This is a genomic window from Paenibacillus vortex V453 (assembly GCF_000193415.1).
GTDB classification, from domain to species: Bacteria; Bacillota; Bacilli; order Paenibacillales; family Paenibacillaceae; genus Paenibacillus_AQ; species Paenibacillus_AQ glucanolyticus.
This window is the reverse complement of sequence record NZ_ADHJ01000053.1, coordinates 1-216,129: the sequence shown is the minus strand read 5'-3', so window position 1 is coordinate 216,129 and position 216,129 is coordinate 1. Positions and strand designations below refer to the sequence as shown.

Here is a 216,129-nt window from a genome sequence, read left to right as displayed (position 1 = left end):
GGAGGCTTAGCTCAGCTGGGAGAGCATCTGCCTTACAAGCAGAGGGTCGGGGGTTCGAACCCCTCAGCCTCCACCATTTAACTCATGATTATTAGAGTTTTGAAATGCAAAATAGAAATATTCATCGATATTGGGGATTAGCCAAGCGGTAAGGCAACGGACTTTGACTCCGTCATGCATAGGTTCGAATCCTATATCCCCAGCCACTTCACACCAAAAAGTGAAGTTGCGCTTTGAAGGTGATTCCGAATACTTTTCGGAGGCCCTGATATGCGAGCCATTAGCTCAGTTGGTAGAGCACCTGACTTTTAATCAGGGTGTCGAAGGTTCGAGTCCTTCATGGCTCACCATTGTTTCATCTTGTGCGCGTGTGGCGGAATTGGCAGACGCACTAGACTTAGGATCTAGCGTCTTTGACGTGGGGGTTCAAGTCCCTCCACGCGCACCATTTATGCGGACGTGGCTCAGCGGTAGAGCATCGCCTTGCCAAGGCGAGGGTCGCGGGTTCGATTCCCGTCGTCCGCTCCATTTGCGCCCTTAGCTCAGCTGGATAGAGCGTTTGACTACGAATCAAAAGGTCGGGAGTTCGAATCTCTCAGGGCGTGCCATTTTTTCAAAGATTAATATCGGGATGTAGCTCAGCTTGGTAGAGCACCTGGTTTGGGACCAGGGGGTCGCATGTTCAAATCGTGTCATCCCGATTTGCTTAGGCGTTATTGCCCATAAAAGTAATCAGAATATGCTCCAAAGCATAAGGTCACTTTTGTGGGGTGATATGCGGGTGTAGTTCAATGGTAGAACTCCAGCCTTCCAAGCTGGTAGCGTGGGTTCGATTCCCATCACCCGCTCCATACATATGCAGGACATCACACACGGTGATGTTTTTTTTACATATTTACACGACTATCCTGCGAAGTGTTAATGTGATAAAGAATGCAGTCATATCAAGGGCTTTTTGGACTAATGTTTATCGTAGAAGGGCATATCAATAGCATGAGTTTTGTCGATTTGGCTAATTTTTTCGCCTGAAAAATGCAGATTTTCATTCGCTTTTATTGTATGATGTTAGGAAGGCGTTACGTCCTAAAGATAAACTGCTGAAACGGGTTGAGATGGGAGGAGTAGCATGACTGAACTTACAGTAACCGCAAAGAGCAATTCCAACAATCTGCTGCGGCGTGATGTACGGTTCCTTGGCAATATTCTTGGGGAAGTTCTTGTCCATCAAGGAGGCAATGAGCTTTTAGATATAGTTGAGAAAATTCGCGAAACGAGTAAATCGTTGCGATCCGTATTCCTGCCGGAATTGTTTGCAGATTTCAAAGGGATTATCAGCACGCTGGAACCAGACATTCGCCATCAGGTGATTCGTGCGTTTGCCATTTACTTTCAATTGGTTAATATCGCAGAGCAGAATCATCGCATACGCCGCAAGCGTGATTACGAGCGTTCCGCTGGGGAGAGTGTTCAACCAGGTTCCATTGAAAGTGCGATCCAGGATTTGAAAGAGCGCAATATTACGTTTGAAGAAGTTCAAGAAATTCTCGAAAGTCTATCCCTTGAGCTGGTAATGACAGCTCATCCGACAGAAGCGATGCGTCGGGCTATTCTGGATATTCATAAACGGATAGCAGACGATGTTATGCAACTGGACAACCCGACACTGACATTCCGCGAACGAGAGCAGCTTCGGGAGAAATTACTGAATGAGGTTATCACACTGTGGCAAACCGATGAGCTTCGTGATCGCAAGCCGACGGTTCTTGATGAAGTCAGAAACGGCATGTATTATTTTCACGAGACTCTGTTTCACATTCTGCCAGAGGTTTATCAAGAGCTGGAGCGCTGCCTAAGTAAGTATTACCCGGGTCACCATTGGCACGTTCCAACCTATTTGCGTTTCGGTTCATGGATTGGTGGCGATCGGGACGGAAATCCTTCAGTGACGGCGGACGTAACATGGAGAACGCTCGAAATGCAGCGGAAGCTTGCAGTTCGTGAATATCAACGGATCTTGCGTGAATTCATGAAATACCTCAGCTTCAGTTCATCCATTGTGAGCGTTTCGGATGAATTGCTTCAATCCATCGAAAAAGACCGCGAGCATGTGACACTGAAAAAGATGGAAATTTGGCACAATGAGAAAGAGCCTTATCGTGTAAAACTGGTATATATGTTAGCTAAAATGAGTCATATTCTTGATGAAAACATGACAGGAAGCGAGCGGTACCAGTCTCCTGAAGAGTTTATTGAGGATTTGAATATCATTGATCGAAGCTTGCGTTTCCATTTTGCTGACTATGTTGCAGACACTTATATCCAGAAGCTGATTCGCCAGGCGGAGTTGTTTGGTTTCCATACAGCAACACTGGATATCAGACAGCATAGCCAAGAGCATGAGAACGCAATGGCCGAAATTCTTCGTAAAATGAACGTCACTCAGGATTACGCACAAATGAGCGAGGACGAGAAAATCGAGCTGCTCAATAACCTGCTTAACGATCCTCGACCGTTGACAACTCCATATCAGGAGTATAGCGACAGCACCGAAGAATGCCTTGAAGTCTATCGCACGGTATTCCGCGCACAGCAGGAGTTTGGTGTGAAATGTATTTCGAGTTATTTGATCAGTATGTCGGAAGGAGCAAGCGACATTCTTGAAGTGATGGTGTTTGCCAAAGAGGTCGGACTCTTCCGCAAGGATAATGATGGTTCTGTGGTTGCTACATTACAGGCTGCCCCATTGTTCGAGACGATTGAGGACCTTCATGCAGCGCCTGAAATTATGCGCAAGCTCTTCAGCCTGCCGATTTATCGTGAGGCCGTAAGCGCAATGAATGAACTGCAGGAGATCATGCTGGGCTACTCTGACAGCAACAAGGATGGCGGAGCTATTACAGCAAATTGGGAGCTGCAGGTAGCGCTCAAGGATATTACCGCTGTAGGCAACGAATACGGCATCAGGCTGAAATACTTCCATGGACGCGGCGGATCGCTTGGACGCGGCGGCATGCCTCTGAACCGCAGCATTTTGGCTCAGCCGGCATCCACTATTGCTGGCGGCATCAAAATCACGGAACAAGGCGAGGTGATATCCTCCCGCTATTCCTTGAAAGGAATAGCTTACCGCAGCTTGGACCAGGCCACTTCAGCACTTATTACGGCTTCTCTGAATGCACGCTATGCTGAAACCGAATCGACCGAGAAGGAATGGGAAGAGATTTCTTCCAGCATTTCGGCCGCTTCACAGAAGAAATATCAGGATTTGATATTCCGTGACCCGGATTTCCTTAGCTTCTTCAAGGAATCCACACCGCTTCCTGAGGTGGGAGAACTGAATATTGGCTCCCGACCTTCCAAGCGTAAGAACAGTGACCGTTTCGAGGACCTGAGAGCCATTCCTTGGGTGTTTGCGTGGACGCAGAGCCGTTACCTGCTTCCAGCATGGTACGCGGCTGGTACGGGCTTACAGAGCTTCTATCAGGACAAGGAAGAGAATCTGAAGGTGCTTCAGAAGATGTATACGAGTTATCCGTTCTTTACTTCGTTAATTGACACGCTTCAGATGGCTCTTGCCAAGGCCGATCTGATCATCGCCAAGGAGTACTCTTTGATGACGAAGGATGACAAAGCTCGAGAGCGTATCTTCGGATTGATACAGGATGAGTTCAATTTGACGAAGGAGCTTGTTCTCAAGATAACCGGTCAACAGGACATTCTGGATAACCAGCCGGTCCTTCAGGAGTCCATCCGTCTCCGAAACCCTTATGTCGATCCGCTCAGCTATTTGCAGGTTCAACTGCTTAATGAGCTGCGTGAACTTAGAGAGCAAGAGCAGGATGACGATCCGGATCTGCTCCGGGAAGTACTCCTCACGATCAACGGCATTGCAGCAGGGCTGCGCAATACAGGTTGATTTTTGTAACTGGTCAAAAGGGTAGGCAAGGGTTAATATAAAGCGAGGTTCCCCTGTGGGCCTCGTTTTTTCATCTATGAGGTTGCTTGCCTGCTGATCATGAATTTACAGGCTGCAGGAAGCGTATCTTTGATATGGAAATGGGATTGTTTTTGAATTATTGTTGATTTTTAGAAACAGTTGAATTACCATTTGAATGATGCTTTTTAGACGTTACCCATCAGACCATTCTGGGGGAATTATGGTGGACAATTTGGATGTAAGACTGGCGAAGCTGGCCCGAAAAGGGGATCAGAGAGCTTTTGCCGAAATCGTAGAGCTGTATAAGGATAAGATTTTTCATCTGGCTTACCGGATGCTGAGCAACCGCCATGAGGCCGAGGATGTCGTACAAGAGACTTTTCTGCGTGTGTATAAGAACCTTGATCGATATGACGAGAACCAAAAATTCTCAACTTGGATATATCGTATTGGCACAAATCTTAGCATTGATCGGCTGCGTAAACGCAAGCCTTCTTTCTCGCTGGACGCAGATCTGAATGAAAGTGAAGGCATGGACGGCTACTCCCTGATTCCGAGTGATAACCGTACACCTGAGAGCGAGATGCTGCTGTCCGAAACACAGCGCATCATTCATCAGGCTATTGATGGACTCCCTGCGAAGTACAAGACGATCATGATCCTTCGGTACATCCAGGATTTATCACTGCAGGAGGTCAGCGAGATTATGGACTTGCCTGTAACAACGATCAAGACGAGAGTACATCGCGGACGTGAATTTTTGCGAAAAAAATTAGAGTACAAGCTTTGAGGAAAAACGCCTATCGCCGTTCTTAGAGGAAGACAGACAGCGTTTATGGGCGCTTTTTCTTGAGGAATCAGAAAGTCATGTCATTTCATCTTTCTTTCCGATTTTCTTAAAAAAAAATTGAAACATCCCCGATTCCGGCACGTATGAACAATAAGCAAGTCTTATGCCTCTCAGGAGGTATAGACCCAGCAAAGAGATTGAATGAAAGGATTGGCTCACAAATGGATTGCAAATTAGCCGTCTCTTTGATGCATGATTATCTGGATAATGACTTGTCCAACCCGCAGCAGCTAGAATTGCAGAAGCATTTGCTGGATTGTGCTGACTGTCGGAATTACTTCGAGAAGCTGGAGCATACCGATATGCTTCTTTTTTCCTTAACTCATCATGCGACCAAGCCATCAGATGATTTAACGGATCGTATAATGGGCATGCTGCCGCAGCCCAAGACACAAAAAGTCTGGGTCAAATGGGTTAGGAATCATCCTGCGCTCACGGCTGCAGCAATGTTTTTGGTTGTCATGCTCTTTAGTACAATCAGTTTTTGGAGTCAGGATAATCAGCTGGTTGTGAAGAGTGATGAATTCGAAAAACTGGTGATTGAAGGAGATACCGTCATTATTCCTCCAGATCAGATCATCACGGGAGATATTACAGTTGAGAATGGCAAAGCTAAGGTTTATGGCCAGGTTAATGGCAATTTGACGGTCATTGACGGAGAATTATTTCAGGCTTCCACCGCACATATAGCAGGTCAAGTGAAAGATATAGATAGGGCAATGGATTGGATATGGTATAAAATTTCCACTCTGTTTACAGATGTCGCTTATCGCTAGGTGAAAGCCGCAGCTTGCTGAATGAAAGCGCCTCTTTTCAGTGAAAAGAAGGCGCTTCTTTTGTTGATTTTAGGCTTCTAAATACGAAAAGCGAGGGACGTCCGCTTGCATCGGAAAGATTAACGTTATAACCTAGAGAGTGTAGAGCACATACTACATATATAGTCTCAAGCGTTACTCAAGAGGAAGTTCAAAAAGTCCTGGGGCATTCACGAAGGATTATGTGGGCAGGTTCGGTATCGAATCCTGCGATCATCTTCGAGGAACCGGATGGATTGGGCCCGCACTTAAAGGAAATGACGGGGGTTGCTGTATGGAGTATTTCACAGATATGACCTGGGGTGAAACCATTAAAGATATCATCGATATCCTTATCGTTACTTATATAATATATCAATTGATTCTGCTCGTCCGAGGTACAAGGGCGGTCCAGCTGCTTAAAGGGATTCTTGTGCTGGTTGTCATCTGGGCGCTTAGCACCTGGTTTGATTTGTACACACTCAAATGGCTGATGAATCAGATCTTTACATTTGGGGTGCTTGCCATCTTTATCATCTTCCAACCGGAGCTTAGACGTGGTCTGGAGCAGCTTGGGCGAGGTAAGCTGTTCGGACGGGGCGGGGATGTTGATGAGGAGACGAATAAGTTAATCAGCGAAACCATTAAGGCGGTTAATTATTTGTCGAGGCGCAAAATAGGGGCTCTGATCGTGTTTGAACGGACCACAGGCCTGAATGAATTTGTAGAATCGGGAATTCCGATGCGGTCTGTGATCAGCTCGGAGTTGTTCATTAACATTTTTATACCGAATACACCTCTCCATGATGGGGCGGTCATCATTCAGAATGGTCAAATTGCAGCGGCAGGCTGTTATTTGCCACTATCAGAGAATCCTTTTATCAGCAAGGAACTGGGAACGAGGCATCGTGCAGCCATCGGTATCAGTGAAGTGGGGGATGCGATTTCTGTTGTTGTATCCGAGGAGACTGGACAAGTATCGCTGGCTTTGAATGGACAAGTGGTTCGGGATATCAAGGAAGAGTCTCTGATCTCCAAGCTGTATGAGGAGCTTCGTCCTGCCGCATCCATAAAGGAGAAACGCTCGTTCTTCTGGAAACGGAAGGGGGATGGCCGTAATGGATAAATGGATCAAGAACAACACGGCAAGCAAATTGATTGCTTTGGCGGTCAGTATCCTGTTATGGGCAATGGTTCATATGGACAGTGGAGCGCCTGCCCCGCCAACTACATTTTATGATACCAAGATCATTGAAGGCGTTAAGATCCAGACTTATGGATTTGATGATAGTGAATATGCATTAACCGGCATTGATAAAGATCGCGTGAATCTCGAAGTTCGAGGGAAGAAGTCCAACATTGCGCTCTTGACGGATGAATATAAAGTGAAACTTGATCTGAGTACTATCAAAGAACCGGGTACACACACACTTCCGTTAACTTCCTCCATTCCAAGCGGAGTTGAGCTGGTATCGATGGAACCTTCCGCTGTAACCGTAACGGTAGAGACAAGAGTATCGGAATCCGTTACGGTAAGTATTGGCACGAAGGGGGAACCGGCAAAAGATTACCGAGCCGGAACACCCGTGCTGATTGACCCACGACAGGTCACCGTAACCCTGCCAGAATCGTCGATGGCGAATTTGGGACAGGTCAAAGGTAACGTGGATCTGGATGGAGCCAAGGAGAAAATTACGGAGAAGCGAGTCAAGCTTACAGCATATGATAAGCAAGGCGTCGAGATGGAGGATGCGGTCATTGAACCTGCTGCGGTAGCGGCTGAAGTACCGATTGAACCTGCGTTCGTGACTCTTCCTCTGGAGCTTGAATATACGGGAAGACTGCCGGAAGGATTCGTTTTATCCAAGGTAGACCAGAAGGTAAAAGAAGTGAAGCTGTTCGGCAGCAAGGAGGCACTCGCAGGAGCTGGGACCTATATCGAAGCCGCGATCAACTTGGGAGAAGTTAGGAACTCCGGAACAACAGTGCTTACGGCCGACTTGACGCCGCCCGAAGGTTTTGAGAAAATCGAGCCGAGCTCTATAACAGTGGATGTTACGGCCGTATCGCATGGTGAACGGGTTGTTAATGGCATTCCCATTACGTTAAAAGGGGTCTCCTCAGGCCTGGATGCTGTAATAACCGATCCGAAAACGCAGACGATATCCTTGACGCTTACCGGTGCGCCGGATTTGCTGAATAGTCTGGAGCCATCAGACATCGGGGTTGAAGCGAATGCGGCCGGCTTGAAGGCGGGGGTGCACGAAATTCCGCTGCAGATCACATTGCCAAGTTTCATCAACCGAGCGGACCGGAATCGACTTGTCATTAAAGTGGAGCTGAAGGACAATTCCAAGCCAGTTACAACGGATCCAAGCAGCTCTAACAACGAGGGAACCGACAAAGACAAGCCTGATTCACCGGGAACGGGATCAGGTAATGATCAAGTGGAGAATCCGCCTGCGCCTCCCACGAACGAGGGCACGGATAACTCCGGATCAGGAGAAAGTCCATCCCATCCGCCGGGAGACGGATCGAACGATGGAACAACGGGGTCAGAATCATCACAAGATGGATAATATCGAAGAGTAGATAAAGGAGTATATAAAACATGGGGAAATATTTTGGTACAGATGGAGTAAGAGGAGTTGCGAATCAAGAACTGACAGCGGAAATGGCTTATAGCATCGGTCGCTGCGGCGGCTATGTGTTGACAGGTGATAAAGAGAAGCCAACCGTAATCATCGGTATGGATACCCGGGTATCCGGGGCTATGCTGGAGTCGGCTTTGGTTGCAGGCCTGCTGTCCATCGGTGCACACGTCATTCGTTTGGGTGTTGTAAGCACTCCCGCGGTGGCATATATTACAAGACTGTTGAAAGCTGATGCAGGTGTCATGATCTCGGCATCGCACAATCCGGTGCAGGACAACGGCATCAAGTTCTTCGGCGGAGACGGCTTCAAGCTGTCGGATGAAACAGAACTCAAGATTGAAGAGCTGATGGATGCCGAAACGGATAATCTGCCGCGTCCGATCGGAGCTGATTTAGGTGAGCTTCTCGTTGATGATGAATCGAAAAATAAATACCTGGATTATCTGAAAACCACGGTTAGCAACCGGTTTGACGGCTTGAAAATCGTGCTCGACTGTGCAAATGGTGCTGCTTATGAGCTGGCTCCGAAACTTTTCCGTGAGTTGGGTGCTGACGTAATCACCATTGGCGCTGAGCCGAATGGCCTGAATATTAATGATCACTGTGGATCTACACACCCAGAGAAACTCGTTGAGGCTGTGCTTGCTCATGGGGCTGATCTCGGTCTTGCTTTTGACGGTGATGCGGATCGTCTGATTGCGATTGACGGTAAAGGCGAGGAAGTGGATGGCGACTTCATCCTATGCATTTGCGGTGACGCTATGAACCGTGCGGGCAAGCTTAAGGAAGGCACGATCGTTTCGACCGTCATGAGTAACATCGGCTTTTATAAAGCATGTGAGAGCTTGAAGCTGAAAACAGCAAAAACCGCAGTCGGCGACCGTTATGTCATGGAAGAAATGCGCCGCGGCGGGTATAACCTGGGCGGAGAGCAATCCGGACATGTCATTTTCCTGGATCACAACACGACCGGTGATGGCATTTTGACGGGGATTCAACTGGTGGATACGTTGGTAGCCTCCGGGAAGCCTCTGCATGAACTGAAGAGCAGCATGCGCAAGTACCCGCAAGTGCTGGTTAATGTACGTGTGGGTGATAAGAGCAAATATCAAGGAAATGCGGTTATCGAGTCCGCGATTGCTGAGGTTGAGGGCATTCTGGGCGATAACGGCCGTGTCTTGGTTCGCCCATCGGGTACGGAATCCCTTATTCGAGTCATGGCGGAAGGCCCGGACAAAGAAGAGCTCGATCGTTATGTTACGCAGATTGCGGATGTAGTGAAGCGGGAATTGGCGTAAGTCTAAGGGTGTATTTTTCAAGGAAAGCAGACTAATTTCTGTCAGGGCCAGTGAACTATGCTGTTCGGTTCACTGGCCCACAGCTTTTCCAATATGCCGAGTGTATGAAAGCGCAACACACCCTGTCCTGTCTGCGAACATAGCTGTGTAAGTCATCGCCTGTGAACATAGGTCATTCGATGTCATTAGTGTGGGTTATAGTGTGTAGAGTTCAGTCGGGCAAGGAAACGGCCGAGTTGCCAAAGTGATGATGTGTGAATATAATAAAGGATGTTATTCAAGAATAGAAAGTGAGGACCGTGAGGTTACTATAAGCTTCATAAGCGCCAGAGCTTGTACCTGCGCGGGGATTGGTTATTGCTTGATGGAATGACCAAACGGCAGAACGCAAGTTGACGAGGTAGAGGTGTTCGGATTATTCGGCGGGGACCTCTCGGTGATGCACCAACCGTAAGCGGATCACGGAAAAGGAATGGGCGACCGTTCTGACAACGTATTTGCAGGTGCTGCACAATAACTTATATACCAAAACATGAATGTGCGATCTAGAATGCGACAGCGCGGTGGAAGAAGAGTGCATTCATGTCTGTTCAACTAAAATCAGCCTACGTATTGCTGGGTTTCTTGAACGTTGATAATTGAATAGATCATTCTTCTTTCCTCATACCGCACAGATGCTGCCGTGTTCTATTTCCGCCTAACTATTATAGGGAAATCGAACGGAGGAATCATACTATGTGTGGTATTGTCGGATATATTGGAAATCAGAAAACGCAAACGGTGTTGATCGAAGGATTGAGAAAGCTTGAGTATCGTGGATACGATTCTGCTGGGATCGCGGTCTTCACGAATGAAGGTCTGCGCGTTGCGAAGGCACAAGGACGTCTTGCCAACTTGGAGGAGAGACTGGAGTCTGCTCCCCTCGTAGGAACCGCAGGTATCGGTCATACCCGCTGGGCTACGCATGGCCGTCCATCGGACGTGAACTCTCATCCGCATACAGACGAAAGCCAGAAGTTCTCCGTTGTTCATAACGGTATCGTTGAGAACTATTTGGAGCTGAAGGAAGAGCTGATCAGTCAAGGACATCACTTTGTTTCGGAGACCGATACAGAAGTTATTTCCCACCTCATTGCCCGTGTGTATGACGGTGATATCGTTAAGGCCGTCCAGAAGGCGATCTCTTACATGAGAGGTGCATTTGCCCTTGGAGTCTTAACCGAGTATGAGCCGGATCGTCTGGTGGCTGTGCGTCAAGCAAGCCCGCTTATTATCGGTCTTGGCGAAGGAGAGAATTTCATCGGTTCTGATATTCCGGCGATTTTGAAATATACACGGAACGTATATATTCTTAACGATGGAGAGATGGCTCTCTTGACGGCAGATGCTGTCGAATTAATGACCATTGAGGGGAACTTTATTTCTCGGGAAATGATTCGTGTCGATTGGGATGCTGTTACAGCGGAAAAAGGCGGATTCGATCACTTCATGCTGAAGGAAATCCATGAGCAGCCAAAAGCATACCGTGATACGATGCTGGGCCGCGTGGATGAGAGCGGACGCAAAGTGGTTCTGCCTGAACTGAAGCTGACCCAGGAACATATTAAGAACATTCGCAATGTGCAGATCGTTGCCTGTGGTACGGCTTATCATGCTGGTCTTGTTGGACGCAGCGTGATCGAAGAAATGGTACGCATTCCGGTAGAAAATGATGTGGCTTCCGAGTATCGTTACCGTTCGCCAATCGTTACACCAGAGACCCTTGTCATCGTGGTGAGCCAATCCGGTGAGACGGCTGACACATTGGCTGCGCTTCGTGAAGCCCAGAGCCACGGTGCTCATGTCCTGGCCATCACGAACGTAGTAGGCAGCTCGATTGCCCGTGAAGCGAATGATGTACTCGGCACGCTGGCTGGTCCAGAGATTGCTGTAGCGTCCACTAAAGCTTATACCTCACAGTTGATTGCGTTCTATCTGTTTGGTCTGTACCTGGCTCAAGTACGTGGTACAATGACTGAGGACGCTGTTGCTGAAGTCATTGCAGCGATGGAAGCACTGCCTGAACAGGTGGAATCCATGCTGACCAACGCGGAATCCATTAAGGGATATGCCGAGCAAATTGCGGAGCATGAGAACCTGTTCTTCATCGGCCGTGGTCAGGACTACGCCGTGGCACAGGAAGGCTCCCTGAAACTCAAGGAGATCTCTTACATTCATTCCGAGGCGTATGCTGCCGGCGAGCTGAAGCATGGTACGCTTGCCCTTATTGAAGAGGGGATACCAGTCATTGCCCTGGCAACCCAGGAAGCGGTGTTGGAGAAAACCGTAAGTAACATCAAGGAAGTGAAGGCACGTGGCGCTGAAGTAATGGCAATTACGTATGAAGAACATGTGGCTGGCCTGCTGAAATCCGTGGATCAAGCCTTTGCCATTCCGAAGACCTTGCCGATCTTGACGGCTGCTGTGTCTGTAGTTCCACTGCAGCTCCTTGCTTACTATGCATCTCTTGCCCGTGGCAACGACGTGGATAAGCCGCGTAACCTGGCGAAGAGCGTGACGGTGGAGTAAGGAAAGAGGGTGGGAGCAAGGGAAATATAAGCTTCCCAGTAGTACAAAATGTAAGAGTAAAATATGTGGAAACACATATAAGATATCGTATATAGTGGGCAGTCTAAGGGAGTCATCCCAGGCTGCCCTCTTTTTATTTCAATGAACATTATTTCGTGTAGAAATTTTATATGTGCTGGTTTAAAGAAGCTGGTTGAGCTTGTTTATCTCATCGAAATTTCAAAGCGGTCGTGGCTGGCTGTGATTCGATGGAGTTGTGCCGACCCAGGAAAGTCGGTGCTCCCTATATTGTTACGGTAAAGCTGACTTACAAGATGCCGCTCAGAACTGAAAAGCAAACACCAAAAAGCACCTGATACTATCAGGTGCTTTTTGGTATGCTACTGCTACTGCTCCGCGTACGGCATTTTATGCAAACGTAATCCAGCCCTTATGGGACATAGCTTACTCCAAGCTTTTGCTTAATTTGACAATCTGGTTCCAGCCCTCGTCGATGCTGATTTTACCGAACATAATCGACTGCGTGATGTTGTCGTACTCCTTCGTGAAGTTAGCCCAGCCGCCCTTATTCCCCGGGCCGGGGTCAAATGCGGCGCCGTCCTTGGATACCTCGTTGATCAGACCGAGGGAGCTTTTATCGACGTCCGTAAATTTAGGCTGGAGCGCATCGGCTACGCTTTTATTGACGGGAATCCCCCGCGAAGTGCCCAAGATTTCTCCGGCTTCCTCGCTGTTGACGAACCAGTCGATAAACTCCTTCGCTTCCTCTTTATATTGGCTGTTGGGGCTGACACTCCAATACATGGAGGCTTTCAGCCAGCCGCTCGCCTGCGTGGCCCTCGGCTGAGTCGTTAGTGCCATCACGCCAGGTTTTAAGGCATCCGTTCCGCCGAATTCCGCCGCATGTGCGCCCCGAAGCAGAATCTTTTCCTGGATGAGCAGGTCCATTTGCGCGTCCTGTCCTTTATCCGACACGGTCACGTCAGGAGGCGTCACAAGTTGTTCTTTGCGAAGCTCAGCCCATTGGTTCATCCAATCCTTCCAGGTAGTCTCGTCATAATGGAATTTTCCGTCCTTGCTCATGGAGAAGCCTTTGCCCATGCTCAGCTGATAGGACATATAGGACGCGCCATCCGCGGTCAGGTCCCGCGTGAGGTATTGGTCTTTGGCCAGCCTCGGTTTCAGGTCGCGCGCCATGGCAAAAAACTCGTCCCATGTCTTTGGCGGTTGAATGCCGAGACTGTCCATCATCGTTTTGTTGTACACCATGCCCCAGGCATTGTTGCCCAGCGGCATCGCGTACAATTTGCCCTGATAGGTGCCGGTCTCAAGCAGCACCTTATCGATCTTGTCCGTCGGAATGGAGGAGAGATCCTCCAGCCGTCTGCTGGATGCCCAATCGTTGAACCAGGCAGCATCCATTTGGAAGATATCCGGTGTATTTTTCCCCGCGGACTGGGTAGACAGCTTGTCCTGGTACCCGTCGAACGACTGGTACTCTGGTTCGAAAGTGATGCCCGGATGCTTTTCAGAGTATAAATCAAGCGCTTTCAAAGTTGCGTCATGCCGGGCTTGAGAGCCCCACCACATGATCCGGAGTGTGATGGACTTGCCGTTTCCCGAATCCGCGGATCCGCCTTCTTCCTTCTTGACCCCGCTGCAAGCGGAGAGAATGAGTGATAGTGAAAGCACTGCCGCAGCGCCAGTGGCGAGACGATGCCATGATTTTCTCATCGGATGAACCTCCCTTAAGTAACTGATCTACTTCTTCACTTAACGTACCAAGTCCAGAGCCTCCCTCGTAGTGGACAAATCAACAAATCGTTTCAGTATTTTACGATTATCGAGTGAAGGGGGCCATATGCTTAACGCCAGGAATAATCGGGAACTCTTCATTCAGGCTTTGTGGAACTCGGTCGGACTGCGTCCGGTATGCTTTTTGAACAGGGTGGTGAAGTACGGAACATTCCGATAACCGACCCGCTCGGCGATTTCGGCGATCAGCAGTTTTTTCTCGAGAACCATGCGCTTGGCTTTTTCCATTCGGACCCTGGTTAGATAATCGCCAAAGGTTTCGCCTGTAAACTGGCGGAATAACGTGCTGAGATAGTTTTTGGAGATATAGACCTGGTCGGCCAAATCCTGAAGGTGGATGTTCTCGGCATAATGCTCATGAATGTATTGGATGATATAATCGACCGTTTCCTTATGCTTGAGGTTCTCGTTAGGCGTGTAACGCGAGCAGATTCGTTTCACTTTCTCCGCTACCCATGCTTTCCACTGCAACGCATCTTCCATTTGGTCCAGCTCTTTGGTCAAGTCCGTGAGAGGCAGTTCATCGTCGAGCCGGATGCCGGACTCATACAGGGTGAAGGAGAGGATGGCGAACAGCTGCGTTCCGATGGCGGTAAGCTCTTCGGGTTGGAGCTGGGCCGCGCCGTTATCCCTGCGGAAGAAATCATCCAGCGCCAGCAGCGCCCGGGGCTCATCGAAGGTTCGAACAGCGTCGGTCATCTCCTGGAAAAATCGCACCGGCCGTACGCTCCGTGCTGCTGAATGCCGGAAACCGCCTTCGTTATAAACGTAGACACTGGGAAAGGCGACATCCGGTTCGCGCCGCTCGGCGAGTGCCTGAAATGCTTCTTCGGTAGAATCGGGGATGGCAAGCCAGTCATCCTTGCGAAGACCTGCCCCGATGTGCAGCTTGACCTTGAGGAATCGATGCACAGATGAATTGATTCGCCCTGCCAGTGCCAGAACTTCCGAGCGGAACGCCTCTGTCGGCCAGGAGAGGGGCTTATACAGCAGCAGTGCCATATGGTGACTATGCAGCTCCAGGAAATAGCTGCGCAGCCCATCCTGGCCGGCTAGCTCCTCGACCGTGTTGCCCACGGCGAAACGGAACAGGTGCCAGTCACGGACGGAGATTCCCTCCATACGTCCTTGCCGCTTGATTTCTAAGGCCAGCATCATGAATTGGGCATTCTTCCAGCCGAGCCGTTCCAGCATTCGGGAGGGATCTGTCAGCGGGGAGGGTGTTCCTCCGGTGAGGGCGGACTTGACCCATTCCCTTTCCAGATAAGGCTCATACTGCATAAGCTGGGTTTGAATCTCCTGCTCTCTGTGTTCCAGCGCTCGGCGTTCCGCAAGCTCGCGGGTGACGCGCTGCAGCACCTCGCGGATCGTGGTCGGTGAGGCCGGCTTCGGTAAATAATCATCAACCTGAAGCCGAAGCGCTTTACGAGCGTAGTCAAAATCCGAGTACCCGCTCAAAATGATGATTTTGCCAGCGTACTGCTGCTTACGGAGCTGTTCAATCATATCGAGACCGTTCATCACCGGCATATAAATATCCGTAATGACAATATCGGGCTGAGTCGCTTCAATCAGCCGAAGTCCTTCTTCACCATCTAGAGCCTCCCCGACAGGCCGGACTCCGAGCTGCTCCCAGGGAATCAGCCGGGACATGCCGCTGAGCACTTGCCGGTCGTCATCCACGATAGCGATGGTCCACATGTATTCCTCCCCCTTCCTGATCCCGCGGCTGATTTACCTTCGGCCAATAGATCTCCGCTTCGGAGCCTGGCGCATCGGTACGGTTGCGAAGCGAAACGCCAAAGGGCGGGCCGAAATAAACCTGTATGCGCTCCTTTACATTGCGGATCCCGTATCCGCCCGTGGGATGGCGTTTACGAGTCTTCCAGTCTTCACGCAGTCCGATGCCGTCATCCCGAATCCAAATCCGGATGCCTCGGTCCTCTTCCATGCAAATCAGATGAATCCGGCCCTGGCGTCTGCCATGAAAACCATGCATAACGGCGTTTTCTACAAAGGGCTGCAGGGTCAGCTTCGGAATCATCAGATGCCGTAATTCCTCCGGGCAATCGATGTGCCATTCCAATTCTTCGCCCCACTTGAACTGCTGGATTTTCAGAAAGCAATCCACGTGCAGAAGCTCTTCCTGAAGCGTAATCATGGATTCGCCGCCTGACAGCCCGATGCGGAACATCTGTCCCATCAGCTCGAGCACTTGGCTGATCTTCTCCTGGCCAGCTTCAAGGGCCATCCAATTCAGCTGATCCAGCGTGTTGTAGAGAAAATGGGGGTTAATCATCGCTTGCAGCGCCTTAATCTCCGCTTCGCGCTGTGCTTTATACTGCTGCTCCAGGGATTGATACAGGGTTTCGATCCGCTCGGTAAGCTTGCGGTAGCCGCTGAACAGGCTGCCGAATTCGTTGCGGTATTCTGTCGGCAGCGGCTGTCCGCGCTTCTCGGGATTAAACGCCTGCATCAGCTGAACGAGCTTCCGGATCGGCCGCGTGAAATTCCGGGATAGGAACATTGTGAAGAACAAGGACAGCAGAATGGCGGCGGCTCCAACTACAGCCATCGTCCACGCCAGACGTACACTTCCGCTGGTGATGTCCTTCCAGGGCGTAAGCTCCACCAGCATCCAGCTGCCCGGGGACGTCCGGGACCATACGGTGAGCATGCTCTTCTCCGGCAGCGAGCCGGCGGCAGCCAGCACCTGATGCGCTTGGCCGGTGTCCCCGTCGACCCGCTCCAGGATGGCGTTGATTTCCCCGGGAGGCGGAGCAATCCGGGTGTGCATGATCATCCGGCCGCCGGAGTCGAGCAGCAGTCGGCTGGCCGAGGAGTTGTCTTCAGTCAGAATTTGCTGCAAAAATTTAACCCGGACATTGATGATCAGAATCCCCCGGTTCACGCCGTCCAGCGTGGTGATTTTACGGATAAAGCTGATTACCTGCTGCTTCCCCTGCGGGGAACCGACCTCACGCTGGCCGATCCAGACAAAGTCGGACTTATCCACGGCCGGATACCAGCTCTCCCGGCTGGCCGAGGCGAGAGGGAGGTACTGAATGTTGGCGTTGGGGTCGACCTGAAGCGGATCATTCATATAAATCTGAAAGGAGAACATCGAGCGAGAGCTATTCAGCATCGGCGCCAAATAATCCCGGTTCAGCTCGTCCCTCGCTGTCTTTCGTGCATAATAATCTCCGTTCATCGTTACATAGTTGACCAGAGGCGAGTTAATGGACACGGCTAACGAGGTTTGCTCCACAGCACTCATATGGTCGGTAAGCTGCTTGTTGAGCTGCTGCAGCACCGCCTGCTGGTACATGGAGGTGCTGTCCGCCTGCTCAGCTGCCGAGAACCGATAGCTAACGATCATCATGATCGTGATGAGGACCGCGACAAAACCGGCAAAGCTGAAGAAAAAGACGTAATCGATGCGGAACGTGCGAAACGGATTCATGCGTTTTTCCCTCCTCTTGGTAGCTGTGAGGACTCTGCATTCGCTCTGCTGCCTCAAAGCCAACGTTGACGGAAGCCGAATGAACGAGACCGTCCGGCTTAACCGCTGCCTGAAGAAGAGCTGGAATAAACTTGGCACAGCGATCCGTTTACCGATCTGAAACCTAACCTTTCAGCCCGGTTGTGGCGATCCCTTCCACGAAGTGCTTTTGCGCCAGAAAGAAGATGACAACCGGCGGCAGCACGGAGAGCAGGGATACGGCAAGCAGTTGTCCCCACGGAACGGCTGACTGGGAATCGATGAACATCCTGAGCGCGAGCGGGACGGTATACTTGTCCACAGTATTCAGATAAATCAGCGGGCCGAAATATTCGTCCCAGCCCCAAATAAACGAGAAAATCGTGACCGTAATGAGCGCCGGGAGAGTCAGCGGCATGATGATGCGCAGATAAATGCCGAACCAGGTGCAGCCGTCGATTTTTGCTGACTCATCGAGCTCTCGCGGAATACCGCGGATGAATTGGACAATCAGGAAAATAAAGAAAGCTCCGCCCATGGCTGACGGGATGATCAGCGGCAGATAGGTGTTGATCCAGTCGAAGGAATGGAACATCGTATACTGCGGGATGAGCGTGACCTGCCCCGGAAGCATCAGGGTCATGAGCAGGATGGAAAACCATAATCCCTTCAGCGGAAAGGTCAGCCTAGCGAAGCCGAAAGCCACCAGGCTGGCTGAAATTACGTGAATGATCGTGGTCGCCACGTTGAGCTTGAGGCTGTTCATAAAGAAGCGTGTAAACGTATACTTGGGCAGTGCCATCCAGCCTTCCGTATAATTTTGCCACAGCCATACCTTGGGGAACAGGGTGGGCAGACTGATTTCTGGTGTGGACTTAAAAGAAGCGCCGATCCACCAAAGCACGGGATAGAACATCACAAAACAGAACGCAATCATCAGCACATGGACCAGCCAATTTTGTTTATTATGAGCCCCTGTCATTTGCGACCCTCCGTTTCAGTTTCGTAGAACACCCAGTATTTGGATGCGACAAAATTGAGCGCTGTGGCAATGCCGATGATAACGAGCAGTATCCAGGCCAAGGCCGAAGCGTAGCCCATCTGCAGCGAACCGAAGGCTTTATTGTAGAGGAACAAGGCAAACATCTCGGTTGAATTGACCGGTCCTCCATTCGTGACCACAAAAGCCGAAGTGAACATCTGGAATGCGTTGATGATGCCCATGATCAGATTAAACAGGATGACCGGGGATAACATGGGCAGGGTAATCCGGATAAACTTGCGGAACGGCGATGCTCCGTCCACGGAGGCAGCCTCATATAACTCACCAGGGATTTGTTTGAGACCGGCAAGGAAGATAATCATCGATGAACCGAACTGCCATGCCGTCAGCAGCACCAGGGTGGCAAGGGCGGTGGAGGGGGTGCCAATCCAGTTTTTGGGGGCGATTCCGACCCAAATCGCGAGATGATTAATGAAGCCGTTCAGGCCGAAGATATTGCGCCACAGCACGGCCACCGCCAAGCTTCCGCCGATCAGAGAAGGCAGGTAGATGATGGTCCGGTAGAAGGAGATTCCACGGATGTTCCGGTTCAGCAGCAGGGCTACAGCCAGCGCAGCCAGCAGTTTCAGCGGCACGGAAGCGATCACGTACAGAAAGGTCACCTTCAGCGAATTGAAGAAAAGCCGATCTTGGGAGATATCCTGGTAATTCTTGAGTCCGATCCAGCGGGCCGGCTCCAGCAGCGAATACTCGGTGAAGGATAAATAGAAGGATTGGATGATGGGCCACAGCTGTAAAATGAGAAAGCCCAGCAGCCAGGGTGCGATGAACAGGTAGCCGGCTAACGGAGCGTTCCAGCGTCCTTTGAACCTTTTGGTAATCGCTTTCATCTTTTTGTCCAGTTCGACCTTACCCGCCGACTGTACCGTTTGTGGATTCATGATTGATTAATCTCCTCTCGCCTATTGATAGCTCCCATTGTATCCTGATGAAAATGTGGCCTGTAGGCGAAAGATGCACAAATTCTTTCATTATTGAATGATGATTAGGAGTGAATTCAAGGTAAATTGCAGGGGGATGTTTTAAGAGTATCTTTTCTGACGATGGGTGTTCAGCACAAAGGACTGTAAAAAGCATTAAAAGCATGCCGGTTACTATGGGCGTCAAGCAGTTGAGTTAATGTGCTGAGGAGAGGTCTGCAGAATCACAAAATCCTTATTTCACAAGGGTTTTGTGACATCGTTGTCGAATTTATCTGCAAGGAAAACCGACTCCACTACATTTTATCAAAACAAGATAGAAAGGTGACCAAGATGGATGGTACACGGTCTCAAAACATTTGTTTTTTCGAATAGACCTTATAAACTAAAAACGCTTATCATTTTACTGGTAACCGTTGTGCTTGCGGTGTCTCTTATTTTGACAGGTATACTTATTGCAAATGACTATGCAACTACAACCCAGAGAAATCTCGAAGATAAAGCTAAAGCGATTGCAAGTGCAGTGGGGCACACCTCCACCACTCTGGAAAGCCTGCGCAATGGAAGTTATGGCGGTGCGGTCCAGACTTATACAAAGGATGTTCAAGCGGACACAAACATTGAGTACATCGTGGTCATGGATATGAATAGCATTCGCCTCTCTCATCCTAACGAAGAGATGATTGGCAGAAGGTTTGTAGGAGGAGACGAAGGGCCAGCCCTTGCAGGAGAAAGCTATACATCGGTCGCTCTCGGCACTTTGGGAGAGTCGATGCGTGCCTTTGTGCCAATTTGGGACGGAGCAGAGCAGGTTGGCGCAGTGGCGGTGGGGATGGCAAAGGATAAAATAAATGATGCGGTTTTTCATAGTCAAAAGATTATCCTTTTCGGCATGAGCATTGGTTTGGCTGCAGGCTTAGTTGGTGCACTCCTGCTGGCGCAAAAGGTCAAGAACACGATGCATGGGCTGGAGCCGGCTGAAATAAGCAAACTACTGGAGGAAAAGGAAGCGATGCTTGCTTCCGTTCGTGAGGGAGTAGTGGCTATTGATGAAAAGGGGATCATGGTGGTGGCCAATCCGGCAGCGCGGGATATATTTAAGAGGGCTGGTCTTGGAGTCGATCCTATTGGGAAAAATGTGCAAGAAATTATGCCAGAATCAAAGCTGCAGGAAGTTCTCATTCATCAAAGAGCAGAGATGGACCAGCCGCAAAAACTTAACAATCTGGAAATCGTCGTAAACTGTGTTCCTGTTAAGGCAGCAGGCAAACTCGTAGGAGCACTGGCTACGTTTCGTGATAAGAGGGAGTTGACAAGCATGCTGGAGCAATTATCAGGGGCCAAAAATTATGCAGAAAGCCTTCGGGTTCACACGCATGAGTTCATGAATAAGCTTCATGTGATATCAGCAATGGTACATACAGAATCTTACAAGGAATTGCTGGAGTATATAAAACAAATTTCAAATTACTATCAAAAAGATGTAGGCTGGGTCTCCAACTATGTGAAAGACCCTGTGTTAGCAGGATATTTGCTTAATAAGCTCACCTTTTTACAGGGTCATGATGTCAAAGTCACACTTACAGGGCAAGAAGCGTGGCCTTCCATTGCACGGTCAGAAGTTCTGGATGCGCTTACTACCATAATAGGAAACAGTTTGGACAACGCCTATGAAGCGATGGCCGGGCAGGAAGAAAAAGAAATAACGGTTGAATTGTCTTCAACCAAGGACGGCTGGCTTGAATGGACGGTGCGTGACAATGGCCCAGGTCTATCGGAAGAGCTTCCAGGGGAATGGATCAGAAAAGGAAGTTCTACCAAAGGAGAGGGACGGGGCTACGGCATGCATCTAATCCACAAAGCGGCGGCAGACACAGACGGCACTGTGCATATATCATCAAGGAAAGGAGACGGGATGAAATTGACGGTGCGCATCCCATACCAGGCATGATTCAGGTCTTGATTATTGAAGATGATCCGATGGTAGCAAAGTTTAACGGAATGTACGTGGACAAGGTGTCAGGATTTGAATTGGCAGGAACGGCAGATAGAGTGGAAGCGGGATGGGAGATTCTAAAAAATAAAAAAGTTGATTTAATTTTACTTGACGTATATCTGGCGAACAAGAACGGGCTTGATTTACTCGTTGATGTACGGAAATCTAACCATTCAGTTGATGTTATCGTTGTCTCTTCCGCGAATGACCAGGGCTCTATACAAACGGCTCTTCGTTACGGGGCTGTTGACTATTTAATCAAGCCCTTTGATTTCGAGCGGTTTCAAGAGGCGCTTATGCGATACAAGTTCAGATATATCCATTTGCAAAAAGAAGGAATTCAGCAAAAAGAGCTGGATGAATTATTTCATCAAGGGAACGGGAACAAAGAAAGAACTGAGGAGAACTTGCCCAAAGGGATTACAAAAGAAACATATATTCGTGTTCTACGTGAGCTTCATGGGCTGGAGGGCTGGTTTTCCACAGCTGCGTTAGCTGAGGTAACAGGGATTTCAAGAGTCTCGCTGAGAAAATATCTGCGCTTCCTGGAGGACTGCAACATACTGCTTAATGATGTCAGCTATGAAGGCAGCGGCCGTCCACTTCATCGCTACAAGCTTAGTCAGGAGGGGCATGATTACGTGCTTTCTATTCTGCAAAAAACCAGATAAAAAATGAAGTTCATGCAGCTCGTTTGCAAATTTGCAACGAGTTTTTTCATGTTCACACACTTTTTTTAGTTACAAAAAACCAGATATTAGTTACAAAACCTATACGGAAAGGCAAATATATAAGAGAATTATCGAAAGCGCTTACAAAATGGAGGGGTAAATGATGAGACAACTGGCTTTGTCAGCTTGGCGCAGCCTGTGGGCACAGCACAAACGAACAAAAAACATACTGAATGTATTCTTCTATCGGAATCAATCAGCAGCTGTGCCAGAACCTAAACAAGCATCAGACAAGATAGCTATTCAACATAACGAAGAAAATGCTGTTGAGGATATGAAGAGTCAAGAACCGAATGAAAACTCCAATAAGCCGTACTCAAAAGCTCAGCTGATCGGGCTTATACTGGGGCCAGCCTTGTTCATATTGACGATGTTATTTTTCCAACCTGACGGACTGTCCACGGAAGGGAAATCCGTGCTCGCCGTTACGTTATGGATTGCCACATGGTGGATTACAGAGGCGATCCCTATACCGGCTGCATCATTGCTGCCGCTCATACTTCTTCCTGTTACAGGAGCGATGCAGGGCAGTGAGGTGGCATCATCATACGGCAACGATATTATTTTTCTGTTTCTGGGCGGTTTTTTCATTGCTACGGCGATGGAAAAGTGGAATTTGCATAAAAGAATGGCCCTATTTATCATCTCGATGATCGGTACCAGCACACAGCGTATCTTGCTAGGTTTTATGGTTGCAACTGGATTTTTATCGATGTGGGTGTCAAATACCGCGGCTGTTATGATGATGGTCCCAATGGGCCTTGCGATTACCGCCCAGGTTGCCAGTGCTTTGAAGGGAAGGCCGGAAGAAAAGGATCTGCCGAAATTTGAGAAGTCCCTTATTTTTGCTATTGGCTATGCAGGAACGATCGGTGGACTCGGGACATTAATCGGCACTCCGCCTAATATTATTCTAGCTGCCCAAATGAATGAGTTATTTGGTATTACCATTTCCTTTGCCCAGTGGATGCTGTTTGCCGTACCCGTTGTCATTGTAATGCTGTTCTTCACATGGTTTTATTTGGGGAAAATGAAGTTCAACACGTCCATTAAACAACTTCCAGGCGGAAGAGAATTGATTCAAAGCGAGCGCGGAAAACTTGGCAAGTTATCCTTTGAAGAAGGTATGGTTGGCGCGGTGTTTGTATTTGCTGCATTTATGTGGATCACTCGTGAGTTTTTATGGGTAGAAGATGGTTTACTCATCCCAATTCCCGGGATCTCGGATGGGATGATTGCAATTATGGCAACCGCACTTTTGTTTATGATTCCAGCTAAAGCAAAAACAAGCTCTCGTATTTTAAATTGGAGTGATTCGAAGGAAATTCCGTGGGGTGTACTCCTTCTTTTTGGAGGCGGCTTGGCTATTGCGGCAGGGTTCCGTTCCAGCGGCTTATCTGACTGGATGGGTGAGCAGTTGACCATACTCAATGGTTCTCATCTTATTGTTATTATTTCATGTGCTACACTTCTCATCATCATGATGACCGAGATTACGTCCAATACGGCAACAGCAACGATGATCTTGCCTGTCGTAGCTGCCCTTGCCATCGCCCTTGGTATTCATCCATTCGCTCTTATGGTGCCTTGCGCCATGGCGGCCAACTGCGCCTTCATGCTGCCTGTCGGCACGCCGCCCAATGCGATCATATTCGGCACGGGGAAAATAAAGATTATTGACATGGTTCGCGCAGGTTTCTCCGTTAACATTTTTGCCACAATCATTATTATCCTTGCCGTGTATTATTTGCTTCCCATCGTTTTTGGGTTTGATCTTACCGTTGTCCCTGAAAGTTTCTTGAATAAGGCATAAAGAAGCCACCCCACTTCTACATCTGCATCTGCATAGCTTGATGAAAGTGGGGACCTCTTTCGGTATCGTTTATACGCTTTAATATGTCTTGCCGATATTTCCTGTTATTTCTCTTCCATCTTGAATTCATCCTTGTCAATAGGATGAATTCATTGTGACAGGCCTTCATTCTTATGACTCATTCTACCGATTCTACCTGAATGACAGGAACCTGCGTGAGTTTAGCAGTTTCAGTACTGTCACGACTCTCACTGTTGTCTGGTTGGGCATCCTCAGGATTGATGACCTCGGTGGGGACGGAATCTCCTGGAATATCCGTTTCCTCCATGGAATCGCCCTCAGCTGGTATATCCTCCGGTTCGGTCGGGTCGGAGGCAGGAGGATCCTGGCTGCCTGGTATCTCCATCTGCTGATACTCGCTAAACGTTCCTATAATGCTTGCACTCCCCGCAGGGAAATCCAGCTCGCCTCTTAAGATCACATAGTGGCCATCCCGTTCAGCAAGGGCTTCACCATAGCCCCCTGCCAGGATATTGATGGTGAAGCGGACTTTCTTGTTCCGGTGACTTTCGATATCAGCAATATCGATGTCGGTATAATTGGGCTGAAACCCTGTGAATCCGTATTGATCTCCCTGACGCTCGAAGATGGCGATCTCTTCCGGGCTTGCTCCTTCGAAGTTGGTAACCAGCAGAGACTTATCCGGAAGGATTTGATAGCTTTCGGCGGTAAACTGGAACAGCGGAATCAGATTGGAAGCCCTGGCTTCATAGGCTGAATACCATACCAGATCGGTTCCTGTGCCACCTTCCACCAGGACGACCGGATTTGTCTCCGTGCTGAGCGATTCTTCAATTGAAACTTGGCGGATCGCGATTTCAGACGGGAAATCATGATTTTGGAATAATTGCACGCTTTCATCGGCGTTTAAAACCGCTAGATAGATGATATTCCCTTCATCGACTCCAATGGCATATGCCAATCCCCCGAAACGTTTCCCGCCTCCGCTGACATAACTAAAGCTGCCTTGAATATCTGCCATATTGAACAAACGAATGGGATCGTGAATAGTCCAGGCCAATTTTGCAGCTTGCAATGGTCTGCTCATATCCTGGTACCCGGACAGCGCTTCATAGAGCGCTACAGCTTCCTCGTAGTTCTGCTCTGTTACCATTTCATCCGCAGCCAGGATCCACCGGTTGATCTGATTCTGAATATACTCCAGCATATCCGAATTCTGTTGATTACTCCGATTCAAGTAGTCTCTGTAACCCTTGGCGTGTGAAACAAAGTCTGCCGGCCGTTCCCGCTGTGCATCCTTTTGCAGCATGGCAAGCACAAGTTCATCTGTCTTGCCGCTCACCCAAGCAGCCTTCACTGAACGGCTGGCATATTCGGAGCTTATGGCATGGGACCAGTTTAGCAGCTCGGCGTAATGTCCGGCTCCTGCCAACCGGGTCATTACCGTCTCATCGTAACGCTGGAACAGGCTGAGCAGCTTCTCATCCTTCTGCTTCTCGCCGCCATAGAATGAGTCCGGGATGCGAAGCAAGTTCCATTTAAAGCTGTTGTCATCATACTGCAACTCTTCAAGCTGCTCGTCGGCCTGGCGGTTAAACAAACCGATGAATTGCAGGAAAATTCGCTTCACATCATCGGGTATGCCATAGAACGCAACAATTTCATCGTAATACGAAGCATATGATCCCTGGTGCCCCGTCAGCTTCTCCTCCGCATCAAGCAACTCGGCATATACGTTCATGAAGGCGGAAAAGTCGCCTGCTTCTCCCACTTGATTCAACCGTTGATCTAGAGAGGAGAGATTCTGCTTCATAGACGTAATGGGGGCGAGCTCCTGAAGCCTTGAGGCCAGCAACGCTTCTTTATATAGAAGGGAGTGGTTTCGGCTTGCCTTCTGATACCACTCCTCAGCCTGAACGAGTTTCTTCTGAGCATACAATCGTTCGGCTTGCGCCATTGTCTGGATTTTTTGATAGATATGAACGCCCTTATATCCAATCAACAACAGTAGGACTATACATAGAAAAAAATACAGATTACGCAGGGTTAGCGTGTTTTTTATCGTCATAACGGTATAGCCCCTCTAATCCCATTTTTGAAAATCAGGGTCCGAGCGGTATTGTTCATTATAAATGGCAGATACCCGGTCCCGCAGGCCGTTCCACGACAAGCCGGGATTGCGGCGTACGATCTGATACAAGCGGAGGAAGCGATATCTTGGCAGTCCATCCGCATAGCGGCTAATAAAATCAGGGAATGTGTCGATATATTTTTTCTTCCGTACCGCTGCTCCGGTAGCGTCAATCATAATTTGCCTGCCTTGCTCCATCCGCAAAATGTCAGCTTCATGATCGAGCAGGTAACGGATGGCTTTACTGTTAATCAGTTCCCGCTTGATTTTGGCGATTTCACCAATATAAGCGGCCAAGTCCGGATCAAACTCATTCAGCAGCAGCGGTTCAAGTTCAAGCTCCATATCCTTGCGCAGGCTGAAGGTTTGCAGAAGAACGATCTGCTGCAGGCGGATTCGGTCATTTCGGACCAGGGAAGAAATTTCCCTGACGATCTCATACCCTAGTTGGGCATCTTCCTTGATGGCGGCAGCAGCCGTTGCTTTGTTCAGATCTAGGCCATCAAGAATCTGTTTTTGATGACTTCGTATTAACTTGTCCAGAGCATGCAGGGTCTCCGTTTGCAGCACTCGCCGCTGGATCAGCCATAACCATACGAGCAGGACCACCATACAAGCAAAGGAGATCACGATCTGCAAGAAGGTCTGACTAAGAAGTACGGCAGAGAGTCCTATAATATAGAAGAGAAGCCGGTCACTCTGCATGGAACGCTTGGCCTTTTTCTCTGCAAGCTCCATCACGTGGACCAGCGAGTGGCGTTTACAGAACGCGCAGCTGTCTTCCCACAGAATCGTAAAATTGTGGCAATGTTTGCAAACCCTTAACTTTTGGTAGACATATCTCGTTTTAATATAGGGACGAAGTTGTACCGGCTTTTTCTTATCCATGCCGTTCCCTCTTTGAATTGGCGACTTCTAGCAGCGTTTGGTGCAGCTGCTCCGGTGTCGGGGCGTTCTTCTTACGTTTGAAGTATGCCGTGATCTTGATGATGACAAAAAGAAACAAAATCCCGAGACATCCGTATGTAATCATATACCTATTCCTTTCCGGTATCGTAATGGGGGTGAAAATGGTGAATGAGCCTTGTGTCCTAAGTCCGGGTGATACACTGATTATGTTGAACTTTGGCAGGTATAATTATATCATATGGACATAGTACTGGGATATTTTAGTGAGTTGCATGGTATTTCCTATATAAACATACCAAGGAAATGAAAGTGGATGTATCGTTTTTAAGCTTTTTTTCATATATTTTTAAGACTTAATGCCTACAGTTAGATTAGAGGATCGAACATAGGCATCCTCAAATGCTAGATTAAATGGGTGAAGGAGTAAAATCAATGCTACGTAACAATAAATGGCTGCTCTGTCTGATGGCAGCAGCGCTGCTGATCGTGACCTGGAGCGGGGGAACCTTGCCTCAGGCAATGGCAGCCTCGCAAGGCTCCAAGATAGATGCCGTTCTGGTGATGGATGCCAGCAACTCGATGAAAAACAGTGATCCTGACAGAATCGGCAGCGAAGCGATGAAGATGTTCATCGACATGCTGTCCACAACCGGCGACAAAGTCGGCGTTGTTTCCTATACCGACCGGATTCAGCGGGAGAAGGCACTGCTGGAAATTCAATCGGAGGCGGACAAAACGGCGCTGAAGGAGTTTATCGACCAACTGGACCGCGGTCCTTACACTGACATTTCGGTAGGTCTTGATGAAGCGGTGAAGGTGCTGAAGCAGGGCATGGAACCGGCTCATGCACCTATGATCGTTGTTTTGGCCGACGGTAACAATGATCTGGACCCCAACACAGGCAAGACGAGCCAAGAAGCGTCAGATCATTTGAACCAGGCGGTTCAGGAGGCCAAAGGAAGCGGCATCCCGATCTATACGATTGGTCTGAACGCCGACGGGAAGCTGAATAAAGAGGCTTTGGCTGAGCTGGCGAACCAAACGGGAGGAAAATCCTTTACCACGAGCTCGGCGGATGATTTGCCGCAAATTCTAAGCGAGATTTTTGCCAGCCACCAGCAGCTCAAGATTGTACCCGTGCAGTCGATTACCGGCAATGGCAGCTATCAGGAGGTCACGGTCAACGTACCGAATGCAAACGTGCTGGAAGCGAATATTTCTATTATGTCCTCAAGTCCCGTGGACGTTAAACTGATGGACCCCACTGGTGCTGAGCAGAGCATTCCATCGGCTAATGTCATGCGCTCCACATCCAATTCCTACTCGCTTCTCAAGCTGCTGAAGCCGCAGCAGGGTGATTGGAAGCTGCAGGTGAAGGGTGTATCCAAAGACAAAATCGATATCAATCTTGTGTTCAACTACGATCTGGAGCTGACCATGGATCCTCCGTCATCATCGAAGGTGAAGGCAGGGGATACAATCGATATTAACGCGTATCTCGTCAGCAACGGACAGAAGCTGCAAAACAATGAACTGTACGGCAACATGAAGGCCAAGCTGTTGGTGAAGGATCTCGACACCGGTGACGAGTCGGAGGTCGAGCTGGAGAACAAAGGCGGCAGCTTTGAAGGGAGTTACAAAATTCCGCAGAAGCATGACTATGAGCTGCGGGTAAGGGCGGAGGAGCAGAGCTTCTACCGCGAAAGCGCGCCTGTGAAGATCAGTGCGAAAGCAGCCGCCGCGGGCTCCGGCAGCGGTGGGAATGAGCTGACCGCAGGCGATGAAGAGAAACCTTTTCCATTATGGCCCGTAATCATTGGCATCGCTGCTCTGCTCATTGTGGGGGCTGGAGCTTATTTCATACTAGGCGCGATTAAGAAAGCGAACAAGGGCTTTGTCGGTCAGATCGTGATTGAAATCAGGGATGAGAATACCGGCGAGAAGACCTTCCCGCAATACAAAAAGCTGACTTCATTCAAAGGGAAGTTCAACCTGCACCAGCTTCTGCAGTTGGCACCTGAGCTGAAGGAGACGGAGAAGATTCTGTTCACGCCTGGCAAGAATGATCGCATCATGCTTAGAAATAATTCTTCGGCTGTGATTGAGAAGTCGGGACGTGCCCTGGATGCCACGAAAGGGACGGAACTGAAGAACGGAGACCGGCTGAGAGTTTCCCTGCAGCAGGCTGACAAGACCATATTATTTGAATATTTGGCTTAAAGTGCGTGTTCATGATCAAAAGCGGACTTTTTGAACAACCTCTTAAGCCATGACCTATCAGGAGGGGAAATTATGAAACCGGTAGTTAGAGAACATATACAACAGCTTGACGTTTCACTCGGAGGCGGGATTGTCAGTGAGAAAATACGAGTGGATACCATCGACAACCCGATTCTCATCATTGGACTTGGAGGCACGGGGATCGATGCGCTGCTGCGCCTGAAATATCAGATTAACCGCCGGTTTAAGCTGCCGGAGGATCCCTTGTCCAAGAAAAGAATGGACAAGCCGGACAATGTGGAGTTTCTGGCTTTTGAGACCAACGAACAGGATAAGAATAAACGCTATAAGGGAATAGGGCTTGATCCGATCAATGAATTCGTGCTTCTCTCGAATGCGGAGATTGGAGGGCTCCTTCAGAATCGCAGCATCCTGGAGCCATACATTACGGATTGGCTGTCGCCGGAGCTAAGCATTACCGATGGAATGAACGGGGCAGCCGGTGTCCGTCAGGCCGGCCGCTTGCTTCTGTTTACGAAAATCACCCAGGTGGTGCAAGCGATCGATAAGAAGATTAAGACATTATCGGTTGGCACCAACAAAAAGCTGATGGTCTTCCTGTTGACCGGATTGTCCGGCGGGACAGGCAGCGGCTGCTTCCTTGATATTGCTTATATCGTCCGCGGCATTATTGAGCGCGATCACGGCTCTGCGGGGATTGACCGCGTGAACACACTCGGTTATCTGTTTACGCCGGATATCAATCTGGCTAACAAAAGCTTGAGCGAGCACACGCGCGAGTACATCAAGAAGAACGGATATGCGGCGCTAAAGGAGCTTGACTACTGGATGAACGTGGATGCCAGAGGCGAGCGGTTCAAGCAGCAGTACGGCAGCATTCTGAACGTGAATTCGCCGCTGCCTCCGTTTAATCTGTGCCATCTCATCTCTGCTACCAATACGGAGGGCAAACTGCTGGAGAACGCCTATGATTACTGCATGAATGTCACCGCCGAGAATATCACGAACTTCATGGCCAGCGAGGAAAAGCAGTCCGGCGAAGAGTTTGCAATCCATGATTATATCAGCAACATCCGAACCAACATTGCCCAGATGAACAAAGCCTATCCTGCCAATTACGATTACAACATTATCGGAGCATCCTCGGCCGTGCTGCCTATCGAGGAGATGACCACCTATCTGGCATACCGCGTATTTGGCAAAATGCAAACCATGTTCGAGAAAGCGCCAAGCCAGGAGGATGTTGAGAAGTTTGCAAGTAAGCTGGGCATCGACCTGGACTCGATGACGAAGAATTTCGAGTCCCGCGTACCGGAGCCGCTGCCCGGGTATCAGAACAGCGAGCGGCTCAGCTATGCCAATGTGGTGAAGAATCAGGTCATTAATATGGATACGGAGCTGGAGCAGAATTTTCTCGCCAGAGCCCGTGAGGAATACATCAAAGCGAAGAAGCAGCTTCCAGGCGAGATCGTGGATCAATTCAGCGACCAAATCCGCCGGATGTTCCTGCATCCGCAGCAAGGACCGTTCTATGTATCCCGTCTGATTTATACGGAGAAGGGCTTCAGCCTGCTGAAGATGCTGCTGTCTTACATCGAAACGCTCCGGGAGAACCTGACCCGCATTCCCCGCGACATCGAGTCGGCCAGAGAACAGGCGATCGAACGCCTGGGCGATGCGAAGAGTGCTTTTGTTTCTAAGGATAAGAAGAAGAACATCTATATTGAAGCAAAGATCAATGAATACTGGCTGGAAGCCGATGTGGAACGCACCGAGCAGATGATTGAATTCTATGAGGATTTATACGATCTGCTCAACCAGGAGAATAACCGGATTTATAGCGTATATACCGAAATTCTGAACGCGCTGAACTCCATATTTGCCAAGAACGGGGACATCCTTGTCAACGGTGATGAACAGCAGGATCATAAAGGGAACAAGACGTATTACTGGAACTTGGTCAGCGTGCCCGACATCTCCGATGTGATCAACAAAATCATGGATCAAAAAGATGTGGACGATCTCATCCGGGATTTCGCACAGGAACTGCTGAGCCATGCCAATCGTTGGACACGGGAGCAGGAGATTGATATCGTCAGATCCATCTCCGAGTTTCTGACGGACAAATTCGGCGATTTGATCACCCGCTCGATGGAGGATTTCCTGACCATGAAATTCGGGCAGGAGGATTCCATCGAAAAGTTCGTCGAGCGCAACATCGCCAGCAAGCTGGATGATGAAGCCGTGCCGGTCTTCCATCTGAGCAACAGCGCAGGCAATTTGTACTTCCCATCCTGGGGCTTTGTGTCCGTGCCTGTGCAGGCGCCAAGCATTCTGAAGGGCATTCGCAATTACCAGAACAATTCGGTGGGTAAATCCCATTTCACGGTGAAGGAAAGTGAAGTGAAGAATCGGATATTCTGGTTGAATACAAAGAACGGTGTGCCGCTGTTCGTTTACACGCCGCTTAAGGTTTATGAGGAGAGTTACGAACGCACCATCATGGACAAGGAAGGCGTAGGGCGTCATTTGGTGCAGACAGACCGCAACAACTGGACCTACCTGCCTTCGCCGATTCCTGAGAAGTCCTGGGGCGATACTTATATCAACCCGCGGGTTCAGGATTATAACGCCCGGGTTCGTGCAGAATTCAACCAGGCACTTACGTATAAAGTTATCATGGAGAAGGATGTGGACCAGAATACAAGCAGCCGTTATGCGGTTGTGTTCACGAAGCCATTTGATCTCAGCGAGCTGCTTCGTGCCTATGATCTTCAGCTGGACACGCCTAAGCCTAATCTGGGCGAAGTGAAGCGGGCCTGGACGGAGCTGAAGCGACTGATGAACGAAGGCCTCGAGCAGGTGGGGTCCAAGGATATCTTCAACAGCATCAATGAGGATATGGCTAAAGAGAATTTGATCCGTTCACCGGAAATGATTCGCAGCGTGCGTGAAGAGTTGAAGAAGTATGCCGCCATTGCCGCCAAAATCACGGCATTCGAGCTCTTGATCAGCGACAATCAGAATGAGGAGAAATGGCTGGATCAATTTATCGAGGCAATGTATACCGGGACCATTACCAAGAAGGGTGCGCTGTTCGTCTATGACCGCGATCCGGAAGAGGATTCCTGGGAGCCGTTTGCCAATCTGCTGAAAAGCGTGAATGACGTGGAGTATGAAGTCTACAAGCATTTCCGCCAGCTGGATGAGAAAAGCCGGAGCACGCTGCTGCGCAAATCTTCCCGCCGGGATCAGGAGCTGACCGCTTCCGAAGATATTACGCCGCTGCTCGGTAAGCTGGAGGAATTGGCTGAGCGTTTCCTGGAGACGCGCGACCGGTTGGAATACGAGAAGGTGGAGCTAGCGGACGGCGAAGAGCGGTACCAGTTCTACCGACAGGTATCCTCCAAATTAAACGACATTCGAAGAAGGTTGAAATAGACGATGAGGGAAATTCTTCGCCAGTATGCTGCCGGTTATGCCAAGTCGGAAGAGCAGCTTACCTTGATGGAGGATGATCAGAGCAGCATCCACTACCCGGAGGTATACTTGTTCATCGGTGATATGACGGCGGCAGCCATCGAACCGATCATGGAGATTCATGACCGCAAATGGGACAACAGCGCAAGTGTCATCTATTTTCATGTGGGAACAGACCGTGGCGGCAGGCCGGGGCCGAAAGGCTCCGAATCCTCCAATCGTCTTCACAGTTATCAACTGGATCTGCCGGTGGCAGACGGTGCGTCCAAGTCCTTGCGCAAAGAGCTGTATCAGGCGTTCTATCAAGAACGGGGCCCCCTGTCTGGGTTAAATAAAGCCATTCGGAAGTTGAGCCACCATATTTCAGATTATGGACGCAGTTATTCGTCTTTTGACCGGGTCCATCTGTCTATCATTACACGGGTCGATGACCCGTTTAATGTATTTATCCCGGAAATTTCATTACTGGCAGAATCCATCTTCAATCAGTCGTTCAAATCGGTGCAGATGGATTTGTACGCGCTAATCAATGAGAGGGAGCAGATTGAAACCTATGGCTATACGAGCTCCGTGGGGGTCGCCTTCTTACGGGAGCTTGAGTTGATGCAGAGCCGGGATTACAGCTTCTCCGCACCGCTTCAAATGACGGAGGATGGACTGAGCATCCCGGTCGTTCACCCGGCTTCGCCGTTGTTTGATCTGGTCTACGTGCTGTCCGATAAGAATGAGCGGGGCATCTCCGGTTACTCCGGCATGCAGGATATCTATGATATCATCTGTCATCTCGGCTTGCTTAAGAATCGGAAGCAGAAGGACGAGGCATATGACGGGATCAGAGGCGTTTACAACAATACATCCTTCAAAAGCAACATCATGACCGAATCCGGTCGCCAAGGCTTTGTCTCGGCTGGCTTTGCCCGGGTAAAAAGGCCGAACGAGCCGATTGCCTTAACGGTCCTCTATCATCTCTGCCGGGGACTTCTCCAGCGCATGAAGACCGGACCTGAACCGGAGGTTCAGGAATGCCTGACTTACTTCGGCCTCGACCCGGAAGCCGTAACGGCTAGAGCGAACCGGATGCTCCCGAATGTCGAACATCTGGACGGACTGAAAGGCATGATGTCCCATCCTGTCAGTTATGCCGGACTGAAGCGGATGAATATCCGCGAGGCCGAAGAGGCACTGTTCGGAGAAGGCTGCCAGCAGTTTTTCCATAGCAATTATGAGCTGGAGGTCCAGAAGAGACTAGGGGATACGAGCACAGCCGAAGAAGTACACGCTGCCCTTCGCCGCTCGTTGTCCACACATCCGCATATCGGCTGTTATCAAATCGTGGAGTGGACAAGCGACAAGGGTGGAGCGGGGATCCTGCTCGAAGCGGTCCGTTCCCGAATCCGGGATCTCGGCAGTCTGCTGAAGACGGAGCAGGAAGAACTAACCCGCTATTATGAAGAAAGCGTGGAAACCCAGCCCTTCAAGAAACTGCCCTTTCGGGATAAACAGAATGTGCGCCAGTTCATTCGTTTTTTTGTAGGCGAGGTTTATCATCGCAGGTATGAGCTGCTGCTTCTGGAGACCGAACTTGCGCTGTACAGGTTATATGAGGCGGAGCTTGAGCAGATTCACCGGCATTACAAGCAGCAAGCGAGCATGCTGGACCAGTTGGAAGCAGAATTGCTGGAAGCAGCTCAGTCCAGTATCCGCACGGCAGACGATTATATCGGTCAGAACTTGATGGAGTATTATGGCCTGGTGACAGAGGAGTTGATGCTGGAGCTGGAAAGTAAGCGCGGCGCGGCTGTATTCTTCGAGGATCGCTATGTCGGCAATTTATCCGTTCTCACTCACGAAGGTACGGAGCCGATCCTGGCCAATATGATTCGAGTCTGTCTAAGGGATTTATTGACGGCAGAGCCGTTTGTGCAGACCTTCGAGGAGGAGCTGCTGCGCCGGGCGAACGTAACCATCGAGTATCATAACAAGCAGGTGCTTGCCAAGGAAGATTTGTTTAAGGTGCTCTACCGGATGCTGGAGGAGAACTCCGTTACTTTGGTCAGGCTGCTGGACTATACGCAGGAGCATCGATATGAAGAGAAATATTTCTTCGGCGATGCCGACAGTGAATTCGTTCGCTACGCCATCCGTGCGGATGAAGCATTACGAGTATACAAGCTTGGCATCGTGCATGAGAAGCGCTCCAGCGGGGTCGAGAAGCTGAATCTGATGGGGGGCTTCCATCTGGAGGATCTGATGTATTACCGGAATGGCAGAGCTTACTACGAAACCTATACGGCGAACGGTTATGAATTTCATGGAATGGAACCGGCGCTGCTCCCGGAGCTGCGCTAGCGTTCTTAGATTCTGATAAAGAGAGTAGGCGCGTATTGTGCAACGAAAAATAAACCCTCTCCTGCTGCTGTTGAGTCTGGTCGGCGGGGGAATTGGATTTGCCATTGGGGAATTTCTGCTCCGCCAGTGGGGAACAGGGCTTCCCGTTATTGTGGTTACGGGAATCTATTTCGGGATTCTGGCCTTCTGCATCGGCTTGGCCTGCTTAATCGCAGAATTGATCTCCCCCCGTTTGAGCGGGAGCTCCTGGAGACAGCGATACACGGGCACATCGTGGAAGCTGCTGATTCCATCCACTTTGGTGGCACTGTTCCTGCTTGGCATGCTGTTTGAGTGGGTGTACCAGCTGAACCCGGGCAGCGCCAAGCCCGTGAAGGACGTTGTTCTGGTCATAGACAATTCCGGCAGCATGAAGGATACCGACCCGAATCAGGATCGCTATACAGCAGCCAAAAATCTGATCAACCGCATGGATCGGGATAACAGGGTATCGGTAATCGTGTTTGATCATGCAACAACGTTACTGCAGCCATTTACCCGTGTGAAGAACCAGGAAATCAAGGATGAGATCATGGCGGAAATCGACGGTTTGGCAACAACTGACGGCGGTACGGACATTAGTCTCGCACTTGAGGATACCATGTCGCATATTCAGGAAAGCCAGGATGCGGGGCGAAGCGCCATGGTCATTATGCTGTCAGACGGATTTAGCGAAACCGACCATGATCGTGTGCTTGCGGACTACAAGCAGCAGCAAATCGCGGTGAATACGATTGGCCTTAGCCTCGTGTATAAGGATGGTGCCAATCTGCTTCAAACGATTGCAGCCGAGACGGGCGGGCAATATTACGATGTGCAGAATGCGGCAGACTTGTCTTTTGTTTTTCAGAAAATTTATGATGATGTCGGGGACCGTTCGCTGTTGACGAAGCGAACGGGCGCTATGGAAGACAGCGTTTATTATCAGATCGGAAGAATTGCTGCGATGCTGCTCATTGGCACTGCCATGGGTCTGGCGCTCGGCCTGGTGTTTGACAACCGTTATCTCGCGCGCAGCTTTAGCATAGGCGGTGCGGTATCGGGCTTACTGGCGGGCGTTGTTCTGGAATTTGGCCTCTCCGGGGGAGAAGTCAGAGATGCCAGTGTGCGTCTCTTGGCATGCTTCATCCTCGCAGGTTTGATGACCTTGTTCACGCTGGTGATACCTGTCAAGGAGAACGGCAGGTTAACTGGCGGCACGCAGCGGCCGGGCCGAACAGGACGTGGACAACGGCCGAATGATTCGACAAGCCGAGGATTTTAAGCAGGGGGCGTTCGATATGCAGTATAAAAATGCGGAGCCCGGAGATTGGGTTATTCAGGGATTAAGCCATCAATTGGACGAAGGTTTCTGCACGATTCGCTGGAACTGGCCGCCTGGTCTTCAAGCGGTATACATTCAACGTGTGATGGATGACGGATTCGCCGCATCGAATGGAGATCCGCATCTTGGCAGCCTGCGCTTGTATACCAGAGACGAATACAAGGCGAATAATGGTTATCGTGATCGTGTGGATGGTGTTGGGCAGATCTCATATACGGTGTATGCCTTCTCTTCTGAAAACGGGGAGACCACCTTGATCACACAGCCCGATGAAGCGAACTGCATTCAGTTCAGCACCGGTAAAGCCATGCTGGTATACTCCATTCGCGAAAAAAGCCGCTGGCTGCAATCCTATAAAACGATTGAAATTCAGGTTACAGCCGAAGTGCCTGTACCGAAGGAGGCTCTCTGCTATGTGAAGAAAGAGGGAGCTTATCCGGTGAACAAGGAAGACGGGATATTGTACCCGTTCGTTACGGATTTTGGGGCCGGACGGAATGTACTGCCCGTCATTGAGGTCGGTAAGAACGATTATGTACGCCTGTTTTTTACGGACGGGAAGAAGTATGGACAACGGTATGAGCTGGTGTATAGATAGAGAGAGCAGAGATAGAACACAGTGACAACAACGAAAGCGTCCATGCAATCCAGAGGTTTAGAGGGAGGTACAAATGATGGGCATTTTTGATATTTTCAAGAAGAAGCCGGAGCCGGAGCCAAGGCCGCTGTTTTATGATATTGTGTGCCCTTACTGTTTCAGTAAGTTCACGCCGAAGGAGGTTGTCTTCCGGGCTGCCCACGACCGTGAGGACGACGAGGATTATGCACTTGGGGAAGACGACGAGCTGAATCGTTACCGCGAACGCTTTGGGCTGGATTCGGTCTATGATATTGAGGCTATCATCCGGCCAAGCGACATACCGGAGGAGCATCACATTTATTCGGATCATGTGCTGGTTGGATTGAACGACCGCTACGGTGTCGTCACACGCAGACGCTTATGCCCGAAATGCCATAATGAGCTGCCTGTGACCGCAGGGAAGGTACCGAGCAACATTATCTCGATTATTGGTGCATCCCAAGTGGGCAAGTCGGTGTATATGACTTCGCTGATCCATACATTGCAGCATACGACGGCGGATCACTTCGATGCGGCCTGTATGCCGCTGAATGCGGAGATCAGCCGCAAGTTCCGCACCGGATATGAGGAACCGTTGTTTGAACGCGGAGATTTGCTGGCGTCTACTCAGAAGGAGAAGATGCAGGAGCCTTTTATATTTCAATTCGTGTTCAAGGATGAATCGAAGCCGCCGTTAACGCTTGTATTTTTTGACGTGGCGGGTGAAGGCATGGTGGACGAGGACTACCTGGGACTTCATGGACAGCATATCAAGAACTCCGCGGGCATTCTGTTTATGGTCGATCCGCTCCAGATTCGCTCCATTCGGGAGAAAATCCGTTTGAAGTTCGGTGATCAGCCAGGCGAATGGGTATCCCAGTACGATGAACCTCGCGATGTTGTCCTGACTATGTTCGGTGATTTCATTGCTTATGAGGACAAGGGCAAAACGGATATTCCGACAGCTGTCGTCCTAACCAAGAGCGATATGCTTCATGCGCTCAAGGATGAGGATGGCGAATATGTGAAGCTGAACAGTAACATATTCAACAATATGGTTCACCGCAAGCATTTGAACATGACCGAGTTTGAAAATATCGATGGCGAGATTCGCCGCTTTATCGAGAAGGTCGACCGTCCGTTCAAAGGCACAATGGATGTATATTTTTCGAATACAGCGTATTTTGCCGTGTCTGCCTTAGGCAGCAACCCTGTGGATCAGAAGCTGCAGAGCGTGGTCAGCCCGATCCGGGTGGACGAACCGTTCATCTGGCTTCTGTACAAGCTGAAGTATATTGAGGGGAGGGATGACTAGTGCCGGATTTCCCTTTCCGAAACATACAGCAGCAAATGTACACGAGGGAACGGCGGGGCGTGTTTCGCTCGGCTGAAGGATTTGATACGGTTGCGCGCTCGTCAGGATTGGAACCTTCCTATATCAAAAAGGTGCTGCATCCCTTTTGTCAGTATGAAGCTCCGGCAGAGCTTACGGCACGCAGCGAGAAGGACGCCGAGGCTTATCCTGCCGCTCTTCATCTGTTCCATACGGAAACAGGGGAGACGGTGCTGGGGCGCAGTGTGTTTCAGCCAGCGGATTTCACGGGACTTCGCAGCGCTTTTTTTACGCACCATTATGTGATTCCTGACGGATTTCTGGAAGATGAGCATTCCGCTTACCGGACTTGGCTCCAGGCCTCTTTTGCCAATCATTACGATATTGAAGAGGGGATAGAGCTGCCGGAGTTATCTGCCATGCCGGTTCAGGCTCGCCCGCAAGTTCCCGTCTCGCCTGACCAAACCCCGGCCTTACTGCAGGAACTGGGCATTGACGAGAAGGTATTCAAGCAACTGCTCTATGCATCGATAACCGCAGCTGCGGGTAAGAAAAAGGTGTATATCGTACTGGATGTACCGGTGGAACAGTTGTCCGCGAAGGCGGAGCAGCTGCTCTTTGTGTTGTTTGGCCGACTGCCTTACGCGCTGCGCCGGGTGCTTGGGTTCGTAACGTATGCCAAGGAACCCTACAGCAAGAAGGGACTTCATCTCATGTTCGTGGAGAAGGGCGGCCTGCGCCTGAATGACCGCAACATTGAGAAGGACTATTTATTTGAGCTTGCTGCCGGAAGGGTCATTAATGCGGATTTGAAATGGTCCGAGCAGCCTTATCTTGATTTTGCATGGGATACAGTGCTGGATCTGGCCCGATCTGAACGTTTTTTTGCCTTCGCGGAGCAGATGCTCTCGGATATGGAGCCGTCCCGTCAGATTTCTCTGGATAGCTACGACGATTTATGCGTGCTGTTCCAGATCGAAGAGGGCCGTGAAGATCTGTATAACGACCATAAGTTTGCTGTGCTTCGTGCCTTGCTGCTCTATCTGGAGCCAGCCGGGGCTCTGGGTTTAAAGAAACGGCTGGATGATCTGTTCCTTGCCCTGTTTGCCCATGAGTTTGAGCTTGTGAAGGGAGGACAGGTTCCCGATCCGGCGATTGCCGGGTCCGTGAAGGACTATCACAGCATCAACCCTAGACAGCACAATGACATGATTGTGGAATATTTTATTCGCTCATTAAATAATGCCTTGTCGAAGCAGCGTCAGGATGTGACCCAGGCGATTTATGGCTTGCTGGAGGGCAGTCCGGCTCTAAGCCGTGCCTTCTATGCCAGAGTACTGACCAGCCCGGGGCTGCCTGCGCTGATGTTCGATCCTTATATGAAAGCCAGTATGAAACAGAGGGTAACGCCAACGGATCTGGTTGATCTGATCAGTCTATGGGTGAGGAACCATCCCCTTTTGCTGGAACAGGAGAATTATGTTAGGCTGGCTGAAGCCCAACTCATCGATAAATTACAGCATGATGCAGATCCTGTAAGAGCGGTCAACGCCGTGCTGGATCAATTGGATTCTCTGGAGCATCACGAAGAGCGGGGGATCGCTCGTTACCAAGGCGGGACCGCATTTGCAGACCGAATGATTTATGCAGCCAACCTCTTTCTCTTGCGAGAATTGGAGCCTGAGCAATTGAACCGGAAGCAGCTTCTGGACATTGGATTTCTGCAAATGCCGAAGGAATTCAAAGGGTGGGTAGAACGTTTTGATTCCCGAATACGCTCCAAAGCGGCTGTCATGCTGGCGCTGTACCAGTGGTGCAGCAGAACCGAAGTTAAAGCGGAGGTGCTTGCCGATCTTTCAACCGAGGAGCGGGAGCGCACCCAGCATATTATGCGGAGGTGGCTGCAGCAGGATGTGGCGCCATCCCATTTTGAAAGCATCACCTTGGCCTTCTGCACGGAGATTCATTCCGGCGCTATTGACTACCGTGGCCTGCTGGATTATGTACATAAGTACAGCAAGAGTCCTGAAGTGGTCTACCAGTATATTCAATGGTCTGCGAAGCAGCCGGTATTCGTTAAACCACGGGGTCTCGTGCCGGCCTATGCTGCCGCGATCGTCCAGTACTTCAAGACCCATGACCGCGAAGCATTCAAGAATAAGGAGTACGTGAAGACTTATTTTAGTAACCCTGACCCTGTTCTTAAGGGGGTCTATACGAAGGTTAGGGCCGAGCTGGCTTCGCCATTCATGAGATTTATCCGAAGCCATCCGAGGTTCGTAAAAATAGCTTCAGCTGCACTTGTCCTCATCTTGGCCGGCGGTATCTTTCTCATGGTGCAAAACGGGAAGGATCCTGCGGATCCGAATTCAGTTGATACGCCTCCAGTTACCGTGCCTCCTGTCTCGCAGGATACGGTTCCGGAGCAGCCGCTGTTGACGGCGTCCGTAGTGGAAGAAGGTGAGCAGAAGGGCTTGACTGAACTGAGCTTCCATTTCAAACAGTCGGCAGCTTGCCGGGATTTCAATATGGAGAATCTCCAGGTCCTGGGTCAGGATGCAAACCTATTGTTTGAAGCGGCAAGTCCTGAACTATCACGGACGTGCACGGATGAAACAACAGGGGGAGCGGGCACCGATCCAACAGGAACAGATTCTGGTTCCAGCCAGGATCAGACAGATTCGAATTCGGGGACAACAGCGGGAGACGCAGAAGGAGCAGGCTCAGATTCTTCCGAGTCGGTTGATGGTGGAGAAGAACCGGAGTCCTCAGGAACCGAAAATGACTCACAGCAGAAGCTGCCATATACAAGCAAAGTTATCGTGAAGCTGGATAAACCGCTGGATGTGTCCCTAATCGACAAGGTTGTTGTGGATGGCATATCTTATGAGCTGTCCGATGAAAGTGCGCTTTCTGAAGAGCAGACGCCTGAGAATGGAACGTCTGAAAGAAATGAGTCATCTGAGAATGAGTCTGGCAGCGGAAATTGAATATAATGAGGGCGAAGGAGCATACAGATCATCTGTGGGCTCCTTCATTTTATATATCCACGCAGCAGCCGGACTACTTCCTCAGCGGCTTCAATCGCCTCAGTCAGGGAAGAGGTCAGACGATCGGTGAGGGCAATGATATCTTCGTGCTCATCCGGCGTGTTGAGAACCTGTTCAACGTTGGGTTCCTGTGTACGTTCTGTTTTATGGAGAAGTCGCAGGACTTTAACAAAGCAACCGTGGCTTGGAACAGCTCCAAGGCTTACATTGGCGGTGAACGGGTATCTTACAATGGAGCCGTTTGTGAAGCAAAATGGTGGACCAAAGGGGAAACGCCTGGCCAAGCCGGTGTGTGGAAAAAGGTTCAGTAAAAAAATGTGCCATCCTTATAATGGATTAGAGATGGGAGGTTAAGCGAAATGTCATATCAGAACGCACTTGAGGCTTATATTGCGGCTACGAACACACATGACTTTGATCAAGTGGCCCGGCTGCTGGATGAAGAGGCGGTTTATTGGTTTTCGGACCGGAGCTGCACGACCTTGGATGAGATCAGGTTGTATTTCGAGCAGGCGTGGGATGCCATTCGGGAGGAGGTATACCGGGCGGAGGATGTGGAATGGATTGCGAGTGATGCCCATTCGGCGGTGTGTATCTACACCTACCACTTCGAGGGTTATCACCAGGGGACATTTATGTCCGGGAGCGGCAGAGCCACCAATGTGTTTATTCGAGATGTCGAGGGATCATGGAAATTAAAGCATGAGCATTTAAGTTCGATTCAATGAATCGGTTTGATATAAACCATAAATAAAAGAGAAAGAGCCCTTGAAGGGCTCTTTCTCCATCATATTGAAAACGGGGAGCGGTTGGTCAAAGAATGAGCGCCCCGCCCCGTTCTTCCTTATTAATACAATGTTTTCTTTTTCTGACTAATGGCGTGTATGTATTTAATTGTAAGTTTCCATAACACTTTCCCGAGCCAAAACATCAACACACCAATCACAATAGAAATTGGTAGGAACAGCAATGGGCTTGGTGTATATGTTCCCATTTCGATTGTTATGCCGGCAATATCGTATCCCATAAGATATCCAACAAATTTAATAATTCCACCTATGGGTGTAATAACTCCACTAATCATTAAAGCAATGGAAAGAGTACTGAGAAGAGGTAAAAGAAACATACCGCTGACGCCTGCAAAGCTGCTGCAAAATGCAAATACAGCACCGAATTTACGCCAACTAAATTTACTGTTCTTTGAAATGGATTCACCTAAGTATGCTTTCGCTAATTCTTTTGGGTTTCCTAACCGCTCGATGATTTGTTCAGAAGATACACCATTATTTTGTAATTCAAGCATTACACTTTTGATTTCTTTTACAATGTCCATACGCTCCGAAACGGACATAGATTTCAAATGCTTTTCAATTTTTTCAAGATAGTCATTCGTAATTTTATCCAAAATTTCACACTCCCTTAATTTCTGCTATAGCAAGTAATAAATTATCCCATTCTAAGGACATCGCGTTTAAGTATTCGTTTCCTTTGTCTGTAATGGAATAATATTTTCTCGGTGGCAAACCCTCTGTACTTTCTTGCCAAGATGAAGAAACATATTCTTCTTTCAATAATCTTCTAAGCAGAGGATAAATTGTATTTTCTTTTGCAGCAACAATAGGATACTGCTCTAACTTACTTATGATTTCATACCCATAATAGGGTCGCTGCTTTATTAGCATTAGAATACAAAATTCGAGTGTTCCTCGCTTAATTTGTGATTTCCAATCTTCGACATTCATGATATTATACCTCCTGCATATACATCGTATAACACAGTATATCAAATATCAATAGTACATCAGAATTTTATCATTCAACGTAATAGAGGGAATCGCTTGCTACTTTATCGTTTTTCCTTTTTGCCTATTTGCTAAATTCAGCAAGTAAAATATTTTCAAAAGGATTAGGACTATGATCTCTGCCCAAACTGTTCAAACTGACGACCAATGTATGCTTGCCTCCAAGTGTACCTCCAGCAATAGTAGAAAACCCTAGAATGCCACCTGTGTGTCCCCATATCGAGACACCGTTTGGAAGCTTAGTTTCAAAGATTCCAAGACCATATCCATCGATTCCTGCTCTTCCTGTAGGAACTGTAGTAAGCATTTGTTTTAGTTGCTGTTCCTTCAGTAATTTACCGCCGAGCAAGGAAGAGAAGAATTTATTCAAGTCGTCAGCAGTAGAAATCATATCTCCAGCCGAGCTGCCTGCACTTGGGTTATAGTAAGTAACGTCTTTTATCTCACTTGCTTCGTCTGGTTGGGAATATCCCCGAGCATGCTTGGTGCCTGGAATAACGCTTGAATTGCCAGGCAGGAATGTATCCGACAATTCAAGCGGTTCAATAATCCGATTCTCAATCTCTTCCGCGTAGCTGTTTCCGGTTACTTTTTCAATAAGAATACCCAGTAATACGTATCCTGTGTTTGAATAAGACCAGCCCTTTCCTGGGGCAAAGTCTGGGGGCAGAGAAATCCCCATCTTCACTATTTCTTCAGCCGTATACGATTTTTTTGTATCCATAAAATCAACGTCTTTTGACCTTGAATATTCAGCGATACCACTCGTGTGGTTCAATATCTGCCGGATGGTAATCTGTTTACCATGATATCCGTTTCCTTGAATGACACCAGGCAGCCATTTTTCGATGGAGTCGTCAAGATTCAAGCGGTTCTCTTCAGCTAATTGAAGTACAACTGTTGCGGTGAACGTCTTCGTCACGCTGCCAATGCGAAAGCGAAAATCTGTTTCCATTGGTTTTCCGGTGCTTAGATTCGCTACCCCAGTCGCATAACCCCACGTTTTTCCACCCTCAGATGTTTTAACAAGTATCCCCGGGAATCCAAGTTGCAATGTATCCCGCATGGCTTGCTTGACGGAATTATGATCTCGTTGAGTGCTTGTTTGTAACGGACGAGATACATTTTGAGTGGGTTCTGCTTTTACAATTGAGGTTGGTGATGAGTATTGCAGGGAAATTCCAGTTATTAAAAGGGCCAGACTTGCAAATGTAATTTGACTACGTATTTTCATAAGGCATTCCTCTTCTCTATTTCATATTGTATGGTTTACCAACGCCATTCTGCCTAACAAGCGGTGAATTTCTCTTTTCTCACATGTATGTTAACCCCCTAAATTACTTCTTTTTCTTGAAAAACGGGTTTGTTTTTCATATATACGTTATATTTGTTCCGCCTTTCACAGCTACCTTTTGCATATACATCGTACAACACAGTATATCTATTATCAATAGTATATCGGATTTTATTATTTAACGTAAAGCGATATGTTGAATGAAATTCAGCATCAACAACCGCCGAGCGCAAGCAGAAACAGCAGGTCAGGGTACGAAATAGGGAGCATAAGTCCTTGTATAGAGCTGGTTTCCGGGCGCATTTTGAGAGGGGCAAGGGTTGTATACCTTTTCCCTCAAAATCAGCGTTCAGCTGCCTGTAGATTCGATCCATGTTGAATTTATTAACAGAATATAAAATCACAAGATTTTATCCCATGTTTATGGAAATGTATCCCTTCTCAATAGAGAGGTTAGGTTCCATGATACAAATATGAATATGCATTAAATATATGAAGTTCTTTGAAGGGAGGCTGTAGCAGAGCGTTGGGATAAGAGATTGATATACTGGAATGAAGAGGGGGATATGATAAACGTTACACAATCCATCTGGAAAAAATAGTAACCGCTTTCAAAATAAGTTGAATTTCGGGCGAAATTCGAAATGGGGCAAGCCATCATGGATATAACCCGATGACACCGAGAGAACAGACATTCATGGTAATGCTGTATCCTTTGCAATCGAAATATATCGACAGAGGTGAAAACGGTGAACTCATTTATGACGAAAAAGCACCCGAAATGGGTGGTATGGTTTCTGGCTCTAATCCTTATCTTTACCCCTCTTCTCAACGCGCCTGTATCCTATGCTTCAGATGGTGCCCCTCCCTCAGACATACCGGCAGTCAGTTCCAGCGTCGATCCGTTGACGGTAACAAGCGCAACTTATGGATCTCAGGATCCGTTGGCGCCGCAGAATCTTCGTATTGAAAGTGTCTCTCATAACATGGCGATATTTCAATGGGATTTCAAACCCGTCGAAGGTGAAAATAATATACAAGTGTGGGACGCGGATTCAGGCAACTGGCTGGCATGGGGAAACTTCTGGACTCGTGCGGTGACCGGATTGACACCTGAAACGACCTACCGAATCTATATTACTTGGGACGGCGACGTGAAAAAAGAACACAAAAGCAATGTATTGGAATTCACCACAACCAAAGATGAAGCTGAATATAAAGATACACCGTTGACTCCTCCAAGTCATCTTAAGATTGAAGATGCAACGGAAGATACGGTTACGCTGAGTTGGGGTTCGAGTCCCGGGGCCGAAGCCTATGACATTTATATTAATGGAGCATGGAAAGGCGGCACTTGGGAAAACTCCGTTACCACGGCTACTTATGGACCTTTGGAAGCAGGAGAGACTTATACTTTTAAAGTAGGTGCACAGAGAAGTGTGAATGGAGCTTTGGAAGCATCCGCCAATAGTAATGCTGTTACCCTTAAATGGGGGGAGCTGGCTCAACCTCGAGGGTTACAAGTAGTCACTTCTACACGATCTACGGCTTCACTGGGCTGGGCACCGGTGCCCGGGGCCACAAGTTACGACATTTATCAGGATGGGGTAAAGGTTGGCTCGAGTAGCGGGAGCCGATATGTAGCTGCTGGACTGGAAGAAGGAAAGACCTATTCGTATAAGGTAGTGGGTCATAACAGCCTATGGACTTCGTCTGAAAGCGAAGCTGTGTCGGTAGTGCCTGGCAGCAATTATAACAATATTACGTACTACACTTCTTGGTCAGCTAGTACCGAAGAGCGTAATTTTCATCCTGGTGACTTGGATGTATCACAGATCACCCACATTAACTATGCCTTCGCCGATATATGCTGGAAAAAATACGGGAGCGGGCCGAGAGCCTGCGAAGACCCTAATATTCCTGCACAGGATCGATACGTCCATGACGGAGAAATTGTGATTGGAGATCCGACATTTGATTTTCAGAATTTCGCAGCTTTCGAATCTATCAAGGCATCGAACCCTCATTTGAAGCTTATGGTTTCAGTAGGAGGCTGGACTTGGTCTGATAATTTTTCTAACGTAGCCATGACGGAAGAAACACGCCGTACTTTTGCTAATTCTGCTGTGAAGTTCCTACGAGATTATAAGTTTGATGGTCTGGATGTTGACTGGGAATATCCTGTTGAAGAAGGTGAAGAGTCGAACTCCAGAGCACCGGAGGATAAAGAAAACTTCACATTATTAATGAAAACCGTTCGCGAGGCATTGGATGCTGCGGGGTCAGAAGATGGAAAATATTATCTGCTGACGATTGCTTCCGGTCAGGGAGATAACTTTACCGTTAACGCAGATTTTGCGAATTCAGTCCAGTATCTGGATTTCATTAATATTATGACTTATGACTATAGTGGCAAAGATGACCCGTTTGGTCATCATAATTCACCATTGTTCTATGATAAAGCTCTTTCAAAGTCTTCTGCTCCAAGAAATCATGTGCTTGGCGGATTGTTAGGCCATCTGAATGGCGGGGTACCACAGCATAAATTGATTGTGGGAGTACCCTACTATGGCAAGGGCTGGGATGGCTGCGGGCCACTTGGTCAGTATCAGACTTGCAATAAGGGCGGGACTGATTTGAAGTCTTGGGAAAATGCCATTTTCGATTTCAGTGATCTCGAGAACAACTACATCGACAAGAACGGGTACAAGAGATATTGGAACGAATCGGCTAAGGTGCCTTATCTGTACAATGATCAGAATAAAGTGTTCATCACCTACAACGATAAGAACACCATGAAGTATGCGGCTTCCATCGTGAAATCGTTGGATATTGCAGGCGTCATGAGCTGGGAAATAAGTGGTGATCGTAATAAAACATTAACCACCCAATTAGTCCATGACCTGCCGGTTAACGGCAAAGTCAATGCTTCAGCATTACAGGCCCCAACGAATCTTCAACGGGTCAATGCCGACTCCAGCTCCATTCAAGTCACATGGGATGCAGTGCCAGGGGCAACGGGGTACGAAGTCTATGTGAACCATGCATTGGTAGGTTCAGTCACCGAGAAGGGTTATATCATTAATGGCCTTAACGCTCTAACGAATTACAAGATTCATGTGCTTGCTGTGGATCGGGCGGGGGATGAAATTAACCGCGTGTCCAGCGCTTCGAATCTACTGAGCGTTACGACTTCTGGCAACAGCACAGGCGGATCTGAGGGTTCCGGCGGATCAAGCGGATCCGGTTCTACTACGCCTTCGACGCCGCAGCCGCCTAAAGGAAAGGATGAACTGGAAGCAAAAGTTGTGCTTGAGGGAGATAAGGCAGTGGTTACCGTGCCAACGGCAGCAGCAGTTAACAGCATTAACCTTTCGGACTCTTCCAGTTTCCAGATTCATGCGGGCACGGGTGCGAAGCAGGCTGAGTTTGAGATTCCACAAGAAGTGATTGCAGCCATCGCGAAAAAAGGAGCCCAGGCAAGTCTGTCCGTTATCGTAAACGGCACAGAATATCGGATTCCGGCTTCGCTGATCTCGGTTTCCGGCCATGTGAAAGTCTCCATTGTGGCTCCCGGTGCAGCCGATGCAACGAGCGTGGCATCCCTGCTTAAGGGTAAAGAAACTCTGACTTCTCCGCTGTTGTTCAAGCTCGAGCAGCTGAACGCGGATAAAACAACTACGGAGCTGAAACATTACGGGAAATCCTATGTCAGTGAGCTGGTAACCGTGGATGCCAAAAAGATAGATACAAAGCGCGCGGGCGGAGTGGTTTATATATCAGGCACAAATGAGCTTCGATCCTCTCCAACCTTGTATAAGGTGAATGCGGACGGTACGGTTACCGTGGAGATGAGGAAGACGGGAAGCGGTATTTATGCTCTGCTTCAGCAGGATGTCCGGTTTAACGATAGGATTCCTGCTTGGGCACAGGAAGACGTGGCACAAGCGGCTGCGAAGCTGATTGTGTCTGGGGAGAGCATCAGCACGTTTGGTGCGAATAAAAACATTACCCGTGCCGAAATGATATCCATTGTAGTGAAAGGGCTGGGTATTCTTCCAGATGATAGCCTTGCTAACTTCCAGGATGTGAGCGCGAATGCCCCTTATGCCAAAGAAATTGCGGCTGCCAAGGCAGCAGGGCTGGTGAAGGGGCGTACAGGCGATATCTTTGATCCAAACAGTCTGATTACCCGTGAGGAATTGGCTGTCATCCTGAGCAGTGTACTGGAATATGCAGGCAAGAAGAATGAGGCTGATCAAGGGCTGTTAAACAAATTCAAAGATCACTCCAAGGTGTCGTCCTATGCGAAGTTGTCCGTCGCCTTCGTAGTGGAACAGAAGATTATGCAGGGGGTATCCGCTGCCAAGCTGGATCCGCAATCCCATGTGACGAAAGCTCAAACGGTTGTAACTGTCATGAGATTGCTGCGCGTAGCGGAGTTATTGAACTAATAAACATGACGGAATCAAATTAAATGGATGCCTTTCAGGCGGTTTGACGCTGCCTGGAGGCATCTTTTTTTCGATTCATGGGTACAGCTTACAGTCGGCTGAAACGCTGCTGCGTATGGTTCAGAAAACGAACCCGTGCTTCGGGAAAACTTCTTCGGTGGGCAACATTTTCGGATGCCTTTCCGCCATAGGGATGATCAAACACAATAACGGCTCTCATAAATGACCTCTCTTCTCAGGAATATTGTTTCCGCCATTATAAATATGTTTCTAGGGAACGATTTAATATATCCATGCCCATTAAGTCAATATTGTTTCCAAGGAAACTTTAATTAGTTCCAGGATCTTGTTATACTAAATAGGACGATAGCCGAGCGTAAGGAGATACGGATATGGAAATAGACCGGAATTCTGCTTCTTCTTGGGAACGAACCTCTCGGAAGGATCAATGGATCCTTGAATTAAAGCAGAAGGTTTCCGTGCTGCAGAAGAAATTCCAGGCCGAGGATGACGAAGAGAGACAGTGGATGATACAACGCTGCAATCAGCCGGAGCTAATCGAGTTGCTGAGGGAAATGACCGTTACGATGCTGCACGTGGTGGATGCGGTAGGCAGATTGGAGCCTGTTAACGGGATCACGATTTCCAAACAGTTCGGGATTCCGAAGGGCAGCGTCTCCAAAATAACCAAAAGATTGGTTGATAAACAGATTCTCCATATGGAGAATCTGCCGGATAACAAAAAAGAAATCATATTTACGCTGACTCCTGCCGGAAGAGAGATCTTCAAGCTGCATGGTGCGCTGCACGAGCAAATGGATCTCGGAATCAGCCTTTTCTTGCGAAGATACAGCGAGGATGAACTGCGATTTTTGAATCGGAGTATGCAGGATACGATCGATGCATCTTGGGTTAACTTTGAAGACAGCGAGGAGCCGAGCCTGATTCAAGGGGAAGCTGGCGAAATGTGCCTCCCCGAAGACCAACTCAAGACTGAGGGGGTTCCGCTATCGGTTTTCGGAAGTGAAACGGAGGAGATCGAGAGAATCCTGAGCATGCTCCGCAGGCTGGATTCCCCCAGCTTGAAGAGAGCGGAGGCCATTTTGACGGATGTGTTTTTCACTGAATTCGACGAATAATGGTTTGAACATAGCAAGTGAAGAGAAATGTTGTACTGCTGCCCGTGTTAAGATGAGTCTATCAAATAAAATGAGGTGATCCCGAGATGGCGTTGAAATGCGATAATATTTTTGTGAACCTGCCTGTAAAGGACCTGGAGAAAACGAAGGAATTCTTCTCGAAAATCGGTTTTGAATTTAACGCGCAATTTACGGATAAGAACGCAGCCTGCCTGGTAATCGGCGACAATATTTTTGCGATGCTGCTCACCGAGGATTATTTCAAAACTTTCACGAAGAAAGATTTGTCCAATGCGGCCAATACAACGGAAGTTATTCTGGCATTGTCGGCAGACAGTCGTGAGCAGGTAGACGAAATCGTGAATCATGCACTCGCTGCAGGGGGATCGCCTTCCAATGACCCGGTGGATCATGGATTTATGTATGGATGGAGCTTCCAGGATCCAGATGGTCATCTGTGGGAAGTCATGTACATGGATCCGGGTCACGTAGAATAAAAGTGATTCACATTAAAAGCACAAACCGTAATGAAGCATAGAAACCATAAAATGAAGCGGCGGAAGACTCCAAGTGTTATGGGGAAACTGCCGCTTTACTTTTATTTGGAAATCCATTATATTTGTATGTGCAAACAATAAATGGTTGATCATCGTGATGAACTTAGCGAAAGAGGTAGCCATGATGCTGAATACGTATATCAAAGAATGCCTGTACTTTACAGCCAATCGTCTTAGCCGGGTGATTACGAAGATGGCAGAAGACGAGTTTGCCGCAAGCGGATTATCACCAACGTATGCTTATTTACTTATGGCTGTGTATGAGAAGGAAGGGATCTCGCAGAAGGAATTAGGCGAAATTCTCCATCTTCAGCCTTCTACGGTTACCCGACTGATTGAGAAGCTGGCCGTCAAAGGCCTCGTGTATAATCGGGTAGAGGGAAGGATGTCGCTGATTTACACAACGGATAAAGGGAAAGCGCTCGAAGAGGTTATTCACGAATGCTGGAACCATCTGCGCAGCCGGTATGGTGCCATCTTAGGCAACGCTGAAGGCGACGAATTATCACTGCGGCTCTATGAGGTTAGCGATCAATTAGAGAATAAGGACTGAGGTCTTTATTTTCACGAATTATAATTGTATGTACAAACAAATTTAATATAAAATAATGAGCTTCACAACTGAATCTTGATTCTAACAAGGAGGTGGATCCACTTCGTCATTACGGGTTATCGGTTATCTGGAACAAACAACATATTAAAGGAGTGAATGGTTCATATGGAAAGAGTACTTGTCATTAATGCCCATCCTAGAGTTGTAAGTGCAGATTCTCTAAGCTTGCAGGTGTTGGATCATTTCATAAGCCAGTATCGCGCACATAGTCCTGAGAGCGTGCTCGAACAGATTGATTTATATCGAGAGCATGTGCCTGCCATTGATGTGAATTTGTTGAACGGGTGGGAGAAGCTTGAAACCAGGGAGCTTCTAACAGAAGATGAGGAGAAGGTGATGGGCCGGATGGCAGAAATCTTGCAGCAGTTCAAGAGGGCTACGAAATATGTGATCGCTATGCCGCTGCATAATTTTAACGTCCCTTCCAGGCTGAAGGATTATTTGGACAACATCATCATACCGCAGGAAACGTTCAGATACACCGAAAGCGGTTCCGAGGGACTCCTTACGGATGGGCGAAGCGTTGTGGTGATTCAGGGCAGTGATGGGATATATACCGAGAACGATTGGTATAGTGAGGTTGAATATTCGCATAAGTATTTGAAATCCATGTTCGAATTTCTGGGCATTACCGATTATCAGATCATCCGTGCGCAGGGGCACGCTATTCTGGATAAAAAGGATATTCTGGATACAAGCCGTTTGGCGGCTGCCGAGATTGCCGAGCGGTGGAGTGGAGAAAAACCGTCGGAGGCAGGTTAACCGGTGTTGGAATAACACATCCATTATTGAGTTTTCAATAAAAACGTTAAACCAGCCGCGGCTCTCTAACCACGGAGCTAATATGAGAAGAAGGCCCTCCAAGGTAACTTGAAGGGCCTTCTTCGTTTAATTGATTTGAGCTTCTGTTGTAACTTGCCATAATACGCCGAACTTGTCCTCCAGCACACCGAAAAGCGTTCCCCAGAACTGAATCTTCAGCGGGTCAAAGACCTTGCCGCCCTCTGCCAGTCGGTCAAAGTCTTCATGTGCATCCGAATCTATTTAAAGCAGTGTACGGGTCGTCCTACAGAATAGGTGACAGCAGACGGGAGATCGACTCCTTGAACTTGACCCATCTCGAGCGTTCAAGATACTGCTTCATGGTGAGCTGGCTGGATACACGAAGATCATGGTGGAATATTCGAGTTAATCGTTTCGACAGCTGCTCATCGTACAGGAAGGCATTCACTTCGAAATTGAGCTTGAAGCTGCGAACATCAATGTTCGCCGTGCCAACGGATGAGATTTTCTCATCAATGATGATGGTTTTGGCATGAATGAACCCGTTATTGTATAGATATACGTTAGCACCCGTTCTCAGCATCTCCCCGATGTAGGACAAGGTTGCCCAGTACACAAAGGGATGATCCGGTTTATCCGGGATCATCAGGTGAACCTCTACACCGGACAGCGCCGCAATGCGAAGCGCATCAAGCAGGCTTGCATCCGGGATAAAATAGGGCGTCTGGATATAAATTGATTGTTTGGCGGACGAGATCATTTTGATATAACCGTTCTTGATGTGCTCGTATCTTGAATCGGGACCGCTGGTGACAATCTGAATGCCGACATTACCCGGTGAATTGATCTTGGGAAACAGATTGGATTCATAGGAGATGTCATTATGGTGAGAAGCCTGGTTCCAGTCCAGAATGAAACGAACCTGCATCGCGTAGACGGCTTCGCCTAAGATGCGCAGATGGGTATCACGCCAATACCCGAATTTGGAGTTCAGGCCCAAATACTCATCCCCGACATTAAAACCTCCGACATAGCCGATATTGCCATCAATGATCGCCAGCTTCCGGTGATTTCGGTAATTTAAGCGCAGATTAATGAAGCGCAGCTTGGAAGGGAAGAAGGCCTCGGCTTCACCACCGGCTTCGCGAAATGCCTTGAAGAATCCCTTGGTTAATTGACGTGAGCCGAGCTCATCGTATAGAACCCGGACTTTCACGCCTTCTTTTACCTTTTTGGTTAACAGGGTCATCAACTTCTTGCCAAGCTCATCACGACGGATAATATAGTATTGAATGTGTATGTAGACTTTGGCTTCCTCAATATCCTGAAACAGTCGTTCAAACTTCTTGCGTCCATCCGTGAAAATCTCGACGTCGTTGTCGTCCGTAAGAATAGCCTGATTTTCGTTGATGTGCATATGAATCAAATCGCTGTTATCCTTGGCGGCCTGGTTGCGAAACGGGTATTCCCCGGAACTCATTCCTTCCATCTGGGACAGTAACACCTTCTCAATACCGGTTTTCTGCAGGTCATCCCAATGAAAGAGTCGGATTCTTCTTAAGTTTTGAGCGAACAGCAGGTACAGAATAAACCCGAGAATGGGTATAAAGGACAGCACCAACAGCCATGCCCAAGTCGAGCCGGCATCCCGCCGTTCCCTAAAGACCACGAACATGGAGAACACAATATTCAGAACGATGATCAGACCAAGAATAATGGAAGTAACATGCATGTTTTTTTATTATCCTCCTAAACTATAGCCTTGCCCTTGCAATGCTTCATATTATACGTGAGCCGTTAGGAGAAGTATATATCCGCAGTATGGCGTGCAACCGATGTTTTTAAACGGTGGATGCGGCAGCGTCTTCATTTCATACAAGCTGTCACGGTTGCTATTTGTATCACAACTCGTTGTCATGATACGATGATTGAAAAAAGTAGGAGAAGGGGCATGCTGTTTTGCTGAAAATGAATAAGTTTTTCAAATTGTGTCTTGCCGTGATCCTGGTTCTGATCATTATTTACTTGGGATCGCTGGTGAATTTTATATTCAGACCGATTCTTTCGTTCTTCTCCATTATCCTCGTGCCTTTGATGCTATCGGGATTTTTCTATTACCTGCTCAGGCCGCTGGTTGATCTTCTGGAAAAGCGAAAGCTCAATCGCTCGCTGGCGATTCTGCTCATTTATGTCGTATTTGCCGGTATATTCACGGGATTCATTATCGGAGTGTGGCCGTCCCTGCGTGATCAAATCATTGCGCTTGTGGACAATGCGCCTGCGTTGTTTGCTGCATTAGGGGAACAGCTGCAGGAATGGGAAAATAACGGTTTGTTCAAGGAGATATTTCCGGAGGATTCTAATCCACTTACCCAATTAACCGACTATTTGAATCAAGGCTTTACGTTCCTCACGAATTACATTATGAATCTGTTCTCGATTGTATCGAACTTTGCCATTGTATTGTTTACGTTCCCGATCATGCTCTACTACATGCTGAAGGAAGGCGGGAAGTTCGGGAAGATGATTGTCAGCTTTATGCCGAACCGCTTCAAGGAAGTGGGTGCTTCGGTACTGGATGAAATCAATAGCGCACTCAAAGGGTTTATCGTGGGACGGGTGCTCGTCAATTTGGCTTTGGGCGTCTTGATGTACTTCGGCTTCCTCATTATTGGGCTGCCGTATGCCTTGCTGCTTACAGTGGTAGCGTTCTTTGCAAACTTTATTCCGTTTATCGGGGCCATTCTGTCCTCCATCCCGATCGTTATCATCGGGTTCATCCAATCCCCGGGAACGGCAATCTGGTCCCTCGTTGTCATTCTGGCCGCTCAGCAAGTTCAGGATAATCTGATTGGTCCGTATATCTTTGGTAAACAGTTGGCCATTCACCCGATTACAATCATCATCCTCGTCCTGGTGGGACAGGATCTTGGCGGGATTATCGGAATTCTGATCGTGGTGCCCGTGTATATGATCATTAAAATTGTGGTTACCAGAGTGTATCAGCTGTTCTTTAAGGAAAAATGGGAAAAAGCTTGAGCTCAGAAATGAGCTGAATGCAAAAAGTGAAGCCGTTAAGAACGGGTATTCGTTCTTGACGGCTTTTTTATGAAGGGAAAGGGGCTTGGAACAGAATATCTTGCTTGACAACAAATAGGAAAATATATAATCTTTAATTAAAGATATTATAAATTGAGATTGTATTCAAATAACTATGATCATCTACCAAATAACGTTCGATAAGGGGGAGAAGAAACATGACGTTACAAACGGCAGGCATTCATCATATTACGGCTTATGCACAGGATCCGCAGAGGAACGTTGATTTTTATACTGGCGTGCTTGGGTTAAGAATGGTGAAGAGGACGGTCAATTATGATGCGCCAGAGGTTTATCATTTGTATTTCGGGGATGAGGCAGGGCAGCCAGGAACGATTATTACGTTCTTTCCGTCTTCTGCTTCGCGAAGAGGCATGCATGGAGGGGGGCAGGTCGGTTATATCACATTTGCAGTGCCTCAAGGCGCTCTTTCCTACTGGGAGCAGCGGTTGCGGGGCTTTGGCGTCTCGGTTATGAAAGCGTTCAGGTTTAATGAGCCTTATCTTCAATTCTCTGATCGTGATGGGCTTCGCCTGGAACTGGTTGAGCGGGACAGCGGATCGATGAGCGGGTGGAGCGTGGATGACATTACTTCGGAGACAGCAATTAAAGGATTCGGCGGTGCGGTGCTATTCAGCAGCAAGTGGAAGGAAACGAAGGAGGCGCTTGAGCAGGTACTGGGACTTACATTCATTGGGGAGGATGTGAACTATGCCCGGTATGCGTCCGCGGGACCCTGCGGGAATATGATTGATCTTCCGATGCGGGATATCTCTTGGGGCGCTGGAGGTGCCGGAACTGCTCATCATATTGCTTGGCGGGCAAAAGACGATATGGAACTCGGTGAATGGAAGGAATGGGTGAAGAAGTACGGGTACGCATCCACCGATATGATGAACCGCAATTATTTTAAATCGTTATATTTTAGGGAACGAGGGGGCATATTGTTTGAGATTGCCACGGATGTGCCTGGATTTACGATGGATGAGGATCTCCGTTCATTGGGTGAACGATTGAAACTTCCTGCGTGGTTGGAGCAAGAACGCCTCCGAATTGAGGAAGGACTGGAGTCGATCCAAATTCGTACACTGGAGAGGGGCAAGTGAAATGATATCCATTGATCCAAAAGTCCAAGACGAACGGGACAATTACAAGCTTTTGATTGGCAGTGTTGTCCCCCGACCGATCGCTTTTGTTACAACATTATCAGCGGATGGCGTGCTGAACGCGGCGCCGTTCAGCTATTTCTCGATTGTGTCCAGCAATCCTCCCATGCTGTCCGTTTCGGTTCAGCGAAAGAATGGCATCGCAAAGGATACGGCGAGGAATGCCATGCTTAAGGGTGAGCTTGTCATCCATATCGTGGACGAAGATAACGTGGCAGCCGTGAATGAAACGGCTGCGAATCTTCTACCGCATGAAAGCGAGATTGAACGAACGAATCTGACGCCGGTGGCCAGTGAGGCTGTTGCCGTTCCCGGCATTCAGGAAAGCAAGATTCGCATGGAATGTGTACTGGAACAGGCGGTTGCCTTGAATGACGCAGAACAGAGGCCAGCTGCTGATCTGCTGATCGTCCGCGTGGTAAGGTTTCACGTATCGGAGGAACTCTACGAGAAGGGCCGGATTGACGCTGCCAAGCTGAAGCCTGTGAGCCGTATGGCGGGGAACATCTATGCTGCTCTGGGAGATATGTTCACCATTGAGCGGCCATTATAACGCAGGCGAGATACGATAAATAATTCAACGATATAGGAGGAGTGGTTAACGGATGAGATTTCAATCGAAGGTTGTTATCGTAACAGGAGGCGCCAGCGGGATTGGCGAGGCAACGGTAAGGCTTTTTGTTAAAGAGGGAGCCAGCGTTGTTATTGCGGATTTCTCTGACCGGGGACAAGCTGTTTCAGACGAATTAAGTGCAGCGGGGTTTAACACCCTGTTTGTCAAAACCGATGTAACCAAGGAGCAGGATGTTGCCAACATGGTTGAACAGACGGTCAAGCAGTATGGGCGTGTGGATATCTTGTTTGCGAATGCAGGCATTGCGCATGACGCTCCCGCAGATCAGTTAACGATGGAGAATTGGCAGAGAACGATTGATATTAATCTTACAGGCGTGTTTCTCTGTGATAAATATGTAATCCAGCAGCTGTTATCCCAGGGATCGGGCGGGGCTATTGTAAACTGCGGATCGATCCATAGCCATGTCGGAAAAGCAGGAGTAACCGCATATGCTTCGGCTAAAGGCGGCGTTAAGCTGCTGACGCAGTCGATGGGCGCTGATTATGCCTCCAGAGGAATCCGGGTCAATGCAGTGTGCCCGGGTTATATCGATACTCCGCTTATTCAGGGAAGAACTGAAGCGATCACGCAGCACTTGGTCGGCCTGCATCCGATGGGGCGCTTGGGGCAGCCTGAAGAAGTAGCTAAAGCCGTGCTGTTTCTTGCCAGCGAAGACGCATCCTTTATTACTGGCACCACCTTGCTGGTGGATGGCGGATATACAGCGGTTTAAACCATATGAAGAAGCCCCGAGCATGCTCGGGGCTTCTTTGTTATATATGACAGATACGGGATAGGGCAAATTATATAATGCTGACGCCAGCACTGCCGTAACCGGCAGTTGCAGTGATCAGAGTCAGACCTGTTGCTGTTGTGGAGAATACCATCAACAAGCGGGTATTTGCTGCAACCGGAATAGCCAGGCCATCCAAGAAGCCGTTGCTGACCGTACCCAATGTGACTGCGCCGGTATATGGGGGAGCCAATGTGACAAGGGCACCGGGGATTGGCGTGAAGATATTGCTTGTAGCCGGAGCGCTGTACAGCTGGGCTGTGACCGTAACAGTAGTTCCAAGCAGGTCGAGTGCCAAGGTGTTGCTGAAGGTTGCGGAAATTGCCGTGATGGTGCCTGCGCGTGGCGTATTGAAAGCAAAGTCAAGCGCAGTACCTCCCGCACCCGTAAGGTCGATCGTTCCGCCAGCGAGCGTAACGGTTGGTACCCGAAATACCGAAGCCTACGAGACCAACCGTTCCGACCAAACCTCCAACAATGGTTGTAAGCGCAAGAGGTATGCCGGATGCGAAAGGAATGATCGCTCCTCCACCTGGCAACCCAGTAGCCCCTGTTGGCCCAGTAGGGCCGACGGCTCCAGCAGGACCAACGGGTCCGATCGCTCCAGCAGCACCGGCAGGTCCGACAGGTCCAACAGGTCCAACGGGTCCTGCAGGTCCTGTTGGACCCGGAATGCCTGTTGACGATCCAGCAGGTCCAGCAGGCCCAATTGGCCCAGCTGGCCCGACCGGTCCAACGGGTCCAAGAGCTCCAACCGGCCCCACAGGTCCGACTGGTCCAAGAGGTCCCTGCGGTCCAACCGGTCCGCGGGGACCTCTGACACAGTGGCGACGAATCGGCTTGTGTCCACCTTTACCACTATTGCCGTTATCAGGACATCTTTTTTTCTTGGCGTGCAGTACTTTTTTCTCTATCTTTTTAAGAGCACACAATTTTCTCTTTCTAGAAGAACGATCCAAATCAAGCACCTCCTTTAGATTTGCTTTATACTACGCAAATGCTCTCTTAGCCGCATGGGTTAACAGCTTATAAATGATAGATATATACCTATTATTTTAAGAATGTACGATAGCCTCTGAGGAATCAGTCTATAAACGAATAGCGAAAAAAAGCGATCGTGATGATATTGGAATAGCGAAATTGGGGGCTAACAAAGCTTATAAGTGGATCGTGTTAGAAAAAAAAAAATTCTGTTTCGAAGTTGAGGGCTTGTCCCCTCTGCATCGTTCATGATTCATGTCATGAATGATCTACCGCATGAATTATCTGTTATCTGATGGGCGCAATGCCTGCTGTATAGCGAAAAACACACCTCCGAACAAGGAGGCGACAGGCAGGGGACAGCCCTGAATTTGTGGAGATTATGGCTACTAATATGCCTTGGAAGAGCGCTGATTTCACCTCCGAATTTCCAGAAAATGCAGCTCCAGGGGTTTGACTTTTACTGAGCTTCCCTTTATCATGAACACACGCTTAGTTTCCGGCATACATTTCCGGAGAGCGGGGGAACCAGTTTCATCAGGGGCGAGTCACTTGAATTCACGAGTGTAGGGTACCATCTTACCCGAGTCCGTCAGCTAACCTCGTCAGCAGTGGATGGGTCTTGTATACATAATGGATGTTCATAACAAAGGCCCTTTATTCTCTATAGGGGCCTTTTCTCTATTTTTTGACCCCCTGCTGGCGGAGCTATGTCTAGATCCCCTGTTTGGTGGTCTTTTTGTATTCTGCAAAAGAGGAGGGCAATGCCTGCTAATGTTTAGCCAATTGAATCAGTCAGACGGTTTGGGTTTACAAGGCACAGGGAAATGGATGCAACCTCTCCCCTGAGCCCCCGGACTGTGCAAGTGTGTCTGAATGTCACATATCCGAGTTAACACATGTGTTAACATGGATAATTTCATCATGCCGTTTTTAGGAACGACAAAGTCATTGCGAAAGGTTGTGGAAGGTGTTGAAGAAAGTTGTTGTGCTGTTGTTGTCATTGGTTATGGTGGTATCGCTCGCGGCCTGCGGCGATAAGGGGAGCACGCTGGAACGGGCCAAAGAGCAGGGGTACATTACCGTAGGTTTTGCCAATGAAAAGCCTTATGCCTACAAAGAGGCCAGCGGGGAGCTTACAGGCGAAGCCGTTGAGATTGCCCGTGTCATTCTGGAGCGACTTGGCATTAAGGAGATGAGAGGTGAGCTTACGGAGTTCGGCTCCCTGGTTGCCGGGCTTCAGGCGGAACGGTTTGACCTGATCACTGCAGGCATGTTCATCAATCCGGACCGCTGCTCCGCCGTTTTGTTTGCTAATCCGGAGTACAGCATAGGGGAAGCTCTTGCCGTGAAGCAAGGGAATCCAAGTGGACTCGGAAGTTACGAAGATATTGCCAAGGATGATCAGGCGAAGGTGGCCGTCATGACTGGCGCGGTTGAAATCGGCTATATGGAGAAGTCAGGCATCCCTTCGGACCGGATCATACAGGTTCCCGATCAGGCCTCGGCCATCAGTGCCCTCCAGGCAGACCGGGTGCAGGCGATTACCATGACGGGACCGTCCCTGCAGGCGATGCTCGATTCGGCCAGCGATGACAACATCGAACGCGTCGCGGATTTCGAACAGCCGGTCATCGACGGTGAAAGCGTTCGGGGCTATGGGGCCACGGCATTCCGTCAAGCGGATACCGAATTCCAGGAGGCTTATAATGCGGAGCTTGAAAAAATGAAGGAGTCAGGTGAGCTGCTGGAGATCTTGCAGAAGTTTGGATTTACCGAAGAAGAGCTGCCGGGCGAGATGACAGCCGCTGCGCTTTGCGGTGAATAGTATGCCGAATTCATGGATCGATTTTCTTCCTACTCTGCTGAAAGGAGCGGAGATTACGGTTTTGGTCGCCTTCTTTTCAGCTGTTCTGGCCATTGCCATGTCCTTCGCAGCCGGTTTATCCAGACTGTCGAAGCTGTGGATCGTCCGCACGGTTACAGCCGTGTATGTGGAAATCTTTCGGGGAACCTCCTTGCTGGTGCAGCTGTTCTGGTTGTATTTTGCTCTTCCGTTTATCGGCATTGAGCTTCCCAAAATGCTGGCAGCCATCCTTGCGATTGGATTCAACTTTGGCGCATATGGCTCCGAGATTGTCCGAAGCGCGGTGCTGGCTGTTCCAAAAGGACAGTGGGAAGCTTCGGTGGCGCTTAATATGAAGCCATGGCAAAGGATGTGGAATGTTATATTGCCTCAAGCTTCACTGCGAATGCTCCCGCCATTCGGAAATCAGCTGGTGGAACTCATCAAATCTACGTCACTTGTCTATTTCATCACGATGGCGGATCTGACGTATCAGGCCATGGTGCTGCGCAACAACTATATTTCCTGGACAACCGAGATTCTGGTGCTGCTGCTTCTTATGTATTTTGTCATAGCTACGCTTGTCTCGATGGCAGTTCGGCTGCTGGAGCGTAAATGGACGACGGGGAGGCTATAGCGGATGTGGGATTGGAATTATGTGTTTGATATCCTGCCGGAATTGCTGAGTGCATTAAAAATGACGGTATGGGTGACGCTCTGCGCTTTTGTGGTGGCCTTGATAATCGGGCTGCTGCTTGCCTTTGCTGCTCGAAGCCAGTGGAAGCCTGTGTCGCTCATGACCAAAGGTATTATCGAATTTATCCGCAATACACCGCTGCTGGTTCAGGTCTTCTTCCTGTACTACAGTCTGCCGCTCCTTACCGGAATCTCCATTCCGGCCTTCTATGCCGGGGTGATCGGTCTTGGGCTGCATTACAGTACGTATCTGTCCGAAGTGTATCGTTCTGGCATCGAAGGGGTCCCCAAGGGGCAGTGGGAAGCTGCAACTGCTCTGAATTACACGAAAACTCAAACCTGGCGGAGCATTATTCTGCCGCAAGCGGTGCCGCCTATTATTCCGGTGCTGGGCAATTATTTGATTGTCATGTTTAAGGAGACACCGATTCTGTGTGCCATTACGCTTGTTGAGATGATGCTGACAGCCAAGAATATCGTTTCCCAGTCGTTTCGTGCATTCGAGCCGTATACGCTGGTTGGCATTCTGTTCCTGATTATCAGTTATATCGCGTCTTTGCTGGTGCAAAGGCTGGAGAAACGAATGAATCTGCAGCGTGGAAAATAAGGAGGGAGTCTATTGAACGCAGTAGTAATTGATGCGTTTGCCGGAGCCGAGGTGCCGCAGCCTGATCCAAACCCGGCAGCGGAAGTGAAGCCGATGGTGAGATACAAGGGCGTGACGAAGTCGTTTGGTGATCTCCAGGTGCTTAAAGGCATCGATCTGGAGATGCAGCCTGGAGAAAAGGTGGCTGTTATTGGTCCGAGCGGCTCGGGCAAAACGACGATGGGGCGGATGTTAATGACACTGGAGGAACCGACCGAAGGCACCATCGAGGTTGATGGTGAGCTTCTCTGGCATATGCAAGAGAAGGGCAGGCTTGTTCGGGCAAACGAGAAGCATTTGCATCGAATGCGCTGCAGCGTCGGTATGGTTTTCCAGCATTTTAATCTGTTCCCGCATATGAGTGTGCTTCGCAATGTGACGGAGGCCCCGCGCAAAGTGCTGGGTTTATCCAAGGAGGAGGCGGAGGAGCGGGCCGTCTCCATGCTGGGCAAAGTCGGCTTGGACGACAAGCTGAAGATGTACCCGGCCAATCTGTCCGGGGGGCAGAAGCAGCGTGTTGCTATCGCACGAGCGCTGGTCATGCGGCCGAAGGTGATGGTGTTCGACGAGGTGACCTCGGCTCTGGATCCGGAGCTGGTAGGCGAGGTGCTGGAGGTGATCCGGGAAATCGCGGAAGAAGGCGATATGGCGATGATGCTGATTACGCATGAAATGGATTTTGCCAAGGAAATCGCCGACCGGGTCATATTCGGTGCGGACGGCTTGATCGTCGAGCAGGGGACGCCGGAGGAGATATTCGATAATCCCCGGAGCGAGCGGCTGCAAAACTTTCTGCAGCGATTCCGCTCTAATTGAGAAATGAGCAGGGGACTGATCATGGAAAGAGGTGCTTGTATAGAATGATTGTTGATACTGGAGTGGACATCGTTTATCGCAGACCTGAAGCGCAGGATGGCGCCCGGGTGTGGGAACTCGTAAGAGATACCGGATCACTAGATCTGAATTCCCCCTATTGCTATATGCTGCTTGGAGACTATTTCAATGATACCTGTATGATCGCCGAGCACGAAGGAGACATCATCGGTTTTATCTCTGCATTCCGCTCACCGCGTAATCCGGAAACGCTGTTTGTATGGCAGGTGGCCGTTGCCGGCTCGCATCGGAGGCAAGGGATTGCGAAGGCCATGCTGACAGGACTCATGAACCAGAGGGCATGTCACGGCGTTCGCTTCATTGAAACAACGGTATCGCCAAGCAACATGGCATCCCGCAGGTTATTTCTCGGTTATGCCGAGGAGAAATCCATTCCCAGCACCGTAACCGTAGGTTATGGAGCGGAGATGTTCCCGGATGGAACGTCACATGAAGATGAGCCATTATTCGTGATAGGCCCTTTTTTCAATGACATATAGACCAATGGAGGGAATTATGGACAATCAAGTCATGGAGAAACCGAAGCTTACGGTGTTTAACAATCTGGAATCGGAAGTAAGAAGTTATTGCCGCAGCTTCCAGACGGTCTTTGACAAGGCTCGGAATGCAAGGCTGTGGGATACGCAAGGCAATGAATACATTGATTTTTTTGCCGGCGCCGGCGCGTTAAATTACGGACACAACAATGAGAAGATTCGACAGAAGCTGGTTGATTATATGATGCAGGATGGTGTTACACACAGTCTGGATATGGCTACCGAAGCGAAGGAGACCTTTCTGACCCGCTTTCAGGAAGTCATTCTAAAGCCGCGAGGCTGGGATCATAAAGTGATGTTCCCCGGTCCGACCGGCACGAATGCGGTAGAGGCAGCGCTCAAGATCGCGCGGAAAGTGACAGGGCGTAGCACCGTTCTGTGCTTCACGAATGCCTTTCACGGCATGTCCCTCGGCTCACTGGCTGTTACCGGCAATTCCTTCAAGCGGCAGGGTGCTGGCGTGGATCTGAGCCACTCGGTATTTATGCCTTATGACGGTTACTTCGGCGATGACGTGGATACGATGGCATATATGGAGAAGCTTCTGGATGATCCGGGGAGCGGTATTCCGCTTCCGGCGGCGGTTATCGTTGAAGCTGTACAAGGTGAAGGCGGATTGAATGCTGCGAGCGGGGAATGGCTGCAAAAGCTTGCGCGCATCTGCAAGGATAAGGGGATGCTGCTCATTCTGGATGATATCCAGATGGGCTGCGGCCGAACGGGTCCGTTCTTCAGCTTTGATGATGCCGGTATTGAGCCGGACATCATATGCCTCTCGAAATCGATCGGCGGCTTCGGCTTGCCGATGGCGCTCACGCTGATGAAGCCGGAGATCGATATTTGGGAGCCGGGCGAGCATAACGGCACCTTCCGGGGCAACAATCTTGGATTCGTTGCTGCAGCGGCAGCGCTGAATTATTGGGAAACGGAAGATTTTCAGCTTGATATCGGTATTCGCGAGAATCAGATTCGCGAATCCTTGGATTGTATAGCTAAGTATTATCCACAGCTCAGCGGTGAAATACGGGGCAGGGGGCTGATCCAGGGATTTGCCTTTAATAAGCCGGAGCTCGCAGGCAGATTGTCTGAAATCGCCTTCGAGCAGGGACTGATTATGGAAACGTCAGGTCCGCACAGTGAAGTAGCGAAACTCATGCCACCGCTGACGATTGAGTTGGACACATTGGAGCAGGGATTGGGGATATTTATAAACAGCGTGAAACAATTAGCAGCAGAGGAGAGGTTGTCATGATTGTTAAACATTTGGAAGAGATTGTGGATACGAAGGACGATATCGATGCGAAGACTTGGAATTCGAGAAGACTCCTGCTCACCAAAGACGGCATGGGCTTCTCCCTCAACGACACCATCATTAAGGCCGGAACCGAGACGCTGATCTGGTACAAAAATCATGTCGAGGCTGTTTATTGCATCGAGGGAGAGGGTGAGATCCAGGTGGTCGGGGGTGAGACTTACCCCATCTCTCCGGGGATGATGTACGCACTGGATGGACATGAGAAGCATTACTTGAGAGCTCGTTCCCAGATGCGGATGGTCTGCGTGTTCAATCCGCCGCTGACGGGGGCTGAAGTTCATGACGAGGAAGGAACCTACCCGCTGCTTGCCCCCATATCGAACAAAGGAGATGACATGCGATGAGTCATAATCAGGTATCGGCGTCTCAGGAAAAAGAGATGGACGTTTATCCTTCAAGATTGCATTCAGAGCCAAGACTCTTAAAGAGACAGGATCCTGTGGTGTATTCGGACTGGACACCGGATGCTTCTATAACACTGGAGCAATCCGAATTCTATGAGCGCAACGGATATTTGTTTCTGGAAGGTTTCTTCGATCGGGAGGAACTGCAGCACTATCAGGCGGAAGCCCGCAGTCTGCAGGTGACCGCGAGAGAGTCGGAGAAGGATGAAGTTATTCGAGAGCCAGGCGGTGACGAAGTGCGTTCGGTGTTCGCGGTGCATCACAGCCATGCGGTATTCCAGGAGCTGTCCCAGCATCCGAGACTCCTGGCCATTGTGGAATATCTGCTGGGAAGCGAGACCTATATCCATCAGTCGCGCATCAATTACAAGCCGGGTTTTACGGGCAAGGAGTTCTACTGGCACTCCGATTTCGAAACGTGGCACGTGGAGGACGGCATGCCGCGGATGAGGGCTTTGAGCTGCTCCATCGCACTAGAGGATAACTATCCCTTTAATGGCCCGCTCATGGTCGTGCCTGGATCCCATAAGGAGTTTGTGGCTTGCGTTGGCAAGACACCGGATAATCACTTCAAGGATTCGCTGCGCAAGCAGGAATATGGCGTTCCTGACCATGACAGTCTGACACGCTTGGTGAAGGAAGGCGGAATTGATACACCTGTTGGCAAAGCGGGATCGATCGTGCTGTTTGACTGCAACATTATGCACGGCTCGAACAGCAATATCACGCCTATGCCGCGCAGCAATATTTTCATGGTCTATAACAGCGTGGAAAATAAGATCGTTCAGCCCTACTCGGGTCAGAGCCCTAGGCCGGAGTACATTGCTGCCCGTGATTCTCGATGATCTCGCTGTCGCTTATCGGCTCGATCATCGGCATCAACGTAGTCTATGTCTCCATTTTTACGCTGCGCTTGATTCTGATGATCAAAGGCAGAAGAGGGGTAGCCTCTCTTCTTGCCATGCTGGAGGTATTCGTTTACTTGCTCGGCCTGAATCTTGTTCTGCAAAATCTGGACAATCCCTTTAATATGGCGGCTTATTGCCTGGGCTTCGGCCTTGGGGTATATGCCGGCAGCCGGATCGAGGAGTATTTGGCACTCGGGTACATCGTGGTACAGGTCATTGTAAATTCCGTAGAGACCAACCTGGCGATGAACCTGAGGGAGAAGGGATACGGCGTGACCGCATGGGAAGCGGATGGCAAGGACGGCAAGCGGCTCGTGCTGCAGGTTCTCGTGAAACGGAAGAACGAGCGCCGTCTGATGGAGACGCTGGGCAAAATGTCGCCGCAGGCGTTTATCATCTCTCATGAACCGAAAAGCTTCAAAGGCGGCTTCTGGGTGCGGTTGACGGAAGGTCGCAAATTATAGAACGCGTGACAAGGCATAGCCTGCTCGGAACCTGGTTTTTCGAAGCAGGCTTTTTTTATATGGCAGTATCGGGTTTCGTACAGTAGGAACAGCTAGCCACTTGCGAGTCAAGAAAGGAGCCTTCGATTCTTCGAATCCTCACTCGAGGACCTGCTCCGACTCACTCCGGTACCAAAAAAAAGCGTAATCGGTCATCGTGGAGGAGCTTCCGAGCTGGCGCAGCATGGCGGTAATATTTCCCCGACGGTAGGTGCCATGATTCACGATGTGCAGCACGATTTCGGAGAAGCGGGTATCCCGGATGCCGGCATAGGGATTATCCAGCCGAATGCTCTGCTCAAGATCCGGATGCTGAGACAGAAAGGCCGTGAATTGTTCTGACAGCTCGATAAACCGAAGATTCAGGTCCTCCAGCAAAATTGTTTCCAGCTTCTCGCGAAGCAGGTAGGCATCCGCTAAAGCAGCGTTCATGTCCGTCCCGGACAATATCTTCATCCAACCGAGATCTGTTGTGTAGATCTGAGTCAACGCCTCGGATACGGTCGGGAAAATGCTCGTAATTTTCCGGTTGTATACATCGCCCGGCAGCTCCAGCAGACGGTTGAATATGGCTTGATTCGCCCAAGCATGGTATTCATACATTTTGACGGGATAATTCATGAGCATTGTCCCCTTTAGCTTCGTGATTTGGTTTTGTTGAGATCAGTGTAAATAAAAAAGTATGACAGCGGACTGTCATACTTTTGCATAAAGCTGCAGCATTTTTTCTAGCTTCGATTGCATGCGTGTCCTTAAGCTGGCAGGCTCTATGATCTCGATATCCTCACCAAAGCTCAGCAGGGTGGACCAGAGCCACCCGGAGTCCGGATGGTCGATTTTAAATGTAAGGCGGAGTGATCCGTCCTCACAAAATTCCCGCTGGACATCATAGAAATGGTCCATTGCCTTCGCCAAAGCTTGAGTTGATACATGCAGCACGACTTCAATGCCATCTGAGGAAGCTTTCCATGCATGCGTTTCGTTCCTGTGGTGCTGCCGCTCTTGAAGATGGGGGCCTTGGGTGTGCTCCTCCGAATGTTTGCGCTGAAAGGGCTCAGCGGATGCAGAGAGCTCCGACATTCTTGATATGCGGAATTCCCGGTAGTCGGCCCGGGTTCTGCAGAATCCGTACACATACCAGACGCTATATTTATACATAAGCCGAAGGGGCTCAACCTTCCTGTAAATCCGCTCATTTTTGGCGCTGATGTATTGAAAGGAAATCACGTGTTGATCCGTAATGGCGCCGCGCAGAAGACGAAGCGATTCATGGTGTGACCGCCAGCTCCCGATATCCATGGACAATCCTCGCGATGCAGAGCTGCCGGAACGGTCAATGGTCTGCAGCCGCTGTATGGTATCCATTGCCCGTTCATCCTCAAACACGGTTGACATGCTGTGCAGGATCGTGATTAAGGCGCTGACGTCGTAAGAGCCAAGCAGGCTTCTGTCCATCTTATACTGTTCCATGATGCCATATCCGCCGTTCACCCCTTGATAGGATACAACCGGAATGCCGGCTGCGCAGATTGCGTCAATGTCCCGATAAATGGTTCTCTGGGATACGTTATATTTCTCAGCCAAGGCAGACGCCGAGAGAATTTCGTTGTTCAGCAGCATATAAATCATGGATATGAGCCGCTCCAATTTCATATCGGGTTGAACCCTCCTATCCTTATTGGGTCTATTCTCCAATGATTCCGTATTATATCATAGCTTTATAGAAAGAAAGGGGAGGAAGACACAGATGAGACAAAATATGAAATCTTTATTATTATCGCTGCTTGCAGCGTTATCTGTGCTGGCATTGTCCGCGTGCAGCGAGTCAGCTCTGTCGGATCCGGAGAAGGAACAAATTGTGAAGCAGGTTGAGCAGCTGGAGACGGCCGAATATAAATTGCTGCATTTTCAGATGGACTACCCGAAGTATCAGGCGGAGCTGGACGGGATTGTCAGCGATTCGTACAGGGATGTTATCAGCGACCGCATTATTTTCGGATATAACGAGAAGGAATATCGTGCTGCGGATTTGATGGGGATGCCCAAGGAGGAGTACGAGAAGCACAAGGAGCATATGCTCGGGCTGATTCATTCTATGGGGATGGACGAGGAGAAGGCCGTTCTCCGCGTTTCGGAGCCTTATGGAAGCGAAGGGGCAGATGGTGTCTATGTCTACGTCTCGGAATCCAGGGAGCTGAAGGAGAGACTGCTGTCGCAGACGAACCGAAGATATTCGCTGGACAACGCGAGCGGATCGTGGACCATCACGAATGTAGATCAGGATAAGGTCACGATCGGAAGTGACGAACGTGATGACGAGGCTGAGGCGAAGCTGAACGGGCTGGAATACCAGACGCATGACGGAGTGAAGATCGTTTATCGGGACAAGGCCCTTGCGTTTGATGGATGGAAATGAACAGCTGTGTAAAGGGAGTGGGAGTCTGCGCGAGCTTTTCGTTCCATTCCCTTCGGGTTTGCCGTACAATATAGGGGAATTCCATAATATAAGGAGTGTGAGCCTCATGGCCCGTACCAAAACACAAAAAGCGCTCCGCCAAGCGGAACGTGCCGGCACATGGTCAGCCGCGATGATGAGAAAGACCAATGAAGATTATAGTTCACTGTCACAGCATGTGAGAGTCAAACCTACGAAACAAGAACAATTGCATAAGGTCAAACACAGAAAGCGGATCGGAGACGATGGCGCTTTTTTTGTTGGTTTTGGGGGATGTGATATAGTACGCTAGAGAGGTTAGCTCAGGATGGAGGTTTATGATGGCGAAGCAGAAATTTTATGTAGTCTGGGTAGGTAAGGTGCCCGGAATTTATACAAGCTGGGCCGAATGCCAGCAGCAGGTGAACCAGTTTACTGGCGCTAAATTCAAGGCGTTCGAATCCCGAAGCGAAGCGGAGAAGGCTTATGCTGCGGGCTATAAGAATTACTGGGGACAGCAGTCCGGAAGCGGTGCCGGAAGTTCAGCATCCAAGGGTTTCAAGCGAAGCAGTGCTTCACCTGACATAGATCCGGGAGAGATCGATTACGATAGCATCTCAGTGGACGTGGGAACGCGGGGAAATCCGGGACCTGTGGAATATAAGGGTGTAGATACTCAAACCGGGGATATTCTATTCTCATGCGGACCCATCCAGAAGGGGACGAATAACCTCGGCGAGTTTCTGGCGATCGTTCATGCGTTAGCTTATTTAAAGAAAATAGGAAGCACCAAAACGGTGTACAGCGATTCCATGAATGCGCTCAAGTGGCTGAAGCAGAAGAAGGTGGTGTCTACACTCCCGCGGGATGCATCAACCAAGGAAATCTGGGATCTGGTGGACCGGGCAGAGCACTGGCTTAGAACCAATACCTATGAGAACAAGGTGTTGAAATGGCAGACGAAGAGCTGGGGAGAGATTAAGGCCGATTACGGGCGCAAATAAAGAGAAAATTAACAGGAGGAAACCATACGATGACGTACAAAGCCGTGTTTTTTGATATAGATGGAACGCTTGTGAATGAAGAGAAGGAAATTCCACAGGATACGATCGATGCGATTCATCAGTTGAAAAAGAACGGGATCGACGTTTTTATTGCCACAGGGCGGGCGCCGTACTATTTTGAGCATTATGCTAGGCAGCTAGGTGTCGATTCCTTCGTAAGTTTTAACGGATCTTATGTCGTGTATCAAGGGAAAGCGGTATACGAGCACCCGATCTCCGAGAAGACGCTGGAGCTGTTGGAAAATACGGCGCTTGCGCACAATCACCCGATTGTGATGCAAGGTGCGGAAGCGGGATTTGCAAACCATGAGGAGCATCCGTATGTTGCCGAGTCTTTCTACGATCTGAGGGTCGAAGTTCCTGGATACCGCAGCAGCTAGTGGAAAGAGGCCAAGGTATATCAAGCGCTGCTGTACTGTGAGGCGCATGAGGAAGAGCTGTATACCTCTGCAGAGGCTCCGTTCAGCGATGTGAGCTTTGTGCGCTGGCATCGGGTCGCTATGGATGTCATTCCGGGAGGCGGTTCGAAAGCCAAGGGGATCGAGGCTGTGCTGAAGCATCTCGGGATTACCGCCGAGGAAGCCGTGGCCTTCGGGGACGGGCTTAACGACAAGGAAATGCTGTCTTATGTAGGGCTCGGTATTGCCATGGATAATGCGCATGAGGAAGTGAAGCCGCTTGCTGATTATGTAACCAGGCATGTGAACGATGGCGGCATTCGCCATGGATTGGAGTATGCGGGCCTGATATAGGACAGGTTACATCATATGACCCGAAATCGGGCGCTGCCGCGGGCAGGCCTAAATTCATAAGCGAAGACAGGGAGGAGCTTCCCTTGTCTTCGCTTTTTTTAATATACCTTAGCGATATGCAGAAAAATCCAAATTCTATATTGTGGATAATTCAAGCTCTCACAGCAGTGAGACTCTTAATGGACTGTGCATAACATCGTTTTGGAGTTCTTTATACACAGAGTTATGAACATTATCCACGCTAGATTCGTGTAAATTGAATTTAAGTCGCATATTCCATGAAAGTTATCCAGTGTTTGTGAACATATGTGGAGAAGTGCAAAGATAAGTGAGCGTCAAAACTCTTGTTCAATGTTGACAGACCAAAATCAGCTATGTATATTTTATTTACCGACTATATAGTCGGTAAATAAAATGAGAGATGGGTGAATGTCATTGGAAAAAAAATATGGCCTTCAACCGCTGATACCGTTCAGCGTCAAATCTTTAGCAGGCTTCATCATCATTTTTATGATTTGGCAGGGCGGCACTTTATTGTGGCTCAGTCTGCTTCATAACTTGATTCCCGCTACTCGCTCAGGACTGCCTGGTCTGATCACGCTGTATTTGTCCTTTGTTTTCCTGATTCTCGGAGTTTTCCTAGTCACCAGATATTTCTTCAAAATTCGTTTTAGAACATTTTTGTTTGAAGGTAATAGGCCTGATTTCCGGAAGTTTGTACGTTATTTTTTATGGTATTTATTTGCCCTTATCCTGTATTTGCTTGTGGATATAGGCGTACATCCTCAAGCTTTTACGCTTCATTTTGATCCGCTTCCATGGTTAGGTGTACTCCTCATTACCGCTCCTTTGATTTTGCTGCAAAGTGCTGCTGAAGAGATTTTCTTCAGAGGTTATATGTACCGTATGTTCAGATCATTAAGAGGCGGGGTATTCTGGTCCATCTTTGCCACTTCCCTAACCTTTGCCCTGATCCATGGTTTTAATCCCGAAATGCTAAACTATGGGATTTTTGGACCGTTGTATTACCTGCTGGGGGCCTTCTTTCTGGGAATCGTTGCTTACCACACCAATGGTCTGGCTGCTCCCATCGGGATCCATTTTGCCACGAATATTTTTAATACATCCATTTGGGGATATGGATCATCGACGTTGGATAATATGGGACTGCAGAGCATTGTATACCGTCACACGCTGGATATGCCGTTTGCATTCTTTGGGATTTTTGCTATTGTTATCACATATGGGGCTTTTCAATTTTTCAAGCATCAAAGGAACCGTTCATAAGGTTCCGGGAGGAACATATGACCAGAAGGCGACTGCCAGCAGAAGAAGCAAAAACGATCATATTAAACCATGCCAAGTTATTATTTATTGAAAAAGGTTATGACCGAGCCACAATGGACGACTTGTGTGCATCGACACAGATGAGTAAAGGCAATTTGTATCATCATTTCAAAAATAAAGAGGTGCTCTTTCTCCAATTGCTTACCCAGCATGCGGAACAAATGTCACAAAAGTGGCTTCATTTGATGGAGCATTCCACGTCTCCCAGCGAACAGCTGATTGAAATGGCTGATTTATTCGGCAGAGATTGTGAAAGTCCATTAGTCCAAGCACTCGAAGAGTATGCCAGAACACTTTCTAGCGAATCCGAGTCATTGGCTACATTGAGAGAGATCACAGAAGCAGCCTATCGTGCAATAAGGCAAGTGCTGCAAACGGGGATCGACCAAGGCGTCTTTATTAATGAAGATATCGAAACGTTGAGTTTTGGTGTAATGTCCACATTGGCTGGAGCAACGCAGCTCTGCCTAACGATGCCAAATCTAAGCGGGGACGAGTATGCAGCTCTGCATGTCAATGCGGTCAAGCTGCTATTAAAGGGGATATCGATTGAACGATAATGAAATGGCCGGAGCAGCCTTGCGAGAAAATGATACACACGTAAAAGCCGCATCGTTGCGGCTTTTTGTGTTTTTACGATCTATAATTTTGTCTAAACCGGAGGGTGATCCAAAGCTCGGGCCGCACCTGCTGTGCCGACCACGGTGACGAGTTAGTCCGTGTGTGCAACGGCGCTTATTTCAATCCATTGTTCAGCGGACGCAAGATAGGTCACGCCGAGGAGACAGCCAGCCGGCCGGTGTTGTCCTACGTATTCCTTGAACAGTCTGATGACCGGATCGAAATGTTCTTCAGCGTTTGTTAAATAGATCTCCACATAAGCGAGGTTCGACCTCGTGACATCAAATCCCGCCAGTACGCGATCTAGATTTTCCAGCGTTTGCCGGGTTTGTGCCTCGATATCGCCTTTGCCAACGAACGTGCCCTCCGTGTCGTGGGAAAATTGCCCCGAAATGTAGATAGTTCCGTTTACGGAGTAACCCTGGGTGATGCCGTGATCCCAAAGACTGTGATTGTAGCTTTTGATATTCGTCTATTTTTTTCTCTCCTTTACTTGAAGTAAGGTTAGTATAGATTGAAAGTATATAAAAAAATAGTACGCACATTATTGATAGGTACTATCAAAAAGGATAGTGTACGAAGTGAGACTAAGAAGGGCTTGAGCTCAAAATTGATCATGTGAAGAAACTCGATGTATGCAAGCCAGAAACTTGAATATGGTTCAATATGGCGTAAAGCGCATGTTTTCTTCTTGACGTAATGAAACAAAATAGCTATTATAGACCTGTGAAGTCCCTAATTGAGGTGATGTTGAATGAAGTACTCCAAGGCTACAGACTATGCCCTCCATACGATGCTCTTTCTTACTGCGGCGACTCCCCAGAAGCCAATAGGCGTACAGCAGTTGGCGGAGCGACAAAGTGTGTCTCCCACCTATCTGTCCAAAATACTGACCAAGTTGGTGAAGGCGGGCATGATCGAATCGATAACGGGGGTGAATGGCGGCTATCGCCTCAAACGAAATTGGGAAGATATTTCGTTTCTGGATATTATCCATGCGATTGAAGGTTCGGCTTCCTTGTTCGATTGCAGTTTCGATCATGGACCAGGATGCCCGATTCAGAAGGTGGTGTTGTCGGCAGAAGAGAAGATGGAAGAACTGTTGAGAAATCAGAAAATGTCGGATCTTGTACGTGAACATAACATCGTTATATGATCCTTCCTTTTTTTAAGTCAATTAAAGACAATAAGAGTCTTTGAAGTCTGTAATATGATTTTTAACGGGCATGATTGAATCGATAATGGGGGTGAATGGCGGGTATCGATTTAAACGAAGCCGTTAGCCCATGGGTGACAAGTGATGGTTATCTAGCGGCCGTGCCGCCGGATGTGTCTGCCGATCGCATTATTTTTTAGCTTGTGATGGACCCCCCAATGCGCACCTTGGCGAACAGCTGATCTTGATGGATTATGAAGGACAAGAGCGACCCTGATCAATGGGAAGGAGAGGAGACTATGAATATGAATATCAATATGAAAGCAATTGCGCTTGGACAATACGAGGGAGCGAAATATCATCCTTTTGCGCATATTGATCACGAATTACAAACCATATTTGAACCTATGGACGTTGAATGTACGGATGATTACGCCGTGCTTCAGGAGGATAAGCTGGAGGGCTATGATCTGTTCATATCGTACGCGGATTTCTCGGATCTGGAGATCACCCCAGATCAGGTGCAAGCGCTCATATCCTATGTGAGAAACGGTGGCGGCCTGCTAGTCATCCATAACGGTATCTCACTGCAGCAAAGCCAAGAGCTCGAAAAATTAATCGGCGGCAGGGTTACGGGACATCCGGACTATACGTCACTGCCAATTCGATATAATCGGGGGAGTCACCCTATTGTGGAGAACTTAAGCGATTTTACAATAGATGAAGAACCGTTCCGGTTCGAGCTGAGTCCGCATGAATCAGCGGTTATACTTGCCGAATATGTGCATGATGGCCAGCGGTGGCCTGCTGCGTGGGCACATACATATGGCTCTGGCCGCGTGGTATATCTGATGCCGGGGCATCATCTTCCATCTTTCCAGGTGGAATCCGTGCGTAAGCTGATTCGGAATAGCGGAATGTGGGCTGTTCGGGGGGCGAAGAGTAGTGATGCGACATCCTAATTTTATGTGCATCGCTATTAACGGCGGTATTTTTTAGCGCTTTGTATGGCGATTAACTAGGTGGGGAAATCCGCAATTTAATCATACGTAGCTTATTATCAAAAGGAGGGGAAGAAGATGGATGTATTCAAAAGCCAGTATGATTTGATTAAGCGTACAAGGGAATCATTATTTCGTTACTGCGAAACTATGTCCCCCACAGATTATGTTAAAGAAGTTGAAGCCCTGGGCGGAGTTTCTATTCGGAGTCTGCATGTTCATGTAGCTGATTGTTATCGGGTATGGTTGGGGAATCGTGGCCTTGGCAAATCACTTTCCAGATTAAAACCGGAATCCGTTGACAATGTGCAGGGAATGCGTGAAGTTTTTAAGAAAACGGATGCCCTGGTTTATGAATTTCTGAATGAATTTAAAAACCAATGGGATCCTACCGTTCAAGCATCCTGGCAGAGTGACAGCGTAGAGTTAACCGAATTATGGCTATTTACCCATGCCATCACGCACGAATTTCATCATAGAGGACAAATTGTGAAAATAGGCAGGCAGCTCGGATATATCCCGCCGAAAATGAACCTCGCTAAATCTTAGTGATTTCATTTCATGGAGATACGTTACTGCCCGAGCTGGTGAAGGCGAGCATGACAATCCTGGGCCAGAACGCCCGATTGTTGTTGCGATTGCAGGTTTCGTCCTTTCTCTTTTCATGAAGCGTGTTCACATATCGGTCAGAAGGACAGGAACGTTTAGCCATTCCCGACCCCATGTGAAAAATGATTATGAATAGACCTCCGTGTTGGTTTTTCAATTGAGTCATAAAAATCGTGAGAAAATAGGTGATGTATACAATGAGCCATGAACTGTTTGATTCGGCGGTATGGGAAAAAGCATGGAAGGAAGATCCGTATACGGGTGTAAACAAGATGAAGAGGGCCGGCATCGACCCGGCTCATTCATTTGATTCATCGGCTAAGTCATTCGATAAAGAAGTGTTCAGCGAAGAAGGCAGACAAAGGGCTAGACGGATTATGAACTGGCTGGAGGACCAGGGCGTTGAATTTTCAGGATCTTCTGTTCTGGATATAGGTGCGGCGTCGGGTGGCTTTTCCGTACCTTTCGCGGAGCGGGGAGCGGATGTAACCGCGGTGGAAACCTCCCTTCCGTTGGTCGAGCTCCTGCAGCAGAATAGTTCAGCCTTGGTCAATGGAACGGTCAAGGTGGTACACGAACCTTTCGAAAATATTGATCTTGAGGCAAAAGGATGGGAGCGAGCCTTTGATCTTGTCTTTGTCTCCATGTGCCCGGTTTTGGTTGATTGGGCCAGTGTGGAGAGGGTACTGAGCTGCGCGAGGGCGTTCTGCTACATGAGCTTGGCGGTAGGTTTCAGGGAGCACAGCTTGGTTGACGAGATATGGCCGCTTGTCACTGATCGCCCCCGAAAGACCGAGCATTTGGAGATGATTTACCTGACCCAATTACTGCTGCTGAAGGGCTACTCTTATCAATCGCTGGTAACCCGAGAGGTGAAAACAACAACGCTTTCCAAAGAGGCGGCATTCCATGATACGATCAAATGGTTGAATATGCACGGCTTGACTGTGGATGAGCGGGTTCGTGGCATCGTCTCGAGGCATCTGGACAATCATTATCCGACTGACGAGGTTCCGCTTCGGCAAGGAGGCAGCTTTGGTAAGGTGCTCGTTCGATTGCAAGACGAGAATATGTACAGCAGAGAAGATAGGGGTTAGCCCGAACAGCATGGGGGCAAGAATAACTTCCCCAAATGTACTGCCATTCCGTATCCAAACGTTACTACATTCAGCGTTTTCGGCAAAACCGGAAATACTCCCTTAACTTTCTTTTGTAGGCGTAGAATTAACCACTTTCCATTGATCCTGTTGGTAAGCTAGAGTTACTTTTGCGGTGAGCCCGCCCTCATTCGAACGATACTTGCTTACCTCGATAGTCATGTTGTTCTGATCCGATTGCTCCTGCTTTTCGATGCTCAGTAAAATCCCTTTACGTTTGGTATCACCAGCGTCATATAACCCTTGCGCAACCAATTGTTCATAGGTGAGATGATAAATCTTCACGTTATATCGGCTTTGCAGGTATTCCTCGATGCTCTGCTTATCTGAATCCTCTGATGGAAGCTCTTCATCGAAATCCAGTGAAATGAACTCCATGCCGTCATTGAGGGCTGTATCGGTTGATATTAATTCATCCAGCGCCAAGCGATAAGGCTCCGCTAACCCGATCTGCGAATCTGAGCCAGTAACGCCATTGGCGCAAGCTGATATGAGAAAAACGACTACAACACTGAGCACAACATACAACGACTTGAATCTTATGATAATCCCCTCCTTGGCATTCGCTACTTAAACTAACGCATTCCGTCCATTTAATGTTCCATTTATGCCTGATATTTTCCAACAAAAAAAGCGGCTGACCGCCGCTTTATTTCTTCTCATGCACCTGTTTATAGTATTGATTGGGGGACATGCCAACGTATTTTTTGAACACCTTGCTGAAATAGAATGGATCATCCAGGCCGGTCAGATACCCGATCTCCCCGAAGCTGAGATGGGTGGCCTCAATCAGCTCCTTGGCATGATGAATCCGGACTTGGTTCACGTAGCGCATGATCGTAAGGCCAGTGAGCTTGGCGAACACCCGGTTGATGTAGTCATAATTGCATTCGAAGCGCAGCTCGATTTCCGAGCTGATGATCTTCTGGGCGTAGTGTTCATGGATGTAATCCAGCAATGCATGCACCTTCATGTAGGACTTGGTATGCGGGCTGTCGTTCTCCAGCTCGTCGAAGAGGCTCTCGCGGGACAGCTCGATCAGCATTTCCATGAATTTGAGCGCGGTCAAACTGCGGTTGAAGTGCTTGCGTCGGTACAGTTGCAGCATTTCACCCAGGGCATGGTGCATATGATGGAGGCTTTTTTTCTGAGTCAAGGTGCAGGTCTTAGGGAAGTATAGCTGCCTGTTGCTATCCTTGCCTGCGGGGTCGCTCTCACCTATTATCCATTGTTTGGCAAGCAGGGATAAGGGACGGTCCGGTGCTGGATGAATATCCGGATGTTCAAAATGAATATAGTAGTAGTCGCAGGCATGCTTGCGGGTCCCCTCATGGTCCAGATGCGGTTCAAGCACGAGCAAGTCGCCTTTCTTGAGCACATGGGCCACACCATTCTCCTGAAGATGAAGCTCGCCGCTCTTCACAAAATACAGAATAAACTCGTGCGTATTCCGCTTGAAATGAATCCAGGGGTTCTTGTAGGAGACAAATCCCATGAGTTTGATTCTTGGTACATAGTCCGCGTTCATCGATAGCACGAATACACCCTCTCTACCCCCAAAAAAACGCAAAGTCGTTTTTGTACAAAAAGAGTAACTTTCTCACATTCCCGTTCATTGTAACACAGCCTATACTTGGGGTGAATTTAAATGGTTTGCCAACGAACGATGGATGTTATTTGCTGATTTTGGTCGGAAGAACGCAGAATGATCATACTTTGGGAGGTCACTAACCATGGCTAGGATTAATGTAACGGTATGGAATGAATATCGGCACGAGAGACATAATGAACAGATTGCAAAAATTTACCCCGAAGGCATACACCGGACGATTGCGGACTTTCTGGAGAAGGATGCCGAGTTTTATGTACGTACAGCCGTTTTGGATGATCCGGAACATGGTCTGACAGATGAAGTGCTAGCTTCAACAGACGTTCTGCTCTGGTGGGGGCATGTGGCACATGGTGAAGTGAGAGATGATATCGTGGAAAAAGTACGCCAGCGCGTACTGGACGGCATGGGGATCATTGTGCTCCATTCCGGGCATGGATCGAAGATTTTTCAGCGCCTTCTTGGCACGAATACTGGCGCCCTGAAATGGCGTGATGATGGCGAGAAGGAACGTTTATGGGTTATTGATCCAAGCCATCCTATCGTTAGCGGGCTCGGAGAGTATATTGAAGTTCCGCAGGAGGAAATGTACGGAGAACGCTTTGAGATTCCGGCACCGGATGAACTGGTGTTTGTCTCCTGGTTTGAAGGCGGCGAGGTGTTCCGCAGCGGCTGCTGTTATAAGCGGGGGCGCGGCAAGCTGTTCTATTTCAGACCGGGTCACGAAGCGTTCCCTACCTATCATCTGCCGGACATTCAGCAGGTGATCGTGAACGCCGTAGGCTGGGCGGCTCCGATCCAAGGCGCCAAGGCTTCCTATGGCCGAGTATCTCCGCTCGAATACAATCAGCCGGTATAGGCTGGTAGATGGTAAGTGGCAAGTGCCCGTTGTTAACGCGTGAAGCGACTGAGTTTTCAGCGATAGCATGTGCTGCGCGGGTGCTTGTCTGTTTTTGCAAGGAGGCAGTTGGTTGACACAGGAATTCCTATGATGCTGCACATCAAATTGCGAACATATCGCAAATTTATGTGCTTCTTTTGCATGGCTATCGAAATCCGCATAAGAACGCTGTATAATGTACCCAAATTGTATACGACACAACAAAGTGGGTTGGATGATGGAACAGGATAAACAGCGTCTCAGTATCGAGGCCGCAAGATTGTACTATATGTCGGATTACAGCCAGCAGGATATCGCCACCAGGCTCGGCGTTTCACGCCCTACGGTTTCAAGGCTTCTTCAGCACGCTAAAGAGCAGGGGTATGTGCAGATCAGCATTGTGGACCCGCTTGAGAATCTCGATGCTTTGGGCGAGAGGGTCAAGAAGGTATACAAGCTGGAGGAAGTGCTTATTAGCTATTCTCCCATCAATGAGTATCGTGAAATTCAGAAGCATATCAGCAAAAGGGCAGCCGATTATTTGCATGAAACGGTTCAGGATGCCGACATTATCGGCGTGACCTGGGGAACGACCATGCATGCCGTGGCGCTGCAGCTGCAGCAGAAATCGGTCCGTGGCGTAGAGGTCGTGCAGCTGAAGGGCGGGGTCAGTCATTCGCATGTGAACACGTATGCAGCGGAGATTGTCAATCTCTTCGCGGAGGCGTACCATACGATGGCGAGATATTTGCCGCTGCCCGTCATATTTGACACGATGGAACTGAAGGAAATGGTTGAGAGGGACAGGCATATCCAGCGAATCATTCAATTAGGCAAACAAGCCAACATTGCCATGTTTACGGTGGGCACGGTGCATGAAGATGCGCTCCTCTTTCGACTCGGCTACCTGAGCGAGAAAGAACAGAAGCTGCTGCAGCAGGTCGGCGCAGGTGATATCTGCTCCCGGTTTTTTGACGCCGAGGGCCGGGTGTGCAGTGAGGATATCAACAGCCGTACGGTCGGCATCGATTTGGAGGATTTGCGGCACAAGGAGAAATCCATTCTCGTTGCAGGCGGACAGCGAAAGGTAGATGCCATAAGAGCTGCGCTAATCGGTAAATATGCCAACATACTTGTGACGGATCAGTTTACGGCGCAAGCCTTGCTTTCATGAAATCGTGCATGTCGATGCACAAGAAGGATCAAACACACCTCATTGCGGTGATCATCGAAGCGGATCGGCTTCGTGCTCACCTTCATGAGGTGTGTTTGTGCTGTGGAATATGTGACGGACTAGTGAAGGGACCGTATCTTCTGTTTATGTTTACCCCGACAGGGTATAGAGCATAGTAAACAAAGAGTTGTTAGATTATTCCTGAATGATGGCAAGTTGTTAAGCGAACAATGATAAATATCATTGCCATAAATCGGAATGAACATATTTTCATCATGTGTTTTACATATGTTCATAGCTGTGATATGATGGTCCCGTCTACAGGTTTAAGCGTAATGAGAGCGCTTTTACAAAATTACAAAAATTATATTAGGGAGTGTTTAACCAGATGAATATAGCAGGAATGATTGACCACACACTGTTGAAGGCGGATGCAACCCAAGCCGAGATTACGAAACTTACGGATGAGGCCAAAAAATACGAATTTGCTTCGGTTTGTGTGAACCCGACTTGGGTATCCTACTGTGCTGAGCAGCTTGCGGGCACTAAGGTTAAAGTATGTACCGTTATCGGCTTCCCGCTGGGAGCTTCGACAACAGCAGCCAAAGCTATTTAGAAGACGAAGGACGCTATTGCCAATGGGGCTGGAGAAGTGGATATGGTCATTAACATCGGGGCGCTTAAAGATCGTAATGATGAGCTCGTGCTTATGGATATCCAAGCTGTAGTGGATGCAGCTAAGGGCAAAGCGCTGGTTAAGGTCATCATTGAGACAAGCCTTCTGACCGAGGAAGAAAAGGTGCGTGCATCCAAGTTGTCCGTGAAAGCGGGAGCGGATTTTGTTAAGACCTCTACAGGCTTCTCTACAGGCGGAGCTACTCCGGAAGATGTTGCCTTGATGCGCAAGACCGTTGGTCAGAACACCGGCGTTAAGGCGTCCGGCGGCGTACGCAGCAAAGAAGATATGGAAGCTATGATCAAAGCGGGCGCAACCCGAATCGGTGCAAGCTCCGGCGTGAAAATCATGGAGGGCGGCCAGTCCAGCTCATCCTATTAATGTAACCAGCAGTTCTGTATGATCATCGGGTAACCGTGTTATATCATAAAAATTCACCTATGGGGGAACAACGACGATGAAATTTTTAATCGCCATACTAGGTTTGCTGGTCGTATTCGGTCTTGCGTTCCTTATCAGTAATGATAAGCGCAAAATTCGTTATCGTCCGCTGGCTGTAATGATTGTGCTGCAGCTGATCCTGGGATTTATCCTGCTGAACACCAATGTCGGCGAGTATCTTGTTAAAGGGATAGCGAATACGTTTAAAGCGCTGCTTGACTACGCGGGAGCCGGAATCGAGTTTGTATTTGGTGGCATTGCCAATGAAGGTGCAGGTCCGTTCTTCTTGAACGTTCTGCTGCCCATCGTGTTTATTTCCGCGTTGATTGGTATACTTCAATATATTAAGGTACTGCCGTTTATCGTAAGATATATCGGTCTCGTCTTAAGTAAAGTCAACGGCATGGGAAAGCTGGAGTCTTACAATGCGGTAGCTTCCGCGATCCTGGGGCAATCCGAGGTGTTTATATCGGTTAAAAAACAGATCGCCTTAATTCCGAAGCACCGTATGTATACGCTCTGTGCTTCCGCGATGTCCACGGTATCGATGTCGATCGTAGGTGCGTATATGACCATGATCGAGCCGCGGTACGTGGTGACCGCGCTGGTACTCAACCTGTTTGGCGGATTTATTATTGCTTCCATCGTGAACCCATATAAGGTGGAGAAGGATGAGGATATTCTGGAAGTGCAGGAAGAGGAGAAGCAATCCTTCTTCGAGATGCTGGGCGAATACATCATGGACGGTTTCAAGGTAGCGATTACCGTTGCCGCGATGCTTCTCGGATTTGTTGCATTGATTGCGATGATCAACGGCATCTTTGATATGATTTTCGGGATATCTTTCCAAGAGCTGCTAGGATTTATCTTTGCTCCCTTTGCTTTTGTCATGGGTGTGCCTTGGAAAGAGGCAGTGGACGCCGGCAGTATTATGGCAACGAAGCTTGTATCGAATGAGTTCGTAGCCATGCTTGAGCTGTCCAACTTCACGAATCTGTCCGAGCGCACCATTGGTATCGTGTCCGTATTCCTGGTGTCGTTCGCAAACTTCTCCTCCATCGGCATTATTGCCGGTGCGGTGAAGGGGCTAAACGAGAAGCAGGGGAATGTGGTTGCACGTTTCGGCTTGAAGCTGCTGTACGGTGCAACGCTGGTAAGCGTGCTGTCTGCAACGATTGCCGGACTGTTCCTGTAACCAAGGGATGGAAGTAAACAACAAGCGAGCCTTATGGATAGTTTGATTTTTTGAGATCATATATGAGGGGGAGCATGGATATGGAACGTTTTGACCGAATTCACTTGATTGTACTGGATTCTGTAGGCATCGGTGAGGCACCGGATGCGGCTGATTTTGATGATATCGGATCTGACACGCTGGGGCATATCGCCCGCGAATGCGGGGGGCTCAACATGCCGAATATGGCAGCGCTTGGGCTGTCGAACATCCGGGAGATCGAAGGAGTGCCTGCTGCCGATAAGCCTCGGGCCTATTATACGAAGATGCAGGAAGCTTCGAACGGCAAGGATACGATGACAGGTCATTGGGAGATCATGGGCCTGTATATTGATACGCCTTTCCGAGTGTTCCCGGACGGTTTTCCGGATGAGCTGATTCAGCGGATTGAAGCGAAGACCGGACGCAAGGTTATCGGCAACAAGCCGGCAAGCGGAACGGAGATCATTGAAGAGCTTGGCGAGGAGCATGTAAAGACAGGCGCGCTGATTATTTATACCTCGGCGGACTCTGTGCTGCAAATCGCGGCGCATGAGGATGTGGTTCCCCTGAAGGAACTGTATGAAATTTGCGAATTCTGCCGCGAAATTACGCTGGAAGATCCTTATATGCTCGGCCGGATTATTGCGCGTCCGTTCACTGGCGAGGTTGGCAGCTTCAAGCGTACCGCGAACCGGCATGATTATGCCTTGAAGCCTTTTGGACGCACAACCATGAACGAGATGAAGGATGCAGGACTCGAAGTGATTGCCCTCGGCAAAATCTCCGATATTTATGATGGTGAAGGCATTACAAAGGCTGTCAGAACCGTATCGAATATGGACGGCATGGACAAAATGGTGCAGACCATGGATGATTCCTTCAAGGGTCTGAGCTTCATAAACCTCGTGGATTTCGATGCGGTGTACGGACACCGCCGCGATCCGAAAGGATATGGCCAGGCATTGGAGGATTATGACCAGCGCCTGCCAGAGGTGTTCGAGAAAATGACAAACGATGATCTTCTGATCATCACGGCAGACCACGGGAATGATCCTACTTACAAAGGGACGGATCATACGCGGGAATACGTACCGCTGCTTGTCTACTCCCCGCGTTTTGCGGAAGGCAAGGAGTTGCCGCTGCGCAAGACCTTTGCCGACATTGGGGCCACGGTTGCAGACAATTTCGGGGTGAAGCTGCCGGAGCATGGCATAAGCTTTTTGAATGATTTGAAATAAATCGAAAAGTGGAGGAATTTGCACATGAGTACACATATTGGAGCGAAGCCGGGAGATATCGCAGAATCGATTCTGCTGCCAGGCGATCCGCTGCGGGCTAAATTTATTGCCGAGACGTATCTGGAGGATGTAACCTGCTACAACGAAGTGCGGGGGATGCTCGGATTTACGGGAACTTATAAGGGAAAGCGCATCTCCGTGCAGGGCTCGGGCATGGGCGTGCCTTCCATCGGTATCTATGTCAACGAACTCATTCGTGATTATGGCGTCAAAAATTTGTTCCGTGTCGGAACCTGCGGCGCGATGCAGGAGCATGTTCGTGTGCGCGACGTCATTCTGGCTCAGGCAGCATGCTCGGATTCCGGTATGAACCGCCATCACTTTAGCGGCTATGATTTCTCTCCGATTGCCAGCTTCCCGCTGCTGCTTGGTGCATATGAGCGCGGCAAGGACAAGGGCTTGAAGATGCATGTCGGCAATGTGTTCACATCCGATGTATTTTACCGTGAGGACAAGTCGGTGGTTGAGAAGCTGATGCAGCATGGCGTGCTGGGCGTAGAGATGGAGACAACGGCTCTCTACACGATTGCGGCACGGTTCGGTGTGAATGCCCTGACAATCCTGACGGTAAGTGACCATTTGCTGACAGGGGAAGAGACTTCCTCCGAGGAGCGCCAAACCACGTTTAACGAGATGATGGAAGTAGCGCTGGATACGGCGATTTCGTTGTAAAGGAATGACGAAGGAATCCGGGGGCAGCAGCGATCGGCCGAACCATTCGCGTTTGTAGTGCTGCCCATAGAAAGAACACAATCATCGCAAACAGTGAGGAGAATGTACGATGAGAATGGTTGATTTAATTGCGAAGAAACGCGACGGCAAGGAACTGACAACAGAAGAGATCAATTTCTTTATCGATGGATATACCAAGGGAGATATTCCTGATTATCAGGTAAGTGCCATGAATATGGCGATCTATTTCCAGGACATGTCCGACCGGGAGCGGGCGGACTTGACGATGGCGATGGTAAACTCCGGAGAAACGATTGATCTGTCCGCAATTGAGGGAATCAAGGTTGATAAGCACTCCACCGGGGGTGTTGGTGATACGACAACGCTTGTATTGGCACCGCTCGTAGCGGCTCTGGACATTCCCGTAGCGAAGATGTCCGGACGCGGTCTCGGTCATACCGGAGGAACGATTGACAAGCTGGAGTCCATTGAAGGCTTCCACGTGGAGATCAGCAAAGACGAATTTGTGAACCTTGTGAATCAACATAAAATTGCTGTAATCGGCCAAACCGGGAACCTCACCCCGGCTGATAAAAAGCTGTATGCACTGCGGGATGTGACGGCAACCGTCAATTCCATTCCGCTGATTGCCAGCTCTATCATGAGCAAGAAAATTGCTGCAGGTTCCGATGCGATCGTATTGGATGTTAAAACCGGTGCGGGCGCGTTCATGAAAACCGTGGAGGACGCCAAGGAATTGGCGCATGCCATGGTTAGCATCGGCAACAACGTCGGCCGCAAAACGATGGCCGTCATCTCCGATATGAGCCAGCCCCTTGGGGCTGCGATCGGCAACTCGTTGGAGGTTCAGGAAGCGATTGATGCGCTGCGCGGCGAAGGTCCGAAGGATCTGGAGGAGCTGTGCCTGGCTCTGGGCAGACAGATGGTTTATCTGGCGCAGAAGGCAGACTCGCTTGAAGATGCCGAGGAGAAGCTGCGTGAGGTTATCCGAAACGGCAAGGCACTGGAGAAGTTCAAGGAGTTCATCCAGAACCAAGGCGGCGATTCGTCTGTGGTGGATCATCCCGACCGGCTGCCGAAGGCGCAATATCTGATAGAGCTTCCTGCACAGCAGGACGGCGTTGTCGCCGAACTGGTAGCGGATGAGATCGGTACCGCGGCGATGCTGCTTGGGGCCGGACGTGCAACGAAGGAATCCGAGATAGATCTGGCTGTAGGCCTGATGCTGAACAAGAAAGTTGGCGACACCGTGAAGAAGGGTGACTCCCTCGTCACGATTCATGCCAACCGCGAGAACGTGGACGACGTGAAGCAGAAGCTGTATGAAAGCATTCGAATTGCTGATCATGCGGATGCACCTGTATTGATCTATGATATCGTAACGGAGTAGGTTAAATCCTAATCCGATCAAGCCATAACGCTGATCACCGTCAGGCGAAGCGAAGACTCTTCAAGATAGGGGGAGAGGGAGCTCTGCCCGGTGTGTCAGCACGATGTACCACCTGCCCTTTCAACCGTTCGCTGAACGGGGGCAGGTTTTTTTTCTGGGATCTCGTCATAAATCGGGAGCGAGCCCTCATAGGATGGTAGTGGGGAAAGTAAGTAAGGCATTTAACGGGAGAGTGAGATGTATAGTCCGGGCAAGAGCCATCCTGTCATAAGGAGGCTTTCCGCCATGACCATCGATCAGTTGATTGCTTTGCTGGCACTTATCGTTATGATCATCGGACTTGTGGTGAACAAGAAGGAGTCTTAACCTGTGAGTCCGGAGGGCTGCTGCTAAGTAGATAATTCTACTAATGTGGCAGTCTTTTTCTTTTGATAGGTTGATAGAGTTCCTTATAAGTCATATACTTAGATTGCAATGTTCTCCATTATTCATCATTTATTGGGAGGAAACCATGCTCTATTTAGCAGCGTTTGTCATATCCATGGTGCTGGTCCTGGTATTGATTCCGCCATTTCGCAAACTTGCGATCAAGATTGATTTTGTGGACAAGCCAAGGCCGGACAGCGAGCGGAAAATACACCGCGAACCGATACCGCTGACAGCGGGCATCGCCATATTCATCGGATTTTTTATCACATATTTTGCACTTACCGGCACCATTTCCAGGGAAGCGGTAGGTATCTTTATCGGTAGTGCCCTGATTCTTGGGATTGGTCTTGTGGACGATTGGTATAAGTCCCAGGGCAAGGAACTGGCTTCACTGCCGAAGTTCATTGTTCAGATGAGCGCGGCTATCGTTGTATACAGCTACGGCATTGCGTTTGAAGGATTCAACAATCCGTTCACGGGGCAATATATCAATTTGCCGGAATGGCTGCAGCTCATCTTGACGATATTGTGGATTTTTGGTGTAACGACCGTCATTAATTTCTCGGACGGCATTGACGGACTGGCCGGAGGACTCTCCGCCATATCCGGAGGCACGTTGTTTGTAGTGGCCATTACGATGGGCAGAGGCGAATCCGCGCTGCTTGCGGTCGTTCTCGTGGGTGCTGCGCTTGGCTATTTGCGGTACAATAAGCCGCCGGCCAGAGTATTCATGGGGGATGCCGGTGCAACCTTCCTTGGGTTTATACTCGGGATCATTGCTCTGGATGGCGCGTTTAAAGGGGCCACCTTGGCTTCCTTGTTCGTTCCCATCTTTGCTCTGGGTGTGCCGATCTTCGATAATATCATTGTGGTTATCCGCAGAATGCTTCAATCCAAACCGATTTATCAGGCCGACGCTTCCCAGGCGCATTATCGTTTGCTGGCAACGGGGCTGAATCAGAAGCAGACACTGGTATTTCTGTGCTTGCTGAATCTGTGTTTCGGTCTGGCTGCGATCATACTGGCGATGAATGGGAGCGGAGCCTAAGGCGCTGATCCTTTGTCTGAATTACATCTGTACGTTATCTAAGTCCCGTCTCCAAATTGATGTTGGTGGCGGGATTTTTTGTTAGCATGATAGGGTAGGAAGTAAGAGGAGGTCTGCGGATGAATGACATGGCAGGGAGTATCATCATTGTAACAGGGGCTAACTCTGGTATGGGCCTGGTTACAACGATTGAGCTTGCCAAATTGGGGGCGCATGTTGTGATGGCATGCCGGAGCCAATCCAGAGGGGAAGCGGCGCTTCACCAGGCGCTGGAAGAGAGCGGAAGCACAGAGCTTGAACTGATGACGCTGGATCTGGGCTCTTTTGACAGCATTCGGGCATTTGCTGCCGATTTTAAGGCCAAGCACAACAAACTCGATGTTCTGGTGAACAATGCCGGTGTGGTTACCATTAAGCGGGAGTTGACGAAGGACGGGTACGAAGCCATGATCGGCGTTAATCATTTAGGTCATTTCCTGTTGACAAACGAGCTGCTTGAACCCCTCCAGCGTGCACGGCAGGGTCGGATCGTGAACGTATCCTCGGGGGCGCATAAGGTTGGAAGCATCCACTGGGGAGATCCTAATCTGGCGAAGGGATTCAATGTGGCCAAGGGTTATGCGCAGTCGAAGTTGGCCAATATTTTATTCACCAAAGAGCTGGCCCGCCGACTGCAGCCGACGCGGGTGACGGTCAATGCACTCCATCCCGGCGCCGTAAGCACCAGTCTTGGTGTAAACCGGGATACAGGCTTCGGTAAAGCGGTCTATAAGCTGCTTCGCCCGTTCTTCTTAACGGCGCTCGAAGGTGCCCGGACAGCGATTTATCTGGCCTCTAGTCCTGAAGTAGAGCATGTGACAGGGGAATATTACGTCAAGTGCAAGCCGGACAAAACCACTGAGAAGGCAAGGGATCCAAAACTTGCCGCTCGCTTGTGGGAATGGAGCGAACAACAGGTTGGAATGAAACAGGGCATGGACAGATGAGATCATAGGCAGTGAGTATCCGATAAAACAGCAAAAAATAAACGGGATATCGTACAGGCCAACATGGACCTGGAGATATCCCGTTTCTATTCATGGAAGGCTTACGCAGCATAACAAGCCCATTGCTTTACTTGGACGCCTTTAGATCAATCGCACCGCGAACGAATCCGCGGGTACCATCAAGCAGCGTGGATGCCTCCGCAGCACTGACATTCGCCAAGAGCATAACAATTGCTGTTTTGACATGGGCACCGGCTTCATGGTAAGCCTTCTCCACTTCCTCCTCCGATGCACCTGTTGCAAGCGTAATGATGCGTTTGGCACGATGCACAAGCTTGTTATTCGAAGGGTTGAGGTCGACCATCAAGTTTTTGTACACCTTGCCAATTCGAATCATGGCCGTTGTTGTCAGCATATTGAGGATCAGCTTTTGCGATGTACCGGCCTTCATGCGCGTGGAGCCCATAATGACCTCAGGGCCAACGACGGCTTCAATCACAAAATCCGCATACTGATGCATGGGCGATTCGTAGTTATTGCAGAGCCCGACAACAACCGCTCCGAGTTCCTTGGCACGTCGCATAGCTCCAAGAACATAAGGCGTGCGTCCGCTGGCGGCGATACCAATGACAACGTCCTTCTTGCTGATACCGTTTTCATTGATGTCCTGGGCACCCAATTCCTCGCTATCCTCCGCACCTTCAATCGCCTCCTTCACGGCTCTGAAGCCGCCTGCGATCAACCCTTGCACCATGGACGGATCCGTCCCGTAGGTAGGTGGGCATTCGGATGCGTCAAGGATACCGATTCGACCGCTGGTTCCTGCGCCTATGTAGAACAATCTGCCGCCATTCTCGAAAGCTTCTACCACGAGATCCGCTGCTCGGGCTATAAGAGGGATCTGTTCACGAATCGTTTCGGTGATCAGACTATCCTCGTTATTAATAAGGATCATAATTTGTTCTGAGCTCAACTGATCAATGTTCTGCGTATGTTCATGAGGCTGTTCGGTTGTCAATTGACTTAGAGTATTCGTCATGAGACAGGTCTCCTTTTTTGCCTTGGAATATGGACGGGCACTGATGATGTGAATGCTACAGCAAGTCAGAGACGCCGTCTGTAAATAGCTTGCAGGCTAACAGGGCCGCACCATGCGCGGGTGTTCGTTCACGGTTCCCTTCGGGAAATCGCAGCTGAGGATAACGCATTAGCAGGGAGTCGCAGAACGCCTTCCGGTACTCTGGCGAATGCTTGAATATCGAGCCGATCCATACCAGATCACTCTCTTCGAATTCAGCTTGCTGCCTGATGAGAGCGCTAGTTGTATCGGCCAGCTCTTCAGCCTGCTGCCGGATGATACGGAGTGCCGCTTCATCCCCGGCTTCCGCTGCTTCAATGCAGCAGCGGGCGAAGGAAGCGATATGCTGTTTCGTTATAGCGGGCTGGTAAATGTAAGATTTGAGATCGGTAATATGCTGGAGAGGGTAGGATTCAACAATCAGGCTGGTCATGATAGTGGGCGGTGTAATGCCTTCATGACTCTTGATTACCGATTTCAGGGTCTGAAGCCCAATCTGGTAACCGCTGCCTTCATCCCCGAGAAGATGCCCCCAGCCGCCGACCCGGTGGATATCTCCCGATTGGGTGATACCGTAAGTATTGGAGCCGGTTCCCGAGATGGCAAGCATTCCATGCTGACGCTCCAGCACAGCCATTAATGAAATTTCGGCTTCCGAACGCATGTATATGCGTATGGAGGGCAGCCGCTGCTGAAAATAGGAAAGAAGGTGTAATTGAACACGCCGACGTTCATCCACAGAACTTATACCTGACATTCCAAGACATATTGATGTTAATGAAAATGACTTATCATTCAGAGGTGTCAGGAGCCCATCCAACACGTTTTGGAGTTCCGCCATCGCTTTATCGAACGTTACAATATAAGGATTTGTGGAACCTCCGGTAAAACGGGACAATACCTCTCCGCTGCTGTGGATAGCGGTTGCATCAGTCTTTGTGCCGCCACCATCAACACCGATATAAATTTCCATATTGAACCACTTCGCTTTCTATATCCAGTATAGGAGAAAAAAGAAGTGTTGTAAAATAAAATTTTAAATCACCAATTATGTATTGAAATATAATTTCATACAATTTATAATGAACTCAATCCACTGATATTGAAAGCGATACCAGTCATGCTTTCATTCAATAGGTGTAAAGTAATGTTACATATGAATGATCATCAGAGGATTATGAGTAAAGGGGGGCAAGGAATGAACGGCGGATTGGTTCGATTGCGTGAGGTGTATGATTCATTAAATCCGTCCGAGCGCAAGGTTGCAGCCTTCATTTTGCAGGAACCGGCAGAGATGATACAGATGTCGGTCGCGGATCTTGCTGTCCGAAGCGGTTCCAGTCAGGCTGCTATCGTGCGCCTGTGCAAAACGATGGGATTCAAGGGCTATCAGGATCTGAAGCTGAAGGTAGCCGGAGACTTGCAGGAGCCATTAGCCACCGGATATCAGGATATTCGGCCCAATGACAGCATTTCTGCAATTATACAGAACGTCTCGAACAATAACATTCAATCGATTCGGGATACGATGAAGATTATGGAGGAAGGGAAGGTGAAGGAGGCCGTACTGGCCCTCGATCAGTCTAAGCGTATTTTCATGTTCGGGGTAGGGGCTTCGAATCTGATCGGGATGGATGCCCAGCAGAAATTTTTGCGGATTAATAAGGTATGTATATCTTTTCCGGACCCTCATGTTCAGCTCACCTCGGCGGTGCTGCTGACTCCAGATGATGCGGCCGTATGCATCTCCTATTCCGGTGAAACGGATGAAGTGATTCGCGCAGCAGCCATAGCCAAAGAGAAAGGATGCAAGACGATTGGCATTACGAAATACGGTGACTCTACCTTAAGCCGATCGGTGGATATTCCCTTGTACACCTCCTCGACGGAGAACGAAATTCGCAGTGGCGCGATGTCGTCTCGTATTACGCAGTTGAATCTTATCGATATTTTATATCTTGGCGTCGCCAGCCGGAATTACGAGAATTCAGTGAAATACCTGGATGAGAGCCGGCAAGCGATCAAGCGGTTGTAGTTCATAGCGAAACCACAAATATATAAATGATAAGGGGAGTAGTACATGAAGAAAAAAGGTTGGCTTACATTGTTGGCTTCTTTAATGCTCGTGTTCACCGCGGCTTGCGGCGGTTCCGGCGGGGCGAAGGCTCCTGAAGGCGGAAGCGGAACAGCTTCGGAAGGAAATGGCGAGGCTGCACCGAAGCAGGACACGGTTGTTGTCTGGACTTATCCGGTACATGGTAAATATGAAGATGAATTGAAAGAGCATGTAGCGGATTTGAAAGAAAAATACCCGCACATTACAGTAGAAACCGAAGTGCTTTCATGGGCTGAAGGTCCGAAGAAGTTCGATGTAGCCCTGAATGCCGGTAATCCGCCTGATCTTTATTTCCATGCGGTGGACGGTGCTTATGTGGATACCGGTCTGGCACTGGAATTAACCCCTTATATCACAGACGAGATAAAGAACGACTATCTCCCGGGCACACTCGAGCTTGGTCAAATCCAAGGCAAGCAATACGGTCTTCCGCTGTACCAATCCCTGTGGGCATGGGGCGGCAATAAGAAGATCCTTGAAGAAGCAGGCATCGACTGGAAGTCCATTCAGGAGAACGGCTGGACCTGGACCGAATTCAAGGCAGCTGCCGATAAGCTGACCACCAAGCTCCCGAACGGCAAAACGCGCTATGCGCTGGTAACGGACGGAACTTCCCTTGACTTCATCGAAATGCTGACACGCAGCAACGGGATGCCGGACGTCCTGAACGATAAAGGCGAGTTTCAATGGAATGATGAGCGCATTCTGGACACGATGACGTTTGTTTCCGATCTGATGAAAGCCGGGCATATGCCGGCTGAGACAGCGGCGATTCAACCCGCTAAACGGATGGACTGGTTCTACGCAGAGGAAGCCGCCATCGTATCCAAGGCAATCCCTTATTACGATGTGATGCTGCAAAACCGTGCGAAGGACATTGACAGCGGTACGGTGCAAGGCGAGAAAATCGACTTTGTTCTGCTGCCGGTTCCGCACAACGACGGGGCAGAGCGCAAAACCTCCATGTTCGGCGAAGGCTACGTAGCCTTCAAGCAGAAGAAGGATAAGGGTGAAGAGCATGCGAAGAATACCTTCCTGATCATGGAAGGCCTGAGCGGCGCGAAAGCCGGTAATTCCGCCAATGAACTGGTGCTGCCATTCGTTCGCAAATCACAGGCGGAATTCTATGCAGGCAAAGGACTTGGAACAGAATCGACCATCAAAGCAGCAGAAATTTTTGCGAACTTCAAAGACATTCCTGTGACCTTGAGCCTCGATGCCAAAGATTCCGGCAACCAGAAGAAATTCAAGGAGCAAGTGGTGAAGCCGAACATCCAGGCGTTGTTCTCGGGTGAGAAGACGCCGGAGCAGATCGCACAAGACTTCATAGACAAAGGCAAACAAATTTTAGGACAGTAATTGAAGTTATAAGGGGGTGTCCCGTTGTCCTTAGCAGGAACAAATCGGGTCACTCCCTTTTTAAACGAATCGCTCTAGGCTTTGTAAGAATTAAGGCTTCATGAACATACTTCACCTGTGCGCAAAGGAGGAAATCAAATGCAGACTGCCCCGGCGCAAGCCCGGCCTTCACGTCCCCCCATGAAGGGGTACTGGCGCGAATATGGATGGGCGTATTTATTCATTCTGGCTCCAGTACTGTTGTTCTTGGTATTTACGCTATACCCGGTTGCTTCCGCCTTTCTGATGAGCTTCCAGGAATACAGCGTTATGGGCTCCGAATGGATTGGAACGGATAACTACACACGGATGGTACAGGATGAAGTGTTCTGGAAATCCATGAGGAATACGGTCTTATTCACGATCGGCACGGTTCCGGTCAACATTGTTATCACGTATGGTCTGTCCTTTTTTATTTTCCAGATGAAGAACAAATGGCAAACGTTCTTCAAGGCTACGATGTATTTGCCGGCCGTAGCCTCCGGCGTAACGATCTCCGTCGTATGGCTTGCCATTTACGATCCGACGAATGCCGGGCTTTTGAATCGGTTCATTGGATTGTTCGGATTCGATCCTGTCATATGGCTTGGCAAATCGGATACCGCCCTCTTTTCGCTCATATTGATGAACTGGCTCGGTTCGCATGGTGCAGGCATTATTCTCTATCTGGCCGCCATGGGCGGGATTCCCAAATCGCTCTATGAAGCCGCGGATATTGACCATGCCAGCGGATGGTCCAAATTCTGGCGCATTACGTGGCCACTGATGAAACCAACCACGCTGTATCTGCTTGTGACGGGCGTCATTACGTCCTTCCAGGTGTTTATCTCGGTGTATCTGATGACACAGGGCGGACCGAACTTTGCGACGACCACCATCGCCTATCTGATTTACAGCACGGCGTTTAATTTCTACGAATTCGGGCTTGCGGCGGCGCAATCTTTTGTACTGGCTGCATTGATTATCGTCATTTCCATCATTCAGTTCAAATATTTCTCTTCCGACGTAGAGTACTAACGTATATCACTGAAGCTAAAAGGGGGTGCACCCATGAAATCAAGATCAAAAGTGATCATGCTGATTGTGGCTTCGGTCATCCTGGTGGTATGGAGCGTTCTGACGATCATTCCGATGTACTGGATGTTGATTGGCTCTGTACAGGACACCAAGTCGGCCGCTTCGTTTATTCCCAAAATGATCCCGGACGTGCTGTCCGTAGCCCCATATGAGCGTTTTTTCGGCAAAACCAACGTAATGAGGTGGCTCTTTAACTCCTTATTAATCTCCACCATCCTGACGGTGACCAACGTGTTTCTCGCATCGCTCGCAGGGTATGCCTTTGCGAAGCTGAAGTTCCCGGGGAACAAAGCGGTATTCTGGGTTTTGCTCAGCACCATGATGATTCCGGCACAAGTTACGCTGATTCCGCTCTATATTTTGATGATTGACGTATTTGATCTCGGGAATACATATACGGCCATTCTGCTCCCCGGAATCGTAAGTGTGGGCAACATTTTCTTGATGAAGCAGTACATGTCGTCGCTGCCCACCTCCTTGATTCATGCAGCGCGGATCGATGCTTGCGGAGAGTTCGGTATCTTTTGGAAAGTCATTCTTCCTATGGCTAAACCGGGTCTCGCCGTACTCGCTATCTTCACGTTCGTTGCATCATGGAACGATTTCTTCTGGCCCTTCCTCGTGACCAATTCGGCGGAAATGAGGACCATTCAGGTAGGTCTTGCTTCCTTCGTCTATGCGGACACAACCGATTTCGGCGCACTTATGGCTGGAGCCACCGTCGCGGCACTGCCGATGATGATCCTGTTCTTCTCGCTTCAGCGCTATTTCCTGCAAGGCATCACCATTGGAGCCGTTAAAGGCTAGAAGGAGGCAAAGTTATGGCACGCGTAGAATTCCGTAATATACGAAAAGAATTTGTAGACGACAACAAAGGGACCTTTACCGCTGTAGCGGGGTCGGACTTTGTAATTCATGATAAAGAGTTTGTGGTATTTGTCGGTCCTTCCGGCTGCGGCAAAACCACTTCGCTGCGCATGATTGCCGGGCTTGAGCGTCAAACATCCGGTGACATCCTCATCGGCGACCGGGTGGTAAACAATCTCCATCCGAAAGACCGGGATATCGCCATGGTGTTCCAGGATTACGCCCTGTATCCCCATATGACAATTCGCGAGAATCTCTCCTTCGGTTTGAAGAATCTGAAGAAACCTAAAGAATATATTGAGCAAAAGGTATCACAGGCCGCCTCCATTCTCGGCCTGGAGTCGATGATTGATCGGAAGCCGCGCGAGCTGTCCGGTGGACAGCGTCAGCGCGTTGCGGTGGGCCGGGCGATTGTACGCGATCCGCAGGTGTTCCTGTTTGATGAGCCGCTCTCGAACCTGGATGCGAAGCTTCGCGTGCAGATGCGCGTGGAGCTGTCCGAGCTGCATAAACGTCTTGAGGCAACCATTGTATACGTAACGCATGATCAGGTTGAAGCGATGACACTCGGCGAGCGGATTGTCGTGATGAACAACGGGATTATTCAGCAGATTGCATCACCAACGGAGCTGTATGCGAATCCGCAAAACATGTTTGTTGCCGGTTTTATCGGATCTCCGCCGATGAACTTTATCGATGTGCATAAGGAAGGAAACGTGCTTCGGATGGAGGGCGGCGAATTTGTCATTCCCGATTCCATGGCGGCTGCGCTGAGCAAATACGAGAATGAGCATCTCATTCTGGGCATGCGTCCCGAGCATATTACGGGTGAGGATATACCGGTCATCTCGAATCTGGACTATACGTATTCAACCAAGGTACAGGTCGTTGAACATCTGGGCTCGGAGAATCTGGTGTATTTCCGAGTTGGCAACCGGACCGTTACCGCGAAGGTTCATCCCGAAACGACAGGTTATCCGGGCATGGAGAAAACATTCATTTTCAATTTTGATAAAGTGCATTTCTTCGATCCTGAGACGGAACAGCGTATTGATTGGTAAACAACGACGAAGAGGAGAGGAAATCTATGCGCAAGCTGAATGATGTGTTGAAAAAGACAGGGGTTGAGGTTTACCGCGAAATTACGGCGGTGGCCTTATACAGCATGATAACCTCGCTGATCCTCGTGGTTGTCGTGATGTTTGTGCCGCTGATGGCGGCGCTACTGCTGCTGCCGGTGCTGTATATGCCGTTGTTCTACGGGGTTTGTTATGCTTACCATCGCAAGACGGAACGGGGCAAGTCCAGGCTCAAGGACGTGTTCCAAGGCGCGCTTAAAGGCCTCGGGCCTGCTGTGGTTATGGGCTTCTTCTTCGTAGTGATGGCACTGATTCTGTGGTCCACCTGGTGGTATTACGGAGGCAAAGAGGGAATCGGCTATCTCGCGATCGGTGTATTCCAGACCTATTTTGTCATCATGGCGCTCATCTCCCAATTCTACACCTTTCAGCTTGTCATTCAGGAAGGGATGGGCATCTTTAAAGCGATGGCCTACAGCGTCAAGTTGTTCCTGAAGTTTCCGGGCTATACGCTTGGAGCAAGCTTTCAAGCCTTCTGCGTTGCGATTCCACTGGTCCTTACCGTGGTTGGTTTTGGATTCCTCTTTAACGGTCATGTGGGCGATATACCAGCATAAGGTTACGTATAATGTACTGAATCCGGAAGAGGCCAAGCCGGCAGAAGACGGTATTGCAGCCTCGGAAGCGAGAGGTGTAAGCGTATGATGAGGGGTAACATGCGGAGCGGAATTGATGTCCTGCCGGGATTATCGCATGAGAAAATCACAGGCTGTCGCCTTGGCGTCATCACGAATCCGACGGGGCTCACGTCGGATTTTCGTTCATCTATTGAGGTGATTGCAGGCTTGCCGAATTCGGAATTGACGGCTTTGTTTGCTTGTGAGCATGGGCTGCGCGGTCAGCTTCAGGCAGGCAAACACGTGGAGGATGAAGTAGATCCGGTATACGGTGTTCCTGTGTACAGCCTGTACGGCTCCCGGCGTAAGCCGGATGCCGATATGCTGAAGAATGTCGATACCGTCATCTTCGATATTCAAGACCTCGGTGTGCGTTTCTACACCTATATGACCACCCTGCTGTATGTCATGGAGGCATGCGCCGAACATGGCAAGAGTCTGCTCGTTCTGGACCGGCCGAATCCGCTCGGCGGGGAACGCTGCGAAGGCGGCTTGCTGCAGCCGGGATACGAATCGATGGTGGGCGGATGGCAGATACCGATTTGCACCGGGATGACCATCGGTGAATTTGCGCGTATGGCTAACGAGATGCGGGGAACCGGCTGTGATCTGGATGTCATTGGGCTGGAAGGTTGGACCCGCAGGATGGACTACACCGAGACGGGGCTTCCGTGGGTGCTGCCTTCCCCGAACATTCCCACGATGGATACGGTTCGCCTCTACAGCGGAACCTGCTTCTTCGAAGGGACCAATCTTTCGGAAGGCAGAGGCACGACCCGGCCATTTGAATGGATCGGTGCTCCGTGGATCGACGGCGAGGAGCTGGCCAAGGCGTTTAACGCCTATCGACTTCCAGGCATCCATGCCCATCCCATGTTCATGACACCAACCTTCTCGAAGCATCAGGGTGAAGGATGTGGAGGCGTGATGCTGTTCATGACGAAGCCATCTGAAGTGGAGGCTGTACGTACTGGGCTTACGCTTCTGCATCTGGTCAGCCGGATGTACCCGGAGGAGTTCCGGTGGCTTACTCCGCCGGTAGGACGCAATCGATATTTTATTGATTTGCTCACAGGAAGCGAGGATGTCCGAAGGCACATCCATGAAGAAGCCGGACTTCAGCGTATTGCTGCGCAGTGGGCCCGGGAATCGGAACAGTGGAGAACGATGAGGGCTCCTTACCTGCTGTATGGGGAGGCGTAGGCGATGATGTTCTCACCATGGAAGGATGGAAGGCCGACCGTTGTGGTCGGCTTGATGTCCGGCACTTCGCTGGATGGCATCGATGCTGCGATTGTCCGCATAGAGGGAAGCGGCCTTGCAGCCTCGGTTGAGCTCTTGCATTACTACAGTAAGGCATATGAGCCGGAGCTTCGTCAGCGGCTGCGTGATTTGTGCGTGGAAGCGAATTCGAACAGTGCTCTAATATGCAATATGAATGCGTTCCTCGGTTATCAGTTTGGAGCGGCTGTTCTGGAAGCGGTTGCCGATGCGGGCATGCATGTCGATGAAGTGGATCTGGTCAGCTCTCACGGACAGACCATCTGGCATCAGCCGGTACCGGAACAAGGCGACCCGTATGCTGTCGCGTCGACTTTGCAGATCGGCGATATCTCTGCTATTGCCAAGCATACCGGCAAGCTCGTGGTCGGGGACTTTCGTCCCGCGGACATGGCGGTCGGGGGCCAAGGCGCACCGTTTGCTCCGTATGGGGATTGGATATTATTCCGTCACCCGGAGCGTGGAAGGCTGCTGCAAAACATCGGCGGGATCGGCAATTGCACGGCGCTGCCCGCAGGGGCGGATCCTTCGGATCTGCTGGCCTTTGATACCGGACCCGGCAATATGGTTATAGACGCTGTGGCCCACATCCTGTCCGGAGGGCGGTTGTTGTATGACGACGGAGGTAATTGGGCTGCCCAAGGCAAGCCGGACCGCGTTTTATTGGACGAAATGCTGGCCCATTCTTACTTCGGCACCCCGCCGCCCAAATCAACGGGGAGGGAGTTGTTCGGCCACAGTTATGCGGTTTCGTTTCTGGAACAAGCCAAGCTGCGCAAGCTGTCGGACGAGGACGCAATGGCAACGGCAACGGCTTTTACAGCTCATTCCATTGCTGACAGCTATGAGAACTATGTTTTCCCCCGTCACGGGATCGATGAAGTGATTGTGACCGGTGGAGGAGCCCGCAACAAGACATTGCTCTCCATGTTAGGCGAGTTATTGCCGGGGCAGAAGGTGATGACCTCCAGAACGCTGGGGTTTGATGACGATGCCAAGGAAGCCGTGATCTTTGCACTGCTTGGCAATGATTTCATGCTCGGCGTTCCCAACAATCTGCCTGCAGCTACTGGAGCGTTTCGCCCAACCGTGATGGGAAAGCTGGCGCTGCCCTAGTGGGAGAAGCAAGCCTGAATTTCTCTAGCTTAGGAAGAGGGACGATGGGCTCGATGCCGTTCCTATAATTGATATTCAAGCATCAGGACGGAAAGCGTATTTAACTTCGTGAGAAGCAAGGGGAATTTATCGTAGTAAAGCCCGTAATGGGAGGGGGAATGAAATGTGCTGGAATCGGTTATTCGCGAGTTGTTGATCAAAGTGGTTGGCGGGAAGTGGTTCAAGGACGATCCGGAAAGCCTGGTTTCTTACAGTTATGATGCTACCCCGCTATATCAAGCGATGCCGGACGGGGTGATTTTTCCCGAAAGCACGCAGCAGGTATCCGACATTGTCAAAATTTGTTCAAAGCATCGGATACCCGTCATTACACGAGGTGCAGGAAGCAATCTGTGCGGCGGCACCATTCCGCTTCAGGGCGGGCTGGTGGTGGTCATGACTCGAATGAACAAGCTGCTGGAGATCGATTCGGATAATCTGACCGCGACCTTCCAGACCGGTCTGAATACAAAGCAGTTTCATCTGGCGGTTGAACGGACCGGGTTGTTCTACCCGCCGGATCCAAGCAGTATGATCATCTGTACGATGGGCGGCAATATTGCCCTGGGGGCTGGCGGACTGCGCGGTTTGAAGTACGGCACCACCAAGGATTATGTCCTGGGGTTGGAGGCTGTATTGCCGGATGGCAGCATCCTGCGTACAGGCGGCAAGCTGGTGAAGGATGCGGCAGGGTATGATCTGACCCGACTATTGGTAGGATCGGGCGGAACGTTAGCCATACTCACAGAAGCAACGGTTAAATTAATTCCGAAGCCTTCTTACAGGAAAGCGATGGTCGCCGTTTATGATGACCTCCATGCGGCTGCCCGAACGGTTTCGAACATTATAGCCCATCATATTTTTCCGTGTACGCTGGAATTTATGGATCAGCCCACACTTCAGGTGGTCGAGGATTTTGCCAAAATCGGACTGCCGGTTCACGCTAAAGCGATGCTGGCTATAGAACAGGATGGCAACGCCGATGATGTGGAGCGGGATTTGAAGCAGCTGGAGGAAATATGTCTTGCATCGGGTGCGGTGCAGCTGAATATCGCCAAGACTCCGGAGGAAGGGGCGAAGGTGATGGAAGCCAGACGGAGTGCGCTCGCAGCGCTATCCCGTCTGCGGCCCACAACGATATTGGAGGATGCTACGGTTCCCCGTTCGAAGATTGCGGATATGGTGCTTGAGGTTCAGCGAATCGCTCAGAAATATGATGTGCAGATCTGCACATTCGGTCATGCCGGGGATGGCAATCTGCATCCGACCGCGATGACGGATGCACGGGATCCGGAAGAGATTCACCGCGTGGAACAGGCCTTCGCCGAAATCTTTGAAGTGGCCATTGCGATGGGCGGCACCATTACCGGGGAGCATGGCGTTGGGATCGTGAAAGCACCTTACTTGGAATGGAAGGTGGGCGAAGCCGGCATCAAGATGATGAAATCCATCAAGGATGCGATCGACCCGCATCAGATCATGAACCCGGGCAAGCTGTTCGCGGAAACGAGAAAGCGGATCATTTATCAGGATCGAACGGAAGCTGTAGGACGGACGACAACGCAGGATGAGGAGATTCAAACACCGTGAGGGGAGCGAGAGCGCATGAATTCAACCCATGAGAAGCTGGCCCAAGCGCTGAAGCTGACGCTGGATGAGGATCAGCTGACAAACTGTATGCGCTGCGGATTTTGCCAGACCGCTTGCCCAACATTCATCGAGACGGGACTTGAGGCGGCCTCCCCCCGTGGGCGGATTGCACTTATGAAAGCCGTTGTTGATGGCTTGATGGAGCCGGATGAAAGCTTCCGTAGCCAGATGGATCTGTGTCTGGGCTGCAGAGCCTGTGAGCCAGCTTGTCCTTCGGACGTGAAGTACGGCCAATTGATCGAGCAGACCCGGGCTGCCATTGCTGCGGAGAAGCCGTATTCGATGCCTGTGCGAATCGTCCGCAAGACCTTCCTGCAAGGGGTGTTCCCGCATCGCAGAAGGCTGAAGCTGATTGGCAAGACGCTTTCCTTCTATCAGAAATCAGGGCTGCAGAAGTTTGCCCGAAACTCAGGGGCCATGAAGCTGTTTCCCGACCATCTTCAGCAGCTTGAGCAGGCACTGCCTGATGTATCGGGCGATGGCCTGGAAGAGCTGTGGAGCAAGGCGGGCTTTCCTTACCGGCGTGAAACGACTGGCAGTGGTTCAGGGCTCATGGTTATTCCAGCGGCAGGAGATACGGTTGGCCGGGTGGGCATGTTCCGGGGCTGCATTATGGATGTTATGTTTGCACCTACGAACGTAAATACCGTGCGACTGCTCCGTCAGGCCGGGTTCGAAATCGTCATACCGGAGGAGCAGGTATGCTGCGGAGCACTGCATGCCCATGCGGGTGAGATGGGTGATGCCAAGCAGCTGGCCGGTCGAAATATTTGGGCTTTCGTGGAAGCGAACGTTGATTATATCGCAAGCAATGCGGGGGGATGCGGTGCCTTGCTGAAGGAATACGATCATCTGATGCATGCGGAACCGGATGAGCGTCTTTCGCAAGCGGCGGTCCGTTTTGCAGATCAGGTGAAGGATATCTCCGAGCTGCTGCACAACCTGGGCAGGCCGCTTGAGCCGATCCATGCGGAAGCCGGGAAGGACGATGCGGCGGTTGCCGTCACCTATCAGGATTCCTGTCACCTGCGCAACGTGATGAGGGTGCAGGAAGAGCCGCGCCAACTGATGTCGCAGCTTCCGGGCGTGCAATTGTGCGAGCTTCAGGGGGCAGAGGTATGCTGCGGTTCCGCTGGCATATATAACCTGACCCAGACGGAAATGTCGACAACGCTGCTGGACCATAAGATGGAGCATGTGGAAGCTACCGGGGCCAAGGTCATTGTGACTTCTAATCCGGGCTGCCTGCTGCAAATGAAGTGGGGTATCAAGCGTGCCGGTTTGCAAAATGGCATAGAGGCCGTTCATCTCGCAGATTTCCTGGCAAAGCAGGTACGAATGGAGGATCAACTCGATTAATTGTACGAATGGGTGTCCCCGTGGTCAATGATGATCATGGGGATGCCCTTTTCGTTTTGGGCATAACCGGTTTACATCATCAACGAACAACGGTATGGTAACCTCAGGAAGACGTATGGTAGCCACAGGAAGGGTGGACTCTATGTCCCCTACAGAATTTGTATTTATGTGCTTACGTATGAAATGCAATGATACAAGGAGGGAAACAACAAGATGAAGGAAAGCTTTGATAAGACACTCATAGACCGATTGGAAAGTCCGGAAAGAAAGAGGGAGCTGCCCGCATCTTCGCTGCTTGAGAGGCTGCAGGTGAGTGGAGAGGTGGATGTGCTGGATATTGGAGCAGGCACCGGATATTTTTCCATACCGGCCGCTGCGCTAACGACAGGCACCGTATATGCTCTGGATACCGAGCCAGCCATGCTGCAAATGATGCGGGATCGTGTACGGGAGCAGGGGTTAACGAATGTCAACGTCATGGAAGGGATCGTGGAAAAGCTACCGTTCCAAGAGGGAACGATGGATCGTGTCATCGCTTCCCTCATTCTTCACATCACGGATGAACTGGAGGAGTCCATTCAACAGATTGCACGAGTCTTGCGCCCGGGCGGACGCTGCTTATGCCTGGAATGGCAGGAGGATCCATCGGAGCAGCGGGTTCCTCGTCCGAACCGGATCGACCCGTATGTCATGAAGAACCTGTTGGAGCAAGCGGGGCTGAAGGTGGAGAACATCGAGTACCCAACAGAACGACACTATTTGATGGTAGCCAGTAAACAGCCTGTATGATGCGACCTATAAATCTCTTGCCGGATCGTCCTTCCTTTTATAGACCAACGGGAACATTTTAGAGGAGAGAGACGTCTAGGGATTGAGGTGATCCTTTATGAGAAATTTCACGGTCATGATCCTGCTTAGCTGTTTGCTGCTGCTTGTGAGTGTATATGCTGTAAAACCAACGGATGTATTCGCCTGTTCTTGCGCTGGACCGCCTACGGTTCCGGAAGGCTTGGAACGGAGCGCTGCTGTATTTGCTGGCAAAGTGACTAAGATGGTTGGCCCGAAGCCAAAGCTGGTGATGTCCTCTACAGATCCGGTCGTTGTGACGTTTGAGGTAACTGAGGTATGGAAAGGGGAGTTGCCACTTAAGACGGAGCTTACAACGGCGATATCTTCAGCCAGCTGTGGTTATGATCAGTTTGCGGTGGGAAGTGAATTTTTGGTGTTCGGTTATGTACGCTCCGGTCAGCTGCAAACAGGGCTGTGCGACGGAACGAAGCTCCTCTCTGCGGCAGGTAAGGAACTAACCGAGCTTGGCAAGGGGTATTCTCCACAAGAAATACCTAAATCAGGGGATACAGGGGAGAACGCCCTTCCCGAGGAAGTCCCTGCAAGCGAAGATCAGGGGGCAGGTCAGTCGCCGTTACTGCAGCCTTTCTTGTGGGGAGCTGCAGTCGTTCTCGCAGTTGTACTGATGGTCTATGCCTGGAGGAAGAAAAGAGAAGTGTAAACGGAATGTAAAATTTTCGGAAATCTATTGGCGCCATTATACAGCCATGCTATAATCCATTTATTCAAGTAAAGGGGAGTAGCAGCCTCAGCAAAGTCGTCAATTCGTGACACGTAACGTGTCTCCGGCTTTGTTGGCAACGAAAGTTGTTTGCGAGACCTTTGCCGATTCGGTAAAGGTTGTTATTCCTGTGAGCTATTTCTGGGTATGATACCTTTATCGCCGATTTTCGGGATAAAGGTTTTTTTTGTTTCCTTCAACCTTTTTAAAACGGAATCGGAACATTTCATAACAAGAAGGAGAGAATGCGTTTGGAAATGGGACTATTGCTTGAATATGGATGGGTACTGATTGTGCTGATTGGACTCGAGGGTATCCTCGCAGCCGATAATGCACTTGTCATGTCCATCATGGTCAAACATTTGCCGGAGGATAAGCGGAAGAAGGCGTTGTTTTACGGATTGGCAGGAGCTTTTGTATTCCGTTTTGCCTCGCTATTCATTATTTCGTTCTTGGCAGATGTCTGGTACGTACAGGCTATCGGAGCCTTCTACCTGTTGTATATCAGTATCAATCATATCGTTAAACAGTTCTTTGTGAAGAAGAAGAAACATCTGAAGGAAGCTGAGACGAAGACCGAAAAATTCTGGGTTACCGTATTGAAGGTAGAGCTTGCGGATATTGCCTTTGCAGTCGATGCGATTTTGGCAGCCGTTGCGCTTGCCTTGACGCTTCCAGAGACCAACCTGCCGAATATCGGGGGGATGGACGGCGGACAATTCCTGGTTATTCTCACAGGCGGAATCATCGGCCTCATCATCATGCGATTTGCGGCGTCGTATTTCGGAAGGCTGCTGGTCAGAAGACCCGGCTTGGAAACGGCAGCTTTCCTGATCGTGGGCTGGGTAGGGATTAAGCTGGCCGTGTATACGCTCGCGCATCCTGATATCGCTGTACTGGAGAAGACATTTCCGAAGAGCACGGGCTGGAAGCTTGTATTCTGGGGAGTGCTGATCCTGATTGCGGTTCTTGGCTGGTTCCTGTCCAAGGAGAAGAGCGATATGACCGATGAGGAACGGAAACAAGTGGAAAGCTAAGTACCTGGATCCATTTGATATAATAAAGCATAGGAAAAAAGAAAGGATTTGTGATCTCGCGTGTAAAATTATCGTTTCTGCGCATCCTTAATGTATATTTTATTTTATGAGGAGAAACGATTGTCTTGGTTAAATGAAGTTTTAAATGGGGAAAATGGATGCCTGCTTTTATTCTGCTCATGGCTATAGAGAGTCATATGACCTCCTGGATTACGGCAGAGTTGAAGCTGCCCCCGAGAATACAAAATGTATACGCAGCGGCTCTTGTACCTGTTACGTTTAAATCGGAGGGCAGATATTCATAACGGAAATGTTTGAGGTTACCTTAGCTTAAGAGTAGAATAAGATGATGTAGGGCGCTTCAGCTTTTCTTTTTGGAATATACGATTTAAGAAGAAAGCAGATACATCTTGTGCTTGTGAATCAGCCTTATTGGCAGGGGAGTATGGAGGGCAGGTGCCTGTCCTTGGCTCTCCAGCCAGCTAAGGCTTTTTGATTTGGATAGGAGATAACAGCATTTGAAAAAAGGAGTGAGCAGGATTGATAATCCTCAAAACACAAGAACAAATCGCCAAGATGAATAAGGCTGGAGACATTCTTGCCGAATGTCATCGGCAGATTGCGCAGATGATAAAGCCGGGCGTGACAACACTGGAGATTGACCAGTTCGTGGAGCGTTTCCTGGCAGAGCGAGGTGCGACCCCGGAGCAGAAGGGATATCACGGATATCCCTTTGCCACCTGCGCGTCGGTCAACGATGTGATTTGCCATGGCTTCCCGAGCCATGAACCGTTAAAGGACGGAGATATCGTTACCATCGACATGGTAGTGAAGTATGATGGCTGGCTTGCCGATTCCGCTTGGTCTTACCCGGTAGGCAGCGTATCTGAGGAAGCACAGCACCTGCTCGATGTGACCAAGAAATCCTTGTATCTCGGGATTGAGCAGGCAGTGGTCGGCAATCGGATCGGTGATATCTCTCACGCCATTCAGTCCTATGCAGAGTCGCAAAATTTATCGGTGGTTCGCCACTTCGTAGGGCACGCAATCGGCGAGAACATGCACGAGGAGCCGCAGGTTCCGCATTACGGCCCACCCAATCGGGGGACACGGCTTAAAGAGGGCATGGTCATTACCATCGAGCCGATGCTTAATCTGGGAACGTACCAATGCAAGATTGACTCAGACGGATGGACGGCAAGAACGGTGGACGGCAAATGGTCAGCTCAATATGAGCATACTCTGGCCATCACGAAGGATGGCCCGGTGATTCTGACGGAACAATAAGTTTCTCCTCCACTCCATAGGGCTAATGCCTAGCGGGAGTGGGGGAGATGTACAAGCTGCAAGAACTCTCACGATGCTCCAACGGAGCAGGCGGAATTGTTCTGGAGAAGCGAAGCGTTCGCCTGAAAGCTTTCCAGAGGAAAGCTGGCATCGGAAGCATAGGCTCATCCGGATTTCAACGATTTATTCGTGATTCAGAATGAAATCTGGGGGTAACAGCGATCGGAAGAACAATCCGCATGCGGAGTGATGCAGCATCTTTCAGAATTCGTCAGCATCTGCGAATAGACGCCAATAAGATCTTTTCATATAATAGAATCATCATTTTACAAGCGAAGGGAACATGGAACATGACGATACGTAAAGCACTAACAGTAGCGGGCTCGGATACGAGCGGCGGTGCTGGCATCCAGGCCGATCTGAAGACGTTTCAGGAATTTGACGTATACGGTATGACCGCTCTCACCACCATTGTCTGCATGGAACCAAAAACATGGGATCATCAGGTTTTCCCGGTGGCGCTCGATATCGTGGAAACACAGCTGAAAACAGTGCTTGAAGGCATCGGCATTGATGCAATGAAGACCGGAATGCTCGGCTCTGTTGAGATTATTGAACTTGTCTCCCAATATATCGATCGCTATGACTTGAAACGGATTGTCATCGATCCGGTCATGGTATGCAAGGGAACAGATGAGGTGCTGCAGCCGGAAAATACGGAAGCGATGCTGGAATTCCTTCTTCCGCGTGCCGATCTGGTAACGCCAAATCTGTTCGAAGCGTCCCAATTGGCGAAATCCGGTCCGATCACGTCCCTGGATCAGATGCAGGAAGCTGCCGCCATCATTCACGAGCGCGGCGCGAAGAATGTGCTGATTAAGGATAGAGGCAAAATTCGCGAAGGAAAAGCGATGGACCTGCTCTATGATGGAAAGAACTTTGAATGGTTTGAAGCCGATACCATCGTGACGAAGTATACTCACGGTGCAGGCTGTACGTCATCGGCATCCATTACAGCGAATCTTGCCAAGGGATTGACCGTGCGCGAGTCGGTACAGCAAGCGAAGGCCTTCATCACGCAGGCGATTTCAAACGGCTTCCCGCTGAATGATTTTGTGGGTCCGACAAGACATTCGGCACATCGCAGTATATCTGCAAATTAAACAAAATACATTTTTTTGCAAGCTTATTCATTTTTGATTCCGGCTTGCACAATGTGACGAGAAACCTTTCTTTCTGCAAGAAAGGTTTTTTTGTTGTTAGTTGAATTCGATGCATATACTATATAGGAGCAAAGGCATGCTTCTTTATTCACGTATTTCCGCAGGGCTGGAGTGGCTTAGGTCCTTTCCAGTATAATTATGTGCTATAATTTATAAAGGGTCTGATAGAAACAGGAAGAAAATATTTAGGGGTTGAGACATGTTTCAGGTCATTTTGGATTTTTTGAAGAGTTTTGGTCCATGGGGATTGTTTATTCATTCATTTGCTGATGCTGTAATTTTTCCGATACCCGCCTTTTTTCTGCAAGTTTCGCTAAGTATTGTTCATCCGCAGGATGCACTTTGGCTTGCAACTTATGGTTTTATCGGGTGCTTGCTGGGAACGCCATTTGGTTATTTAATCGGAAAGCTGCTTGGGAAGTCGGTATTATACAAGATTTTGAAAAAAGAGTGGATTGACGCTGCAACGAACATGTTTCAGAAAAACGGCGAGGCGGCCATATTGATTGGTTCCTTTACGCCGGTTCCCTTTAAGGTGTTCACCATCCTTTCAGGTTGTTTGAACTTCCCGTTATGGAGGCTCCTGGCGTATGCTGCGATTGGCAGAGCCACCAAGTTTTATGTGGTAGGTACTTTGTTTTACCTGTATGGCAACGCGGCCGAAGGTATGGTTAAGGACGTATCCTTGTATATTGCGCTTATTGCCGTTCCGCTTCTGTTAGTCGGCGTGTATTTCAACCGTAAACGCAAGCGCAAGAAAATGGAGCAGCAGAAGCTGGCTGAAGCGAATTTAACTGTTGTGGAGAAGACACCAGTTGTTCTGGATCAAACCTCGGATCAGACTCCATCAGCCTAAACCTGAGCACGACGTCGGGGAAATCCCGTGAAGAACATATAAAGAAGCAGCCGGGCGATCGCCCGGCTGCTTTTTTTTTCCAAGATGTTATAGGTTCCTATTTATATCATAGCTAAACATTTCGGTATTAACCCGTTTTCCCGATTCGGAAGAACTTGCCTCTGCCTTTGGTTGTTGCAGGAGCAAAGGTCGGCGTCGGGGACAGCGGGGAGGTCATTTCTTGAGCAAGATAACCATGAAGAGGACCGTGATAGATTTCATTCAACTGCGGTGAATGGGCGAAATCTTCTGGCGTTACCAAGTGACAAGGTTTGTTCACAGGCCGCAGGCCTGCTTGCTCGAGAACGGTAGCGACAAAGTGAGAGCAGAAGAAAGCATCATCACGATCAATATGAATCCGAAACAATATACCCAGCAGCCCTAGCAGATTATATTTGTAGCGGTTCTGATCACGCATCATCTCTTTGACAAGATTGTGCATGCGTTGATAGTCCTCATTACTGACGCGGCAGCGGTAAACGGCGCATTCCGAGGTGTAGAAGAATGGAGCGCGCAAATTCTCGCGAACCAAACCGCCATCAAACGGATTGTTTGCCTTCTTTCGGCCAAAGCTGTACACTTCGCGTAATTCGGAATCAAACGCAATGGATGCATGGTTTAGTGGGGCCTTCGTGAAATATTGGATCATTCTGCTGAACCAGGTGCCCGTGCCTGTAAGCACAATCCAAATATCTTGTTCCGTGTACATACTCGCAAACTCCTTTGTTAACGGTCCTAACGACTAGCAATTGTAAATGACTTGCTTTCTTTCACAATAAACGAAAAAGCGATGGCGTTCAAGTCAAAAAATACCATTTTCTCTCAGTTTCACTAGAATAGCTCTGGTATTGACACCATATATTAGAAACTCCATAACAATATATTCGCCTTATGTCCAAATTATCCTTTGGTTTGCTTTATTTATATTTTCTAATATAGAGAAGAGGAGAGGAGAAGCAAACCTATATCTCGAAATATGTAAAACGATTTGAACAACGAAGGACAAGGAGGATCTCCACGATGATGAATAGTGAATGTCTCAACTATGATTTTATGGTTCAGGCGGTTGAAGTTGCGCCGATCGGAACGGTATTCATCGATTCTGAGGGGAGCATTATCAAGATCAATCCCGCTGCTTGTGTCATATTAGGGTATGAGGCGGAGGAATGTCTGTACCATCCGTACTATCATTGGATTTATCCGGAAGACGTGAATAAGGACAGGGAACGACTGGAGAAATTAGTGTCGGGTAAGGCCCTTTCCCTGCAAATGGAGAAGAGGTTGTTACATAAAAAAGGCGATATCAAGTGGGTATCCTGCAGGTTAAGCATGGCCCATAGCAGAGATGGAAGAACGCTCGGCTACATAGCTCACTTTACGGATATCACCGATTTAAAGCGAGCCGCCCATCAGGAAGAGGAGAGGCTGATTCAGTCCGATAAGTTGTCGATGGCCGGGCAGCTTGCGGCAGGTATCGCCCACGAAATCCGAAATCCGATGACCTCCATCAAAGGATTTGTCCAATTAATTCGATCCGGTGCAGGTCGGAAGGATCAATATTTCGATATTATCTCTTCAGAGATCGAACGGATTGAGCTGATTGTCAGCGAGCTTCTGTTCCTGGCAAAGCCGCAGAGTGTGAAATTCGAACGTACGGATATCCGGCAGCTCCTGGAGCAGGTGATAACACTCTTGAATACACAGGCTATTATACATAACGTTGAGATCATCACGGATTTCGGAGCGCACGAGGCCAGCGTGGATTGCGATGTGAACCATCTGAAGCAGGTGTTTATTAATTTTATCAAAAATGCGGTGGAGTCCATGCCAGATGGCGGGGAGCTGACCATTCGGCTGGGAAGAGGCGAAGGCCATACCATCGCCATCCATTTCATTGACAATGGCTGCGGGATTCCCGAGTCTATTCTCTCCCGTCTGGGTGAGCCCTTTTTTACGACCAAGGAGAAAGGGAACGGCTTGGGATTCATGATCAGCAAAAAAAATGATTGAGGATCACAAGGGGGAGGTTCATGTTTCCAGCAAGCTTCAGGTAGGTACAACCATCACTGTGATCTTGCCGATGGCATAATCCAGCTTGACCAGACGTATTGTTCGCTCTACATTATAGAAAGATATAGGAGAGGGGGCGGTCAATATGGGCAACATGCAATTATTAAAAGAGCCGAAGCGGCGCAAGCTACTGTTCAGCGCGGGACTCAGCTGGATGTTTGATGCGATGGATGTCGGAATGATTTCGTTTGTTGTCGCAGCGCTGGCAACCGAATGGTCGCTAAGCTCGCAGCAGGTTGGAATCCTGACGAGTACAACGTCGATCGGAATGGTATTTGGCGCGGCGATGGCTGGGTTTTTGGCGGACAAATACGGACGGAAGAACATTCTGCTCTGGACGCTGCTCATATTCTCGATAGCGAGCGGCCTTTCCGCGCTGGCTACCGGTTTTATTATGTTGTGTTTTATGCGCTTTATCGCCGGCTTTGGACTTGGCGGAGAGCTTCCGGTTGCATCTACCCTGGTGTCGGAAAGCATGCCGGCAAATGAACGGGGAAGAGCGGTTGTACTGCTGGAGAGCTTCTGGGCAGCGGGCTGGATTTTATCCGCACTTATCGCCTATTTTGTCATCCCGGATTACGGCTGGCGGGCAGCCTTTGTGATTGGAGCTCTGCCTGCTTTCTATGCACTCTATCTGCGGCGTGCGATTGAGGATTCGCCAAGGTATATACAGCAGAAGGCAAAGATGGCCACGAAGGTGACCTTAAGACAGCGGGTAGCCTCGGTCTGGTCGGTCGAACATCGGCGTACAAGCATTATGCTGTGGGTGCTGTGGTTTACAGTCGTATTTTCCTACTACGGTATGTTTCTGTGGCTTCCGACGGTTATGGTGGACAAAGGCTTCAGTCTGGTCAGGAGCTTTCAGTACGTGCTGATCATGACACTTGCCCAATTGCCAGGATATTTTACAGCCGCCTACTTTATTGAGAAGTTTGGACGGAAGTTTGTTCTGGTTACATACTTGGTGCTTACGGCTCTAAGTGCAATCTGGTTTGGCTATGCCAATACGGAAGCATCACTTCTTGCTGCGGGGATTTCCCTGTCATTCTTCAATCTGGGGGCATGGGGCGGACTCTATGCCTACAGTCCGGAGCTCTACCCGACGAAAGTACGTTCAACAGGGGTTGGGCTGGCGACGTCCTTCGGACGGATTGGCGGCGTGATTGCGCCGCTTCTCGTCGGTGTGCTGAAGCAGAACGGGACCAGCATTGAGTTCATCTTCGTGATGTTCTTTGTGACCATTCTAATCGGGGCTGCGGGGGTATTGATTCTTGGAAAAGAAACAAAAGGGCTGGAGCTTGCGGATTAAGTAATCAGCATCGCAAGCAGCGATAGCTGTTCTGTTATTCACAGCAAGGAACTGAATGTAAGAAAAGGGTGGACCCACAAAGGTATGAAATACCTTGGGTCCACCCTTTTTGTATGGTGATTCTGTTCATGCGGCAGGGCGTGAAGCGTTTATATTTCCATAATGGAAGGCATAATGTACGGGCTTCGGCCCAGCTCCCGCTTGAAGTAACGGTTAAGCGTGTTGTTGGTCATCTGCTCCCAAGCCGCGCGGTTGTATTCACGCTGCTCTCCGGCCTTGTTCAGCTGTTTGCGCAGCATGGCTTCTGCGCGGCGGAGAAGAGGTTTGGAATCCTGCATATAGACAAAACCGCGGGTGATCAGCTCCGGCCCGGACATCAGCTTGCGTGTTTCGCGATTGATGGTAATGGCAACGATGACAACGCCATCGTGAGCGAGCTGTACCCGCTCTTCAAGCAATTCCTTTTCATGAGTGCGAAGCTCACCGTTATTAATATAGACGTCTCCGGAAGGGATGTTCCGGCCTTTCCGCGCGTAGTTGCGGAACAGGGACAGCGTATTTCCGATGTTCATCAAGTAAACGTTGCTGTCAGGAACACCAACCTGCACGGCCAGATGACGGTGATTGAGCATCATCCGGTACTCCCCGTGAATCGGTACGAAATATTTAGGACGCAAACTGCTGATCATCAGCTTGAGATCTTCGCGGCAGCCGTGACCCGAGGTGTGAATATCGAGAATGGATCCGTATTTGACCTCTGCTCCGGCCCGCATCAAGAGATCGATGCTGCGGTTTACATTCTGGGTGTTTCCGGGAATCGGCGAGGAGGAGAAAATGACGGTGTCCTCCGGATGAATTTGAATGGAACGATGGGCACCTGAGGCGATACGGGTCAGTGCCGCATTGGGCTCGCCCTGACTGCCTGTACAAATAATTAGCACCTGGTCGTCCCGATAACGGTTAGCGGCTTTGGCATCGATAAACATGCCGTCAGGGACGCGAATATAACCGAGTTCTTGTCCGATGACAAATACCTTCTCCATACTACGGCCGACAATCGCGATTTTGCGTCCTGTTCGGATGGCAGCCTCAACGACCTGCTGTAACCGATGGACGTTAGAAGCAAAGGTTGCGAACAAAATCCGTCCGGGACATTCCTGGAACAGACGCAGAATGGAGTTGCCCACGGTACGCTCTGAAGGCGTAAATCCGTCGCGCTCGCTGTTGGTGCTGTCGGCCATAAGGGCGAGCACGCCGCGTTTGCCAATATGCAGGATTTTATGCAGATCAGCGGGTCTATCCTCTGGCGTAAAATCAAATTTAAAGTCCCCGGTATGTACGATCGGACCGTATGGGGTTTCTACCACGACCCCGAAGGCATCCGGAATGCTGTGGGTGGTTCTGAAGAAATGAACGGAAAGATGACGGAATGAGATGGTTTCGTCTTCATGAAACACACGCAGATCGCTTTGGTCCAGCAGACGATGCTCTTCCAGCTTCGCACGAACCAATCCGATGGTCAGCGCCCCGCCATAAATCGGCATCTGGATTTGACGAAGGACATAAGGAATAGCCCCGATATGGTCTTCATGGCCATGGGTCAGAAACAGACCCTTCACTTTGTGTTTGTTATCGATTAAATAACGGATATCCGGAATGATGTAATCGACTCCGCTCATTTCGGCATCCGGGAATTTCAGCCCGGCATCGATGAGGATAATCTCATTCTTGAATTCCACACCGTACATGTTTTTTCCGATCTCTCCAAGCCCCCCCAGCGCAAAGATGCGCACAGGCGGAGCGGATGGCCTCGGTTTTTTGGCAGGCTTGGCAGTTTGAATCTGATCTGTTAGCAGGGGTTTAGACATAATGTGAAAGAATCCTCTCTATGGTAATTAAGGCAGAAGCCTGGTCATTTTATATTTCTTCTCTACTTAAGATATCAGAAAGTTCAAGCTTCGTGAAACGCTTTTCGAAATTCATTTGGATTTCGGCCGGGACAGTCACCCATTTTTATCCACTCTTATATGCTGTAGAAAGAGGAGGACTGGTGATGAGCGGTTTAATGAGGTTGGAAGATATGGATGCTATTCATGGATTACCGGAGGACTGGCAGCGAGAAGCGATAATAAAGCTAACCGAGAAAATGACGGACCGTTCCGCCAAATTCCCCTGTATTCCGGCAGTGCAGGGACATGTGCTGAAGCATTTTAGATATGGCTTTATTAATCAGGGCGAATCGCAGGAGGCAGCGGGACAACTGGCCTCACTGCTGCATGAGTTCGGACTCGGCTCCAGAGATTTTGGGCCGTATACTTCACTTGTCGTGTTGATCAACACGGAACATAGCAGGAATGACTTGGCAGGCGTCGAGTACTATGAGCGTTTATTCTGGCAGCTGCTAAGCCGAACAACCGAATACGACGCAGAACCTTGGCCGGAGGGTCTCCCCGAGGAGCCTTCGGAACATCTGTGGGAATTTTGTTATGCAGGCGAGCCTTATTTTGTGTATTGCGGCACACCCGCGCATGAGCTTCGTCAGAGCAGATATTTCCCTTATATGATGCTTGCCTTCACGCCCCGCTGGGTTCTGCAGCAGTTCAATGCCCGGGAAGGGCAAGCAGAACGAACAAAGGCCATGATTCGCCAGCGGTTAAAGTTCTATGGGGCGGAGGATAATTATGAATGGAAGCAATATTTTCTGCGGGATAACACAGAATCGCTGTCAAAATGTCCGTTTGCAAGGCTCCACAAGGAGATCAACAGATAACAAGAAATAACACACTGCTATCATCATACCCTAAATTGTAGTAAGGGTTAACCAAGCTTATCCATTCAAGGCCGTTATTTTGCGAAAATTTGCAGAGTGACGGCTTTTTATTGGAATTATGGATTCATTAGGGTGTAGGATTTTGCCCCTATATAAGTAAATCTTATCCTTTTTGTACAAAGATCCACCAAGTTACACTTAAAGTGCGTTTTATAATTTCATTGGTATAGACCTGGGGAGGTGTATGGAACGAAGCTTTTGTCAGATTTGAAAACGCTTTAATAAGAATAATGGAAGGAGTTGTATGATGATGAACAGCATGTCCAGAACCATGAGAGGTTTTATTCTCGGAATCGTTGCTGTGCTGGTATTCAGTGTATTTCCAGTGTTCAAGGCCCAAGCAGCCGAGGCTTGCACAGAGCCTGCGTGGAGCAGTTCGGCTGTGTATGGTGGAGGCAACATAGTATCCCACAATGGTCATGCGTGGAAAGCGAAGTGGTGGACGCAGGGCGAGGTTCCTGGAACGACCGGACAATGGGGCGTATGGGAGGACTTGGGGGCCTGCAATCCAGGAACACCACCAGTCGATCCGCCAGTGGATCCCCCGGTCGATCCTCCTGTGGACCCACCTGTTGATCCTCCGCTGCCTGGGAGCCGGATGTATGTTGCTTACGCGAGCTCTTGGAATACAAGCATATACGACCTGACTACGGCTAATGTTCCCAATTACATTACCCATGTCAATCTGGCATTTGTAAGACCAGATACCACGTATGCCAAAGGCTCTTATGCATTTGACCAAGCCGTTGCGGGTTTGGAATTCGTGGAAGGAGCAACAACGCCAAACGGCCAGCGTAAATTTACTTCCCAGCAGTCCCTGGACCTTCGAAACAACATCGCGGCGCTGAGAGCCCGCGGAACGAAAGCGTTCCTGTCAGTAGGAGGCTGGTCGTACAGCCAAGGCTCACAGTGGTCCGGATTCAATGCCAAGAACATTGTGGATCTGGCACAGGATTTGGGTGTGGCCGGTGTCGACATCGATTGGGAGTCCAGCGGCAGCAGCTGCAACAAAGGAACAGCCGCTCAGTTCAGCTGCTCCAAGGATGGCGAGATCGCCGGCATTATTACGAGCCTCTATAACGAGATCAATGCAAGGAATGCCAATCTTCAGATCTCCATCGCAGGATGGTCTACGGGCGCTTATTATGTGAAGGGAACGCCGTTTGAGGAAGGCAAAGTTCAATGGGGTTCCCCTTTTGGCGGCACGATGTACCGTGTCGTCAAGGATCATGGCAGCAAGATCAATTTCATTAATCTGATGTCCTACGATGGAGGCATCTACTACGATCCTCGTGAAGGATACGAATCTTATAAGGCGATATATAACGGGCCGATCAACATGGGCATGCAGATTGCACCGGAGGGCTCCGGCGGCGCTGTCCTGCAGCTAAATGCAGCACCGGGGACGGTGTATGATGCCGAGATGATGAACGGACAGAATAACATCGCAACACAGTATTATAATGTAGAAACGATGGTTAATTACATCAAGAATAAGGGAAAGGCCAATGATGGCTTCATGCTGTGGCAGCTCTGGAAACAGCGGGTGCACCAGCCTGCACCTTCGGGAGCAGCGAACGAGAACAGCGCCGGGCAGTACGTATGCCGTAATTTGCCGCTACCTGGGGATTGCAATCAGACCATACCAAGCTTACCGAAATTATAATTTCTTCCGATACTCCGATGGTGTGCAGTTCATGATCTTTCGGAATACCCGAACAAAATAACTGATGTGTCCAAATCCGACATCGAGTGCGATGTCGGATATTTTATTGTCCGGCTGCCGAAGCAGCTCTGCCGCTTGGCGAACGCGATAGGAGTTCATATAATCCACGGGGGTTTGCCCGGTCATGGATTTAAAGAACCGGCAGAATTGGCCTTCACTCATCGGAATGAGCTCTGCCAGCTCACTCAGCCGGATGGGGCGGTGGTAATGATTCTGAATGTAGAGAATCACCTTTTTTAAGCGCTCGGTCCTCGTGATATCAGCGGTCTCGCTCCGGCTTCGGTTTGCCAGCCTTCCAGTGGATGCAGCTTCAAACAACATGAGAAACAGATGTCCCTTTATAGCGGCTTCATAACCGGCAGGCTTTTGCTCCGATAACCCAATCATTTCCTTTATATGTCCAAGCAGCCTGTCATCGGTTTCGGAGGTCATCCGTCTTGGGAAGGTTGCCCTCCGCTCCTGAAACGGGATAATCATGCCCTCCTGAACAAGATCATAGTGGGGGCTTGCAAGCATGCCGAAATCGAACACCATGGCGCAGAAGCTGCACCCTTGGTCGCCCTGGGCATGTCCGGTATGGAGGTCGCCTCCGTCGATAAATATCGCTTCACCCGTCCGAACAGGAATATATTCCGAATCAATCTGAAACAGAACGTCCCCTTCCATGACGTAAAAAATTTCCGCTTCTTTATGCCAATGGGAGTCTACCACATGGGCACCGGGGGCAAAGTGATACCAGTAGGCGCCGAACGGAAACCGTTCATTCCCGTGGATGGTGCTTTCTTTTAACGATTGACGAAAAGATTGATCCATATGGAATCCCCCTTGGAAGTGGAATGCGTGAAGTGGAATTAGAATTGAAATCGAAATTGGTAAACCGATAGTTTTCGTCAATATTGTGCTATATATAGATCGAATACTGATAGTATGGGTAAAAATAGATCAGTATAATGACATTATAACGCTTACATCATAAAGTTCAATTTACCAAATATAGAAGGGCGGTATATAGCATGAAATTTACGGACGGCAACTGGCTTATCCGGGAGGGTTACTCCGTTTCGGGAGCGGTTCAGGCTTATGATTTCGCGGTAAAAGGAAACACGCTGACGGCTTATGCATCTACGGCACCCATTCCGGGAAGAGGAGCCACAATTAATGCCCAACTGATCACCGTGCAATTTCATTCGCCGGCACCCGGCGTCATCGGCGTTAAGCTGGTTCACTATGCGGGGGTACGAGATCGCGGTCCTGCATTTCAATTGTATGGGAATGAAGGTGACCACACGGTCATAGAAGAGAACGAGCAGGAGGCTGTTCTGCGCAGCGGCAATCTGAGCGTTGTGATCAGGAAGGGTCCGGAATGGTCGGTTCACTTCTATAGGGGAGGCGAGCGCATCACCGGCAGCAGGGCCAAATCCATGGCGCATATCGTGGAAGACGGCGGACAGGCCTACATGCGCGAAGAGCTGGACCTTGGCGTCGGCGAATGGGTATACGGACTTGGCGAGCGCTTCACTTCGTTTGTGAAGAACGGTCAGGCTGTGGACATATGGAACCAGGACGGCGGCACCAGCTCCGAGCAGGCCTATAAAAACATTCCATTCTACATCACGAACAAAGGATATGGTGTGTTTGTGAACCAGCCGGATCTCGTATCCTTTGAAGTAGCATCGGAAAAAGTGAAGAAGGTGCAGTTCAGTGTGCCAGGAGAGTCCCTGGAATATTTCATCATCGACGGACCGGACCCGAAAGGCGTCCTGGACAAATATACGAATCTGACGGGGAAACCGGCACTGCCGCCGGCTTGGACCTTCGGATTGTGGCTGTCGACGTCTTTTACCACGCAATATGACGAAGACACTGTAAACTCTTTTGTTGACGGTATGCTGGAGCGCAATATTCCTCTGCAGGTCTTCCACTTTGACTGCTTCTGGATGAAGGGGCTCAATTGGACGGATTTCCAGTGGGATGAAGAGGTGTTCCCTGATCCTGAAGGCATGCTGAAGCGGCTGAAAGAAAAGGGACTGAAAATTTGCGTATGGATCAACCCGTACATCGCCCAGCGCTCGCGTCTTTTTGAGGAGGGCCGTGAGAAGGGCTATCTGGTGAAAAAAGAGAACGGCGACGTTTGGCAGTGGAATCTGTGGCAGCCGGGCATGGCGCTTGTGGACTTCACGAACCCGGATGCGTGCGAATGGTACGCAGGATACCTGCGCGAGCTGACGGATATGGGCGTTGACAGTTTCAAAACAGATTTCGGTGAGCGCATTCCGACGGATGTGGTTTATTTTGACGGCTCCGATCCGCATAAAATGCACAATTATTACACCCAGTTATACAACCAAGTGGTATTCAACGTGTTAGTCGAGAAATTCGGCAAGAACGAAGCGGCGGTGTTCGCTCGCTCCGCAACGGTTGGCGGGCAGCAGTTCCCTGTGCACTGGGGCGGCGATTGTTATGCGGATTATGAATCGATGGCGGAGAGCCTGCGCGGGGGCTTGTCCCTTGGTCTCGGCGGCTTTGGCTTCTGGAGCCATGATATCGGCGGTTTCGAAAATACAGCTCCAGCGCATGTGTTCAAACGCTGGCTGGCATTCGGCCTGCTGTCCAGTCACAGCCGTCTGCATGGCAGCAGCTCCTACCGGGTGCCATGGTCTTATGACGAAGAGGCTGTTGACGTTACGCGTTTCTTCACGAAGCTGAAGAGCCGTTTGATGCCTTATTTGTTCCATACGGCTGTGCAAGCATCGGAGCAAGGCGTACCGAGCATGCGTGCCATGTTCCTGGAATTCCCGGAGGACCCGGCTGTCGAGATGCTGGATCGTCAGTATATGTTAGGGGATTCTCTGCTTGTGGCACCGGTATTCAGCGAGAAGGGGGATGTGAAGTACTACCTGCCGCAGGGCCGCTGGACGCATCTGTTAACAGGAGACACCGTGGAGGGTGGATCCTGGCGCAAGGAAACGTACGATTTCCTTGGACTGCCATTGTTTGTACGCGGCAACTCGTTTGTTGCCCTCGGTTCGAATGATGCCCGTCCGGAATATGACTATGCAGACGGTGTAGAGCTTGGTTTATATGCGCTGGAAGACGGCAGCGAGGCATCCGTCACGGTTCGCAGCATGAGCGGAGAGAGCGAGCTGGTCGTGCGGGCCGTACGCGCAGGAAACCGCATTGACTTTACGGTGGTGGAAGGCAGCGGCAAGCCATTCTCCGTGAGGCTGCACGGGACAGGAGCCGTGTCATCCGTCGAGGGCTCAGGGGCGAGTCTGCAAGAGGGTCAGATTCAAGTAGAAGCAGGACAACCAGCGGTGAGCTTCTCAGCAGTGCTGGCAGTATAAGAGTACAACACTTGTCTGTAGAGGTTTCTGGCATGAAGTAGAAGGTTTGCTTATTAAGGAAAAAAACATAGCGAAGATAAGCCCGGACCAGCCTTGTGTTGGAGTCGGGCTTCTTCCATATTTTAGTTGGCCTTGGATGAATGGCAATGCTGATATAATAGGCCTGCGGCAAGCATAAGTGCACTGTTTTGTAATCGCTTTCCTAAAAAATGCCGAAGACTAGAGGACAGGAGCGAGACGGTCCGATGTTATCCAATTTCATTCAAATTATGAACGACATGAAGATCCGCAACAAACTAATATTGTCCTTTGTTGTTGTGGTTTTTGTACCGGTGGCCATCGTGGGGATATTCCTTACGGGAGAGCTCCGGAAATTCGCTTTGAACAATGCTTTGGAACAGGCTTATCAGAATGTGGACCGCATTAAGAAACGGTCAACCGAAGTTATCAACGTGGCGGACGATTTATCCTATCGCCTATCGTATGATGAGCGTCTGAAGAATGTTGCCAACCGGCAATATGAAAGCGTATACGACGTATTTGTAGCATACAGGGAGTACCCTGACTTGCAGCAGGCCATTCGGATGTATAAGGAAATATCGAATATTCGCTTTTATAGCGACAACCCCACCATGCTGAACAATTGGGAATTCATATACCCGGAGGGTGAAATCAGGAGAACCGAGTGGTATCGGCGAGCCGAAGACAATATCGGCGTCATCTACTGGGATTATGTTCGAGATGAACGGGATCAGAAGGTATACCTCAGCCTGATTAAAGGGGTCGACCTGGGAAGCAAGGACAATCTGGGTGTATTGGTGATTAACGTGAACACCGGCTTGCTGAATACGATTCTGAGCCAGGAAACGTTCGACACGATTATAGTAGACAGCAAGAACAATATCGTTGCGGCCAACCGCCCGGAGCTGTACGGAAAGACTTTGGCGGAAATTCATGATAACAACGGCGCTGTGTACAACGCCAGTGGAAGCTATGAATCCGTCATTGACGATGAAGCCTCCAAAGTTCTGATTGAGCCGTTGAATACGGAATCGGGCGTAAACGGCCTGCGTATTATCTCCATTTTTTCGATCGACAGCATTGTGTCGGATGCCAACCGAATCAGCAAGCTGGCAATGACGGTTATTATTGTGAGTCTGCTGTTGGCCGTTATCCTCATTTACAGCTTCTCTGCGCTGATCTCTAACCGGTTGCTGCGTCTCAGCAAACATATTACGAAGGTGGGTACGGGTAACCTTGGCGTTGCCATGGCCATTGACGGCAAGGATGAAATCGGCCAACTGTCGCGTCAGTTCAACTCCATGGTGGGCAATGTTAACGACCTGATGAACGAAGTGCAGGAGTCCAACGAACAGAAGCGGTTAATGGAGCAGAAGCAGAACGAAATCAAATTCAAAATGATGGCCAGCCAGATCAATCCGCATTTTCTGTTTAACGCGCTGGAGTCCATTCGCATGGAGGCGCATCTCAAGGGTGAGAGTGAAATCGCCAGGATTGTGCGGCTGCTTGGCAAAATGATGCGGAGCAACCTCGAGGTGGGCAGTGGAAAAACAACGATTAGGGACGAGATCGAGATGGTGCAGTGTTATCTCGACATTCAAAAATTCCGCTACGAGGATCGTCTGAAATATGAGCTTCAGGTGGATCCCGATGCGAATCACATCAGAATCCCACCCTTGATCATCCAGCCGCTTGTCGAGAATGCGGTCATACACGGGATGGATCACAAGGAAGAGGGTACCTTCATAAGGGTTAGGGTCACGGCCGCCGAAGGGATGCTGCACGTCATCACCGAGGACAATGGAGCGGGCATATCTCTGGACCGGTTAAAGATGATCTATGGTTATTTGAACGATACCGACGAGAAGGACGGCGGACGGATCGGGCTCCGTAACGTTCATGTTCGTCTGCAGCTCACCTACGGCCCTGAAGCGGGGCTGATCATATATAGTGAACCGGGAACGGGAACACGTATTGAATTCAGGATTCCGACAGGAGGAGAGAAGGATGTTGAGAGTGTTAATCGTGGATGACGAACCCAAGCTGCGTGAGGGGTTGAAAAGCATTGTGCCTTGGGGCGAACTGGGGTATCAGATTGTGGGCACAGCAGCGAACGGGAGCGAGGCATTGGAGAAGCACAGACACCTAGCCCCTGATGTGATGCTGGTTGATATTCGAATGCCGGGTATGGACGGATTACGGCTAATTGAAGCCATACGGACCGTGGATGCTGCGATTCATCTGTTGATCCTGAGCGGATACGCTGATTTTGATTATGCCAAGCGGGCCATCTCCCACCGCGTTGACGGGTACCTTCTGAAACCGGTAGATGAAGAGGAGCTTCGCCAATATTTGCTTCAGATTAAGGAAGCGATAGAACAAGAACAGGAATGGAGGACATTGAACAGAGCAGCTTCCGATATGAGTCGTGAGCAGTTCATTCAAACCTGGTTCAGCCAGGAGAGTAAGCCGGACCCGGCTTGGCGGCAAATCGCCGAGAAGATGGGGCTGTTATGGAATCATTATCAGGTGCTGCTTATCCATGATCATCGGCATGTTGAATCCGGGCAGGAGGGCAGCCATCTGTTGAAAAACAGGCTGATTGAGGCTTTTGAGGAACAGGGGCATGGCGTGGTATTTTCAATGCATGACTATATCGGCATTCTAATGCCGATTCCGGTTCTGACGGCAGGAGGAAGGAAGGAGCTGCTTCAGATGGCGGAAGGAGCTGCAAGTCTTGCAGGCACTGCAATTACATCTTCTCTAGGACGCCAGGCTCACCGTCTGGAGGAGGTCCCAAGCTCCTACCGCTGTGCCAAGGAACGAATTCGCGAACGCTTCTTCTATGCGCCGGGGGAGCTATTATTCTCTGGATCTGAGCGATTTGCGGGTGACATTTCACGCGACGAGCAGCAACCCTATGATCCGTTGCAGTGGATGGAACAGCTCTATTATGCCGTGGATGTGGGCAATGTCGAGGTGCAGCGAAATCTGCTGCGCTCCGCCGCTTATGCCATGGTCCATGAGGGATACAGCGAGGAGGGAATGAAGCGTTCGTTCGTTGCGCTCCTCACCGGCGTGTACAACAAGCTGATGCAGCATCATACCGAGCTCCAGTCGCGGACGAAGGAATATTCGGATCGGATCGCCGCGATATTCCGTCAGCGGACGGCGCATGATTTATGCCAGCATTCATCTCAATTTCTGGAGGAGCTGATCTGGCAGGCAGGCAAGGGGGGGCGGGACCAGGAGATGAAGCGGATCATGGATTTGATCCAGCGCAATTACAGCGAGAATATCAAGCTGGAAACCCTGGCGTCGGTATTTAATTACAACAGCGCTTATTTAGGGAAAATGTTCAAGAATACAACCGGAGAATATTTTAATACCTATCTCGACAAGGTCCGGATCAGCAAAGCCAAGGATTTTTTGAAGCAGGGCATGAAGGTGTATCAGGTCGCGGAGAAGGTAGGTTATACCAACGTGGACTATTTCCACAGCAAGTTTAAAAAATACGTCGGCACATCCCCGTCCAACTACCGCAAGGAGCTGGATCTGTAATTTAGCCGCTGATTCGCACAATGTGACCGAGCCCGGATGTGGCGCCGAGGTTATACAGCCCATTGTGACAGAGTATCGCATGAGTAACCGCAGTGAGCCGGCACACGGCAAATAGGCTTCAAGCAGCTCCGCGCCATAAATACTTTCATATATCGCTGCCCTTTAAGACGCGACTAAGGCACGCGTCTTTTTGTTTTTCCTGTGCCTCCCCCAAGGCATTACCGTGGGAGCCGAATGCTGCAAAGCATAGAGCGGAGGGGCCGGAATCGTATCGGAGAAGCGGCAGCGGTCACCTTTAAAGCCGGGGAACCACCGCCCCGTGTCAATCGAAGTTTCCCGGGTTTAACAGCGATCGGAGATACGATCCGGACACGGAGCGGCATAGAGGTCTTTCGCATTTTCACTCCCACCGTTAATGTCTAATTTTTATATGATTTTTAAGCCAATCCTTTGGGTACTTCCCTGCCGCAGCCTGGTTTATCATCAGAATATACAAGAGAGGAGGGGTTGGTTTGAAAGCGGTAACAAAGACAGAAGGCAGCATCCAACCTGCCGCAAAGAGAAAGAAAGGCTTCTGGGCCACTTTCAAAGAGCAGAAAGTACTGTATGGAATGTCGCTCCCATTTATCGTCATTGTGTTCATCTTCAGTTACATGCCGGTATGGGGCTGGTTGATGGCATTCCAGAATTATAAGCCCGGCAGGGGCATATTTGACCAGAAGTGGGTGGGTCTGGACCATTTCATCGCCCTGTTCTCTGACGATAAGTTTTATCTGGTGCTGCGAAATACACTCGCCATGAGTTTCATGGGATTGATTGTCGGATTTACGATTCCGATTCTATTCGCAGTCTTGTTGAATGAGCTTCGTGGAAGCGTATTCAAGAGGACGGTACAGACGATATCTTATCTCCCGCATTTTGTGTCCTGGGTTGTGGTAGCCGGTATCGTAACCAAGATGCTGTCCACAGATGGAGGCGCTGTCAATCAGCTGCTGATGTGGCTGGGCTTCATCGATCAGCCGATACAGTTTATGGCTCAAGGGAATCTGTTCTGGTATATCGTAACGGGTTCAGATATATGGAAGGAAATGGGCTGGAGCGCGATCATTTACTTGGCAGCGATTTCAGGGATTGACCAGGAGCAGTTTGAGGCAGCCAAGGTCGACGGTGCGAGCCGGATTCGCCAGATATGGCATATCACGCTGCCCAGCATCGCTCCTACGATTGCTATTCTGATGATCATGTCGATCGGGCATCTGATCAGTATCGGTTTCGAGAAGCAGTTTTTGCTGGGCAACCCGCTGGTGGTTGATTACTCGGAAGTATTGGATCTGTATGCTCTGAACTATGGGCTTGGCATGGGACGTTTCTCATTCGGTACGGCAATCGGGATGTTTAACTCCATCGTAAGTATCATCTTGTTGCTGCTCGCCAACGGGGTGTTCAAAAAATTCACCAAGCAATCCATTATGTAAGGGGAGGGAAGCAGCATGGCACGAACCAAAACAGCATTCAAGCCCACGCTCTCCGACCGCGTGTTTGATATTTTCAATTTTACATTTATGATGCTGGTCATGATTGTCACCCTGTATCCGTTCCTGAACGTTCTTGCGATATCGCTGAACGATTCCGTTGATACGGTGCGCGGGGGAATCTACATCTGGCCACGGGAGTTTACGCTGGAGAACTACGTGCAGATCTTTAAATACGAAGGCTTGATTACCGGTTCAAAAATCACCATTCTTCGAACGCTGGCAGGAACCTTCCTTGGTCTGCTTAGCGGAACGATGCTGGGGTATGTCCTCAGCCGAATGGATTTTCAGGGAAGGAAGTTCATGTCGACCTTTCTTGCGCTGACGATGTACTTCTCGGGCGGCATGATTCCGGTGTTCATTCTGATCCGCGACTTGAACATGATGAATTCGTTTCTGGTCTACATCATTCCGGGAATGGTCAGTGCGTTTAACGTATTTGTTATCCGCTCCTTCATCGACAGCTTGCCTTACTCGCTGCAGGAATCGGCGAAGCTTGACGGGGCCAGCGATTTTACGATCTATTACAGAATCATTCTTCCGCTTTGCAAGCCCGTGCTGGCTACCATCGCGTTGTTCCTGGCAGTCGGGCAGTGGAATTCATGGCTAGATACGTATCTCTACAACGGTAACGCTCCCCATCTCACGACGCTTCAATTCGAGCTGATGAAGGTGCTGCAGAGCACGCAGGGGCAAACCAGCGGCATGATGTCCGGGCAGAATATGGCGGAAATCGTGAAGCAGGTCTCGCCGGAATCTATCAAAATGGCAATCACGATTGTGGTCACGGTTCCGATATTGCTCGTCTATCCGTTTCTGCAGCGGTATTTCGTGAAGGGCATGACACTCGGCGCTGTGAAAAGCTAGCATTCATGTACGGTATCAGCAGGGCTTGCGTCCTGTTATACGATAGATTTTTTTGAAAAATATCAGAACATTTAAAAAATCGATTAGGGGGTAAAGCAATGAAACACAAGCAGAGATTGTCACTGCTGCTCGCTATGATGATGCTGGCTACGTTCGTTCTTGCGGCGTGTGGCAACGGCGACAGCAGCAATAGCGCCAACGGCGGCAAAGATGGCAGTGGCGGAAGCGATACGCAGCAGGAAGAGAAGCTTGAGCCGATGACCATGACGTATTACAGCGCCGATTCCAATGCGAATTGGGCTAACATGCAGGATGCGGTCGGCAAGAAGCTGACCGAGAAGACCGGCATTACGATTCAGGCCGAATACGCGGTGGATGGCTCCAATCAGAAGCTTCCGCTGATGGTGGCGAGCGGCGAATATCCGGACCTGGTATTTGCCAAGGGCGATGCCAATCTGTTCGTGGATTCCGGCGCGTTTATTGATTTGACGGATTTAATTGAAGAGCATGCGCCGAACATCAAGAAGGTATACGGTGACTACATGAGCCGTCTGAAGTGGAGCAACGAGGACGAGGCTATCTATGTGCTTCCGACACTTGCAGCGGTGGACCATCAGATGCTTGATGCGGGCGGCACGTTCCAGATCCAGCATGAAGTGCTGAAGGAACTCGGATACCCGGAACTCAAAACCGTGGAGGATTACGAGAAAGCGTTGAAGGATTATTCCGATAAACATCCGACCATTGACGGACAGCCAACGATTCCGCTCACGCTGAATGCGGACGGATGGAGAATTATGATCTCCGTCACCAATCCGGCCTTCATCGCGACCGGCGCATCCGATGACGGTGAATATTATATCGACCAGGAAACGGTGGAGGCGAAGCTGCACTACAAGCGCCCGGAGGAGAAAGAGTATTTCCGCTGGTTGAATCATATGAACGCTACAGGACTTCTGGATAAAGAAACCTTCGTACAGAAAACGGACCAATACGAAGCTAAAATTTCCTCCGGCCGCGTCCTTGGTGTCATTGACCAGGAGTGGGGCTTCGGCAATGCAACGAATGCGCTGAGATCCGCCGGCAAGGAAAATCGCACGTATGCAAGATTCCCGATCCAGCTGGACGAGTCCAGTAAGGATGCAACGTTCCAGAACGCGGGTTACGTCGCAGGATGGGGTGTGGGAATTACGACATCCGCGAAGGATCCTGTTCGGATTATCAAGTTTCTGGATTATTTGGCCTCCGAGGAAGGGCAAGTTTTGATGAACTGGGGAATTGAAGGCGAGCATTACGACGTCGTGGACGGCAAACGCGTCATTCCGGAAGACGTGCAGGAGCGCAAAACCTACGATAATGCCAACTTCACCAAAGAAACGGGAATCGGCTTGTACAATGCCATGTTCCCTCGTTACGGCGACGGTGTGAAGGATTCGACAGACAACTACTATACAACGAACTTCCCGGAGACCATCATCGAGAACTATACGCCATCCGCCAAGGAAACGCTGAAGGCCTACGGCGTGGAAATGTGGAAGGACCTGTGGCCGAAACAAGAAGAATTCGAAGTGAAGCCATGGGGCGTGGCTTACAACATTCCGGTACCAAGCGACTCCAATATCAATATTACCTACAAAAAAGTGGAGGAGATTACCCGCAAACGCATTCCTGAAATTATTCTGGCCGATCCGGCCAAATTCGATGGGCTGTATGATCAGTTCATTAAAGAGCTGAACAGTGCAGGTGCAGAAAAAATGGAACAGGAATATACCCAGCTGGTACGTGACCGCGTCAAACTTTGGAACGATTAAAGGAATAGGGGAATAGAAGGGGCCGGCTGCATGCGGCCCCTTTTGCCGCTATCTGAAGGCCGGGATTGTATAGCTGCGTCCTTTTGCTCATCGCAGAAATACGGTTGGGGGTTGAAGGATTTGAAGAACTCTTCGAGAAGACACTTATCAACAGGAATAAGGGGGGATTACAGTGAATCCAGCGAAGCAATGGACCTCAAAGCTATGGTACCGGGAACCGGCAGCCAAGTGGGAAGAAGCGCTCCCGCTCGGGAATGGCCGGCTGGGTGCAATGGTGTTCGGGGGAGTAGAGGAAGAGCGCATTCAATGGAATGAGGATACACTCTGGTCCGGATTTCCAAGGGACACGAATAATTACGAGGCACGACGGCATTTGGCAGCCGCAAGGAAGCTCATCACATCCGGGAAGTACAAGGAAGCGGAGGAGCTGATTGAGGACAAGATGGTGGGAAGGGGCACGGAGTCCTTCCTGCCGCTAGGAGATCTGTTGATCAGACAGTCGGGAATTCACGGCCACCGGACGGAATATCGGCGCGAACTGGATTTGGATACGGGGATCGCGTCCGTTCGCTTTCAGTCCGGCGGTTCGGCTACCTATGCCAGGGACATGTTCATCAGTGCCGTTGACCAGGTAGCGGTTATACGCTGTGCGGGCCCGAATTACGAAGACATCCGGCTGGATATCAGGCTGGACTCTCCGCTGCGGCATGGTACACGCCGCTGTGCGGAAGACGGGTCCCTGGTGTTATATGGACATGCTCCAACCCATATTGCTGACAATTACAAGGGCGATCATCCCGGGTCGGTACTCTATGAAGAGGGGCTCGGCATACGGTATGAGATGAGGCTGCTGGCCTTGCCGGACAGCGGTCAGGTGACGGTGGATGACCGTGGCATGCACATCAACGGGAGCGGCCCGGTCACCCTGCTGATTGCGGCGGCAACGAATTTTGCAGGCTTCGACCGTTCTCCGGGCTCTGGAGGAATTGATCCGTCCGTTATATGCAGGAAGAGGCTTCAGGACGCGGTACAGCATGGATATGAGGAACTGCGCGCGAGGCATGTGAAGGATCATCAAGCATTGTTCCGGCGTGTGGATCTTCGGCTTGAAAGCCTGGATTGTGAGCGGTCCACAGAGAGTGCGGCGACCGACGAGCGCATGAAAGCGTACAGGGAAGGGCAGGAGGATCCGGCACTGGAGGCACTGATGTTCCAGTTCGGAAGATATTTGCTCATGGCGAGCTCCAGGCCGGGAACACAGCCTGCACATCTGCAGGGAATATGGAATCCGCATGTACAGCCGCCATGGAATAGCGATTATACAACGAATATCAATACCGAGATGAACTATTGGCCGGCAGAGACAACTCATCTGAGCGAGTGTCACGAGCCGTTGATACAGATGATTCGGGAGCTTAGCGTGAGCGGGCGCCGGACCGCGAAGATTCATTACGGAGCCCGCGGATGGGTTGCCCACCATAATGTGGATCTATGGCGCATGGCAAGCCCGAGCGATGGGAGAGCGATGTGGGCTTTCTGGCCCATGGGTGGCGCGTGGCTGTGCCGGCATTTATGGGAGCGTTATCAATTTCAGCCAGACCTTGAATATTTGCGGGGAACGGCATATCCGTTGATGAGGGAAGCGGCGCTGTTTTGCCTGGATTGGCTCATTGAGGACGGAAAAGGCCATCTGGTGACCAGTCCGTCAACATCACCGGAGAATCAGTTCCTCACCGCGGAAGGCGTGCCTTGCAGCGTGTCTGCAGGCTCCACCATGGATATGGCCATTATTCGCGATTTGTTCCATAACTGCATAGAAGCGTCGCAGCTCTTGGGGCAGGATGCTGATCTGCGGGAGGAGTGGGAGTCGGCGGCCGCACGGCTGCTCCCTTACGGAATGGACGGGGAGGGCAAACTCATGGAGTGGAGCGAGCCTTATCGGGAAGCAGAGCCTGGTCATCGGCATGTGTCCCATTTATATGGACTCTATCCGGGTTCCGATATTACCCTTCAAGGCACGCCGCAGCTAGCGGAGGCCGCATATCGTACGCTATCGTCCCGCATCAGCAATGGAGGCGGACACACGGGCTGGAGCTGTGTGTGGCTCATTAATTTGTTTGCCCGGCTCCGGCAGGCGGACAAGGCCTATGGTTATATCCGGATGCTGATTTCCCGCTCGATGCACCCTAATCTGCTTGGAGATCATCCTCCGTTCCAGATTGATGCGAATTTTGGAGGGACTGCAGGACTTGTGGAAATGCTGCTCCAGAGTCATCTGGGGGAGCTTCAGCTGCTCCCTGCGCTGCCCTATGCATGGAGGGAAGGCTCCGTAAAGGGCTTGAAGGCGCGCGGCGGATTTATCATCAATATGGAATGGAGCCAGGGGCTTCTCATTTCGGCAAGCCTCACCTCAACCCATGGTCAGCATTGCAGGCTGAATTACCCTGAGTCTCTTATCGTTACAAGGGAAGACGGAAGTGTTGTGAAGACGCAGGAGGACGGTGCGTTTGAAACGGTGATCGGGAGCACTTATTATATTACGCCGGTTACCAACAAGGCCTGATCGAACAAGGGCAAGGGCTGCTCATGAATGGACCGTTCGAGTTGAATGTATACCGGATCTAAAATCTTAAAGGAGCTGAGTCCAATATGATTAACGAGAAGTTACCCAAAATGTGGTATGGCGGCGATTATAATCCGGAGCAGTGGGATGCGGATGTCTGGAAGGAAGATGACCGCATGTTTAAACTGGCGGGCATCGATGTAGCTACCATCAATGTATTCGCCTGGGCTTTAAGTCAGCCGGATGAGGAAACCTATGATTTTGGCTGGTTGGATGAGACGATAGACCGGCTGTACAGCAATGGAGTGTACGTCTGTCTGGCAACCAGCACAGGCGCACATCCGGCCTGGATGGCGCGTAAATACCCGGATGTGCTGCGTGTCGATTATGAAGGGCGGAAACGCAAATTCGGCGGCCGCCATAATTCCTGTCCGAACAGCCCCACCTACCGTAAATACGCAACGATTATGGCCGGGAAGCTGGCGAGGCGTTATAAGGTACATCCGGCCGTCCTGATCTGGCACGTATCGAACGAGTATGGAGGTTACTGTTACTGCGACAACTGTGCAGCGGCATTCCGTACCTGGCTTCAGCAGCATCACGGGACGCTGGATGCCGTAAACAAGGCATGGAATACCCGTTTCTGGGGCCACACCTTCTATGACTGGGAGGATATTGTTGTGCCTAACGCTCTAAGCGAGGAGTGGTCCGGCAGCCGGACCAATTTCCAGGGCATATCCCTGGATTACCGCCGTTTTCAGTCGGACAGCCTGCTGGAATGCTATAAGCTGGAGCGGGATGAATTGAAGCGGATCACGCCGGATATTCCGGTGACCACCAATCTGATGGGCTTCTATCCGGAGCTGGATTATTTCAAATGGGCCAAAGAGATGGATGTTGTATCCTGGGACAACTACCCGTCGCTGGATACTCCGTTCAGTTATACTGCCATGACGCATGCCTTGATGCGTGGGCTTAAGGGCGGACAGCCCTTTATGCTGATGGAACAAACGCCAAGCGTGCAGAACTGGCAGCCGTATAACTCCGCCAAGCGTCCGGGCGTTATGCGATTATGGAGCTACCAGGCGGTCGCCCACGGTGCGGATACGGTGATGTTCTTCCAACTTCGCCGCTCGATCGGTGCCTGCGAGAAATATCATGGAGCCGTCATTGAGCATGTGGGCCATGAGCATACACGCGTGTTCCGCGAGTGCGCGGAGTTGGGCAAGGAGCTGCAGCAGTTGGGGGACCGCATTCTGGATGCCCGTTCCGACGCTAAAGTCGCAATCATCTATGACTGGGAGAACCGATGGGGCATTGAGCTGTCGAGCGGTCCGACCGTGGCCCTCCATTACGTGGATGAGGTCCATAAATATTATGATGCCTTGCATCAGCTGCATATCCAGACCGATATGATCAGCGTTGAAGAGGACTTCAGGAAGTATGAGGTAGTCATCGCACCTGTAATGTACATGTCGAAGCTGGGATTCGCAGAGCGCGTTGAGGCTTTTGTAGCGCAAGGCGGAACGTTTGTGACAACCTTTTTCAGCGGTATTGTGAACGAGAACGATCTGGTGGCGCTGGGCGGTTATCCCGGAGAGCTGCGCAAGGTCATGGGAATCTGGGCCGAGGAAATCGACGCGCTGCTACCTGGCCAGCACAATCAGATCGTGATGCGAGGACGGCAGGGCCGTCTGGAAGGCACCTATGACTGCGGAATTCTGTGCGACGTGATTCATGCAGAGGGAGCGGAGGTTGTTGCCGAATATGGCTCAGATTATTATCAGGGCATGCCGTCGTTAACCGTCAACGCCTTCGGGCAAGGGAAAGCATGGTATGTGGCGACAAGCCCGGAACCCAAATTCCTGAAGGATCTGATGCAGACCATCTGCAACGATCATGGCATTGAGCCGGTCCTGAAGGCTCCTCAAGGCGTCGAGGTAACAAGACGCATCAAGGAAGATAAAGCATTCACCTTCGTGCTTAATCACATGTCAGAGAGCAAATCCGTTCCCCTGGACGGGGATACCTATGTGGACCTGCTGACAGGGGAGGAGCATCGGGATACCTGCGAAGTTCCGGCACGAGGCGTGATGATATTAGAGAAGCGGAGGGGGTAGAGAGAGCATGAGGACTTTTTGATGAAAGCAAATAGGATAGGGGTCGTTTTTGGAAAAGTCTATGTTAAATTCTAATTCTAATGCTGATTTGTGACCATAAGAAAACCGCCTTTGTGAAAAGGCGGTTCATTGAGCTATCGTCTCCCGTTAGCGTAATCACCTTAAGTGACAAGGTCATCTTACCGTCTGGTAAAAGAGACCTATGGCTCCAGAATCAAAGGTCTTGTTTTCGATTAGCTTAAGATTGATCTTCTCCTTGAGACCTTGGAATAACGGCAATCCCTTACCGATCAGGACGGGAGAAACCGTAATTTTATACTCATCAATTAAATCAAGCTGCATAAGGTGGTGTGCGAACCTAGGACTGCCGAGGATGACCATATCCTTGCCTGGCTGCTGTTTGAGGTTATTGATCTCTTCCTCGACATCTTCTTTCACGAGTCTGGAATTATTCCATTCGACTTTCTCCAGCGTTGTGGAGAAAACGATTTTGGCTGTCTTTTCGATCCACTCGGCATGATTTCGTTCATGCTGCGAAGCGGATGGGTTTGAAGGTACAGATGGCCAGTAACTGTGCATCATCTGATAAGTCCCACGTCCCCAAATGACAGTGTCGGCAGTACTCAGAATTTCTTTCGCATGTTTCTCCAAATCAGCATCGTAGGAAACCCAGCCAATGTCCATTTCACCATTCGGCCCTTCTACAAAACCGTCAAGCGATGCGTGCAGAAATAGAACGAGTTTTCTCATTTTCAGTTCTCCTTAGTTTATAAGGGATATATATATTATAAATTAACTACATCTTAGCAGAATTCAACTCGGGTTGTTTCTTATGGATTGCTAATCTCAAACCTGCCCTTTTCGACAACGCCTGAGAGATTTGACGTTGCAATAATTTTCTCAATTGTTGAAGCGCCGTAATCTGACGATCCACTTGGGTATGCTCAGGTTTTACAACAAGTAAAAGTTCCAATTTAAGGTACAGGTGAATTAGACGGGTTACGTATAACCGCCCGTTAGCTTGCGGAACTCCTTGGGGGAAATGCCCTCTTGCTTCTTAAATACAAGACTGAAGTATTTCTCGTTCTTGAAGCCTACCATCTCGGAGATCGCTGCCATCTTCAGGGCCGGGTTTTGCAGCAGGATTTTGGCTTTGGAGATGCGGATCCGGTTTAGATGCTCCGGGATGTTAATCCCGTGTTTTTGCTTGAATTTGCGGGAGATGTACTCCCGGCTTACGTGAAAACGGTTTGCAATATCATACAGGGATACATCGTTCTGATAATTCTGCTCGATAAACGCCGTAATGTCATGGATCAGGTCTTGACCTGTTTGCTTCTGGGACTGCACAAGCGAGGCCAGCAGGCTCATCAGCGCTCCCCAATGCTGCTGCCACTCCGCCAGGGAGCAGATATACTTGTCCGGGCTTGGCCGCTCCATGTTGGCGCTTTCTTCTTTGTATAATTTCAATAGTGTTTCAGACGAAGGGTTTGCAGCTTCATGAATGACATGGTTGGCGAATCTTTCAATTTCCCGGTCCCAGCGCTCCAGAAGCTCCGGCGTGAGGATGCCGCTTTTGCGGATGGCCGCTATCCAGGTTTCTACTGCTTCGGCGATGGGTCCGGGTTGCCCGCTAAGGATAGCAAGCCTCCATGAATCTTCAAATCCGCTGAACTGCACGCCATTATGATGATCGGCAGCGGCGAGATGCTGTTTCTCTCCATCATGGATGAAATGGTTCAGCACCGTTAAATCACGCGAATGAAGGGCAGCCGAGCTGCGGGCATACAATTCGGGAATGTCTTGGGGGTACCGGCCGTCAGAACTGATGCCAAAATGCATGTGGCGCGACAAGGTGCGGTGCATCCCCTGATTGATCTCTTGAAGCCTCGTAGGCAGCGTGGCAAGCTGATCCCACAACAGAATAACCAGCTGGTGCGGAGAACCGAAGTGACGGAAGGCGATCCCGGTCCGGTCCTTTTGCAGAAATTCATTGCATATATTCAGCAGGGCAAACATGAGCAGGTCCAGATGGCGGCCGAAGCGGTTAAAAAGCGCATGATCGGTCTTGTCCATCTGCATGACGGCCAAGCGTATGGTCTTCGTGTCCTCCGGTACGATGCCTTCGTCCCTGAGACGGTTGACCACCTGGGAGTGGGCACTCCTGTCATCGATGAGGCTCGACAGCAGCTTCTCCGAATAGACCGGCCGGTACTCGTTCACCTGAACATGCTGCTGCCGCGCCGCAAGGCGCTCCTGCTCCTCGGCCCTCCAGGCCGTGGTTGCTTTGCGGACTGCTTGGTTAATGACGGTCTCCTCGATAGGCTTCAGGATATAGTCCGTGCCGCTGTACCAGATCGTGTTGCGCACGAATTCAAAATCGTCATGCCCGCTGATAACGATGAATTTGATATCCGGGTAATTTTTGTGAATCCATTCCATCAGGTCGACACCGTTCTTGAGCGGCATCAGCATGTCCATCAGCACGAGGTTTGGCCGGAACTTCGGAATCAGCTCCATGGCCTCCAGCCCGTTGGCTGCTTCTTCAATATCGGTTATCCCGTGCTCTTCCCACTGGACCAGCAGCCGGATGGCTCTTCGCACACGAGACTCGTCATCCACGATTAATGCCTTCATCCGTTTCACCTTCCACATTTATAGTCAGCACAACCCGAAAGCCGTGAGGCTGGTTGTTTTCGATGTTGAATTTGGATTTTCCGCGATAATACAGCCTGAGCCTTGTCATGATGTTGATGAGCCCAATTCCGCTGCTGTCTTCCGCTTCTATCTCGGAATGAACCTGCAGCTGTTCCAAATCCATCTCTTCCATCAATAATAAGTGTTCCTGGAGTGCTTGGAATTTCTCATCCTGCATTCCGTTTCCGTTATCCTCGACCGTGATCTGAACGATGGAGGCCGAGAGGCGGCGGCTTTTTAATGCGATGTAATTGTCTTGTGTCAGAGGGTTCATCCCATGCTTGAAAAAGTTCTCGATCAGCGGCTGAACCAGCATCTTCGGTATCAACACCTGCAAAGTCGACTCATCCACATCGTAACGGAAGTCGAACTGATTCTCAAATCTCTCTTTTTGCAGCTCGACATAATCGTGGATATGATCAAGCTCTGTGCTCAGTGTGACCGGTTTATCGGTGTTGTACATGCTGTATCTCATCATTCGGGCCAAGGCCGAGATCAGGGAGTAAATCCTCTTCATCCCATGCTCCAGTGCAAGCGTTCCGATCGTTTGCAGTGCATTGTTCATAAAATGCGGGTTTACCTGGGCCTGCAGCGCCCGGAGCTGATTGGTCCGGTTCGCGAGTTTCAGCTTGTATTCCTGCAAAATAAGGTTGTTGATCGTATCCATCATGCTGCCGAATCTGCGATGCAGGGTTCCGATTTCGTCCTTGCGGTCGGAGGAGATATCAACGGTCATTCGTCCGCTTTTCACTTGGCTCATGAGTCCTACCAATTGTCGAATCGGTGCTGTGATGTACACCGAGATCCAGATCATGGCGATGATGATGAGGATCAAGGACACGCCTAACAGTGAAATGTTGACAAATGCCGCTTTTTCCGCGCTGCTCAGAATATAGGAGGACGGAATTTCCTTGATCATTGTCCAGTCGCTGACAGACGTCTTGATATTGTTATATAAATAGATTTTGTTGTTATATTCGAAATGACCTTCCTTGTGGCCGGATTCCTTTATTTTGCTATACCAGTCTTCCTGGATCTGCCGACCCAGCGTGGCTTCGTTACCGGAATACATGACATGACCGTCTTCATTCACAATATAGAGCTGCTCATGCTCGGGCTGAAACAGCTGACCGCTAATTCGGCTGAGGAAATTCATATTCAGATCAATGGCGAGAATACCCAATCGTTCCGAAGAAGGGACTCGTTCAATGACTCGGTACATCGTGAATACTTGTTGATCGGCTTCATAAGGATAGGCTAATTGAAAGCCGTATGTGTGAAGGGGATGGGGAGGCTGAATGGACACCGTATGGCTCTTTAGATCGGGTATTTCGGGATAAAGCGCGACATCGCTTGTCTTTCTGGCGATATCCTGCGCGAACAACGTAGCTTCTCTTTTGCCGTCAACATAGAGATAGACCTGCCTTGCGCCGCTTATAGCTTTATTGATCGATTGCAGCGTAGCGGATTGCCTGCCGCTGGCATTGATATTCTCGTGGCTGTAATAGAGGCTGCGGAAAAAATCCGGATCCGAATAAACCGTAAGGGAATTACGGTTCATGTCTTCCAGATAGCTCTCCAAATTCAACCGTCCCTGATAGAGAAGGTTCATATTCTCAACAACCGCCCGTTCCTTGAGCGAGTTGGTTGTCATGACATAACTGATGATCATGGAGATGGTGGTCGGAATGATGGTAGCCATGATCATGAAGGTAATTAATTTAGTGCGTATGCTGTTCCAGTTCAATATTTTCACCGCCGATCAATTTTCTATACCAATTAGTTCACATCCTATGGTAGTGCCAGGGTCTTCATCTTAGCATAATTAAATCATAGAGAAATGGATAGAGAAACGATAGGACAAGCGGAGGGGGATTTACATGAACAGCAAGAGAACGGCTGCCTTGACGCAGCAGTTGGTTTATATCGGACCCGCGCTGCTGTTTTTCGGTATTACGATCATTATCCCATTTGTGATGGGGATGTATTACTCGTTCACCAACTGGAATGGTGTATCGGGGAATGTCGAATGGGTGGGGCTGGACAATTTCAAACAGATTTTCACAAATGACAGCGCATTCGCACAGTCGTTCTGGTTCACCACCAGGTTTACGATCGTGGGTGTGCTTCTAACGAATGTGGTCGGTTTTTTCCTGGCCTACTTCTTGACAAAAAACATCCGGGCGCGCAACTGGCTGCGGACGATCTTCTTTATGCCGAATGTGATCGGCGGATTGCTGCTCGGTTTCATCTGGCAGTTTATCTTCGTGAAGGGCTTTGCAACCGTTGGCGAGGTTACGGGAATTCCGTTCTTTAATCTTCCATGGCTGGGAGACGAAGTGACCGGCTTTTGGGGGATTGTGATGGTATTCGTATGGCAGTCGTCAGGCTATCTGATGGTCATCTACATTGCGTCCATTACGAATGTATCCAAGGAAGTGATGGAAGCCGCTGAAATTGATGGAGCGAACCGCTTCCAGGTGCTGAAGAGCATCATCGTTCCGCTCATTATGCCAGCGGTCACCGTCTGTTTGTTCCTGGCGATCTCATGGTCATTCAAAATGTTCGATTTGAACCTGTCCCTCACAAAAGGCGGACCGTATCGCTCCACGGAGTCACTGGCCATGAATGTGTACAACGAGGCGTTCCTGAATAACCGGTATGGACTCGGGACAGCCAAATCTTTGATTTTCTTCCTCGTTGTTGCGGTCATCACACTCATTCAAGTCCGATTAACGAAACAGAAGGAGGTTGAAGCTTAAGTGAGAACGAAGAAACCTCCGATGTCGGCTTCCCATATCGTATTGCAGATTGTTATGGTGGTTGTGGCTCTGATCTTTCTGGCACCTTTTTATTTCCTGCTGGTGAACTCGGTCAAATCGCTGGGGGATATTATGGTGGATGCGGCCAATTGGCCGACTGCGTTTCACTTTGACAATTACAGCAAGGCATGGGAAATGACCCGCTTCCCGGAAGCATTCACGAATTCCATCATCATTACGGTCATCAGCAACCTGATCATCGCCCTGCTGAGCGCGATGGCCGCTTACCGGATGGTTCGGTCCAATACAAGATTCAATCGCATCGTGTTCATGCTGTTTGTATCGGCTATGGTCATTCCGTTCCAATCCATTATGATTCCACTTCTTCAGGTCATTAACTTCCTGGGCGTTAACAACAGCATCGTAGGCTTGATTCTCAGCTATCTGGGCCTCGGCATACCGCTGTCGGTCTTTCTGTTCCATGGTTTTGTGAAGGGGATACCACTTGAAATCGAAGAGGCTGCTACGGTGGACGGAGCTTCCCCGTTCAAGGTATTTGCCCGGATCGTTTTGCCTATGCTGAAACCTATGATGGTGACGGTCATCATCCTGAACTGTCTCTGGGTCTGGAATGACTACCTGCTGCCATCCTTGATCCTGCAAAGTCCGGAGCTGCGTACCATTCCGCTCGCAACCTTTGCATTCTTCGGGCAGTACTCGAAGCAATGGGACATGGCGCTGCCGGCTCTGGTGCTGGGCATTACGCCGATTATCATCTTCTTCCTGTCATTGCAGAAGTATATCGTTGAAGGCGTCGCTGCCGGCTCCGTTAAGGGGTAGGGCAGCCGGGCGCTTCCTACATTGGTTTTCCATCATTTATATATAAACATTACTAGGGGGTAGTAAGATGAACAAAATGAAATTATCACTTGTGATGCTGCTGGCTTTCTCCATGCTGCTGGCAGCGTGCGGCGGCAAGTCGGAGGGAAGTCAAGGCGGGAGCTCGGACGGGGCCTCTGGTGAAGTCAAGACGGTTAAGATTTTCCAATTCAAAACCGAAATCGTGGATGGCTTGAATGAGCTCAAGGTGGAATTTGAGAAGGAATACCCGAACATCAAGCTGGATATTCAAACGGTAGGCGGCGGTGCGGACTATGGCGCTGCACTGAAGACCAAATTTGCGTCCAACGATGCGCCTGATATTTTCTCCAATGGCGGCGATGCCGAGATGGAGATGTGGATCGACCGTCTGGAGGACTTGTCCGACCAGCCTTGGGTGAACGATCTGGTTGAGATGGCGAAGGAGCCGATGACCAAAGACGGTAAAGTATACGGCATGCCGATGAACCTTGAAGGATGGGGTTATATCTACAATAAAGATTTGTTTGAGCAAGCAGGCATTACCGAGCTCCCGAAAACCTATGCCCAGCTGGAGGAAGCTGCGAAGAAACTGGAAGCTGCTGGCACAACTCCTTTTGCGAACGCTTACCAGGAGTGGTGGTTGATCGGCAACCAGGGCATTAACCCGGCATTTGCCCAGCAGGATGATCCGAATGCATTTATTCAGGGCTTGAATGACGGAACGCAAAAATTTGCAGGCAATGCGAAGTTCGAAGAGTGGGCCAAGCTGATGCAGTTGACCTTGGATCATGGCAACAAGAACCCGCTGACTACGGACTACAACACGGCGATTTCCCTGCTGGCCACCGAAAAAACAGCCATGATGCAGAATGGCAACTGGTCCCAAACCGAGATCGATGCCATCAACCCTGATCTGAATCTCGGCTATCTGCCGATGCCGCTTGGCGACAATGCGGAGCAAAATGATAAGCTGAACGTGGGCGTTCCTGCGAACCTTGTTATCAACAAGGATTCCGCATCGAAGGAAGAAGCAAAGATCTTCCTCAACTGGTTTGTCACATCCGATATCGGTAAAGAGTACATCGTGAAGAAATTCAAATTCATTCCGGCATTAACGACCATCGAAGCGACGCCGGAAGATATGGGCGACCTGGGCTCGGCTGTGTGGGAATACGTCCAAGCCGGAAAAGTGCTGCCAAGACAATCTGCCAAGTTCCCTGACGGGGTAGCGCAGGAATTCTCAGGCTCCATGCAGGCGTTCTTTGCAGGCAAGTCCGACGCAAACAAGATGCTTGAAGACATGCAGACGTCTTGGGACAGCCTGAGCAAGTAAGCGGCAGGTAGTGCTCGTAATGTGTAAGTAGATCTTTCATAAGAGGTATGATCCCTTGTTCTTAGATACAAGGGATGGTGCCTCTTTTCTTTTAGACAGATTATCAACATCGATTGACGTTTTTCTTATTGGACACTCATAAAGGAGGCAATTCTATGATAAATCAGCGTGTTCCGAAGATATGGTATGGCGGAGACTATAACCCCGAGCAATGGGATAAGGCCACGATGGAAGAAGATCTGCGGATGTTTGAGCTGGCAGGGGTCGATGTGGCAACTCTCAACGTATTCTCCTGGGCAAAAACACAGCGCGATGAGCATAGCTACGATTTCACATGGCTGGATGAAATTATGGATCGTCTGGCAGAGGAAGGGGTCCATGTCTGCCTGGCAACAAGCACGGGGGCGCATCCTGCCTGGATGGCCAAGAAATATCCGGACATTCTCCGAGTGGATTACGATGGACGCAAGCGCAAATTCGGAGGGCGCCACAACTCATGTCCAAACAGCCCGACGTATCGCAAATATTCTGCGCTGATGGCGCGCAAGCTGGCTGAGCGGTACAAGGACCATCCGGCACTCGTGATCTGGCATGTCTCCAATGAGTACGGCGGCTATTGTTATTGTGATAACTGCGAATCGCAGTTCCGTATTTGGCTGAAAGAGCGTTACGGCACGCTCGATAAACTGAATGCCGCCTGGAATACCGGGTTCTGGGGCCATACCCTTTACGAGTGGGACGAAATTGTGGTGCCGAATGCACTCAGCGAAGAGTTTGGCGGGAATCGGACGTTCTTCCAGGGGATATCGCTGGACTACCGTCGCTTCCAGTCGGACAGCCTGCTTGCCTGCTATCGCCTCGAACGGGATGAACTGAAGAAGATTACCCCGGACATGCCGGTGACCACGAATCTGATGGGCTTTTATCCGGAGCTGGATTACTTCGAGTGGGCGAAGCATATGGATGTTGTGTCCTGGGACAACTATCCCGCAATCGATACGCCGGTAAGCTTTACGGCGATGTCCCATAACCTGATGCGGGGTTTGAAAAGCGGCCAGCCATTCATGCTGATGGAGCAGACCCCGAGCGTTCAGAACTGGTCGCCTTACAATTCCGCGAAGCGCCCCGGCGTGATGAGATTGTGGAGCTACCAGGCTGTAGCCCATGGCGCAGATACGGTGATGTTCTTTCAGCTGCGCCGTTCCGTGGGGGCCTGCGAGAAGTTCCACGGCGCGTTGATTGAGCACGTGGGGCATGAGCATACCCGCGTCTTTCGGGAATGCGCGGAGCTGGGCGCAGAGCTGCAGCAGCTCGGAGACCAGCTGCTCGGTTCCCGCTCGAACGCCAAGGTGGCGATTATGTATGATTGGGAGAACCGCTGGGCGCTGGAGCTTTCAAGCGGACCTTCCAAAGCCCTGAACTATGTGGACGAGGTTCATAAATACTACGACGCGCTGTACCAGTTGAATATTCAGACCGATATCATCGGTGTTGAAGAGGATCTGGGCAAGTATGATGTGGTGGTTGCGCCCGTAATGTATATGGTGAAACCGGGTGTAGCCCGGCGTGTGGAGCAATTCGTATCCCGGGGAGGAACCTTTGTGACCACTTTCTTCAGCGGCATCGTCAACGAGAACGATCTTGTGACCCTTGGAGGTCATCCTGGCGAGCTGCGCCACGTGATGGGAATCTGGGCTGAAGAGATCGATGCCCTACTTCCTGGGCAGCACAATCAGATCGAATTGAATCAGGAATGGGGATCACTGCGTGGAAGTTATCCTTGTGGATTGCTGTGCGATGTCATCCATGCGGAGACAGCGGAGGTTCTGGCTGGGTACGGTTCTGATTTCTATAAAGGAACTCCTGTTGTAACCAGGAATAGGTTTGGAGAGGGACTGGCCTATTATGTAGCCAGCAGCCCGGATTCGAAGTTCCTGCAGGGCTTTCTTGCTAATCTGTGCGAAGAGCAGGGGGTGAAGCCGCTGCTGAATACACCAACCGGGGTAGAGGTTACGGAACGGGTGAAGGATGGAGGTTCCTACCTGTTCGTATTGAACCACAACGCCGAAGAGATGACGTTCGAAGCAGGTTCTGCCAAGCTATTCGATCTTCTGAGCAACCGGCAGGTTTCAGGTCATGTTACGATTCCGGGAAGGGACGTTATGATCCTGAAACGGTCCGCTGCCCAGTCTTAAACAGGTCCAGGAAGAGAAAAAATGGGACTCTGGTTAGGTGGCAGAAGCCTGCGCTGCTTGCTGAGTGCCAGCGCGAAACGGCCCATCGCTATATGCTGGGACCGAGGGCCGTTCAGACGCGGGATTGGCCATCCCTGCGATGCATGGAGATGTCCAGAAACATATGTGGAGATACAAGCGAGAATAGGGATGTTGTGTAGCCTTTTTATGTACCTTTTCGTTCGTTTGAGCACCAGCGTGCAAACAGCCTAAAAGAACCGCCAGATGAATCATGCTGGCGGTTCTTGGCGTTTTTCAATTCGGCTGCGTCAGGTTGCCTTGATGGTGTAAGTACCACGCTCCGTTGTGAGTACGACATGATTGTCGTGGATCTCCGCAGCTTTAAGCCCATCCAGCCCGATGACATAGGCGTTGGTTGGCAGCGGTGCTGTGTGGCCCGCAGTCATGACAACACCGGAACCGTGCAGCAGCAAAGCGCTGCGATCCCCATAACCGTCAATGGACGGCTCCTGATGCTGATGATGCTCCAATCGTTCCAGCTGTAATTCAATCTGGTCCTGATCTTTGTCTTCTTCCTTGGATATGTGAAGGGTGTGGCTGCTCTTGGATTCAAGCCAATTCGTAATTTCTTCGATGGATGGATTCATCATGGACACCTTCCTTGATTTCGATTGCTTCAAATAGTCTGTCCATGAATCGGCCTCCTTATTTCAAATTTCAATTCGAGAGCCCCTCCGGAGAAATGCACCGAAAAATTAACGCTGTGCAAACCCCCTTATTATATTTACGTGTTAATATAGTTAAAGAATATGAACAAACGCATGATACATAAGGAGGGGCCATGAGCAAGAAGTGGTATTATGTGCTCGCCATCCTGCTGGTTGCCTGCAGCTGGATCGGAAATGTCTGGTATTATGAAGCCAACCAACTGGGAAGAACGGTATTCCTTGCGCATCATGTTGAGACATCGGATAGGGAAGGGCACGTGTTTGACTTGTATTATATAGAGGACAAACGAGCCGATAAGACCCTGAGCACCATTCAGATCGAGGGTTACCCTGAACAGATCGTGACACCTTACCCCAAATATGCAGAGTACCAAAGGCAGTATTTAGGGAAAATGATGGTGAATTTAAATAACCCTGCTCGAGGGCAGGGCGTGGCGGAAGAGCTGCTTAAGGAGCCAGTGCTTGTCCGCGAGATCACCGCGCTTTACTCCGATGGAACCTCGGAACAGGTGGACGTAGGCGAAATTTACATTTGGCCTGGTACATATAACGAAGTCAAACCCGTGGAGTGGACCTCCGTTGGATCCTCGTCGGATCACTCGGGATACAACTCCGCGGTCATCAAGCGGCCGCTTCAGTTAACAGCGTTCTCCTCGAAGTTTCTGAATATCGCAGAAGAAGGAGCTTTGCAAATCTATGCCGATATCTCGGGTCAAGGGCCGGGTACAAGTTACCGCCCGCTACCTCCGGAGTCACAGATGGAACAGAGCGGTATGCCTATTCAGGAGATACAGCTTCCAGCGAAGATGAATCAAGGGGACTCTTTTAGGATCAGCCATCAATTTAACATGCCGTCTCGTGAGAAGAGTATGCAGGTGTATCAGTTAATGCTGAGAACAACGTTTACGGAGGAAGGAAAGGGTACTTGGCATGAAGATACGATCATACCTTATCATCCAAGTCCGACCGATAAAGAAATGACGGCATATGTCCGCGAAAGAAGGAAGGGATTATGAGAAGCGCTTGGTATCGTATACTCTGGGGGCTGCTCTTTGTACTCATCGATCTGAAGGTTGAAATGGTGGATATACTGCCCGATATGCTGGGGTATCTGCTGATTGCCTCAGGGTTATGGCGGCTGCAGCGATTGAACGGATATTTTAGGCTGGGACATCTGTCGGCTTGGCTGCTGCTGGTGTGGTCGGCGGCTTCATTATTTTGGTTCCCCGAGGTCGCAATGGACAGCGTGCACATGCAATCGGTTAAGAACCTGTTCATTCTACTGCCTGCCGTGCTCCTGCATACGGCATTGATTTACAGTATTTGCAGAGGGATTCAAGCTCATTATACAGGCACGGAATCCGAATTGGATAGGAAAGCCCGCTTCCGGCTGCACCTGTTTATGGCTGGGCAGCTGTTATTGCTTATCCTGTACCCCTTCATGCTGAATCTGGATTCGGGGGATATGATGTCTGTTATTTTCATCTGCTCACTTCTGGTGATGGTTGCTGAAATTACAGTTCTGTTTCTCGTTAGATCAGCGGGAGGGGAATGGATTGAGTAAGTAAATGGATTAGAGACGGTATGAGCGATTGGGATGGTTTATGCCGGGTTTAGGCTGATTTAACTGTTGTCTTTACTGGGATGATAAACAATTGTAACGCCCAACTGATTATATATTTCCTCGGTGTAGTGGTGATCCGGGCAATGCTTGATCGTAGCCATGTCTTCCTGCTTGGAGATCAGCTTCTGCTCGCAGTCAGGACATCGGTCCTGGAAGAGAAATTTCAGCTTGTTTAACATGATCGCCACACACCTCCCTGATTTCCGATATAAATACTTGGGTTTTATTATAAATCAACAACGAGGTACATTCAATAGCAATGTGCCCGTAAAACGATATCAAATGAAACGGAGATCGATCACCTTGATAGTGCAGCTTGTAGTCATGATCTTTATAGGTATCATTGGTTCCTTTTTCTCTGGGCTGCTGGGTATTGGCGGGGCTATCATTAATTTCCCATTGCTGCTGTATGTTCCCTCCTGGTTTGGATTGGAGGCTTTCACTTCCAAGGAAGTGGCATCCATTAGCATGCTTCAGGTATTTTTCGCCTCATTGTCAGGCATGATAACCAACCGGATGAGTTCGCGCGGAAGTGAGTCATACGTTCACAAGCCATTGGTTATTCAGATGGGGGCCAGCACGCTGGTAGGCAGTCTGATCGGGAGCCTGTCATCGATGCTGATGACCAGCGGAACGATCAACGTCGTTTACGGTTTCCTGGCGGTTATCGCTGTGTTATTAATGATTGTGCCGACACGGGCGTCCATGGAACAGAGGTCGGTGAGCGAGGTTACCTATCATTCAGGGATTGCAATGGGAGCCGCGTTCATAGTCGGAGGCATTGCCGGGATCGTTGGTGCCGGAGGCGCCTTTATCCTCATCCCCATTATGCTCACGGTTCTAAAAATACCGACTCGGATCACCATTGCATCCTCACTTGCTATCGTATTTCTGTCTGCGGTCGGCGGTGTTATTGGCAAAATCGTTTCAGGCGGCATTCCGTTCTGGCCTTCCCTGTTTGCCGTTGTGGGGAGCCTGCTGGGTGCGCCTATCGGCGCCATGATCAGCCGCAGGCTGAATGTTCGTCTGCTGCGATATGCCTTGGCGATTCTCATTGCGGTAACGGCGTTCAAGATCTGGATCGATATTTTAGGGTAAGTAAAGGGGTAGAACCTTATTCATCATAAATAAGAGGAGGATATCGAACATGAGAACCAATCAGCTGGGATCTTCAGAATTGTATGTAAGCGAAATTGGGCTGGGCTGCATGTCATTGGGAACGGATGAAGGACAAGCGGTGAAGCTGATTCATGAAGCGCTTGATCAGGGCGTGAATTTCTTGGACACGGCGGATTTGTACGATAAGGGTCGTAATGAAGAACTGGTCGGCAAAGCCGTTCAAGGCCGGAGAGAGGATGTCATTATCGCTACCAAAGTAGGCAACCGGCGTGTTGAAGGTCAGGATGGCTGGGTATGGGACCCCTCCAAAGATTACATAAAATCCGCCGTCAAGGACAGTCTTCGCAGGCTGGGTACGGATTATATCGATCTGTATCAGCTCCATGGAGGAACGCTGGATGATCCGGTGGAAGAGACGATCGAAGCTTTTGAAGAGCTGAAGCGGGAAGGATGGATTCGCTATTACGGGATTTCGTCCATCCGTCCGAATGTCATCCGTGAATATGTGAGTAAATCCAATATCGTCAGTGTCATGAGCCAATACAGCATCCTGGACCGGAGACCGGAGGAGGAGGTGCTCGATTTGCTGGCGGAGAATGGGATTTCCGCCATTGCGCGGGGTCCCGTTGCCCGGGGGATCTTGTCGGATCGGGGCCAATCCAAGGCAGAGAAGGGTTACCTGGACTACAGCAAAAATGAGCTGCTGGACATTCTGAAGAGACTTGAAGAGTATGGAAATGGCGCGGATCTGACTCATACGGCCATTCGCTATGCGTTAAGCCATGCCGCCGTTGCCTGCACGATTCCCGGCGCAAGCTCGCTTGAACAGCTGCTGCATAATATTGCTGCAGGTACTGTGGAGAAGCTGTCGCCGCAAGATATCCAGACGATTCAGGCTATAACCCGCGCGAACCAGTATGAAGCGCACCGGTAACGCAAACAGCACATGAATGATCGATCCTGTTAATCATTTGGGACGTGAAATATTTACGCCTTGAAGGAATGCGGATGAACATTGCCGCTGCATGTTATACTAATAAGATCAGAACCCATTAGATTATGCCCGCAATCCGTTTTTAGGATCACGGGCTTTTTTGCACCTTATAAATAAATTGGCTTTAGAACGGTGAAAATTCAAACTTTTTGAGAAGGCGGTTCGTTCCAATTAACGTAAACCGCGCGGGCTTATCCCATAATCGTAAATGGTGAAAGGATTCTAGAATGATTACCATTGAACATCTATCCAAAACCTATCGCAAGGGCGCATGGGCGCTCTTGGATGTTTCTCTACAATTTGATAAAGGCATGACCGGTCTGCTGGGACCCAATGGCGCTGGCAAAACAACGCTGATGCGTATCCTGTCGACCTTATTGTCTCCAACCTCCGGGCAGGTAAGAATGAACGGGATATCGCTTGGACGGCCTGAGGAGATTCGGCAGATGATCGGTTATTTGCCGCAGCACTTTCATATTTACCCGCAGCTGACTGGCAGGGATTATCTGGATTATGTTGCCGCTATGAAGGGGATTACCGATCGAAACGCAAGGCTGAAGGAAATCTCCAGGCTGCTTGAGATGGTGAATCTCCAAGAGAAGGCCGACAAGAAAGTGCGCACATACTCCGGAGGAATGAAGCAGCGGCTGGGCATTGCCCAAGCGCTATTAGGATCCCCGGACGTTCTGATCGTTGACGAGCCGACATCCGGGCTTGATCCTCAGGAGCGTGTCCGGTTTCGTAACGTGCTGACTCGGTTTAGCATCAACCGGACCGTGCTGCTGTCAACCCATATCGTAGCCGACATCGAGAGCAACTGCCGGCGCATCGCCGTTATGAACAAGGGGAGGCTGGTCATGACAGGGAGCCTGGCTGAACTACAGGCCTGCGGTCAAGGGCAAGTATGGGAAGCCGTGATGAGCCCGGACGAATTTGCCTTGATTGATCCCATGTCCGTTGTGTCCACCCGAACGGTTCCGGAAGGCATCTTGTGCCGCTTTATCAGTCCAACTGCGCCGGTTGAAGGCGCGTTTGCGGCTGATCCTTCTTTAGAAGACGGTTATCTGGCCTTGCTGCGGAGGGATCGCCATGCATAAATGGTGGAGGCACAGCCTCCTGGAACTTCGGCTCCTGTTTGGCAATCCTCTGTTTGCCTCAATGCCAATCATCTATGCCGTTTTGTTTATCGTCATGATGCTGCAAGCGGCCAGCGGCAACGGGGCAGATCATAATCTGTACACGGCTGCGTATTCCTTCCATATGCTGGGCCATACGATGACGCTGGGCCCGGCTATGCTGATCGGCATTTTGTCCATCCGCAGAGACATCAGCCGCCGATCCTTCGAATGGAATCACAGCTTGCCAGTACCCTTCTTTACATTGTTGTCATCGAAATACGTGGTGAGCCTGCTGTACTTTTCCCTGTTCACGCTGTCCACGTCGGTTATATTCTACATCCTGTCGGTTAGCAAAGGCATTGCCAGTGAAATTGCGATCATGCACACGATGCAAATTGCCGTGCAGTATGAAGTTTCCTATATGGTAACTCTGGCGCTCGCGATGCTTCTCGGAGCGAGCATTCCGAATCGGATTGTTTATTTGATCGGTTTCTGTGCATGGATGTTCGGAACTTTTTTCATGGAGATTTATATCATCAGCGAACTGAAATGGCTTCCGGCTCAAGTGTTCCATCTCAATCAATTTTTTCTGCAGTCCAACCGGTATGAGTATGAGAATTGGGGCTACGGCTTGTTAACCGAGGATATACAGCTGGCCCGGTGGTTCGTGCTGGCTTTCACCCTCATGCTGCTTACCGTGTGTTTGTTCTTGTTAAACCGCAGGCGTCCAACGATGCTCTTGAGGGCAGGCTGGGTTGCCGTGCTCGGCGCTTTTGTGTTAACAGCGATTGCCGCGGTACCTTACAGTACGATCTGGTCGGAACGATATGCCCAAATTGATAACAGGCTGGAGGACCCTTCGGTTTCCTATGTTAATGATACGGAAATCGGATCGATTTACAGGGTTTCCTCCTACGATATCAAACTGAAACGACTGCCGAATGATGAACTTCTGGTTACGGCGAGGCTGAATATACCACTCTCTGATGAAGTATCGGGTAAGAAGCAGCTTCCGCTGACCCTGAACCGGATGTTCAAGCTGGACCGTGTCCAGCTCCAGGGAGTGGACGCTCCATATCGCAGACAAGGAGAGCGGATTTCGGTAAGTATGGCGGGCGTTGCGAATGGAAACGACATTCAAGCAGAGCTGACATACAGAGGTCATGTTATGGATTTTATGCCCGGATACTCCAGCGAAGAATTTGCCGCCTATAGTGTGGGACCCGAAGTTAAGCTGGAGGGACATATGGCCTGGTACCCGCTGCCCGGGCATCAGAATGTGTACTTGAAGAATCCGGAGGAAAACAATCGGCCAACCGAAATGTATCTTGGCGGGGAATACGGCGTCATGCGTTATTCTTTCGGCGATATGCGGCTGGAGGTGGAAGGCTACCCGGTTCCCTTGTATACGGGGATGAAGGAGCTGGAACGAAGGCCGGGCTATCAGCGGTTTGAGGTCCAGGGGACCGAACAGAATGTTTCCCTGTACGGAGGCAAGTTCTGGAGGGAGATTCGCTTGAATCAATTTCCGATCATGGTTGTGACAACCCCGTATCTGGAGAAAACATCAAAACTGATGCTGCGTGATCTGAAGAAAAAACACGACTATTTTGCCAAATGGGTACCCGAGTTTAAAGGCAGCGTGGACAAGATTTTGTATCTGGGTCAAGGATTTAGATATCCTCGGGTAGACCATTCGTTGATTCTCTCCTCTCACCAATACACGTATAACATCAGCAATCTGTCAGGCGAGTGGATGAATTCCATTCTGTTTGGCAACCAGGGTGCCATTTATAATTATTATGAACATCCAGAGAGAGATGTGCGCGGAAAGATCAGCAGTCTGTTCTGGTACGTGTATTACATTGAAGAGAAAGGGCTCAGCGATAAGGAATTAAGATCGGCGTATCTCAATTTGCGTTCGGTACAGCAGCTGCTGTTCAAAAACGGGGACGGCAGCGACCCTCAGAACAAAATCGGCATCAGCATGGCCAAGCAAGTCAGAAGGGCATTGGAAGAGGGCAGAGGGCACCAGGTCAAAGAACTGCTGGTGCATTTTTACCAACAAGGGGTGCGGCTGCCCGATACCGAGCGGAACAAATTCCTGGACCCGGAGAAACCGATCACATACCAGGAGTGGCAGCAAAAGTGGAATGCCATGATGAATGTCAAATAATGACGACTATGCACATGCACACGGTCGGTTATAATTGAGAAATAGATAAAATGGGAAGATTAGAAATGCATATAGAAATGCATATAGAAAGGGGGGGAAGGCATGATTTCTGATCAGCAGCTGACCGAACGCATGGCGGCCGGCGACCAGGAAGCATTCGAAATGTTGGTGACTAGGTACCATGGACCTCTGTTCAGTTATACAACCCAGCGGCTTGTTGACAGGCAGAAGGCTCAAGATATCGTACAGGAAACCTTTATCCGGCTCATACGGCATCTGAACCAGCACGGGACACTGGAACATGTTCGCTCCTGGTTATACCGCGTCGCCCTGAATATGTGCAAGGATTACTGGAAGAGCGCATCGTACAGGTCTGAGGGGCTTGCAGGCGAGGAGATGCCTGATGCATACGATCCTGCACCCGGTGCCGAGGAGCTTGTGGAGAGGCAGGAAACGTCACTGGAGATAGCCGCATCGCTGGAGAGCCTGCCCGATATACAACAGGAAGTCATATCCCTTCGATTCTTTCATGATCTGAAGCTGCAGGAAATCGCAGACCTGGTTGACCTCCCCTTAAGTACGGTAAAAACACATCTATATAACGGTTTAAGAAAGTTAAAGAAAACGTTGTCCATGGAGCATTCCGATTTGGTACCCGTGAATCCGCGCCAGCGGACACGGGAGAAAAGTCCTCAAGAACAGGTCAGGAGCCGCTCCAAATCGGAAGAGTCAGATTCGCAGTGCAAAGTAAAAGAAAGTGAGGTGTATCTCCATGGATCATCCATTCGATAACGAATTGAGAAGACTTGAAGACGAGCTGCGGGGTCCCCTTAGACGAGCTGCCCTTCCATCGCCGTCACCGGATGAGACGGCCCAACTCATTGCGTCCCTTCAGGGAGAGTTCAATCAGCTCAAGATTGAGCCCGAGTCCCCCAAGCTGGATTTTAATCCACAGGTGGACCCGCCCTCATTGAAACAGATCCTACGGAGCCAGATTCGTTTGAATCAAAGATCCATCCTGCTCACAGCCGGGGCGGTATTCTGCATGCTCGTCCTGCTGATTGACCCGGAATACCCGTTGGATCAGTTTGCCGGATTGCCTGGCGGCATTTTTCCATTAATCACGCCCCTGCTGTTGATCGTATCCATGCTGTTCAGCAGCCGAACCTGGGATAAAGGGATGAGAGCTGTAGAGACGCTAACCCCATACCCGCCGGCACTTGTTCTGTATACCCGGCTGCTGCTTGTGACCGGCATTGTCATCGGAATGGCGCTGCTGAGCACGCTTGCCCTCGGGCTTCGATCCATCCAGGCGGAGACCTCTCACTTTTTATTCGGACCCTTTATTCTGGAGTGGATGGGGATTCTATTGGTGACGGGTGGTGCTGCGATGTATATGCTCTTTCGCAAAGGGATGGTGGTATCGCTGATCTCTGCCGTATTGGTCTACGGCATGTGGATTGTCATCCAGGGCCAGATTATCGATCACGGGGTATCGATGGGCGGTAAAATGCTGACGGATATGACCCTGCTTGTTATCGGATTGATCCTGCTTGTCTCCTCCTACGGCCGCAGTCTGAAATTGAACGGAGCCTGGAGAACCGCTAATGATTAGGGTAGAAGGACTGGAACGACAGGCCGGAACGTATCGGCTTGAAATCGAGAAAGCGGAGATTCATTCCGGCTTGAACCTGATTGTCGGAGCGAACGGCGCGGGAAAAACAACGCTGATCGAGCTGTTGGCCACGCTGCAAGCTCCCGACGCAGGTGAAATTCTGTATAGCGGGCGCAAGGCAGGAGACCATCTTCCGCTCATCCGGAGCCAAATTGGTTATGTTCCGGCTGATATCGAGCTATACGGGGATATGAAGGTCGGCAAGCTGCTGACCTATATGGCGGAATTGAAAGGCATCTATAACCCGGAAGCCATCGACCGGCTGATGCTGGACTTTAGGCTGGAGCCTGTTCGCAAGAGTAAGGTCAAGAATCTATCGCAAGGAGTACAGCGGCGGATTGCCGTCGTACAGGCGCTTATTGCTTCGCCGTCCTTTCTGTTCCTGGATGAACCCCTGAACGGCATGGATGCAGAGGAGCGCAAATTCCTTATCACCTATCTTACTAAATATGCGCGCGGCCGAATGGTCATCGTTGCTGCCCACGAGTTGAATGAATGGGAAGAGGCAGCAGATACGGTGATTTGGGTTCATCGCGGGCGCATTCGATATATTGGTTCCCCGAGCCAATGGAAGCTGAATGTTGCCTCCAGCGTCTGGGAGGGCGAGGTTGATCTTGAGGCCTTCGAACGGATCCCGCAGGAACTGTTAATTCACTTTCAAATGACGGAAACTAACATGAGAGTCAGGCTGATGGGGAAAAAGCAGCCGGGTGCTGAGTTTATGGAGAAGGCACCGACGCTGGAGGACACTTTTTTCCTACATATGAACGCTTTAGCCAGACGCGGCTGACTGCAGCTCGGATCTTGGAGAATCATCGCCCAAAAAGGGCGATGATTTTTTTGCGTTTCATCCATCAGCGACAATTCATTTGGACGCTTTATGGTCCCGGTGCCTTCAGTATAGTGTCATGAGGCAACCATGCAGGAAGGCCAAAGCCATCCTTGCGTACTGTAATGCAGCTGTGCTTCCTGAAAGGACATGTTGGTGTTATACGCTTCTTGATCGACCCCTTGACTTCGGGGAGCAACTCTTCAATGCGTGCAAATAGCACTACTGTACGGGAATCATGATCAACTATTCAGGGAATCGAATGGCTCTTCATTCGGATTTTATCTCGGAAAAGCAATCATCCCTCTCAGAACAGGGTAAGGAAGGTTAGGCATGATGAGCATCATTGTTTAATCCACGGCAAGCCACCGTGGCATGAGAGGATGAAATCTGAAGGGAGAGAACGTGATGGGAACCGTAGGTAATCAAGGCTTGGAGAAGGTGGCGTTAGTTACAGGAGCAGGTGCAGGAATCGGAAGAGGGATTGCCAAGGTACTGGCTGAGAAAGGTTACCGGCTGGCGATGACATACAATTCAAGCAAAGACGGCATCTTGGACGTAGCAGAGGATATCGGCCACATCTATGGCAAGGAGCCGCTCATTATTCAAAGCGACCTCACCGTCCGCAGTGAAGCGGAGAACACGATCCGCAAGACGGTTGAAGAGTTTGGCCGGATTGATCTGCTGGTGAACAATGCGGGGATCGGCATTTATGACGAGCTGACGGAGCTTGAGGAGGATGCGCTGGACATGACCGTTCATCTTGATTTCAGAGCGCCGATGCTGCTCAGCAAATATGCTGTCAGGGAAATGATGGCACAGGAGATCCCGGGGAATGTTATTTTCATTACCTCTTCCCGCGGGGAGAGGGCCTACCCCAAGGACAGCATCTACGGCGGCATGAAGGCAGCGCTCATACGTGCGGCGCAATCGCTGGCGCTGGAGTGGGCGCCGCACGGCATCCGCGTCAACTGCGTCGCTCCGGGCGCGACTGTCCATAAGCCGGGACAGTCGGCAGAGGATGAGCCGCTGGGTAATAAAATCCCTCTGGGACGGTTAGGTACGCCATCGGATATCGGTGAAGCAATCGCTTGGCTGTGTTCGGATGCGGCATCCTATATTACCGGGATTAATCTCCGTATCGACGGCGGTCTGATTCTGCCCGGCATGCCGGAAGATACGTCTCCCGAGGCAGGATACGGATGGGGCAAGGTCTTATAAGAAAGAGAAGGAATGATGGAAGCCCACATAGGTGATCGAAATAATTTATTATATTCCGATGAAATTAGTTGGTTATCGCTCTTTTCAAACGATGGAAAGTATGAGAGAATGGGAGCAATTATGAATTCATAATACTTTCCATATGAAGAAAAGGGAGGAAACACCCATGTCAGAAGAACGCCAATTTTCCATTGAAACCTTAGCGGTTCATGCCGGTCAGGAGCTTGATCCGACCACCTTATCACGTGCTGTGCCTCTGTATCAGACGACTTCCTACGGGTTTAAAGACAGTGAGCATGCGGCTAATCTGTTCGCACTAAAAGAATTCGGCAATATTTACACACGTATTATGAACCCGACCACGGACGTGTTTGAGAAGCGGATTGCGGCGCTTGAAGGCGGTGCCGGTGCACTGGCGACATCTTCCGGGCAGGCAGCGATTACGTTCTCTGTTCTGAACATAGCGGGTGCCGGTGATGAAATTGTTTCCTCCTCCAGTTTGTATGGCGGCACATATAATTTATTTTCCAATACGCTGGCGAAGCTGGGCATCAAGGTGCACTTTGTGGATTCCACGGATCCGGAGAATTTCCGTAAGGCCATCAATGGCAAGACCAAGGCATTGTTTGCAGAAACGATTGGCAATCCGCAAGGAAACGTGCTGGACGTGGAAGCCGTGGCTGCCATTGCGCACGAGAACGGTATTCCGCTGATTGTGGATAATACCTTCCCAAGCCCGTACTTGCTGCGTCCGATTGAATTTGGAGCGGATATCGTTGTTCATTCGGCCACCAAATTTATTGGCGGTCACGGTACTTCCATCGGCGGGGTTATTGTTGATAGCGGTAAATTCGATTGGACGGCAAACGACAAGTTCCCTGGGCTTACGGAGCCGGACCCAAGCTATCATGGCGTTGTGTATACGGAGGCCGTAGGCCCGATCGCTTATATTATTAAAGCGCGTGTCCAGCTGCTGCGGGATATCGGCGCATCCCTCTCCCCATTTAATTCCTGGCTGCTGCTGCAAGGTTTGGAAACACTGCATCTTCGCGTTGAGCGGCATAGCAAGAATGCGCTGAAGGTTGCCAAGTATTTGGAGAGTCACGAGGCGGTGGAATGGGTGAGCTATGCAGGGCTGCCGAGTCATCCGTCATACGAGCTGGCGCAGAAGTACCTGCCAAAGGGCCAAGGCGCCATTCTGACCTTCGGTATCAAGGGTGGAGCTGAAGCAGGGCAGAAGGTGATCGAGAATGTGAAGCTGTTCTCCCACCTTGCCAACGTTGGCGACTCCAAGTCTCTTATTATTCATCCGGCCAGCACCACGCACCAACAGCTGACCGAAGACGAGCAGCTGACAGCGGGCGTGAATCCGGAACTGCTGCGTCTGTCCATCGGAACCGAATCCATTGACGATATTCTTTATGATCTGGAGCAAGCCATTGCGGCAAGCCAGAAGTAGAGGTTGTTAATACCACCTTATAATAGAATCAAAGGCACTTTCCTTTTTGAAGGAAGGTGCCTTTTTGTTGTTTTTATCTCTAGAATGACCTGCCGGATAGGGAGAAAAGTCAGGAGAGTCAATGCCGATGGGGGAGACGGTCAGAGCGCCGATTGTCCGGAATGGATTGATGACATGTCATATTGATGTTATGATGAAATGAGAATTACAAATATATACTTACATGGAAATTATTTTATATATTGAGAGTGTCGCTATCGAATTTCAAAATCATATAAATTAGAAGAGGTGAACCATCATGAAGATACGAACCCTGCTTATCGAAGATGATCCCGAGTGGATCGATGGCATAAAACTTACAATTGAACAATCGAGGGATATTGTACTGATCGGCGTTCTTTCCGGGAATGAGATCGAACTGCAGATGATCAAGTGCTTGGAAGTGGAAGTCATTGTTATAAACATGAATGCTGATAATGATATGGAAGTGCTCAAAGCAATCGATAGCATTATCGATATTAATGATAACATTAAAATAATTGTGCTGTCCTCGGTGGAGGAAGATCGCGTTATCTGGGATGCCTATCTGCACGGAGCTGTGAATTATGTTGTCAAATCGGCTGTTTGCAGTCGTGCAATAACGAAACTCATCAGAGAAGCGCATGCGAATACATTGGGCATTCACCATACATCGGCACAAGCGATCCGAAGGGAATTCCAACGACAGAGAAAAGAACTATGGAGCAAACTTCTTACCCCGCAAGAAAGAAAAATTCTGTGTTACGTCTATCAAGGAAAGACAACGTCTGAAATTCATCGTATTCTGAATATTGAAGAAAAAACGATTGATAACCATGTGACAAGCATCAACCGCAAGCTTCAGGTCAAAAATCGCAGGGAAGCTGCGCAAGTTGCCAACAAAAAAGGACTGCTGTTGTTTGACGAAATCCGATCCCAATTCTATTCCGCTTTCAATATATTAGGTCTTATCCCCCTGAATTTTATTTAGGGGGTTTTTAGCATAATGTCCATGCTCGACCTGGTCAATCCGGTTGGATTCCACGATTAAAACTCACGGATTAGAAATAATAGAATGGTTTGTTATTCTAATAATTGTAAACTTCACTTTATGAATAGATTAGGAAAGGAGGAAAGACTCATGAAACTTCAAGCTGGTCAAATCAAAGAATACGGCACTTTTATGAATCTGACGCTTGCCAAGAAGAACAAGCCAGGTGATGGAAAGAACGGCCTTGGCGTGAAAAAAGGATAAGGCTTGAAAACAATGAGAGAGTGACGTTCACTCTCTCATTGTCTAATTTAAAGCTTGTTGAGGTGAGTTCCTTATGATGATAAGTCAAAAAGAAGAGGTTTATACGACGGTACATGACCAAGAGGTTGTTCTTTTGGATATGAATCAAGGGAAATACTTCGGATTGGAGGGAGCGGCAATGGCGCTATGGAATGAGCTGTCGCAAGGTCCGGTCACGACTTCCGCCATTCTGGAAAAATGGAAGACGATTTATGATCAAGCGGAAGACGAGCTGAATTCTCTATTAACCCAATCCTTGGAGGAGCTGACGGCAAAACGTTTGGTTGTGGTAGACACATGATGAACTTCCGAAGAAAATCAGACGATAAATTATACGCCTTGGTCATTCACTCCCTGATCCGCAGTGCTCTCAAAGACGGCGATTTCTTGCAATCCTATCGACAGCTTGCTGTGCAGTTGTTTCCTTTTTTTGAGAATGCCATTCGCCGCAAGGAAGTGTCCGTCTCCTCGAAGAGGCTTGATGAGCTGGGGCGGTATTTGATTACCCTGGATGAAGAGGACCAAGTCGTAGCGACTTGCGTGTCCGTGGCTGCCACGGCGCAAGCGATATTGTTCTGTTCGGGTATTCAGGCTGAGCTGCACATCGGGGTGAAGAAAATAGATGAGAAATTGTTTGCCCATGCCTGGGTGAAGCTGCCTGACGGCAGCATGATAGACCCGCAAAACAAATATGGGGATCTGCAAATCATTCGAGTGCTGAAATTGAAAGATGAAGCAGAAAGGTGGGCCGCTTCCGTTATATGAAAATATGGATAGCGATGTGTTCTGGAAACGATGCGGCATGGAGTCAGTGGACGAGCAATTTAGCCGAATGGCTCAAAGACACGATGACCACCTATGCATCAGGCTGTGACGGACCGGTGAGGATGGCGGAGTTTCAGTATCGGTATGAGAGGCATGGAAGAAAGACTCGTGAAGAGGGTTTGGGGGCCGCCTGTGTCCTCGATGGATGGCTGAAGCATGCACAGTGCGGTCAGATATGGGGAGACCATATGCCTATGGGCACAAGACATCAGCTGCTGCAGACCTTTAACCAGCATCCGGAAGGAATGATGCAATCCAGCTCGGGGGATTTTACATTATCCGTATGGGACCGGGAACGAGAGACGTTATGCATCGGCAGTGATGTTTATGGATCAAGGCCTATCTATTACTGGATTAGTCCTGAGCAGGAATTGTTTGTCTCAAGCGACCTCAGAGCACTGCTCCATGTTCACCATATCCCGTTTGATATAGACTACGAACGTTGCCTGCTGTACTTAAGCTCCCAATATGCTGTCGGCGAGAATAATTTCGAAGCGAATACGTTCTTTAAGGGAATCTGCAAGATACCCGCGGCAACGATTGCAAGATGGAACAACGGAAGATGGACTTTGAATACATATTGGGGAATGCACAACCTGCTCAACTTGGAAAATATTCAACAGGATGCAGCTCCCATGTTCCGGAATGCCATGATAGAGGCTGTGGGCGATCGTTTGCATCATTCAACATCGATTGTGGAGGTTAGCGGTGGATTGGACTCTGCAGCTGTGCTTGCCGCAGCCATTGCGGGTGGGCATAAGGAGCGGGTTTTAGGCGTGAATATTTCCTTTTCCGGTGAGGATATGGTACAGAGCAATGACATGGATCTTGTGCGGAGATTGTTTCAGGATTTACAGATGCCCTCCATCATCATTCTTGGAGATAACACGTTGAAGATGCCGAATGCCGAATTAGGACGGGATCCTCTGTGGTTTCTGGACGGGCCTGATCCGCGGGCTAACGTGTTAATTAATGAAATGTACACCGCCATTGCCAACGAATTCGGAACGGACGCCGGGTTGACGGGTGAAGGCGGGGATTTTTTATTTACCGGCGAAGAGTATGTGCTCGATTCGTTGATCAGGCAGCGGAAATGGAAGGAGATGCTCCATACGCTGTGGGCCTGGTCTGATCAGAAGCTGGGAAAGGCAATTCAACTGGGAGCCGCTTACGGATTAGCCCCGTTTATTCCGGTTGTTAACGACAGGATGTATTACAAATTGGCTTGGTCAGACTCCGAATATGAAATGCCGGAGTATTTTACGCAAGCCCATATGGCCAGGGAACGCAGCGCTCAACGCGATGATTATATGCGATATAAACAGAGTAAGCCCTTCAAATATTGGGGGAAAAGGTACCACTATGACTACACCTGGCCCAGGGCCAGTTATTTGGACGCGGTTGGGGTATCCATGCAGAGCATGCATCCTTTTTTTGATCGCAGAATGATGGAACTCTCCTTCTCGGTGCCGACAGAGCAGCATTATGATGTGCTTAGAGGCGAAGTGGATAATTATTATGGAACCAAAATGCTGATAAGAAAGGCATTTACAGATATTTTGCCGACCTATTTGCATAATCGGGTCACCAAAACGTCCTATGCGCATATGGCAAGAAAGAGCTTGCTCAATGAACGCAGTAATCTGCTGCAGCTATTTGACCGCTCAGAGGAGGTCCTGCTTCATCAGCTTGAGGTGATTAACAAGCATAAATTTTGGGAGCACCTGCTTGGAACATTGATTCGGGTGTCGGACACGAATAATGATCTGGGAATGTCCTATCAATATTTACGTATGGTCATCTCCATGGAAATTTGGCTCAGGGAAATGAGCAAGGGCAAGGCAGCCGTCCTGGAAAGGGCAAAGCCGCGCAGTCCAAGATGGCTGGCCGATATTGAAATCGTTGGCGAGCTTCAACAGTTTAAAGAAATTAAGAATCATAGCTTCATGACAGGTGTCTGATATGAAAATGTGGCAAGAGCAAGCCAAGGGGCAACATGGGTGGCAGAGCAGGTGGCAAGAGGCCATCTCCCAGATGAGGACGATTCGACTGATAGGGAGCATGATATGGAGATCAGGACCGTTATTGGTCGTGCTTCTTTTTGCAGCCATGTTTGTGCAAGGACTAATCCCTGCACTTCAACTGCTTGCTTCCAAGCAAATCATTGATCATGTTACGGTTGGAAACGGGCGAATCAGCATGATCTGGGCATGGGCGTATGCCATTTCCATGGTATTCATGGTGTTATTGTTGTCTGTGCAGAAATGGATATCCAAAATCCTGGCCGAACGCTCCATGCTCGCCATCAATCTGCTTCTTCTGGACGCTTGGGAGAAGGTCCCGGGTATGAAACTGTACGATCAGAAGAAGTACCGCAACCGTCTGGAGGCGCTGCAGGATTCGGCCAACTGGCTGCCTGCCCAGATCATTGCATTAAGCGCAAGCTTCATGACGGGTCTTGTGTCCCTTATCAGCATTGTTGTTGCTGGTTGGGAATTTGTCCTTGATGTTAGCGATCGTGCTTCTGCTCAGCACAATTCCCCACGCCCTCAAGCAGAATCGGTATGCCGAGATGGATTGGGAATATGATAAATCGTCCACTGAAGATCGCCGCCGTATGAATTACGCTCGCGAACAGCTGCTCGGGCGCCGCGCCGCCAAGGAGATTCGGCTGTTTGGGCTGGGTCCGTTTTTTTTGCAGCTTTATCGTAAGAAGTTTGAACGATTGTTCCTTCGTTTTGAGCACCTGCAAAAAAGGTTTGTCCGCGGCTCGGTCCTGACAGGATTGTTATCCGGGGGAGTGGCCGGACTCGGGTATTTTTGGATCGTGAATCAAATCAGCAGCGGCTCGGTTTCGATGGGGGATATCGCGCTTTACCTGCTAGCCATCTTCCAACTATCGAAGGAACTGCGGGAGACCAGCAACGATGGCGTAAATGCGCTTGAGCTTTGGCGTATGGGGCATGATTTCCGTCTGTTTATCGAGGCGGAACCCGATATCCATCAAGATCCGAATCCGGTGAAAGATGTGTATGGTAGTCCGATGACCATTGAGTTTAACAACGTCGTTTTTAAATATGAACAGGATGCGGAAGCAAATGAAGACGAGGACGAAGATGACACGGACGAAGATGAGCCTGACTTCGATGAAGACATGGACGATAACTCGTATGACGTCTATATGGAGGATGGGGCCGGAGAAGAGTCTGAAGACACTGAACAGGAACGTCCGGACAGGGAATACATATTGAATGGAATCAGCTTCACCATCGCTCCAGGCGAATGCGTGGCGTTAGTGGGGGCCAATGGTTCTGGGAAAACAACCATTGTTAAGCTATTGTGCAGATTCTATGAGTTAACGGGCGGTTTTATCCGGATGAATGGGCGTGATATCCGAACGCTGGATATCGGGGAATTACGCAAACGCATTTCGGTTGTATTCCAGGATTACGGCAAATACGGGTTGACGGTTAGAGAGAATGTAGCGATTGCGAATGTGGATCAGCAGGACTTGAAGAAGATGGATGAAGCTGTGACACTCGCACAAGCCCAATCATTCATTCAGGATTTGCCGAATGCCTATGATACGTTATTAGGACCTGAATGGGGAGGCGAGGATTTGTCGGGCGGTCAATGGCAGCGGCTTGCCATTGCCAGATCGATGTATCGCGATGCGGACTTCATCATCCTGGATGAACCCACAGCTTCCCTTGATGTAAGGGCCGAATACGAGCTATTTAACAGCTTCCGCAAGCTGGCGGAGGGCAAATCCGTGCTGCTCATCTCCCATCGCTTCAGTACGGTGAGGATGGCTTCTCGAATTCTTGTGTTGCAGGATGGGAGAATCATAGAAGAAGGAACTCATAATCAGTTAATGGAACTGGGTGGCGAGTATGCAAAAATGTACAAAATTCAGGCTGAAGCATTTGAACATGCCGGAGCTGAAAAAGACAGCTAGCTACGCTTGGTGGGGAATTAAGCTGATGTACCGCGCTAATCCGCGGCGGGCTATCTTTGTGCTGTCGGTCAGATTAATGGAGTCTACGCTGGGTCCGCTTCTTGTGTGGTTAAGCGCCATGGTCATCGATGGTTTGATACGGGATTACAGCGCCTTTTCCGAACGGGGTCTGTTCTTCTGGATGGTCGTGCTGTTTGTGATTCTTACCATTCTGGTTGAAGTGCTGGAGCCGATCGTGGAGATGAACAAGAAATTACTCACCGTTCAGATTCAGAAGCACATCGATGAACTCCTGATGGAAAAGGCAAATGAGTTCGAGGATATCGCTCCGTTTGATGATCAAAACTTCTATAACAAAATCAAAGTGATACGCCACAACGATTATGTTACGGAGTTATGGCTGGATATGACCTCCAATACATTTGGTGGTCTTGTTCAAATCATTGGTGGAACCATCCTGATATGGACGGTCTTTCCATTAGCCCCTGTCTTGTTTGTAATTATGGCACTTCCCAGAGTTTTTGCAGAGGCCAAGCTGAACAACGTTACGTTTGAGGGCAGGGCCGAGGTTCAGGAATTGAGGCGCCGATCCGAATATTACATGAGCATTCCTCTCAGTCACGAATTGGCAAACGAGGTGAAAATGTATGGTCTCACTTCATTCTTCAAGAAGAAATACAAGGATGCTTCCCATGAACTGATAAAGATGCTGTCCGGTGATCAAAGAAAATGGACGCTCCACAATATGGGCTGGGGAATCGCTGAAGCTGCCGTCAGCGGCATGGTGCTTCTACTTATTGTAAGCCAGGCATCATCCGGAGGAATTGCTGTTGGAGCACTGTTATTATTCATCGGAGCACTGTACCAGCTCAGGGAAGGGATTAACGAGTTATTCGCTGTATTTGCTATCGGGGCGCGCGAGATGGTCAATCTCCGCAATATGGCGGAGTTCTTGTCATTCCAGAGTCCGAAAACATCCGGGAGCTTGCCGGTCCCGGCACGCATTCATCAGGGCTTTGTACTGGAACAGGTAAAATTCTCGTATAAAGGTCAGCGGGAAATTCTAAACATCGATCATTTAATGTTACCCCACGGCAAGGTTACTGTGCTTGTCGGCGACAATGGGGCCGGGAAAAGCACACTGGTTAAATTGCTGCTTCGGATGCTGCACGCAGACAGCGGTTCGATCTATTACAATGGCATGCCCCTGGAAGCTTATGATATGGACGCATTCCGTTCCAACGCAACAGCCGTATTTCAAGACTTTGTCCGCTATGAAGCAACGATGAATACCAACATTGCAGTAGGAGATATGGAGCATTACAAGGATATGGACGCTGTGATGAGGTCAGCCGTGCTTGGCGGAGCTGACGGAATTGCTGCCAAGCTGCCGCAAGGCTACGAGACGGAGCTCGGACGCTTTTTTGGCGGTACTCCGCTGTCCGGTGGCCAATGGCAGCGCGTTGCGATGGCGCGCGCTTATATGAGAGATCAATCCGCGCAAGTCTTAGTATTTGACGAGCCCACCTCGGCTCTGGACCCGTATATGGAGCACGAAGTCATGAGACGATTGAAGCAATTAGGACAGAACAAGACAGTCGTTATTATTTCGCACCGTTTGAGCACGGCAAGATTAGCGGATCATATCGTTCTTCTTCAAGAAGGAAACGTGCTGGAGACCGGAGATCATCTTACTCTGATGAAACGTGGAGGCGTATATGCAGAGTTATACGACATGCAAGCATCCAAATATCAAGAAGCGGGGCATAATCAGTAACCCTTCGGCTATGCTCTCTGCCATGCATACAAGGTTGTTTCCCAAATTAAAGGCCCGTTACACCGTGCTGATCTATATGGTGGGCTCCGATCTGGAAACCAACTATGAGATGGCAAGCGGTGATATCAGGGAGATGATGGAGATTGGCTCTTCCTGGGGTATACATATCGTGCTGGAAACCGGAGGAGCCAAGAAATGGGGACTGGATTTCATTCCCTCGGATCGCAAGTGCCGTTGGCTGGTACAACGCGGTCATTTGCAGCTGCTGCAGGAAACGGGGAACGCGAACATGGATATGGCAGAAACCCTCGGCGATTTTATAACCTGGGGCATTCAGCAGTATCCGGCAGAGAACTATGTTCTGATTTTATGGGGACACGGACTTGGCCCTATTGACGGCTTTGGCGGTGATGAGCATCACGGGAATCATAAAATGAAACTTGTCACTTTGCAAAATGCTTTGCAGCGAGCCTATCAAGTTACGCAGACGACATTCCGAATCATAGGCTTTGATGCCTGCAATATGGCCGGGCTGGAAATCGTATATGCGCTCAGGCATTATGCGGAGTATTTGGTGGCTTCTGTTGATTATACGAATCATAACGGCTGGGATTACAAGACGATTATTGAATCGCTGCGCCAAATGCCTGCGTTGACCGCTCCCAAACTGGGGGAGATTATCGTAAACAGCTATCGGCTCCATTCCAGGGAACATGGCGAGCTGCAGGATTTGCAGCAAGGGGTCATCCGGCTGGATAAGGCAGAGCGGATTGTTCATGCCGTGGAGGCGTGGAGCCAAGTATTGTTGGAGCGTATTGCCAGTGAGGATTCGTTTGATCTCATGAGAAATGACAGAACCCGTTGCGAAGATTACGCGGAGGAAACAGATATGGTGGATCTGGCCGATTTATCCGGTCATTTCGGCCGCAGCTTCGGTTGTATGCAAGAAACCCATACCATTCAGGAAGCGATAGAGGATGCCGTTATCTATCATATGAAGACACCTGAGCATCCGAAGGCCAAAGGGATTTCCATCTATTTTCCCAAGCAGGATCAGGAACGTTTCATTGAAAAGTCAATGATCTATCAGCATCATGACTTCTCCGTCTCCTACAAAAAATTAATTGACCTGTATTCCCTTATCATGATCAAAAAGGATTATAATGGAATCTATCATCATATGAAATGAGGTTGTTATGTTGATCGAATTCGAGCGTTGGGAACGTCTGCAAAAGGATGATTTGCCGCTCTTGGAGCTATGGCTCGAGGATGCGGAAGTGCTGAAGAGAATGGACGGCATGCTCCCTCTGGGAGAGTGGTATGAGAATACGTCACAAAACGATATGTACTTTACATGGCTGGCTTATATAGGCGAACAACCGATTGGAACGGTCATTATAGAACGGGACAACGAATCCGCTTATATCGGGATCATTACCAATCCAACACTCCGCTATCAAGGATACGGCAAGGCATTGATCAGCGAAGTAATGAAACGCCCCGAACTGCAAGCCGTGGCAAAATGGGTGGCCAGCATCGAGGAAGATAATAAGCCGTGTTTGGCTTGTTTCTCAGCTCTGGGTTATGTACAGGAGGAAGAGGAGCCGGATGAGGACGGATTTTTGGATCTTGTGTATGAGCGTGAACGCGAAAGGGACTGAACATGAATCCGATAGCCTGATCAGGCATTTATATGATAGTGGCTGTTCTGCGGGGATTTCGACGATACCGCGGGGCAGTCTTTTTTATGAGACCAGGGGGAATGCTTGGCGGCGGCTAGAACGATGATTGAATGTAATCGATCCAGGGATGTCCCTCTGGAAACTGTGTACGGAGCGCATAGATAAGCCATTCTTTAGCCTGTGGGTCAAGTAAGGGCAGTACCCTGATAAGATCCCTTTCATCTTTTTCACGAATCTTCTTGCTTCCCCCTTTGTATAGGAGCTGTATCTCTGGCCTCAGGTAAGGGATTCCGTGGTCCGTCTTTAAGAATATGTCCGGGAGCGGTCTTCGGATCGAAGGTTCTCTTCCATATATCCAGTTGTCCTGCTCGGCCTCAACCAGCATCATCTGGAATGAAAAAGGGGCTTCATGATTCTTGCTTACCCATACATCCCCAACGGCATGCAGATATTCGCCTTTCTCCCATAGAGATAAGGTTCCTTGATCAGCTTTGTATAGCGTCCATTCTTGGGTTAATTCGGTGTAAATAACGGTTTGCTCTTCACGAAGGATGAAGATATCAATATCGCTGTGCTCCCTGGTCTGCTCTCCTACATATAAATCTAAAGCCCAACCGCCGGCGATGTGCCAACGAGCAGGAATGGCGGCAAAAATCTTTACGGCTTCCGGTACGCTAATCGGCACCCAATAATCATAGTCGGTTCTCATATGCATCTCATCTCTCCTTTACGTAATCATACCGGTTTCGATCCATTCCTCCATTATAATGATTTCATCGTATCCGTAAACCGAAGATAAATTCGCGTTACGTATCCCCTATCCATCCCATCGGCCTGACAGTCTGAAAAAGGAACAGAGGTACCGTTTCCCTTCATCTCGATATTTTTTATCCATCGTTCATGCGGTGCACTGTATATTTCCAATTGTTTCATAATAGTCTGTAAGGAGGCGTTTATCCAATTCAACGTGAAAGGGAGTAGAAGGATAACCATGACGGAAAGGCAATGGGGAGCTGGCAGTGAATTGGGAGAGCGTCTATGGGAAGATGAAGCGTTCATCGAAGCAGGGGACAGCACGGCAAGTGAAAATTCTCCCGAGACGGATCTGCTGAAGCATTTTGCAATGGCAGGAGGAGTCACTCACGAGGAGGTGTTACTGCTGTTGGCATCGCCTGACGATATTGAAGAAGCTCTCAGGGTTTCGGGTATTCGGCATAACGGCACGGACAGACCTTCCTTGAGCCGTCTGCTGGGGTGGAGTGACCGGAACCGAAGACTGAAAGTCATGAGCCGATCCACAGATCCTGAATCCATTACGCGTGATCTCAAGCAAGGGGCTCAGGGGATCGGATTAATACGCGGTGAAGATGCCCTGAAGCAAGGTCTGCTGCAGGAGGTATACTCGGCCTGGTTGAATTCACGCAGTGCGGAGAAAAGCGCGCTGTTAAGGCGGAGACTGATTATGTTATGGACGTCATATTGGGTGTCCATATTCCAAGCCGCGAATGGAGCCCGATGTGCAGTCAGCCTGCTTCTTGACTCCAGGCTGTCCAGTATGCTGGAATTACGCGAGGCGCAGGATGCACAGCTGGAGTCCCTCTTCCGATCCATGGAGCAGTGCAGTGAGGAAGGCGTGGACTGTCAATTGGAGCTGCTGGCTGTACGTCCAGCTCATGCGGATGAGTTTATATCGATCCATAATTTTATGGAAGAGGTGGCAGAGCAGACCCTTATGGACCAGAAGCGATTTGTTCGTATTCGCTATGGGGCACTGCTTGGAGAAGGGATGAACCCATCGGCAGCGGCTGAGATTGCCCGCTTGGCTGATGTGATTGTATTGGATTCGGAGAGGCTGGAGGATTCGGGGCCATCAGTGGAGTCGAGGGATAAGGTCTCGGTGTTCTCGGATATGATCAATCGAATAAAACGCACGAAACCGCAGTTAACGCTTCGGATCAATGGGGTAGGAGCCACGGATTTGCGGATGGTTTACCGGCAAGGCATACACGAGGTATGCTGTCAGCCTTCTGAGCTTGCAGCCATTCGAATAACAGGCGCGAGATTGGAAATGCGTCGCAGATGTTCACCCATCATGGATTAATTGTATCAGTATGAGAGCGCTTTAAATGGAAGTTACACATAGAGGAGGCCCTGCGGCGAGACCGCAGGGCCTCTTTTTGTTTAGCAGATAAGAGTTCATCGGGGTAAAAAACGGAGCACCGTGTCGGTGTTTTTTATATTTTTAGAAAATGGTTAAAAAATGGGTTTACAAATGATGGGGATGTGAGTATGATACTTATAAAGTTGTATTAGGGAAAATAAATTGTATAAGTTCAAAAATGATTCTCATTCTCATTTAGCATGCTGCTCCGGCGAAGCCGGGGCAGCATGTGTCATTTTAAGGGTAGTAATAATGGATCTCATTCTCAATTAGGAAGGTGATTGTAATGCAATGGATACAAAATCAAACGTCGACTGGACGCATATCATCCATAGAAAACGGGGCCGATCCGCGTGAGCCGCGGCAGCCGGGCAAGTGGGATTTACGCAGCCTGCTGAGCAATTCGGAGGTGGTAGCTGCGCTGGGCAGCGGTATGCTGATGCTGGTGGCTTGGCTTACGAGCCAATGGTCAGAGCCGCTCTCGGTTGTGTTATATGTAATATCCTATGCCGTAGGCGGATGGGTGAAAGCGAAGGAGGGAGTCGAGACCCTTCTGAAGGAACGCGATCTCGATGTAAACCTGCTGATGATTGCTGCCGCTATGGGGGCAGCGGCCATCGGATACTGGAATGAAGGGGCGATGCTGATCTTTATCTTTGCACTTAGCGGAGCGCTTGAGAGTTATACGATGGAACGAAGCCGTAAGGATATCTCTTCCTTGATGGAGCTGCAGCCGGAGACGGCGCTTCGAATTGAGAAGGGGGAGATGGTGTCGGTATCGATCGGCAAGCTGGAGATTGGGGACATGATTCTGGTGAAGCCGGGCGAGCTGATTCCGGCGGACGGCAAGATTTATCGTGGCAGCTCCTCTGTTAACCAGGCGTCGATTACCGGTGAATCCGTACCCGTTGATAAAGTCGTGGGCGATGAGGTGTTCACCGGAACGCTGAATGGTGAAGGGGTGCTGTATATCGAGGTGACGCAATCGGCAGAATCCACGTTATTCGCCAAGATCATCCGGCTTGTGGAAGAAGCGGAAAACGAAGTGCCGGAATCACAACGGTTTATCAAGCGGTTTGAATCGATATACGCACGTATCGTTGTCATGGCAACCGTGGCGCTGATCGTTCTGGCAACTCCCGTCCTTGGGTGGGATTGGGATACTACTTTTTATAAAGCGATGGTGTTCCTTGTTGTGGCTTCCCCATGCGCGCTGGTGTCCTCGATTATGCCTGCGATGCTGTCGGCGATTTCCAATCGAGCCAGAAAAGGCGTACTGTTCAAAGGCGGCGCCCATATTGAGAATATGGCACGCACGGCGGTTGTAGCTTTTGATAAGACTGGTACATTGACGCTCGGTACACCTGAGGTTACGGATTTTATAGCAGGAGAGGGATGGGATCGCCAGGAATTGCTTGGCATCAGTGCCTCTATTGAAAGAATGTCGAAGCATCCGCTGGCATTGGCGATTGTCCAATCGGCCGAGAAGGAGGGCGCTTTGCTGCAGCAGGTTGAGAACGGTCAGTCTATAACAGGCTGGGGCATGCAGGCCGATGTTGATGGCGTCACTTGGAAAATAGGGAAAAGCGATATTTTGGATGAAGTCGCTGGGGATGCACAAGAAATTACCGGTTCAATCGAACAGGACAGCTTGTCTGAATCTGAGGTGAATCGCCAGCACTGGCTGTCTATCCGCAGCACCCTGGAATCCGAGGGCAAGACGGTATCCGTTATCTTGAGGGGAGACAGCATCGCGGGCATGATCGCTCTGCAGGATGCGGTCCGTCCGCAGGCGGCCATGGCGGTTAAGCAGCTGCAGCAGTTGGGCATCAAGGTGGCGATGCTGACAGGAGACCGGAAGGCTACGGCGCAAGTGATTGCGAAGCAAAGCGGCGTGGATATGGTGTTCTCCGACCTGCTGCCTGAAGATAAAGTTACACACATTAAAGAACTGCGTGCCCGTTACGGTCATGTGGTTATGGTAGGAGACGGTGTTAATGATGCACCGGCACTGGCTACTGCAACCGTCGGGATCGGCATGGGTATCTCGGGTAGCGGCACGGCGCTGGAGGTAGCAGATGCGGTGCTGATGAATGACAATATCGATGAAATTGCCGGCACAGTTAAGGTGGCACGCCGGGTACAACGCATCGTGAAGCAGAATATGATATTTGCCATCACCGTCATCTTGACGCTGATTACAGCCAATTTCATCGAAGGTGTTGCGCTGCCGCTCGGGGTTATCGGTCACGAGGGAAGCACCATTCTGGTCATCCTGAACGGACTTCGCCTGCTGCGCTCCAAACCTTAATCGATAAATAATTAGGTGAAGCGGCACAATTGATCATGTAACAAATTCCCCCTCTTTTCCTGCGTGGAGAAGAAGGGGATTACTTTGTCCGGGACGAGAAGAATACGAATGGCCATAGCTGTCATTTTTTTTCATCAAAAATTCATCTTCCTTCCGATATAAGAGCGGGATGGAGTCTGTTCATAGGCTGAAATTTATATAACCTCCTCTGTAGGTACAATCAACCTTGAAGCAAGCGCTTCCATAGCAAAAGGCAGATAACGCGCTTAAAGTAAGAGGATGCAGTTCACTCCATATGTTGGTTTATTTTCCGATCATGAAGAATAGGTAAATAATATTTCCTCTGGGCTGTGAGGCGGCATATTGACATACGGCTCCGATATAACCATAATAAATATTAATTTATAATGATTATAATTAAGCGTTGCAGATATAGGAGGGAAATCATATGTACAAATCCGTTATTATCGGCACAGGCCCTGCGGGTCTGACGGCTGCAATTTATCTGGCTCGGGCGAATCTGAGCCCGCTCGTCATTGAAGGTCCGCAACCTGGCGGACAGCTCACAACCACTACTGAAGTTGAGAATTTTCCGGGTTTTCCCGAAGGCATCATGGGTCCTGAACTGATGGACAATATGCGTCAGCAGGCTGAACGCTTTGGTGCAGAATTTCGTACAGGCTGGGTAAACAGCGTTGAGTTCGGGGAGCGCCCGTTCAAGCTGGATGTGGACGGTTTAGGTGAGGTTGTTGCCGAAACCTTGATCATTTCTACAGGTGCAACTGCAAAGTATCTCGGAATTCCAGGAGAACAGGACAACGTGGGACGCGGTGTAAGCACCTGCGCAACATGTGACGGATTCTTCTTCCGCGGCAAAGAGATTGTTGTCGTTGGGGGCGGAGATTCCGCGCTGGAAGAAGCGAACTTCCTGACCCGCTTTGCGTCCAAGGTGACGCTGGTGCATCGCCGCGAAGAGATGCGTGCCTCAAAAATCATGCAGGACCGTGCCCGTGCTAACGAGAAAATCGAATGGGCACTGAACCGTACACCACAAGAAGTCATCGCAGACGAGTCCGGTGTTAAAGGGATTAAGGTGCTCAATAACGAAACGGGTGAAGAAGAGACGATCGCCGTAAGCGGTGTGTTTGTAGCAATCGGTCATCACCCGAACACAGGCTTCCTGGGCGGAAGCATTACGACCGACCCTAACGGTTATATCGTAACTACGCCAGGAACCTCCGAGACGAATATCCAAGGCGTATTTGCTTGCGGTGACGTGCAGGATACCCGTTACAGACAAGCGATCACGGCAGCAGGAAGCGGCTGTATGGCAGCTATGGATGCCGAGAAGTACATTGAGAGCTTGGAACACAGCGCGGTCGTGTTGTAAACTGTATAGATAGAGATCGAACCGGCTCTAATAGAATCAAATCATAAGTAGAGGAGACTGACCGACCATGGAAAATGTTATTGTATACACCTCCAACAACTGCCCGCACTGTAAACAAGTGAAAGGTTTCTTGTCCGATCAAGGCATCGAATTTGAAGAGCGCAACATCGAACAAAACGATGAGTTTGCTCAACAAGTATGGGATATGGGCGTTCGTGCAGTACCTCTCACCATCATTGGTGAGCACCGCATTCTTGGCATGAACAAACTTCAGTTCAACAAAGCGTTGAATCCGGAAGCTTAAGATCATCGATACCTTATGGCAAGCGAACCGCTTGTTTCATGATATGAGAAAAAAAGCTCTTTCCCTGGCCAGGGAAAGGAAGACTTTTTTGGGCTTCAAGCAGATGCTGCAACGGGTGTTCATTTGCTAAAGAACAGACTCATGATGATCTGAAATACAACATACACACCCACGCCGGAGCCGAGAAGAATGAATCCGTTTTTTTTCTTGCCTTGAAAAAAACGCATAATGCTGAGACTGAACAAAGGTGCGATAACTAGGAGAAACAGCAATACAGTCACAAACATTTCTGGCGATATATCCGCAATGCTTACATAGGTCATTTGAGCGGTTCCTCTCCCTTTAGTATAACAATCACACGCATTCCCATAATGAAAATGATAATTTAAATGTCAGGACGAGATTAATTATAGCGGAAAATCATGAAATTTTCCTTAATATGCAGGGCGTTAATTACGACAAAATATCGTCAATTTTTAATGAATCGGCATGGATACCCTTACCGGCCCAAGAAATTGCGAGATGGCAGAATATGCTGCGCCAATCAGGGTAGAACGGCTGCCCAACTCGGCAAACCGGATCTCCATCAGCTCCCGGTGGTAGGGAAGCGTTCGCTGGGCGACGACCTGCTGCAGTGTTTCCTCAATCCAGGGCCGGGCATCAGAGAGCGGTCCACCGATGATAACCGACTGCGGATTGAATCCATTGACAAGATTGGTAATGCCGACACCCAGAAAGCGCCCCAGATCTTCAAAATGGCGGATCGTTTCTTCATGGCCCTGCTCGGCGTAATGGATAAGCTCGGACGTTCGTCTGGAGGGAAGAGCCGTACCTTTGCTGTCGTAGGATTTCTCCGAAGCGTACAGCTCCCAGCAACCGCGGTTGCCGCAGGTGCATTCCCGTCCTTCGGCTTCGATGGACATATGCCCGCTTTCGCCCGCATACCCGCGGGCGCCTTTATAAAGCTCGCCATTGATAATGATGCCGGAGCCGATACCGCTGCCGGCGCTAATATACAGGAGGTGGCGGGCATCCTGGCCGGCTCCGAATCGAAGCTCGCCTTGAGCGCCGGCATTCGCTTCGTTATCGATGGTAACGGGAAGTCCCAGTTCGTGCTCCAGCTGCTTCTGAAGGGGCACCATGTCCCAACCCAGATTGGGTGCGAAGAGCACGGTGCCGTCGCCGTCGACCATGCCCGGTACACCCACGCCGATCCCGATGATGCCGTAAGGGGAGGGTGGGGCCTGTCTCATCAGGCCGTTAATCATGCTTACCATGAGTCTGGTCACCGATTCAACGTCATGCCCTTCAAGCGGCCTATCGTCTTCGGCCAGGATGCGGCCTTCAAGATCCGTCAGAACTGCGGTCATTTGTTTGACGCGCAGCTCTACGCCGATGGCATAACCGGCCTGTCCGTTGAACAGGAGCAGCTGCGGCTTTCTGCCGCCGCTGGATTCTCCGGGTCCGATCTCCTGGATCAGATGATGACTGCTCAGTTCTTGTACGAGATTGGAGACGGTGGCCTTGTTCAGCCCAGTCAACTTGGAAACCTTGGCCCGGGAGACCGGGGCGTGCTGACGTATTGTATCCAGAATAATCGATGTATTAATTTTCTTGACCAAAGCCTGGTCACCGGTAATATTCGTCATGTGCATTCATCCTTTTAGTCTTGCTTTGATGATGATTTATTTGTCTTAAAGATTTGATATGCTCATAGTCTAGGGGCAAAGTTCGGAAATTGCAACAAGGTGTAACGTCGTACAGGGGAAACGCTGCCCTTGTACAGCGGGGCTCTGCGGGCGAGGTTCGCTGTTATCTATCGGGATGGTTCCGCTGTTTTAGTTCGTGGGCACAACGTGAGCATAGGGGCACACTGGCAAACGGCAGCCGTAATAGTAGGGACCATCGGGCTTGTAAAAGTTGTAAAAGAATAACTTTGTTTAACCAATAGACAAAGTAGAAAAGCTGTGTTAGGATAGCCTTGTAAGCGTTAACCAAACCTTAATAAGGTATAGGAGGATTTATTCATGGCCTATTTTAACAACATCAGCAAAGTGGAATACGAAGGCAGCCAATCGACCAACCCTTATGCTTTTAAATTTTATAATCCGACAGAAGTTGTAGCCGGCAAAACGATGGAAGAGCATCTCCGTTTCGCGATGGCTTACTGGCATACATTGACTGCGGGCGGCTCTGACCCGTTTGGGGCCGACACAGCGGTTCGCCCTTGGGGCAGCTACTCCGGTATGGACCTTGCAAAAGCCCGCGTAGAAGCAGGCTTTGAGTTCATGGAGAAATTGAACCTTCCGTATTTCTGCTTCCACGATGTGGACATTGCTCCGGAAGGCAGCAATCTGCGTGAGTTTTACAGCAACATTGATACGATTGTAGATTCGATTGAAGATCATATGAAATCCACCGGCAAAAAACTGCTGTGGAACACAGCGAACATGTTCACGAATCCGCGCTTTATGCATGGCGCAGGCACGACCTGCAACGCTGATGTGTACGCACATGCAGCAGCACAAGTGAAGAAAGGCCTTGAGGTTGGTAAACGCCTTGGCGCCGAGAACTATGTGTTCTGGGGAGGCCGTGAAGGTTACGAGACCCTGCTGAACACGGATATGGGTCTTGAGCTGGATAACCTGGCGCGCCTGTTCCATATGGCGGTGGATTATGCGAAGGAAATCGGCTTTGACGCCCAATTCCTGATCGAGCCTAAACCGAAGGAGCCGACGAAGCATCAATATGACTTCGATGCGGCAACCACAATTGCATTCCTGCAGAAATACGGTCTCGACAAGCACTTTAAATTGAACCTCGAAGCAAACCATGCAACGCTGGCTGGTCATACCTTTGAGCATGAGCTTCGTGTAGCGCGCATCAATGGCATGCTCGGTTCTCTTGATGCGAACCAGGGCGATATGCTGATTGGATGGGATACCGACGAATTCCCGGTTAATATCTATGATGCTACCTTGACGCTCTATGAAGTGTTGATGAATGGCGGTCTCGGCCGCGGCGGCGTGAACTTTGACGCCAAGGTTCGTCGTCCATCCTTCGAGCCGGAAGATCTGTTCCATGCTCACATTGCAGGCATGGATACCTATGCCAAAGGCTTGAAGGTGGCAGCGAAGCTGATTGAAGACCGTGTGTTCGAAGACTTCATTGCGAACCGCTACAGCAGCTTCAACGAAGGCATCGGTGCGAGTGTTGTATCCGGCAAAGCCACGTTGGCTTCCCTTGCAGAATATGCGTTGAACAATGAGTCCCCTCGTCAGAATGAATCCGGTCGTCAAGAAATGCTGAAAGGGATTCTGAATCAGTACATTCTTGCAAACTAATGCATGCTGGCTTCAAGTTGGTTCTATGACATTCAAACCTTCACCGGCTCCCTTCAGGGAAGCCGGTGTACTTATTTCATACAAGGAAACCAATACACCTTTCATATTCGGTTCATGATGAAACGAAGGAGGATCTAGATGAGTTACGTTATCGGAGTTGATTTGGGAACCAGTGCGGTGAAGACCGTGCTGGTGGACCGCAGTGGCACGGTAGTCGCCGAGCATTCGGAGGCGTATCCGCTGAGCCAGCCGAAGCCGGGCTACAGCGAACAGCGGCCGGAGGACTGGGTAGACAAAACGGTATTGTCGTTACGTCTGTTGATGGAGGGGAACGACATCTCTCCAGCCGAGGTTGAGGGATTGAGTTTCTCCGGGCAAATGCACGGTTTGGTATTGGTCGATGGAGAGGGCGTCGTGCTGCGTCCGGCCATTCTGTGGAACGACACCCGTACAACGGCGCAATGCCGCCGTATTGAGGATACCTTGCAGGAGAAGCTGCTCGGCATCGCGCGCAACCGCGCGCTGGAAGGCTTTACCCTGCCGAAAATTCTGTGGGTGCAGGAGTTTGAACCGGAACTGCTTGATCAGGCAGCCCTGTTCCTGCTGCCGAAGGACTATGTACGATACCGCTTGACCGGACAGTATGCGATGGACTATTCCGATGCTGCCGGGACGCTGCTGCTGGATGTGGCGGGAAAATCATGGAGTGCGGATATACTGGATGCCTTCCATCTGCCCCACAGCTTCTGCCCGCCGCTGGTCGAATCCTTCGACGAGTGCGGAACCCTGCTGCCGGAGATCGCCAGGCAATCCGGTCTGCGGCCGGAGACGAAGGTATTTGCCGGCGGCGCGGACAACGCCTGCGGCGCGATCGGTGCCGGTATTCTGGAAGAAGGGCAGACGATGTGCAGCATTGGCACATCGGGCGTGGTGCTGTCCTACGAGGAGCGGCGCGAGGTGGATTTTGAAGGGAAGGTCCACTTCTTTAATCACAGCGAGAGGGACGCCTACTATATTATGGGCGTAACCTTGGCGGCTGGATACAGCTTGACCTGGTTCAAGGATACCTTTGCACCGGACGTTTCCTTTGATGAGCTGTTAAGCGATATCGGGAGTATCCCGGCTGGCAGCAATGGTCTGCTTTTCACGCCATACATTGTCGGTGAGCGCACACCGCATCCGGACGCTGCCATTCGCGGCAGCTTCATAGGAATGGACGCAGGACATGAGCTGCCTCACTTCGCACGATCGGTACTGGAAGGAATCACGTTCTCCCTGCGTGAATCCATCGATATTTTACGTGCATCGGGCAAGCAAATTGACCGTGTCATTTCCATCGGTGGCGGTGCCAAGAACGAAACCTGGCTGCAGATGCAGGCGGATGTGTTCAACGCCGAAATCGTGAAGCTGGAAAGCGAGCAGGGCCCTGCCATGGGCGCAGCGATGCTTGCAGCTTATGGCTGCGGCTGGTTTCCAAGCCTTCAGGATTGCGCAAGGGAGTTCTTGCGGCCAGCTCGCGCTTATTCTCCCGATCCTGAAGCGGTTCAAGTATATGACAAGCTGTTCGGACTCTATCAGAGCGTATACGGAGCAACGCGCGAGCTCGGCGCAGCGCTGTCCGCATTCCGTGGATAATTCATGTAGGATACAGAATCGCAGGTCAGGGATGATATTCCTGGCCTGCTTTTTTTGCGTGAGCGCTTATGACGGCATATACTTGAATCAGGCTGAAGGCTCGCCCGGAGACATTGTGAGGCAGAGGCTTGGATAAGGCTCCTGGAGGCGCGGCTGTTATTATCTTTTTTTGCAGATGGCAGGTTCTTGAGGCTCTGTAACATGTGATCATTATGTAGCATTTGGGATTATATCGATTTAGGATAAAGCGGGACGTGTAAAAAGAAGGGGAGGGCATGGGATTGAAACTGACAGCTGAACTCAAGCGCGAGAAAATCGTTGCCATTGTGCGCGGCATTACCCGAGAACAGGCAGGCTTCGTAGGAGAGGGATTGTCCCAGGGGGGAATCCGGTTTATGGAAGTGACCATGAATACCGAAGGTGCTCTGCATATTATGGAGGACTGGCGTACCCGGTATGATGGTGCTGTATATGTAGGGGCGGGGACCGTCCTTGACGTGGAGATGGCGAAGGAAGCAGTCTGTGCAGGAGCACAGTTTCTGATCTCCCCGAATACGGATCTATCCGTCATTGAGTATGCCTTAGAGCATGGAATAGATGTGTGGCCCGGAGCGATGACGCCGACGGAGATTGTGGCGGCCTACGCAGCCGGGGCTGAGATCGTGAAGCTGTTTCCTACGGCCAGCCTGGGCCTGGAATTCATTCGGGAGCTTCAGGGACCGCTCCATCATATTCCGCTGCTGGCGACGGGAGGCGTGACGCTTGATAACCTTGCGGACTATTTTGCAGCTGGCGCGGCAGCGGTCGGCCTGGGCAGTTCGCTGCTTCCCAAGGATGCACTGGTTGCCGGCAATAGGGATGAAATCACGAGTCGCGCCGCTGCTTTTGTGAATGCAGCCAAGGGGCTGTAGCATGTATAGTTTGAGAGGTATGAACCATCGCCAAGAGGGTCGATTCAATAGTTACACTTTGTTCATCCTTTACAATGCAGGTTATCTTTTGGAAACTTACTACATAAGGAATATATAGACAAGTTATGGTATTATTTAGGGTAGCTTGGTTATGTCATTGCTGCCGTGTACAGGCACTTGTTAAGGATATCATCATGTGTAAGTAAGGCATGGTTAGGTTCAAGTTAATGGAAGGGAGCGAATCGAGTGAATTCATCGGTTAAAAAGAAGGTAAGGGTAAAAAAGACCGTGTGTGCGGTCACGGCTACAGCCATGCTCTGTTTGGCGCAGCCGGTATGGGGGGATAATTCCGTTCCGGGGAGCGGCGTCGCTGTATCCGATACGGTAACGACTACCGTCAACAACGGCGGGAGTGCGGCTTCGGAGAGTGTAACGGATAACGAAATACCGAAAGGGGCCAAGATTTCGTCCAAGCAGGCGGAAGAGATCGTTAAGAAGGCTTTTCCTGAACTGAAGAACGTCAAGGTAACCAACGTGCAGTTCCTGGAGGACGACGGCATGAGATCCAACGCGCTCGCATGGGACATACAACTGGTGTTAAACAAAGGGAACTCAAGCTCCGGCTTTAGTGCCCAGGTCAATGCGGTAACGGGTGAACTTATTAATATTTATCTTCCTAATCGTATACTGAATAATGAGAGTGACAAACCGGTGATAACAAGAGAACAGGCGAAGGCGAAGGCGCTTCAATGGATAGCCAGTCACGCCTCGGACGTGAAGACCAGCGACTTTAAGGAGAATGAGGCTTATCTTGGAATGCAAGCTGCCTTGTTTAGTCCGCCCCGGTTTGAATTCTATTTTCAGACGGCACACAACGGGATTGAATCGGATGTGAACAGCATTTCGATCACGCTGGATGGACAGGGCAATATCATGAGCTACTCCCGCAATCAGATCAAAGAAGAGTTTCCATCATCAACACCGAAGTTGGATGAAGCCTCGATTCGCAAATTGTTTGAGGAACAATTCCAAGTCTCCTTGGCTTATGTGCCTGAGAACTTATATAACAACTCCAAGGGCAATTATTTTTTAGGTTACATACCTAACGATCAATCCAGTTATTCACTGGATGCCAATACAGGGAAGTTCATTGGATTCACAGGGGAAGAGAGTGAGCTTATTTCTATAGAGAACCGTACGATCCCGGCATCCGGGGAGGCCTTCAAGCCTGTCACGGCATCTCTATCCGGCGGTGAAGCCGCTGCACAATGGGTGGAGTCCCAGATCAAGCTCCCGTCTGGCCTGAAAACAGAGTCCAAGACTCTGGGAACCCGATGGAGCAACAAAGAGACGAAGACGTGGAATATCAGATGGACTGACAGCAGCGTCTCATCCATGGGGAGAGGGGAGATGGTGTCTGCGGAATTGGATGCCAAGACCGGTCAGATCTACTCGTACAGCAGATATCGTTATGACAGCAGCGGAACCCCTGAGGTGAAGAGCCCGATTTCGCAGCAGGCAGCGCAGAAGCTCGCCTTCGATACCGTAACGAAACTGGTGCCTAACGCCAGCCAGGAATGGAAACTGACGTCGGTTGATAAACTGGGCAAGAACAATACCGGCCTGAGTTATCAATTTTCATTCCAGCGCTATGTCGGCGATATCCGCGTGATGGGGGATTCCGTGAATTTGGCTATCGATGGCAACGGCCAGATTCAGAACTTCAACGTGAATTCGGACGCCGTCCTATCCAAGCTGCCAACGGACGTGAAACCTGCAATCAGCGCAGAGCAGGCGAGATCCCAATACTTAAAAGAGATTGATCTGAAGTTGAAATATGGTTATTACGGCGGTTATTCGATGGGTAATGAGATCACGAAGCCGTTCATTAGACTGATCTATTATGCAACACACAAAAGGGCAGCCTACGGCGGCATTACGGTGCCGCTTGACGCCAAGAGCGGGGAATGGCGTGATATTACGCCGGAAATCAGCCGCAAGGATATTCCGGCAGTCACGGATGTAGCCGGTCATTCGGCAGAAGCAGCCCTTAAGGAGCTGGTCAAATACCGGGTATTGGTTCCGGACAAGGACGGAAAGGTATATCCGGAGCGCCAGATTACCCTTGGCGAATGGTATCAGCTGGTAGCGGCGGCAGTTAGCCCTTCATACGAACAGCTGTATGGAAGATCCACGATGGACCCTTATGCAGGTCTGCAGCCGGATCATCCATATTATCAGGCCATTCAGGTATTGCTCGGACAGAACTGGATTCCGTACGATCCGGAAAGTCCGCTGCAGCTCGACCGCAAGCTCACAAGAGATGAGCTGGCCAGCTCGCTGACCCGCATTTTGAATTATGAGAAGTTATCCAAAGCCTTTATTCTGCCGACCGACGTACAGGGGATCTCGGATGCTGACGCCGTGTCTAACAAAGGAGCAGCGCTGATTGCCTTGAAGCTTGGACTTCTACCGGCGGTGGATGGAAAGTTTCTGCCGGAGCGAGAGGTAACGCGTGCGGAAGCTGCAGAGGTTCTGGTTCGCATGTCGAAACTGGCTGGACGAAGCGATTCTTTCCTGTCCACATTTTATTGGTAATATCTGATATTCGTGCCCGGTCGACAAAACTAGAACCCTTAAGCCCTGATGTTATGTGTTACAATGGTGGTGCATACGGATGAGGAAGATGAAGGGCGGGTGTACCGATGAAACGAAGCCGAGGAACGATAGTTAAATTACTGTTCATAGGGACTTTGGCGGTAACCGTTGCAGCAGTACCAGAGCCGGCTAACCTCAGTGATGTCTATGCTACTTCCAACAAAGCGGTCGTGAAGTCGGTCAGTGCCATTCAGCAGAAGCTGTTAACCGCGATGAGCGACAGGCAGTCAACGGTTCGTTTTGTTTATCAGGGAGAGACCAAATCACTGAAATCACAGCTTAAAGATGCACTCGATCAGGCGATGGCCAGTGATCCGTATATTCACTACACCATCGCAAGCTATAGCTACGACTATCGTGGAACATCCAGTTCCGCCAATGTTACGGTCCGGTTGAGTTACCGCGAGACTGCGGAACAGACGGACTATGTTAATCAGCATACCGACAGCATATTGAAGCGTATCATCAAGCCGGACATGAACGATCATGAGAAGGTGAAGGCCATCCATGATTGGGTCGTCCGCAACTTGAAATATGATACAACGCTCACGAAATATACGGCCTATGATGGGCTCTATACCGGCAGCACGGTATGCCAGGGCTATTCCCTGTTAACCCATAAGCTGCTGAGGGAAGCAGGAATTCAGAACAAAATTCTGGAAGGCACAGCTTATGCCTCTGACAATCCCAAGGGTCAGCTTCATGCCTGGAACCTGGTTCTGCTGGACGGCAAATGGTACCATCTGGACACAACGTGGAACGATCCGGTGCCGGATCGGGAGAATGAGGTGTCTTATACGTACTATCTCCGGACCGATGAACAGATGAGCCGCGATCATACCTGGGTGAAATCCTACCCGAAGGCGGATACGCTCTATCGCAGCACGCTGGCCGGGCTGGCCGTAAAGGATCGTGCGAAGGCAGGGGTATACGAAGAAATCAAGCGGGATTTGGAGTATCAGCTGTATGATACCCGTTCCATTGTCAGTTCCTATAAGCAGCTGGAGCCGCTGGTTAAGGCGGCCAAGGCTAAAGGCGGCCAAAAGCTCGTATTCCGGTTTGAAGGCAGCGAGCGTGAGCTTGTGAATGTGCTCCAGCAATTGCAGTTGAAGAGCAGTCTCGGCTCCATCAAATACTATCATAATGCTTTTGAAGATACGGATGATCTGAGAGTTCAAATCATATGGTAGTGCGATCACTAAAAAAAGGCTTCCCTCCTCATTGAAGGAGGGAAGCCTTTTTGTGCATATCTGGCTTTAGTTATTATTGACGTTCGTGCTTAAATCGCACTCATTCAAAGGCACAACCCGGCTTTTCTTAACGAACCGGTAGCCGAACCAGATGGAGAGGAACAGCGGAACGCTCACATACGTAGCAATGATTGTTAACCAGTCGATCTCACCGCTGAAATTACCTTGGCCAATGATGGCGACAAGGCAGAGCAGGAAAGCGAAGATGGGACCGAAGGGGAACCAACGCGCACGGAATGGCAGATCCTTCAGGTCTTTTCCTTGGGCAACGTAGGCCTTGCGGAAGCGATAATGGCTTACCGCGATAGCCAGCCAGTTGATAAACCCGCACATGCCGGATGCATTCAGCAGCCACACATACACAACACCATCGCCGAAGAAGGAGGCCAGGAAGGCCAGCATGCCAACTGCGGAGGTTACGATCAGAGCCGCTACGGGAACGCCGCGGCTGTTCAGGCGGCTGAGCCATTTCGGAGCCATTCCCTGCTTCGCCATCGCATACAGGACACGAGTTGAGGCATACATCCCCGAGTTGCCGGCAGACAGCACGGAGCTTAGAATGACCGCGTTCATAACCGATGCGGCAAAGGCCAGACCGGCCTTCTCAAACACCAAAGTGAATGGGCTGACCCCGATATTATCCACACCGGATTGAAGCAAGCTTGGATGAGTGTAAGGGATCAGCATGCCGATGACAAAAATAGCAAAGATGTAGAAAATCAGAATGCGCCAGAACACCTGGCGAATGGCCTTGGGCACATGCTTTCGCGGATTTTCACTTTCACCGGCGGCGACCCCGATCAGCTCGGTCCCCTGGAAGGAGAAGCCTGCAGCCATGAAGACCCCGACCAGTGCAAAGAATCCGCCGTGCACGGGCCCGTCGCCCAGGCTGAAGTTGGTGAAACCAACCGCTTCACCGCCAAGTATGCCGAAGATCATCATGACTCCGATGATAAGGAAGATAATGACGGTTGCCACTTTAATGATCGCAAACCAATATTCCGATTCGCCGTACCCTTTGGCGGACAGAAAGTTCAGGCCGAACATGATTGCGAGGAACAACAGACTCCATACAAACGAAGGGCTGTCCGGGAACCAAAATTTAATAATCACCGTTGCGGCCGCGAGCTCGGCGGCAATGGTCACGGCCCAGTTGTACCAGAAGTTCCAGCCGACGGCAAATCCGAAGGCAGGGCTGACAAACCGGGAGGCATAGGTGCTGAATGAGCCGGAATCCGGAAGATAGGTGGCCAGCTCGCCCAGGCTGGTCATCAGGAAATAGACCATAAGGCCAACGGCAGCATAAGCGATAAGCGCTCCGCCCGGGCCGGCAGAGGAAATGGCGGTTCCGCTTGCCAGGAACAGGCCTGTTCCGATCGAGCCGCCAAGCGCGATCATGGTCATATGGCGTGCTTTAAAGCTCGGCTTCAGCGAAGCAGCAGGGGCTTTTTTGCGATTCAAGGTCGAACACTCCTTCTATACACTAAGAAATAAAATTTGAAATCTATGCTCTGCCAGAAAAAAAGACCACAGGTCCTATACCTGCGGTCTTTATCGTATCCGCATCATTACCCTCCATGAAGATAGCACAACACGGGGAGTTCCCCGTGACAGTTCCGTTTCTTTCGACAACGGTCCCAGCACAGGATACAAGAGCATACCCTGCACTTCGGCAGACATGCCTTTCACTGTGCTTCACCGGCTTCTCTTCGCCTCGGCACAACTACTGATCATGTCTGCAACCTCTACCTCATCTTGGAATGATGAGGCTATCTGTATATTCAATTCTAGCAAGAGATTCCTAGTATAAATCACATCATTCGCTAGAAGCAATGGTTAATTTTGACGGTTCGCGGTTGACTCCTGTGCGATTAGGATTGATTCCGCTTGGCCATTTGCTGCCAGACGGTTCCGGCGGCTTCTTCACCGGATTCGATGCGTTCCAGTGCCATGCGGGCCTGAAGGCTAACCTCAAACTCCGGATCGTCCGCAGCTTCTTCAAGAGCGGAACGGGCTTCCTCGGTCCCCACTTCATACAGGAAGCGTGCAGCACGCCAACGAACAATCTTGCTGCTGTCCTTCAGCGTTTCGATCATGACCGGGGTAGCGGCAGCATCACCGATATCGGACAGCGTATCCCCGGCGGTACGGCGCACGGCTGGCGTTTCGTCGCGCATCGCTTCATATAAGAGCTCCATCGCTTCAGGTGAGCGAAGATCGCCCAAGTACACAACAACGAGCCGGCGAATCTGCATCTTCGGATCCTGAAGCGCTTTGCGAAGCAGCGGGATGTGTTTCTCGGTAGGCTCCAGTACATCCAGCGCGGCATAGCGGACGCGCCAGTCTTCGTCCTGCAGCGCAGCTTCCATTTCTTCGTCTGTCAGCTTCCGGCGCTGCTCGACGAAGTCCTCATCGCTTGCACCATGGGCAATGGCCTGAGCGACAACCTTATCCAGCCGCTCCTGCGGGAATGCAGCCTCAAGCTCCTGCTCGACGTCACGGGCAATGTCGGCAAGCTGTCCGTAGCGAACGCCGTATTCCTTCAGTTTGCGTTCCTTGATAAGCGATGCGGTTCCCACGGCAGTTACCGCTTGGGAGAAGCGCTCGGACAGGCCGATACGTTCTTCCTGGTTACCGCCCTTTACACGAATTTGCATCGGAATATTCCGGAAATACTGCACGAATACTTGAGCTTCGCCGAAGGCGAAGTCCTCATCGGCTTCTTTTAATCCGGCAGCAAGTCCCTCCTGGCCGAATATTTCCTGAACAGCGCCCAGAATGGAAGGCCAATCGGCATTGCCTTTACGGTCCAGCGCGATGAAATCGAGGGTATGGAACACGCTCTTCACACCCGGAATGTGCAGCAATTGCTTGATCCAGGGGGGAGCCGAACGTTCGTTATCTACTGTATATGTTCTGCGTATCCCGGCTTCCAGCGTTTCATCGAGATGAAGCATCATGGAGTTCGGGCTCGGGGTTGGTTCAATGAATGTAATTTTCATGGTATGGTATCGCCTCCTTATCTTCTTATTGTACCTCTTTTCCCAGCAGGAAAAAACATCATGCAGCGGTTTCAAACAAAATGAACGGACTTTGGATAAAAAGAGGAAAGGTTTGTCAAACTGATAAGGGTGGCTGTATTCCATTCCTATTTTCAAAGAGTAACCGCTGCGAAGAATAGCACCCTTGCAGAGGGCTGTCATACATAAGGAGGCTGGCGTACGCATGTACAGGAATCAGGAGAGAAGGCTTGCGCTTCTATGCTTTATCGTTGCGGCCATTATGCTGTACGGCGCGGTGAAAGGATATTTGCGCTACATGAAATATTTTGGATAAAAGAACCCAAGGAGTGAACCTGATGTCTTCACTGGATCCAGTACTGATGAGCCGGATATTAACCGGTCTGACCCTGTTTGTACATATTGTTCTGGCAACCATCGGGGTAGGAATTCCGATCATGCTGGCCCTGGCGGAGTGGAGGGGGATCCGGACGGGAGACAATTACTATACATTGCTCGCCAGGCGGTGGGCGCGGGGGTATGTCATTACCGTGGCGGTCGGCGTTGTGACAGGTACCGCGATCGGTCTGCAGCTAAGCCTGCTGTGGCCTACGTTTATGCGTGTTGCCGGTAAGGCCATTGCACTGCCGCTATTTTTGGAAACCTTTGCTTTTTTTGTGGAGGCTATCTTTCTAGGCATATATCTGTACACGTGGGATCGCTTCAAGAACAAGTGGACCCATCTGATGCTGCTGATCCCTGTAGCAATTGGCGCTTCGGGTTCGGCGTTCTTCATTACCAGCATGAACGCTTTTATGAACCAGCCGCAGGGCTTTGAACTGGTGAACGGTGTATTCACGAATGTAAACCCGTTCGTAGCCATGTTCAATCCGGCGACACCAACCAAGGTAAGTCATGTACTGGCTTCTGCGTATACCACCAGCGCTGCGGCATTGGCGAGTATAGCGGCCTTCAGCCTTCTGCGGGGGAGCAAACATATTTATTTTAAAAAAGCGCTGAAACTGACGGTGGTGTCCACCTTTGTTTTTGCTGTAGCGACGGTGATGATCGGGGATTTCTCCGGCAAGTTTCTGGCGAAATACCAGCCGGAGAAGCTGGCGGCGGCCGAGTGGCATTTTGAGACGATGACCGAGGCTCCGCTTATTTACGGCGGTTTCCTCGATGAGAACAATGAGATTAAGTATGCACTGGAGATTCCTTATGCGCTTAGCATATTAGCCGGGAATAGTCCCAGCACGGAGGTCATCGGGTTGAATGAATTTCCGGAGAATGAAAGACCGCCCCTGTCGGTCCACTATTTTTTTGATTTGAAGGTGACAAGCGGCGCGGTGATCGTTCTCATACCGCTCTTGTATATGTTCCGCAAGAAACTTCCTGGCAAAAAGCCTTATCCAAAATGGCTGCTGCTCAGTATATTGGCTTTAGGGCCTCTCTCAATGACAGCCATATGGCTGGGCTGGTTCCTTGCCGAGATTGGAAGGCAGCCATGGATCTTACGCGGATATATGAAGGTATCGGATGCGGCGACGACTTCTTCCAGCGTCGGCTGGATGCTGGTGCTGTTTATCGTCCTGTATCTGGTGCTCTCCATTTCCGCGATCCGGGTGCTTAGCCAATTGTTCCGCAATAAGAGTGCTGAAGAGGAAATCCGGCAGCTGGGACTTGAACTCGAAGGGGGAGACCGCAAATGAGCTATGCCATGGTGGCAATAACCGTCCTGTGGACGTTCCTGTTTGGCTATTTGCTGGTTGCCTCGATTGATTTCGGTGCCGGATTTTTCAGCTTTTACAGTGTTCTTACCGGACATGAGAACAAGATTCATAACATCATTCAGCGGTACTTATCCCCCGTGTGGGAAGTGACCAACGTGTTCCTGATCTTTTTTGTGGTCGGTCTTGTCGGTTTCTTTCCGGATGCGGCGTACTATTATGGAACCGCTCTGCTCGTACCGGGCAGCCTTGCGCTTGTGCTGCTGGCGATTCGGGGCGCTTATTACGCCTATCATACGTATGGCACCCAGATCGGGAACAACATCGTACACATGGGGTTATACGGAGCAACGGGCCTCCTCATTCCTGCTGCGCTGTCCACGATACTAGCCATCTCGGAAGGCGGCATTATCTATGTGGACAACGGGAAGGTGGAGCTGCACTGGTATGCATTCTTTACGAACCCGTACACGTGGTCGGTTATCCTGCTCGCTCTTGTCAGTGTTCTGTATATCTCGGCGATGTTCTTGTCCTATTACGCGCAGCGCGCGGGGGATGAGGTGGCATTCGGCGTGGTCCGGGGATATGCGCTGGGCTGGAGCGGACCGACCATCCTCGCTTCGGTTTTCGCGTTTTTCCAGATCAACCATCAGAATCCTGTCCATTTTCAAAACATGCTGGATATCGCCTGGATGTTTATCGCATCGTTTATCTGCTTCGTGATTGCGGTCTATCTTGTGTGGAAACGTACCCGTCTCGGCATCGCTTTTATCATGGTTATGTTCCAATTTGCGTTTGCCTGGTATGGCTATGGCCGCTCCCATCTGCCGTACATTCTCTATGATTACATTCATATTCATGAGAGCATTACGAACGACGCCATGGCGATCGCTTTGATTACCGCGTTCATCCTTGGCTTCTGCGTGCTGGTTCCTTCGCTGATCCTGCTGATGCGGCTGTTTCTGTTCGACGCCAACTACATTCGGGGCAAGTCCGCCAAGAAAGGGTGAGCGAAGTGGAGGATTTCAGCATTTTTGTCGCACCGATGCTAACCGTTCTGGCTGCTGTAGCCTTTCTGGCGATCTATGTTGTAAAGTACAAGGATCCTTCGGATTGAAGCTATATACTCAAAGGGATTGTTTCGCAAATAATCATTCGGTGTAAAAAGAACAACAAGCGTAAAGTTGAGCGGATAGGTCATTACAGGTTAAAATATGGGTAATGGAAGGAGGAGGCTGCATGCCAAAGATTCGCTATAACAATATCGATAACGTCAGCACAGACAAAACACTGAAACAGTTCAAGCAGTGGCGCGACGAACGTCGTCAGAAGAAGAAGGATTATTCCTACTGCATTCCGAACCTGACGCCGGATCTTCAGTATTTGCATAGCAACCGGCACGAAACCTCCGTTACCTGGATCGGGCACGCCACGTTCTTCATCCAATATGAAGGCATGAATATCGTTACTGATCCCGTATGGGCGCGGAGAATGGGTTTTAACAAGCGCCTTGGAGAACCTGGACTTCCCATTCATGAGATTCCCCCAATCGATGTTATTTTGATCTCGCATTCTCACTATGACCATATGCATATTGCTTCGATCCGCAAGCTGTATCGTGCGGATACGACCATTATTGTGCCAATTGGTCTGCGTCGCAAAATGATGAATAAGGGCTTCCGCCGTGTCATCGAGCTGAAATGGTGGGAATCCACGACCATCAGGGACGTGAAATTCTCATTTGTGCCAACTCAGCACTGGACACGGCGCACGCCGTTTGACACGAACACATCCCACTGGGGAGGATTCGTGATGGAGCCTGTTTTGCAGGACGCGAAGATCGACCCGGATCCTTCTGATGAATCCTCATGTGAAGTCGGGGGTGCTGCCGAGGCCAATACCCGCTTGCTTCCGCCGAATGTATATTTTGCCGGAGACAGCGGATACTTCGAGGGCTTCAAGCTGATTGGCGAGCGGTTCAACATCCACCTTGCTCTGATGCCGATCGGGGCCTATGAGCCGGAATGGTTCATGACGTCACAGCATGTCAATCCGGAAGAGGCGCTGCAGGCGTTTATGGATGTGAAAGCGGAGACGATGATTCCGATGCATTACGGTACGTTTAAGCTAGCTGACGATACAGCCAGAGAAGCGCTGGACCGGATGGAAGCGGAACGCCAGCGGCTCGGTATCGCCAAGGAGAGAATTTGCGTATTGAAGTACGGAGAAACCTTCAAGGTTCAGCCTGAATGCCGCAGTGCACAATCTTAATCACTTTAAATTTTAATAGGATGAACCATATAGGCCTCCTGTGTGCTTGCCAAGAGAAATTGGTGGGAGCAGGAGGTTATATTTGTTTAAAACCGTTTTATATCGTGCAGAAGCTTCGATAACCGCCGGACTTATGCTATAATGTGCTGAAACCAATAGTGATAAAGGATGGTAATGCTTAATGATCAGTACAAGCGGCGTAACGCTCCGCTATGGCAAACGAGCACTATTTGAAGATGTCAATATAAAATTCACCCCGGGCAACTGCTACGGCCTCATCGGCGCAAACGGGGCGGGTAAGTCTACATTCTTAAAAATCCTCTCCGGTGAGATTGAGCCAAACCAAGGCGAGGTTCATATGACACCGAATGAACGGATGGCGGTTCTGAAGCAGAACCACTATGAATATGACCAGTATCCAGTTCTGGAGACGGTTATCATGGGCCATGCACGTCTGTACCACATCATGAAAGAGAAGGATGCGCTCTATGCAAAATCCGATTTCTCCGAAGCAGACGGTATGCGTGCGGGTGAGCTGGAAGGCGAATTCGCAGAGTTGAACGGTTGGGATGCAGAGCCGGATGCGGCGGCGCTCCTGATTGGTCTCGGTATTCCGCGCGAGCTGCATGATAAGAAAATGGCAGAGCTGAGCGGCAATGAGAAGGTACGCGTTCTCTTGGCGCAGGCCTTGTTTGGCCGCCCGCACAACCTGCTGCTGGATGAGCCTACCAACCACTTGGACCTGGAATCGATTCAGTGGCTCGAGAACTTCCTTATGGATTACGAAGGCACCGTTATCGTGGTGTCCCATGACCGTCACTTCCTGAACAAGGTATGTACGCATATTGCGGATATCGACTTTGGTAAAATCCAGCTGTATGTCGGCAACTACGACTTCTGGTACGAATCCAGTAAGCTGGCTCTTGAACTTCAACGCGATGCCAACAAGAAAAAGGAAGAGAAGATCAAGGAATTGCAGGCGTTTATCCAACGCTTCTCCGCGAATGCTTCCAAATCGAAGCAGGCGACTTCCCGTAAGAAACAGCTTGATAAAATCACGCTGGAGGATCTTCGTCCTTCGAACCGGAAATATCCGTTTCTCCACTTCAAGCCTGAACGCGAAGCTGGTAAACAATTGCTCACGGTGGATGGCATTACGAAGTCCCTGGATGGCGAGAAGGTTCTGGATAACATCAGCTTTGTTGTGAACAAAGGCGACAAAATCGCATTTGTTGGACCAAACGGGATGCCGAAATCAACGCTGTTCCAGGTCATTACAGGTGAAACTGAGGCAGATGCGGGCGAATACAGCTGGGGAGTTACAACTACCCAAGCTTATTTCCCGAAAGACAACTCCGCTTATTTCGACGGCGTGGATATCAATCTTGTGGAATGGCTGCGCCAATACTCCAAAGACCAGGATGAAACATTCCTGCGGGGGTTCCTGGGCCGCATGCTGTTCTCCGGTGAGGAAGCGCTGAAGAAGGCAAGCGTATTGTCCGGGGGCGAGAAGGTTCGCTGCATGCTGGCAAAAATGATGCTGAACGGTGCAAACGTGCTGATATTCGACGAGCCGACGAACCACTTGGATTTGGAATCCATTACGGCACTCAACAATGGCCTGATCGATTTCGATGGAACGATTCTGTTCACCTCGCATGACCATCAGTTCATTCAGACGATTGCGAACCGGATCATTGAGATTACGCCGAATGGCGTAATTGACCGCAGCATGAGTTATGACGAGTATCTGGAGAGCGAAGAGGTTAAGGGTCTTCGTGAAAGCATGTACCCGGTTGAAGCATAAGGTTACAATTAACAGATGGCGGGGAAGATGATGGTTAACAGCTTTCATCCTCACCGCTCCAATAAAAAATGCTGCACCTCGGATAAGTTGGAGGTACAGCATTTTTTTTCGCGTCTGTAGGGCTTTGGCTCTACGAACCGCCAGTACGACGACGCTGGTTGTTTGGTTTTTTGTTGTTTTGACTTTTCATTTTTTGCGCAGATCCAGCCTGGAATTGTCCCGGCTTATTGGCGGCTGAATTTTGCTGTTTCTTCTGCTCCAGCTTTTGCTTGATGGCATCAGCCAAATTCACTTTACGTGACTCATTATTCTCGGGCATAGTATCACCCTCCTCTTCGTGTTCGCTTGTCCTCATTTTATTCGTTTTTAAAACGCCCGGCAAGGGTAACAATGATTAATATCATTTTCTACGTCCACTGAAGGATTGGACGAAAGCCATCATGTTTCTTTTGGACCCACACGAATTTCCGTTATTAGGATTAAATATGGATAATGATGGATATGCTTTAACCCTATAGGGAGCAGCAAAAGGAGAGACATGCATGGTAAATACCTATGACAACATCAAACAAGGTGAACGCGGGGCCTGGATCAGTATTGCGGCTTATCTCGTATTATCATCGTTTAAAATATTCAGCGGATATTTTTTTGCATCCAGTGCCCTGCTTGCGGACGGCTTCAATAACCTTACGGATATCGTGGCATCACTCGCTGTATTGATCGGACTGCGGATTTCCCAGAAACCGCCGGATTCCGATCATGCATACGGGCATTTAAGAGCGGAGACGATTGCAGCATTAATTGCCTCATTTATTATGGCGGTTGTCGGGATACAGGTGCTGGTTGAAGCCGTGCGTTCTTTTTTTGAGGGAGCTAAGGAAGTGCCGAATCTATGGTCTGCCGGCGTAGCGGGGATCAGCGCGATTGCGATGATTGGTGTCTACCGGTACAATCGGAACCTGGCCCGACGGATCGATAATCAGGCGCTCATGGCGGCGGCCAAGGATAATTTGTCGGATGCACTTGTCAGTGTGGGGGCAGCGGTCGGTATCATTGGCGCTCAATTCGGTTTGCCTTGGCTCGATACGGTAGCAGCAGTAGCCGTTGGTGTCATTATTTGCAAAACGGCATGGGAAATATTCAGGGATTGCACTTATAGTCTGACGGATGGCTTTGACGAGAATCGTTTATCAGACTTAAGGAGCACGATAGCCCGTACGCCCGGCGTTGAGGGTATCAAAGACATGAAGGCCCGAATTCACGGCAATCACGTGCTGGTGGATGTTGTCATCGAGGTGGACCCGGATATCAGCGTTTTGGAGGGGCATCGAATCAGTGACCGCATAGAAGAGCAGATGGAGAAGATTCACAATATCATGAGCGTTCACATCCATGTTGAGCCTAAAGCTTCGTCATCGTAGTCTGGTGGATAATAAGAGGTTATACAAATGGCAGGTCAAGATTTCTTGACCTGCCATTTAATATGCAAGGGATACTTGATGGATCAAGGAGCCCTTAATCATAGATGATTACTCTACATAAATCCAAGCCTTACCGAGCCATGTATAAACTTCGACCCATTCCCCGCCAAACACGACATCCTGTCGATTGCCGGTGGTGTCGATTTTTTGCGCACCCAAGGCGCCAAGCTTTTGGCCATTTGGAGCGTTATAGAAGTAAGTTCTTTCGGTCAGCTCAATCATAGGTGTAGGAACCAGTACAACTTCCTCAGGTTTGATAATCGGCTCTTCTACCGAGATGGGAGCAGGTGCGGTTGTGTCGGATACCGTTCCGCTGATCGGATCTGCGCTGGCTACGGCGGTCAGGGACAGGGTGAGTGCTAGGGCTGCAGTAATGCTTAGAGTTTTTTTCATGGAATAATTCCTCCTTGGGACCGAAGTATGATTTGACAATATCGTAATAACCACGATTTGGATGTTATGAACCAAGAAAGTTGGGAACATTTCTCAAATCGTGACAAGTTTCACGGATTCCTATATACTTTGGAGATGGGAGAAACCCTGTATTTACAGGGATATCCAATGGGAGGGGGACTATAGATGGTACGCCGAAAAAAAAGAGCCGGACGATTCCTATTGGGAATATTTATCCTGCTCCTTGTGATCATCGGTGCGGCGGTCTGGTTTGTTTATCCTACACAGTCTCTGGACATGCGTTATCGCTCCGTTGATTTCAAGGACAAGTTGATGACCATGGTATCGAACCGGGATACTCGTATGCTGCTGAGCACCGAGGAAGTCGGGGAATTGAGCAAAAAGAACATGGTAAAATATATAAGCACCCATAATCTGGGTGTTGAGATTACTGGGGCCGATTTCACGATGAACGGCACTACCATGACAGCCCATATGAACGGGAAATGGGGGATCGTTCCCTTTGGTGCCGTGCTTCGCTTTCAAATGTCTGCGGAGGGAAGCCATCTTTACTTGACTCATCAATCTACAACCATCCGGGGCGTTGAAGTACCGCAGAATCTGTTTCAACTGGAGCCCATTCAAGTTTCGCTGAAGGACTATTTACCGGATCTGGTAACAGTGAATAATGTTAAATTTCTATCCGATGGTCTGGAATTGAATTTCACGATGGATTGGATGTCCATTCCGTCGCTGTTTAAGTAAAGTTAGAGACTAGGCTTAAGACTCAAACAAGAAATCTTGTTTGAGTCTTTTTTTTTATGATGACCTATCATTCAATGTCATAATTTTCAGAAAAACATTATGGTAAAAATATATATGTAAAGATTGACACTGTGGAGATCGGCCACTATAATCAGTAATTGTTTAGAAATAAATGTTTTAGTACTAAAGTATTTAGAGGCGAAGGAGTGGGTGTCTCTATTGAAGGAGTGCTGGACCTTTAAAGGAGTGTAATGAATACATGTCCATGCGGAATGAAATTCTGGAGTTGGAGATGCTATTTAAGAAGATGGTTCGGACGGTTCATCATGAATGGCAGAAGGAGGGGTTTCCTAAAATAGGCAGAACCCAGTATGCCGCTTTGGAGAAACTTCATGAACTGGGGTCCTTGAGATTGTCGGACTTGGCGGATACCATTCATGTGACGTGCGGGGCAGTAACCGGCATATCCGATAAGCTGATTGAAGGCGGATTTGCGCGTCGAATAAGAGATACCGAGGATCGCCGAGTTGTCCATCTGGAAATTACGCCCCGCGGGCTGGATCTGATCGATCAATTGGCCAAGAAGCGCGCCGAACTGAGTCATTTGTTATACGGATTCTTATCCGACGAAGAGGTTAAGCAGCTTAACATCCTGTATCGCAAAATTATGGTGAATGTCGAACATATGCAAAGTCAGATGTCCACATAGAACAATACAGTTTATCACATGAACTTACTTAGAAAGAGAGAGTGAAACCTACACATGAGTACCTATACTGCTGTTCGCCCCGGCGAGCCCATTAAGAAAGGTCCCATCATTGCCGCATTGATGATTGGTGCATTTGTTGCGATTCTCAATCAGACATTGATGAATGTTGCTCTTCCGAGCATCATGGAAAATTTGAATATCAAACCGACGGTAGCCCAGTGGCTGACTACAGGCTTCATGCTGGTAAATGGGGTGCTGATTCCTGTTACCGCCTACCTGATCGCGCGTTTCTCGACAAGACAGCTGTTTATCAGTGCGATGACGCTGTTTACGATTGGCACCTTGCTGTGCGCCGTTAGCCCGAACTTTGCATTCCTGCTGACCGGACGTCTCGTTCAGGCAGCTGGCGCGGGCATACTGATGCCGCTTATGACCGTTGTATTTCTGAACATTTTCCCTATTGAGAACCGGGGGAAAGCGATGGGCATGATGGGGATCGCCATGATCTTTGCTCCTGCCATCGGGCCTACGCTCTCAGGATATATCGTGGAGCATTATGATTGGCGTGTGTTGTTCTACATGATATTGCCTTTCTCCATTATTGCAACGCTAATCGGGATCTTCTTCCTCAAAAATGTGACCGAGGTCAGCCGACCTAAGCTGGATATGCTCGCTGTCATTTTATCGACTCTTGGATTTGGCGGTCTGCTGTACGGCTTCAGTGATGCCGGGAATGACGGTTGGTCCAGCGCACCGGTTGTTACCACGCTGGTTGTCGGTGCGATCGCACTCATCCTGTTTGTATGGCGGGAGATGACCGTCGACAATCCGATGCTGGAGTTCCGTATTTTCAAGTACAACATGTTCTCGTTAACAACCTTGATCAATGTCATTGTTACGATGGCGATGTATGCGGGTATGATTCTGCTTCCGATCTATTTACAGCAGATCCGCGGGTTCACACCTGTAGAATCCGGGCTTCTTATGCTTCCCGGTGCTATTCTGATGGGAATCATGTCGCCGATTACGGGGGCGATATTTGACAAGATCGGCGCCAAATGGCTCGCTGTCATCGGTCTTGCCATTACGGTCATTACGACATGGGAGTTCAGCAATCTGACGGAGACGCTGTCTTACAACCACATTATGATCATCTACACGGCAAGAATGTTCGGGATGTCCATGCTCATGATGCCAATCCAGACGGCTGGACTCAACCAGCTGCCACGGAGCATGAACGCTCATGGCACCGCCATGTCGAATACGCTCCGCATGGTTTCCGGCTCGATCGGAACGGCGATTCTCGTTACCGTGATGTCTACCCAGGCACAGAGCAAGGGGGAAGCCTTGATGCAATCGGGACTGTTTGATCCGAAGAATCAGGCCGATCTGCTTAAGCTTGGAAACGAAGCAACCATTTATGGCATTAACTATGCCTTTGTCATTGCTACAGGTATCAGTGTGGTTTCCTTGATTCTGGCTTTCTTCATCAAGAAAACGAAGCCGGCGGATGAGCCAAAGACCTCCGGTAATCAGGAAGCCGCCGCAGCGACGCTGTAGTCCTTATTCCTATCAACTGCGCAGCAAAAAAAGGGTGTCCCAAGCCGTTTATCTACGGCAGGACACCCTTTTTTTTACATTTCCTCTGTGTATGTTCAATGCATGGGCTTCAAGTATGCGACAGTGTCACATACTTCGTCTGCGTCCGGTAAAGAGAGAGATCACAAACAGGACAACGAAGATGAAGAACAGAACCTTCGCAATGCTGGCTGCAGCCTCTACGATACCGAAGAAGCCGAAGATCCCTGCAATCAATGCAACAACTAGAAAAATAACGGACCATTTTAACATAATGTTCACCCTGCTTTCTTAATCGATTTTAATTGGATATGCTCCTGGGATTGCATGATGTTCTATGAAGCGGCATATACCCAATTTGAAGGATCGTTAGGGAGGCGTTGGCAAGTTGCCTCAGCGCCCTTCGTAGTGTTCTTTAACCGAGGCGGCAGAGGATGAAACAACTTGGCGAATGGTGGCATTCCTGGCAAATGCCCTTTGTTTCGTAAGGTTGGGGATGGGGTAACTATTGCGTATCGAAAACCAAACATTACTGGAAAGTGAGGGACAACGTATGCTAACACAAATCAGTGTTGCCATCATCGCTGTAGCGTTTGCGGTTCTTGTCTTCTTCTTGATCAAGACCTTAAAGGCCGCAACACAATCGCTCGAAAAGGTAACACAAACACTTCAGGAAGTTCAAAAGACCGTGGACGAATTGAGCTACGAAGTGAAGCAGACGATTCGAAATACAAACGATATTACGGTGGATGTTCAGCATAAGATGAAACAGATCGACCCTGTAATGGATACCGTCAAGAACCTGGGAGAGGCTTTAAGTGAGGTTACCTACGCGGTGAAGCAGGTTTCCTCAGGCATGGTCAGCCGCTTCAAGCAGTCCAGGGTGGAGCAGAAGGAAGAGCCGCGCATTCGTCAAGAAGTGCCTGTGACAGCCCAAGACCGCACGTTCCAGTCTTATGATGCCGTATATCAGAATACAGAAGCACAAGAGAAGTCACGCAGTCGGAATTGGTTAGCCTATGTGGATACAGCCGTTGGTCTGTGGCATAGTTTCCGCCGTCAAAAGGCCAGATAAATCGAAAGAGCGAATTCAAGTTACAGCTCTGTAAGGTGAAGAAAGGAGGAGGTCGCATGTGGAATGTCACACTGTTGATGGTAGGGCTCTTGATTTACTCCGGAGGTGGAGGTGTTGTGTCAGAGCCACAGCCACAGCATACAGCCGGGATATCGCAGCCGCCTATAATTCTAGCCGCTTCGGATGTTGGACAAGCACATATTAGCGACAATTCTGTAGAGAGCTATGGGACATTAAACGGGATTTCCTTAACGGATAGCAAGAAAGACGTTATCCGTAAGCTGGGAACGCCGGCCCGAACTGAACAGGAAGACTTGAGCGGGATAACCAAGCTTCATTATAAAGACATGGAGGTTGGTGTCCGCAACGGTTATACCGAATACGTTCATGTGAAGCCCTCTGCAGACTCCTTTCAGGTGGAAGACCAGAGCATAGGTATGACAACCGAACGGGTCCGGGCATCCTTGGGCAAGCCATATTTTAAAGCCGAGGACGGAGATGTTTATCTCGAGAATCAAAATGCGCTTAAGGTTTATGTGGATCGGGATACCGGTCAGATTGAAGGAATTGATTTGTTTTTCGATTATAGTCAATAAAACTGTTTCAACCTTGAACAGGATGGGTAATAACAGTTGGACTATAACCTAAATTTAGGTTTTACACTATTAGGGGAGGTTTTCATCATGGAATTTACAAATACACAGTCTTATGCAAAAGTCGTTGAGAATGGTACGCAGGCGGTTCAGGAGGTTCAGAACCTTCGCCAGTCCGGCTACGATAATGATCGGATCTATGTGCTGGCTCACGATTCGGATAAGACGAGCCGGATTGTGGATGCATCAGATGCCAATAACGTAGGCATCAAAGAAGAAGGCGTGTTCGATGCCTTTGCGAATCTGTTCCGCTCACGCGGCGATGAACTGTCGCGCCAAAATTGTATCTCTAGGATTTACCGAGGCAGAGGCAGGCTTCTATGAGAAGCAGCTGGATCTGGGTAAAGTACTCGTTATTGCTAAGAAGGATTAATAACTGTAACGGAAGTTCAGCCTTGTCGCTGTGACTATAGTATGAGTTATAGGTCTTAAAACATAGATAAGGAATGAGACATAAACAGGTCTCATTCCTTATCTATGTTTTAAAAGAATGTTCCATGAACCTATTAAAAGTGGAAGATTCAAGTTTCACACCCTTTTTCTATGGCAAAAGATACAGCGGTTATTATAGTATAATAGTAGGAAAAGGATTTCTATCGTATAAACCGAACGTTAAAGGAGAGGGCAATGAGAATATTAATCGTAGACGACAATCCGACTAACGTCATCATTATTCGAGAAATCTTGAAAAAGGAAAACTACCAGGATACCGTATCTGCATCTTCAGCCCTGGAAATGTTTGAGCATTTGGGACTTGGGGATCGCAGCCATGTGCTGCATCCACGAAGAGCGGATATCGATCTGGTTCTGTTAGATATGATGATGCCTGAGATGGATGGAATAGAAGCATGCCGTATTGTTCAGCAATACGAGCATTTGAAGGATATACCGATCATTATGGTAACCGCCGTCGGCGATTCCAAGAAGCTGGCAGAGGCCCTTGATGCCGGGGCTGTAGATTATGTGACCAAACCGATCAACAAGGTTGAACTTATGGCACGGATACGTCTGGCGCTCCGGTTAAAGCATGAGAAAGACTGGCATATTGAGCGTGAACAGCGGGTGCAGGCGGAGCTTAAGCTTGCGGCTATGGTTCAAAATGCCGTCCTGAGCTCTCCAATTGAAGATGAGCAGCTAGAGATTCATGCACTGTACCAGCCTTCGGCAGAGCTTGCGGGAGATTTGTACGCATGGTACCCGCTTGGAGATGGCCGTTATGGCGTGATTCTGCTGGATATGATGGGACACGGTATTACTTCGTCCCTATTTTGCATGTTCATTGCCTCGGTTCTGAAAGACACCGTGACGACTTATGTCGAACCGGAGAAAGTCGTTCAGGAATTGAACCGCAGGTTCAATCAGCTAAGCCTTGGTGAACAGCTGATACAGTACTATTTTACAGCTATCTATCTTGTCGTAGACACGCGTTTGAAACGGGTGGACTATGTTAATGCCGGTCACCCTCCGGCGCTGTTCTTCCAGGAAGACGGCCGTGTTATGACCCTGGACCAAGGCTGCTGCCCGGTAGGCTTGTTCGATCGGATTGAAGACATGGAGCCAAGAAGCTTTCAATATGAAGGCGAGGGTCATTTGGTGATGTATACCGACGGTCTGCTTGAATTGGTGGACGGCGGACATGACGAGAAGCTGGACTATTTGAAGGAACATTTGGGCGGCCCTCATCATTGGAGAGAAGATGAGATGAAGGAACAATATTTTGTAGATGATCCATTGCAGGAGCGAGAGGACGATAAATGCCTGGTTTGGATATCTCTTAAAAAAGGAGAGAACATAAATCAATGAAGCTTAAGAGTAAGTTAGTCATTGGTTTTACAACCTTGTTAGCTCTCATGCTGGTTCTTACCCTGATTGGGTACGACCGGATTAGTTATATGAACAGCCAGATGGATAAAATCTATGAAGAGCGCTATCAAAAAGTGCGAAACTCCAGCGGTATGCGCGGGGAAGTCAACAATATGGCGCGCGAGCTAACGAATATGATTTTGAGCAATGACCAATCCACGTATGCTGTATCCAAACAGGAAATCGAAAGCATGACCACAAAGGCAGTGGAATATTTCTCATTCATTCAAGATAGCGTAAATACCGCTGAGGAGCAGCAGCTGCTAGTCCGGATTGAACGTGCGGTTAATGAATATATTGTATACCAGAACAAGACACTGGATCTGTTGGCCAACAGCGATGCAGACGAGGCTAACTCACTGCGTAATTCAACAGGGCAATCGGTTCAGGATGAAATGCTTACCAGCTTAAACGAGCTTAGCAGCTACGAGAATCAGAAGATCAATGATGATATTACGGCAGCCAAGGCTGCTTATGACCGTTCCGTTCAGATGTTCATTTATATTATGGCCGGTGGACTATTAATCGGGATGCTGGTCATTCTATGGATCCTTCCAAGCATTACCCGGGGCATCAACGTTGTCTCGATGATGTTGAAGAGTTTTGGGGAAGGCAGACTGAAGGCGATTCGCCGTATCAAAGTTACGTCCAAGGATGAATTTGGAGATGTAGCCCGGGTATTTAAAGACTTGTCCGAAGATATTCTCGAGAAGCAGCGGATAGAGGAGACCTATCTTCAGGCGCAGCGTGATCAATCGTGGCTTAACTCGAATATGGCCAGAGTAACGGAGCTGCTGGAGGGGATTAATTCCCTTGAAGAGGTGGGTCAGCGGTTTATTAGCGAATTCACACCGATATTAGGTGCTCACTATGGAGCTATTTATATTCATCAAGAAGATAAACATCCGAATAAATTGGAACTGAAAGGTTCCTACGCGCATGAGGGCGGCGAGGAGCCCAAGATTTCCTTCATGATTGGGGAAGGACTCGTAGGGCAAGTCGCGCTGGACAAGAAACCGATTGTGCTGAGAAATGCGCCTGACGATTACATGAAAGTGGAGTCCGGCTGGGGATCATCCAAGCCGATTTCCGTCATGATCTATCCGATCCTGTTCGAGAATGAAGTGCTGGGTGTGGTGGAGCTGGCAGCCTTCGAGGAGACAACATCCCTGCAGGAGCAGCTCATCTCACAGCTGAGTCAGTCGCTTGGCATTATTCTGAATAATATTACAGGACGCCTGCGGGTCGAGCAGTTGCTGCGGGAGTCGCAGGCGATGACAGAAGAGCTTCAGGTTCAGTCGGAGGAGCTGCAGACCCAGCAAGAAGAGCTTCGCCGTTCCAATGAAAATCTGGAGGAGCAAACCAATGCCCTCAAACGTTCCGAAGATTTACTGCAGCGTCAACAGGAAGAGCTCGAGCATTATAATACCGAGCTGGTTGCCAAGACGCGCGCGCTGGAGGAACAGGTGCAGGAAGTGGAAGAGAAGAACGATGAAATTGAGAAGGCCCGGTTGAAGCTAGAGCAGCAAGCGAAGCAGCTTTCGGTTACAACCAAATACAAGTCGGAGTTCATGGCAAATATGTCTCATGAACTGCGAACCCCTCTTAACAGCCTGCTCATCTTGTCACAGCTGCTGTCTGAGAATAAGAGCGGAAATCTGAGCGATAAGCAGATCGAATATGCGCAGACGATTTATATGTCAGGTTCGGACCTGCTCAAAATGATTGATGAAATTCTCGACTTGTCCAAAGTGGACGCCGGGAAAATGGAAATTAATTACGAGGATGTTCAGCTGCAGGATATTGAATCCTTTGTGGAGCAGAATTTTGCCGCTGTAGCGTCGCGTAAACATATTGATCTTCATGTACACATCGGGGAGGACATTCCGCAAAGCATCGTTACGGACAGTCATCGCGTGAAGCAAGTCCTTCGTAACCTGCTGTCCAATGCATTCAAGTTCACGAACCAAGGCTCCGTTGAACTTCATGTGGAGAAGGCCGATTCAGAGAAACTCCCTATCTATTTGAATGCAGAAGCAGACTATGTGGCATTTGCGGTAAAAGACAGTGGAATTGGTATACCTGCTGACAAAACCGATCTGATCTTTGAAGCTTTCCAGCAGGTGGACGGCACCACAAGCCGCAAATATGGCGGGACCGGGCTCGGCTTGTCGATCAGCCGCGAGCTTTCCCGTCTGCTTGGCGGGGGGATTCTGGTTGAATCGGAAGAAGGCAAGGGCAGCTGCTTCACTCTCTTCCTGCCGAGCAGCCCTCCGGAAGTGGTTCAGGGAGTACAGGAGGCAGCGGCGTCCATTGAGGCTCCGCCAGAGAGCAATCTGATTGTTCCGAAGGCCAAGATGGTCACAACAGAGGTCAACCCATCCGTACAAGTGGATGATGATCGCAACCAGATAGGGCCGACCGATCGAGTGCTGCTCATTATTGAGGATGATGTGAAGTTTGCCAGAATCCTTCTGGATATGGCTAGAGGACGCGGGTTCAAAGCCCTGGTTGCTCTGCAGGGGGATATCGGCCTGGAGATGGCGAAGTCCTACAGACCGGACGCCATCATCCTGGATATTCAGCTTCCGGTCATCGACGGCTGGTCCGTCATGGGCGAGTTGAAGAGCTCAGCGGTTACGCGTCATATTCCGGTGCATGTGATCTCGGTTGTGGACGAAGTGAAGCAGGGACTTATGATGGGGGCTATCGCCTACCTGAAGAAGCCATCATCCAGAGAGGCACTGGAGAATGCGTTCACGCATATCGAATCGTACGCGGAAAAATCGATGAAACATCTCCTGATTGTTGAGGACGATGACATTCAGCGTAACTCCATCATTGAATTGATCGGTCATGACGATGTATCTATTACGGCGGCATCCACGGGTGCCGAAGCACTCAGCGAGCTGCGTAAGCAGCGCTATGACTGTATGGTGCTTGATCTGATGCTGACAGACATGACGGGCTTTGAGCTGCTGGATCAGATTCGTGATGATGAGAACCTGATGGATCTGCCAATTATTATTTATACCGGTAAGGATCTGGATTCGAAGGAAGAGATGCAGCTTCGCAAATATGCGGAGTCCATCATCATTAAAGACGTGAAATCTCCGGAACGGCTTCTGGATGAAACGACCCTGTTCCTCCACCGGATTGAAGCCGATTTGCCGGAGGATAAACGTAAAATTCTGCAAAAGCTGCACAATAAGGAAGAGCTGTTCGAAGGCAAGAAGATTCTGCTTGTGGATGATGATATCCGCAACGTATTTGCTCTCTCCAGCGTACTGGAAGGATACAACATGGAAGTGACCTTTGCCGAGAACGGCAGGGAAGCGATAGAGCTGCTTCAGGATAATCCGGACTACGATTTGGTGCTGATGGATATGATGATGCCGGAGATGGACGGCTATGAAGCGATGCGCCTTCTGCGAGAGATGCCTGAGTTCGAAAAGCTGCCGATTATAGCATTAACAGCCAAAGCCATGAAAGAGGATCGGGCGAAATGTATTGAAGCCGGAGCCTCTGATTATATGAAGAAGCCGATTCAGACCGAGCAGCTTCTTTCACTTATGAGGGTTTGGTTGTATTCGTAAACCGCTTTTGTGGGTAAAGTACAAGTAGCAAATAAACACTCGGAAAGCGGTGCACCCGTTATGTCATCTAGTAACCATACTGAATCAGAACAACTGTTGATAACAGAGGATAGCGAATGTGAGCTGGAGCAGATCGAGTTGGAGCTTCTTTTGGAAGGTATTCATCGATTCTATGGTTACGATTTTCGTAATTATGCTATTCCTTCATTGAGGCGGAGAATCTGGCATCATGTGCATGCCGAAGGGGTATCCTCGATCTCCGCGCTTCAGGATAAAGTACTCCACGACCGTTCTTGTTTTGAACGGCTCATATATAATCTGTCCATTCCCGTCACGGAAATGTTCAGGGATCCCAAATTATTCCTGACATTCAGGCAGACGGTAGTTCCTCTGCTTCGTACGTATCCGTATATACGGATATGGCACGCCGGCTGCTCAACTGGAGAAGAGGTGTATTCCATGGCGATTCTGCTTCATGAAGAGGGGCTGTATGAAAAATCCCGGATTTATGCGACGGACATGAACTCGCGTTCTCTCCAGCAGGCCAAGGAAGGCGTGTTTGACATCAAACGCATGAAGCAGTACACCAAGAATTATATGGAGGCGGGCGGAACCCGCTCGTTCTCCGAATATTATACTGCGAAGTACAACTCGGTTATTTTTCAACCGTATTTGAAGAAAAACATGATTTTTGCAGAACATAATCTGGCAACGGATCGTTCCTTTAACGAGTTTAATGTGATCTTTTGCCGGAATGTCATGATATATTTCAATGATCAGCTGCGGGATCATGTGCACGGATTATTTCACGAGAGTCTAAGCCATTTCGGTATTCTCGTACTGGGTGCCAAAGAGTCCATCCACTTTACGAATTACAGTGAAGCCTATGAGACACTGGACCGGGTCGAGAAAATTTACCGGAAGAATAAATAGAAAGTTTTGTAGGAGGATCTCATGGGGTTTCACGAACCGATTCATATTCTGTTGGTAGATGACCGCCCTGAAAACTTACTTGCACTCGAAGCTGTTCTGGACAGTGAGCAATACACGCTAATAAAAGCGACTTCGGGGGAAGAAGCTCTGCGGTATCTCTTGAAGTACGACTTTGCTGTGATTGTTCTGGATGTACAGATGCCCGGTATGGACGGTATCGAAACAGCAAGGCTGATCAAGGCGAGAGACAAAACAAAGGATATTCCGATTATCTTTATTTCTGCAAACAGCAAGGACGCGGAGCATCTCTTTGCGGGTTATTCGGCAGGTGCAATCGACTATATGGTTAAACCTTTTATCCCTCAAATCTTGAAGTCCAAGATCGAGGGTTTTGTCGATATGTACCAAACCAATAACAGACTCAAGATCCAGTCTATGCAGCTGCATCAGAAGACGCTGGAACTGGAGAAGATCAATCATGAGCTTGTGCAGGCGAAGGAAGCAGCGGAGATTGCCGTTAAAGCCAAAACGGAGTTTCTGGCGATGATGAGCCATGAAATCCGTACGCCGATGAATGGCGTGATCGGTATGATCGATTTGCTGATGGACAGCGAGCTTCAGGAAGAGCAGCGGGAGTATGCAACGATCATCCGCAACAGCGCGGATGCTTTGGTTAACATCATTAATGACATCCTGGATTTCTCCAAGATGGAATCCGGCAAGATGGAGCTGGAGGAATATCCGTTTGATCTCAAGTCTTGTGTGCAGGAAGTGTTCGGTTTGTTCTCGGGAGAAGCCTCCAAGAAAAATCTGCAGCTTTCGTATTACATTGAGGAGCGTATTCCGTCGATGGTATTTGGCGATATGGGACGTCTTCGCCAAGTATTGGTCAATCTGGTATCCAACGCGGTGAAATTCACCAATGAGGGTGGAGTATATTTGGTTGTATCGCTGACCCAAGTCGAAGAGGACCGGTTAACCCTCGAATTTACGGTGAAGGATACGGGGATTGGCATCTCATCAGAGAAAATCGATCGGCTGTTCAAGCCATTCTCGCAGCTTGATTCCTCCATGACCCGCAAATACGGAGGGACAGGGCTGGGACTTGCCATCTGTAGATCCCTTGTGCAGATGATGGGTGGGGACATTACGGTGGAATCCAAGGAAAATAAGGGTGCCACCTTCGTATTTACGATGTGTGTTCATACCTATGAGGAAGGAGACTATCGACGGCGAGAAGATGAGCCTACCGATAAATTTCGCGTCCATGGGGAGAGACAAGCCAACATCCTGATTGTGGATGATCACCCGATTAATCGAAAGCTGATGGACAGCATGCTGAAAAAGATGGGAATGAGCGCGGACATGGCAGAGGACGGTAAGCAGGCGGTTGATATGGTTGCTGGTCCTAAAGTGTACGATATCATTTTTATGGATCTGCAAATGCCGGTTATGGATGGCCTGGAGGCTGCACGCCTGATCCGTCAGATGAAGCATGGAGCGGATGCACCTATTCTGGTTGCCATGACAGCCAATGTGATGGATGGTATCCAGAAGCGCTGCTCGGATGCCGGAATGGACGAATATATTAGCAAGCCGGTCAAAATCAGCTGCGTTAAGCACCTGTTGTCCCGATATACACCAGTGGAACCGGACGACTGGGACAACCGTCCAAACAACATTCGAATCATTAACGGTTAGGGAAAAGATTCGTTTCCATATATTAGCACGGCCACATTCCCCTTCAACCTGTTTCAACGAGTTAGATAACGGGTTATGTAAAGGGAAAACAAATTATTTGGGAGAGAGTGTCTATGAATACAAAAACAAATGATAAGTTCAATGCCAAGACTCAGATGAGCGAGGGTGTATGTACTGTATTTTTGAGCGGTGAACTTGATCTGTCCGTCGCTCCGGATTTTCGATTAGTAATGGAACCTCTTGTCGGCAATTCCGAAGTAGACTTGATCGTCAACATGAAGGACATGACATATATTGATAGTACAGGTATTGGTATTCTTCTGTCGATACTGAAAGCAAGACACGGCATGGAAGCCCGTTTTGCAGTTGAGGAAGTTCCGCCGCAAATTCAGAAGCTGTTTGATATGACGGGTATTGCGAAGTTCTTTCAGTCGTAAGAAGTATTCCCAATAGGAAAGGATCGAAAAGAATGAATTCAGATGTACAAAGAGTAACACTTAATTTGCCTGCCAGTGCTGAATACGTGGATATCGTAAGGCTGAATCTGTACGGGATAGCTTCCAAGATGGGCTTCTCCTATGAAGAGATTGAAGATATGAAGGTTGCAGTGTCTGAGGCCTGCAATAACTCGGTTTTGTATGCGTATAGTCAGGAAGGCGGAATGGTAGAGGTATTATTCCAAGTGACTAGCGAGTCGCTATCCATTACGGTCAGAGACGAAGGGGAGAGTTTCGACAGTGTGGGAGCGGTTGGTAACCGTTCACTTCATGATAAAGATCTCAGTGAGGTCCAAATCGGCGGACTCGGCTTCTACCTGATGGAGGCGCTTATGGATGAGGTGAGCGTAACAAACCAGGCTGGAAAGGGAACCGAGGTTATGCTTACGAAGCGGCTTGCAAGAAGCGAGGAGCGGGTATGAGTGATAAGGTGACTCCCCCAGAGTCCAGGGATGAAGCAGTACATTTAATACAACAGTATCAGCAGACGAAGGATAACGATATCGCAACGGTGCTGATTAAGAAATATGAGCCGATGGTCAAAATGGCTGCGGGCAAAATTGCCCGGAATCGGCCGGATCTGTATGAGGACTTATATCAGGTGGGTCAGATGGCATTAATCCGTCTGCTTCAGCAATACGACATTAGCCTGGGGATTCCGTTCGAGCCCTATGCCATGAAGAGCATGATTGGGCATATGAAAAACTTCCTCCGCGATAAGTCGTGGTACATTCAAGTACCCAGACGAATCAAGGAGAAAGGTGCCTTGGTCCAGCAGGCAATTGATGAGTTAATGGTGAAGCTGGAGAGGTCTCCGGATGTGAATGAGATTGCAGCTTATCTGGATCTATCCGTTGAAGAAACCGTCGAGGTGTTAGCCGGACGGGAATGCTATCACTACGTATCACTCGATTCCCCATTATCTCAGGAAGAAACCGGAGCAACGCTTGGAGAGCTGATTAGCTCGGATGTGAATGACTTTGATTCCGTGGAGAAGCGGATGGATCTTCAGCAGGCGATGAGTCAGTTGAAGGAACAGGAGCAGAAGGTGCTGCTGCTGGCATTCCAGGAAGGGCAGTCCCAGCGGGCCATTGCTCAGAGACTTGGAGTATCGCAAATGAGTGTGTCGCGTATCCAGAAGCGGGCAACGGAAAAATTGAAGCAGATTATGTCCAATTCATCTTACTGATATGGACAAGCCCCGTAGTGACAGACGTATGGGAACATAAGGCACGCTTCCTCAATTATAGGAAGGCGTGCCTTTTTGGAACCGCAATATCCGAATTGAAATAGAAGGGAGTGGCAAAGAGAGTATGCTTGCGCCAGATAGAGCGGAGGGTCAGGATATATATACTTTTGCAGGAGGGTGGCAGTGGCATGATGTCCGAACGGATGATTGGCAATCCTCCTGGATTGGTGAACTTCGAACGCGTTATCCCTATACGTCCGAATGGTTTGATCTGGCATCGACGTTAAAGGATCGGAATTACTTGTCCGTTCGCTTCAAAGAGGGCGTAGAAACCGTTATTATGGGGACCATGCTCTATAAGGTTACGTCCGATCCTGATCATCACAAGTCGGAACAGTTCTATTTCTATTTGGACGATCATGTGTTGATTACCATTAATCTGGATGACCATACCCGTAGTGTGATGGCCAAGTCGGAGAGAACATCCATGCTCCATCAATGCCGGGGGCCTGCAGATGGCATGTTTGTTCTGGCACGGGCGATTCTGCATTATTATCATGCAGGGATGGATCAATTCGAATGTAATCTTCGGCTTGTTGAAAGTGATATGCGCACGCGCAACCGGCGAACCTTGATGGATAAGATCCTGTCGGCCCGGTTCGAGTTATTGGACTGGAGTAATCTGTTTATCCCATTTCAAGAGCTTGTTGCCGCCGCTAGAGAAGGCTATCATAACCAACTGGATGACAGCCGCTCCTTCCAGCAGCTCCAGTACAGAGTGGAGAGACTGGAGCAGCTGATCCACCATTATGAGCGCGAAATTGATACCCTTGTTTCTATTGATGATGCCATCTCCGGATTCCGCGGCAATGAAATTATGAAGACGCTGACGATTTTTACCGTCGTCTTCACACCGGCCACGGTGATCGGTGCCGTATGGGGAATGAATTTTGAGAACCTGCCGGCTATTAAAACATTCTGGGGATTTACGGCAATCAGCGCTTTCATCCTGCTGTGGACCGGTGGAATGTACCTCTGGTTGCGTGCGAAAGGATGGACGGGTGATTTGCTCCGCGTGAAGTCCAAAAACAGAAACATATAAAATCAAGGTTAGTAGGAAAATTTAGCGTCATAACAGCCCGGTACCTGCTTAGGTTACCGGGCTGTTTGTATGCAGCGAGAGCTGGCTAGGATTTGGATTGATCGATATATCCTTGCAGATCGGAGATGAAATCTCCAATCATCGGTACATTGACAAAGAAGCTGAGAATGTAGCCCAAGAGACCAAGCACAAGAGCCGTGCCCAGGGTTAGACCGAGCCCCCGGGACAGCCCGGCCGTGAGGTTGGCAATGATGCGTTTCTTGGGATTCATGTAATTGTCGATCATATCCTTCATTTCCGATTTCTCCAGGGTGGCCGCGATTTTGTCCAGACGAGTGTTCAGCTTCTTCACTTCATGCCGGAGCTCGAAAGGGTGCTCCTGAACATCATCTGCCGCGCTGGAGTGCCTTTCCTTGGTTGATGCAGATTCCTCCCGCTTTTCCTCATGTGGTCTGGAATGCCCCCCGCTTCGTGTTGAGAGGCTGGAGCCGCTGTTATATGGATTGGCTTTGCTCATGAGATATCCCCGCTTTCTTAGGCAGATGCCCCGTGTCATTTCACCTGCAGAACAATACACTAATAACAAGTAACCTTCTAACGCTCTGGCACAAAAATAGCCAGCTTTGTCAGCTGGCTATTTCGTGACTTCACGAATTAATAATTCGTAGTCGATTTTATTTCACGGCTGACATCGGAAGAGGTGTCCATCGCTTTTTCCTTCACGTCTTTGGAAGCACTGGATACCTCGTCGGACACATCCGCTGAGACTTCCTTAACGCTGGACATAATATTTTGACGGCCTTCATTCACCGTTGTCATGACATCGGAGGCTTTGCTGCCCACGGTTTTAGCCAGCTCAGAAGCCTTATCGCCTACAGTACAAGCAACTTCCTTGGTTTTATCGGTTACGATGCTCAGCTTCTCGGACAAATCGCCACGAAGCTCGCGGCCTGGCTTGGGAGCGAACAACAGAGCTGCTGCTGCTCCGACCAATGCACCGATAAAAGCACCTCTAAAGAATGTGGATCCGCCTTGTACTGGATTTTCTTGTTCTGTGTGATTCATAACTTTCACTCCTTTTAGTTAATATAAAGTTTAAACATATAAACACGAGTATCAGGCTGTGCGTCTAAACAATTTGGCAACAAGACCGAGCAGGAATACAAAGATGGCCGTACCGATAATAGCAGGTACAATGGCAAATCCGCCAATTACAGGGCCCCATGCTCCGAAGAGCCACGGTCCGAGCCACGCACCTACAAAACCTGCGATCATGGATCCGATAATTCCGCCCGGCATTTCATGACCCACCAGCGCATCCCCGATAATCCCGATGATGATTGCCATCACGATGCTGATAATGATTCCCCACATAGGATCGCCTCCTTTTTCAGAGCAATGTTTTTCGTGTGGGCTTGCTTATCTCGTAATTAAACGTAAGGCCACATCGTGAAACAGGGCAGACGGGGAACGGGGAAGAAAATAAAATGTCCATCCTCTGCGGAATTTACCCTGCTGTCATTTGCGGATTTTTGTACTATACTGGATAAGGATTTGCAATTATTATCGAATTAAAGATCTATTTCGATGTCACAAACACTCGAATTATTCAGGAACGATGCTGTCATAGACGGTTTATAGAAGGAGTCGTGCAACATGGATACTGTATTGGTGAAGGAATATCGAGCGGATATAGTGGAGTGCGTCCACAATGGACATATATGTATTGTTAATGATGAAGGAGCCGTTCAAGCCTATGCAGGAGACCCGGAGTATGTCGCATTCACGCGTTCCTCCGCCAAGCCGCTGCAGGCAATCCCATCCATCCGTGCGGGATTGGCAGAACATTATGGGTTAACAGTAGAGGAAATTGCGATTATGACGGCTTCCCATCGGGCAGAGCCGGCCCATGTTGAAGTATTGGAGCGCTTTGCCCGCAAGGTAAGCATTGGGGAGTCCAATATGGTCTGCGCATCCAGTTGGCCGCTGGATGAAGGAAGCAAGGAATCTCTTTTGCGTGAAGGAAGCGATAAGAGCAAATGGTACCATAATTGCTCGGGCAAGCATTACGGCATGCTTGCCTATTGCCAGATGGCGGGATACCCGCTTAAAGGATATGACCATCCGGAACATCCGCTTCAGCAGGAGATTCTTGGAACGGTCTCCGATTTGGCCGGATTGGCACCCGGCGATATTCATCTAGGCACGGATGGATGCGGACTGCCGGTATTTGCTATGCCGCTCCGTGCTCTGGCCACCGCCTATATGAAGCTTGCATCCCCTGACCGGATCGAGGATGAGCCTACGCGAAAGGCGGTCCTTACGATCACATCGGCTATGAATGCATCTCCCTATATGGTTGCGGGGAACCACAAAGTGGACACCCTCCTTCTGGAAGATGATAACGTGGTGGCAAAAGGGGGCTTTAAAGGGGTGTACTGTTTTGGTCTGAAGAAGGAGCGATTGGGTATTTCGTTTAAAATCGCAGATGGTTCAGAGGAAGAGTGGGGCTGGATTGTTGAGTCCATACTGGAGCAAATCGGATACAGCAACAAGACGACCCTCCGGCGGCTGAAAGCCGCGTATCCCAAGGATCTATTCAATGATGAGGGACGCAGGGTAGGCAGGGCCGAAACTGAATTTATACTGACCCGCGTTTAAACAAGAATGATTAGATCGAAATCCGCCGGGGTATTAGAATAGTAAAAACGGCGGAGGTGACCGGCCATGATTAAGATCATGACGGCTGCGGAAAGACATACTACCCATGATGATGGTATTCATAGTGAATTCAGTTTTTCTTTTGGAGATTATACAGATCCGCATAATGAGCATTTTGGAAGCCTGCTGGCACATAATGAATATGTGCTGAAACCGATGGAGGGTTTTGATCGCAGGTTTCATCATGACTTGGTGATTGTCCATTTGGTGCTGGAGGGCAAGTTAACGTATGAGGATGATAAGGGGAAGTTTATGGAGCTTACCCCAGGCACGATTCATGTTGTGAATACAGGCTCGGGTGTATATCATGCAGAGAATAATGCGTCTTCCTCCGAAGATGTCCGTTATCTGGAAATGTGGTTTTTACCTGCTGAGCCGGGTCTTGAGGCCAGTCATCACCAAGGCGACTTTACACAAGCACAGCGATTAAACCAGATGCTTCCGATCATCGGATCGGGTGACGGTGAACGCAGCTTGCCCCAATCATTGGATGTTGTGATGTACAGCAGCATACTCGAGACAGGCAAAGAGCTGACGTACAGCTTATCCGAGGATAGGAGAATGCATGTGTACGTTATCAGCGGCCAGGTTGAAATATCATCGGAAGACGGAGTATTTGATATTTCATCCGGTGACGCCGCCAGAATACAGCGTCGTCATGAGCTGACCTTCCAGGGGAACTCAAGTGAGGGGAACTCGGAAGTAGTTATCATTGATATGCCATAGATTAGGACGGCAAAGCCCCCGGAAACTCGCGAATTTCATTAGCGAAGTTCCGGGGGCTTTGCCGTGGAATGGGTGTCTGCTTGGTTTCTTTACGATTTAATGATTTCCGCGAAGCTGGCCGAGTTCTGATACTACGGCTTCCACTTCGGATATGCTGAGATTTTGTTTATTCATGACCATATCATACAAGTCATAAATATCATCGTATTGGTTAACCGAGAAGGCGGAAGCCTGCATTGCAGCGCCTGTAGCCATCCGAAGCTTTGTTTTGATCTGCTCAATCATATACTCGACATTCGCTTGCGATTTTTCATTCAAGTTCATGTGTAACACCATCCTCTCTTCGGCGGATTTACGATTTTCATCCCTGTATTGTATCATGTTACTGTGCAGCTCGACCAATGTTTTTGCCATTGTGGACGTGAATAGGTTAAAATCAGGAAAAAACCTGTTTCAAAGGCATCGGTAAGCAGTATGGGAGCATGGATTAATGAGGAGGTCCGTCATGAGCGAACAAGCTGATAAACCGCCAATCGTATATGCCGCCAAGGCCAAAATGTCGGGCCACGAACTGATGGTTTTCTTTCAAATGATCTCGCAGCGGCATGCGATCGAAAGCATTGTGTTCTTATGTATTGGTACCGATCGTTCAACGGGGGTATGACTACTGGGACCGCTGACGGGAAGCCGGCTGGCGGCATATGGGTTCCCGCACGTGATTGGGACGCTGCCTGAACCGTGTGATGCCTTCAATCTTCAAGCGAGACTGAACGGGATACCCGCGGATAAGGTGATTGTTGCCATTGATGCGTGTCTGGGGCAGGCTTCCTCTGTCGGTTATTTCTTTACGAGTGAAGGTCCATTGACACCAGCCCAGTCTGTTGGAGGGAAGCTTCCTTCCGTGGGAGATTACAGTGTGGCAGCGGTTGTGAATGTGCAGGGTCCAAAGCCTTATTGGACCCTGCAGGTAACGTCCCTTTACCAAGTCATGGGGATGGCGGAGGAGATAGCACGGCAAGCGGCATTGGCCTTTAATCTTAGGACATAATGCATGGCGTTTCAGCCTGGGTTGATTCTGTTTAATATAGATCATTCTTTATAAAATAATGGGTGTCTACCAAATGGCATCCGCTGAATAGAAAGAAGGGTATCGCTATGGAAAAAGTACAATGCAACGGCAGCACGATTTGTTATGTTGATCAGGGACAAGGTGAGCCGGTCATTTTGCTTCACGGGTTCTGCGGAAGCTCTGCCTACTGGGAACAGATTCTGCCATTTCTTCAAGGCTTCAGAGTCATTGTACCGGATCTCCGGGGACACGGACGGTCTGACGCACCGATGGGACCTTATACCATCGAACAGATGGCAGACGATGTACTCCAGTTAATGGATGAGCTCGATATTCCGAAGGCTGCATTACTTGGCCATTCCCTCGGAGGCTATATTACGCTCTCCTTCGCCCAGCGTTACGCTTCTCGTCTGAACGGCTTCGGCCTGATTCATTCTACGGGTTATCCGGACTCGGATGAGGCGAAGGAGAAACGAGTGAAGGCGGTTAGCACCATCCAAGGGGAAGGCATTACTGCTTTCGTTGACGGGTTGGTGCCCGGCTTATTCGCTCCTGGCACAGAGGATACCAAGCCGGAGTGTATTCAGCGGGCGAAGGAGATAGGCTACCTGACACCACCGCAGGGAGCAATAGGGGCGGCGCTGGCTATGCGTGAACGTCCGGACAGACGCGACGTTCTTTCGGCATCCATACTGCCTATCCTGCTTGTAGCCGGAGAGAAGGATGGATTAATTCCAGCAGAGCGTACCTTTACGACAGAGAATGACAATGTAACTCGCATTGTGATTGAAGGTGCCGGACATATGAGTATGATGGAGACGCCGGAGAAACTTGGCGAAGTGATTACGTCTTTCATGGAACAGCTTGAACATGAATAAACGCATGACAACCCTTGTACAGCTTATAATAAACGGATACCCCTTGAATCGGGGTATCCGTTTTATTTTTTTCATAATGTGTTTGGTTTGCTCCCATCATCCATCCTGGGCTGATCAGTGCTGTGTTGTTGAAGGTTACCCCGCGCTACTGGAATTCTGATCCCGGATAGCCTACAATTTAATCTAGATTGAGCTTAGAGTAATGAAGGCTGCGCCGCAGAGGGAATCTGCGAAGCTGCCCAGCGATCACAGGTGGGTGTCCGGCAGCGGAACTCATATTGGAAATATAACGATCAGGTCACTAGATGAATACGCTGCATTCGAAGTGATGCAGGTTAGGGGGCAAGCGTATGTTTCGCAGGGATTATCTCGTGCGTCTTATAGAGGATATGTCACAGATGATTGCCAAGGTGTTTTCGCTGAAGCAGGAGCGCAAGCACACAGAAGCGCTCTGGGAATTGGATGATCTATTCAAACGGCAGTTCCGGTTGAATTCCCAGCTGCTTCGCTCACTGTCTGCTTCCGATATTGAGCAGTTATTTCGAAATCACGGCTATCTGGAGGCGGACAAGCTGCAGAGTGCTGCAAGACTAATGGAAGAGGAAGCCTCCATTCTGCTTGAGTTGGAGCGTGAAGAAGCAGCAGCGCTGCTCTATACCAAGGTCTTTCAGTTATATTTGAAGGCTGCCCTGCAAGGGGCCGATCCCAAGCTCCTGAACTTGCCGGAACGGATACACATCGTGAGGGAGCGTTTAAAGTCCTATGCATTGCCTGACACCGCTGCGCGGGATTACTATGCATATGCGGAGCAGCAGGGGATGTATGCGGAGGCCGAGAACATCCTTTATCAATTGCTGGATCACCGTGCGATTGAATATAACGAAGCGCTGCAGTTTTATCAACGATTACAGCTGAAGTCGCCTGAAGAGCTAGTCAATGGAGGGCTTCCTCTTGAGGAAGTCCGCGAAGGAATGGATGAGCTTCACCGTCGATTCCAGCATTCGGAGGAGGACGGTGGCGAGCAATCTATCCGTCAGGATTAACCTGTCCCTGTCTATACCATAAAGAAAGTGAGATGTACCTTTTGGATACATTAAGAAAATTGATTCATAACATCATGGAAGAAAGATCATTAATTACGGCTACACTGAGCCAGCTTCGCAAGCGGGAAGGCATGACCTACAGCAAGGTGACGATCAAGCCCGTAGATCTCAAGAACAAGCTCCACTATCAGTTCGCCTATTATTCGGGCACCAAGGTAACCCATCAGAACGTGCCGTTGGATGAGGCGGAGGCCGTGCTGGTGGACTTGTTCGAGAATGTATTCCGGCAGGCGATGATCTACACACCGGAAGCGGATTATCAGGTTCTGATATCCAAGAAATACAAGGTTTCGATTCTGACGAAATCGCCGTCCAAGACGAAGACAGATTTATCCCATAACCGAAAAAAGACGTACATTCTCGAAGAGGGGGAGCCAGTTCCGTTTTTGGTGGAGCTGGGCATTATGAACGAGGATGGCAAGGTGTTTGCCCGCAGATACGATAAGTTCAAGCAGATTAACCGTTTCTTGGAGATGGTTGAGGATGTTCTTCCCCATCTGCCGGAGAACCGTCCGTTGACCATCGTCGATTTTGGCTGCGGTAAATCCTACCTGACCTTTGCCTTGTATCATTATTTGGCGGTAACCGCACGCAGAACGCTGAATATTGTCGGATTGGATCTAAAGGCGGATGTGATCGAACACTGCAGTATGCTGGCGAAAAAACTGAACTATAACCAACTGCGGTTTCTTGTCGGCGACATTGCGGAATATGACGAACTGGAGCAGGTCGATATGGTGGTTACGCTGCATGCATGCGATACGGCAACCGATGCAGCGCTGGAGAAAGCAGTCCGTTGGGGGGCCTCGGTCATCCTGTCGGTGCCTTGCTGCCAGCATGAGCTGTTCGCCCAAGTAGAGAGTCCCATCATGGAGCCTTTGCTGTCCCACGGTATTCTGAAAGAACGCTTCTCGGCGCTTGCGACAGATGCGATCCGGGCCAAGCTGCTGGATCTGATGGGGTACAAAACGCAGCTTCTGGAGTTTATCGATATGGAGCATACGCCCAAGAATATCCTGATCCGTGCGGTCAGCGGTTCGGCCGGTGATCGGGATAAACTGTGGCAGGAGTATACCGCGTTTCGCGATTTTCTGAGCGCTTCGCCATATCTTGAGCGAGCGTGCCAGGATTTATTGCCAAATGCAAAAAAATAATTCGCGTTGACCCTGTGAACGATGAAAGTCCCTCATATCCGCAAGGCTATGGAGGCGTAAGCAGACTAATTCATGTTGACCCTGTAAACGATGAAAGTGCGAGAGCTCACTTTCATCGTTTTTTGATTATGATATAAGAAAGTATGCTCTATCTGAAATCAGCACCTTGACGGATGCTTTGGAATGCGATAACAATCGACCCTCTTAATGTATTCATCACGCCCACGGTGCGTGGTCCGAGGTTTGCTTGGATGACTGGTGAAGCTAATGGACTGGAGCGAGCTTATCTGCCATAAAAACCAGAGTTTGATTTGCTAATGGACATGAGGGGTCCTATCTGCCATAAAAACCAGAGCTTGATTTGCTAACGGACATGAGGGTTCTTATTTGCCCAAAAACAACTCCAAAGATGCGTTCAAATGCCGAAAAAGGGCTGTGGTGTCCGTTAGTTCTTACAAGTTCTCGATTTCGTTGAAATAACCTCTCTCTGGTCCGTTAGGATGATGTCATACTCCCCAACAGTGTCACACTCCCCAACAGTGTCATACCTCGCAACAGTATTACACTGATGCTGTGGCTGCTGTGGGAGGAGAGGGATTCAATGCTTATGTAGAGGCTATAATCAAACCGGCTAGATAGGGCTCTGCAAAACCCGAAGACTCTAAATTCTTCTTCAATACGCCTGTCCTGATCTTCTTCTGAATCGATTGGTCCAAGCGTTGTTTCTGCTTCTAGACAACTTTACAAAGTCATTTGCGTCTGTGAGCCGGACAATATGGACCGTACTGTAAACCATCCCCTAATCCAGCCAGGAGTTCACCGCCAGTTCCATAAGAATAGCCGTGTGGTTCCTTGTCCAAAATGGCTAATAGGTTGTGTTGACCCTGTGAGTCTAATGGATGAAGGCCTTGAAATGAGCATCCACATGCGAGGGATACACACACATTCCTTATGGAATCGGGGTGTTCATTCATGGTACAGACCACATGTCGTTATGGGGCTGTGATGCTGATCGTTCTTCTGCTTATCGCTGGTGTTCGTACAGGTATGTTCTTTGAGGTGGACATATATCTGATCGGAACAGGTTTTGGGGTGCTCCTGCTGCTTATGGCGGGAGTACGGCTGTTCGGAACACGCCGGAGGGTGGCGGCAGTTCAGCGTGTCATGATGCCGGATACTCTGCTGTTTGATAGAGGTCTGCCCGTTATCCTTGGGTGTATATGCGGCATCCTGTTGCTTTATGGATTTCATGGAATCAGAGGGCCGCTGTCGCTGGAGGGTACGATGAAGGAGATCGTTCTGTGGGGAGGTTATGGAGCCTTTGCAGCTGCTGCATGGAGCGTGTGCCGTACAGCAGAGGGTCTGAAGGCAATGCGGATGGGCTGGCATCTGCTGGGGGCAATTTTGTGCGGCAGTGCGCTGCTTGCCGTGTACGGGCTCCTGGAGCTGCCGTATGGGATTCATTATACGGCGGATGCGGCGATCAGCGCGACGGGCGCGAGGCTTGGCGGACTGCTTCAGTACCCGAACACGTTCGGGGCCGTGATGGCCGCCTTCCTGCTGGAGCGGCTGTTCGCGCTGCCGTCCGTCCCGTGGACTCGGACGAGCACGCTCCGCGCAGCGGCGGCCTTGCTGCCGCTGCTGCCCTACACCGCCGCGCTCCTCCTGACGGAGTCGCGCGGCGCCTGGCTCGCGGCCGCACTCGCGTGCGCGGCCGGCTTCGCCAAGGAGCGGCGTGCCTTCGCGCCGCTCCTTGTGGCTGCCGCCGCGCCTCTGGCAAGCGCGGCGCTGCTGTACCGCCAGCTGGCTGCTGCCCAGCTGGCTCCAGCGGTGCTGCCCGGCCTGCTGTGGCTGGCCGGGCTCTGGGCCGGCGGCGTCCTCG

General features: G+C 49.7%; 184 protein-coding genes, 8 tRNA genes, 8 pseudogenes and 2 riboswitches. Of the genes and pseudogenes, 158 read left to right on the top strand and 42 right to left on the bottom strand.

Going from position 1 to position 216,129, the window contains the following annotated elements:
* The 15 genes from PVOR_RS27695 (at position 1) to glmS (ending at position 12,101) form a co-directional block, all read left to right on the top strand.
* Positions 1–76 (top strand) — tRNA-Val (locus PVOR_RS27695).
* A 55-nt stretch (positions 77–131) separates the two neighbouring features.
* Positions 132–206 (top strand) — tRNA-Gln (locus PVOR_RS27690).
* Positions 207–274: 68 nt separating this feature from the next.
* Positions 275–350: transfer RNA gene (locus tag PVOR_RS27685), tRNA-Lys, on the top strand.
* A gap of 14 nt (positions 351–364) precedes the next feature.
* Positions 365–448: transfer RNA gene (locus PVOR_RS27680), tRNA-Leu, on the top strand.
* A 5-nt stretch (positions 449–453) separates the two neighbouring features.
* Positions 454–528: transfer RNA gene (locus PVOR_RS27675), tRNA-Gly, on the top strand.
* Positions 529–531: 3 nt separating this feature from the next.
* Positions 532–608, top strand: a tRNA-Arg gene (locus PVOR_RS27670).
* Positions 609–627: 19 nt separating this feature from the next.
* Positions 628–701: transfer RNA gene (locus PVOR_RS27665), tRNA-Pro, on the top strand.
* A 76-nt stretch (positions 702–777) separates the two neighbouring features.
* Positions 778–851, top strand: a tRNA-Gly gene (locus PVOR_RS27660).
* Between the two features lie 275 nt (positions 852–1,126).
* A complete protein-coding gene (gene ppc / locus PVOR_RS27655) occupies positions 1,127–3,916 on the top strand; it encodes a phosphoenolpyruvate carboxylase (protein ID WP_006212877.1) in 2,790 nt (929 codons plus the stop codon).
* Positions 3,917–4,157: 241 nt separating this feature from the next.
* The gene (gene sigW / locus PVOR_RS27650; RefSeq protein WP_006212876.1) at positions 4,158–4,727 is read left to right on the top strand and encodes an RNA polymerase sigma factor SigW; all 570 of its coding nucleotides are present in this window, start codon (positions 4,158–4,160) and stop codon (positions 4,725–4,727) included.
* 221 nt (positions 4,728–4,948) lie between these two features.
* Positions 4,949–5,563, top strand: a complete 615-nt coding sequence (locus tag PVOR_RS27645; protein ID WP_040681072.1) for a zf-HC2 domain-containing protein — start codon at positions 4,949–4,951, stop codon at positions 5,561–5,563.
* 313 nt (positions 5,564–5,876) lie between these two features.
* Positions 5,877–6,707, top strand: coding sequence for a diadenylate cyclase CdaA (gene cdaA, locus PVOR_RS27640; protein WP_006212874.1), 831 nt, complete (start codon positions 5,877–5,879; stop codon positions 6,705–6,707).
* Positions 6,700–8,160 carry a CdaR family protein gene (locus tag PVOR_RS27635; RefSeq protein WP_006212873.1) on the top strand — a complete coding sequence of 487 codons (1,461 nt, stop codon included), beginning with the start codon at positions 6,700–6,702 and terminating at the stop codon, positions 8,158–8,160. Before cdaA ends, PVOR_RS27635 begins: the two co-directional genes overlap by 8 nt.
* Before the next feature lie 32 nt (positions 8,161–8,192).
* Positions 8,193–9,533: a phosphoglucosamine mutase gene (gene glmM, locus PVOR_RS27630; protein WP_006212872.1), complete on the top strand. Its 1,341-nt coding sequence runs from the start codon at positions 8,193–8,195 to the stop codon at positions 9,531–9,533.
* A gap of 735 nt (positions 9,534–10,268) precedes the next feature.
* On the top strand, positions 10,269–12,101 hold the full coding sequence (glmS, locus tag PVOR_RS27625; RefSeq protein WP_006212870.1) for a glutamine--fructose-6-phosphate transaminase (isomerizing): 1,833 nt from the start codon (positions 10,269–10,271) through the stop codon (positions 12,099–12,101).
* Between the two features lie 444 nt (positions 12,102–12,545).
* On the opposite strand, the gene PVOR_RS27620 is transcribed toward glmS, so the two are convergent.
* The 3 genes from PVOR_RS27620 to PVOR_RS27610 form a co-directional block, all read right to left on the bottom strand.
* Positions 12,546–13,835, bottom strand: coding sequence for an ABC transporter substrate-binding protein (locus PVOR_RS27620; protein WP_006212869.1), 1,290 nt, complete (start codon positions 13,833–13,835; stop codon positions 12,546–12,548).
* A 162-nt stretch (positions 13,836–13,997) separates the two neighbouring features.
* Complete coding sequence (locus PVOR_RS27615) at positions 13,998–15,617, bottom strand: response regulator transcription factor (protein ID WP_006212868.1); 1,620 nt, start codon at positions 15,615–15,617, stop codon at positions 13,998–14,000.
* On the bottom strand, positions 15,592–17,379 hold the full coding sequence (locus PVOR_RS27610; RefSeq protein WP_006212867.1) for a cache domain-containing sensor histidine kinase: 1,788 nt from the start codon (positions 17,377–17,379) through the stop codon (positions 15,592–15,594). Before PVOR_RS27610 ends, PVOR_RS27615 begins: the two co-directional genes overlap by 26 nt.
* 25 nt (positions 17,380–17,404) lie before the next feature.
* Between PVOR_RS27610 and PVOR_RS32700 the strand changes: the two genes are divergently transcribed.
* A complete protein-coding gene (locus PVOR_RS32700) occupies positions 17,405–17,539 on the top strand; it encodes a hypothetical protein (RefSeq protein WP_268741816.1) in 135 nt (44 codons plus the stop codon).
* Positions 17,540–17,542: 3 nt separating this feature from the next.
* Here PVOR_RS32700 and PVOR_RS27605 read toward each other — a convergent pair whose 3' ends face one another.
* Both PVOR_RS27605 and PVOR_RS27600 read right to left on the bottom strand, forming a co-directional pair.
* Positions 17,543–18,379, bottom strand: coding sequence for a carbohydrate ABC transporter permease (locus PVOR_RS27605; protein WP_006212866.1), 837 nt, complete (start codon positions 18,377–18,379; stop codon positions 17,543–17,545).
* On the bottom strand, positions 18,376–19,341 hold the full coding sequence (locus PVOR_RS27600; protein ID WP_006212864.1) for a carbohydrate ABC transporter permease: 966 nt from the start codon (positions 19,339–19,341) through the stop codon (positions 18,376–18,378). The genes PVOR_RS27605 and PVOR_RS27600 overlap by 4 nt, the downstream gene beginning before the upstream one ends.
* A 376-nt stretch (positions 19,342–19,717) precedes the next feature.
* On the opposite strand from PVOR_RS27600, the gene dcuS reads away from it, so the two are divergent.
* The 3 genes from dcuS (at position 19,718) to PVOR_RS27585 (ending at position 23,920) form a co-directional block, all read left to right on the top strand.
* On the top strand, positions 19,718–21,331 hold the full coding sequence (gene dcuS, locus PVOR_RS27595) for a DcuS/MalK family sensor histidine kinase (RefSeq protein ID WP_006212863.1): 1,614 nt from the start codon (positions 19,718–19,720) through the stop codon (positions 21,329–21,331).
* The gene (locus PVOR_RS27590) at positions 21,328–22,047 is read left to right on the top strand and encodes a response regulator (protein WP_006212862.1); all 720 of its coding nucleotides are present in this window, start codon (positions 21,328–21,330) and stop codon (positions 22,045–22,047) included. Before dcuS ends, PVOR_RS27590 begins: the two co-directional genes overlap by 4 nt.
* Before the next feature lie 163 nt (positions 22,048–22,210).
* Entirely contained in the window at positions 22,211–23,920 is a 1,710-nt protein-coding gene (locus PVOR_RS27585) for an SLC13 family permease (protein WP_006212861.1), read from the top strand.
* 178 nt (positions 23,921–24,098) lie between these two features.
* Here the strand turns inward: PVOR_RS27585 and PVOR_RS27580 are convergent, their stop codons facing one another.
* From PVOR_RS27580 to PVOR_RS31170, 3 genes are read right to left on the bottom strand one after another with little or no spacing between them, the layout of a single operon-like run.
* The gene (locus PVOR_RS27580; protein ID WP_006212860.1) at positions 24,099–26,009 is read right to left on the bottom strand and encodes a hypothetical protein; all 1,911 of its coding nucleotides are present in this window, start codon (positions 26,007–26,009) and stop codon (positions 24,099–24,101) included.
* A 15-nt stretch (positions 26,010–26,024) separates the two neighbouring features.
* Positions 26,025–26,960 carry a hypothetical protein gene (locus tag PVOR_RS27575; protein WP_006212859.1) on the bottom strand — a complete coding sequence of 312 codons (936 nt, stop codon included), beginning with the start codon at positions 26,958–26,960 and terminating at the stop codon, positions 26,025–26,027.
* The gene (locus PVOR_RS31170) at positions 26,953–27,105 is read right to left on the bottom strand and encodes a hypothetical protein (protein WP_006212858.1); all 153 of its coding nucleotides are present in this window, start codon (positions 27,103–27,105) and stop codon (positions 26,953–26,955) included. The genes PVOR_RS27575 and PVOR_RS31170 overlap by 8 nt, the downstream gene beginning before the upstream one ends.
* A gap of 308 nt (positions 27,106–27,413) precedes the next feature.
* Here PVOR_RS31170 and PVOR_RS27570 point away from each other — a divergent pair, with 308 nt between their 5' ends.
* The 9 genes from PVOR_RS27570 to PVOR_RS27530 all read left to right on the top strand — a co-directional run bounded on the left by PVOR_RS27570 (position 27,414) and on the right by PVOR_RS27530 (position 42,144).
* Positions 27,414–29,201 carry a vWA domain-containing protein gene (locus PVOR_RS27570; protein WP_006212857.1) on the top strand — a complete coding sequence of 596 codons (1,788 nt, stop codon included), beginning with the start codon at positions 27,414–27,416 and terminating at the stop codon, positions 29,199–29,201.
* Between the two features lie 72 nt (positions 29,202–29,273).
* Positions 29,274–32,663: a tubulin-like doman-containing protein gene (locus PVOR_RS27565; protein ID WP_006212856.1), complete on the top strand. Its 3,390-nt coding sequence runs from the start codon at positions 29,274–29,276 to the stop codon at positions 32,661–32,663.
* Positions 32,664–32,666: 3 nt separating this feature from the next.
* Positions 32,667–35,051 (top strand): hypothetical protein, encoded by a 2,385-nt coding sequence (locus PVOR_RS27560; protein WP_006212855.1) that lies wholly within the window; start codon positions 32,667–32,669, stop codon positions 35,049–35,051.
* A gap of 37 nt (positions 35,052–35,088) precedes the next feature.
* Positions 35,089–36,354 (top strand): vWA domain-containing protein, encoded by a 1,266-nt coding sequence (locus PVOR_RS27555; RefSeq protein WP_006212854.1) that lies wholly within the window; start codon positions 35,089–35,091, stop codon positions 36,352–36,354.
* Between the two features lie 16 nt (positions 36,355–36,370).
* Complete coding sequence (locus PVOR_RS27550; protein WP_006212853.1) at positions 36,371–37,012, top strand: hypothetical protein; 642 nt, start codon at positions 36,371–36,373, stop codon at positions 37,010–37,012.
* Between the two features lie 76 nt (positions 37,013–37,088).
* On the top strand, positions 37,089–38,348 hold the full coding sequence (locus PVOR_RS27545; protein ID WP_006212852.1) for a TRAFAC clade GTPase domain-containing protein: 1,260 nt from the start codon (positions 37,089–37,091) through the stop codon (positions 38,346–38,348).
* The gene (locus PVOR_RS27540; protein WP_052649326.1) at positions 38,348–41,356 is read left to right on the top strand and encodes a GAP1-N2 domain-containing protein; all 3,009 of its coding nucleotides are present in this window, start codon (positions 38,348–38,350) and stop codon (positions 41,354–41,356) included. The genes PVOR_RS27545 and PVOR_RS27540 overlap by 1 nt, the downstream gene beginning before the upstream one ends.
* Before the next feature lie 5 nt (positions 41,357–41,361).
* Positions 41,362–41,727, top strand: coding sequence for a carbohydrate-binding protein (locus PVOR_RS31165; protein ID WP_006212850.1), 366 nt, complete (start codon positions 41,362–41,364; stop codon positions 41,725–41,727).
* A 48-nt stretch (positions 41,728–41,775) separates the two neighbouring features.
* Complete coding sequence (locus tag PVOR_RS27530) at positions 41,776–42,144, top strand: YybH family protein (RefSeq protein WP_006212849.1); 369 nt, start codon at positions 41,776–41,778, stop codon at positions 42,142–42,144.
* Positions 42,145–42,263: 119 nt separating this feature from the next.
* Here the strand turns inward: PVOR_RS27530 and PVOR_RS27525 are convergent, their stop codons facing one another.
* The 3 genes from PVOR_RS27525 to PVOR_RS27515 all read right to left on the bottom strand — a co-directional run bounded on the left by PVOR_RS27525 (position 42,264) and on the right by PVOR_RS27515 (position 44,452).
* Positions 42,264–42,821 carry a DUF1700 domain-containing protein gene (locus PVOR_RS27525; RefSeq protein ID WP_006212848.1) on the bottom strand — a complete coding sequence of 186 codons (558 nt, stop codon included), beginning with the start codon at positions 42,819–42,821 and terminating at the stop codon, positions 42,264–42,266.
* Between the two features lie 4 nt (positions 42,822–42,825).
* Positions 42,826–43,158 (bottom strand): PadR family transcriptional regulator, encoded by a 333-nt coding sequence (locus PVOR_RS27520; protein ID WP_006212847.1) that lies wholly within the window; start codon positions 43,156–43,158, stop codon positions 42,826–42,828.
* Between the two features lie 124 nt (positions 43,159–43,282).
* Positions 43,283–44,452, bottom strand: a complete 1,170-nt coding sequence (locus tag PVOR_RS27515) for a serine hydrolase domain-containing protein (RefSeq protein ID WP_006212846.1) — start codon at positions 44,450–44,452, stop codon at positions 43,283–43,285.
* Between the two features lie 821 nt (positions 44,453–45,273).
* Here PVOR_RS27515 and PVOR_RS27510 point away from each other — a divergent pair.
* Positions 45,274–48,966 carry a glycosyl hydrolase family 18 protein gene (locus PVOR_RS27510; RefSeq protein WP_006212845.1) on the top strand — a complete coding sequence of 1,231 codons (3,693 nt, stop codon included), beginning with the start codon at positions 45,274–45,276 and terminating at the stop codon, positions 48,964–48,966.
* An 88-nt stretch (positions 48,967–49,054) separates the two neighbouring features.
* On the opposite strand, the gene PVOR_RS32695 is transcribed toward PVOR_RS27510, so the two are convergent.
* Positions 49,055–49,186, bottom strand: coding sequence for a hypothetical protein (locus tag PVOR_RS32695; protein ID WP_006212844.1), 132 nt, complete (start codon positions 49,184–49,186; stop codon positions 49,055–49,057).
* Between the two features lie 172 nt (positions 49,187–49,358).
* Here PVOR_RS32695 and PVOR_RS27505 point away from each other — a divergent pair, with 172 nt between their 5' ends.
* The 4 genes from PVOR_RS27505 to PVOR_RS27490 all read left to right on the top strand — a co-directional run bounded on the left by PVOR_RS27505 (position 49,359) and on the right by PVOR_RS27490 (position 52,037).
* A complete protein-coding gene (locus PVOR_RS27505; protein ID WP_006212843.1) occupies positions 49,359–50,105 on the top strand; it encodes a winged helix DNA-binding protein in 747 nt (248 codons plus the stop codon).
* 86 nt (positions 50,106–50,191) lie between these two features.
* Positions 50,192–50,602: a VOC family protein gene (locus tag PVOR_RS27500; RefSeq protein ID WP_006212842.1), complete on the top strand. Its 411-nt coding sequence runs from the start codon at positions 50,192–50,194 to the stop codon at positions 50,600–50,602.
* Between the two features lie 184 nt (positions 50,603–50,786).
* Entirely contained in the window at positions 50,787–51,215 is a 429-nt protein-coding gene (locus PVOR_RS27495; protein WP_040681070.1) for a MarR family winged helix-turn-helix transcriptional regulator, read from the top strand.
* Between the two features lie 165 nt (positions 51,216–51,380).
* Positions 51,381–52,037: an FMN-dependent NADH-azoreductase gene (locus PVOR_RS27490; RefSeq protein ID WP_006212840.1), complete on the top strand. Its 657-nt coding sequence runs from the start codon at positions 51,381–51,383 to the stop codon at positions 52,035–52,037.
* A 304-nt stretch (positions 52,038–52,341) separates the two neighbouring features.
* Here the strand turns inward: PVOR_RS27490 and cls are convergent, their stop codons facing one another.
* Positions 52,342–53,790 (bottom strand): cardiolipin synthase, encoded by a 1,449-nt coding sequence (cls, locus tag PVOR_RS27485; protein WP_006212839.1) that lies wholly within the window; start codon positions 53,788–53,790, stop codon positions 52,342–52,344.
* 227 nt (positions 53,791–54,017) lie between these two features.
* Here cls and PVOR_RS27480 point away from each other — a divergent pair, with 227 nt between their 5' ends.
* The 4 genes from PVOR_RS27480 to PVOR_RS27465 all read left to right on the top strand — a co-directional run bounded on the left by PVOR_RS27480 (position 54,018) and on the right by PVOR_RS27465 (position 57,672).
* The gene (locus PVOR_RS27480) at positions 54,018–55,097 is read left to right on the top strand and encodes an AI-2E family transporter (RefSeq protein WP_006212838.1); all 1,080 of its coding nucleotides are present in this window, start codon (positions 54,018–54,020) and stop codon (positions 55,095–55,097) included.
* 218 nt (positions 55,098–55,315) lie between these two features.
* Positions 55,316–56,263, top strand: a complete 948-nt coding sequence (locus tag PVOR_RS27475; RefSeq protein ID WP_006212837.1) for a VOC family protein — start codon at positions 55,316–55,318, stop codon at positions 56,261–56,263.
* Position 56,264: 1 nt separating this feature from the next.
* Positions 56,265–56,876, top strand: coding sequence for a flavin reductase family protein (locus PVOR_RS27470; protein WP_006212836.1), 612 nt, complete (start codon positions 56,265–56,267; stop codon positions 56,874–56,876).
* A 52-nt stretch (positions 56,877–56,928) separates the two neighbouring features.
* Positions 56,929–57,672, top strand: a complete 744-nt coding sequence (locus PVOR_RS27465) for an SDR family NAD(P)-dependent oxidoreductase (protein ID WP_006212835.1) — start codon at positions 56,929–56,931, stop codon at positions 57,670–57,672.
* A gap of 70 nt (positions 57,673–57,742) precedes the next feature.
* On the opposite strand, the gene PVOR_RS32920 is transcribed toward PVOR_RS27465, so the two are convergent.
* Entirely contained in the window at positions 57,743–58,129 is a 387-nt protein-coding gene (locus PVOR_RS32920; RefSeq protein WP_138917817.1) for an exosporium glycoprotein BclB-related protein, read from the bottom strand.
* 119 nt (positions 58,130–58,248) lie between these two features.
* Between PVOR_RS32920 and PVOR_RS33195 the strand changes: the two are divergent.
* The 10 genes and pseudogenes from PVOR_RS33195 to PVOR_RS27410 form a co-directional block, all read left to right on the top strand.
* Positions 58,249–58,548: pseudogene (locus PVOR_RS33195) on the top strand (hypothetical protein); the annotation flags it as partial.
* Between the two features lie 644 nt (positions 58,549–59,192).
* Positions 59,193–59,339, top strand: a riboswitch (cyclic di-AMP (ydaO/yuaA leader).
* A 347-nt stretch (positions 59,340–59,686) separates the two neighbouring features.
* Positions 59,687–60,541, top strand: coding sequence for an ectoine/hydroxyectoine ABC transporter substrate-binding protein EhuB (ehuB, locus tag PVOR_RS27450; protein WP_006212832.1), 855 nt, complete (start codon positions 59,687–59,689; stop codon positions 60,539–60,541).
* A 1-nt stretch (position 60,542) separates the two neighbouring features.
* Positions 60,543–61,196, top strand: a complete 654-nt coding sequence (gene ehuC / locus PVOR_RS27445) for an ectoine/hydroxyectoine ABC transporter permease subunit EhuC (protein ID WP_006212831.1) — start codon at positions 60,543–60,545, stop codon at positions 61,194–61,196.
* A 3-nt stretch (positions 61,197–61,199) separates the two neighbouring features.
* Entirely contained in the window at positions 61,200–61,862 is a 663-nt protein-coding gene (ehuD, locus tag PVOR_RS27440) for an ectoine/hydroxyectoine ABC transporter permease subunit EhuD (protein ID WP_006212830.1), read from the top strand.
* Positions 61,863–61,874: 12 nt separating this feature from the next.
* On the top strand, positions 61,875–62,717 hold the full coding sequence (gene ehuA / locus PVOR_RS27435; protein ID WP_006212829.1) for an ectoine/hydroxyectoine ABC transporter ATP-binding protein EhuA: 843 nt from the start codon (positions 61,875–61,877) through the stop codon (positions 62,715–62,717).
* 44 nt (positions 62,718–62,761) lie between these two features.
* Complete coding sequence (gene ectA, locus PVOR_RS27430) at positions 62,762–63,274, top strand: diaminobutyrate acetyltransferase (RefSeq protein ID WP_006212828.1); 513 nt, start codon at positions 62,762–62,764, stop codon at positions 63,272–63,274.
* A 16-nt stretch (positions 63,275–63,290) separates the two neighbouring features.
* Positions 63,291–64,583, top strand: coding sequence for a diaminobutyrate--2-oxoglutarate transaminase (gene ectB, locus PVOR_RS27425; RefSeq protein WP_006212827.1), 1,293 nt, complete (start codon positions 63,291–63,293; stop codon positions 64,581–64,583).
* Positions 64,580–64,990: an ectoine synthase gene (locus PVOR_RS27420; RefSeq protein WP_006212826.1), complete on the top strand. Its 411-nt coding sequence runs from the start codon at positions 64,580–64,582 to the stop codon at positions 64,988–64,990. The genes ectB and PVOR_RS27420 overlap by 4 nt, the downstream gene beginning before the upstream one ends.
* A complete protein-coding gene (thpD, locus tag PVOR_RS27415) occupies positions 64,987–65,895 on the top strand; it encodes an ectoine hydroxylase (RefSeq protein WP_006212825.1) in 909 nt (302 codons plus the stop codon). The genes PVOR_RS27420 and thpD overlap by 4 nt, the downstream gene beginning before the upstream one ends.
* The gene (locus tag PVOR_RS27410; RefSeq protein WP_006212824.1) at positions 65,892–66,422 is read left to right on the top strand and encodes a DUF2179 domain-containing protein; all 531 of its coding nucleotides are present in this window, start codon (positions 65,892–65,894) and stop codon (positions 66,420–66,422) included. Before thpD ends, PVOR_RS27410 begins: the two co-directional genes overlap by 4 nt.
* Positions 66,423–66,560: 138 nt before the next feature.
* Here PVOR_RS27410 and PVOR_RS27405 read toward each other — a convergent pair whose 3' ends face one another.
* Positions 66,561–67,082, bottom strand: a complete 522-nt coding sequence (locus PVOR_RS27405; protein ID WP_006212823.1) for a DinB family protein — start codon at positions 67,080–67,082, stop codon at positions 66,561–66,563.
* Positions 67,083–67,157: 75 nt separating this feature from the next.
* Entirely contained in the window at positions 67,158–68,114 is a 957-nt protein-coding gene (locus tag PVOR_RS27400) for a helix-turn-helix transcriptional regulator (RefSeq protein ID WP_006212822.1), read from the bottom strand.
* Positions 68,115–68,220: 106 nt separating this feature from the next.
* Here PVOR_RS27400 and PVOR_RS27395 point away from each other — a divergent pair, with 106 nt between their 5' ends.
* From PVOR_RS27395 to PVOR_RS27370, 6 genes and pseudogenes are all read left to right on the top strand, one after another.
* Positions 68,221–68,877, top strand: coding sequence for a hypothetical protein (locus tag PVOR_RS27395; protein WP_234973114.1), 657 nt, complete (start codon positions 68,221–68,223; stop codon positions 68,875–68,877).
* 106 nt (positions 68,878–68,983) lie between these two features.
* On the top strand, positions 68,984–69,208 hold the full coding sequence (locus PVOR_RS27390; RefSeq protein WP_006212820.1) for a hypothetical protein: 225 nt from the start codon (positions 68,984–68,986) through the stop codon (positions 69,206–69,208).
* A 28-nt stretch (positions 69,209–69,236) separates the two neighbouring features.
* On the top strand, positions 69,237–69,899 hold the full coding sequence (gene rnhA, locus PVOR_RS27385; RefSeq protein WP_006212819.1) for a ribonuclease H: 663 nt from the start codon (positions 69,237–69,239) through the stop codon (positions 69,897–69,899).
* Between the two features lie 29 nt (positions 69,900–69,928).
* Positions 69,929–70,711: pseudogene (locus PVOR_RS27380) on the top strand (Cof-type HAD-IIB family hydrolase).
* 429 nt (positions 70,712–71,140) lie between these two features.
* Entirely contained in the window at positions 71,141–71,998 is an 858-nt protein-coding gene (locus tag PVOR_RS27375) for a CPBP family intramembrane glutamic endopeptidase (protein WP_006212818.1), read from the top strand.
* 17 nt (positions 71,999–72,015) lie between these two features.
* The gene (locus PVOR_RS27370) at positions 72,016–72,618 is read left to right on the top strand and encodes a TetR/AcrR family transcriptional regulator (RefSeq protein WP_006212817.1); all 603 of its coding nucleotides are present in this window, start codon (positions 72,016–72,018) and stop codon (positions 72,616–72,618) included.
* 152 nt (positions 72,619–72,770) lie between these two features.
* Here PVOR_RS27370 and PVOR_RS29955 read toward each other — a convergent pair whose 3' ends face one another.
* Positions 72,771–73,145: a RidA family protein gene (locus PVOR_RS29955; RefSeq protein WP_083811738.1), complete on the bottom strand. Its 375-nt coding sequence runs from the start codon at positions 73,143–73,145 to the stop codon at positions 72,771–72,773.
* Between the two features lie 288 nt (positions 73,146–73,433).
* On the opposite strand from PVOR_RS29955, the gene PVOR_RS27365 reads away from it, so the two are divergent.
* The 4 genes from PVOR_RS27365 (at position 73,434) to PVOR_RS27350 (ending at position 76,542) form a co-directional block, all read left to right on the top strand.
* The gene (locus tag PVOR_RS27365; RefSeq protein WP_006212815.1) at positions 73,434–73,835 is read left to right on the top strand and encodes an Rrf2 family transcriptional regulator; all 402 of its coding nucleotides are present in this window, start codon (positions 73,434–73,436) and stop codon (positions 73,833–73,835) included.
* A 305-nt stretch (positions 73,836–74,140) separates the two neighbouring features.
* A complete protein-coding gene (locus tag PVOR_RS27360; protein WP_234973113.1) occupies positions 74,141–74,797 on the top strand; it encodes a ThuA domain-containing protein in 657 nt (218 codons plus the stop codon).
* Positions 74,798–74,914: 117 nt separating this feature from the next.
* On the top strand, positions 74,915–75,385 hold the full coding sequence (locus PVOR_RS27355) for a DinB family protein (protein WP_006212813.1): 471 nt from the start codon (positions 74,915–74,917) through the stop codon (positions 75,383–75,385).
* A gap of 257 nt (positions 75,386–75,642) precedes the next feature.
* Positions 75,643–76,542 carry a class I SAM-dependent methyltransferase gene (locus tag PVOR_RS27350; protein WP_006212812.1) on the top strand — a complete coding sequence of 300 codons (900 nt, stop codon included), beginning with the start codon at positions 75,643–75,645 and terminating at the stop codon, positions 76,540–76,542.
* Between the two features lie 102 nt (positions 76,543–76,644).
* On the opposite strand, the gene PVOR_RS27345 is transcribed toward PVOR_RS27350, so the two are convergent.
* The gene (locus PVOR_RS27345) at positions 76,645–77,121 is read right to left on the bottom strand and encodes a hypothetical protein (protein ID WP_148246426.1); all 477 of its coding nucleotides are present in this window, start codon (positions 77,119–77,121) and stop codon (positions 76,645–76,647) included.
* A 130-nt stretch (positions 77,122–77,251) separates the two neighbouring features.
* Entirely contained in the window at positions 77,252–78,130 is an 879-nt protein-coding gene (locus PVOR_RS27340; protein WP_006212810.1) for an AraC family transcriptional regulator, read from the bottom strand.
* Positions 78,131–78,335: 205 nt separating this feature from the next.
* Here PVOR_RS27340 and PVOR_RS27335 point away from each other — a divergent pair, with 205 nt between their 5' ends.
* The 10 genes and pseudogenes from PVOR_RS27335 to PVOR_RS27295 all read left to right on the top strand — a co-directional run bounded on the left by PVOR_RS27335 (position 78,336) and on the right by PVOR_RS27295 (position 88,442).
* Entirely contained in the window at positions 78,336–79,070 is a 735-nt protein-coding gene (locus PVOR_RS27335) for a ThuA domain-containing protein (protein ID WP_006212809.1), read from the top strand.
* A 259-nt stretch (positions 79,071–79,329) separates the two neighbouring features.
* Complete coding sequence (locus PVOR_RS27330) at positions 79,330–80,265, top strand: sugar-binding transcriptional regulator (protein ID WP_006212807.1); 936 nt, start codon at positions 79,330–79,332, stop codon at positions 80,263–80,265.
* Between the two features lie 388 nt (positions 80,266–80,653).
* Positions 80,654–81,322 (top strand): annotated as a pseudogene (gene deoC / locus PVOR_RS27325) (deoxyribose-phosphate aldolase).
* Positions 81,323–81,398: 76 nt separating this feature from the next.
* A complete protein-coding gene (locus tag PVOR_RS27320; RefSeq protein WP_006212806.1) occupies positions 81,399–82,577 on the top strand; it encodes a NupC/NupG family nucleoside CNT transporter in 1,179 nt (392 codons plus the stop codon).
* An 80-nt stretch (positions 82,578–82,657) separates the two neighbouring features.
* Positions 82,658–83,836, top strand: coding sequence for a phosphopentomutase (deoB, locus tag PVOR_RS27315; protein WP_006212805.1), 1,179 nt, complete (start codon positions 82,658–82,660; stop codon positions 83,834–83,836).
* Positions 83,837–83,860: 24 nt separating this feature from the next.
* Positions 83,861–84,568: a purine-nucleoside phosphorylase gene (deoD, locus tag PVOR_RS27310; protein ID WP_006212804.1), complete on the top strand. Its 708-nt coding sequence runs from the start codon at positions 83,861–83,863 to the stop codon at positions 84,566–84,568.
* A 109-nt stretch (positions 84,569–84,677) separates the two neighbouring features.
* The gene (locus tag PVOR_RS27305) at positions 84,678–85,979 is read left to right on the top strand and encodes a pyrimidine-nucleoside phosphorylase (protein WP_006212803.1); all 1,302 of its coding nucleotides are present in this window, start codon (positions 84,678–84,680) and stop codon (positions 85,977–85,979) included.
* Between the two features lie 237 nt (positions 85,980–86,216).
* Entirely contained in the window at positions 86,217–86,345 is a 129-nt protein-coding gene (locus PVOR_RS32690) for a hypothetical protein (protein ID WP_255308638.1), read from the top strand.
* 145 nt (positions 86,346–86,490) lie between these two features.
* On the top strand, positions 86,491–87,456 hold the full coding sequence (locus PVOR_RS27300) for an MraY family glycosyltransferase (RefSeq protein ID WP_006212802.1): 966 nt from the start codon (positions 86,491–86,493) through the stop codon (positions 87,454–87,456).
* Positions 87,457–87,575: 119 nt separating this feature from the next.
* Positions 87,576–88,442, top strand: coding sequence for an SDR family oxidoreductase (locus PVOR_RS27295; protein WP_006212801.1), 867 nt, complete (start codon positions 87,576–87,578; stop codon positions 88,440–88,442).
* A 127-nt stretch (positions 88,443–88,569) separates the two neighbouring features.
* Here the strand turns inward: PVOR_RS27295 and murQ are convergent, their stop codons facing one another.
* Complete coding sequence (gene murQ, locus PVOR_RS27290) at positions 88,570–89,481, bottom strand: N-acetylmuramic acid 6-phosphate etherase (RefSeq protein ID WP_006212800.1); 912 nt, start codon at positions 89,479–89,481, stop codon at positions 88,570–88,572.
* A gap of 55 nt (positions 89,482–89,536) precedes the next feature.
* Complete coding sequence (locus PVOR_RS27285; RefSeq protein WP_006212799.1) at positions 89,537–90,493, bottom strand: BadF/BadG/BcrA/BcrD ATPase family protein; 957 nt, start codon at positions 90,491–90,493, stop codon at positions 89,537–89,539.
* A gap of 225 nt (positions 90,494–90,718) precedes the next feature.
* Here PVOR_RS27285 and PVOR_RS27280 point away from each other — a divergent pair, with 225 nt between their 5' ends.
* The 17 genes from PVOR_RS27280 (at position 90,719) to PVOR_RS27205 (ending at position 108,152) form a co-directional block, all read left to right on the top strand.
* Complete coding sequence (locus PVOR_RS27280) at positions 90,719–91,555, top strand: MurR/RpiR family transcriptional regulator (protein WP_006212798.1); 837 nt, start codon at positions 90,719–90,721, stop codon at positions 91,553–91,555.
* Positions 91,556–91,600: 45 nt separating this feature from the next.
* A complete protein-coding gene (locus PVOR_RS27275; RefSeq protein WP_006212797.1) occupies positions 91,601–92,995 on the top strand; it encodes an ABC transporter substrate-binding protein in 1,395 nt (464 codons plus the stop codon).
* 138 nt (positions 92,996–93,133) lie between these two features.
* Entirely contained in the window at positions 93,134–94,051 is a 918-nt protein-coding gene (locus PVOR_RS27270) for a carbohydrate ABC transporter permease (protein WP_006212796.1), read from the top strand.
* Positions 94,052–94,084: 33 nt separating this feature from the next.
* Positions 94,085–94,918 (top strand): carbohydrate ABC transporter permease, encoded by an 834-nt coding sequence (locus PVOR_RS27265; RefSeq protein WP_006212795.1) that lies wholly within the window; start codon positions 94,085–94,087, stop codon positions 94,916–94,918.
* Positions 94,919–94,932: 14 nt separating this feature from the next.
* Complete coding sequence (locus PVOR_RS27260; protein WP_006212794.1) at positions 94,933–96,039, top strand: ABC transporter ATP-binding protein; 1,107 nt, start codon at positions 94,933–94,935, stop codon at positions 96,037–96,039.
* Positions 96,040–96,065: 26 nt separating this feature from the next.
* Complete coding sequence (locus PVOR_RS27255; RefSeq protein ID WP_006212793.1) at positions 96,066–96,674, top strand: hypothetical protein; 609 nt, start codon at positions 96,066–96,068, stop codon at positions 96,672–96,674.
* Between the two features lie 84 nt (positions 96,675–96,758).
* The gene (locus tag PVOR_RS27250) at positions 96,759–97,937 is read left to right on the top strand and encodes a DUF1343 domain-containing protein (protein ID WP_006212791.1); all 1,179 of its coding nucleotides are present in this window, start codon (positions 96,759–96,761) and stop codon (positions 97,935–97,937) included.
* A gap of 3 nt (positions 97,938–97,940) precedes the next feature.
* Entirely contained in the window at positions 97,941–99,131 is a 1,191-nt protein-coding gene (locus PVOR_RS27245; RefSeq protein WP_006212789.1) for an anhydro-N-acetylmuramic acid kinase, read from the top strand.
* 165 nt (positions 99,132–99,296) lie between these two features.
* Entirely contained in the window at positions 99,297–100,760 is a 1,464-nt protein-coding gene (locus tag PVOR_RS27240) for an FAD-linked oxidase C-terminal domain-containing protein (protein WP_006212788.1), read from the top strand.
* Between the two features lie 15 nt (positions 100,761–100,775).
* Positions 100,776–102,179 (top strand): (Fe-S)-binding protein, encoded by a 1,404-nt coding sequence (locus PVOR_RS27235; protein WP_006212787.1) that lies wholly within the window; start codon positions 100,776–100,778, stop codon positions 102,177–102,179.
* A gap of 213 nt (positions 102,180–102,392) precedes the next feature.
* Complete coding sequence (locus tag PVOR_RS27230; RefSeq protein ID WP_006212786.1) at positions 102,393–102,968, top strand: class I SAM-dependent methyltransferase; 576 nt, start codon at positions 102,393–102,395, stop codon at positions 102,966–102,968.
* Between the two features lie 97 nt (positions 102,969–103,065).
* Complete coding sequence (locus PVOR_RS27225; protein WP_006212785.1) at positions 103,066–103,689, top strand: hypothetical protein; 624 nt, start codon at positions 103,066–103,068, stop codon at positions 103,687–103,689.
* A gap of 311 nt (positions 103,690–104,000) precedes the next feature.
* Positions 104,001–104,786: a TerC family protein gene (locus tag PVOR_RS27220; RefSeq protein ID WP_006212784.1), complete on the top strand. Its 786-nt coding sequence runs from the start codon at positions 104,001–104,003 to the stop codon at positions 104,784–104,786.
* Positions 104,787–105,326: 540 nt separating this feature from the next.
* On the top strand, positions 105,327–106,073 hold the full coding sequence (map, locus tag PVOR_RS27215) for a type I methionyl aminopeptidase (RefSeq protein WP_006212783.1): 747 nt from the start codon (positions 105,327–105,329) through the stop codon (positions 106,071–106,073).
* 47 nt (positions 106,074–106,120) lie between these two features.
* Positions 106,121–106,276, top strand: coding sequence for a hypothetical protein (locus PVOR_RS30870; RefSeq protein ID WP_006212782.1), 156 nt, complete (start codon positions 106,121–106,123; stop codon positions 106,274–106,276).
* A 147-nt stretch (positions 106,277–106,423) separates the two neighbouring features.
* Complete coding sequence (gene pdxK, locus PVOR_RS27210; RefSeq protein ID WP_036643640.1) at positions 106,424–107,236, top strand: pyridoxine/pyridoxal/pyridoxamine kinase; 813 nt, start codon at positions 106,424–106,426, stop codon at positions 107,234–107,236.
* 259 nt (positions 107,237–107,495) lie between these two features.
* A complete protein-coding gene (locus PVOR_RS27205; protein WP_006212780.1) occupies positions 107,496–108,152 on the top strand; it encodes a YqaA family protein in 657 nt (218 codons plus the stop codon).
* 127 nt (positions 108,153–108,279) lie between these two features.
* Here the strand turns inward: PVOR_RS27205 and PVOR_RS27200 are convergent, their stop codons facing one another.
* The gene (locus PVOR_RS27200; protein ID WP_006212779.1) at positions 108,280–108,900 is read right to left on the bottom strand and encodes a hypothetical protein; all 621 of its coding nucleotides are present in this window, start codon (positions 108,898–108,900) and stop codon (positions 108,280–108,282) included.
* A 311-nt stretch (positions 108,901–109,211) separates the two neighbouring features.
* Between PVOR_RS27200 and PVOR_RS27195 the strand changes: the two genes are divergently transcribed.
* Together PVOR_RS27195 and PVOR_RS27190 are read left to right on the top strand one after the other, a co-directional pair.
* Positions 109,212–110,201: a PAS domain S-box protein gene (locus PVOR_RS27195; RefSeq protein ID WP_006212778.1), complete on the top strand. Its 990-nt coding sequence runs from the start codon at positions 109,212–109,214 to the stop codon at positions 110,199–110,201.
* A 145-nt stretch (positions 110,202–110,346) separates the two neighbouring features.
* Positions 110,347–111,570, top strand: coding sequence for an MFS transporter (locus PVOR_RS27190; protein ID WP_040681059.1), 1,224 nt, complete (start codon positions 110,347–110,349; stop codon positions 111,568–111,570).
* A 149-nt stretch (positions 111,571–111,719) separates the two neighbouring features.
* On the opposite strand, the gene rnjA is transcribed toward PVOR_RS27190, so the two are convergent.
* A complete protein-coding gene (gene rnjA / locus PVOR_RS27185; RefSeq protein ID WP_006212775.1) occupies positions 111,720–113,438 on the bottom strand; it encodes a ribonuclease J1 in 1,719 nt (572 codons plus the stop codon).
* A 185-nt stretch (positions 113,439–113,623) separates the two neighbouring features.
* Here rnjA and PVOR_RS27180 point away from each other — a divergent pair, with 185 nt between their 5' ends.
* Positions 113,624–114,340, top strand: coding sequence for a YqcI/YcgG family protein (locus tag PVOR_RS27180; protein ID WP_006212774.1), 717 nt, complete (start codon positions 113,624–113,626; stop codon positions 114,338–114,340).
* A gap of 304 nt (positions 114,341–114,644) precedes the next feature.
* Complete coding sequence (locus PVOR_RS27175) at positions 114,645–116,066, top strand: glycosyl hydrolase family 18 protein (RefSeq protein WP_234973112.1); 1,422 nt, start codon at positions 114,645–114,647, stop codon at positions 116,064–116,066.
* Here PVOR_RS27175 and PVOR_RS27170 read toward each other — a convergent pair.
* Positions 116,061–116,939, bottom strand: a complete 879-nt coding sequence (locus PVOR_RS27170; protein ID WP_006212772.1) for a helix-turn-helix transcriptional regulator — start codon at positions 116,937–116,939, stop codon at positions 116,061–116,063. The genes PVOR_RS27175 and PVOR_RS27170 overlap by 6 nt on opposite strands.
* Before the next feature lie 200 nt (positions 116,940–117,139).
* Here PVOR_RS27170 and yicI point away from each other — a divergent pair, with 200 nt between their 5' ends.
* The 9 genes from yicI (at position 117,140) to PVOR_RS27130 (ending at position 131,945) form a co-directional block, all read left to right on the top strand.
* Entirely contained in the window at positions 117,140–119,470 is a 2,331-nt protein-coding gene (yicI, locus tag PVOR_RS27165; RefSeq protein ID WP_006212771.1) for an alpha-xylosidase, read from the top strand.
* A gap of 245 nt (positions 119,471–119,715) precedes the next feature.
* Positions 119,716–121,524: a sensor histidine kinase gene (locus PVOR_RS27160; protein WP_006212770.1), complete on the top strand. Its 1,809-nt coding sequence runs from the start codon at positions 119,716–119,718 to the stop codon at positions 121,522–121,524.
* Positions 121,499–123,052, top strand: a complete 1,554-nt coding sequence (locus PVOR_RS27155; protein WP_006212769.1) for a response regulator transcription factor — start codon at positions 121,499–121,501, stop codon at positions 123,050–123,052. The genes PVOR_RS27160 and PVOR_RS27155 overlap by 26 nt, the downstream gene beginning before the upstream one ends.
* 234 nt (positions 123,053–123,286) lie before the next feature.
* Positions 123,287–123,475: a hypothetical protein gene (locus PVOR_RS30865; protein ID WP_160164040.1), complete on the top strand. Its 189-nt coding sequence runs from the start codon at positions 123,287–123,289 to the stop codon at positions 123,473–123,475.
* An 89-nt stretch (positions 123,476–123,564) separates the two neighbouring features.
* On the top strand, positions 123,565–124,527 hold the full coding sequence (locus PVOR_RS27150) for an ABC transporter permease (protein WP_006212767.1): 963 nt from the start codon (positions 123,565–123,567) through the stop codon (positions 124,525–124,527).
* A 15-nt stretch (positions 124,528–124,542) separates the two neighbouring features.
* Complete coding sequence (locus tag PVOR_RS27145; RefSeq protein ID WP_006212766.1) at positions 124,543–125,451, top strand: carbohydrate ABC transporter permease; 909 nt, start codon at positions 124,543–124,545, stop codon at positions 125,449–125,451.
* 98 nt (positions 125,452–125,549) lie between these two features.
* Positions 125,550–127,262, top strand: coding sequence for an ABC transporter substrate-binding protein (locus PVOR_RS27140; protein WP_006212765.1), 1,713 nt, complete (start codon positions 125,550–125,552; stop codon positions 127,260–127,262).
* Between the two features lie 172 nt (positions 127,263–127,434).
* Positions 127,435–129,825, top strand: coding sequence for a glycoside hydrolase family 95 protein (locus PVOR_RS27135; RefSeq protein ID WP_006212764.1), 2,391 nt, complete (start codon positions 127,435–127,437; stop codon positions 129,823–129,825).
* A gap of 86 nt (positions 129,826–129,911) precedes the next feature.
* Entirely contained in the window at positions 129,912–131,945 is a 2,034-nt protein-coding gene (locus tag PVOR_RS27130) for a beta-galactosidase (RefSeq protein ID WP_006212763.1), read from the top strand.
* Between the two features lie 174 nt (positions 131,946–132,119).
* Here PVOR_RS27130 and PVOR_RS27125 read toward each other — a convergent pair whose 3' ends face one another.
* The 3 genes from PVOR_RS27125 to PVOR_RS27115 all read right to left on the bottom strand — a co-directional run bounded on the left by PVOR_RS27125 (position 132,120) and on the right by PVOR_RS27115 (position 136,344).
* A complete protein-coding gene (locus PVOR_RS27125; RefSeq protein ID WP_006212762.1) occupies positions 132,120–132,695 on the bottom strand; it encodes a dihydrofolate reductase family protein in 576 nt (191 codons plus the stop codon).
* A gap of 249 nt (positions 132,696–132,944) precedes the next feature.
* A complete protein-coding gene (locus PVOR_RS27120; RefSeq protein WP_006212761.1) occupies positions 132,945–134,582 on the bottom strand; it encodes a response regulator transcription factor in 1,638 nt (545 codons plus the stop codon).
* A complete protein-coding gene (locus tag PVOR_RS27115) occupies positions 134,560–136,344 on the bottom strand; it encodes a cache domain-containing sensor histidine kinase (RefSeq protein ID WP_234973111.1) in 1,785 nt (594 codons plus the stop codon). The genes PVOR_RS27120 and PVOR_RS27115 overlap by 23 nt, the downstream gene beginning before the upstream one ends.
* 178 nt (positions 136,345–136,522) lie before the next feature.
* Between PVOR_RS27115 and PVOR_RS27110 the strand changes: the two genes are divergently transcribed.
* The 4 genes from PVOR_RS27110 (at position 136,523) to PVOR_RS27095 (ending at position 141,793) form a co-directional block, all read left to right on the top strand.
* The gene (locus PVOR_RS27110) at positions 136,523–137,404 is read left to right on the top strand and encodes a carbohydrate ABC transporter permease (protein WP_006212759.1); all 882 of its coding nucleotides are present in this window, start codon (positions 136,523–136,525) and stop codon (positions 137,402–137,404) included.
* 21 nt (positions 137,405–137,425) lie between these two features.
* Positions 137,426–138,244: a carbohydrate ABC transporter permease gene (locus PVOR_RS27105; RefSeq protein WP_036643633.1), complete on the top strand. Its 819-nt coding sequence runs from the start codon at positions 137,426–137,428 to the stop codon at positions 138,242–138,244.
* Positions 138,245–138,311: 67 nt separating this feature from the next.
* Complete coding sequence (locus tag PVOR_RS27100; protein ID WP_006212757.1) at positions 138,312–139,598, top strand: ABC transporter substrate-binding protein; 1,287 nt, start codon at positions 138,312–138,314, stop codon at positions 139,596–139,598.
* 155 nt (positions 139,599–139,753) lie between these two features.
* A complete protein-coding gene (locus PVOR_RS27095; protein WP_006212756.1) occupies positions 139,754–141,793 on the top strand; it encodes a beta-galactosidase in 2,040 nt (679 codons plus the stop codon).
* A 308-nt stretch (positions 141,794–142,101) separates the two neighbouring features.
* Here PVOR_RS27095 and PVOR_RS27090 read toward each other — a convergent pair whose 3' ends face one another.
* Positions 142,102–142,443: a hypothetical protein gene (locus PVOR_RS27090; protein WP_036643523.1), complete on the bottom strand. Its 342-nt coding sequence runs from the start codon at positions 142,441–142,443 to the stop codon at positions 142,102–142,104.
* Positions 142,444–142,634: 191 nt separating this feature from the next.
* Here PVOR_RS27090 and PVOR_RS27085 point away from each other — a divergent pair, with 191 nt between their 5' ends.
* Positions 142,635–143,537 carry a hypothetical protein gene (locus PVOR_RS27085; protein ID WP_006212754.1) on the top strand — a complete coding sequence of 301 codons (903 nt, stop codon included), beginning with the start codon at positions 142,635–142,637 and terminating at the stop codon, positions 143,535–143,537.
* Positions 143,534–144,085, top strand: coding sequence for a hypothetical protein (locus PVOR_RS27080; RefSeq protein WP_006212753.1), 552 nt, complete (start codon positions 143,534–143,536; stop codon positions 144,083–144,085). Before PVOR_RS27085 ends, PVOR_RS27080 begins: the two co-directional genes overlap by 4 nt.
* A gap of 59 nt (positions 144,086–144,144) precedes the next feature.
* Here PVOR_RS27080 and PVOR_RS27075 read toward each other — a convergent pair whose 3' ends face one another.
* Entirely contained in the window at positions 144,145–144,324 is a 180-nt protein-coding gene (locus PVOR_RS27075; protein ID WP_006212752.1) for a hypothetical protein, read from the bottom strand.
* Between the two features lie 124 nt (positions 144,325–144,448).
* On the opposite strand from PVOR_RS27075, the gene PVOR_RS27070 reads away from it, so the two are divergent.
* The 7 genes and pseudogenes from PVOR_RS27070 (at position 144,449) to PVOR_RS27040 (ending at position 152,017) form a co-directional block, all read left to right on the top strand.
* Complete coding sequence (locus PVOR_RS27070; protein WP_006212751.1) at positions 144,449–145,243, top strand: sulfite exporter TauE/SafE family protein; 795 nt, start codon at positions 144,449–144,451, stop codon at positions 145,241–145,243.
* 49 nt (positions 145,244–145,292) lie between these two features.
* Positions 145,293–146,153: pseudogene (locus tag PVOR_RS27065) on the top strand (aldo/keto reductase); the annotation flags it as partial.
* Positions 146,154–146,485: 332 nt separating this feature from the next.
* Positions 146,486–147,355 (top strand): ABC transporter ATP-binding protein, encoded by an 870-nt coding sequence (locus tag PVOR_RS27060; protein ID WP_006212749.1) that lies wholly within the window; start codon positions 146,486–146,488, stop codon positions 147,353–147,355.
* Complete coding sequence (locus PVOR_RS27055) at positions 147,348–149,552, top strand: ABC transporter permease (RefSeq protein WP_006212748.1); 2,205 nt, start codon at positions 147,348–147,350, stop codon at positions 149,550–149,552. Before PVOR_RS27060 ends, PVOR_RS27055 begins: the two co-directional genes overlap by 8 nt.
* Before the next feature lie 102 nt (positions 149,553–149,654).
* A complete protein-coding gene (locus tag PVOR_RS27050; protein ID WP_006212747.1) occupies positions 149,655–150,344 on the top strand; it encodes an RNA polymerase sigma factor in 690 nt (229 codons plus the stop codon).
* Complete coding sequence (locus PVOR_RS27045) at positions 150,325–151,167, top strand: hypothetical protein (RefSeq protein WP_006212746.1); 843 nt, start codon at positions 150,325–150,327, stop codon at positions 151,165–151,167. The genes PVOR_RS27050 and PVOR_RS27045 overlap by 20 nt, the downstream gene beginning before the upstream one ends.
* Positions 151,160–152,017 (top strand): ABC transporter ATP-binding protein, encoded by an 858-nt coding sequence (locus tag PVOR_RS27040; RefSeq protein ID WP_006212745.1) that lies wholly within the window; start codon positions 151,160–151,162, stop codon positions 152,015–152,017. The genes PVOR_RS27045 and PVOR_RS27040 overlap by 8 nt, the downstream gene beginning before the upstream one ends.
* A gap of 116 nt (positions 152,018–152,133) precedes the next feature.
* Here PVOR_RS27040 and PVOR_RS32410 read toward each other — a convergent pair.
* Positions 152,134–152,232 (bottom strand): annotated as a pseudogene (locus tag PVOR_RS32410) (DUF3949 domain-containing protein); the annotation flags it as partial.
* Positions 152,233–152,464: 232 nt separating this feature from the next.
* Between PVOR_RS32410 and PVOR_RS27035 the strand changes: the two are divergent.
* From PVOR_RS27035 to PVOR_RS26985, 12 genes are all read left to right on the top strand, one after another.
* Positions 152,465–153,277, top strand: coding sequence for an SDR family NAD(P)-dependent oxidoreductase (locus PVOR_RS27035; protein WP_006212744.1), 813 nt, complete (start codon positions 152,465–152,467; stop codon positions 153,275–153,277).
* 166 nt (positions 153,278–153,443) lie between these two features.
* Positions 153,444–154,736 carry a homocysteine synthase gene (locus PVOR_RS27030; protein ID WP_006212743.1) on the top strand — a complete coding sequence of 431 codons (1,293 nt, stop codon included), beginning with the start codon at positions 153,444–153,446 and terminating at the stop codon, positions 154,734–154,736.
* A 298-nt stretch (positions 154,737–155,034) separates the two neighbouring features.
* Positions 155,035–155,745, top strand: a complete 711-nt coding sequence (locus PVOR_RS27025; protein WP_006212742.1) for a response regulator transcription factor — start codon at positions 155,035–155,037, stop codon at positions 155,743–155,745.
* A gap of 150 nt (positions 155,746–155,895) precedes the next feature.
* Positions 155,896–156,009 (top strand): lariocidin family lasso peptide, encoded by a 114-nt coding sequence (locus PVOR_RS33190; protein ID WP_006212741.1) that lies wholly within the window; start codon positions 155,896–155,898, stop codon positions 156,007–156,009.
* 73 nt (positions 156,010–156,082) lie between these two features.
* Positions 156,083–156,349 (top strand): PqqD family protein, encoded by a 267-nt coding sequence (locus tag PVOR_RS27020; protein WP_006212740.1) that lies wholly within the window; start codon positions 156,083–156,085, stop codon positions 156,347–156,349.
* A complete protein-coding gene (locus PVOR_RS27015) occupies positions 156,346–156,813 on the top strand; it encodes a lasso peptide biosynthesis B2 protein (protein WP_006212739.1) in 468 nt (155 codons plus the stop codon). Before PVOR_RS27020 ends, PVOR_RS27015 begins: the two co-directional genes overlap by 4 nt.
* A complete protein-coding gene (locus tag PVOR_RS27010; protein ID WP_006212738.1) occupies positions 156,810–158,834 on the top strand; it encodes an asparagine synthase-related protein in 2,025 nt (674 codons plus the stop codon). The genes PVOR_RS27015 and PVOR_RS27010 overlap by 4 nt, the downstream gene beginning before the upstream one ends.
* Position 158,835: 1 nt before the next feature.
* Positions 158,836–159,462: an ABC transporter ATP-binding protein gene (locus PVOR_RS27005; protein ID WP_040681057.1), complete on the top strand. Its 627-nt coding sequence runs from the start codon at positions 158,836–158,838 to the stop codon at positions 159,460–159,462.
* The gene (locus tag PVOR_RS29400) at positions 159,380–160,831 is read left to right on the top strand and encodes an ABC transporter ATP-binding protein (RefSeq protein ID WP_083811737.1); all 1,452 of its coding nucleotides are present in this window, start codon (positions 159,380–159,382) and stop codon (positions 160,829–160,831) included. The genes PVOR_RS27005 and PVOR_RS29400 overlap by 83 nt, the downstream gene beginning before the upstream one ends.
* Positions 160,806–162,608, top strand: a complete 1,803-nt coding sequence (locus tag PVOR_RS26995) for an ABC transporter ATP-binding protein (RefSeq protein ID WP_006212737.1) — start codon at positions 160,806–160,808, stop codon at positions 162,606–162,608. The genes PVOR_RS29400 and PVOR_RS26995 overlap by 26 nt, the downstream gene beginning before the upstream one ends.
* Before the next feature lie 22 nt (positions 162,609–162,630).
* The gene (locus tag PVOR_RS26990) at positions 162,631–163,797 is read left to right on the top strand and encodes a clostripain-related cysteine peptidase (protein WP_160164039.1); all 1,167 of its coding nucleotides are present in this window, start codon (positions 162,631–162,633) and stop codon (positions 163,795–163,797) included.
* A 7-nt stretch (positions 163,798–163,804) separates the two neighbouring features.
* Positions 163,805–164,269 (top strand): GNAT family N-acetyltransferase, encoded by a 465-nt coding sequence (locus tag PVOR_RS26985; RefSeq protein ID WP_006212735.1) that lies wholly within the window; start codon positions 163,805–163,807, stop codon positions 164,267–164,269.
* Between the two features lie 115 nt (positions 164,270–164,384).
* Here PVOR_RS26985 and PVOR_RS26980 read toward each other — a convergent pair whose 3' ends face one another.
* A complete protein-coding gene (locus tag PVOR_RS26980) occupies positions 164,385–164,999 on the bottom strand; it encodes a nucleotidyltransferase domain-containing protein (protein WP_006212734.1) in 615 nt (204 codons plus the stop codon).
* A 282-nt stretch (positions 165,000–165,281) separates the two neighbouring features.
* Here PVOR_RS26980 and PVOR_RS26975 point away from each other — a divergent pair, with 282 nt between their 5' ends.
* From PVOR_RS26975 to PVOR_RS26960, 4 genes are all read left to right on the top strand, one after another.
* Positions 165,282–166,391, top strand: a complete 1,110-nt coding sequence (locus PVOR_RS26975) for a hypothetical protein (protein ID WP_006212733.1) — start codon at positions 165,282–165,284, stop codon at positions 166,389–166,391.
* A gap of 346 nt (positions 166,392–166,737) precedes the next feature.
* Positions 166,738–168,762, top strand: coding sequence for a heavy metal translocating P-type ATPase (locus PVOR_RS26970; RefSeq protein ID WP_006212732.1), 2,025 nt, complete (start codon positions 166,738–166,740; stop codon positions 168,760–168,762).
* Between the two features lie 448 nt (positions 168,763–169,210).
* The gene (gene trxB, locus PVOR_RS26965) at positions 169,211–170,152 is read left to right on the top strand and encodes a thioredoxin-disulfide reductase (RefSeq protein WP_006212731.1); all 942 of its coding nucleotides are present in this window, start codon (positions 169,211–169,213) and stop codon (positions 170,150–170,152) included.
* Between the two features lie 67 nt (positions 170,153–170,219).
* On the top strand, positions 170,220–170,456 hold the full coding sequence (locus tag PVOR_RS26960) for a glutaredoxin family protein (protein WP_006212730.1): 237 nt from the start codon (positions 170,220–170,222) through the stop codon (positions 170,454–170,456).
* Between the two features lie 119 nt (positions 170,457–170,575).
* On the opposite strand, the gene PVOR_RS26955 is transcribed toward PVOR_RS26960, so the two are convergent.
* Together PVOR_RS26955 and PVOR_RS26950 are read right to left on the bottom strand one after the other, a co-directional pair.
* Positions 170,576–170,779 (bottom strand): hypothetical protein, encoded by a 204-nt coding sequence (locus tag PVOR_RS26955; protein ID WP_006212729.1) that lies wholly within the window; start codon positions 170,777–170,779, stop codon positions 170,576–170,578.
* A 153-nt stretch (positions 170,780–170,932) separates the two neighbouring features.
* Entirely contained in the window at positions 170,933–172,105 is a 1,173-nt protein-coding gene (locus PVOR_RS26950; protein WP_006212728.1) for an ROK family protein, read from the bottom strand.
* Between the two features lie 378 nt (positions 172,106–172,483).
* Between PVOR_RS26950 and xylA the strand changes: the two genes are divergently transcribed.
* The 5 genes from xylA to PVOR_RS26925 all read left to right on the top strand — a co-directional run bounded on the left by xylA (position 172,484) and on the right by PVOR_RS26925 (position 180,194).
* Positions 172,484–173,800, top strand: coding sequence for a xylose isomerase (xylA, locus tag PVOR_RS26945; RefSeq protein WP_006212727.1), 1,317 nt, complete (start codon positions 172,484–172,486; stop codon positions 173,798–173,800).
* Between the two features lie 138 nt (positions 173,801–173,938).
* A complete protein-coding gene (gene xylB, locus PVOR_RS26940; RefSeq protein WP_006212726.1) occupies positions 173,939–175,435 on the top strand; it encodes a xylulokinase in 1,497 nt (498 codons plus the stop codon).
* Positions 175,436–175,716: 281 nt separating this feature from the next.
* A complete protein-coding gene (locus PVOR_RS26935) occupies positions 175,717–176,346 on the top strand; it encodes a bifunctional 4-hydroxy-2-oxoglutarate aldolase/2-dehydro-3-deoxy-phosphogluconate aldolase (protein WP_040681062.1) in 630 nt (209 codons plus the stop codon).
* Positions 176,347–176,592: 246 nt separating this feature from the next.
* Positions 176,593–178,944 carry a YcdB/YcdC domain-containing protein gene (locus PVOR_RS26930; protein WP_006212724.1) on the top strand — a complete coding sequence of 784 codons (2,352 nt, stop codon included), beginning with the start codon at positions 176,593–176,595 and terminating at the stop codon, positions 178,942–178,944.
* Between the two features lie 107 nt (positions 178,945–179,051).
* Positions 179,052–180,194, top strand: a complete 1,143-nt coding sequence (locus PVOR_RS26925) for a transglutaminase domain-containing protein (RefSeq protein ID WP_006212723.1) — start codon at positions 179,052–179,054, stop codon at positions 180,192–180,194.
* Positions 180,195–180,260: 66 nt separating this feature from the next.
* Here the strand turns inward: PVOR_RS26925 and PVOR_RS26920 are convergent, their stop codons facing one another.
* A complete protein-coding gene (locus tag PVOR_RS26920) occupies positions 180,261–181,658 on the bottom strand; it encodes an amino acid permease (RefSeq protein ID WP_231888095.1) in 1,398 nt (465 codons plus the stop codon).
* A gap of 172 nt (positions 181,659–181,830) precedes the next feature.
* A riboswitch (Lysine riboswitch) is annotated at positions 181,831–182,010 on the bottom strand.
* A 115-nt stretch (positions 182,011–182,125) separates the two neighbouring features.
* Positions 182,126–183,256: a virulence factor gene (locus PVOR_RS26915; RefSeq protein WP_006212721.1), complete on the bottom strand. Its 1,131-nt coding sequence runs from the start codon at positions 183,254–183,256 to the stop codon at positions 182,126–182,128.
* 356 nt (positions 183,257–183,612) lie between these two features.
* Between PVOR_RS26915 and PVOR_RS26910 the strand changes: the two genes are divergently transcribed.
* The 5 genes from PVOR_RS26910 (at position 183,613) to PVOR_RS26895 (ending at position 189,061) form a co-directional block, all read left to right on the top strand.
* Positions 183,613–184,965 carry a cytochrome ubiquinol oxidase subunit I gene (locus tag PVOR_RS26910; RefSeq protein ID WP_006212719.1) on the top strand — a complete coding sequence of 451 codons (1,353 nt, stop codon included), beginning with the start codon at positions 183,613–183,615 and terminating at the stop codon, positions 184,963–184,965.
* Complete coding sequence (locus tag PVOR_RS26905) at positions 184,962–185,993, top strand: cytochrome d ubiquinol oxidase subunit II (protein WP_006212718.1); 1,032 nt, start codon at positions 184,962–184,964, stop codon at positions 185,991–185,993. The genes PVOR_RS26910 and PVOR_RS26905 overlap by 4 nt, the downstream gene beginning before the upstream one ends.
* 5 nt (positions 185,994–185,998) lie before the next feature.
* Positions 185,999–186,100, top strand: coding sequence for a cytochrome bd oxidase small subunit CydS (cydS, locus tag PVOR_RS33130; RefSeq protein WP_006212717.1), 102 nt, complete (start codon positions 185,999–186,001; stop codon positions 186,098–186,100).
* 122 nt (positions 186,101–186,222) lie between these two features.
* Entirely contained in the window at positions 186,223–187,254 is a 1,032-nt protein-coding gene (locus tag PVOR_RS26900) for an MBL fold metallo-hydrolase (RefSeq protein ID WP_006212716.1), read from the top strand.
* Between the two features lie 181 nt (positions 187,255–187,435).
* Positions 187,436–189,061, top strand: coding sequence for an ABC-F family ATP-binding cassette domain-containing protein (locus tag PVOR_RS26895; protein ID WP_006212715.1), 1,626 nt, complete (start codon positions 187,436–187,438; stop codon positions 189,059–189,061).
* Positions 189,062–189,191: 130 nt separating this feature from the next.
* Here the strand turns inward: PVOR_RS26895 and PVOR_RS26890 are convergent, their stop codons facing one another.
* On the bottom strand, positions 189,192–189,380 hold the full coding sequence (locus PVOR_RS26890; protein ID WP_006212714.1) for a hypothetical protein: 189 nt from the start codon (positions 189,378–189,380) through the stop codon (positions 189,192–189,194).
* Positions 189,381–189,603: 223 nt separating this feature from the next.
* Between PVOR_RS26890 and PVOR_RS26885 the strand changes: the two genes are divergently transcribed.
* Positions 189,604–190,482, top strand: coding sequence for a cation diffusion facilitator family transporter (locus PVOR_RS26885; protein WP_006212713.1), 879 nt, complete (start codon positions 189,604–189,606; stop codon positions 190,480–190,482).
* A gap of 108 nt (positions 190,483–190,590) precedes the next feature.
* Here PVOR_RS26885 and PVOR_RS26880 read toward each other — a convergent pair whose 3' ends face one another.
* Entirely contained in the window at positions 190,591–190,935 is a 345-nt protein-coding gene (locus tag PVOR_RS26880) for a hypothetical protein (protein ID WP_006212712.1), read from the bottom strand.
* Positions 190,936–191,121: 186 nt separating this feature from the next.
* Between PVOR_RS26880 and PVOR_RS26875 the strand changes: the two genes are divergently transcribed.
* The 3 genes from PVOR_RS26875 (at position 191,122) to PVOR_RS26865 (ending at position 193,969) form a co-directional block, all read left to right on the top strand.
* Positions 191,122–191,700: a hypothetical protein gene (locus tag PVOR_RS26875; protein WP_006212711.1), complete on the top strand. Its 579-nt coding sequence runs from the start codon at positions 191,122–191,124 to the stop codon at positions 191,698–191,700.
* A 259-nt stretch (positions 191,701–191,959) separates the two neighbouring features.
* Positions 191,960–192,409 (top strand): MarR family transcriptional regulator, encoded by a 450-nt coding sequence (locus PVOR_RS26870; RefSeq protein ID WP_006212710.1) that lies wholly within the window; start codon positions 191,960–191,962, stop codon positions 192,407–192,409.
* Positions 192,410–192,463: 54 nt separating this feature from the next.
* Positions 192,464–193,969 (top strand): DHA2 family efflux MFS transporter permease subunit, encoded by a 1,506-nt coding sequence (locus PVOR_RS26865; protein ID WP_006212709.1) that lies wholly within the window; start codon positions 192,464–192,466, stop codon positions 193,967–193,969.
* A 126-nt stretch (positions 193,970–194,095) separates the two neighbouring features.
* Here the strand turns inward: PVOR_RS26865 and PVOR_RS29945 are convergent, their stop codons facing one another.
* Complete coding sequence (locus PVOR_RS29945) at positions 194,096–194,260, bottom strand: DUF1328 domain-containing protein (RefSeq protein ID WP_006212708.1); 165 nt, start codon at positions 194,258–194,260, stop codon at positions 194,096–194,098.
* A 280-nt stretch (positions 194,261–194,540) separates the two neighbouring features.
* Here PVOR_RS29945 and PVOR_RS26855 point away from each other — a divergent pair, with 280 nt between their 5' ends.
* From PVOR_RS26855 to PVOR_RS26805, 11 genes and pseudogenes are all read left to right on the top strand, one after another.
* Positions 194,541–195,062 (top strand): DUF948 domain-containing protein, encoded by a 522-nt coding sequence (locus PVOR_RS26855; RefSeq protein WP_040681056.1) that lies wholly within the window; start codon positions 194,541–194,543, stop codon positions 195,060–195,062.
* Between the two features lie 56 nt (positions 195,063–195,118).
* Positions 195,119–195,658 (top strand): hypothetical protein, encoded by a 540-nt coding sequence (locus PVOR_RS26850; RefSeq protein ID WP_006212706.1) that lies wholly within the window; start codon positions 195,119–195,121, stop codon positions 195,656–195,658.
* Positions 195,659–195,745: 87 nt separating this feature from the next.
* Positions 195,746–196,088: pseudogene (locus PVOR_RS26845) on the top strand (general stress protein).
* 254 nt (positions 196,089–196,342) lie between these two features.
* Positions 196,343–197,518, top strand: coding sequence for a PP2C family protein-serine/threonine phosphatase (locus tag PVOR_RS26840; RefSeq protein WP_006212704.1), 1,176 nt, complete (start codon positions 196,343–196,345; stop codon positions 197,516–197,518).
* Positions 197,515–201,174, top strand: a complete 3,660-nt coding sequence (locus PVOR_RS26835; protein ID WP_006212703.1) for a response regulator — start codon at positions 197,515–197,517, stop codon at positions 201,172–201,174. Before PVOR_RS26840 ends, PVOR_RS26835 begins: the two co-directional genes overlap by 4 nt.
* Before the next feature lie 60 nt (positions 201,175–201,234).
* Positions 201,235–202,107: a CheR family methyltransferase gene (locus PVOR_RS26830; RefSeq protein ID WP_006212702.1), complete on the top strand. Its 873-nt coding sequence runs from the start codon at positions 201,235–201,237 to the stop codon at positions 202,105–202,107.
* Between the two features lie 21 nt (positions 202,108–202,128).
* Positions 202,129–203,808 (top strand): response regulator, encoded by a 1,680-nt coding sequence (locus PVOR_RS26825; protein ID WP_006212701.1) that lies wholly within the window; start codon positions 202,129–202,131, stop codon positions 203,806–203,808.
* Between the two features lie 113 nt (positions 203,809–203,921).
* Positions 203,922–204,245 (top strand): STAS domain-containing protein, encoded by a 324-nt coding sequence (locus PVOR_RS26820; protein WP_006212700.1) that lies wholly within the window; start codon positions 203,922–203,924, stop codon positions 204,243–204,245.
* 32 nt (positions 204,246–204,277) lie between these two features.
* Positions 204,278–204,727 (top strand): anti-sigma B factor RsbW, encoded by a 450-nt coding sequence (gene rsbW, locus PVOR_RS26815; protein WP_036643480.1) that lies wholly within the window; start codon positions 204,278–204,280, stop codon positions 204,725–204,727.
* Positions 204,724–205,494 (top strand): sigma-70 family RNA polymerase sigma factor, encoded by a 771-nt coding sequence (locus tag PVOR_RS26810; RefSeq protein ID WP_006212698.1) that lies wholly within the window; start codon positions 204,724–204,726, stop codon positions 205,492–205,494. Before rsbW ends, PVOR_RS26810 begins: the two co-directional genes overlap by 4 nt.
* A 124-nt stretch (positions 205,495–205,618) precedes the next feature.
* Entirely contained in the window at positions 205,619–206,596 is a 978-nt protein-coding gene (locus PVOR_RS26805) for a magnesium transporter CorA family protein (protein WP_006212697.1), read from the top strand.
* Between the two features lie 85 nt (positions 206,597–206,681).
* Here PVOR_RS26805 and PVOR_RS32405 read toward each other — a convergent pair whose 3' ends face one another.
* The 3 genes from PVOR_RS32405 to PVOR_RS26790 all read right to left on the bottom strand — a co-directional run bounded on the left by PVOR_RS32405 (position 206,682) and on the right by PVOR_RS26790 (position 207,970).
* Positions 206,682–207,113 (bottom strand): DUF5665 domain-containing protein, encoded by a 432-nt coding sequence (locus PVOR_RS32405; protein WP_006212696.1) that lies wholly within the window; start codon positions 207,111–207,113, stop codon positions 206,682–206,684.
* A gap of 137 nt (positions 207,114–207,250) precedes the next feature.
* Complete coding sequence (locus PVOR_RS26795) at positions 207,251–207,661, bottom strand: YtxH domain-containing protein (RefSeq protein ID WP_006212695.1); 411 nt, start codon at positions 207,659–207,661, stop codon at positions 207,251–207,253.
* A 51-nt stretch (positions 207,662–207,712) separates the two neighbouring features.
* Positions 207,713–207,970 (bottom strand): GlsB/YeaQ/YmgE family stress response membrane protein, encoded by a 258-nt coding sequence (locus PVOR_RS26790; protein WP_006212694.1) that lies wholly within the window; start codon positions 207,968–207,970, stop codon positions 207,713–207,715.
* Positions 207,971–208,252: 282 nt separating this feature from the next.
* On the opposite strand from PVOR_RS26790, the gene PVOR_RS26785 reads away from it, so the two are divergent.
* The gene (locus PVOR_RS26785; protein ID WP_006212693.1) at positions 208,253–209,257 is read left to right on the top strand and encodes an asparaginase; all 1,005 of its coding nucleotides are present in this window, start codon (positions 208,253–208,255) and stop codon (positions 209,255–209,257) included.
* Positions 209,258–209,323: 66 nt separating this feature from the next.
* A complete protein-coding gene (locus PVOR_RS26780; protein ID WP_006212692.1) occupies positions 209,324–210,043 on the top strand; it encodes a pirin family protein in 720 nt (239 codons plus the stop codon).
* A gap of 96 nt (positions 210,044–210,139) precedes the next feature.
* Here PVOR_RS26780 and PVOR_RS26775 read toward each other — a convergent pair whose 3' ends face one another.
* Positions 210,140–210,367: a DUF1128 domain-containing protein gene (locus tag PVOR_RS26775; RefSeq protein ID WP_006212691.1), complete on the bottom strand. Its 228-nt coding sequence runs from the start codon at positions 210,365–210,367 to the stop codon at positions 210,140–210,142.
* Between the two features lie 181 nt (positions 210,368–210,548).
* Here PVOR_RS26775 and yyaC point away from each other — a divergent pair.
* The 5 genes and pseudogenes from yyaC to PVOR_RS26750 all read left to right on the top strand — a co-directional run.
* Positions 210,549–211,091: pseudogene (gene yyaC / locus PVOR_RS26770) on the top strand (spore protease YyaC).
* Between the two features lie 107 nt (positions 211,092–211,198).
* A complete protein-coding gene (locus PVOR_RS26765; RefSeq protein ID WP_006212688.1) occupies positions 211,199–211,990 on the top strand; it encodes an alpha/beta fold hydrolase in 792 nt (263 codons plus the stop codon).
* Positions 211,991–212,340: 350 nt separating this feature from the next.
* A complete protein-coding gene (locus tag PVOR_RS26760) occupies positions 212,341–213,033 on the top strand; it encodes a DUF6483 family protein (protein WP_006212687.1) in 693 nt (230 codons plus the stop codon).
* A 32-nt stretch (positions 213,034–213,065) separates the two neighbouring features.
* Positions 213,066–214,247, top strand: coding sequence for a class I SAM-dependent methyltransferase (locus tag PVOR_RS26755; RefSeq protein ID WP_040681055.1), 1,182 nt, complete (start codon positions 213,066–213,068; stop codon positions 214,245–214,247).
* Positions 214,248–215,219: 972 nt separating this feature from the next.
* Positions 215,220–216,129 (top strand): annotated as a pseudogene (locus PVOR_RS26750) (O-antigen ligase family protein); the annotation flags it as partial.

Coding starts and splice junctions, on each gene's coding strand:
- ppc (WP_006212877.1), top strand. CDS start 1,127: ATGACTGAACTTACAGTAACCGCAAAGAGCAATTCCAACAATCTGCTG.
- sigW (WP_006212876.1), top strand. CDS start 4,158: ATGGTGGACAATTTGGATGTAAGACTGGCGAAGCTGGCCCGAAAAGGG.
- PVOR_RS27645 (WP_040681072.1), top strand. CDS start 4,949: ATGGATTGCAAATTAGCCGTCTCTTTGATGCATGATTATCTGGATAAT.
- cdaA (WP_006212874.1), top strand. CDS start 5,877: ATGGAGTATTTCACAGATATGACCTGGGGTGAAACCATTAAAGATATC.
- PVOR_RS27635 (WP_006212873.1), top strand. CDS start 6,700: ATGGATAAATGGATCAAGAACAACACGGCAAGCAAATTGATTGCTTTG.
- glmM (WP_006212872.1), top strand. CDS start 8,193: ATGGGGAAATATTTTGGTACAGATGGAGTAAGAGGAGTTGCGAATCAA.
- glmS (WP_006212870.1), top strand. CDS start 10,269: ATGTGTGGTATTGTCGGATATATTGGAAATCAGAAAACGCAAACGGTG.
- PVOR_RS27620 (WP_006212869.1), bottom strand. CDS start 13,835: ATGAGAAAATCATGGCATCGTCTCGCCACTGGCGCTGCGGCAGTGCTT.
- PVOR_RS27615 (WP_006212868.1), bottom strand. CDS start 15,617: ATGTGGACCATCGCTATCGTGGATGACGACCGGCAAGTGCTCAGCGGC.
- PVOR_RS27610 (WP_006212867.1), bottom strand. CDS start 17,379: ATGAATCCGTTTCGCACGTTCCGCATCGATTACGTCTTTTTCTTCAGC.
- PVOR_RS27605 (WP_006212866.1), bottom strand. CDS start 18,379: ATGACAGGGGCTCATAATAAACAAAATTGGCTGGTCCATGTGCTGATG.
- PVOR_RS27600 (WP_006212864.1), bottom strand. CDS start 19,341: ATGAATCCACAAACGGTACAGTCGGCGGGTAAGGTCGAACTGGACAAA.
- dcuS (WP_006212863.1), top strand. CDS start 19,718: ATGGTACACGGTCTCAAAACATTTGTTTTTTCGAATAGACCTTATAAA.
- PVOR_RS27590 (WP_006212862.1), top strand. CDS start 21,328: ATGATTCAGGTCTTGATTATTGAAGATGATCCGATGGTAGCAAAGTTT.
- PVOR_RS27585 (WP_006212861.1), top strand. CDS start 22,211: ATGAGACAACTGGCTTTGTCAGCTTGGCGCAGCCTGTGGGCACAGCAC.
- PVOR_RS27580 (WP_006212860.1), bottom strand. CDS start 26,009: ATGACGATAAAAAACACGCTAACCCTGCGTAATCTGTATTTTTTTCTA.
- PVOR_RS27575 (WP_006212859.1), bottom strand. CDS start 26,960: ATGGATAAGAAAAAGCCGGTACAACTTCGTCCCTATATTAAAACGAGA.
- PVOR_RS31170 (WP_006212858.1), bottom strand. CDS start 27,105: ATGATTACATACGGATGTCTCGGGATTTTGTTTCTTTTTGTCATCATC.
- PVOR_RS27570 (WP_006212857.1), top strand. CDS start 27,414: ATGCTACGTAACAATAAATGGCTGCTCTGTCTGATGGCAGCAGCGCTG.
- PVOR_RS27565 (WP_006212856.1), top strand. CDS start 29,274: ATGAAACCGGTAGTTAGAGAACATATACAACAGCTTGACGTTTCACTC.
- PVOR_RS27560 (WP_006212855.1), top strand. CDS start 32,667: ATGAGGGAAATTCTTCGCCAGTATGCTGCCGGTTATGCCAAGTCGGAA.
- PVOR_RS27550 (WP_006212853.1), top strand. CDS start 36,371: ATGCAGTATAAAAATGCGGAGCCCGGAGATTGGGTTATTCAGGGATTA.
- PVOR_RS27545 (WP_006212852.1), top strand. CDS start 37,089: ATGGGCATTTTTGATATTTTCAAGAAGAAGCCGGAGCCGGAGCCAAGG.
- PVOR_RS31165 (WP_006212850.1), top strand. CDS start 41,362: ATGAGGGCGAAGGAGCATACAGATCATCTGTGGGCTCCTTCATTTTAT.
- PVOR_RS27530 (WP_006212849.1), top strand. CDS start 41,776: ATGTCATATCAGAACGCACTTGAGGCTTATATTGCGGCTACGAACACA.
- PVOR_RS27520 (WP_006212847.1), bottom strand. CDS start 43,158: ATGAATGTCGAAGATTGGAAATCACAAATTAAGCGAGGAACACTCGAA.
- PVOR_RS27515 (WP_006212846.1), bottom strand. CDS start 44,452: ATGAAAATACGTAGTCAAATTACATTTGCAAGTCTGGCCCTTTTAATA.
- PVOR_RS27510 (WP_006212845.1), top strand. CDS start 45,274: ATGACGAAAAAGCACCCGAAATGGGTGGTATGGTTTCTGGCTCTAATC.
- PVOR_RS32695 (WP_006212844.1), bottom strand. CDS start 49,186: ATGAGAGCCGTTATTGTGTTTGATCATCCCTATGGCGGAAAGGCATCC.
- PVOR_RS27505 (WP_006212843.1), top strand. CDS start 49,359: ATGGAAATAGACCGGAATTCTGCTTCTTCTTGGGAACGAACCTCTCGG.
- PVOR_RS27500 (WP_006212842.1), top strand. CDS start 50,192: ATGGCGTTGAAATGCGATAATATTTTTGTGAACCTGCCTGTAAAGGAC.
- PVOR_RS27495 (WP_040681070.1), top strand. CDS start 50,787: ATGCTGAATACGTATATCAAAGAATGCCTGTACTTTACAGCCAATCGT.
- PVOR_RS27490 (WP_006212840.1), top strand. CDS start 51,381: ATGGAAAGAGTACTTGTCATTAATGCCCATCCTAGAGTTGTAAGTGCA.
- cls (WP_006212839.1), bottom strand. CDS start 53,790: ATGCATGTTACTTCCATTATTCTTGGTCTGATCATCGTTCTGAATATT.
- PVOR_RS27475 (WP_006212837.1), top strand. CDS start 55,316: ATGACGTTACAAACGGCAGGCATTCATCATATTACGGCTTATGCACAG.
- PVOR_RS27470 (WP_006212836.1), top strand. CDS start 56,265: ATGATATCCATTGATCCAAAAGTCCAAGACGAACGGGACAATTACAAG.
- PVOR_RS27465 (WP_006212835.1), top strand. CDS start 56,929: ATGAGATTTCAATCGAAGGTTGTTATCGTAACAGGAGGCGCCAGCGGG.
- ehuC (WP_006212831.1), top strand. CDS start 60,543: ATGCCGAATTCATGGATCGATTTTCTTCCTACTCTGCTGAAAGGAGCG.
- ehuD (WP_006212830.1), top strand. CDS start 61,200: ATGTGGGATTGGAATTATGTGTTTGATATCCTGCCGGAATTGCTGAGT.
- ectA (WP_006212828.1), top strand. CDS start 62,762: ATGATTGTTGATACTGGAGTGGACATCGTTTATCGCAGACCTGAAGCG.
- ectB (WP_006212827.1), top strand. CDS start 63,291: ATGGACAATCAAGTCATGGAGAAACCGAAGCTTACGGTGTTTAACAAT.
- PVOR_RS27420 (WP_006212826.1), top strand. CDS start 64,580: ATGATTGTTAAACATTTGGAAGAGATTGTGGATACGAAGGACGATATC.
- thpD (WP_006212825.1), top strand. CDS start 64,987: ATGAGTCATAATCAGGTATCGGCGTCTCAGGAAAAAGAGATGGACGTT.
- PVOR_RS27410 (WP_006212824.1), top strand. CDS start 65,892: ATGATCTCGCTGTCGCTTATCGGCTCGATCATCGGCATCAACGTAGTC.
- PVOR_RS27405 (WP_006212823.1), bottom strand. CDS start 67,082: ATGAATTATCCCGTCAAAATGTATGAATACCATGCTTGGGCGAATCAA.
- PVOR_RS27400 (WP_006212822.1), bottom strand. CDS start 68,114: ATGAAATTGGAGCGGCTCATATCCATGATTTATATGCTGCTGAACAAC.
- PVOR_RS27395 (WP_234973114.1), top strand. CDS start 68,221: ATGAAATCTTTATTATTATCGCTGCTTGCAGCGTTATCTGTGCTGGCA.
- PVOR_RS27390 (WP_006212820.1), top strand. CDS start 68,984: ATGGCCCGTACCAAAACACAAAAAGCGCTCCGCCAAGCGGAACGTGCC.
- rnhA (WP_006212819.1), top strand. CDS start 69,237: ATGGCGAAGCAGAAATTTTATGTAGTCTGGGTAGGTAAGGTGCCCGGA.
- PVOR_RS27375 (WP_006212818.1), top strand. CDS start 71,141: ATGTCATTGGAAAAAAAATATGGCCTTCAACCGCTGATACCGTTCAGC.
- PVOR_RS27370 (WP_006212817.1), top strand. CDS start 72,016: ATGACCAGAAGGCGACTGCCAGCAGAAGAAGCAAAAACGATCATATTA.
- PVOR_RS27365 (WP_006212815.1), top strand. CDS start 73,434: ATGAAGTACTCCAAGGCTACAGACTATGCCCTCCATACGATGCTCTTT.
- PVOR_RS27360 (WP_234973113.1), top strand. CDS start 74,141: ATGAATATCAATATGAAAGCAATTGCGCTTGGACAATACGAGGGAGCG.
- PVOR_RS27355 (WP_006212813.1), top strand. CDS start 74,915: ATGGATGTATTCAAAAGCCAGTATGATTTGATTAAGCGTACAAGGGAA.
- PVOR_RS27350 (WP_006212812.1), top strand. CDS start 75,643: ATGAGCCATGAACTGTTTGATTCGGCGGTATGGGAAAAAGCATGGAAG.
- PVOR_RS27340 (WP_006212810.1), bottom strand. CDS start 78,130: ATGAACGCGGACTATGTACCAAGAATCAAACTCATGGGATTTGTCTCC.
- PVOR_RS27335 (WP_006212809.1), top strand. CDS start 78,336: ATGGCTAGGATTAATGTAACGGTATGGAATGAATATCGGCACGAGAGA.
- PVOR_RS27330 (WP_006212807.1), top strand. CDS start 79,330: ATGGAACAGGATAAACAGCGTCTCAGTATCGAGGCCGCAAGATTGTAC.
- PVOR_RS27320 (WP_006212806.1), top strand. CDS start 81,399: ATGAAATTTTTAATCGCCATACTAGGTTTGCTGGTCGTATTCGGTCTT.
- deoB (WP_006212805.1), top strand. CDS start 82,658: ATGGAACGTTTTGACCGAATTCACTTGATTGTACTGGATTCTGTAGGC.
- deoD (WP_006212804.1), top strand. CDS start 83,861: ATGAGTACACATATTGGAGCGAAGCCGGGAGATATCGCAGAATCGATT.
- PVOR_RS27305 (WP_006212803.1), top strand. CDS start 84,678: ATGAGAATGGTTGATTTAATTGCGAAGAAACGCGACGGCAAGGAACTG.
- PVOR_RS32690 (WP_255308638.1), top strand. CDS start 86,217: ATGTATAGTCCGGGCAAGAGCCATCCTGTCATAAGGAGGCTTTCCGCC.
- PVOR_RS27300 (WP_006212802.1), top strand. CDS start 86,491: ATGCTCTATTTAGCAGCGTTTGTCATATCCATGGTGCTGGTCCTGGTA.
- PVOR_RS27295 (WP_006212801.1), top strand. CDS start 87,576: ATGAATGACATGGCAGGGAGTATCATCATTGTAACAGGGGCTAACTCT.
- murQ (WP_006212800.1), bottom strand. CDS start 89,481: ATGACGAATACTCTAAGTCAATTGACAACCGAACAGCCTCATGAACAT.
- PVOR_RS27285 (WP_006212799.1), bottom strand. CDS start 90,493: ATGGAAATTTATATCGGTGTTGATGGTGGCGGCACAAAGACTGATGCA.
- PVOR_RS27280 (WP_006212798.1), top strand. CDS start 90,719: ATGAACGGCGGATTGGTTCGATTGCGTGAGGTGTATGATTCATTAAAT.
- PVOR_RS27275 (WP_006212797.1), top strand. CDS start 91,601: ATGAAGAAAAAAGGTTGGCTTACATTGTTGGCTTCTTTAATGCTCGTG.
- PVOR_RS27270 (WP_006212796.1), top strand. CDS start 93,134: ATGCAGACTGCCCCGGCGCAAGCCCGGCCTTCACGTCCCCCCATGAAG.
- PVOR_RS27265 (WP_006212795.1), top strand. CDS start 94,085: ATGAAATCAAGATCAAAAGTGATCATGCTGATTGTGGCTTCGGTCATC.
- PVOR_RS27260 (WP_006212794.1), top strand. CDS start 94,933: ATGGCACGCGTAGAATTCCGTAATATACGAAAAGAATTTGTAGACGAC.
- PVOR_RS27255 (WP_006212793.1), top strand. CDS start 96,066: ATGCGCAAGCTGAATGATGTGTTGAAAAAGACAGGGGTTGAGGTTTAC.
- PVOR_RS27250 (WP_006212791.1), top strand. CDS start 96,759: ATGATGAGGGGTAACATGCGGAGCGGAATTGATGTCCTGCCGGGATTA.
- PVOR_RS27245 (WP_006212789.1), top strand. CDS start 97,941: ATGATGTTCTCACCATGGAAGGATGGAAGGCCGACCGTTGTGGTCGGC.
- PVOR_RS27235 (WP_006212787.1), top strand. CDS start 100,776: ATGAATTCAACCCATGAGAAGCTGGCCCAAGCGCTGAAGCTGACGCTG.
- PVOR_RS27230 (WP_006212786.1), top strand. CDS start 102,393: ATGAAGGAAAGCTTTGATAAGACACTCATAGACCGATTGGAAAGTCCG.
- PVOR_RS27225 (WP_006212785.1), top strand. CDS start 103,066: ATGAGAAATTTCACGGTCATGATCCTGCTTAGCTGTTTGCTGCTGCTT.
- PVOR_RS30870 (WP_006212782.1), top strand. CDS start 106,121: ATGTACAAGCTGCAAGAACTCTCACGATGCTCCAACGGAGCAGGCGGA.
- pdxK (WP_036643640.1), top strand. CDS start 106,424: ATGACGATACGTAAAGCACTAACAGTAGCGGGCTCGGATACGAGCGGC.
- PVOR_RS27205 (WP_006212780.1), top strand. CDS start 107,496: ATGTTTCAGGTCATTTTGGATTTTTTGAAGAGTTTTGGTCCATGGGGA.
- PVOR_RS27200 (WP_006212779.1), bottom strand. CDS start 108,900: ATGTACACGGAACAAGATATTTGGATTGTGCTTACAGGCACGGGCACC.
- PVOR_RS27195 (WP_006212778.1), top strand. CDS start 109,212: ATGATGAATAGTGAATGTCTCAACTATGATTTTATGGTTCAGGCGGTT.
- PVOR_RS27190 (WP_040681059.1), top strand. CDS start 110,347: ATGGGCAACATGCAATTATTAAAAGAGCCGAAGCGGCGCAAGCTACTG.
- rnjA (WP_006212775.1), bottom strand. CDS start 113,438: ATGTCTAAACCCCTGCTAACAGATCAGATTCAAACTGCCAAGCCTGCC.
- PVOR_RS27180 (WP_006212774.1), top strand. CDS start 113,624: ATGAGCGGTTTAATGAGGTTGGAAGATATGGATGCTATTCATGGATTA.
- PVOR_RS27175 (WP_234973112.1), top strand. CDS start 114,645: ATGATGATGAACAGCATGTCCAGAACCATGAGAGGTTTTATTCTCGGA.
- PVOR_RS27170 (WP_006212772.1), bottom strand. CDS start 116,939: ATGGATCAATCTTTTCGTCAATCGTTAAAAGAAAGCACCATCCACGGG.
- yicI (WP_006212771.1), top strand. CDS start 117,140: ATGAAATTTACGGACGGCAACTGGCTTATCCGGGAGGGTTACTCCGTT.
- PVOR_RS27160 (WP_006212770.1), top strand. CDS start 119,716: ATGTTATCCAATTTCATTCAAATTATGAACGACATGAAGATCCGCAAC.
- PVOR_RS27155 (WP_006212769.1), top strand. CDS start 121,499: ATGTTGAGAGTGTTAATCGTGGATGACGAACCCAAGCTGCGTGAGGGG.
- PVOR_RS30865 (WP_160164040.1), top strand. CDS start 123,287: ATGCTGCAAAGCATAGAGCGGAGGGGCCGGAATCGTATCGGAGAAGCG.
- PVOR_RS27145 (WP_006212766.1), top strand. CDS start 124,543: ATGGCACGAACCAAAACAGCATTCAAGCCCACGCTCTCCGACCGCGTG.
- PVOR_RS27140 (WP_006212765.1), top strand. CDS start 125,550: ATGAAACACAAGCAGAGATTGTCACTGCTGCTCGCTATGATGATGCTG.
- PVOR_RS27130 (WP_006212763.1), top strand. CDS start 129,912: ATGATTAACGAGAAGTTACCCAAAATGTGGTATGGCGGCGATTATAAT.
- PVOR_RS27125 (WP_006212762.1), bottom strand. CDS start 132,695: ATGAGAAAACTCGTTCTATTTCTGCACGCATCGCTTGACGGTTTTGTA.
- PVOR_RS27120 (WP_006212761.1), bottom strand. CDS start 134,582: ATGAAGGCATTAATCGTGGATGACGAGTCTCGTGTGCGAAGAGCCATC.
- PVOR_RS27115 (WP_234973111.1), bottom strand. CDS start 136,344: ATGGCTACCATCATTCCGACCACCATCTCCATGATCATCAGTTATGTC.
- PVOR_RS27110 (WP_006212759.1), top strand. CDS start 136,523: ATGAACAGCAAGAGAACGGCTGCCTTGACGCAGCAGTTGGTTTATATC.
- PVOR_RS27105 (WP_036643633.1), top strand. CDS start 137,426: ATGTCGGCTTCCCATATCGTATTGCAGATTGTTATGGTGGTTGTGGCT.
- PVOR_RS27100 (WP_006212757.1), top strand. CDS start 138,312: ATGAACAAAATGAAATTATCACTTGTGATGCTGCTGGCTTTCTCCATG.
- PVOR_RS27095 (WP_006212756.1), top strand. CDS start 139,754: ATGATAAATCAGCGTGTTCCGAAGATATGGTATGGCGGAGACTATAAC.
- PVOR_RS27090 (WP_036643523.1), bottom strand. CDS start 142,443: ATGATGAATCCATCCATCGAAGAAATTACGAATTGGCTTGAATCCAAG.
- PVOR_RS27085 (WP_006212754.1), top strand. CDS start 142,635: ATGAGCAAGAAGTGGTATTATGTGCTCGCCATCCTGCTGGTTGCCTGC.
- PVOR_RS27080 (WP_006212753.1), top strand. CDS start 143,534: ATGAGAAGCGCTTGGTATCGTATACTCTGGGGGCTGCTCTTTGTACTC.
- PVOR_RS27075 (WP_006212752.1), bottom strand. CDS start 144,324: ATGTTAAACAAGCTGAAATTTCTCTTCCAGGACCGATGTCCTGACTGC.
- PVOR_RS27060 (WP_006212749.1), top strand. CDS start 146,486: ATGATTACCATTGAACATCTATCCAAAACCTATCGCAAGGGCGCATGG.
- PVOR_RS27055 (WP_006212748.1), top strand. CDS start 147,348: ATGCATAAATGGTGGAGGCACAGCCTCCTGGAACTTCGGCTCCTGTTT.
- PVOR_RS27050 (WP_006212747.1), top strand. CDS start 149,655: ATGATTTCTGATCAGCAGCTGACCGAACGCATGGCGGCCGGCGACCAG.
- PVOR_RS27045 (WP_006212746.1), top strand. CDS start 150,325: ATGGATCATCCATTCGATAACGAATTGAGAAGACTTGAAGACGAGCTG.
- PVOR_RS27040 (WP_006212745.1), top strand. CDS start 151,160: ATGATTAGGGTAGAAGGACTGGAACGACAGGCCGGAACGTATCGGCTT.
- PVOR_RS27035 (WP_006212744.1), top strand. CDS start 152,465: ATGGGAACCGTAGGTAATCAAGGCTTGGAGAAGGTGGCGTTAGTTACA.
- PVOR_RS27030 (WP_006212743.1), top strand. CDS start 153,444: ATGTCAGAAGAACGCCAATTTTCCATTGAAACCTTAGCGGTTCATGCC.
- PVOR_RS27025 (WP_006212742.1), top strand. CDS start 155,035: ATGAAGATACGAACCCTGCTTATCGAAGATGATCCCGAGTGGATCGAT.
- PVOR_RS33190 (WP_006212741.1), top strand. CDS start 155,896: ATGAAACTTCAAGCTGGTCAAATCAAAGAATACGGCACTTTTATGAAT.
- PVOR_RS27020 (WP_006212740.1), top strand. CDS start 156,083: ATGATGATAAGTCAAAAAGAAGAGGTTTATACGACGGTACATGACCAA.
- PVOR_RS27015 (WP_006212739.1), top strand. CDS start 156,346: ATGATGAACTTCCGAAGAAAATCAGACGATAAATTATACGCCTTGGTC.
- PVOR_RS27010 (WP_006212738.1), top strand. CDS start 156,810: ATGAAAATATGGATAGCGATGTGTTCTGGAAACGATGCGGCATGGAGT.
- PVOR_RS27005 (WP_040681057.1), top strand. CDS start 158,836: ATGAAAATGTGGCAAGAGCAAGCCAAGGGGCAACATGGGTGGCAGAGC.
- PVOR_RS29400 (WP_083811737.1), top strand. CDS start 159,380: ATGTTAGCGATCGTGCTTCTGCTCAGCACAATTCCCCACGCCCTCAAG.
- PVOR_RS26995 (WP_006212737.1), top strand. CDS start 160,806: ATGCCGGAGCTGAAAAAGACAGCTAGCTACGCTTGGTGGGGAATTAAG.
- PVOR_RS26990 (WP_160164039.1), top strand. CDS start 162,631: ATGCATACAAGGTTGTTTCCCAAATTAAAGGCCCGTTACACCGTGCTG.
- PVOR_RS26985 (WP_006212735.1), top strand. CDS start 163,805: ATGTTGATCGAATTCGAGCGTTGGGAACGTCTGCAAAAGGATGATTTG.
- PVOR_RS26980 (WP_006212734.1), bottom strand. CDS start 164,999: ATGAGAACCGACTATGATTATTGGGTGCCGATTAGCGTACCGGAAGCC.
- PVOR_RS26975 (WP_006212733.1), top strand. CDS start 165,282: ATGACGGAAAGGCAATGGGGAGCTGGCAGTGAATTGGGAGAGCGTCTA.
- PVOR_RS26970 (WP_006212732.1), top strand. CDS start 166,738: ATGCAATGGATACAAAATCAAACGTCGACTGGACGCATATCATCCATA.
- trxB (WP_006212731.1), top strand. CDS start 169,211: ATGTACAAATCCGTTATTATCGGCACAGGCCCTGCGGGTCTGACGGCT.
- PVOR_RS26960 (WP_006212730.1), top strand. CDS start 170,220: ATGGAAAATGTTATTGTATACACCTCCAACAACTGCCCGCACTGTAAA.
- PVOR_RS26955 (WP_006212729.1), bottom strand. CDS start 170,779: ATGACCTATGTAAGCATTGCGGATATATCGCCAGAAATGTTTGTGACT.
- PVOR_RS26950 (WP_006212728.1), bottom strand. CDS start 172,105: ATGACGAATATTACCGGTGACCAGGCTTTGGTCAAGAAAATTAATACA.
- xylA (WP_006212727.1), top strand. CDS start 172,484: ATGGCCTATTTTAACAACATCAGCAAAGTGGAATACGAAGGCAGCCAA.
- xylB (WP_006212726.1), top strand. CDS start 173,939: ATGAGTTACGTTATCGGAGTTGATTTGGGAACCAGTGCGGTGAAGACC.
- PVOR_RS26925 (WP_006212723.1), top strand. CDS start 179,052: ATGAAACGAAGCCGAGGAACGATAGTTAAATTACTGTTCATAGGGACT.
- PVOR_RS26920 (WP_231888095.1), bottom strand. CDS start 181,658: ATGACCATGATCGCGCTTGGCGGCTCGATCGGAACAGGCCTGTTCCTG.
- PVOR_RS26915 (WP_006212721.1), bottom strand. CDS start 183,256: ATGAAAATTACATTCATTGAACCAACCCCGAGCCCGAACTCCATGATG.
- PVOR_RS26910 (WP_006212719.1), top strand. CDS start 183,613: ATGTCTTCACTGGATCCAGTACTGATGAGCCGGATATTAACCGGTCTG.
- PVOR_RS26905 (WP_006212718.1), top strand. CDS start 184,962: ATGAGCTATGCCATGGTGGCAATAACCGTCCTGTGGACGTTCCTGTTT.
- PVOR_RS26900 (WP_006212716.1), top strand. CDS start 186,223: ATGCCAAAGATTCGCTATAACAATATCGATAACGTCAGCACAGACAAA.
- PVOR_RS26895 (WP_006212715.1), top strand. CDS start 187,436: ATGATCAGTACAAGCGGCGTAACGCTCCGCTATGGCAAACGAGCACTA.
- PVOR_RS26890 (WP_006212714.1), bottom strand. CDS start 189,380: ATGCCCGAGAATAATGAGTCACGTAAAGTGAATTTGGCTGATGCCATC.
- PVOR_RS26885 (WP_006212713.1), top strand. CDS start 189,604: ATGGTAAATACCTATGACAACATCAAACAAGGTGAACGCGGGGCCTGG.
- PVOR_RS26880 (WP_006212712.1), bottom strand. CDS start 190,935: ATGAAAAAAACTCTAAGCATTACTGCAGCCCTAGCACTCACCCTGTCC.
- PVOR_RS26875 (WP_006212711.1), top strand. CDS start 191,122: ATGGTACGCCGAAAAAAAAGAGCCGGACGATTCCTATTGGGAATATTT.
- PVOR_RS26870 (WP_006212710.1), top strand. CDS start 191,960: ATGTCCATGCGGAATGAAATTCTGGAGTTGGAGATGCTATTTAAGAAG.
- PVOR_RS26865 (WP_006212709.1), top strand. CDS start 192,464: ATGAGTACCTATACTGCTGTTCGCCCCGGCGAGCCCATTAAGAAAGGT.
- PVOR_RS29945 (WP_006212708.1), bottom strand. CDS start 194,260: ATGTTAAAATGGTCCGTTATTTTTCTAGTTGTTGCATTGATTGCAGGG.
- PVOR_RS26855 (WP_040681056.1), top strand. CDS start 194,541: ATGCTAACACAAATCAGTGTTGCCATCATCGCTGTAGCGTTTGCGGTT.
- PVOR_RS26850 (WP_006212706.1), top strand. CDS start 195,119: ATGTGGAATGTCACACTGTTGATGGTAGGGCTCTTGATTTACTCCGGA.
- PVOR_RS26840 (WP_006212704.1), top strand. CDS start 196,343: ATGAGAATATTAATCGTAGACGACAATCCGACTAACGTCATCATTATT.
- PVOR_RS26835 (WP_006212703.1), top strand. CDS start 197,515: ATGAAGCTTAAGAGTAAGTTAGTCATTGGTTTTACAACCTTGTTAGCT.
- PVOR_RS26830 (WP_006212702.1), top strand. CDS start 201,235: ATGTCATCTAGTAACCATACTGAATCAGAACAACTGTTGATAACAGAG.
- PVOR_RS26825 (WP_006212701.1), top strand. CDS start 202,129: ATGGGGTTTCACGAACCGATTCATATTCTGTTGGTAGATGACCGCCCT.
- PVOR_RS26820 (WP_006212700.1), top strand. CDS start 203,922: ATGAATACAAAAACAAATGATAAGTTCAATGCCAAGACTCAGATGAGC.
- rsbW (WP_036643480.1), top strand. CDS start 204,278: ATGAATTCAGATGTACAAAGAGTAACACTTAATTTGCCTGCCAGTGCT.
- PVOR_RS26810 (WP_006212698.1), top strand. CDS start 204,724: ATGAGTGATAAGGTGACTCCCCCAGAGTCCAGGGATGAAGCAGTACAT.
- PVOR_RS26805 (WP_006212697.1), top strand. CDS start 205,619: ATGCTTGCGCCAGATAGAGCGGAGGGTCAGGATATATATACTTTTGCA.
- PVOR_RS32405 (WP_006212696.1), bottom strand. CDS start 207,113: ATGAGCAAAGCCAATCCATATAACAGCGGCTCCAGCCTCTCAACACGA.
- PVOR_RS26795 (WP_006212695.1), bottom strand. CDS start 207,661: ATGAATCACACAGAACAAGAAAATCCAGTACAAGGCGGATCCACATTC.
- PVOR_RS26790 (WP_006212694.1), bottom strand. CDS start 207,970: ATGTGGGGAATCATTATCAGCATCGTGATGGCAATCATCATCGGGATT.
- PVOR_RS26785 (WP_006212693.1), top strand. CDS start 208,253: ATGGATACTGTATTGGTGAAGGAATATCGAGCGGATATAGTGGAGTGC.
- PVOR_RS26780 (WP_006212692.1), top strand. CDS start 209,324: ATGATTAAGATCATGACGGCTGCGGAAAGACATACTACCCATGATGAT.
- PVOR_RS26775 (WP_006212691.1), bottom strand. CDS start 210,367: ATGAACTTGAATGAAAAATCGCAAGCGAATGTCGAGTATATGATTGAG.
- PVOR_RS26765 (WP_006212688.1), top strand. CDS start 211,199: ATGGAAAAAGTACAATGCAACGGCAGCACGATTTGTTATGTTGATCAG.
- PVOR_RS26760 (WP_006212687.1), top strand. CDS start 212,341: ATGTTTCGCAGGGATTATCTCGTGCGTCTTATAGAGGATATGTCACAG.
- PVOR_RS26755 (WP_040681055.1), top strand. CDS start 213,066: ATGTACCTTTTGGATACATTAAGAAAATTGATTCATAACATCATGGAA.